General features: G+C 59.1%; 199 protein-coding genes, 1 tRNA gene and 9 pseudogenes (2 of these 209 cut by a window edge). 110 read left to right on the top strand and 99 right to left on the bottom strand.

Features of this window, described 5'->3' with window-relative positions:
- On the top strand, positions 1-1,463 hold the 3' portion of the coding sequence (locus B0D71_RS05630) for a phytoene desaturase family protein (RefSeq protein ID WP_103393858.1). 142 nt of this gene lie to the left of the window's left edge; only the last 1,463 of its 1,605 coding nucleotides appear in the window; the start codon falls outside the window, past its left edge; its stop codon occupies positions 1,461-1,463.
- 135 nt (positions 1,464-1,598) lie between these two features.
- Here the strand turns inward: B0D71_RS05630 and B0D71_RS05625 are convergent, their stop codons facing one another.
- The gene (locus tag B0D71_RS05625) at positions 1,599-2,264 is read right to left on the bottom strand and encodes a TetR/AcrR family transcriptional regulator (protein WP_095967374.1); all 666 of its coding nucleotides are present in this window, start codon (positions 2,262-2,264) and stop codon (positions 1,599-1,601) included.
- A 182-nt stretch (positions 2,265-2,446) separates the two neighbouring features.
- Between B0D71_RS05625 and B0D71_RS05620 the strand changes: the two genes are divergently transcribed.
- From B0D71_RS05620 to B0D71_RS05600, 5 genes are all read left to right on the top strand, one after another.
- Entirely contained in the window at positions 2,447-3,724 is a 1,278-nt protein-coding gene (locus tag B0D71_RS05620; RefSeq protein WP_205885967.1) for a cytochrome P450, read from the top strand.
- 51 nt (positions 3,725-3,775) lie between these two features.
- A complete protein-coding gene (locus tag B0D71_RS05615) occupies positions 3,776-4,807 on the top strand; it encodes a hypothetical protein (RefSeq protein WP_103393857.1) in 1,032 nt (343 codons plus the stop codon).
- Between the two features lie 166 nt (positions 4,808-4,973).
- Complete coding sequence (locus B0D71_RS05610; RefSeq protein ID WP_103393856.1) at positions 4,974-5,762, top strand: SDR family NAD(P)-dependent oxidoreductase; 789 nt, start codon at positions 4,974-4,976, stop codon at positions 5,760-5,762.
- Between the two features lie 44 nt (positions 5,763-5,806).
- Positions 5,807-7,108, top strand: coding sequence for an MFS transporter (locus tag B0D71_RS05605; protein WP_103393855.1), 1,302 nt, complete (start codon positions 5,807-5,809; stop codon positions 7,106-7,108).
- Positions 7,109-7,132: 24 nt separating this feature from the next.
- Positions 7,133-7,483, top strand: coding sequence for a nuclear transport factor 2 family protein (locus B0D71_RS05600; RefSeq protein ID WP_103393854.1), 351 nt, complete (start codon positions 7,133-7,135; stop codon positions 7,481-7,483).
- Between the two features lie 59 nt (positions 7,484-7,542).
- Here the strand turns inward: B0D71_RS05600 and B0D71_RS05595 are convergent, their stop codons facing one another.
- From B0D71_RS05595 to B0D71_RS05580, 4 genes are all read right to left on the bottom strand, one after another.
- The gene (locus tag B0D71_RS05595) at positions 7,543-8,376 is read right to left on the bottom strand and encodes an oxidoreductase (RefSeq protein WP_103393853.1); all 834 of its coding nucleotides are present in this window, start codon (positions 8,374-8,376) and stop codon (positions 7,543-7,545) included.
- Between the two features lie 73 nt (positions 8,377-8,449).
- Positions 8,450-9,685 (bottom strand): NAD(P)/FAD-dependent oxidoreductase, encoded by a 1,236-nt coding sequence (locus B0D71_RS05590; protein WP_103393852.1) that lies wholly within the window; start codon positions 9,683-9,685, stop codon positions 8,450-8,452.
- Positions 9,686-9,705: 20 nt separating this feature from the next.
- Positions 9,706-10,026, bottom strand: a complete 321-nt coding sequence (locus tag B0D71_RS05585) for a 2Fe-2S iron-sulfur cluster-binding protein (RefSeq protein ID WP_095967323.1) — start codon at positions 10,024-10,026, stop codon at positions 9,706-9,708.
- A 27-nt stretch (positions 10,027-10,053) separates the two neighbouring features.
- The gene (locus B0D71_RS05580) at positions 10,054-11,316 is read right to left on the bottom strand and encodes an MFS transporter (protein WP_103393851.1); all 1,263 of its coding nucleotides are present in this window, start codon (positions 11,314-11,316) and stop codon (positions 10,054-10,056) included.
- A gap of 337 nt (positions 11,317-11,653) precedes the next feature.
- On the opposite strand from B0D71_RS05580, the gene B0D71_RS05575 reads away from it, so the two are divergent.
- From B0D71_RS05575 to B0D71_RS05550, 6 genes are all read left to right on the top strand, one after another.
- Positions 11,654-11,890 (top strand): ferredoxin, encoded by a 237-nt coding sequence (locus B0D71_RS05575; RefSeq protein ID WP_007942510.1) that lies wholly within the window; start codon positions 11,654-11,656, stop codon positions 11,888-11,890.
- Between the two features lie 50 nt (positions 11,891-11,940).
- The gene (locus B0D71_RS05570; RefSeq protein ID WP_103393850.1) at positions 11,941-12,699 is read left to right on the top strand and encodes an SDR family NAD(P)-dependent oxidoreductase; all 759 of its coding nucleotides are present in this window, start codon (positions 11,941-11,943) and stop codon (positions 12,697-12,699) included.
- A 67-nt stretch (positions 12,700-12,766) separates the two neighbouring features.
- Positions 12,767-13,717: a VOC family protein gene (locus B0D71_RS05565; protein WP_103393849.1), complete on the top strand. Its 951-nt coding sequence runs from the start codon at positions 12,767-12,769 to the stop codon at positions 13,715-13,717.
- Position 13,718: 1 nt separating this feature from the next.
- The gene (locus B0D71_RS05560; RefSeq protein ID WP_103393848.1) at positions 13,719-14,603 is read left to right on the top strand and encodes a fumarylacetoacetate hydrolase family protein; all 885 of its coding nucleotides are present in this window, start codon (positions 13,719-13,721) and stop codon (positions 14,601-14,603) included.
- A 38-nt stretch (positions 14,604-14,641) separates the two neighbouring features.
- A complete protein-coding gene (locus B0D71_RS05555) occupies positions 14,642-16,228 on the top strand; it encodes an MFS transporter (protein WP_103393847.1) in 1,587 nt (528 codons plus the stop codon).
- 88 nt (positions 16,229-16,316) lie between these two features.
- Positions 16,317-17,102, top strand: a complete 786-nt coding sequence (locus B0D71_RS05550) for an IclR family transcriptional regulator (RefSeq protein WP_103393846.1) — start codon at positions 16,317-16,319, stop codon at positions 17,100-17,102.
- 9 nt (positions 17,103-17,111) lie between these two features.
- On the opposite strand, the gene B0D71_RS05545 is transcribed toward B0D71_RS05550, so the two are convergent.
- Both B0D71_RS05545 and B0D71_RS05540 read right to left on the bottom strand, forming a co-directional pair.
- Complete coding sequence (locus B0D71_RS05545; RefSeq protein ID WP_103393845.1) at positions 17,112-18,302, bottom strand: thiolase family protein; 1,191 nt, start codon at positions 18,300-18,302, stop codon at positions 17,112-17,114.
- Entirely contained in the window at positions 18,302-18,700 is a 399-nt protein-coding gene (locus tag B0D71_RS05540; protein WP_103394029.1) for a Zn-ribbon domain-containing OB-fold protein, read from the bottom strand. Before B0D71_RS05540 ends, B0D71_RS05545 begins: the two co-directional genes overlap by 1 nt.
- Positions 18,701-18,839: 139 nt before the next feature.
- On the opposite strand from B0D71_RS05540, the gene B0D71_RS05535 reads away from it, so the two are divergent.
- The 4 genes from B0D71_RS05535 (at position 18,840) to B0D71_RS05520 (ending at position 22,717) form a co-directional block, all read left to right on the top strand.
- A complete protein-coding gene (locus B0D71_RS05535; RefSeq protein WP_103393844.1) occupies positions 18,840-19,541 on the top strand; it encodes an SDR family NAD(P)-dependent oxidoreductase in 702 nt (233 codons plus the stop codon).
- Complete coding sequence (locus B0D71_RS05530; RefSeq protein WP_103393843.1) at positions 19,538-20,536, top strand: fumarylacetoacetate hydrolase family protein; 999 nt, start codon at positions 19,538-19,540, stop codon at positions 20,534-20,536. Before B0D71_RS05535 ends, B0D71_RS05530 begins: the two co-directional genes overlap by 4 nt.
- A gap of 122 nt (positions 20,537-20,658) precedes the next feature.
- The gene (locus B0D71_RS05525; RefSeq protein ID WP_103393842.1) at positions 20,659-22,059 is read left to right on the top strand and encodes an aromatic ring-hydroxylating dioxygenase subunit alpha; all 1,401 of its coding nucleotides are present in this window, start codon (positions 20,659-20,661) and stop codon (positions 22,057-22,059) included.
- Positions 22,060-22,141: 82 nt separating this feature from the next.
- Positions 22,142-22,717: an aromatic-ring-hydroxylating dioxygenase subunit beta gene (locus B0D71_RS05520; protein WP_103393841.1), complete on the top strand. Its 576-nt coding sequence runs from the start codon at positions 22,142-22,144 to the stop codon at positions 22,715-22,717.
- Positions 22,718-22,801: 84 nt separating this feature from the next.
- Here the strand turns inward: B0D71_RS05520 and B0D71_RS05515 are convergent, their stop codons facing one another.
- Entirely contained in the window at positions 22,802-23,542 is a 741-nt protein-coding gene (locus B0D71_RS05515) for a DUF2889 domain-containing protein (RefSeq protein ID WP_103393840.1), read from the bottom strand.
- 102 nt (positions 23,543-23,644) lie between these two features.
- Between B0D71_RS05515 and B0D71_RS05510 the strand changes: the two genes are divergently transcribed.
- Positions 23,645-24,445, top strand: a complete 801-nt coding sequence (locus tag B0D71_RS05510) for an SDR family NAD(P)-dependent oxidoreductase (RefSeq protein WP_095967311.1) — start codon at positions 23,645-23,647, stop codon at positions 24,443-24,445.
- A 205-nt stretch (positions 24,446-24,650) separates the two neighbouring features.
- Here the strand turns inward: B0D71_RS05510 and B0D71_RS05505 are convergent, their stop codons facing one another.
- The gene (locus tag B0D71_RS05505) at positions 24,651-26,282 is read right to left on the bottom strand and encodes an ATP-dependent acyl-CoA ligase (protein WP_103393839.1); all 1,632 of its coding nucleotides are present in this window, start codon (positions 26,280-26,282) and stop codon (positions 24,651-24,653) included.
- 183 nt (positions 26,283-26,465) lie between these two features.
- On the opposite strand from B0D71_RS05505, the gene B0D71_RS05500 reads away from it, so the two are divergent.
- The 17 genes from B0D71_RS05500 to B0D71_RS05420 all read left to right on the top strand — a co-directional run bounded on the left by B0D71_RS05500 (position 26,466) and on the right by B0D71_RS05420 (position 43,634).
- On the top strand, positions 26,466-27,197 hold the full coding sequence (locus B0D71_RS05500) for a TetR/AcrR family transcriptional regulator (RefSeq protein ID WP_103393838.1): 732 nt from the start codon (positions 26,466-26,468) through the stop codon (positions 27,195-27,197).
- Positions 27,198-27,547: 350 nt separating this feature from the next.
- Complete coding sequence (locus B0D71_RS05495; protein WP_095967308.1) at positions 27,548-28,612, top strand: amidohydrolase family protein; 1,065 nt, start codon at positions 27,548-27,550, stop codon at positions 28,610-28,612.
- Positions 28,612-29,463, top strand: coding sequence for a fumarylacetoacetate hydrolase family protein (locus B0D71_RS05490; protein WP_103393837.1), 852 nt, complete (start codon positions 28,612-28,614; stop codon positions 29,461-29,463). Before B0D71_RS05495 ends, B0D71_RS05490 begins: the two co-directional genes overlap by 1 nt.
- Before the next feature lie 13 nt (positions 29,464-29,476).
- Complete coding sequence (locus B0D71_RS05485; protein WP_103393836.1) at positions 29,477-30,379, top strand: 3-hydroxyacyl-CoA dehydrogenase; 903 nt, start codon at positions 29,477-29,479, stop codon at positions 30,377-30,379.
- On the top strand, positions 30,376-31,563 hold the full coding sequence (locus tag B0D71_RS05480; protein ID WP_103393835.1) for a thiolase family protein: 1,188 nt from the start codon (positions 30,376-30,378) through the stop codon (positions 31,561-31,563). Before B0D71_RS05485 ends, B0D71_RS05480 begins: the two co-directional genes overlap by 4 nt.
- Before the next feature lies 1 nt (position 31,564).
- Complete coding sequence (locus B0D71_RS05475; protein WP_205885966.1) at positions 31,565-32,068, top strand: carboxymuconolactone decarboxylase family protein; 504 nt, start codon at positions 31,565-31,567, stop codon at positions 32,066-32,068.
- A gap of 140 nt (positions 32,069-32,208) precedes the next feature.
- The gene (locus B0D71_RS05470; RefSeq protein WP_103393834.1) at positions 32,209-33,486 is read left to right on the top strand and encodes a cytochrome P450; all 1,278 of its coding nucleotides are present in this window, start codon (positions 32,209-32,211) and stop codon (positions 33,484-33,486) included.
- A 201-nt stretch (positions 33,487-33,687) separates the two neighbouring features.
- Positions 33,688-34,995 (top strand): amidohydrolase family protein, encoded by a 1,308-nt coding sequence (locus B0D71_RS05465; protein WP_103393833.1) that lies wholly within the window; start codon positions 33,688-33,690, stop codon positions 34,993-34,995.
- A 113-nt stretch (positions 34,996-35,108) separates the two neighbouring features.
- The gene (locus tag B0D71_RS05460) at positions 35,109-36,257 is read left to right on the top strand and encodes an acyl-CoA dehydrogenase family protein (protein WP_103393832.1); all 1,149 of its coding nucleotides are present in this window, start codon (positions 35,109-35,111) and stop codon (positions 36,255-36,257) included.
- Positions 36,257-37,330: an acyl-CoA dehydrogenase family protein gene (locus B0D71_RS05455; RefSeq protein ID WP_103393831.1), complete on the top strand. Its 1,074-nt coding sequence runs from the start codon at positions 36,257-36,259 to the stop codon at positions 37,328-37,330. The genes B0D71_RS05460 and B0D71_RS05455 overlap by 1 nt, the downstream gene beginning before the upstream one ends.
- On the top strand, positions 37,327-38,127 hold the full coding sequence (locus tag B0D71_RS05450) for a crotonase/enoyl-CoA hydratase family protein (RefSeq protein ID WP_103393830.1): 801 nt from the start codon (positions 37,327-37,329) through the stop codon (positions 38,125-38,127). Before B0D71_RS05455 ends, B0D71_RS05450 begins: the two co-directional genes overlap by 4 nt.
- Positions 38,128-38,169: 42 nt before the next feature.
- Positions 38,170-39,294 (top strand): acyl-CoA dehydrogenase family protein, encoded by a 1,125-nt coding sequence (locus B0D71_RS05445; RefSeq protein ID WP_103393829.1) that lies wholly within the window; start codon positions 38,170-38,172, stop codon positions 39,292-39,294.
- Between the two features lie 24 nt (positions 39,295-39,318).
- Positions 39,319-39,870 (top strand): glutathione peroxidase, encoded by a 552-nt coding sequence (locus B0D71_RS05440; RefSeq protein WP_103393828.1) that lies wholly within the window; start codon positions 39,319-39,321, stop codon positions 39,868-39,870.
- Positions 39,871-39,874: 4 nt separating this feature from the next.
- Entirely contained in the window at positions 39,875-40,735 is an 861-nt protein-coding gene (gene panC, locus B0D71_RS05435) for a pantoate--beta-alanine ligase (RefSeq protein WP_103393827.1), read from the top strand.
- Positions 40,736-40,822: 87 nt separating this feature from the next.
- The gene (locus B0D71_RS05430; protein WP_103393826.1) at positions 40,823-41,680 is read left to right on the top strand and encodes a cache domain-containing protein; all 858 of its coding nucleotides are present in this window, start codon (positions 40,823-40,825) and stop codon (positions 41,678-41,680) included.
- Positions 41,681-41,712: 32 nt separating this feature from the next.
- Complete coding sequence (locus B0D71_RS05425) at positions 41,713-42,453, top strand: alpha/beta fold hydrolase (RefSeq protein WP_103393825.1); 741 nt, start codon at positions 41,713-41,715, stop codon at positions 42,451-42,453.
- Positions 42,453-43,634 carry an MFS transporter gene (locus B0D71_RS05420; protein WP_103393824.1) on the top strand — a complete coding sequence of 394 codons (1,182 nt, stop codon included), beginning with the start codon at positions 42,453-42,455 and terminating at the stop codon, positions 43,632-43,634. The genes B0D71_RS05425 and B0D71_RS05420 overlap by 1 nt, the downstream gene beginning before the upstream one ends.
- 265 nt (positions 43,635-43,899) lie before the next feature.
- On the opposite strand, the gene B0D71_RS05410 is transcribed toward B0D71_RS05420, so the two are convergent.
- Positions 43,900-44,781, bottom strand: coding sequence for a phytanoyl-CoA dioxygenase family protein (locus tag B0D71_RS05410; RefSeq protein ID WP_103393823.1), 882 nt, complete (start codon positions 44,779-44,781; stop codon positions 43,900-43,902).
- Positions 44,782-45,033: 252 nt separating this feature from the next.
- On the opposite strand from B0D71_RS05410, the gene B0D71_RS05405 reads away from it, so the two are divergent.
- Entirely contained in the window at positions 45,034-45,927 is an 894-nt protein-coding gene (locus B0D71_RS05405; protein ID WP_103393822.1) for an alpha/beta hydrolase, read from the top strand.
- Between the two features lie 30 nt (positions 45,928-45,957).
- Positions 45,958-47,283 (top strand): aspartate aminotransferase family protein, encoded by a 1,326-nt coding sequence (locus B0D71_RS05400; RefSeq protein ID WP_103393821.1) that lies wholly within the window; start codon positions 45,958-45,960, stop codon positions 47,281-47,283.
- A gap of 185 nt (positions 47,284-47,468) precedes the next feature.
- Here the strand turns inward: B0D71_RS05400 and B0D71_RS05395 are convergent, their stop codons facing one another.
- Entirely contained in the window at positions 47,469-48,266 is a 798-nt protein-coding gene (locus B0D71_RS05395) for an SDR family NAD(P)-dependent oxidoreductase (protein ID WP_103393820.1), read from the bottom strand.
- Positions 48,267-48,513: 247 nt separating this feature from the next.
- On the opposite strand from B0D71_RS05395, the gene B0D71_RS05390 reads away from it, so the two are divergent.
- The gene (locus tag B0D71_RS05390) at positions 48,514-49,917 is read left to right on the top strand and encodes an APC family permease (protein ID WP_103393819.1); all 1,404 of its coding nucleotides are present in this window, start codon (positions 48,514-48,516) and stop codon (positions 49,915-49,917) included.
- Positions 49,918-49,963: 46 nt separating this feature from the next.
- Here B0D71_RS05390 and B0D71_RS05385 read toward each other — a convergent pair whose 3' ends face one another.
- The 3 genes from B0D71_RS05385 to B0D71_RS05375 are packed head-to-tail and all read right to left on the bottom strand — an operon-like array spanning position 49,964 to position 53,640.
- The gene (locus B0D71_RS05385; RefSeq protein WP_103393818.1) at positions 49,964-50,950 is read right to left on the bottom strand and encodes an alpha/beta hydrolase; all 987 of its coding nucleotides are present in this window, start codon (positions 50,948-50,950) and stop codon (positions 49,964-49,966) included.
- Positions 50,947-52,437, bottom strand: coding sequence for a flavin-containing monooxygenase (locus tag B0D71_RS05380; protein ID WP_205885965.1), 1,491 nt, complete (start codon positions 52,435-52,437; stop codon positions 50,947-50,949). The genes B0D71_RS05385 and B0D71_RS05380 overlap by 4 nt, the downstream gene beginning before the upstream one ends.
- 39 nt (positions 52,438-52,476) lie before the next feature.
- Positions 52,477-53,640: an iron-containing alcohol dehydrogenase gene (locus B0D71_RS05375; RefSeq protein WP_103393817.1), complete on the bottom strand. Its 1,164-nt coding sequence runs from the start codon at positions 53,638-53,640 to the stop codon at positions 52,477-52,479.
- A 253-nt stretch (positions 53,641-53,893) separates the two neighbouring features.
- On the opposite strand from B0D71_RS05375, the gene B0D71_RS05370 reads away from it, so the two are divergent.
- The 6 genes from B0D71_RS05370 to B0D71_RS05345 all read left to right on the top strand — a co-directional run bounded on the left by B0D71_RS05370 (position 53,894) and on the right by B0D71_RS05345 (position 64,306).
- On the top strand, positions 53,894-55,543 hold the full coding sequence (locus B0D71_RS05370; protein WP_103393816.1) for a fatty acid--CoA ligase: 1,650 nt from the start codon (positions 53,894-53,896) through the stop codon (positions 55,541-55,543).
- 51 nt (positions 55,544-55,594) lie between these two features.
- A complete protein-coding gene (locus B0D71_RS05365) occupies positions 55,595-58,243 on the top strand; it encodes a LuxR C-terminal-related transcriptional regulator (RefSeq protein WP_103393815.1) in 2,649 nt (882 codons plus the stop codon).
- Between the two features lie 138 nt (positions 58,244-58,381).
- The gene (locus tag B0D71_RS05360) at positions 58,382-60,175 is read left to right on the top strand and encodes an acyl-CoA dehydrogenase (protein ID WP_103393814.1); all 1,794 of its coding nucleotides are present in this window, start codon (positions 58,382-58,384) and stop codon (positions 60,173-60,175) included.
- A gap of 39 nt (positions 60,176-60,214) precedes the next feature.
- Positions 60,215-62,326: a 3-hydroxyacyl-CoA dehydrogenase NAD-binding domain-containing protein gene (locus tag B0D71_RS05355; RefSeq protein WP_103393813.1), complete on the top strand. Its 2,112-nt coding sequence runs from the start codon at positions 60,215-60,217 to the stop codon at positions 62,324-62,326.
- A gap of 25 nt (positions 62,327-62,351) precedes the next feature.
- A complete protein-coding gene (locus tag B0D71_RS05350) occupies positions 62,352-63,536 on the top strand; it encodes an acetyl-CoA C-acyltransferase (RefSeq protein WP_103393812.1) in 1,185 nt (394 codons plus the stop codon).
- On the top strand, positions 63,536-64,306 hold the full coding sequence (locus B0D71_RS05345) for an SDR family NAD(P)-dependent oxidoreductase (protein WP_420825121.1): 771 nt from the start codon (positions 63,536-63,538) through the stop codon (positions 64,304-64,306). Before B0D71_RS05350 ends, B0D71_RS05345 begins: the two co-directional genes overlap by 1 nt.
- 59 nt (positions 64,307-64,365) lie before the next feature.
- Here B0D71_RS05345 and B0D71_RS05340 read toward each other — a convergent pair whose 3' ends face one another.
- From B0D71_RS05340 to B0D71_RS05300, 10 genes and pseudogenes are all read right to left on the bottom strand, one after another.
- Positions 64,366-65,163, bottom strand: a complete 798-nt coding sequence (locus B0D71_RS05340; RefSeq protein WP_103393810.1) for an SDR family NAD(P)-dependent oxidoreductase — start codon at positions 65,161-65,163, stop codon at positions 64,366-64,368.
- A gap of 51 nt (positions 65,164-65,214) precedes the next feature.
- Positions 65,215-66,108, bottom strand: a complete 894-nt coding sequence (locus tag B0D71_RS05335) for an alpha/beta hydrolase (RefSeq protein WP_103393809.1) — start codon at positions 66,106-66,108, stop codon at positions 65,215-65,217.
- Positions 66,109-66,128: 20 nt separating this feature from the next.
- Positions 66,129-66,929: an SDR family NAD(P)-dependent oxidoreductase gene (locus B0D71_RS05330; protein ID WP_103393808.1), complete on the bottom strand. Its 801-nt coding sequence runs from the start codon at positions 66,927-66,929 to the stop codon at positions 66,129-66,131.
- Between the two features lie 225 nt (positions 66,930-67,154).
- Entirely contained in the window at positions 67,155-68,273 is a 1,119-nt protein-coding gene (locus B0D71_RS05325; protein WP_103393807.1) for an AraC family transcriptional regulator, read from the bottom strand.
- Positions 68,274-68,758: 485 nt separating this feature from the next.
- Positions 68,759-69,352 (bottom strand): annotated as a pseudogene (locus B0D71_RS32290) (methyl-accepting chemotaxis protein); the annotation flags it as partial.
- 264 nt (positions 69,353-69,616) lie between these two features.
- Positions 69,617-70,561: pseudogene (locus tag B0D71_RS32285) on the bottom strand (PDC sensor domain-containing protein); the annotation flags it as partial.
- Between the two features lie 348 nt (positions 70,562-70,909).
- Entirely contained in the window at positions 70,910-71,461 is a 552-nt protein-coding gene (locus B0D71_RS05315; protein ID WP_103393805.1) for an NAD(P)-binding domain-containing protein, read from the bottom strand.
- Positions 71,462-71,486: 25 nt separating this feature from the next.
- Positions 71,487-72,374 (bottom strand): NAD(P)-dependent oxidoreductase, encoded by an 888-nt coding sequence (locus B0D71_RS05310; RefSeq protein WP_103393804.1) that lies wholly within the window; start codon positions 72,372-72,374, stop codon positions 71,487-71,489.
- A gap of 91 nt (positions 72,375-72,465) precedes the next feature.
- A complete protein-coding gene (locus B0D71_RS05305; protein ID WP_103393803.1) occupies positions 72,466-73,335 on the bottom strand; it encodes a phytanoyl-CoA dioxygenase family protein in 870 nt (289 codons plus the stop codon).
- A gap of 69 nt (positions 73,336-73,404) precedes the next feature.
- Complete coding sequence (locus tag B0D71_RS05300) at positions 73,405-74,391, bottom strand: aminotransferase class IV (protein ID WP_103393802.1); 987 nt, start codon at positions 74,389-74,391, stop codon at positions 73,405-73,407.
- 276 nt (positions 74,392-74,667) lie between these two features.
- Here B0D71_RS05300 and B0D71_RS05295 point away from each other — a divergent pair, with 276 nt between their 5' ends.
- From B0D71_RS05295 to B0D71_RS05260, 8 genes are all read left to right on the top strand, one after another.
- Positions 74,668-75,576, top strand: coding sequence for an NAD(P)-dependent oxidoreductase (locus B0D71_RS05295; RefSeq protein ID WP_133160917.1), 909 nt, complete (start codon positions 74,668-74,670; stop codon positions 75,574-75,576).
- Between the two features lie 38 nt (positions 75,577-75,614).
- A complete protein-coding gene (locus tag B0D71_RS05290; RefSeq protein ID WP_103393800.1) occupies positions 75,615-76,016 on the top strand; it encodes a hypothetical protein in 402 nt (133 codons plus the stop codon).
- A 12-nt stretch (positions 76,017-76,028) separates the two neighbouring features.
- Positions 76,029-77,504 carry a cytosine permease gene (locus B0D71_RS05285; RefSeq protein WP_103393799.1) on the top strand — a complete coding sequence of 492 codons (1,476 nt, stop codon included), beginning with the start codon at positions 76,029-76,031 and terminating at the stop codon, positions 77,502-77,504.
- A gap of 184 nt (positions 77,505-77,688) precedes the next feature.
- Positions 77,689-79,164: a cytosine permease gene (locus B0D71_RS05280; RefSeq protein ID WP_103393798.1), complete on the top strand. Its 1,476-nt coding sequence runs from the start codon at positions 77,689-77,691 to the stop codon at positions 79,162-79,164.
- Between the two features lie 194 nt (positions 79,165-79,358).
- Entirely contained in the window at positions 79,359-80,033 is a 675-nt protein-coding gene (locus B0D71_RS05275; protein WP_103393797.1) for a TetR/AcrR family transcriptional regulator, read from the top strand.
- A gap of 106 nt (positions 80,034-80,139) precedes the next feature.
- The gene (locus B0D71_RS05270) at positions 80,140-81,168 is read left to right on the top strand and encodes an AraC family transcriptional regulator (RefSeq protein WP_165798689.1); all 1,029 of its coding nucleotides are present in this window, start codon (positions 80,140-80,142) and stop codon (positions 81,166-81,168) included.
- 148 nt (positions 81,169-81,316) lie between these two features.
- Complete coding sequence (locus B0D71_RS05265) at positions 81,317-82,621, top strand: alginate export family protein (RefSeq protein WP_103393795.1); 1,305 nt, start codon at positions 81,317-81,319, stop codon at positions 82,619-82,621.
- Positions 82,622-82,792: 171 nt separating this feature from the next.
- On the top strand, positions 82,793-83,683 hold the full coding sequence (locus tag B0D71_RS05260; RefSeq protein WP_103393794.1) for a phytanoyl-CoA dioxygenase family protein: 891 nt from the start codon (positions 82,793-82,795) through the stop codon (positions 83,681-83,683).
- 334 nt (positions 83,684-84,017) lie between these two features.
- Here B0D71_RS05260 and B0D71_RS05255 read toward each other — a convergent pair whose 3' ends face one another.
- From B0D71_RS05255 to B0D71_RS05245, 3 genes are all read right to left on the bottom strand, one after another.
- Entirely contained in the window at positions 84,018-85,067 is a 1,050-nt protein-coding gene (locus B0D71_RS05255) for an alpha/beta fold hydrolase (RefSeq protein ID WP_240635670.1), read from the bottom strand.
- Positions 85,068-85,122: 55 nt separating this feature from the next.
- Positions 85,123-86,769: a flavin-containing monooxygenase gene (locus B0D71_RS05250; RefSeq protein WP_103393793.1), complete on the bottom strand. Its 1,647-nt coding sequence runs from the start codon at positions 86,767-86,769 to the stop codon at positions 85,123-85,125.
- 150 nt (positions 86,770-86,919) lie between these two features.
- Positions 86,920-87,825 carry a helix-turn-helix domain-containing protein gene (locus B0D71_RS05245; RefSeq protein WP_103393792.1) on the bottom strand — a complete coding sequence of 302 codons (906 nt, stop codon included), beginning with the start codon at positions 87,823-87,825 and terminating at the stop codon, positions 86,920-86,922.
- Between the two features lie 384 nt (positions 87,826-88,209).
- Here B0D71_RS05245 and B0D71_RS05240 point away from each other — a divergent pair, with 384 nt between their 5' ends.
- On the top strand, positions 88,210-88,527 hold the full coding sequence (locus B0D71_RS05240) for an EthD family reductase (protein ID WP_103394025.1): 318 nt from the start codon (positions 88,210-88,212) through the stop codon (positions 88,525-88,527).
- 1,106 nt (positions 88,528-89,633) lie between these two features.
- Here the strand turns inward: B0D71_RS05240 and B0D71_RS05230 are convergent.
- Complete coding sequence (locus tag B0D71_RS05230; RefSeq protein WP_103393790.1) at positions 89,634-89,888, bottom strand: helix-turn-helix domain-containing protein; 255 nt, start codon at positions 89,886-89,888, stop codon at positions 89,634-89,636.
- Positions 89,889-89,999: 111 nt separating this feature from the next.
- Here B0D71_RS05230 and B0D71_RS05225 point away from each other — a divergent pair, with 111 nt between their 5' ends.
- Both B0D71_RS05225 and B0D71_RS05220 read left to right on the top strand, forming a co-directional pair.
- On the top strand, positions 90,000-90,581 hold the full coding sequence (locus B0D71_RS05225; protein WP_103393789.1) for a hypothetical protein: 582 nt from the start codon (positions 90,000-90,002) through the stop codon (positions 90,579-90,581).
- Positions 90,578-91,963, top strand: coding sequence for a DEAD/DEAH box helicase (locus B0D71_RS05220; protein WP_103393788.1), 1,386 nt, complete (start codon positions 90,578-90,580; stop codon positions 91,961-91,963). The genes B0D71_RS05225 and B0D71_RS05220 overlap by 4 nt, the downstream gene beginning before the upstream one ends.
- 218 nt (positions 91,964-92,181) lie before the next feature.
- Here B0D71_RS05220 and B0D71_RS05215 read toward each other — a convergent pair whose 3' ends face one another.
- The 9 genes and pseudogenes from B0D71_RS05215 to moaA all read right to left on the bottom strand — a co-directional run bounded on the left by B0D71_RS05215 (position 92,182) and on the right by moaA (position 103,228).
- Positions 92,182-92,574 (bottom strand): hypothetical protein, encoded by a 393-nt coding sequence (locus B0D71_RS05215; protein ID WP_103393787.1) that lies wholly within the window; start codon positions 92,572-92,574, stop codon positions 92,182-92,184.
- Positions 92,571-95,501 carry a hypothetical protein gene (locus B0D71_RS31195; RefSeq protein ID WP_133160916.1) on the bottom strand — a complete coding sequence of 977 codons (2,931 nt, stop codon included), beginning with the start codon at positions 95,499-95,501 and terminating at the stop codon, positions 92,571-92,573. The genes B0D71_RS05215 and B0D71_RS31195 overlap by 4 nt, the downstream gene beginning before the upstream one ends.
- A gap of 11 nt (positions 95,502-95,512) precedes the next feature.
- Positions 95,513-97,021: a site-specific integrase gene (locus B0D71_RS31120; RefSeq protein WP_108724260.1), complete on the bottom strand. Its 1,509-nt coding sequence runs from the start codon at positions 97,019-97,021 to the stop codon at positions 95,513-95,515.
- Positions 97,005-98,219: a site-specific integrase gene (locus tag B0D71_RS05210; protein ID WP_165798688.1), complete on the bottom strand. Its 1,215-nt coding sequence runs from the start codon at positions 98,217-98,219 to the stop codon at positions 97,005-97,007. Before B0D71_RS05210 ends, B0D71_RS31120 begins: the two co-directional genes overlap by 17 nt.
- A gap of 504 nt (positions 98,220-98,723) precedes the next feature.
- Positions 98,724-98,942 (bottom strand): annotated as a pseudogene (locus B0D71_RS05205) (NAD(P)/FAD-dependent oxidoreductase); the annotation flags it as partial.
- A 363-nt stretch (positions 98,943-99,305) separates the two neighbouring features.
- A complete protein-coding gene (chrA, locus tag B0D71_RS05195) occupies positions 99,306-100,652 on the bottom strand; it encodes a chromate efflux transporter (protein WP_103393785.1) in 1,347 nt (448 codons plus the stop codon).
- Between the two features lie 44 nt (positions 100,653-100,696).
- Positions 100,697-101,185: a molybdopterin synthase catalytic subunit MoaE gene (gene moaE, locus B0D71_RS05190; protein WP_103393784.1), complete on the bottom strand. Its 489-nt coding sequence runs from the start codon at positions 101,183-101,185 to the stop codon at positions 100,697-100,699.
- 139 nt (positions 101,186-101,324) lie between these two features.
- A complete protein-coding gene (locus B0D71_RS05185) occupies positions 101,325-102,224 on the bottom strand; it encodes a bestrophin family protein (RefSeq protein WP_103393783.1) in 900 nt (299 codons plus the stop codon).
- Positions 102,225-102,229: 5 nt separating this feature from the next.
- Positions 102,230-103,228, bottom strand: a complete 999-nt coding sequence (gene moaA / locus B0D71_RS05180; protein ID WP_103393782.1) for a GTP 3',8-cyclase MoaA — start codon at positions 103,226-103,228, stop codon at positions 102,230-102,232.
- An 807-nt stretch (positions 103,229-104,035) separates the two neighbouring features.
- Between moaA and B0D71_RS32280 the strand changes: the two are divergent.
- The 4 genes and pseudogenes from B0D71_RS32280 to B0D71_RS05160 form a co-directional block, all read left to right on the top strand.
- Positions 104,036-104,533 (top strand): annotated as a pseudogene (locus B0D71_RS32280) (CbbBc protein); the annotation flags it as partial.
- Between the two features lie 97 nt (positions 104,534-104,630).
- A pseudogene (locus B0D71_RS32275) lies at positions 104,631-105,242 on the top strand (cytochrome ubiquinol oxidase subunit I); the annotation flags it as partial.
- Positions 105,230-105,640, top strand: a pseudogene (locus B0D71_RS32270) (cytochrome d ubiquinol oxidase subunit II); the annotation flags it as partial. The pseudogenes B0D71_RS32275 and B0D71_RS32270, both read left to right, overlap by 13 nt.
- Positions 105,627-105,782, top strand: a complete 156-nt coding sequence (locus B0D71_RS05160; protein ID WP_103393779.1) for a DUF2474 domain-containing protein — start codon at positions 105,627-105,629, stop codon at positions 105,780-105,782. The pseudogene B0D71_RS32270 and the gene B0D71_RS05160, both read left to right, overlap by 14 nt.
- Positions 105,783-106,027: 245 nt before the next feature.
- On the opposite strand, the gene proS is transcribed toward B0D71_RS05160, so the two are convergent.
- Positions 106,028-107,518, bottom strand: coding sequence for a proline--tRNA ligase (gene proS / locus B0D71_RS05155; protein WP_103393778.1), 1,491 nt, complete (start codon positions 107,516-107,518; stop codon positions 106,028-106,030).
- A gap of 217 nt (positions 107,519-107,735) precedes the next feature.
- On the bottom strand, positions 107,736-108,587 hold the full coding sequence (locus B0D71_RS05150) for a CAP domain-containing protein (RefSeq protein WP_103393777.1): 852 nt from the start codon (positions 108,585-108,587) through the stop codon (positions 107,736-107,738).
- Positions 108,588-108,729: 142 nt separating this feature from the next.
- Between B0D71_RS05150 and B0D71_RS05145 the strand changes: the two genes are divergently transcribed.
- The 5 genes from B0D71_RS05145 to B0D71_RS05125 all read left to right on the top strand — a co-directional run bounded on the left by B0D71_RS05145 (position 108,730) and on the right by B0D71_RS05125 (position 113,143).
- Positions 108,730-109,350, top strand: coding sequence for a cell wall hydrolase (locus tag B0D71_RS05145; protein ID WP_103393776.1), 621 nt, complete (start codon positions 108,730-108,732; stop codon positions 109,348-109,350).
- Between the two features lie 197 nt (positions 109,351-109,547).
- Positions 109,548-110,525 (top strand): NAD-dependent epimerase/dehydratase family protein, encoded by a 978-nt coding sequence (locus B0D71_RS05140; RefSeq protein WP_103393775.1) that lies wholly within the window; start codon positions 109,548-109,550, stop codon positions 110,523-110,525.
- A gap of 49 nt (positions 110,526-110,574) precedes the next feature.
- Positions 110,575-111,315: a glycosyltransferase family 2 protein gene (locus B0D71_RS05135; RefSeq protein WP_103393774.1), complete on the top strand. Its 741-nt coding sequence runs from the start codon at positions 110,575-110,577 to the stop codon at positions 111,313-111,315.
- On the top strand, positions 111,312-111,590 hold the full coding sequence (locus B0D71_RS05130; RefSeq protein WP_085729405.1) for a lipid-A-disaccharide synthase N-terminal domain-containing protein: 279 nt from the start codon (positions 111,312-111,314) through the stop codon (positions 111,588-111,590). The genes B0D71_RS05135 and B0D71_RS05130 overlap by 4 nt, the downstream gene beginning before the upstream one ends.
- A 2-nt stretch (positions 111,591-111,592) precedes the next feature.
- Positions 111,593-113,143, top strand: coding sequence for an ArnT family glycosyltransferase (locus B0D71_RS05125; RefSeq protein WP_103393773.1), 1,551 nt, complete (start codon positions 111,593-111,595; stop codon positions 113,141-113,143).
- 248 nt (positions 113,144-113,391) lie between these two features.
- Here the strand turns inward: B0D71_RS05125 and ahr are convergent, their stop codons facing one another.
- Entirely contained in the window at positions 113,392-114,423 is a 1,032-nt protein-coding gene (gene ahr, locus B0D71_RS05120) for an NADPH-dependent aldehyde reductase Ahr (protein ID WP_103393772.1), read from the bottom strand.
- 91 nt (positions 114,424-114,514) lie between these two features.
- On the opposite strand from ahr, the pseudogene B0D71_RS31115 reads away from it, so the two are divergent.
- Positions 114,515-114,604: pseudogene (locus tag B0D71_RS31115) on the top strand (CstA-like transporter-associated (seleno)protein); the annotation flags it as partial.
- 13 nt (positions 114,605-114,617) lie between these two features.
- On the opposite strand, the gene B0D71_RS05115 reads toward B0D71_RS31115, so the two are convergent.
- The 8 genes from B0D71_RS05115 to parS form a co-directional block, all read right to left on the bottom strand.
- A complete protein-coding gene (locus B0D71_RS05115) occupies positions 114,618-115,385 on the bottom strand; it encodes a metallophosphoesterase (protein WP_103393771.1) in 768 nt (255 codons plus the stop codon).
- Between the two features lie 314 nt (positions 115,386-115,699).
- Positions 115,700-117,172, bottom strand: coding sequence for an aldehyde dehydrogenase family protein (locus B0D71_RS05110; protein ID WP_103393770.1), 1,473 nt, complete (start codon positions 117,170-117,172; stop codon positions 115,700-115,702).
- Entirely contained in the window at positions 117,165-117,992 is an 828-nt protein-coding gene (locus B0D71_RS05105; RefSeq protein ID WP_103393769.1) for an ABC transporter permease, read from the bottom strand. Before B0D71_RS05105 ends, B0D71_RS05110 begins: the two co-directional genes overlap by 8 nt.
- A gap of 1 nt (position 117,993) precedes the next feature.
- Positions 117,994-118,911 (bottom strand): ABC transporter permease, encoded by a 918-nt coding sequence (locus B0D71_RS05100; protein ID WP_103393768.1) that lies wholly within the window; start codon positions 118,909-118,911, stop codon positions 117,994-117,996.
- Between the two features lie 31 nt (positions 118,912-118,942).
- Positions 118,943-120,085, bottom strand: coding sequence for an ABC transporter substrate-binding protein (locus B0D71_RS05095; RefSeq protein WP_103393767.1), 1,143 nt, complete (start codon positions 120,083-120,085; stop codon positions 118,943-118,945).
- Between the two features lie 39 nt (positions 120,086-120,124).
- Complete coding sequence (locus tag B0D71_RS05090) at positions 120,125-121,240, bottom strand: ABC transporter ATP-binding protein (protein WP_103393766.1); 1,116 nt, start codon at positions 121,238-121,240, stop codon at positions 120,125-120,127.
- A 186-nt stretch (positions 121,241-121,426) separates the two neighbouring features.
- Positions 121,427-121,915, bottom strand: coding sequence for an RES family NAD+ phosphorylase (locus B0D71_RS05085; protein ID WP_103393765.1), 489 nt, complete (start codon positions 121,913-121,915; stop codon positions 121,427-121,429).
- A complete protein-coding gene (parS, locus tag B0D71_RS05080) occupies positions 121,912-122,388 on the bottom strand; it encodes a type II RES/Xre toxin-antitoxin system antitoxin (RefSeq protein ID WP_103393764.1) in 477 nt (158 codons plus the stop codon). Before parS ends, B0D71_RS05085 begins: the two co-directional genes overlap by 4 nt.
- A gap of 620 nt (positions 122,389-123,008) precedes the next feature.
- On the opposite strand from parS, the gene B0D71_RS05075 reads away from it, so the two are divergent.
- Positions 123,009-123,323, top strand: coding sequence for a DUF6124 family protein (locus tag B0D71_RS05075; RefSeq protein ID WP_103393763.1), 315 nt, complete (start codon positions 123,009-123,011; stop codon positions 123,321-123,323).
- Positions 123,324-123,597: 274 nt separating this feature from the next.
- On the opposite strand, the gene B0D71_RS05070 is transcribed toward B0D71_RS05075, so the two are convergent.
- Together B0D71_RS05070 and B0D71_RS05065 are read right to left on the bottom strand one after the other, a co-directional pair.
- Positions 123,598-124,422 (bottom strand): response regulator transcription factor, encoded by an 825-nt coding sequence (locus B0D71_RS05070; RefSeq protein ID WP_103393762.1) that lies wholly within the window; start codon positions 124,420-124,422, stop codon positions 123,598-123,600.
- Between the two features lie 171 nt (positions 124,423-124,593).
- Complete coding sequence (locus B0D71_RS05065; RefSeq protein WP_103393761.1) at positions 124,594-125,814, bottom strand: MFS transporter; 1,221 nt, start codon at positions 125,812-125,814, stop codon at positions 124,594-124,596.
- A 123-nt stretch (positions 125,815-125,937) separates the two neighbouring features.
- Here B0D71_RS05065 and B0D71_RS05060 point away from each other — a divergent pair, with 123 nt between their 5' ends.
- Positions 125,938-126,711 (top strand): AraC family transcriptional regulator, encoded by a 774-nt coding sequence (locus tag B0D71_RS05060; RefSeq protein WP_103393760.1) that lies wholly within the window; start codon positions 125,938-125,940, stop codon positions 126,709-126,711.
- A 53-nt stretch (positions 126,712-126,764) separates the two neighbouring features.
- Here B0D71_RS05060 and B0D71_RS05055 read toward each other — a convergent pair whose 3' ends face one another.
- The gene (locus tag B0D71_RS05055) at positions 126,765-128,102 is read right to left on the bottom strand and encodes a 2-hydroxycarboxylate transporter family protein (RefSeq protein WP_103393759.1); all 1,338 of its coding nucleotides are present in this window, start codon (positions 128,100-128,102) and stop codon (positions 126,765-126,767) included.
- Positions 128,103-128,230: 128 nt separating this feature from the next.
- Between B0D71_RS05055 and B0D71_RS05050 the strand changes: the two genes are divergently transcribed.
- A complete protein-coding gene (locus B0D71_RS05050) occupies positions 128,231-129,148 on the top strand; it encodes a LysR substrate-binding domain-containing protein (RefSeq protein WP_103393758.1) in 918 nt (305 codons plus the stop codon).
- Between the two features lie 118 nt (positions 129,149-129,266).
- On the opposite strand, the gene leuD is transcribed toward B0D71_RS05050, so the two are convergent.
- Both leuD and leuC read right to left on the bottom strand, forming a co-directional pair.
- A complete protein-coding gene (gene leuD, locus B0D71_RS05045) occupies positions 129,267-129,875 on the bottom strand; it encodes a 3-isopropylmalate dehydratase small subunit (RefSeq protein ID WP_103393757.1) in 609 nt (202 codons plus the stop codon).
- A gap of 3 nt (positions 129,876-129,878) precedes the next feature.
- The gene (gene leuC / locus B0D71_RS05040) at positions 129,879-131,300 is read right to left on the bottom strand and encodes a 3-isopropylmalate dehydratase large subunit (protein ID WP_103393756.1); all 1,422 of its coding nucleotides are present in this window, start codon (positions 131,298-131,300) and stop codon (positions 129,879-129,881) included.
- Positions 131,301-131,637: 337 nt separating this feature from the next.
- Between leuC and B0D71_RS05035 the strand changes: the two genes are divergently transcribed.
- The 5 genes from B0D71_RS05035 to B0D71_RS05015 all read left to right on the top strand — a co-directional run bounded on the left by B0D71_RS05035 (position 131,638) and on the right by B0D71_RS05015 (position 137,899).
- Positions 131,638-132,771 (top strand): C45 family autoproteolytic acyltransferase/hydrolase, encoded by a 1,134-nt coding sequence (locus B0D71_RS05035; protein ID WP_103393755.1) that lies wholly within the window; start codon positions 131,638-131,640, stop codon positions 132,769-132,771.
- 67 nt (positions 132,772-132,838) lie between these two features.
- Positions 132,839-133,780: an ABC transporter permease gene (locus B0D71_RS05030; protein WP_103393754.1), complete on the top strand. Its 942-nt coding sequence runs from the start codon at positions 132,839-132,841 to the stop codon at positions 133,778-133,780.
- A gap of 14 nt (positions 133,781-133,794) precedes the next feature.
- Positions 133,795-134,649 carry an ABC transporter permease gene (locus B0D71_RS05025; RefSeq protein WP_240635680.1) on the top strand — a complete coding sequence of 285 codons (855 nt, stop codon included), beginning with the start codon at positions 133,795-133,797 and terminating at the stop codon, positions 134,647-134,649.
- Positions 134,649-136,280, top strand: coding sequence for a dipeptide ABC transporter ATP-binding protein (locus tag B0D71_RS05020; protein ID WP_103393752.1), 1,632 nt, complete (start codon positions 134,649-134,651; stop codon positions 136,278-136,280). Before B0D71_RS05025 ends, B0D71_RS05020 begins: the two co-directional genes overlap by 1 nt.
- Positions 136,281-136,345: 65 nt before the next feature.
- The gene (locus tag B0D71_RS05015) at positions 136,346-137,899 is read left to right on the top strand and encodes an ABC transporter substrate-binding protein (RefSeq protein ID WP_103393751.1); all 1,554 of its coding nucleotides are present in this window, start codon (positions 136,346-136,348) and stop codon (positions 137,897-137,899) included.
- 3 nt (positions 137,900-137,902) lie between these two features.
- On the opposite strand, the gene B0D71_RS05010 is transcribed toward B0D71_RS05015, so the two are convergent.
- Positions 137,903-138,523: a GntR family transcriptional regulator gene (locus B0D71_RS05010; RefSeq protein ID WP_240635669.1), complete on the bottom strand. Its 621-nt coding sequence runs from the start codon at positions 138,521-138,523 to the stop codon at positions 137,903-137,905.
- Positions 138,524-138,630: 107 nt separating this feature from the next.
- Here B0D71_RS05010 and B0D71_RS05005 point away from each other — a divergent pair, with 107 nt between their 5' ends.
- The 4 genes from B0D71_RS05005 (at position 138,631) to B0D71_RS04990 (ending at position 143,163) form a co-directional block, all read left to right on the top strand.
- Positions 138,631-139,470 carry an alpha/beta hydrolase family protein gene (locus tag B0D71_RS05005; protein WP_103393750.1) on the top strand — a complete coding sequence of 280 codons (840 nt, stop codon included), beginning with the start codon at positions 138,631-138,633 and terminating at the stop codon, positions 139,468-139,470.
- Positions 139,471-139,628: 158 nt separating this feature from the next.
- A complete protein-coding gene (locus tag B0D71_RS05000; RefSeq protein ID WP_103393749.1) occupies positions 139,629-140,252 on the top strand; it encodes an NIPSNAP family protein in 624 nt (207 codons plus the stop codon).
- A 307-nt stretch (positions 140,253-140,559) separates the two neighbouring features.
- Positions 140,560-140,940 carry a RidA family protein gene (locus tag B0D71_RS04995; protein ID WP_103393748.1) on the top strand — a complete coding sequence of 127 codons (381 nt, stop codon included), beginning with the start codon at positions 140,560-140,562 and terminating at the stop codon, positions 140,938-140,940.
- A 234-nt stretch (positions 140,941-141,174) separates the two neighbouring features.
- Positions 141,175-143,163 (top strand): peptidase U32 family protein, encoded by a 1,989-nt coding sequence (locus B0D71_RS04990; protein ID WP_103393747.1) that lies wholly within the window; start codon positions 141,175-141,177, stop codon positions 143,161-143,163.
- A gap of 41 nt (positions 143,164-143,204) precedes the next feature.
- Here the strand turns inward: B0D71_RS04990 and B0D71_RS04985 are convergent, their stop codons facing one another.
- Both B0D71_RS04985 and B0D71_RS04980 read right to left on the bottom strand, forming a co-directional pair.
- Positions 143,205-143,786 (bottom strand): hypothetical protein, encoded by a 582-nt coding sequence (locus tag B0D71_RS04985; RefSeq protein ID WP_240635668.1) that lies wholly within the window; start codon positions 143,784-143,786, stop codon positions 143,205-143,207.
- 114 nt (positions 143,787-143,900) lie between these two features.
- Entirely contained in the window at positions 143,901-144,329 is a 429-nt protein-coding gene (locus B0D71_RS04980; RefSeq protein ID WP_103394023.1) for a hypothetical protein, read from the bottom strand.
- 323 nt (positions 144,330-144,652) lie between these two features.
- On the opposite strand from B0D71_RS04980, the gene B0D71_RS04975 reads away from it, so the two are divergent.
- Positions 144,653-144,727 (top strand) — tRNA-Gln (locus tag B0D71_RS04975).
- 220 nt (positions 144,728-144,947) lie between these two features.
- Here the strand turns inward: B0D71_RS04975 and B0D71_RS04970 are convergent.
- The gene (locus B0D71_RS04970; RefSeq protein ID WP_103393745.1) at positions 144,948-145,610 is read right to left on the bottom strand and encodes a glutathione S-transferase family protein; all 663 of its coding nucleotides are present in this window, start codon (positions 145,608-145,610) and stop codon (positions 144,948-144,950) included.
- Between the two features lie 155 nt (positions 145,611-145,765).
- Here B0D71_RS04970 and B0D71_RS04965 point away from each other — a divergent pair, with 155 nt between their 5' ends.
- On the top strand, positions 145,766-146,698 hold the full coding sequence (locus B0D71_RS04965) for a GlxA family transcriptional regulator (protein ID WP_103393744.1): 933 nt from the start codon (positions 145,766-145,768) through the stop codon (positions 146,696-146,698).
- Between the two features lie 102 nt (positions 146,699-146,800).
- Complete coding sequence (locus B0D71_RS04960; RefSeq protein ID WP_103393743.1) at positions 146,801-147,775, top strand: nitrilase-related carbon-nitrogen hydrolase; 975 nt, start codon at positions 146,801-146,803, stop codon at positions 147,773-147,775.
- A gap of 215 nt (positions 147,776-147,990) precedes the next feature.
- Here the strand turns inward: B0D71_RS04960 and B0D71_RS04955 are convergent, their stop codons facing one another.
- Entirely contained in the window at positions 147,991-148,497 is a 507-nt protein-coding gene (locus tag B0D71_RS04955; protein ID WP_103393742.1) for an HvfX family Cu-binding RiPP maturation protein, read from the bottom strand.
- A 348-nt stretch (positions 148,498-148,845) separates the two neighbouring features.
- Between B0D71_RS04955 and B0D71_RS04945 the strand changes: the two genes are divergently transcribed.
- Positions 148,846-150,348, top strand: coding sequence for an aldehyde dehydrogenase family protein (locus B0D71_RS04945; RefSeq protein WP_103393741.1), 1,503 nt, complete (start codon positions 148,846-148,848; stop codon positions 150,346-150,348).
- Positions 150,349-150,409: 61 nt separating this feature from the next.
- On the opposite strand, the gene B0D71_RS04940 is transcribed toward B0D71_RS04945, so the two are convergent.
- Both B0D71_RS04940 and cynS read right to left on the bottom strand, forming a co-directional pair.
- Positions 150,410-151,069 carry a carbonic anhydrase gene (locus B0D71_RS04940; RefSeq protein ID WP_008046959.1) on the bottom strand — a complete coding sequence of 220 codons (660 nt, stop codon included), beginning with the start codon at positions 151,067-151,069 and terminating at the stop codon, positions 150,410-150,412.
- Between the two features lie 61 nt (positions 151,070-151,130).
- Positions 151,131-151,598 carry a cyanase gene (gene cynS, locus B0D71_RS04935; protein WP_103393740.1) on the bottom strand — a complete coding sequence of 156 codons (468 nt, stop codon included), beginning with the start codon at positions 151,596-151,598 and terminating at the stop codon, positions 151,131-151,133.
- Between the two features lie 123 nt (positions 151,599-151,721).
- On the opposite strand from cynS, the gene cynR reads away from it, so the two are divergent.
- Positions 151,722-152,603, top strand: a complete 882-nt coding sequence (gene cynR / locus B0D71_RS04930; RefSeq protein ID WP_103393739.1) for a transcriptional regulator CynR — start codon at positions 151,722-151,724, stop codon at positions 152,601-152,603.
- A gap of 188 nt (positions 152,604-152,791) precedes the next feature.
- On the opposite strand, the gene B0D71_RS04925 is transcribed toward cynR, so the two are convergent.
- The 3 genes from B0D71_RS04925 to B0D71_RS04905 all read right to left on the bottom strand — a co-directional run bounded on the left by B0D71_RS04925 (position 152,792) and on the right by B0D71_RS04905 (position 156,294).
- The gene (locus B0D71_RS04925) at positions 152,792-153,121 is read right to left on the bottom strand and encodes a hypothetical protein (RefSeq protein ID WP_103393738.1); all 330 of its coding nucleotides are present in this window, start codon (positions 153,119-153,121) and stop codon (positions 152,792-152,794) included.
- Positions 153,122-153,644: 523 nt separating this feature from the next.
- Positions 153,645-154,148 (bottom strand): GNAT family N-acetyltransferase, encoded by a 504-nt coding sequence (locus B0D71_RS04915; RefSeq protein ID WP_103393737.1) that lies wholly within the window; start codon positions 154,146-154,148, stop codon positions 153,645-153,647.
- A 193-nt stretch (positions 154,149-154,341) separates the two neighbouring features.
- Positions 154,342-156,294 (bottom strand): DNA topoisomerase III, encoded by a 1,953-nt coding sequence (locus tag B0D71_RS04905; protein ID WP_240635667.1) that lies wholly within the window; start codon positions 156,292-156,294, stop codon positions 154,342-154,344.
- A gap of 281 nt (positions 156,295-156,575) precedes the next feature.
- Here B0D71_RS04905 and B0D71_RS04900 point away from each other — a divergent pair, with 281 nt between their 5' ends.
- Entirely contained in the window at positions 156,576-156,944 is a 369-nt protein-coding gene (locus tag B0D71_RS04900; protein WP_103393734.1) for a DUF427 domain-containing protein, read from the top strand.
- A gap of 49 nt (positions 156,945-156,993) precedes the next feature.
- Here B0D71_RS04900 and B0D71_RS04895 read toward each other — a convergent pair whose 3' ends face one another.
- Positions 156,994-158,616 (bottom strand): MFS transporter, encoded by a 1,623-nt coding sequence (locus tag B0D71_RS04895; protein ID WP_103393733.1) that lies wholly within the window; start codon positions 158,614-158,616, stop codon positions 156,994-156,996.
- A 215-nt stretch (positions 158,617-158,831) separates the two neighbouring features.
- Positions 158,832-160,478, bottom strand: coding sequence for a GMC family oxidoreductase (locus tag B0D71_RS04885; RefSeq protein WP_103393731.1), 1,647 nt, complete (start codon positions 160,476-160,478; stop codon positions 158,832-158,834).
- A gap of 132 nt (positions 160,479-160,610) precedes the next feature.
- Here B0D71_RS04885 and B0D71_RS04880 point away from each other — a divergent pair, with 132 nt between their 5' ends.
- Positions 160,611-161,507, top strand: a complete 897-nt coding sequence (locus tag B0D71_RS04880) for a LysR family transcriptional regulator (RefSeq protein WP_103393730.1) — start codon at positions 160,611-160,613, stop codon at positions 161,505-161,507.
- An 82-nt stretch (positions 161,508-161,589) separates the two neighbouring features.
- Here B0D71_RS04880 and B0D71_RS04875 read toward each other — a convergent pair whose 3' ends face one another.
- The 3 genes from B0D71_RS04875 to B0D71_RS04865 form a co-directional block, all read right to left on the bottom strand.
- Complete coding sequence (locus tag B0D71_RS04875) at positions 161,590-162,684, bottom strand: DNA alkylation repair protein (protein WP_103393729.1); 1,095 nt, start codon at positions 162,682-162,684, stop codon at positions 161,590-161,592.
- A gap of 130 nt (positions 162,685-162,814) precedes the next feature.
- Complete coding sequence (locus tag B0D71_RS04870; RefSeq protein ID WP_103393728.1) at positions 162,815-164,623, bottom strand: monovalent cation:proton antiporter-2 (CPA2) family protein; 1,809 nt, start codon at positions 164,621-164,623, stop codon at positions 162,815-162,817.
- Between the two features lie 215 nt (positions 164,624-164,838).
- Complete coding sequence (locus B0D71_RS04865; protein WP_103393727.1) at positions 164,839-165,912, bottom strand: sensor domain-containing diguanylate cyclase; 1,074 nt, start codon at positions 165,910-165,912, stop codon at positions 164,839-164,841.
- A gap of 173 nt (positions 165,913-166,085) precedes the next feature.
- Here B0D71_RS04865 and B0D71_RS04860 point away from each other — a divergent pair, with 173 nt between their 5' ends.
- Positions 166,086-166,424, top strand: coding sequence for an FKBP-type peptidyl-prolyl cis-trans isomerase (locus B0D71_RS04860; RefSeq protein ID WP_103393726.1), 339 nt, complete (start codon positions 166,086-166,088; stop codon positions 166,422-166,424).
- A 262-nt stretch (positions 166,425-166,686) separates the two neighbouring features.
- On the opposite strand, the gene B0D71_RS04855 is transcribed toward B0D71_RS04860, so the two are convergent.
- The 5 genes from B0D71_RS04855 to B0D71_RS04835 form a co-directional block, all read right to left on the bottom strand.
- Positions 166,687-167,706, bottom strand: coding sequence for a branched-chain amino acid aminotransferase (locus B0D71_RS04855; protein ID WP_103393725.1), 1,020 nt, complete (start codon positions 167,704-167,706; stop codon positions 166,687-166,689).
- A gap of 201 nt (positions 167,707-167,907) precedes the next feature.
- Positions 167,908-169,290 (bottom strand): dihydrolipoyl dehydrogenase, encoded by a 1,383-nt coding sequence (gene lpdA, locus B0D71_RS04850; protein ID WP_103393724.1) that lies wholly within the window; start codon positions 169,288-169,290, stop codon positions 167,908-167,910.
- Between the two features lie 3 nt (positions 169,291-169,293).
- Positions 169,294-170,565 carry a dihydrolipoamide acetyltransferase family protein gene (locus B0D71_RS04845; protein WP_103393723.1) on the bottom strand — a complete coding sequence of 424 codons (1,272 nt, stop codon included), beginning with the start codon at positions 170,563-170,565 and terminating at the stop codon, positions 169,294-169,296.
- Positions 170,566-171,630, bottom strand: coding sequence for an alpha-ketoacid dehydrogenase subunit beta (locus B0D71_RS04840; protein ID WP_103393722.1), 1,065 nt, complete (start codon positions 171,628-171,630; stop codon positions 170,566-170,568). It abuts the gene before it with no gap.
- A gap of 1 nt (position 171,631) precedes the next feature.
- Complete coding sequence (locus B0D71_RS04835; RefSeq protein WP_103393721.1) at positions 171,632-172,867, bottom strand: 3-methyl-2-oxobutanoate dehydrogenase (2-methylpropanoyl-transferring) subunit alpha; 1,236 nt, start codon at positions 172,865-172,867, stop codon at positions 171,632-171,634.
- A gap of 185 nt (positions 172,868-173,052) precedes the next feature.
- Between B0D71_RS04835 and bkdR the strand changes: the two genes are divergently transcribed.
- Positions 173,053-173,538 (top strand): Bkd operon transcriptional regulator BkdR, encoded by a 486-nt coding sequence (bkdR, locus tag B0D71_RS04830; protein ID WP_095944115.1) that lies wholly within the window; start codon positions 173,053-173,055, stop codon positions 173,536-173,538.
- Here bkdR and B0D71_RS31705 read toward each other — a convergent pair.
- Positions 173,534-173,620 (bottom strand): annotated as a pseudogene (locus tag B0D71_RS31705) (outer membrane lipoprotein carrier protein LolA); the annotation flags it as partial. The gene bkdR and the pseudogene B0D71_RS31705 overlap by 5 nt on opposite strands.
- A gap of 15 nt (positions 173,621-173,635) precedes the next feature.
- A complete protein-coding gene (locus tag B0D71_RS04825) occupies positions 173,636-174,499 on the bottom strand; it encodes an MBL fold metallo-hydrolase (protein WP_103393720.1) in 864 nt (287 codons plus the stop codon).
- Here B0D71_RS04825 and B0D71_RS32265 point away from each other — a divergent pair.
- Complete coding sequence (locus B0D71_RS32265; protein WP_420825120.1) at positions 174,498-175,061, top strand: ATP-binding protein; 564 nt, start codon at positions 174,498-174,500, stop codon at positions 175,059-175,061. The two genes, B0D71_RS04825 and B0D71_RS32265, sit on opposite strands and share 2 nt — an antisense overlap.
- The gene (locus B0D71_RS04810; RefSeq protein WP_103393719.1) at positions 175,058-175,690 is read left to right on the top strand and encodes a response regulator; all 633 of its coding nucleotides are present in this window, start codon (positions 175,058-175,060) and stop codon (positions 175,688-175,690) included. The genes B0D71_RS32265 and B0D71_RS04810 overlap by 4 nt, the downstream gene beginning before the upstream one ends.
- A 138-nt stretch (positions 175,691-175,828) precedes the next feature.
- On the opposite strand, the gene B0D71_RS04805 is transcribed toward B0D71_RS04810, so the two are convergent.
- Both B0D71_RS04805 and exaA read right to left on the bottom strand, forming a co-directional pair.
- On the bottom strand, positions 175,829-176,485 hold the full coding sequence (locus B0D71_RS04805; protein ID WP_103393718.1) for a pentapeptide repeat-containing protein: 657 nt from the start codon (positions 176,483-176,485) through the stop codon (positions 175,829-175,831).
- Positions 176,486-176,803: 318 nt separating this feature from the next.
- Positions 176,804-178,690 (bottom strand): quinoprotein ethanol dehydrogenase, encoded by a 1,887-nt coding sequence (gene exaA / locus B0D71_RS04795; RefSeq protein ID WP_103393716.1) that lies wholly within the window; start codon positions 178,688-178,690, stop codon positions 176,804-176,806.
- Positions 178,691-178,944: 254 nt separating this feature from the next.
- Here exaA and pedF point away from each other — a divergent pair, with 254 nt between their 5' ends.
- From pedF to B0D71_RS04730, 13 genes are all read left to right on the top strand, one after another.
- A complete protein-coding gene (gene pedF / locus B0D71_RS04790; protein ID WP_103393715.1) occupies positions 178,945-179,406 on the top strand; it encodes a cytochrome c-550 PedF in 462 nt (153 codons plus the stop codon).
- Between the two features lie 3 nt (positions 179,407-179,409).
- Positions 179,410-180,285, top strand: a complete 876-nt coding sequence (locus B0D71_RS04785; RefSeq protein WP_103393714.1) for a substrate-binding periplasmic protein — start codon at positions 179,410-179,412, stop codon at positions 180,283-180,285.
- A 9-nt stretch (positions 180,286-180,294) separates the two neighbouring features.
- Positions 180,295-181,056: a quinoprotein dehydrogenase-associated SoxYZ-like carrier gene (locus B0D71_RS04780; protein WP_103393713.1), complete on the top strand. Its 762-nt coding sequence runs from the start codon at positions 180,295-180,297 to the stop codon at positions 181,054-181,056.
- 16 nt (positions 181,057-181,072) lie between these two features.
- On the top strand, positions 181,073-182,008 hold the full coding sequence (locus B0D71_RS04775) for a quinoprotein relay system zinc metallohydrolase 1 (RefSeq protein ID WP_103393712.1): 936 nt from the start codon (positions 181,073-181,075) through the stop codon (positions 182,006-182,008).
- 285 nt (positions 182,009-182,293) lie between these two features.
- Positions 182,294-184,069 (top strand): PQQ-dependent methanol/ethanol family dehydrogenase, encoded by a 1,776-nt coding sequence (locus B0D71_RS04770; protein WP_103393711.1) that lies wholly within the window; start codon positions 182,294-182,296, stop codon positions 184,067-184,069.
- 261 nt (positions 184,070-184,330) lie between these two features.
- Entirely contained in the window at positions 184,331-185,851 is a 1,521-nt protein-coding gene (gene exaC / locus B0D71_RS04765; protein WP_046037291.1) for an acetaldehyde dehydrogenase ExaC, read from the top strand.
- 263 nt (positions 185,852-186,114) lie between these two features.
- Complete coding sequence (pqqA, locus tag B0D71_RS04760; protein WP_003253598.1) at positions 186,115-186,186, top strand: pyrroloquinoline quinone precursor peptide PqqA; 72 nt, start codon at positions 186,115-186,117, stop codon at positions 186,184-186,186.
- 55 nt (positions 186,187-186,241) lie between these two features.
- Entirely contained in the window at positions 186,242-187,156 is a 915-nt protein-coding gene (pqqB, locus tag B0D71_RS04755; RefSeq protein WP_103393710.1) for a pyrroloquinoline quinone biosynthesis protein PqqB, read from the top strand.
- Positions 187,157-187,266: 110 nt separating this feature from the next.
- The gene (pqqC, locus tag B0D71_RS04750; protein WP_103393709.1) at positions 187,267-188,019 is read left to right on the top strand and encodes a pyrroloquinoline-quinone synthase PqqC; all 753 of its coding nucleotides are present in this window, start codon (positions 187,267-187,269) and stop codon (positions 188,017-188,019) included.
- The gene (pqqD, locus tag B0D71_RS04745) at positions 188,016-188,288 is read left to right on the top strand and encodes a pyrroloquinoline quinone biosynthesis peptide chaperone PqqD (RefSeq protein WP_103393708.1); all 273 of its coding nucleotides are present in this window, start codon (positions 188,016-188,018) and stop codon (positions 188,286-188,288) included. Before pqqC ends, pqqD begins: the two co-directional genes overlap by 4 nt.
- Positions 188,266-189,408: a pyrroloquinoline quinone biosynthesis protein PqqE gene (gene pqqE, locus B0D71_RS04740; RefSeq protein ID WP_103393707.1), complete on the top strand. Its 1,143-nt coding sequence runs from the start codon at positions 188,266-188,268 to the stop codon at positions 189,406-189,408. Before pqqD ends, pqqE begins: the two co-directional genes overlap by 23 nt.
- A 98-nt stretch (positions 189,409-189,506) precedes the next feature.
- Positions 189,507-190,670: an alcohol dehydrogenase-like regulatory protein ErcA gene (gene ercA / locus B0D71_RS04735; protein WP_103393706.1), complete on the top strand. Its 1,164-nt coding sequence runs from the start codon at positions 189,507-189,509 to the stop codon at positions 190,668-190,670.
- Positions 190,654-192,390: a PAS domain-containing hybrid sensor histidine kinase/response regulator gene (locus B0D71_RS04730; RefSeq protein ID WP_103393705.1), complete on the top strand. Its 1,737-nt coding sequence runs from the start codon at positions 190,654-190,656 to the stop codon at positions 192,388-192,390. Before ercA ends, B0D71_RS04730 begins: the two co-directional genes overlap by 17 nt.
- On the opposite strand, the gene B0D71_RS04725 is transcribed toward B0D71_RS04730, so the two are convergent.
- From B0D71_RS04725 to copC, 9 genes are all read right to left on the bottom strand, one after another.
- Positions 192,366-193,256, bottom strand: a complete 891-nt coding sequence (locus tag B0D71_RS04725) for an aldose 1-epimerase (RefSeq protein WP_103393704.1) — start codon at positions 193,254-193,256, stop codon at positions 192,366-192,368. The two genes, B0D71_RS04730 and B0D71_RS04725, sit on opposite strands and share 25 nt — an antisense overlap.
- A gap of 113 nt (positions 193,257-193,369) precedes the next feature.
- Positions 193,370-194,650: a TRAP transporter large permease gene (locus tag B0D71_RS04720; RefSeq protein WP_103393703.1), complete on the bottom strand. Its 1,281-nt coding sequence runs from the start codon at positions 194,648-194,650 to the stop codon at positions 193,370-193,372.
- On the bottom strand, positions 194,651-195,178 hold the full coding sequence (locus B0D71_RS04715; protein ID WP_103393702.1) for a TRAP transporter small permease: 528 nt from the start codon (positions 195,176-195,178) through the stop codon (positions 194,651-194,653).
- Positions 195,179-195,256: 78 nt separating this feature from the next.
- Entirely contained in the window at positions 195,257-196,240 is a 984-nt protein-coding gene (locus B0D71_RS04710; protein ID WP_103393701.1) for a TRAP transporter substrate-binding protein, read from the bottom strand.
- 76 nt (positions 196,241-196,316) lie between these two features.
- Positions 196,317-197,204: an SMP-30/gluconolactonase/LRE family protein gene (locus B0D71_RS04705; protein WP_103393700.1), complete on the bottom strand. Its 888-nt coding sequence runs from the start codon at positions 197,202-197,204 to the stop codon at positions 196,317-196,319.
- 51 nt (positions 197,205-197,255) lie between these two features.
- Positions 197,256-198,080 (bottom strand): NAD-dependent epimerase/dehydratase family protein, encoded by an 825-nt coding sequence (locus B0D71_RS04700; RefSeq protein WP_103393699.1) that lies wholly within the window; start codon positions 198,078-198,080, stop codon positions 197,256-197,258.
- A gap of 250 nt (positions 198,081-198,330) precedes the next feature.
- Positions 198,331-199,626 (bottom strand): OprD family porin, encoded by a 1,296-nt coding sequence (locus B0D71_RS04695; RefSeq protein WP_103393698.1) that lies wholly within the window; start codon positions 199,624-199,626, stop codon positions 198,331-198,333.
- 208 nt (positions 199,627-199,834) lie between these two features.
- On the bottom strand, positions 199,835-200,692 hold the full coding sequence (gene copD / locus B0D71_RS04690; RefSeq protein ID WP_103393697.1) for a copper homeostasis membrane protein CopD: 858 nt from the start codon (positions 200,690-200,692) through the stop codon (positions 199,835-199,837).
- Positions 200,693-200,695: 3 nt separating this feature from the next.
- Entirely contained in the window at positions 200,696-201,061 is a 366-nt protein-coding gene (gene copC / locus B0D71_RS04685) for a copper homeostasis periplasmic binding protein CopC (RefSeq protein WP_103393696.1), read from the bottom strand.
- A 135-nt stretch (positions 201,062-201,196) separates the two neighbouring features.
- Here copC and B0D71_RS04680 point away from each other — a divergent pair, with 135 nt between their 5' ends.
- Positions 201,197-201,817: a TetR/AcrR family transcriptional regulator gene (locus B0D71_RS04680; protein WP_103393695.1), complete on the top strand. Its 621-nt coding sequence runs from the start codon at positions 201,197-201,199 to the stop codon at positions 201,815-201,817.
- Between the two features lie 156 nt (positions 201,818-201,973).
- On the opposite strand, the gene preA is transcribed toward B0D71_RS04680, so the two are convergent.
- The 3 genes from preA to hydA form a co-directional block, all read right to left on the bottom strand.
- Complete coding sequence (preA, locus tag B0D71_RS04675) at positions 201,974-203,248, bottom strand: NAD-dependent dihydropyrimidine dehydrogenase subunit PreA (protein ID WP_103393694.1); 1,275 nt, start codon at positions 203,246-203,248, stop codon at positions 201,974-201,976.
- Positions 203,249-204,616: an NAD(P)-dependent oxidoreductase gene (locus B0D71_RS04670; RefSeq protein ID WP_103393693.1), complete on the bottom strand. Its 1,368-nt coding sequence runs from the start codon at positions 204,614-204,616 to the stop codon at positions 203,249-203,251.
- A 155-nt stretch (positions 204,617-204,771) separates the two neighbouring features.
- The gene (gene hydA, locus B0D71_RS04665) at positions 204,772-206,211 is read right to left on the bottom strand and encodes a dihydropyrimidinase (protein WP_103393692.1); all 1,440 of its coding nucleotides are present in this window, start codon (positions 206,209-206,211) and stop codon (positions 204,772-204,774) included.
- 540 nt (positions 206,212-206,751) lie between these two features.
- On the opposite strand from hydA, the gene B0D71_RS04660 reads away from it, so the two are divergent.
- The 5 genes from B0D71_RS04660 (at position 206,752) to B0D71_RS04635 (ending at position 214,057) form a co-directional block, all read left to right on the top strand.
- A complete protein-coding gene (locus tag B0D71_RS04660; RefSeq protein WP_103393691.1) occupies positions 206,752-208,236 on the top strand; it encodes an NCS1 family nucleobase:cation symporter-1 in 1,485 nt (494 codons plus the stop codon).
- 148 nt (positions 208,237-208,384) lie between these two features.
- Positions 208,385-209,668, top strand: a complete 1,284-nt coding sequence (locus B0D71_RS04650; protein WP_103393689.1) for a Zn-dependent hydrolase — start codon at positions 208,385-208,387, stop codon at positions 209,666-209,668.
- Between the two features lie 208 nt (positions 209,669-209,876).
- The gene (locus B0D71_RS04645) at positions 209,877-211,373 is read left to right on the top strand and encodes a helix-turn-helix transcriptional regulator (protein ID WP_103393688.1); all 1,497 of its coding nucleotides are present in this window, start codon (positions 209,877-209,879) and stop codon (positions 211,371-211,373) included.
- A gap of 181 nt (positions 211,374-211,554) precedes the next feature.
- Positions 211,555-211,806, top strand: a complete 252-nt coding sequence (locus B0D71_RS04640; protein WP_103393687.1) for a DUF1652 domain-containing protein — start codon at positions 211,555-211,557, stop codon at positions 211,804-211,806.
- Positions 211,807-212,389: 583 nt separating this feature from the next.
- Positions 212,390-214,057, top strand: coding sequence for a hypothetical protein (locus B0D71_RS04635; protein WP_205885963.1), 1,668 nt, complete (start codon positions 212,390-212,392; stop codon positions 214,055-214,057).
- 158 nt (positions 214,058-214,215) lie between these two features.
- Here the strand turns inward: B0D71_RS04635 and B0D71_RS04630 are convergent.
- The 6 genes and pseudogenes from B0D71_RS04630 to B0D71_RS04605 form a co-directional block, all read right to left on the bottom strand.
- Positions 214,216-214,758: pseudogene (locus B0D71_RS04630) on the bottom strand (IS4 family transposase); the annotation flags it as partial.
- A 252-nt stretch (positions 214,759-215,010) separates the two neighbouring features.
- On the bottom strand, positions 215,011-215,778 hold the full coding sequence (locus tag B0D71_RS04625; protein WP_103393686.1) for an SDR family oxidoreductase: 768 nt from the start codon (positions 215,776-215,778) through the stop codon (positions 215,011-215,013).
- Between the two features lie 156 nt (positions 215,779-215,934).
- A complete protein-coding gene (locus B0D71_RS04620) occupies positions 215,935-217,002 on the bottom strand; it encodes a phosphotransferase family protein (RefSeq protein ID WP_103393685.1) in 1,068 nt (355 codons plus the stop codon).
- A gap of 144 nt (positions 217,003-217,146) precedes the next feature.
- Positions 217,147-218,112, bottom strand: a complete 966-nt coding sequence (locus B0D71_RS04615) for a 2-hydroxyacid dehydrogenase (RefSeq protein ID WP_103393684.1) — start codon at positions 218,110-218,112, stop codon at positions 217,147-217,149.
- Positions 218,113-218,344: 232 nt separating this feature from the next.
- A complete protein-coding gene (locus B0D71_RS04610; protein WP_103393683.1) occupies positions 218,345-218,965 on the bottom strand; it encodes a TetR/AcrR family transcriptional regulator in 621 nt (206 codons plus the stop codon).
- 29 nt (positions 218,966-218,994) lie between these two features.
- A complete protein-coding gene (locus tag B0D71_RS04605; protein WP_103393682.1) occupies positions 218,995-219,378 on the bottom strand; it encodes a tautomerase family protein in 384 nt (127 codons plus the stop codon).
- Between the two features lie 364 nt (positions 219,379-219,742).
- Between B0D71_RS04605 and B0D71_RS04600 the strand changes: the two genes are divergently transcribed.
- Together B0D71_RS04600 and B0D71_RS04595 are read left to right on the top strand one after the other, a co-directional pair.
- Complete coding sequence (locus B0D71_RS04600) at positions 219,743-221,023, top strand: serine/threonine transporter (RefSeq protein WP_103393681.1); 1,281 nt, start codon at positions 219,743-219,745, stop codon at positions 221,021-221,023.
- A gap of 94 nt (positions 221,024-221,117) precedes the next feature.
- A complete protein-coding gene (locus tag B0D71_RS04595) occupies positions 221,118-222,770 on the top strand; it encodes a SulP family inorganic anion transporter (RefSeq protein WP_103393680.1) in 1,653 nt (550 codons plus the stop codon).
- Between the two features lie 103 nt (positions 222,771-222,873).
- Here the strand turns inward: B0D71_RS04595 and acnB are convergent, their stop codons facing one another.
- Positions 222,874-225,474 (bottom strand): bifunctional aconitate hydratase 2/2-methylisocitrate dehydratase, encoded by a 2,601-nt coding sequence (acnB, locus tag B0D71_RS04590; protein WP_103393679.1) that lies wholly within the window; start codon positions 225,472-225,474, stop codon positions 222,874-222,876.
- Between the two features lie 456 nt (positions 225,475-225,930).
- Between acnB and B0D71_RS04585 the strand changes: the two genes are divergently transcribed.
- Positions 225,931-226,401, top strand: a complete 471-nt coding sequence (locus B0D71_RS04585; RefSeq protein ID WP_103393678.1) for a DUF1289 domain-containing protein — start codon at positions 225,931-225,933, stop codon at positions 226,399-226,401.
- 93 nt (positions 226,402-226,494) lie between these two features.
- Here B0D71_RS04585 and B0D71_RS04580 read toward each other — a convergent pair whose 3' ends face one another.
- Positions 226,495-227,358, bottom strand: coding sequence for a universal stress protein (locus tag B0D71_RS04580; RefSeq protein ID WP_103393677.1), 864 nt, complete (start codon positions 227,356-227,358; stop codon positions 226,495-226,497).
- 162 nt (positions 227,359-227,520) lie between these two features.
- Here B0D71_RS04580 and B0D71_RS04575 point away from each other — a divergent pair, with 162 nt between their 5' ends.
- Positions 227,521-228,129: a MiaE family protein gene (locus B0D71_RS04575; protein WP_007986374.1), complete on the top strand. Its 609-nt coding sequence runs from the start codon at positions 227,521-227,523 to the stop codon at positions 228,127-228,129.
- Between the two features lie 159 nt (positions 228,130-228,288).
- Here the strand turns inward: B0D71_RS04575 and B0D71_RS04570 are convergent, their stop codons facing one another.
- Positions 228,289-230,532 (bottom strand): TonB-dependent siderophore receptor, encoded by a 2,244-nt coding sequence (locus tag B0D71_RS04570; protein ID WP_103393676.1) that lies wholly within the window; start codon positions 230,530-230,532, stop codon positions 228,289-228,291.
- Between the two features lie 108 nt (positions 230,533-230,640).
- Positions 230,641-230,686 carry the final stretch of a GFA family protein gene (locus tag B0D71_RS04565; protein ID WP_103393675.1) on the bottom strand. Its footprint extends 443 nt past the window's final position, so 46 of the gene's 489 nt are visible here — the last part of the coding sequence; its start codon lies beyond the right edge, outside the window — the gene reads right to left on this strand; it ends in the stop codon at positions 230,641-230,643.

The raw sequence follows: 230,686 nt of genomic DNA, 5'->3' as shown, positions 1-230,686 counted from the left end.
GCATGGCTTCATCGGGTTATCTGATACCCGAAGCGCCGCAGCATCTGGTTCATCCCTGTGCACTGGACATGATGTCGATGCGTGTCCATTCCCATGTGCCAGCAGAGTTGGGGCTGGAGCGCCACGGCTTCAAGTCGGTGGAGCTGGCACCCGGCTACGTGTATCTGCACCCGGATGGGCAGTCGCTGATTTTCTGGCGTGATCGCGAGAAAACCGCCGCCGAGATCCGCCGCTTCAGCAGCAAGGACGCCGAGGCGTTTCTGGCGTTCATGAAAGTCATCGACATGTTCCTCGACATCGCGTTGCCGATGATGCGCGTTGACCCGGCCAAGTCGAACCTGGGCGTCAAGCTGAAGATGCTCGGTACCGCGATCAAACACAAAGCCTTGAAACCTGAATTGATGGCGCTGATGACCGGTTCCGCCCTGCAGGCGGCACGCGAACGCTTCGAGCATCCGGTGACCGTTTCCGCGATGTGCGCACTGACGGGGTTGGCGGGCGATATCAGCGCCGATGGCGGTGGTATCTATTACGCTTTGTTGGGGTTCCTCCACCGTTTTGGCGTAGGCCGTGTGATCGGTGGCATGCAGCAATTGAGCAATGCCATGCAGGCACGTCTGGAAGAACTCGGCGGCAAGGTGCTGGTCTCCGCCAGCGTCGGTGAAATCGTCGCCAAAGACGGCCAGATCAAAGGCGTCAAATTGGCCGATGGCCGCCAGTTTACCGCCCGTGCCGTGATCGCCGGGTGCCATCCCAAGCCCGCGCTGGACATGGTTACCCGCGGCGAGATTCCCCAGCATTTGCTGACGCGCATCGCCATGGCGCCGGCCAATGGCAGGGGCTCGGGCCCGCTCAAGATAGACGTTGCCTTGCGTGGGCAGATTTCCCTGCCACGTTTTGCCGCAGCACGCGGTGATGGTGTGGACCTGCGTAAAACCGTGGTGTTGATCGGCACCGAAGAGGCCGTGCTGGAAAACTTCGCCGCCTGCGCCCGTGGCGAAGTACCGAAGCTACCCTACATCACCGTGGCCGCACCGAGCGCCGCCGACCCCTCACAAGCACCCGCCGGCCAGGACGTGTTGTACATCTATCCGCCGGTAATGCCGGTGAACCCCAATGAGGGCTGGGATGCACTGCGCGAGCGGGTGGCGGATCAGGTGCAGGCGCAGTTGTACGACTATATCGACGGGATCGAGGGGAAAGTGATTGGACGCCGTATCGAGGCTGCCCCGGACTTTACTGCTCGCTTGAATACCGTCAATGGCTGCGTGGTGCACATCGACACCACCTCGATGCGCTCAAGCACCATGCGCCCTGCATATGGTTTGGGCGGCGACACCTTGCCGGTGGCGGGGTTGTACCTGGGCAGCGCCGGCATTCACCCGGGTGGAGGGGTCAACGGCATGGCCGGTCGTTTGGCGGCCAAGCGTGTGAGCAAATACCTGGGTAAAAAGGGTAACTGAGCGGTTCTGTAGGAGGTGGCTTGCCAGCGATGGCGGTAGATCGCTCAACATCGATGTCGTCGATCTGATTGCTATCGCCAGCAAGCCGGCTCCTACAGGTCTGTGGACCGAACCGAAGGAAAACGCCGGCAGCCGTCAAAGGCTGTCGGCGTTTTTTTCTGCACCCAGTGAAATGCTTGCCAGGACAAAGTCCGCCGAATACTGACGCCAGGTGGCCATGCCTTCCGCGGAGTCGGTATCGAGCCCTGCGAGCGCCGACATCGAGTAGCGGTTGGTGAACCAGCCCGTGGTGACCAGCGATGCGCTGGCCAGCAACAGGCGTGGGTTGATACCCGCACGAAAATCGCCGCTGGCCGCCCCGCGTAGCAAAATCGCATCGAGTTTGTTGATCAGCGCGGGCGCCATTTCCAGAAAGTGATTGCGGGGTGTCTGGTGCGCGTCGTGATAACGAATGCCTTCCAGCGCCAGGCTGCCGAGAAAAGGGTCAAAGCGGTATTGGTCGAAGAAATGGTTGAGCACGGTCCGCATCGCCAGCGGCGGGGCCAGTTCCTCGACTTTGAGGTTGACCAACTCCGACATGATATTGCTCGACGACTCGTCCAGCACCGCCACGAACAGGCCTTCCTTCGAGCCATAGTAGTGGTAGACCAGTTGCTTGGTGACCCCGGCCTCGCGGGCGATTTCTTCCACTCGCGCACCGGCCAGGCCTTTTTTGGCGAACTCCACCCGCGCAGCCGCGAGCAGGCGATTCATGGTATTGCGCTTGCCCTGTTCGCCACCTTCTCCAGCCTTTACCGCCACCACGTACTCCTCATGCCTGAATGATTCTGGCTATTCACACCTTGAAGCATTTTCCCGGAAGCCTTCGTTTGACCCCGAGTCAAACGAAGCGGAACACCCGTGCCGGCACAACCGCATACCATGGTTCGGCCGCCGGGCAATCTTGGTGTGCAAGCAGAAGAAAAACAAGACTGGAGATCCTGATGAGCAACGAAAGCGCAGCACTGGACCTGGCAACCGCGTATTCCGCCGTCTCGGCAATGTACCGCGGCACTGACCTGGATATTCACGCGGTCTGCCGCGAACAGCGCTTGAAATCGCCGATCTACGAGGGCGACTTCATCACCCAGTTCGGCGTCCCGACCAATGCCGGTACCCAGCAGGGCACGCGCCCGACCTACGCCTTGTTCAAATATCAGGACGTGATGACGGTTCTGCGTGACGGCGCGACCTACACCAGCGGTTTTATTGCCGAAGGTCTGGGTGCGTTTTTCGATGGCTTGATCATCCTGGCCATGGACGGCGACGAGCACCGCAAGGTACGAGCCTTGCTGCAACCGGCGTTCATGCCCGAGACCGTGAATAAATGGCGCCCGCAGATCGACCAGGTGATTCGCCAGGAGTACATCCAGCCGATGCTGTCGGCGAAGAAAGCCGACCTGATGAAGTTCGGTCTCGAATTGCCGATTCGCGTCATGTACGCCTTGATGGGCTTCCCATCGGATGAACCGTCCAAGTACAAGCAATACGCCGCCTGGGCGCTGGCGATTGTCGGTGGCAACCAGATCGACCCGGACAAGATGGTCGAGGCGCGGCGTCAGGCCGGTATCGCCGTCAAGGGGTTGTACGACGCTCTGGAAGAAGTCGTGGTGCAACGACGCGCCGACGGCAGCCAGGGTGACGACGTGATTGGCCGCTTGCTGCGCGCCGAATACGAAGGGCGCACGCTGGACGACCACGAAGTCATCACGTTCACCCGCTCGTTGCTACCGGCCGCCGGCGAAACCACCACGCGCATGTTCGGTTCGGTCATGACCTTGCTGCTCTCCACGCCTGGGTTGCTGGAGCGCGTGAAGGCCGATCGTTCGCTGATCGGCAAATTGATGGACGAAACCACACGCTTTGAACCGGTCGCCACCTTCAAGGTGCGCGAAACCGCCAAGGAAGTGGAATTTCATGGCGTGAAAATCCCCAAGGGCTCTTTCGTCCAATGCATGGTGGTTTCTGCCAACCGCGACGAAGACGCCTTCGAAAACCCCGATGTCTTCGACATTGATCGCAAGCCAAAACCGTCCTTCGGTTTCGGTTTCGGCCCGCACATGTGCATTGGCCAGTTTGTGGCCAAGGTAGAAATCAGCTGCGCGGTCAACGCCATTCTCGATCTGTTCCCCAACTTGCGCCTCGACCCGAGCGAGCCTGTGCCGCAGATCGCCGGTGCACAGCTGCGCGGGGTTTCCAGGTTGCCAGTGATCTGGGACTGAACCTCATTACAACATCGTTTCCAAGCCTTGATAAAAACAACAGAGGGCACTATGAGAACGTTCAAAACCATTCCAGAACGCGGTGATTTCGGCTTTCAACAACTGGTTGGGCCGCACAAGGTGACCGGCGCTTCGATGTCGGCCGAACGCGGTTTCTTCGGCTTGCACTTGAGCAAGAGTTCGCCGTTCGGATCGGTGCGCGATGAGCAGGGCAACATCTATTCATTCGTCCGCTCGCTGATGGCGCCCAATGGCACGCCCAACCCGACCAAGTTCTTCTACCTGAACAACCACGTCGACAACGTCAACCTGCGCATGGACCACGAAAAAATGGCCAAGCAAGCGCTGACACCGTTGCCCGTGCACAGCCTGGAGGGCGATATCGCGCGCTGGGCCAGCCATCCGGATGAGGCCGGAAACGCCTGGGAGATCACCGCCAGCAGCGAACGCCTGACCTGGAAAGAAGAAGGCCTGTTTCACCTCGAAGGCCGCCTGCTCGGCCCGGGGTTGCAGTGGTACTTGCCGGGGGTGGAGTGGGGCACTTTCTATGTTTCGCAATTGTGGGACATCGCCGGTGTGTGCGAAGGGCGTCCGGTAAAAGGCGCCATGGCCCTGGACCAGTTCTACATGGCTGAAGGCGGCGCCATCCACTTCAAGAAAGACCTGGTGGTGAACAACAACAAGCACGTGATCTGGTGGTCGTTTGTCACCGTTTACAAGGACGGCACTTGGGATACCGGCTCCTTCATGGTCGGCCACGATCACTTGGGCTACGCCATTTTCAACAATGAAAAAGGCGAGGTGCGGGTCACCACCGACATCGAAGGGCAAACCGAACACAAGGACGGTAGCTACTTCCTGAAGTCGGCCAGGATCGTGCTGGAAGGCAAGGAAGAGTGGGAATTTTTGCCGGACGAGAAGGGCGAGATGATCGACTTTGTTGGCGGTTTCCCCATTACCGCACAGCAAGAAGGGCGCTGGCGCCGTGTGGGCGATACCCGCGAGCCGTCGCACTGGCTGGGTTGGGGCGAGTCGGACCGGCGTAACGGTTCGGCGCGCAATGTGCCGGGCAAGGATCTCTAAACCTGCCGATTTTCCCTGTGGGAGCAGCCTCGCGATGGACGTGAACGATAACGCGCCAGGTCTGATAGCCAACAGTGCTCTCGGGTTTTTCGCGAGCAGGCTCGCTCCTACAGGGGATTCGCGTTGCATCAGAAGCCTCTACCAATAATAACAATGAGGAACCGCGATGAAATTCCGTGACAAAGTTGTGCTGGTCACCGGTGCCGGCCGAGGCATGGGGCGTGCCATTGCGCTGGCCTATGCCCGAGAGGGCGCCAAGGTCGTGGTATCGGCACGCACCGCTCGATATGGCGAAGAAACCATCGAGCAAATCAGGGCACTGGGCGCCCAAGCCTGCCTGGTCGGCGGCGACATCGCCGATCGCGACGCCATCAAGTCAATGGTGCAGGGTGGCGTCGAGCACTTTGGCGGTCTGGACATCGTGGTGCATTGCGCCGCTGATACCAGCCACGGGCTGATCGCCGAAATGGCCGACGACACCTTCGACCATATCGTTCGCAGCAATATTCAATCGTTGTTCTGGCTGGCCAAGGACAGCGCACCGTACCTGTCCAAAGCGGTCGACAAAGGCCGGCTGATCTTCATTTCCTCCGGCGAAGCCAACCGCAAATACACGCCACGACTGATTGCCTATGGCTCAAGCAAAGCCTTCATGAACTCGTTCGCTCGAGGTCTGGCGGTGGAATTTGGTGCGATGAATATTCTGGTCAACGTCGTCGAGCCAGGACTCATCGGCACCGACCATATGCTGGAAACCCTGGGTAACGATCTGCCGCACAAACTCGCCGCACATTTTCCGGTGGGGCGTCTGGGTGAATCTGCGGACATTGCCAATGCCGTGTTGTTTCTGAGCTCCAACGAGGCTTCATACATCACCGGTACTTCGCTGCTGGTGGACGGCGGTGCCACCATGATCGCGCTGCCCAAAGTCGAAGAAATCCTCAAGGGCCAATAATCAAGTCGCGCATCCGCGCTGGCGGCTGCGCCTGGAGTCAGGTCATGACAACCGAAACACGCAATGGCAATGACAGGTCCCACGGGGGCAATGATTTCTCCGAGTTCAAGCGTGGCTGGAAGGTGGTGCTTCTGGGGCTGTTCGGCATTTGCACCAGCATCACCGCCGCCTTGCTGTATGCCTTCGGCACCCTGGTCATTCCGCTGGAACAGGCGTTTGGCTGGAGCCGGGGCGACTTGCAGGCATCGATCACTTTTCTGTTCGCCGGCGTGGCGATTTCCACGCAACTGGTGGGGCCGCTTTATCGTCGTTACGGCTTGCGCCGAGTGGCGATTGTGTCGATCGTGCTGCAGATCATCGGTTACTTCGCCATTACCCGCATTCAGGGTTCCATTGGCTGGTTGTACCTGGCGTTTTTCAGTATGCCGATTGTCTGTGCAGGCACTATTGCGATTACCTGGACGCAACTGGTCAACCTCTGGTTCGAGCGCAATCGTGGCCTGGCGTTGGCGGTGATCCTGTGTGGCACCGGGCTGATGGCGATGATTCTGCCGCCCCTGTTGTCGCGACTGATTGCCGCCTACGGTTGGCAAGCCGGTTTCATTGCCTTGGGGGCGATGCCTTTGCTGTTCACGCTGCCGTTGTCATTGATGTGGCTGCGCATGCCTTCGCCGCTGGGCAATACCGACTCGACGGAGCAAAAAGCACTTCCTGAACTGAGCGGCCTGTCTTTCAGGCAAGCCTTGCGTTCAGGCGTGTACTGGGGCTTTAACGTCGCCTTGATTCTATCGGTGTCGTTGACCGTGGGCATGGTCACCAACATGGTGCCGATGCTGCAAAGCAAGGGCTTGAGCGCTCAAGAGGCCGCTCAGGTCTTCAGCACCTTTGGCATTTCCATCATCGGCGGTCGATTGCTGGTGGGGTACCTGCTGGACCGCTATTCACCCTCGGTGGTCGCGGCGGTGAGCCTTGCGTTGCCAGCGTTAGGCTGTGCCATTTTTCTGTTCGGCGGCGCGCAGAACACGCCGCTACTGGTGCTCGCCACCTTGTGCATCGGCGCCAGTGCCGGGGCTGAGTTCGACCTCGCAGCCTTTTTGATGGCGCGCTACTTCGGCCTGAAAGACTACGCGCGGATCTTCGGTTTGCACCTGTGCCTGATCACCGTCGTATCCGGCCTGGTGCCGATGCTGTTCGGTCATCTTTACGACGTGTACGGCAGCTACTCAGCGGTACTGGTGTGCTGTTTCTGCTGCGCGATTATCGGCCCGAGCATTCTGTTGTGGCTGAAAATGGAGCCGGCATTTCTGGCGCGTCAACAATCCCTGCAAACACAACAACACGCCTGACCCCTATCCGAGGATAAATGTGCAATGAGCATGGACAAACTCGCAATCGAACACTTCCTGCACGGCCAGATCGACTGCTGGAACCGCGGTGACAAAGAGGGTTTTTTTGCCCACTACCGCAGCGTATCGACCAATGGCTTGAGTATCGAATACCTCGGCAAACCACAGCACGACGCCTGGCAGGTTCTGGAAGGCATGTGGGCGCAGCAGCAACCGAAGATTCGCGTCGAGGTGCGGCAATGCATCGTCAATGGCAATGAAGCGGCGTGCCATCACCTGAATGCCTTTCGCGAGCAGGAAGGCGGCATCGAGACGATAGAGTTGTACCGGTTCGAGGAAGGGAAGTTGTTTGTTCGCTACTTCATCAACATGTAAGCGTCGAAGCTTCAGATATACAAAGCGCAACCTCCTGGTTGCGCTTTGTGCATGGGGTGCTATACGCCATCGGTGGAGAAGGAAAGATGTCGCCAGAGTTCGACTTCGGCGAGCATCTTGTTGAGCTTGTCACTGACCTGCTGATAGGCGTCGGAGCCGGCCAGGTAGCGCAACGGTGGATGCTCACTGTTGGCCAGTTTCACCAATGCTTGCCCCAGCTTCGCCGGATTGCCGGTTTGCTGGTGGTTGTAGGCGGCCGATGCACTTTTGATCTTGGCGGTGAACGCCACGTAATCCTCTAGCCCACGCGTGCCAAAAATCGCGGAGCTGGGATCGAGGAAGTCGGTACGGAACACGCCGGGCTCCACCAGCGTCACCTTGATGCCGAACTGGGCCACTTCCTGGGCCAGAGACTCGGAAAAGCCTTCCACGGCAAATTTCGACGCACAGTAGAGTGCCGCGCCGCCCATCCCCACCACACCGCCCATCGACGACACGTTGAACACCTGGCCGCTGCGTTGCCCGCGCATCACGGGCAGTACGGCGCGGCAGACGTTGAACACACCAAACACGTTGGTTGCAAATTGTTGGTCGGCTTCACTGGCGAGATTGTCTTCGAAGGGCGCCAATTGGCCGTAGCCGGCATTGTTGACCAACACATCGATGCGGCCAAAACGTGCCACCGCAGCCTCCACGGCATTCAATGCCTGAGCCTCATCGGTCACGTCGAGTGCCACGGCCAAAACACGGTCGCCATATTCGGCAAAGACATCTTGCAGCGGTTCGATGCGTCGTCCACTGACCACGACCTTGTCCCCGTCGTCCAGGGCGGCTTCGGCAATGGCGGCGCCCAGGCCGCGGGCCGCACCGGTGACAAACCAGACTTTGTTCATTGCGTTGCTCCAGTCGTTGCAAGAAAAAGCCGCACTCGATGCGGGTGCGGCCAGGGGCTTGGAGGGGGCAGTATCAGTCGCGGTTGGCCACTTCCCAGGCTTTGAGATCGAAGCCTTCTGCTGAGGCTTCGGCGGCGGTCAGCCTGGGTGCGCGGGAGAGAATCTTGCGCGCGGCCATGTGATCGCCCATGCGGTTGCAGGACTCCACGGCCACCAGTCGATCATTGCGGAAGCACAGCACAGAAAGCTGTTTGGCTTCGGCAGAGCCAAGGACCACGGTGCTGTCGTAGCCGTTGGAGAGTCCGGCAATCTGCAACTTGAGGTCGCCCTGATCGGTCCAGAACCAGGGCAGGGCGCCGTAGGGTGCCGGTTTACCCATCAAGCGGGCGGCCACGGCGCGGGCCTGGTCAACGGCGTTCTGCACCGACTCAAGGCGGGTATGTTTTTCATCGTTTTGCAGGCAAGGGAAATTCGCAACATCGCCCAGGGCCGAGATCCGAGGGTCAGAGGAGAGCAGGTTGGCATCCACTTTGATGCCGTTCTCGATGGCCAGGCCTGCTTCCGTTGCCAGTTGTGCATTGGGGATTACGCCAATGCCAAACACCACCAGGTCGGCGGGCAGGGCACGGCCGTCGGCGGTTTGCACGGCGCACACCTTGCCGTTGTCGCCATCGATGCGGCTCAATCCCTCGCGGAAGTCGAAGTGCACGCCCCATTGTTCATGTGCCTGGCGGAACAGTTCGGACATCTCGCGGGACACCGCACGCGCCATCGGTCGCTCGGCCAGTTCCAGCACATGCACGTTGGCCCCCAGCGCCGCGGCTACCGCGGCGAATTCCAGGCCGATGAAACCGGCGCCGATCACCACGACATTGCGCGCTGCCTTTGCCAGTGGCGCCAGTGCATCGGCATCGGCTTTGGTCTTGATGCCGAATACTTGCGGCAATTCGGCCCCCGGCACCGGCAAAGGGCGATTGTGTGCGCCGGTGGCCATGACCAGGTGGTCATAGTGGATGGCATCTCCCGAGGCCAGGACCACCCGACGGTTCTGGCGGTCAATCGCCGTTACCTGGTCATGCAACAACTCTATGCGCTGGGTGGCATAAAAGTCGGCAGGACGGAACAACAGGTTGGTGTCCTGGATCTTGCCAAGCAGGTACGCCTTCGACAGCGGCGGGCGCTGATAGGGCAGGCCGGGCTCATCACCGATCAGGGTGATTTGGCCTTGGTAACCTTCCTGGCGCAGTGAGCTGGCAACCTGGAAGCCGGCTTGGCCAGCACCGACAATAACGACTGAGGCGAGGGTCATGACAACTCCTTGGGGCGTATTCAGAATTGCGATGAAGGCAGGTGCAACACCATGCCGTCCATCTCTTCGCTGATGATCAATTGGCAGCTCAGTCGACTGTTGTCGCGACGCTCGAAGGCGTACTCGAGCATGTCGTTTTCCATGCTCTCTGCTGCTTGCACTTTGCCCAGCCAGGCTTCGTCGACATAGGTGTGGCAAGTGGCGCAGCTGCAGGCGCCGCCGCAGTCGGCGGGAATGCCCGGCACCGAAGCAAAGGTCGCGGCTTGCATGACCGATTGGCCGATGTCGCCTTTGACCTGATGGGCGGTACCGTTGTGTTCGATAAACGTCAGAGTGGGCATGTTCTGCTCCGGTTTTGTTGGAGTGGTTCAGGAATGGCTGGGCAGTGCCTGCGCATCGAAGCGCGGCACTCGGCCAAGGGTCAGTAGCAGCAGGGGACCGATCAGGCAGCAAATAGCGCTGTACACCAACATGGCGGTGTAGGAACCGGTGCTTGAAAGCAGATAGGCGAAGAGCAGCGGCGCGAGTGCCGAGGCCACGGTGTTCAAGCCCTGATGGACGCCAAACAGACGGCCGTATTCACGCAGGCCGAAGTAGCGGGCGATCAGGAACGCAGCGATATCGAACTCCGCGCCGGCACCGAAGCCGACCAGTATCGCCGCGAGCATGAGGGGCGCGAACTCGACAGTACCGCTGAGATAGACCAGGCAACCGACGGCCGGTAGCACCAGGCTGATCGCCGACACCGCCGGTGGCCACAGACGGTCCAGCAGGTAGCCGATGAGCATTCGCCCGAAGATCAGCGAGATGCCGAAGCAGCTGAAAATCGTGGTGGCATCGGCCGCTGAAAGCCCCTTGGCCTGCAGCATCGGAACCGTGCTGGTGACCATGCCGACAATCGACGAAATCACCAGGCTCAATGCCAGGTTGCAGGTCCAGAATTTCAGTGAGCCCATGCCTTCGCGAAAACTCACCCCCGGCAGCTCCGCCAGGGCCTTGTCGTCGTTGCTGTTGCCGGCTGCGGTGGGCAGTTTGAACCACAGCAGAATCAGCGGCAGCAGCACCAACAGGTTGAGCAGCGCGAGGATCACAAAGGCTGCGCGCCAATCCCATTGTTCGATGCCCCAGGCCATCAACCGAGGAATGGTGGCGGCGGTCACCCCGGTGCCTGACAGACCGATGGCCAGCGCCAGGCCGCGATTGCGGTCGAACCAGAGACTCAACAGCTGTGTCCAGGTGACGGCCAGTGCACCCATGCCGACGATGGGCAGTAAGGCAAAGGCTAAGTACATCGACCAGATCGAGTGGGTCAGTTGGGTGGTCGCCAGGTAGCCGAGCGACAACAGCAACAGTGATATGACGGTCACGCGCTTGATGCCGTAGCGCAGGTTGAACCAACCCACGAGCTGCAACGACACGACCGCACCACCAAACAAGAAGGTAATGCAGGCCTGCAGTTCGCTTTTGCTCCAGCCAAACGCATCGCCCAGCGGTACGACCAATGTGCCGAAGCCATAGAGCAGGGCCGCGTTGATGCTGATGGCAACGCCGGCGACCGCCAGGATGAGGATCTTCCAGCCCTGTCGGAACTCGTGAAGATCAATGGCCGCTTCATTTTTTGAAGGGTGCATGGGGTTGGCTTCCTTATAGGTTTTGTTGAGCCAAGCACTGCTGCAAGGAGGGGAGAACCACCGCTTGCAGATTCTTTAAACAGAATCCGATCTTTTATTCAGAATAAAAACAGGATTTTCGCTTTGTCCAGCAGAGCTATCTGACTCACAGACAAACGAATTTCCTGCGTCGAACACACCTTTGAATCAGTCTGTTCAACATCCCGTCGCCTCAAGCCCACCAAGGTGTTTTGCAGGCGCCGATGACTGCCAGCATATCCGCGCTAAAAATTAATTGCACATAAAATAAATAAGTGTTCATAATTTGCCGTGACTGGACCTGATAAGGAGAAAAAAAGTGAGTTCAGAAAAAGCGCAATTCAAGGCCGTGGCAGACCGTAGCCGCTGCTGTGGTTACGGCTTGTGTGCCGCGATCTGCCCCAGCCTGTACAAGCTTGATGCCGATGGCCTGGTGTACATGGACGATGCCCGTGTACCGCCCGAGTTGGAGGAGGAGGCCCGTGAAGGTGCCGCCGCCTGTCCGGCCGAGGCCATCTGGCTTGAGCCCATCACCCCGGAAGACGAAGCCGTTTGATGGCGTGAGCACCAGTCGTCACTGATAACCACAGAGTTGAGGATGTGCGGATGGGACGTTTACACAACAAAGTCGCGTTGATCACCGGTACCGGTGGTGGCCAGGGCCGGGCGGCAGCGCTGCGTTTTGCCCGTGAAGGGGCGATTGTGGTCGGTTGCGACTTTAACGCCGAAGGCCATGAAGAGACGGCAGCCTTGATGCGAGCCGAGGGCTTTACCCTGTATGGCTCGGCCCCCGTCGACCTGGGCGATCACGAACAGGCCAAGGCCTGGATCGATGCCGCCGTCGTTGAGCACGGGCGCATCGACATTCTGTACAACAATGCATCCGCCGCACGTTTCGGGCTGGTCAGCGAACTCTCGGTCGAAGACTGGCAGTTCACCATGCGTAACGAAATCGACCTGCTGTTCTACACCACCAAATATGCCTGGAATCATTTGGCCGAGCAGCGCGGGGTGATCATCAACGTGTCCTCCACGGCGGCATGGGGTGGTTCAAAAGTGGCCGGTATTTCAGCGCATTCTGCCGCCAAGGGCGCTGTGGTGTCGTTCACTCGGCAAGTGGCTGTGGAGGGTGCGCCATTTGGCATTCGGGCGGTCAGCTTGAGCCCGGGATTTGTCGCTACGCCGGGCACTCGGCCATTTCTCGAAGACCCGAAAATGCGTGCCATGTTGCTGGACGGGGTCTTGATGGACCGACCTGGCGAGCCTGAAGAAGTGGTGGCGATGGCCGTTTTCATAGCTTCTGACGAAGCGTCATTCATAACCGGTTCGGACATCGTCATCGACGGCGGATTGCTGGCGATTTAGTACACACGACGTCAGGGCAGGTGCCATTGGCACCTTTTCATCTCGAACAATAACAAGGTGAAATAACGTGGACATCATTGGTATCGGTTACATGGGGTTCGAGACCCCCAACCTCGAAGCGTGGCGTGAGTATGGCCCGCAGGTGATGGGCTTCGGCATTGGCAAGAATCCCGAAAGTGATCCGGAGTCGCTGTACTTCAGAATCGACGATCGCCGCCATCGTTTTGCATTCCATCCAGGCAAAGTGGACAGAATTGCCTACATTGGCTGGGAAGCGGTAGGGCGCATGGCCTTCGAGGACGGTATCAAGAAGCTGGCGGCGGCCAATGTTGAATACATCCGTGGCGACGCTCAGTTGTGTGAAAAGCGCGGCGTGCGCGAGTTGGTACGTTTCCGCGATCCGGTGGGCTATCAACACGAATTGTTTTACGGGCAAAAGTGGTTGCCGTGTTCGTTTCAGCCCGGTCGCCCGCACAGCGGTTTCCTTGCCGATGAACGTGGCGCCGGCCATGTGGTCCTGATCACCCCGGACTACACCCCGGAACTGGAAGACTTCCTGCTCAACGTCATGGGCTTCAGCTGGTATGGCGCCGGTGCTGGCAAAGGTCGCACTGGCTTCTTCCGCTCCAAACTCAATCATCACACCAGTCATGACATTGCCTATGGTCACGGCCCGGGTCGCATGGGGGTGCAGCATGTCGGGCTGTTTGTGCGCAATGTGCGCGACGTCGGTGAAACCTACGACATCGTGCGCCAGCGCGAACTGCCGATGATGATGACCCTCGGTCAGCATGCCCAGGACCCGCACCTGTCCTTCTACCATTTCAACCCGTCCGGATTTGCCTTCGAGACCATTGCTGAAATTGAGCCGTGGCAGGGCGACCCCTACGAGTTGAACCCGGAGAAACTCAGCCTGTGGGGTCACGAAATGGTCGGGCCGATTCTCGGTGCCAGTGTCAAAACGCCGGAAGAAGTGCTCGATCCCGAGTACCTGCCCATCTACCTGGCCAAGCACTGACATGCGCCTGGCGCGGGTCGAGGTGGCGGGGCAGGCGTTTTGGGCGTTACTCGACGCCTCTGCCGATCGCCTGCGCAGGATCAATGCGCCGTTCGCTCGCTGGGCCGGGCTGGGTGCGGGCCAGGTGGCGGACGTGCTTGATCTGGACGACGAGTGGTTGCCGCTGTCGGCGGCACGGCTGCTTGCGCCGCTGGAGCCTGGTGGCCGGGTGTTTGGCGTGGGGCTCAATTACCTCAGTCATCTCAAACGCCTGGGCAGCGATGCGCCGGCTCATCCACTGGCTTACATCAAGCCTGAGTCAGCACTGATCGGCGCAGAGGACGAGATCGAATTTCCACCGTTGACCCGCCAGCTCGATTACGAAGTGGAACTGGTCGCCGTGGTCGGTCGGCCATTGCTCGCAGAGCCCAACGCCAGCGATTGTTTGCTGGGATACACGGTGGGTAATGACATCAGTGCGCGCGACGCCGGTAAACAGATTGGACGCCTGGACCTGTTAACCCAGAAAGCCATGGACCGCACCACTCCGGTGGGGCCCTGGATCGTGACGGCGGACGAGTTGGGTGTAACGGGGCAACCGGCACTGGATATGCGTCTGAGCGTCAATGATGAACTACGTCAGCAAGACAATACCCGGCAGATGATTTTCGGTCTGGATGAGTTGCTCAATTATCTGGACGCACGCATCAGCCTGCGTCCCGGCGATCTGGTGTTTACCGGTTCCACCCACGGTGTGGGCCTGGAAAGCGGGCGCTTTTTGCAACCGGGGGATCGGGTCGAGGCGCAGATTCAAGGCATCGGTCGACTGCGCAATACCATCGCGCTGCCACGCCAGCTCAACCCGGCGCGTGCCGTAGGGCGGTTGGGCCAGCCGCTGGAAAACTAACCACTGATTTCAACCGGCTGAAACGCTGAGGAGTGATGATGAGCGAGGGCTCGGCGTGGGCGCCGTTTCGCAACAAGGCGTTCCGCGGCTTGTGGCTCGCAGGCGCCGTGATCAACATGGCGATCTGGATGCAGACGGTCGCTGCGGCGTGGATCATGACCACGTTGACCACATCCGCGGCCATGGTCTCTCTGGTGCAAACCGCCGTGACCTTGCCGGTATTCCTGTTTGCTTTCCCCGGCGGCGTGATTGCCGATCGGGTGGAGCGTCGCCGCTGGCTGATCATTACGCAGTGCATGATGCTGTTCGCCGCGTTGGTGCTTTGCGCACTGGCCTATAGCGCGCATCTGGAAACCTGGGGATTGTTGGCGTTTACCTTTGTGCTAGGCACCGGCAGTGCCTTGGGGATGTCGGCGTGGATGGTGATCATGGTCAGCGTGATTTCACGGGATCAGGTGCCAGCGGCGGTGTCATTGAACGGCATCGCCATCAATGCGACTCGGGCCTTGGGGCCGGCGCTTGCGGGCGCCCTGATCGCCTGGTGGAGCACCGCCTCGGTATTCCTGGTGATCGCGCTGTGCTTGTTCGCCGTGTTGCTCTTCCTCTTTAGCCTTAGGCCGAATCCGCCGGCGGTGGGCTTGCCACCGGAAACCCTGACTGGCGGCATGCGCAGTGGTCTGCGCTATATCCGGCATTCGGCGGTGCTGTTCAACGCGCTGAAGCAGGTATTGGTGTTTACCAGCAGCGCCAGTGCCTTGTGGGCATTGATGCCATTGGTGGCCAAGCAGCAATTGGGCATGGAGGCGGGCGGCTACGGCTTGCTCATGGCATTTCTGGGAGCGGGTGCCGTGCTGGCTGCACTGATCTTGCCGCGCTTGTATCGCTCGGTGAGCATGCGTCACTTGCTGATCTGCGGCACCGTTGCCTTTGCTGCCGCCACCCTGACCGCTGCGCTTTCGCGCAATCGCTATGGGGTCTGCGTGATGATGTTGCTTGCAGGGTTTGGCTGGATGGCGGTCAACGCGACCATTTCCACGGTTGTGCAGACGTACGCCGCCAACTGGGTGCGTGCACGGGTTGCGTCGGTCTACGTATTGATCCTGATGGGGGCGATGGCGGCTGGCGGCGCGTTATGGGGCGCGCTGGCGCAGGCGTTGGGCGTCAGGGAAAGCCTGTTGCTGGCGACGCTTTTATTGTTGGCCGGTATCCTGCTGACGCGTAACGGCCGGATAGAGCTGGGGCAGGAAGCGGATTTTGCCGAAGTACAAATGGCCGACAATCCGCAACTGGGCAGCCCGGTGTGTCATTCCGAAGGGCCGGTTTCGGTGGAGATCGTCTATCAAGTGACCACGCCCGACCGCGACGATTTCCTCAAGGCCGTGTATGCCGTAGGTAAGGCGCGGCGACGCAACGGAGCGCAGAACTGGCGCCTGTACCTTGACATGGCGGACCCGCAGCTTTACAGCGAGCGCTTCATTGTCGAGTCATGGCTGGAGTACCTGCGCCAGCAGGTGCGGGTGACCCAGGCAGACCAGACCCAGGAGCTTCTCCTTGAGCGTTTTCGTCGCGAAGACCTGCAAACCCGTCGGCTCATTTACCAGCCTCTGGAGAAACAAACTCACTAAATCGTTCGGATAATTCCCAGTTAAAACTTTTCCGTTGCCATCAATTCTCAGGTTAGAATGCCGGCACCTCAAAGTTACTGGATCGGGCATGGACTTCACTGACGTCAGCGACACCACCAAATCGGCCGGCGCAACCCTCGTCAAGCCCGTTTCCAACGCTATACGCATCCTGCGCTACCTCAGCCAGGTGGGGACACCGGAACGCTCGGTGGACATCGCCCGCCAGCTGAAAATCAACCCCAGCACCTGCTTCAACATCCTGCGTACCCTGGTGCAAGAGGACGTGGTCGACTTCAGTGCCCTGTCCAAGCGCTACTCGGTGGGCTTGGGCCTGGCGCGCCTGGTCGAACAACTGGTCACCCAGGGTCACCGCATACAGATGGCCAAACCCCTGTTGCAGAACCTGGCTGCGCGCCAGCGGGTGACCATCACCCTGTGGCGCAAGGTGAGCCCGGACCGTATCGTCATTGTCAGTTCCGCTGCCAGCCCGACCGATGTGCGCATCGATATGGCCGAAGGTCAGCGACTACCGGTTTTGATGGGTGCCAGTGGGCGCTTGTTCGCCACTCAGATCGACCTTGACGACCCAGAGGTACAGAACAGTTTCGAGACCATTCGATGGGCCCAGCCATTATCGCTGGAAGTTTACCGCGAAGAAGTGAGGCAAGCTGCCGAGCGGGGCTGGGCCTTGGACGACGGACATTTCTCCGGGGGAATTCTTGCGATTGCCGCGCCAGTCTACTCGCCGACCCACAGCATCGACTTCACGGTTTCCGCGGTGATGTTCCGCGGACAACGGGATGAAGAAGGCCTTGCCGACCTGGGCAAGGCACTGATCGAGTTCTGTAGCGAAGTAGCCGGCGTTCTCTATTGAGACGCTGCGTTACTCGCGCACCAGCAACAGGCTGCCCCCCAACGGGCCGCCACCGGCTGCCACCGTACTGACGCTGTGTTCACGGGTTTGCCGGCCTTCGGCACGCCCCCACAGTTGCAAACACGCCTCATGCACATAACCCAGCCCATGGGTTCGGCCACCTGAAAGCTGACCGCCGTTGGTATTGAGCGGCAGGCTGCCATCCAGTGCGATGCGGGTGCCGCCTTCAACGAAGGCGCCGCTTCCCCCGGTCGGGCATAGGCCCAGGGCTTCCAGCCAGATCATGGTCAGAATCGAAAAGCCGTCATACAACTGCGCGGAGCCGACGTCCTGCGGGGTGTAGTCGGTACGCGCCCACATCATCTGGCCGACGTCGAAAGCAGCCATTTTGGTCAGCGAGATCTGGTCCCATGACCACGGCTGATTCAACGCAGCGCCCATCGCCTCGATGCGGATGGGTTTGTTCGGCAGGTCCTGGGCAATATCACGGCGCGACAGCACAATGGCGGTGGAGCCATCGCAATGCACGTCGCAGTCGAACAGGCGCAGTGGCGAGGAAATCATTCGCGAGGCCATGTAGTCGTCCATGCTCATCGGCGTGCGAAACACCGCCTTGGGGTTGCGCATGGCGTTCTGGCGACACGTCAGGGCGATTTGTGCCAGTTGCTCCGGGCGGGTGCCGTATTCATGGAAGTGACGCTGGGCATACAGCGCCATCAGATTGGTAGCCGACAGCACATTGAAGGGCGTGAACCACTGCCAGGCGTAGCTGCTGTCGCGCCCCTGGGTCTTGTTGGTCAACGCGCTCGCCTGTTTGTTGACCATCCGGGCCGACGCTTCGGTGATGGTACGAAACACCAGCACGTGCTTGCACAAGCCCGCTGCAATCGCCATGGCACCGTTGATCACGCCGGTGAGCGGGCCGGGCCCTTCATAGCCGCCACCGAACCAGTTGACGTTGAGCCCCAGAGCGCTTTTCAGGGCGCTGGGGCCGACCGGCGAAAACGGGTCGCCATTGTTGTTATCGCCCGGCCAGCAAGCCACGCCGTCGATGTCGCTGCGCTGCAGGCCGGCGTCAGCAATGGCTTCGAGGCAGGCATCGAGGGTCAGGCGCATGGCGGATTTGTTTGACGGTCGTCCGATTTCCGATTGGCCGATGCCGGTGATGGCGACGTCTTTTTCATAACGATGATCGAACATCACTGATCCTTCTCGAACAGAGGCAACCAGACATCCTCGACATTGAGGAAGCTGACCCGTACCGGCATGTCGATGTGCACATCCTCGACCGGCATCCCCACCACATTGCTCACGAATTGCAAGCCGGGTTGCTCCACCAGCTCGATGATCGCGACCACATAGGGCACTTCCAGGGCGGGGTTCCAGGCCTGGTAGTTGATGGTGTAGCTGAGCACTTTGCCCTTGCCCGACACCGCCTGCGGCGCCACCTCGAAGCTGGCGCAGTGCGGGCACAGCGGGGCGGGCGGATGGAAATACCGGCTGCAGGCCGCGCAGCGATGAATGAGCAATTCGCCCTGTTCGCCGCCTTGCCAAAAGGCGCGGTTATCGGCGTTGAGTGCAGGAAGTTTTCTAGGCATCAGCGGTCCGCAGGTGAATGTTTGACTTGAGGTCATACGGTATCATTTGTACATATTTTAAAAAAGTGTCATATATTTACACCGGCAAAGGCACGGATCGACCGTTCGCGCCGCAAAACAACAACAAGAGGATTTCACGATGTCCCAGTCATTGCTGGACAAGAGGGTAGTCGTCACCGGTGGCTTTGGTGCCCTCGGCAGCACGCTTGGTAAATGCCTGCTGGCATGCGGCGCCCGGGTGGCCCTACTGGACCGCGCCGAGGTCCCGGCGGCCTTGCTCGATACTGAGAATCTGCTGTGTCTGGGCGGTGTCGACCTTACGTCCACCGAGTCGGCCAGTGCTGCGTTTGCCCAGGTCGCGGCGCAATTGGGCGGTATTGATGGTTTGGTCAATGTGGCGGGCGGCTTTGCCTGGGAGACCATCGAAGGTGGCACCCTGGAGACCTGGGATCGCCTTTACCAGATGAACGTACGCACCGCGGTAGTCAGTTCGCAGTCGGCGCTGCCGCAGTTGCTGGCCTCCGAGGCGGGACGCATCGTCAATATCGGCGCGCTGGCCTCCGTCAAGGCTGCAACGGGGATGGGCGCCTATGCAGCCTCCAAGGCCGGTGTTGCCCGCTTGACCGAGGCATTGGCCGAAGAGCTGAAGGATCGTGGCGTCACGGTCAACGCCGTGTTGCCAAGCATTATCGACACTCCGGCCAATCGCGCCGACATGCCCGATGCCGACTGCAGCCGGTGGGTGACGCCGCAGGCGCTGGCGGCCGTGGTTGCGTTTCTGCTGTCGGACGACGCCGCAGCCGTTACCGGCGCATTGCTGCCAGTGAGTGGCCGCGTATGAGACTGGTGACCTATACCGACGCCGACGGTTTTGATCGCGCGGGCGCGCTGTTGAATCAGGATCAGCAAGTGCTGGACCTGCAGAATGCCTATCGCTTGCTGGAAAGTCGCGACAGTGTGGCTTTGAGCAGCATTCTGGCCCTGGTGGAAGCAGGTGAACCGGCATTGGAGCTGGCGCGTTCGCTGGTGGCCAAGGCGCCATCGGCGGCGGTGCTGGAGCGTTCCAGTGTGAAGCTGCGAGCACCGATTCAGCCCCCGCCGCAAATGCGCGACTGTTCCTGCTTCGAACTTCACCTGCGCCAAAGCTTCGCGGCGGCCCGTCGTGCCCGTGCGTTGCGCACCGAAGACCCGGAAGCCACCTTGAAGGCGATGAACACTCGCGCCGACGACCGCGTGATCGAGACCTTCAACAAGCAGCCCATCTATTACAAGGGCAACCGTTTTGCCGTGATTGGCATCGACGATGAGTTCCAATGGCCGAGTTTCAGTCGGGCGATGGACTTCGAACTGGAGTTCGGTTGCTACATCGGCAAGCGTGGCAAGGACATCAGCCGCGAGGCCGCCCGTTCCCATATCGTCGGTTACACCATCTTCAACGACATGAGTGCCCGCGACGCCCAGGCCCTGGAAATGCCCGGCATGCTCGGCCCGGCCAAGAGCAAGGATTTCGATACCGCCAACATCATGGGCCCTTGCCTGGTCACCGCCGATGAGCTGGGGGACCCCTATGACCTGAACATGATTGCCCGGGTCAACGGAGAGGAATGGGGACGCGGCAACACCCGTGACATGCGTTGGAGCTTTGAGGACGTGATTGCCCATGTTTCCCGTTCGGAAACCCTGTACCCCGGCGAATTCCTGGGCTCTGGCACGGTGGGTAACGGCTGCGGGCTGGAACAACTGCGCTACTTGAAAACCGGCGATGTGGTTGAGCTGGAGATCGATGGCATCGGTGTGCTGCGCACGCAAGTGGGCACGGCGCCGGCCAAGGGCTGAGGGTCAGCCCCATGACGGAAGGATTTGCTTACATCTCGTGGCGAATTCTATGTACAGAAATAGGAAAAGTGTCTTATATTTCGTCGCGACTACCGTTGTGACGCTCTGATCAGGAGGCAATCATGCTAACAAGAACAAGCCCCGTATTGTCTGATGGAACCAAAGTTTCAGATCTCATCTACACCTCCAGCCGTGAAGTGCAGATGCGTGTATTGTCTGACCACGAAATCTACGACCTGGAGATGGAAAAGATCTTCGGCAAGATCTGGGTGCTCCTGGGGCACGAATCGGAAATCCCGAACTCCGGCGATTTCATGGTCCGTGACATGGGTTCCGACTCGGTCATTGTTGCGCGTGGCAAAGAAGGTGAGGTATTCGTCAACCTCAACGTCTGCCCGCACCGCGGCATGCGCATCAGCACCGCCGACTGTGGCAACACGCAAATCCACAAATGCATCTACCACGGCTGGGCCTTCCGTCCCAACGGCGACTTCATCGGCTCGCCGGTTGAGCGCGAGTGCATGCACGGCAAGATGTTGCCCAAATCGGAGCTGGGCCTGAAAAAGGCACGCGTCACCCTGTATGGCGGCCTGGTATTTGCCACATGGAACGTTGAAGGCCCTTCATTTGAAGAATTCTTGGGCGATGCCAAGTGGTATTACGACATGCTGTTCTGTCGTTCCGACAAGGGCATGGAAGTGCTCGGCCCACCGCAGCGCTTTATCGTCAATGCCAACTGGAAAACCGCTGGCGAGCAATCGGCGGCCGACGGTTTCCACACCCTGACCTTGCACCGCTGGCTGGGCGAAGTGGGCAACTACGCCAAGAAAGGCGAGGGCGAAACCGCCGACCTCAGCCCGGAAATGATCGGCGTCGAAATCAGCTCGCCCCACGGCCATGCACTGCGTTGCATTGACCTGGCCCGCAAGATCAAGCGCCTGACCGGCCTCGACCCGGCAGAGCTGTCGGTTCAACAGAAGCTCGAGGCATTGCCTCCGGCCGGCATGACCGCCGGCATGGTCGAGCAACTGGCGCGCAACCTGTCGGAAGATCAGTTGAAAGTGCTGACCAGCATGCCGCCGCAAGTCGGCGGGATGTTCCCCAACATTCTCTTCGGCTTTGTCTACATCCCGCAGCCGGACGGCAGCGTCGTCGGCTCGATGACCCTGCACGCCTACGTGCCGCGTGGTCCGGACAAGCTGGAGTTCGTCAACTGGGTGTTTGCCGAGAAAGACGCGTCCCCTGAACTGCGCGACAAGATGCTCAAGCAAACCATCCAGCTGTTCGGCACCTCGGGCATGGTCGAGCAGGATGACTCCGATACCTGGCCGCATATGACCCTGGCCGCCAAAGGCGCGATGGGCCGCAAGAGCACGCTGAAATACCAGGCCTGCTTTGAAACCGGCGCCCCCGAGGGCTGGCCTGGCCCTGGCATCGTCAACGAAGGTTTCACCAAGGACGATACCCAGTGGCACTGGTGGTTGTACTGGCACGAGCTGATGACTGCACCGAACGAGCAATAATCGCCCGTTGGCCCTGGTTCGATTGCGGTCCTCGCGGGCCGCAATCGCAGCATTAACAAGAATAAAAGTGAGGAAATGACTCATGACTCAGGTTCAACAACGCGGTGCGGAGGATATCCAGCCGGGTTCCCCGGTCGGCACCAAACGGGTGCCGGTGGGTTCGCCGATCTACAACGACGTGGTGACCTTTCTCTACGAGGAAGCCACGCTGCTCGACCAGATTCGCCTGCAAGAGTGGGCCGAACGCCTGGACACCGACCTGGTGTACACCGTACCGCTACGCCAGACTCGCGTGGCGTCCGAGCTCAGGACCACCATTGTGCGTAGTGTCCAGCACTACCACGATGACTACCGTTCGATCATGGGGCGCATTTTGCGCCTGTCCGGCAAAAGCGCCTGGGCGGAAGATCCTCCCTCGCGTACCCGACGCCTGGTGACCAACGTGTTTGTCGAAGAAACCGACAAGCGCGATGAGTTTGTGGTGACCAGTTATCTGTTGCTGACCCGCAGCCGTTTCAACGATCACCATGTCGATATCATCAGCGGTGAGCGACGTGATGTGCTGCGCCTCAGTGATGCGGGGTTCAAGCTGGCGCGACGCGAGGTCATCCTTGATCAGGCGGTATTGGGCACACCCAATCTGGCCGTCTTTCTCTAGTGTGCATCGGCGCTCGGGTTTAAACCCCGAGCGCCGTGCATTGCGGGCACTGGCCGCGCTGCTCTTGAACCAGGAGCAGCGCGACTAATCGCGCTGTCTCAGCCACGCTTGATCCTGGGCACACAGTTGCAGCGGTTTGTCGCTGAAGTCCAGGGTCGAACCCTTCATTCGCAGTGCCTGTTCGGCGCGTTCCGATTGTTGGCTGTAGCACAGGCCAGTGTTCATCGCGTGAACCTGTTCGTCGAGGTTGTAGGCGCGACCCATCGAGATCAGCGTGCAACGGCGAAGTAGCAGTGCAGCTTCGGCCATTTCTTCAGTCAGGGCACTCAAGGCCCAGCGCGCCATGCCTTCGCGAAGGTTGATGCCCGTATAGGGCGATGGCCCTTCCAGCAGGGTGCCGTTGACCGCCCAGCTGAGTAGTTCGTCGTGATCGCGGAGCAAGACAGCACGTGTGCGGTCGTCGATGCGCTGGGCCACTTCAATGTCGTAGCGACGCTGGCGGGTGTCTCGCGCGGCAGCGGCGATAGCGAGGCCTGCGAGGTCGAGCAAGTGCGTGCATTGATGACTGGCATCGGTTTGCCGGGTGACTGAATGGGCAACACGGTCCAGCTTCATGCCCAGCAACTGCTGTAATTGATCACAAGCCTGCGGACACAGGGAGTAGGGATGACGCAGCGCTTCACCGCCGATGGCACTCACTGCGCCTGCGCGATGGCGAACCCATACACGGAAGTGGTGAAAGTCGTCTTCCAGGGCGGCGCGGACTTCACCTGCATCACTGGCACGGGTGGTCATAATCTCCACGCGGCGGCGAAATACACTCATCCTCAATATCCTTGTTTCAGTGCTGTTCAGGCGGAAAGAATCGGGTATATTTGAACACTATATCCAATATTGTTCACTAAAAAACAAGAAAAAGGGGTGGCTATGGCACTGTTAAACGAACAGGTTGCGTTGATCACTGGCGCCGGAGGCGGCATTGGGCGCGGCATTGCGCTGAACTTTGCCAAAGAAGGTGCAGCCGTGGTGGTTGCCGAACTGGACGTGGTCAGCGGAGAAGCCGTTGTCGCTGAATTGAAAGCGCTGGGTGGCAAGGCTGTATTCATCAAGACCGACGTGTGCAACAAGGCGGACATCGAAGCGGCGGTGCAGTTGGCCGTGGATCAATTTGGTGGCCTGGACATCCTGGTCAACAACGCCTTCGCCCCGACGCCCAATGTACTCTTGGAAGAAAAAACCGATGCCATGCTGGAGCAAACCCTAGGCTCCACCGTATGGGCGGCCTGGTGGGCGATGAAAGCCGCACTGCCGCATATGAAGGCGCGTGGCGGCGGCAAGATCATCAACTTCTACTCCATCGATATCGAAATCGGCGCCTGGTTGCATGGCGACTACAACACGGCGAAATCGGCGATTGTCGGGCTGACCCGTAGCGCTGCCTCCGAGTGGGGACGGTTCAACATTCGTACCAATGCCATTGCGCCGACCGCAATGGGGGCGACCTTCCACAAGCTTGCTGCAGAAAACCCCGGTTTCGCAGAAATGTCCGCTTCGATGCGCCCGTTGGGTCGCTGCGGCGAACCTGAAGCGGATATCGGGCCGGTGGTGGTGTTCCTGGCGTCCGAGATGTCGCGTTTTATCACGGGCGAGACGATCCACGTTGACGGAGGCCTGCACCTGCCTGGTTACAACTCCCGTCCGAAAGGCGTTCCCGTACGCGAGTATTGATTCACCCCCGTTCAATGCAGGAACTGGCTCCCACACGGGGCTGAGGCAAACACAAGCGTAGTGTCCAGCCAGGATCAAAGTGTGGGAGCGAGCAAGCCCGCTCCCACAGAGTTCTGAGGCGAACACAAGCGCAGTGCCCAGTCAGGGTCATAGTGTGGAAACAAGAAAGCCCGCTTGTAGCGGGCTTGTTTCGTTGGCGGGCCGATTACTTTTTGGAGACCACGATTGAGGTGGTTTCCAGATCCCACGTGGTTTGGGTTTTACCTTCGTCGCGCAGCAGGTATTTCAACACCCGACCCTGCGGGTTTTTCGGCAAGCTGCTGCGAAACTCGATGTAGCGGGGCAGGGCATAGTAGGGGACCGAGTCGGTGGCCCAGTGGAACAATTCCTCTGGCGCAAGGCTCGCGCCCTCATGCAGCACCGCCGTGACTTTCACGTCGTCCTCGCCTTTGTCCGACGGCACGGCATGCACCGCCACTTCGGCCAGTGCCGGGTGAACAGCGAACGCAGCTTCCATTTCAAAGCTGGAGATGTTTTCACCACGGCGGCGCAGGTAGTCCTTCTTGCGATCCACGAAATAGAAGAACCCGTCGTCATCGAACTTGCCGATGTCGCCGGTGTGGAACCACATGTTGCGCATCAATTTCTGGGTGTCTTCCGGCCGGCGCCAATAGCCCTGGAACATGATGTCCGGGCGCAGCGGGCGTACCACGATTTCGCCGGCGCTGTTGGGCGCCACTTCTTGATCGAGGTCGTCGACAATGCGTACGTCAAAGTCCGCGATGCGTTTGCCCGATGAGCCCGGTGCCGCGTATTCACCGGCGGCCAGCGAGGTGATCACGCAGGCTTCGGTCAGGCCATAGCCGTTGCCGCCCACCAGCTTGGTGCCGAAACGCTCACGCCAGATTTTTTTGGTTTCTTCAGTGTAGGGGTTACCGCGCGCAGTATGGATCTGCCCGACACAACGCAGCATGGCTTCGTTATCCGGTGCCTGGGCAAGCAAGCCGCCCATGCCGCCCAGAATCGAAGCGATGGTCGCGCCCGAACGCTCAACTTCCTGCCAGAAGTTGGACACCGAGAAACGCGGAAGAATAGCGGCCCGGGCGCCCACCAGAATGCTGGCTATGATGGATACACAAAGCGCGTTCATGTGGAATAACGGCAATGGCGTGATGGTGACGTCATCGGCGCTGGCCGGGCCGGCACGCAGTTGCAGACGCGCGAGATTGCACATGAAGTTGTAGCTGATCATGCAGCCCTTGGATGGGCCGGTGGTGCCTGAGGTGTAGATCAGGCAGGCGAGATCCGACGGCTGCGGTTTATTGGGCAGGGGGGTGGCGTCATGACCTCGGAATTCATCCAGTGGCGCCACGCGAATCCGGCAATCGGCCAAGGCTTCGGGCGTGCCCCGATAAAGAATATGGTGCACATCCTGCAGTTGTTCTGCCAGTGAGGTCACGCGTGGCAGGTAAGCCGACTCGCAGATCACCACCGAAGTGCCGGTGTCGGCGATCTGGTGACGCAGGAACTCACCTTTAAGGGCGGTATTGATCGGCACACTCACGGCGCAGAGCTTGTTGATCGCCAGCCAGGTAGTGACGGCATCGATATTGTTATCGAGCATGGTCAGCACGGTTTCACCGGCCTTGACGCCGAGGGTGGCAAGGGCGTTGGCCATTTTGGTTGAGAGTGAGTCAACCTGAGCATATGTGTATAACTCGCCACTGAAATCCAGCAATATTTTGTCTGGATGCCTTGCTACCGCACGATCTAGCGCTTCGATGACAGTGTCTCGTTCTCCCACTGCCCAGGTCTCTGGATTGCCGCTGCTGCCCATGAATATTCTCCGTTTTAGGGACCAACAGCTGTTGGTGCGCCTGATTTTATTTTGAAGAGAGAATTGGATTCTAAATAGAAATTTTGCAAATGTCTTTAGGGATAAGTTGAACATATAACGTTATTTATGCACAGATCCTGTGCTAGTGTTGCTTATCTTTACTCTCAATGAGCCCATCAACCCATGCCAAAAGCCGCATCCCAGAAAGCAGAAGCGCCAATACCAGCCCCTAAAACGAAAAAAAACGTGGTGCCGGACGCAGGTGCAGAAGCGGGTAAGTCGCTGGAACGACGCACCGGCCCCAAAGCAGTCGCAGGCGCCAAGGTCAAACCCAACCGGCGTTCCGAAGAAACCATCGCCAATATCCTGAAGGCCACCGAAGAGGTGGTATTGATGTCGGGTGCAGACCGCATTTCGATCCTGGACGTGTGCCAGGTCGCCGGCGTTTCGCGCGGCACCTTTTACCGCTACTTCGCTTCGCAAGAAGACCTTCTGGACACCTTTTCGCGGCATAAACGCGAAAGTTTCCACAGCTCCCTGTCCCAGGAACTTGGCCACATCAGCGACCCGGAAGCGCGCCTCAATGCGCTGTTTGCCTATCTCGACAACTATCTCGAACAAAGTCGTGCGCGGCGCCTGCTGGTGGTCGCCCCTGACTACGCGCTGGGGTTTTTTCGGCGGATCTTCCACGATTCGATCGTGCGTTTTCAGGACGGCCTGGGGATCGTTTTCGACGATTGGGACGATCGCCTCGGCGTACGCCTTGATCGTGAGCTGATCTGCGAAATGATCATTCGTTATGTGTTGAGCGAAATCCTGGTGCCGGAGGCGGCAGGTCGTCGCCTGTTCCCTGTGCGGGTGAAAAAGCTCCTCGGTGCGCTGATCATGGGTTCTACGTCACGCACTCGACGCTGACCTTCAAGAATCCCCCTCTCGCTGCAAGAAGGCCCCCGATTTTCGGGGGCTTTTTCGTTTCTGGCGGCGTCTATGTTTTTCCCCTCGTTGTGCATCCCATCCCCCGCAGCAGCCTGTTTTTTCCACCGTACAGGGTGTTTTCGACTTCGCTCGAAGGCTCTGGCGCAGGCTTTTGCGCGACGATTGAAAATAAATTGAACAGAATTTTGATTTCTGCTCAATTTGAATTTAATCTCTGGTCTTAGCAGCGAGCCTTTCGGCTTACCCTTTGCGCGACAGCTTGTGTCTGTTCGCGGGAAGGAACCGCGCTAACAAACCAACAAAAAGTGCCAACTTCGAGGTACCTAGACATGCTTATCGATCTCCATGCTCACGCTCCCCATCCGGGCTACTACAACCAACACCCTCATTGGGGGCCGTTTTTCGAGCAACACGCTGACGGTGACATCAAGCTGCGTGTAGGTGATTGGATTCTGGGTCTGGGATCGCCAGAACGTAAGGCCGCCGTCCGCTCCGGCAACGGCCCCAAGCTGGAAGAATATTTTGCTCGCTGGGCTGATCCGAAAGTGCGCCTGGCCGGCATGAATGCCGCCGGTCAAAACCTGCAGGTGGTGTCTGTTCCTTCGCACTGCTACATGTACTGGACTGAAGCAGAATTCGCCGTGCCGTTCGCCCGTACGGTCAACAGGACCCTGGCTGAATACTGCTCCGCAGCGCCAGACCGCCTGATGTTCTGGGCCCATGCGCCACTCAATGTCCCGGAAGCGGCTGCTGCTGAAATTCGCTATGCCTGCACAGAGCTGGGTGCCAAAGGCCTGGTGGCGGGGGGCGCCAACTTCGGTGGCCTGGAATTCGATTCGCCGGAACTCGACGTGGTATGGCGCACCCTTTGCGACCTGGATTTGCCGATTTTCGTGCACGGCTACAACCAGTCCGTCACCTGGGGCAAGAACGCTAACGACGACCGTTACGAAACCACCGCGATCGTCGGCATGCAGTACGACGAGACGCGCTGCTTCTGGAATCTGATCTGCGGCGGTGTGCTGGATCGCTTCCCGGATCTGAAGGTGTACATCACTCATGGTGGTGGGTATGTGCCGTACCAGCTCGGTCGCCTGGCCAAGACCAACGAAAACCTCGACGTCAAATACAACAAGAAACCCCTGCTCGAATACATGAAGAACTTCTACTTCGACGTGGAGCTGCATGAAGTGCCGATGCGCCAGGCGTTGATCGACATCATCGGTGCTGACCATGTGCTGTACGGCAGCAACTTTGGTGGCAGCGATGCGGTACGCCACGACCTGACCCATGGCCTGCAGTTGTCCGATGCCGATATGCGCAAGATCCGCTATGAAAACGCCTGCCGTTTGCTGCACCTGGACCCGACCAAGTTGGGCAAGGTAGGTGCCTGATGAAACTGGCGCGATGTGAATACTTGGGCACGGGCATTTTTTGGGCTGTTGTCGATGTCGCCCAAGACCAGGTAACGCCAATTTCCGGTGAGTTCAACGACTGGGCGCCAGCCGTGGCGGCCGGTCGCGGAATCAGCTCGGTGCGTCTCTCGGGTTCTTCCCTGCCGTTATCAAAAGTACGCCTGCTGCCACCGATTGAACCCGTCAATCGAGTGGTCGTGGCGGGTGCCAACTACGCCAAGCACCTGGTGGAATTCGGCTTGAGTGCGCCGGCGCAGCCCGTCGCCTTTCTCAAGGCCTATGGGGCATTGATTGGTGCGAATGACCCGATTCGCTTTCCGCCGTTGACGGAGGAGCTGGATCACGAAGTGGAACTGGTCGTCGTCATCGGCACGCCCGAGATCGATCTGGAAAACCCGTTGGCTTGCGTACTCGGCTACACCGTCGGCAACGACGTCAGTGCGCGCGATCTGCAACGCAGTGGGCCTGCGGGTATCGGCATGGACTTGTTCGCGGCCAAAAGCCAGGACCAGACCACGGGCCTTGGACCCTGGATCGTCACCAAGGACGAGTTCCCGGCAGGTTCACCACGGCTGCGCCTGACCTTGAAAGTGAATGGCGAAGTGCGCCAGGACGGCTCCACCGGTGAAATGACCTGGGATGTCGGGCAACTGATCCGCTTCGTGCAACAGCGTTCGAGTTTTGCCGCCGGCGATGTGTTGTTTACGGGGTCTCCAGCGGGGGTGGGAATGGGTACCGGTCTGTTCCTCAAGGAGGGCGATGTCGTCGAAGCCAGCGTTGAGGGTATTGGCACGTTGCGCAATGTGGTCAGCAAAAAGAACCGAGCCTAAAAGAGAGCCGAACATGAGCGCTAATCAAGAAAAAGTAGTCGTCGTCGGTGCCGGCCTGATGGGTACCGGCATTGCACATGCGTTCGCCAGCTCCGGGTTTAGTACGTTGCTGGTGGACACCAACACTGCGGCACTGGCGCAGGCCAGGGCGAGTATCGAGAAGATCCTTGCCGATGGCGTGCGCCTGGGCAAGGTCAGCGAGCAGCAAGCACAGCAATCGCTGGCGAATCTGCTCACCTGTGGCGACTTGAGTGAAGCCGCCATCGGCGCCAACGTGCTGATCGAGACGGTTTCGGAGCAGTTGGCAATCAAGAAGGCGGTCATTGGCCTAGCGGCACCGTTACTGGCGGATGACGCCATCATCGCCACCAACACTTCGGCCCTCAGTGTCACCGAGATTGCGGCGTCGGTGGACTGTGCCGATCGCGTAGTCGGCATGCACTTCTTCAATCCGGTGCACAAGATGAAGCTGGTGGAGCTGGTGCGCGGCCTCGCGACCAGTGATGAAGTGGTCGCGCGTACCCGCACTCTCTGCGAGCAAATCGGCAAGACCTCGATCGTCGTCAATGAATCGCCGGGACTGACCACCAGCCGTATGTCGGCGTTGTTGGGTAACGAGGCGATGTGGATGCTGCAGGAAGGCACCGCGACCGCTGAAGACATCGACACCGCACTGCGCCTTGGCTTCAACCACCCGATGGGACCGCTGGAACTGGGTGACCTGACCGGTTGGGATACTCGGTTGTCGGTGCTGCGCTACCTGCACCAGACCCTTGGTGAAAAGTTTCGACCTTGCCCGCTGATTATCAAGATGGTTGCGGCCGGCCGGTTGGGGCGCAAATCCGGGCATGGCGTTTACCGCTATGAAGAAGGCAAGCAAGTGCCGGGCTCGGGGCTCAAGGCCAGTGCGCTATGAAAAACGATAAGAAAGACATCGTCATTGTTGATGCGGTGCGCACGCCGGTGGGCAAGTTTCGCGGCAGCCTTGCCGGCGTGCGTGCGGACCACCTCGGGTCACTGGTGATCAGTCGTCTGCTGGAGCGCGTCGACGTATCGCCGGCCTCTGTGGACGACGTGATCTTTGGCTGCGTAACGCAAATTGGCGAGCAGTCTGCCAACATTGCCCGGACGGCGTTGTTGGGGGCCGGTTGGCCGGTCACCGTTGCGGGGCTGACAATCGACCGTAAATGCGGCTCGGGTGAAGTGGCTGTACACATGGCCGCCGGAGCAATCGCCGCTGGCGCCGCCGACATCGTGGTGGCGGGCGGCGCGGAAAACATGAGCCGTGTGCCCATGGGCAGCAACCGTGAAATCCATGGGCAAGCATTCGGCTGGATGGCCGCGCAACGCTATGAATTGACCAGTCAAGGTGAGGCGGCCGAGCGAATCGCCGACAAATGGGGGCTCAGTCGCGAGGCTCTGGATGACTTCGCGTTTGCCAGTCACCAGCGCGCAGCGGCGGCTTGCGATGCAGGTTATTTTGAGAATGAAATCGTTCCAGTGGCGGTCGAGCGGCTGCGTGAACTGGAGTTGACGGAGCCTGCCAACACGCTGCTTCGCGACGAAACCATTCGCCGTGATACCTCGCGGGAAAAACTCTCGACACTGAAAACCAGCTTTCGCCCGGATACCGGGCGCATCACAGCTGGCAACTCGTCGCAGATCTCCGACGGGGCAGCGGCATTGCTATTGATGAGTGGCGAAACCGCGGAAAACCTGGGGCTGCGGGCGAGGGCGCGCGTCGTTGCCTTCACCACCGTGGGCTCCGATCCGACATTGATGCTGACCGGGCCCATTGAGGCGACCCGCAAGGTCTTGGCCAAGGCCGGGCTGAGTATCGATGACATCGACCTGTTCGAAGTCAATGAAGCCTTTGCGTCGGTGCCGCTGGCCTGGATGGCGGAGACCGGCGTGCCGCACAGCAAGTTGAACGTCAATGGTGGCGCCATCGCGCTTGGTCATCCATTGGGGGCGAGCGGGGCACGGCTGATGACGACCTTGCTTAATGAGCTCGAGCGCCGCGGCGGGCGTTATGGCTTGCAAGCCATTTGCTGCGCCGGCGGGATGGGCACGGCCACGATCATTGAGCGGCTCGATTGAGATGGCGCGCTTACCGCTGATACCTCTTGAAGCCATGCCGGCTGCGTTGCAAGACGCGGTCGAGCGTGGCCAGCGCAACCGCATGCTCAGTTCCACTACGCCGGTGCAGGTCTGGGCACACCGTCCGCCAGTGGCGCTGGCCTGGCTCGGCTTGATGGAAAGCCTGCACACCGACAGTTTGCTCGATGAGCGTTTGCGCGAATTGGTGCGGCTGAAGATCGCCAGCATCACCACCTGCCAGGCCTGCCAACTGGCGCGAAAATCCGACACCGTGACCGAGCAGGACATCGCCTGCATGGCGACCGACAGTGAGCATTTCACGCCGGCCGAACGGGCGGCGCTGCACTATGCCGAAGCATTTGCGAGCGATTACCTGGCCATCGACGACGAGTATTTCTCCCGCCTCGCGGCGTTTTTCTCCACTGAACAAGTGGTGGAGCTGGGACTGTACTGCGCGCTGATGCTGGCGGGTGGTCGCATGACGCTGGTGCAGCAAGCCTATTGAACCTGGCCTGTTGTCGGAGAAGTTGATCTAACTTCAAATAAGTGTCAAGTATTGTGCAGATCATGCCTATCATCAGGCAATCATTCGGGCCTTTCGTCAGGCTCACACCAAAAATAATGACAATAAAGGCGGAGACGATCATGTCCACAGCGGAACAGAGCGACCTGGCCAAGGTCTTTACCGACGTAGCCAGTAATTATCGCGGCACCAGTGACATCGACCTGCACGCGACCTACCGCGAAATGCGCGCCAATTCCCCCGTTCTTCAGGACAATTTCATGGCTCGCCTGGGCGTGCCTTCGATTGCCGGGCTGGATGCCAATCGACCGACGTTCACGCTGTTCAAGTACGACGATGTCATGGCTGTGATGCGTGATGCCAGCACCTTCACCAGCGGTTTTATCGCCGAGGGGTTGGGGGCGTTTTTCGATGGCTTGATCCTTACTGCCATGGACGGTGACGCCCACAAGAACATCCGCAGCCTGTTGCAACCGGTGTTTATGCCGGAGACAGTCAATCGCTGGAAAGAAACCCGGATCGACCGGGTGATTCGCGAGGAATACATCCAGCCGATGGTGCCGGCCAAGGGCGCCGACCTGATGGACTTTGCCCTGTATTTCCCTATCCGGGTGATCTATTCGCTGATCGGTTTCCCTGAAGACCGTCCCGAACAGATCGAGCAATACGCGGCGTGGGCACTGGCGATCCTGGCGGGGCCGCAGGTCGATCCGGAAAAGGCCGCCGCTGCCCGTGGCGCTGCCATGCAGGCCGCGCAGGCCTTGTACGATGTGGTCAAGGACGTGGTGACCGACCGCCGGGCCACAGACGCCTCAGGGGATGACTTGATCAGCCGGTTGATTCGCGTCGAGTACCAGGGGCGTTCCCTGGACGATCATGAAATCGCCACCTTTGTGCGTTCGCTGTTGCCGGCGGCCAGTGAAACCACCACTCGCACCTTTGGCACCTTGATGTCGTTGCTGCTGCAGAATCCCGATGTGCTGGAGCGGGTGCGCAACGATCGCAGCCTGGTGAACAAGGCGATTGATGAGGCGGTGCGCTTTGAGCCCGTGGCGACATTCAAGGTGCGCCAGGCGGCCAAGGATCTGGAGATTCGCGGGGTGCCGATCCCAAAAGGGGCGATGGTGCAATGCATCGTGACGTCCGCCAACCGCGATGAAGATGCGTTCGAAAACGCCGACAAATTCGACATCGACCGCAAGCCTAAGCCGTCGTTTGGCTTCGGCTTTGGCCCTCACATGTGTATCGGTCAGTTCGTCGCCAAAACCGAGATCAACTGCGCGCTGAATGCGATCCTCGACTTGATGCCCAATATTCGACTCGATCCGAGCAAACCGGGGCCCCAGATCGTCGGCGCTCAGCTGCGTGGCCCGCACTACCTGCATGTGCTGTGGGACTGAACAGCGTCGTAATTCCCCTCTGAAAGCCTCTTATTAGCCCGCGACAGGTCTGGTACCTGTCGCGGGCTAGCACGTTATCGTCCTGCTTTTGTTCCTCGCGCCTGAATTAATATGAACACAAACAAAAAATGTGTTTAATAAAATAAAGATGTGCTCTATGATTCAGGCACAACAACAAGCCCGAATGCGAAGGGGAAAACAATGAAAGTTGAAGATCTGATTCTCGTCAGTGTCGATGACCACGCGATCGAGCCGCCAAATGCCTTTGCTCGTCACATGCCTGCACGCTTCAAGGGGCGTGAGCCGCACGTGGTCAAGAAAGGTGACCGCGATGTCTGGGTGTTCGAAGAGCAAGCCACTGGCTACATGGGCCTCAACTCCGTGGTGGGTCGTCCGAAAGAGGAATACGGCATGGAGCCGTTGGGCTACGACCAGATGCGTCGTGGCACCTGGAACATCAAGGACCGCGTCGACGACATGAACGCCAACGGCGTGCTCGGTTCATTGTGCTTTCCGACCTTTCCTGGCTTTGCCGGGCAACGTTTCCAGGTGCATGCCGATCGCGAGGTATCGATGGCCGCGATCCAGGCCTACAACGACTGGCATTTGCACGATTGGTGCAATGCGGCGCCAGGTCGCTTCATTCCGCTGATGATCGTGCCGTGGTGGGACATGAAAGCCGCGGCGGCCGAAGTCGAGCGTCTAGCCAAACAGGGCGTGCACGCGTTGTCGCTGTCGGATAACCCGGCCATTCACGGTTACCCGTCGATCCACAGCGATTACTGGGACCCGTTGTGGAAAGCCTGCAGCGATAACAAGGTCGTGATCTGCTGCCATATCGGTACCGGTGTAAAAGCCAACCACGCCTCCGATATGTCGCCTATCGACGCCTGGATTACTTCCATGCCGATTTCCATCGCCAACTCTGCGGCCGACTGGATCTGGGCGCCGATGTGGAAGAAATTCCCGGACCTGCGCATGGCGCTTTCCGAGGGCGGCATCGGCTGGATTCCTTATCTGCTGGAGCGCGCTGACTTCACCCACCGTCACCACAACGCGTGGACCAACTCCAACTTCGGCGGGAAGATGCCCAGCGACATCTTCAACAAGCACTTCATCACCTGCTTCATCGAAGACAATTTCGGGCTGAAGAACCTCGACTACCTGAACGCCGAGATGGTGACCTGGGAAAGCGATTACCCACACTCCGACTGCACCTGGCCGAACTCGCCGGAAACAGCGTGGGAAGGGTTGAAGCACTTGCCCAAAGAGATGATCGACAAGGTCACGCACTTGAACGCGATGCGCGAGTTTTCCTTTGATCCGTTCTCCATCCACGGTCGGGAAAATTGCACCGTCGGCGCCCTGCGCGCTCAGGCGACACACGTCAGCATCGAACCGGCCCTGGGCCTGGGCGGCGCCGACCATGGTCGTCACGACAACAAACCGGTTACCTCCGGCGACATCAACGCGATGTTCGCCCAGGCCGACGCGCAAACCGCGTTGTAAGTTGCCGCTGTTCTCTGCAGTCGTCGGCCAACGGCGACTGCGGGGGGCGGTTGCCGTTCTGTGGTCGCTTCATTCGAAGCGATTGCGCCTGTGTTCAGCGTTAGAGAGCGCATATGGCCATCAGTCAATTTACCTACAGCAATATCCCTGCCGAGGCACAAGCGCTTCGCGCACAAGTGCGTGAGTTTATCCAGGCTAATCTGGCCGATTACCCGCCCAGCTTGAGCGCACAGTCCTGGATGGGGTTCGACGCCGAATTCAGCAGGAAACTCGGTGCCCAGGGTTGGGTTGGCATGGCATTGCCCAAAGCCTACGGCGGGTCGGAGGCGGGCCCCTTTGCGCGCTATGTGATTATTGAAGAATTGCTGGCTGCCGACGCACCGGTATCGGCCCACTGGATCGCTGACCGCCAAAGCGGGCCGCTGATCAATCGCTTCGGGACCGAAGCGCAAAAGCAGCATTACCTGCCAGCTATTTGCCGCGGTGAAAGTTATTTCTGCATCGGCATGAGCGAGCCCAACTCCGGCTCGGACCTGGCCTCGATCAAAAGTAATGCCGTGCGTGAGGGTGACAGCTGGCTGCTCAATGGCCAGAAAGTCTGGACTACTAACGCACACCATTCGAACTACATGATTGCCCTGGTGCGCACCGGTGAAAAACCGGCAGCCCGGCATGATGGGATGTCGCAGTTCATTGTCGACCTCAGCTTGCCCGGCATCACCATCCGTCCCATCCGCGACCTGGCCGGTGGCGAGCACTTCAACGAAGTTTTTTTCGACAATGTGCGGTTACCCGCCGACGCCTTGGTCGGTACCGAAGGCAAAGGCTGGGATCAGGTCACCGCCGAACTGGCGTTCGAGCGCAGCGGGCCTGAGCGGTTCCTCAGTTGCATGGCGTTGCTCAAGACCCTGATTGACGCGGTGGGCAAATCTCCCGATGCGTTGCAGGCGCGGGAAATCGGACGCCTTTCGGCCAAGTTGCTGACGCTGCGCAATATGTCGTTGTCCGTCACGGCGCAATTGGCGGCGGGTGAACATCCGGCCTGGGCGGCTTCCTGCGTCAAGGATCTGGGCAATGCCTTTGAGCAAGAGATTCCCGAAGTTGCCCAACTGCTGCTGGAGACCGAGCCACGCCAGGACGGAGGCAGCGAGCATGCTCGCGTGCTGGCCTACCTGACGCAAATGGCGCCCTCATTCTCACTGCGCGGGGGCACCCGCGAAATTCTGCGCGGCATCATTGCCCGCGGTATGGGGTTGCGATAATGCGCGAGATATTTGAAACGACGATTGAACGTCTGTTCGCCGATCTGGCGACACCGGCTTATGTGATGGGCTGTGAGGGCGGTGAATGGCCGGCCGATTTATGGGCTGCGCTGGATGAATCGGGCTTTACCCTGGCCGGTGTATCCGAGGCACTTGGAGGCGCCGAGGCTAGCTGGGCCGACATGTATGTCCTGGTCCGTGCTGCCGGACGTTATTCAGTGCCGGCGCCCGTGGGCGAAGCGCTGTTGGCCAACTGGTTGTTGAGCAAGGCAGGGCTGGAGGGGCGGGAAGGTGCATTGAGCGTGGCGGCCCGTGCCGATCTGCTGCTCGATGGTGAGCGTGTGTACGGCTCGGCGTACGCGGTGCCTTGGGGGCGCAATGTCGACGCATTGGTCGCCATCGCCCGTTCGGCTACCGGTGTCCCAAGTGTTGTATTGCTGGCGCGCAGCACGGCCAGTGAACTGACGTTGAGTCTCAATGTGGCTGGCGAACCGCGTGATGACCTGGGTTTCACCAGCGCCCAGGTATTGGCGCAAGCGCCGTTGCCCAACGGGTTCGACGCCAATGTCCTGGAGCTGGGCGGCGCGATGCTGCGCGCGGCGCAGTCCGCCGGGGCATTGCATGCGCTATTGGACATGACGGCCAACTATGCCGGTGAGCGCAAGCAGTTCGGTAAAGCGATCGGCTCGTTCCAGGCCATTCAGCAGCAACTGGCGGTCTTTGCCGAGCAGGCTGCCGCCGCCGGTATTGCTGCTGAAGCAGCCTTTGCGGAGTCCCGTGACGGCCTGGCAGCAATGACCATTGCCGCAGCAAAAATCAGCACTGCGGAAGCCGCCAGCGCGGGCGCCGGCATTGCCCATTCGGTGCATGGCGCCATCGGTTTTACCGAGGAATACCCACTGCATTTGCTCACCCGCCGGTTGTGGGCCTGGCGCAGCGAGTTCGGCTCGGCCAGCCTGTGGAGCCAACGCCTGGGCACGATGATCTGTCAGGGTGGCAGCGAGCAATACTGGCCGTTGCTGACCCATCATGGCCAGCAACCTTTAACCACTTTTGCGAGTAATTCGGCATGAGCCCGTTTCTTCAGATTGAGCGCGAGGGCGGCATCGTCACGGTGCGCATGAACCACCCGGACACGCGCAATGCCCTGACCACGCCCGAGCAGATCCAGGAATTTGTCGACCTCTGCGCTGAACTGCGTCGCGACCGTTCGGTGCGGGTCATGGTGCTGACCGGCAATGGCAGTGCGTTCTGTGCCGGTGGCAACGTCAAGGATATGCATGAGCGCGGCGGTATCTTTGCCGGCTCGCCTTATGAACTGCGCAATACCTATCGAGATGGCATCCAGCGAATTCCGCTGGCGATTTATGAGTTGGATATTCCGGTGATTGCCGCGGTAAACGGGCCGGCGATTGGCGCCGGTCTGGATCTGGCGTGCATGTGCGACATCCGTCTGGCGGCGCCCAAGGCGATTTTTGCAGAAAGTTTTGTCCGCCTGGGCATCGTTCCGGGTGACGGCGGCGCCTGGTTGTTGCCACGCATCATCGGCATCCCGAAGGCCAGCCTGATGGCGTTTACCGGTGATGCAATCGATGCGGCCAAAGCGCTGGAGTGGGGCCTGGTGGAGCAGGTGTGCACCCACGAAACGCTGCAGTCGGAGGCGCAAGCGCTGGCGCGCAGAATTGCCAGCAATCCGGGACACGCTTTACGCCTGACCAAGCGTTTGTTGCGTGAGGGGCAGCACATGCGTCTGGACTCATTGCTGGAGTTGTCTGCTGCGTACCAGGCACTGGCCCATCACACCGAAGACCATCAAGAGGCAGTGGCTGCATTTGTCGACAAGCGCGATCCCATCTACCAGGACCGCTGATTTCCCATTGCCAACAACAAGAATCGATCTGGAGTAAGCAAGATGCGCGGCGTATTTCGAGAAGACCACAACATGTTCCGTGATCAGGCCCGCCGTTTCGTCGACCGCGAAATCGTGCCCTACCTGCATGAGTGGGAAAAAAGCGGCATCGTACCCAAGGAGGTCTGGCTCAAGGCCGGTGAGAATGGCTTGTTGTGCTCGACCGTGCCGGAAGAATACGGCGGACCGGGCGGCGACTTCGGCCATTCGGCCGTTATGATCGAAGAGTTGGCTCGCGCCAATGCCACCGCAGTGGGGTTCACCACCCACTCGGAAATCGTCACACCTTACATCGTTGCCTATGGCAGCGAAGAGCAGAAGCAGCAATGGTTGCCGCGCATGGTCAGTGGTGAGTTGATCGGCGTGATTGCCATGAGCGAACCGGGCATCGGTAGTGATCTGCGGGCCATGCGTACGTCGGCGCGGCGCGACGGCGATGATTACATCGTCAACGGCCAGAAGACCTTTATCACCAACGGCGGCAATGCCGGTCTGGTGGTCACTGCGACCAAGATCGACCCGGCGGCCAAAGAGTTGACCTTGATCTGCGTCGAAGAGTCTCGTGCCGGTTTCGCCAAGGGGCGCCTGCTGGAAAAAATCGGCCTGAAAGGTCAGGACACCGCTGAACTATTTTTTGATGAGGTACGGGTGCCGGTTGGCAATCGGTTGGGCGAGGAGGGCATGGGGTTCAAATACCTGACCCATCAACTGGCCTGGGAACGCTTGATCATCGCGATTCGCGCCGCTCAATCGATCGACACGCTGCTGGAAGAAACCATCGGCTACACCCGCGAGCGCAAAGTCTTTGGCAAACCGGTGCTCGACTTCCAGAACACCCGCTTCAAACTGGCGGAAGCCAAGGCCCAGGCCACCATGTTGCGGGTGTTTGTCGACGATTGCCTGGCCAAGGTGATGCGCGGTGAGCTGACCCCGGAAATCGCCGCGATGGCCAAGCTGCTGGGTTCGGAAATGCAGGGCAAGTTGCTCGACGAGTTCCTGCAATTGCATGGCGGCTACGGTTTCATGAGCGAATACAAGATCAGCCGCGCCTGGGTCGATGCCCGAGTCGCCCGTATTTATGGCGGCACTTCGGAAATCATGAAAGAAATTATCGGCCGTACCCTTTGAATGACCAACGTGTGAGGCAGCCAGATGAGTAACGCCCTTTACGACATTCCCTTGACGCAGATCGATGGCAGCGCCGCCAGCCTTGGCGACTACCGGGGCAAAGTCCTTCTGGTGGTCAACGTCGCTTCCAAGTGCGGCCTGACCCCACAATACGAAGGGCTGGAAAAACTGTACCAAGGCAAAAAATCCCAAGGCCTCGAAGTGTTGGGTTTTCCGGCGAATAACTTCAGGGAGCAGGAGCCGGGTAGCGACGCAGAAATCGTCGAGTTCTGTTCGACGACCTACGACGTTCACTTTCCGTTGTTCTCGAAGATTTCGGTGGTGGGCGCCGACCGGCACGCGCTGTACAGCGAACTGACGACCTCGCAGCCTGAGGCAATCGGGGACGGTCCGTTTCGTGAGCGCTTGAAGGGCTATGGCATCGAGTCTGTCAACACGTCCGACGTGCTGTGGAACTTCGAGAAGTTTTTGATCGATCGTCAGGGCAAGGTCGTCGCGCGTTTCGCGCCGGACGTTGCGGCCGAGGATCCACGGCTGCTGGCTGCCCTGGATACGCAGTTGGCCAAAGAGGCGTAAAGCGGTGCAGACAGTCGATACGGTGAATGCACTACGCGCCTTGGTAAACCGTGCGCGCAGTGAAAACAAGAAGGTCGCCCTGGTGGCGACCATGGGCAATTTGCATGAGGGGCATATTGCCCTGGTCCATTGGGCGAAGCAGCGGGCTGACTATGTGGTCGCCAGTATCTTCGTCAATCCCCTGCAGTTTGGCGCCAATGAGGACCTTGCCAGTTACCCTCGAACGCCGGAAGCGGATCGGGAGAAACTGGTCGGCGCAGGCTGCGACGTGCTGTTTGCACCCACGGTGGAGCAGGTTTATCCGGACGGTATGCACAGTCAGACGCTCGTCAGTGTACCGAAGGTCTCTGAAGGCCTTTGTGGCGCGGCGCGGCCAGGTCACTTTGACGGCATGGCAACGGTCGTCATCAAGTTGCTGAACATTGTGCAGCCCCACGTGGCGGTGTTCGGGCAAAAGGATTATCAGCAACTGGCGGTCATTCGAACGATGGTTCGGGATCTCAACATGACGGTCGACATCGTCGCTGCACCGACGATCCGGGCCGCGGATGGCTTGGCATTGTCGTCGCGTAACGGCTACCTGACGGATCGCGAGCGGGCAGTAGCCCCGGTGCTTTATGCGTGCCTCCAGCAAATGGCGGCGTCAATCCGCAATGAGCGGCGTGTGGATGAGCGCGAGCTGATCGAGTGTCATCAACGTATCAGCGACGCCGGATTCCAACTGGAATACTTCGAAGTCAGGAATGCTCAGAACCTGCAGCCGGTGACGGGCATCGATACCCATTTTGTGATTCTGGTGGCGGCGCGCCTCGGGAAAACGCGGCTCATCGATAACCTGACCCTGGATCTTCGCCAGAGTGAATGAATCAACCATCAACGGCCAGTATTGGCGGCGACTCATGCAGTCCCTGCCAGTCGGGGCAGCGCAACGATCACCCGAGGAAAAATACCCATGAGCCTTCATCGAGCGTTCGCTGCCCTTTGCCTGTGTTTTTTCTCCGTGGCCGGCTTTGCCCAACAGGCACCTGCGGATGCCTATGGTGCCGACACGGAACATGCCAAGGCGTTGCTGGTAAAAGCTGTGGCCGAATACAAGGCTAAGGGCGATGCGGCGCTTGCCGAGTTCAGCCGGCAAGGCGCCTACGTCGATGGTGAGCTGTACATTTACGTGGTGGACACTGCCGGTGTGATGCTGGCCAGCGGCGGTCCTTCCGTTTCACTGGTCGGTAAATCGGTTATCGGCTTTCTGGACGACGACCTCAAGGCGATGTTCCAGCACGCCATTTCGCAACCGGACGACGGTGTCGTACGCAGCGCCGAATACCGCTGGTGGAACTGGCAGCACGCCAAGGTCGAGCGCAAGCGTGTGTTCTATCAACGCGTGAATGATCGGATCATTTCGGTGGGTTACTACATGCCACGGTCCAGCCCGGAACAGGCGCAACAGTTGCTGCGCGAGATTTCGGGGCACGTTGCCAGTGACGCAAATATCACCTTCGGGCAGATCAACCAGCACGACAAACAGTTCACCCAGGAGGATCTGTATGCCTTTGTGGTGGACTTGAAAACCCAACGGTTTGTCGCTCATGGTTTTTCACCGCGCTTGATCGGTACCGATTTCAAGTCGCTGCGTTCGGTCGACGGCAAGCCTATTGGCGAGGACATCCTCAAGCAAATGAGCACCCATGAGAAAGGCGAAATTGCTTACCAGTGGCGCAATCCCATCACCGGGCAGAACGAATTCAAGCTGACTTTCTTGCAACGGGTGAACGGCTACGTCGTCGCGGTAGGCTGCTATGCAATCAAGTAATCAAGACCGGGGCCACGGTAAGGAGTACGTGCATGACTGATTTGGTATTGCTGCATGGTGGCAATCACGGCTCGTGGTGCTGGGGGCCTTTTGTGGATGCATTGAGCCAGCAACCCGGAGGCTTCGAGCGTGTGATCACCCTGGATATGCCCGGGTGCGGCAAGAAGCGCGGTCGGGATGTTGTATCCCTGCGATTGGATGACGTGGTCGAGGAACTGAATCAGGATTTGCGTGTGCTTGGGGTGAGCCAGGCTGTCTTGCTCGGGCACTCCATCGCCGGGGCCGTCCTGCCGAGGATGGTGCTCGCCGCTCCGCAATTGTTTTCGCACCTGGTGTTCCTGGCTTGCGCGTTGCCTGATGAAGGCCAGTCCATCCTGCAGATGCTCGGTTCAACCCTGCACGGCGAGAGTCCTGACCACGTTGGCTGGCCGCTAGACCCTGTGCATTCAACCCCACAGGCGATGGCCGTGGCCATGTTCGGTCAGGACCTGAGTCCGCCAACCCTGGAATGGTTGTTAGGCGAAGTCAGCCAGGACACGACGCCACTCTGCGTCGCAACAGAGTCGATCAGCCGCGAGGGATACGCTGGAATGATTCCCGCGAGCTACATCATCACGCAGCGCGACAACATCCTGCCCGTCGACTGGCAGCGCCGTTTTGCGCAACGTGCCGGTGCAGGGGAGGTGATCGAGATCGACACGGCCCACGAGCCATTCGTATCGCATCCGCAGCTTCTGGCGGAAGTCGTACGGGGTTTCGAGCGGGCTCGGTGATGGGCGATATCAGCGTTTCAAGTCAGGGCAATGGCAAGGCTATCGGCAGCCATTGGTTGATTCTGTCCATCGTCGGCTTCAATTTTATCTCTTATGTGTGCAGCGGCTTGCCGTTGGCGGTGTTGCCCGGCTTCGTCCTCAAGGACCTTGGGCTGACTTCGGTATTGGCCGGTGTGGTCATCAGTTCGCAGTACCTGGCGACGCTTCTGGCCCGTCCCTTGGCGGGCACCGTGGCTGATCGCCTGGGCGCCAAATTCGCGGTTGTATGCGGGTTGAGTGGATTGATGCTGAGCGGCACACTGACGGTGGCCGCCATTGTCCTGCACACACAGTCCTGGTTGACCCTGACGCTATTACTGCTGGGCAGGCTGGTATTGGGGGCGTCCACGGCCATGATCTCCACGCCTTGTTGCACCTGGGCCATAGGCTTGTGTGGTTCATCCCGATCAGCACAGGTCATGTCGTGGAACGGAATAGCGGCTTACGGCGGTACGGCGGTTGGTGCGCCTTCGGGCGTGCTGCTGCGCAATTCGCTGGGTCTGTTCAGTGTGGGGCTGTGCACCGTTTTGCTTGGTCTGGTGTTTCTGCTTGTGGCGCTGGGTAAGCGCCCTGCACCCATTGTTGCAGGTGCCAGGCTGGCGTTTCATCGCGTGCTGTTCACGGTCATGCCCAATGGCTTAGTGCTGGTATGCAGTTCGGTGGGCTTCGGCGGCCTGACGGCATTCGTGGCGCTGTATTTCGATAGCCAGGGTTGGGATCACGCCGCTTATTGCTTAAGTGGTTTTGGCGTGGGCTTTATCTTTGCTCGATTGACCTCGCCTGGATTATTGCAGCGATTCAGGGGCTACAAGGTGGTGGCCGGCTGCCTGCTTGTGCAGACCCTGGGTATGCTGCTGATATGGCTTGCACCGTCGCCTGCGCTAGCCATTGCCGGCGGGGCGTTGACCGGGATAGGGGTATCATGGGTCTATCCGGGGCTAGGCGTTGAAACATTGGCGAGCACTCCGGCCGCGAACCGTAATTCGGCGCTCAGTGCCCTTTCATTATTTTTCGATACTGCAGTGGGGGTGGCCGGTCCGGTAATGGGCCTGGTTGCCTCAGGTTTCGGCTTTGCTTCGATATTTCTTTGTGCTGCAGTGATGTCAGCAGGCGGGTTTCTAGTGGTGCTCTGCCTATGTTGACGGAAGGGCCGTATGCGGCGACGAGCCTTTCTTCGCTGAAACCCAGCGCCGTACTCCACAATCCGGCCATACCCTCCAGGTAACGATTACCCTAGTTGTCGATGACATAAACACCGTCGCCGCGCTCGATAATCAGTGGCCCTTTCTCCTGGTGTGCACGCGCATCGGTGTAGGAGTGGAGGTGAAAATCGATATCGTTTTGGGCCCACGATTCTGTCGAGTGCGGCATGCACGGATCCTTTACAAACGGTAAGTGAGAAAGCAGTCAGTCGTCCAGTTCGAGCACCTTGGCCAACTCAACGTAGTCCAGGCTCCACAAGGTGCCACCGCCCAATTTCTGGTTATGCATGGAGCGGAAACCGGTCAGTTGCTGCCCGCGTTTGCTGAGGGTTCGGGCCATTTCCAGCGGAACGGCGAACGGGTAGGCCTCTTCAGGTACCAGCCAGCCGGGGCAGAAGGCCAGGGCCAGTGCGCGGCGTGGACGATCCGAGACGTTAGCGCCGCCACCGTGGACCATTTTTCCGGAGTAAAGAATAGCGTCGCCTTTTTCCATGACGGCTGGAATGGTCGGTGTGCTGTCGATACGCTCGCGATCATTGAAATCAGGCCAGGCATGGCTGCCCGGGATGATGCGCGTGGCACCCATTTCTTCGGTGTATTCCGACAGTGCCACCAAACAGTTGCACATCACCTCTGGTCCAGCTGGGCCGAGGTTGCGAAACACCGGGTAGTTTTCCAGATCGCGGTGCAGGAACTGCTGTTTCTCGCCAGGCTGGATTTCGATGATTTGCGCAGCGTTCATCCAATACGCATCGCTGGTCTCCAGCATCAGTGTGTCGACATACGACAGCATGATTTCGTGGTCCAGCATCTCTTCGCGAAAGGTCTTGCTGCGGCGAATCAGTTGGGTAATTCGCTTGGTTTTCTTGCCGGCGAATTCCTTCATCCATTCCGGGCCTTCGTAGCCTGCGGCCCAAGTGGAGACAATCGGGTCCATGTCGGCATTGAATCGCTCGACCTGCGCTTTGAACAGCCCCTTGATAATCACGCCGCCGTCTTCGTCGATGATGCGCTTGACTATCTCAGGTGCTGTGCCAGCGGGTACTTCTCTGATTTTTGCAGGGGCTTGGATTTCAGTCGCGAGCATGATGTTCTCCGGTCGGTAGAAACTGTGTGTGCTCCTGGAGTCCCGCGGAGCATGACCAGATCATAGGTAGCGCCGTCTGCGGCCAACAGGTGGCTGCCGGCCAAATTTGCGCACTTCAGCGGCCAGTCGTGCGCTTGGCTTTCAACCACAGAAGTTTGGCCACCATGCACCTGTGCATCCACGGCGTTGCGATTCACCATCTCCCCCCAGTGGCCGAATTTACGGCAGGTAATTGATTGGCAGGAGACCCTCATGCGTGCAGATATCAGCTTTAAGACAACCGATGGCCTGACGCTCAAGGGCTGGCTCTTTACTCCACAGAACGGGGCCGACTCGCATCCGGCGATTGTCATGGCGCACGGCTTTACGGCGGTGAAGGAACAATACCTGGACCGCTATGCCGAGACGTTTGCCCGACAAGGTTTTGCGGTGCTGGTTTACGACAACCGCAACTTCGGCGCCAGCGAAGGACTGCCTCGCCAGGAGGCCGATCCGTTGTTGCAGGTTCGCGACTACCGCGATGCGATTACGTATGTCAGCAGCCTCGAGAACATTGACGCTTCGCGGATCGGTATCTGGGGCTCAAGCTATAGCGGCGGCCATGTACTGCAAGTGGCAGCCTTCGACCGTCGGGTCAAGTGCGTGTCCGCCCAGGTGCCGGCCATCAGTGGCTCCGCCGATGTACGCATGGCCGTACGTCCGGACCTGATGCCTGGGCTGGTGGAAGCGTTCGAGGCGGACCGCGCGGCGCGTTATGCCGGTGATCATCCGCTACTGATGGAAGTGGTCAATGAAGACCCGAAGTCTGACTGCGCATTGCCAGGCCAGGATTCCTACGACTACTTCATCGACAGCCACCACAGCGTGGCACCGGCCTGGCGCAATGAGGTCACGCTCAAGAGTATCGAATTGCTCAACGAGTACGAACCGGCTTACGCGATTGACCGTATCAGCCCCACACCCTTGCAGATCATCGTCGCCCAGAAAGACACCGTCACTGTTCCCGACCTCGCGCTCAAGGCCTATGAGCGTGCGTTGCAGCCCAAGCATCTGGTGCTGCTCGACTGCGGTCATTTCGACCCTTACCTGAGCGAATTCGAAGCCTCAAGCTCAGCCGCCGTCGAATGGTTCAAACGTCACCTCTGATCAAGCCTACTGCCTTTGAAGGAAACACCTATGTCCGCTGCAAAATGGCCAGAAGCCCACAGCCAATCCAAAGCCCTGTATGACCGCGCCAGTCAGGTCATGCCGGGTGGTATCACTCGAATCCTTCCGTGGCAGGAGCCTTTCCCGGTCTACGCCGGAAGTGGTTCGGGGGCTTATGTCACCGATGTCGACGGCACGCGTCGGCTGGACCTGCTGAACAACTTTGCTTCGCTGATCCACGGTCATGCTCACCCGGCGATTGTCGCGGCGATCCAGGAGCAGGTGACCAAGGGCACCGCTTTCACGCTGCCGACTGAGCCGGAAGTCGCACTGGCCGAAACCATCTGCGCCCGCGCCGAAGGCTTCGAGTGGATTCGCTTCTCCAACTCCGGTTCCGAAGCGGTGATGTGCGCCATCAAGGCGGCTCGCGCAATTACCGGACGGTCTAAAATCGTCAAGGCTGAAGGGGTTTACCACGGCTCTTACGATTACGCCGAAGTCAGCCTCGACTCATCGCCGGAAAACTGGGGTGACGACCCCCAGTCCATCGGCTATTCGAAGGGCACCCCTGAAGGCGTCAAGAGCGACGTCGTGGTCATTCCTTTCAACGATGTAGATGCAGCAGAACGGATCATCCTGGCCAACCGCGATGCCATCGCGGCGATCATCATTGATCCGGCGCCTAGCTACTTCGGTTTTGTGCCAGTGTCTCAGGCTTTCGTTGAAATGATCCGCCGGGTTTCGACCGAAATCGGCGCTGTGTTCATTCTCGATGAAGTCATCACCTTCCGCGTGCACAGCGGCGGGGCGCAAACCCGCTTTAACATCAAGCCGGATCTGACCGTACTGGCGAAAATCATCGGTGGCGGATTCCCGGTCGGCGCGGTGGCGGGCTCGCGCAAGTTCATGCAGGTGTTCGACCACCGCGAGGGCAAACCGCTGTTGCCATGGAGCGGGACCTTCACCGCGAACCCAATCACCATGACGGCCGGAAAAATCGCCTTGGACCTGTATACCCAGGCCGAGTCTGATCGTATGGACGTGCTCGGCGATCGTTTGCGCGCAGGCCTGACCCAGGCGTTTTCCAATGCTGATTACCCGGGCCAGGTGACGGGCTTCTCGTCGATGTTCATGGTGTTTGGTCATCAGCGCGAGGTGCAGGATTACCGCTCCGGTTACTCCAGCAAGGAGGAAATGAAGTGGGTGACCGCGCTGCAACGCAATCTGGTGCTGGAGGGCTATCACATTGCCAAGACCGGCAAGGCTTTCCTCTCGACCGTCATGACCGAAGAGGATGTCGATGGCTTTATTGCGGCCACAGAACGCGCGGCAAAATTGGCGGTTGCACAACGCTGATGGCATAGACAGGTCGCGGGTTTGAAAAAGGGGGGCACCACTCAGTGGATGCCCCCCTTTGTTTCATCGTCGCAGACTCACCTGAAATGCCGTAGCTTACCCAGCGTATGGCGTGCTATCCGGCCGTTCAAAAAAAGGAGGCGCCCATTGGACGCCTACTTTGATCTCTACGGTGAGCGCTTCCATCACTGAGCGGTATAGGCACCGTCAACGGTCAGCAACGAACCGGTCATCCACTGAGCGTCTTCCGAGGCAAGGAATGTCACGGCCTTGGAAACATCCTCCACGTTGCCGATGCGCGGCCAGGGTGTCAGGTTTTCCAGCAGTGTCTTGATCTCAGGGTTGTCCAGTTCCTGGCGAACCATGGCCGTGGCGAGGAACCCCGGGCAAACGGCATTGACGTTGATCTTGTGTTGCGCAAAATCGACGGCCAACTGCCGGGTCAGATTGTTCACGGCGCCTTTGGATGCGCAGTAGGACGCCTCTTGAGCCAGACCGACCAAACCGCCGATGGACGAGATGTTGACGATCTTGCCGCGGGTGCCAGTGTCACTGACCTCCTGTTTCATCATCTGGGTAATCGCGAACTTGCAACCCAACCACGTTCCCTTGGTGTTGACGTTCATGGTCAGGTCGTAATCAGCCTCGGTTTCTTCGACGATGGTCTTGAGCTCTACCGCGACGCCAGCGTTGTTGATCATGATATCCAATCGGCCAAAACGTCTGACGGCTTCCTGAACCAGATTGTCCATGTCGGCGTATTTGGACACATCAGCTTTTACGAAAATCGCCTCACCACCGTTCTGGCAAATCAGGTCGTCGGTGTCGATGTGCAGGTCTTTTTCAAAGCCTTCCGGGCGGGCGCTTTTGGAGAGATCCGAGCACACCAGGTGGGCGCCCTCTGCGGCGAGCGCCAGGGCGATGGCGCGGCCGTTGCCTGAGCTCGAACCGGTCACAATGGCTATTTTATTGTTGAATCGCATTGAATCGCCTCCATCGGCAAAAACTGTCTTCGGGTGAGGGACTGCCCCTCGGTTTTGCAACTACAGGGTCGAGTCTACGAAGCGTTCGAGGGCGAAAACAGGTTCGAAAGGGACAGCCATTGGCAGTCGCTTCATTCACGAAAGTCCTCGAAAAAATGGCCACCGGAAACCTGTTGCCACGGCCTTGCCGAGCGATAGCCTGCGCCCGAATGTCCAGCCATCCACTCTCGACCCGAGGCGCCTCATCATGTCCCAACCCGATGTCCATTCACTCAAGCGCGACACCTTAGGCACCAAGGACCTGGTGCTGCTGGTGCTCGCTGCCGTAGCCCCCATGGGCATCGTGGTTTCACTCACGACCCTGTCCATTGCCTTGGGCACGGGGGCTGGCACGCCTGGCACCTATATCGTCGCTGCGCTGATTTTTTCGGTGTTTGCGGTCGGCTACCTGAAAATGAGCCAACGCATCACCGATGCTGGTGCCTTTTACGCTTACATCGCCGCGGGCTTTGGCGAGCGCGCCGGGCGCATGGCCGCTTGGCTGGCGGTACTGACTTACAACGCCATCACGATCGGCACCTTTGGCAGCCTGTCGTTCTTCAGCAGCTTGGTGCTCAAGGACCTGACCGGCATCGACATTGCCTGGCAGTGGTTTGGTCTGTTGTGGTTTGTCGCCACCCTGGTGCTGGGCTATCTGGATGTCAGTGCCAGCGCGAAGGTGTTGGCCGTAGCGTTGCTCTTGGAAGTGATCAGTCTGTTCGCGCTGGATTTTTCCGTGCTGTGGAGCAAGGGTTTCCAGGGGTTTTCGCTGAGTGTTTTCGACCCGCACCTGGTGTTGGGCAGCGGCGCGGGCTTGAGCCTGATTCTAGGACTGGGCTCTTTTATCGGCTTTGAAGCCACGGTTATCTACGGCGAAGAGGCTCGTGACGCTCGGCGCACGGTATCGCGCGCCACCTACATTGCGATTGCGCTGATTGCCGTGTTCTACCTGACCACCACCTGGGCCATGGTTTCGGCGGTGGGCGTCGATCAGGCCAAGTCAGTGGCGGCTGCGGACCCTGCGTCTTACCTTTTCATCATCAACACCCAATACCTGGGCACTCTGGCAACGCAGATCATGCAGGTACTGGTGATCACCAGCCTGTTTGCCGGCTTCCTGGCATTGCACATGAGCACGGCGCGTTACCATTTCTCGTTGGCACGCAGCGGCGTGCTCCCGCAGTGGTTGGGCAAGACCCAGCCCAAGCATCATTCGCCATTTAATGGCACTGTGGGGCAGTTGGGCCTGTTGGCGATCGTCACGGTCTGCTTCATTGCCGCAGGCCAGCATCCTTATCTGCAGATGGGCGTGGCCCTGTTCGGTATGGGGGTGTTAGGTATCGTGTTGCTGCAATGCCTGACCAGCTTTGCCGTGTTGCGTTATTTCCGTGGCCAGCGCCACACCGAGTCCATCTGGAGCACGGGCGTTGCGCCCTTTCTTGGCGGGGTCAGCATGCTCGTGGCATTCGGGTTGATGATCGACAATTACCCGGTGATGACAGGCAGTGATCAGTGGTGGGTCAACCATCTGCCGCTGGTGTTCTTGCTGGCACCGGTTTTGGCAATGGCCGGAATGGCCTCTGTAAGAACGCGTGAAGTGGTGCAGCACTGACAGGCCTGATGACCCCCAGAGTGCTTGCGCCTCTGGGGGCTTGCGTTTACGTATCGGTGCCCAGCAGGCGAACCATGAATTGCGCTGCCTGCGCTAACACCCTGCGGCCGGTTTCTATCTTGCCGGCGCTGGTCAGCACGCCGTGGGCGTGCCCCGGTAAATGCTGGTGCACCACCTCGCTGCCTGCACGTGCGGCAGCGGATGCGTACGCAATGCCCTCATCCGCCAACGGGTCATGTCCCACTGTGAGGATGAACAGGGGAGGCTGCTTGCGACCCTCTGCATGCAATAGCGGCGACAGTCGCGCATCGTGCCAATCCTGCCCGGGTGAAGTGTACTGCTCTCTGAACCAGTGCATGGATCTGGCCGTCAGCGGAAAGCCGCAGGTGATGCGACGATACGACGGCTGGCTGGCGGTCATATCGGTGACCGGATAGAACAGCGCTTGCCCCTTGAACGTCATCCCCAGTGCCTGACACGCCGGGTCATTGGCCAGCACGGTGGCCATGTTTCCCCCCGCGCTGTCCCCCGCAATCAACGCCCGCATGGGGTCGATCTTTAGCTGTGAGGCCTGGCTTGCGATGTACTGGATGGCCGCGAGGCAGTCCTCCAGTGGCACCGGAAATCGATGCTCCGGGGCCAGGCGGTACTGTACGGCAATCACAGTGGCTGACGTTTGATTGGTCAGCGATCGGCAAATACTGTCGTGGCTGTCCAGGTCACCGATCACCCAGCCGCCGCCATGAATAAAGACCACTACCGGCGTCACCAGGTGTGCTGGCGTGCCAGCGGCTCGGTACACGCGTAGGCTTGCTATCCCTGCGGCCACCGGATAATCCAGCGTGCGTACGTCGGCGACGGTCTCCGGCTCGAGCCCGTTGGCGGCGCAGGCTTTCAGATAGTTGGTTCGCGCGTCCATCAGGGAGACATCCTGAAAGGACACTTCACCACTGGCCCTGAAGGCCTGGATCAGGCCCACCGCGTCGGCGGCGACCTGATCCAATGCAATAGGCTGCGCTATCGATCTGTTCATGAATACACAGACTCCCTGGCAACCAACAGACGATAATCGTCCACCTTCCAGTCCGCGGCCAGTGCCCGGTACTCGTCAACGGTGCCCGACCAGTTGTTGATGACCTTGCCGGCGGCGTTTTTGTACCAGCTGGAGCAGTCTGAGGAGAACGCCGAGGACTGCATATTGGTCTGCAGCGAATCGTTGTAGGCGTTGAAGGTGTCGGGCTTGACGTCGACTGCGGCGCGCGGGTGTTCGCCGAGCCCTTTGACCGCCTGGATAATGTAGCGCTGCTGGATCTCGAGCATGGTAATGATCGAATTGTGGTTCAGGTTGGTGTTGGGCCCGTAAATCATGAACATGTTCGGGAAACCCGGCACCGTCATGCCCAGGTAGGCTTCGGCGCCTTGTGCCCAGCGATCGTGCAGGGTCTGGCCGCGGGTTCCGGTCACCTGTAGATCCCCCTGGAAAGCCTGGCTTTCAAAGCCGGTGCCGAAGATGACGCTGTCCAGTTCATGCAGCGTGCCGTTTTTGTCGATGATGCCTTCGGGGACGAACCGATCGACGGCAGCCGTTTCCAGTGTCACGTTGCTGCGCATCAGTGCCGGGTAATAGTCATCGGAGCGCAGGATTCGTTTGCAGGCGAACTCGTAGTCCGGGATCAGCTTGGCGCGAAGTGCTTCATCCGACACTTGCGCCGCCAAGTGGCCGGTGGCCATTTTGATGCCTTCCTGCTGTGCGTCGGTACCGTGACGGGTGCGTGCGAAGCCGTTTTCGCGAAAGGCGTGCAGGGTGCGTCGACTTTCCTCGTACAGCTCCGGTTGCGCGCTATAAGCATCCAGTTGCTCCCGGGTGAAGACCATCTGGTTGCGCGGCATGATCCAGTTGGCGCTGCGTTGGAATACTGTCAAATGGCTCGCCTGCTTCGCCACTTCCGGCACGTACTGCACGGCACTGGCGGCTGCGCCAATGCTGGCGACTTTCTTGCCGGTAAGGTCCAGGCCCTCTGGCCATTGGGCCGAGTGAAAGGCGTGGCCGGCAAAGGTATCCAGGCCCTTGAACGCGGGGATGGCCGGCTTGTTCAGTTGGCCCCAGGCCGGGACGAAAAAACGCCCCTGCAAACGCCGACCGTCGGCGAGCTCGAAAGCCCAGCGATTGGCCTGTTCGTCCCAGTGGGCCTGGCTCAGCTCGCTGTTGAGTTTGACGTGTTTCATCAAGTCATAACGAGCGGCCATGGAGTCCATGTAGCGCAGCAGTTCATCGCGGTCTGCATACATCTTGCTGACGCGAAGGTGCGGGTAAAAGCTGTAGCAGTACAAGTGTGATTCGGTATCGCAGGCGGCTCCGGGGTAGGCGTTGTCGCGCCATACCCCGCCAATGCGCGCGCCGCGCTCCAGGATGATGAAGTTGTCGATGCCTTGCATTTTCAACTGCGCGCCCATGCCCAGGCCGCCGAAGCCCGCACCGAGAATGACGATGTCGTAGGAAGTTTGTGCTGTGTTCAACATGGGTCGATACCTTGTGAATAGGGACAATAAAGGGGCTGGTTAGAAGGCTTTTCTGTAAAGGGCCAGGGCGTCCGCCTCGCGCACTTCGACGGGGTTGTTCATCAACAGGCGCTCCTGTTTCATGGCGTCATGGGCCATCAGTGCCAGGCTGTCTTCGCGGACGTTGACGTCGCGCAGTCGACGCGGCGCACCGGAGCGGTTCATCAGGTCTTCCATGAATTCGACGAAGCGGTTCGCACGGGCAGTGACCGTCGCGGTGCTTGCACCCAGCAACACGTCAGCCAGTTCCGCGTACAGCGGCGCTGCGGCACTCAGGTTGAAGCGCAATACCGGCCCCAGCATCAGCGCATTGGAAAGCCCGTGGGGGATGTGGTAGTGGCCGCCCAGCGGATACGCCAGTGCATGCACCGCGGCGACCGGGGCATTGGCAAACGCTTGGCCGGCGAGCGTCGCGCCGAGCAGCATGGCCTCGCGGGCCAGGCGATTCTTGCCGTCTTCGCAGGCTGCGATCAGGTTGCGCGCCAACAGCCTCAAGGCCTCGCGGGCGAGGGCATCCGACACCGGGTTCTTTCGATGCCGGCTGGTGTAGGCCTCGATGGCGTGCACCATTGCATCGATACCGGTGGCGGCGGTGATCAGCGGTGGCAGGCCGATGGTCAGTTCGGCGTCGAGGATCACCTTGTCGGCATACAGCTGGTTGGATACGACGCCCATCTTGGTCGTCTCGCCTGTCGTCAGAATGGTGATGTTGGTCACCTCCGAGCCGGTACCCGCCGTGGTCGGGATTTGCACCAATGGCAAGCGCGTGCCCTTGACCTTGCCGATGCCATACAGCTCGGCCAGCGCCTGGTTGGAGGGGATTAGCACGGCGGCCAGTTTGGCAATGTCCATCGATGAACCGCCGCCCAGGCCCAGCACCAGGTCGACGTTTGCGGCTTTGGCCTGGCCCACGCAGTCGTGCAGCACGGCTTCAGGTGGGTCGGCGACCACGTCGTCGAACACGCTGACAGCAAAGCCGGCCTCAACCAGTGAAGCCTTGGCGGCGTCCAACAGGCCGGCGGTGTGCAGAAACTTGTCGGTGACGATCAGCAGGTTGCGCCGCTCGGTCCAGTTTCCCAGGATTTCGCCCAGGCGGCGCGCGGCGCCCCACTCGGCGACGATCGAGGCAATGGTGTCAAAGGTGAAGGGTTTGAAGATGCTCATGAGTCCGGATTCCTGACAGGAGTTGGTTCGCAGTCGATGGCCCATTTAAGAGCACCGGCTTCTGGCGAGCTTCAACCTGAAGGTGGAATTTGCTTTTCGACAGGGTGGAGAAAGAGGGTTGGCCAAGGGTGAGGCGGGGAAATATGGCCACCTTGAACCTGTTGCAAATCCACCCGTAGGTTAAAGATCGAAGCACGGCAACGCGCTAGAAAATCGGCCAATAAATACAAGACTCAAAGCCACTGGAGGAACGATGAACCTGCCTCATCAACCAAAGTTTCTGCCCAACACCGAAAGCTTCAAGGCATCCCCCCTGCTGATTGCTGGGTTGCTGGAGGCCGGTGTGCGCGCGGCGGGCAACAACGAGATCGTCTATCGAAACATCACCCGCTACGACTACCCGACGCTCAATCGCAGGGTTCATCAACTCGCCCATGCGTTGAGCGCATTGGGGGTCAAGGCCGGGGACACGGTGGCCGTGCTGGACTGGGACAGTCATCGCTATCTGGAGTGCTTTTTTGCCATTCCGATGCTTGGCGCCGTGCTGCACACGGTCAACGTGCGACTGGCCCCCGAGCAGGTGCAGTTCACCATGGCCCATGCCGAAGACACCCTCGTTCTGACGCATCGCGATTTCATTCCGTTGCTGGAGTCGATTGGCGGGGAGCTCCCGAGTGTTCGCGGTTACGTGCTGTGCGAGGACGAGGAGAGTGGTCCTCAATCGTCACTCCCTGTGCTGGGAGAGTACGAAGCGTTGTTGGCCGGCCAACCGATGCACTACGACTTTCCCGAGTTCGACGAAAATGCAGTGGCGACCCTGTTCTACACGACCGGGACCACCGGCAATCCTAAAGGCGTGTATTTCACCCATCGCCAATTGGTGCTTCATACATTGGTGGGTGCCAGCGCACACGCCAGTGCGGGGGCGCCCCTGCTGAGTCGCGACAAGGTCTACATGCCCATCACCCCGATGTTTCATGTGCATGCCTGGGGCGTGCCCTATATCGCCACGATGATGGGGTGCAAGCAGGTCTATCCAGGGCGATACGAGCCCAATGTGTTGGCGTCGCTGGTGGTGAACGAGCGCGTCAGTTACTCGCATTGCGTGCCCACCCTGTTGGCCATGGTCCTCGGCGCGGCTGAAGCGACTCATGCCGATCTCTCGGGCTGGCATGTGCTGGTGGGCGGCTCAGCGTTATCCGCCGGCCTGGCCCGAAAAGCGTTGGCGATGAACGTGGATGTGCGTGGCGCCTATGGCATGTCGGAAACCTGCCCGATCATTTCGCTGACCAGTTTGCCGGCAGACTTTGCCGAGTCTGATGAAGAACAGCAGTTGCATTGGCGCTGCAGCGCGGGGGTGATTGCGCCATTGGTTCAGATGAAATTGGTCGACGAGCACCATCAGCCTTTGCCCCAGGACGGCCACCAGGTCGGTCAGTTGCTGGTACGCAGTCCGTGGCTCACACCGGCGTATTACAAAGACCCCGACAGCAGCGAAAAACTCTGGCAGGACGGCTGGCTGCACACCGGCGATGTCGCCAGCATCGATCAGCATGGGCTGGTGCATATCCATGATCGGCTCAAGGACCTGATCAAGACAGGCGGGGAGTGGATTTCGTCACTGGACATTGAAAGCCTGATCAGCCGGCATCCACACGTCAGTGAATGTGCGGTCGTCGGGATGCCGGACGCGCGCTGGGGCGAGCGGCCAGTGGCGCTGCTGGTGCAGACTCCGTCGACCGCGGCGCTGGACGCTGAATCGCTCAAGGCGCATTTGATGAGCTTTGTAAATCAGGGCACGCTATCGAAATGGGCCATTCCGAGCGAGGTTCGGGTCGTGACGGCAATCCCCCGCACCAGCGTCGGCAAGCTGGATAAAAAATTGATTCGGACACAGTTCTGATCGCCCGGAGTTAAGATTGCATTCAACACTCGTGGTCCCAAGGCAGTCGTCGTGAAAATACCGATCGATACCAGCAAGTTTCGCTCCGCAGCCTTGCCGCGCACGCTGATCCCAAGGCCTCGGGTGTTGGAGCAGATAGCCGCCGCATTGGCCGAGGATACCGCGCTGACGCTGCTGCGTGCGCCGTTGGGCTACGGAAAATCAGTGTTGATGAGCCAACTGCTGGAACAGTTGGGTATGCATCAGGGTTTTTACCGCATCGATCGCTCGGATAACGAACCGATCCATTTTCTCGGGCACCTTTACCTACTGTTGTTCAAGCGCGGGCTGCCAGAAGGTATGGATCGGGATCAGGCGTGGGCGGCCATCCGCAGCCATCTCGACAGCCTGACTTCGACTTACACGCTTTGCTTCGATGACCTGCACCTGTTGCGCTCCACCCGGGTGCTCGGTTATTTGGAGGCGCTCCTGCACCAATCGCCCCGCCAGTTGCGGATTGTCGCGGCGAGCGAAGGCCAGCCTGCACTAGGTTTGAGCCACCTGCGCCGGGACAATCGGCTGTGTATTCTCGGCCCGCGCGAGTTGGCGCTCGATGGCGAAGAAACACAGCAGGTTTTGTTGGCGCAGGGCGTGGCGCTTGAGCCCGCGTTCGTCTATCGATTGCAGGCCGGGAGCGAAGGCTGGATCAGTGGTGTGCTGTTCTGGTGTTCGGCCTACCGGGACTTACGCGTCATCGACAGCCAGTCCGAACGGCTGCAGCAGGCCATTCAGGCGTCCTACCAGCAAATCGCCCTGTTCATCGAAGAGGAGCTGTTTCGCCGATTGCCCCAAGGCCTGGTCGGGTTCATTGAGCGCACCTCGGTGGTGAGTGCCTTCGATCTGGAGCTGGCGGCGGTACTTTCGGGTGACCCCCACGCCGAGGTGCTGCTGCGCAAACTGCTGCAACTCGACCTTTTCATCGAAGAGCGTGCAGGCGAACGCCTTCGCTATCAGTACCATCCGGCCCTGCGGGTGACGGCGCAACAACGACTGCGCCGACGTGATAATTCCAGCCTGTTGCAACTGCATCAGCAAGCGGCCGATTGGCTGTTGGCCAATGCCTTTTACGCGCAGGCGGTCTATCAATACGGTCGGGCAAAAAACACCAAGGCTTTATTTCGTACCGTGGAGCAACACACGTTCGACCTGCTGCGTGAAGGTGAGATCAATGCGATCGTCGACTTCCTCAACCACGCATTGCGTGACAACGAATCCAATCACCTGAATCTGGCCATGACCGAAGCGTCGACCTTGATCGTGACCAACGACATCGAGCGTACGCGTGCGTGTATCAGCGCGTTGAAACGCCTGATCGGGCAATCCGATCACTATCGCCTGGATCGCGTCATGCAAACGATAGCGTTCCTGCGCAGTCACCTGGCCTGGTTGGGCGGCAACCTGCGCCATGGGGTGGATGTGGTGCGCGGTGCCCTTGAGCGGTATCCCGCGGCCAACGCAGCGACTGCAATCCTGCATGCCAACAGTGGCGGGTGCCTGGCAGCGCTGGGTCGCCTGGACGATGCTCAAGGCCAAAACGACGAGGCCCTGAAGCAGATATCGGCGCTGGGCTTCAAAGGCTATACCCATCGTTTGCATCTGCAGGCCGCGGAAATCGAGTTGGCGCAGGGCAAAACCGAACAGGCCCGGCAACGCTTTTTCGAAGGTGCGCTTGAGCATGGTATGGGTAAGGTATCGGGCAATTTTTATGACGCGTTTCTACACCTGGGGCAGGGGCTGGTCCTGATGCAACGCAATGCCTTGAGCGCCGCGTCACTGAGCCTGGCCAAAGCAGAAAAGATCGCGATGGATTTTCCCCAGAGTGCTGCTCTGGCGCTGGTTTTCCATCATCAGGCCTGCCTGTTTGACGCGCTTGGCGATTCCGCCCGTGCCGTAGCGCGATGGGATCAGGCACGGCGCCTGGCCAAGGAGTTCGGCCAATGGCGCGTCTATCGTCTTGCAGGTGCCTGGCGGGTTCGGCACGCCGTTCGCCACGGCGATCAGGACTTTCTCTTGAGCTGGCTAGGGGAGTGGCACTGGTGCAAGCAGCAATATGCCGAAGACGTACAGCCTGACGAGATACTCGCCTATGCCTGGGTGCAACGTCACCTCGGGCAAAAGGCTGTGGTGGTGCAACGGTTGCAGGAACTCAATGAGTTGGCCGAAGAGCAGCACCATCGCCGGCTCAAGCTCGACCTGTTACTGCTCGAAGCGAGCATGGCCATGGACCAGAGCGATCAGCCACAAGCCATGCGTCTACTCGACGAGGCGGTTGCGCTGGCCTGTGAGTTCCAGTTGGGCCAATTGCTGCATTATGAAGGGGCTGCCATGAGCGATCTGTTCCAGCAGTTGATCGCACCTGAAGCCCGCAAACAGTATGAGTTGCAACGAGAGCTGCCTGGCCCGCAACAACTGAAGAGTTTGATGCCGAACCTGTTGAGACCGGTTCACCAGAGGCAGCGCTTGGCCGAACCGGTTACTCGCCGCGAGCGCGAGGTGTTGCAACGCATGGCCAAGGGGCAGGGCAATGCACAAATCGCCGAGTCGTTGTTTGTCAGCCTGAGTACGGTCAAGACCCATATCAACAATCTGTTTCGCAAGCTGGAGGTCAATGACCGCGATGAAGCTTTGCGTAAAGCCCGTAGTGTCGGGTTGCTGAGCTGACATCCTGCGCACTCCACCCAACGCCTGTGGACAACTCCATCCCAAACTCCACCCTTGGTTTGACGAATTGCCAAGCCTGCGCTGATACAACATCAAAGTCGTTTTCGCTCATGACTATTCTCGGCGGGATTCACTTTTATGTTGCTCAACGAACGCGATTTTCAGTTTCTGCTGTACGAATTTCTCGATACCCAGGCCTTGCTCGAGCGCGAGCGTTACGCCGAACATGATCGTGCGGTGTTCGATGCCACGCTGACGACCGCACGCCAGGTGGCGGCAGAGTTCTTCGCGCCCCACAACCACAAGGGCGACCACAACGAGCCCACTTTTGATGGTGAACGGGTCAGCCTGATTCCTGAAACCAAGGCTGCCTGGGATGCTTTCGCCAATGCGGGGTTTCTGGCAGCACACCATGATTTTGCGGACGGCGGACTGCAGTTGCCCGAAGTACTCCTGCGAGCCTGCATGGCGTATTTCAATGCGGCCAATATCGCCACCACCGGTTACCCATTCCTGAGCATAGGCGCGGCCAATCTCATCAAGAGTTTCGCCTCCAGTGAGTTGCAACAGCGATTCCTGCCGGCCATGTTTGCCGGTCGCTTCAGCGGCACCATGGCCTTGACCGAACCAGGGCAAGGCTCGGCGCTCGGTGATCTGCGCACCCGAGCAGTGCCGGCCAGCGATGGCAGCTTCCGGGTGTTCGGACAAAAGATGTTCATCTCGGGTGGTGATCACGAGATGACCGAAAACATCGTGCACCTGGTGCTGGCCCGTATCGAGGGCGCACCTGCGGGGGTGAAGGGGATTTCGCTGTTTGTGGTGCCAAAGTTCAACGTGAACGCGGATGGCACGGTCGGGCCACGCAATGACGTTGCCCTGGCGGGCCTGTTGCACAAGATGGGTTATCGCAACACCACCTCGACCGTGCTGAGTTTCGGCGAGCGTGACGGCGCTGTCGGCTACCTTGTGGGCGAAGCCAACAAAGGCCTGGCGTACATGTTCCAGATGATGAACGAAGCCCGCATCGGCGTAGGCCTCGGTGCGGCCAGCCTGGCTTATCAGAGTTTTCTGCATGCGTTGGATTACGCCCGTGAACGACCTCAAGGTCGCCTGGCCAGTTGCAAGGATCCTTTGACGCGTCAGGTTCCGATTATCGAGCACGCCGATGTGCGGCGCATGTTGCTGATGCAAAAGGCCTATGCCGAGGGCTCCATGGCGCTGTGCCTGTACGCCAGCAGCCTGGTGGAGGATTCGCACACGGGTGGCACCGAACAGTCCCGTGGTGATGCGGCGCAATTGCTGGATTTGCTGACCCCGATGGTCAAGACCTGGCCTTCTCGATACGGCCTGATGGCCTCCGATCTGGGGATCCAGATACTCGGTGGCGCGGGCTACACCCGCGAATACCCGTTGGAGCAGTTGTACCGTGACAACCGCCTGAACCCTATTCATGAGGGCACAGAGAGCATCCAGGCCCTTGACTTGCTCGGTCGCAAACTCGGTTTGAAGGGCGGGCGAGGCTATGCCTTGTTCCTTGAAAAAGTCGGGTACAGCCTGCAGCAGGCCAGCAGCCTGGATGAATGCGCACCGCTGGGTCAGCGGCTGGCCCAGGGCCTGGCGGTACTGCAAGACGTGACTGCCTCGCTGCAGCTGCAAGTCGCCGCCCACGCAGACCTCGGCCTGTCCAATGCCACAGCGTACCTGGACCTGTTTGGCCGTGTTCTGGTGGGTTGGGTGTGGTTGCGCCAGGCGATCCTTGCCGAGTGTGCCTTGCAGCGTGGAGTCGTCGGTGACGAGGGGGATTTCTATCGCGGCAAGTTACACACGGCACGGTACTACATGGAGTGGGAATTGGCCCCGTTAACCGGTATTGCCCAATTGCTCTGCGCCGGTAACAGCGCCTGCCATGACATGCAGGGCCGCTGGTTCTGAGCTGCATTTCATCAGCCTTCAGCTTTCAGGAACACGATCATGACAACACTGATTGACTACCGGTTGGATGGCGAGGTAGCCCTCATCGGACTGGCTCGACCACCGGTTAACGCGTTGGGCCAGCCATTGCGTGAGGCGCTGGCCGAAGCATTCGAGCTGGCCATCGCTGATTCGCAGGTACACGCCGTGGTTATTTATGGTCAGGGGCGAGCGTTCAGTGCCGGCGCCGATATCAGCGAATTCGGTTCGCCAGCCGCGTTCGCAGCGCCTGATCTCGCCAGCTTATTGTCCAGACTGGCCGCATCGCCCAAACCACTTATCGCCGCCATTGCGGGCACCGCGCTGGGGGGCGGGCTGGAAACAGCGCTGGCGTGTGGCTACCGCATCAGCTCTGCGCAAGCCACCTTGGGCTTGCCGGAAACCCGCATCGGGCTGTTACCTGGTGCGGGGGGCACGCAGCGCCTGCCGCGTCTGATCGGGGCAGTAGCAGCGCTGGAAATCATCCTGAGTGGTGAACCGGTATCGGCGGCAGAAGCCTTGGCGTTAGGACTGATTGACCGGTTGGTGCCAGACGGGGAAGACCTGTTGGCGGCGGCAACAGAACTTGCCAGGAACCTGGTAGCCGAGTCGGCACCGGCGCAACGCGCCTGGCGGTACTCCGATCCAGCCCGGGGCTTGCCCACCGCCTTCTTCGACGACTACGTAGCGGCACGTGCCCGGCGCTGGAAGGGACAACTGGCGCCTGTTCTTGCCCTGGAAGCGGTAAAGGCGGCCTGTGCAGGTTCACTGGAGGAGGGTTTGGCCAGTGAACAGCTGTTGTTCAAGCAAGTCGAGTCGTCTGCCCAGTCGGCGGCCCTGCGACATCAGTTCTTCGCCCAGCGCGAAGCGTTGAAAGTCTGCGGCGTAGACAAGAACACTGCGCGTCGGCCGGTGAACCGTGTTGCCGTGATTGGTGCGGGCACCATGGGCGGCGGCATCGCCATGAACTTTGCCAACGCCGGCATTCCGGTCACCCTTCTGGAGCTCAAGGGTGAGGCGCTGGATCGAGGGCTGGCGCATATTCGCAAGCAGTACGACAGCAGCGTCAAACGCGGCAAATTGACCCCGCTGCAGCTCGAAGTGCGTATGTCCCTGATCACTGGGACCCTCGAATACGCAGACATTGCCCAGGTCGATCTGGTAATCGAGGCGGTCTTCGAAAGTCTGTCGATCAAACAAAACGTCTTCCGCACCCTGGATGAGGTGTGCAAGACGGGTGCAATTCTGGCGACCAACACCTCGACTCTGGATGTGGATCTGATTGCCGCCGTCACGCGACGCCCGCACGACGTCATCGGGCTGCACTTTTTCAGCCCGGCAAACGTCATGAAGTTGCTGGAAGTGGTACGTGGTCGTGAGACATCGCCGCAAGTGTTGGCAACCACGCTGGATCTGGCGCGACAAATCGGCAAAACCGCGGTTGTTTCAGGTGTCTGCTTTGGCTTTATTGGCAACCGCATGTTGGAGCCCTATGCGCGGGAAGCACACCGACTGGTCCTCGAAGGCGCTACACCCGCCCAGGTGGACGGCGTGCTGACCGAGTTGGGTTTGGCCATGGGGGTGCTGTCGATGTACGACCTGGCCGGGATCGATGTCGGCTATCTGGTGCGTGAGTCCCGTCGTGAAGCGATTGCCCATGACGCCAGCTATTTCAAACTGGCGGATGAGCTTTACGCCCAAGGCCGTCATGGACAAAAGACCGGTCGAGGGTTCTACCGCTATGAAGGGCGTGACCGCGTCGAGGACTATGAAGTGGTCGCTTGCGCAGAGGTACTGGCCAGCGAACTCGGGATAACCCGCCGAGTGATTTCGAATGAGGAAATTCACGACCGCTGCCTGTTCATGCTGATCAACGAAGGCGTGCAGTTGCTGGATGAAGGTATTGCCGAGCGCAGCGGTGATATCGACCTGGTGTGGATCAACGGTTACGGCTTCCCGGCCTGGCGTGGTGGTCCCATGCACTATGCCGAGCAGTTGGGCCTGGGCCGTGTGCTGGCAGGTATCGAGCGATACCGCGAACAGTTGGGTGAATACGGACGGATGTGGTTCCGACCGGTGCCCTTGCTGCAACGCCTGGTAGCCGCCGGCCAGACTCGCATCCAGCGCCTTTAAGGCACTTACTCAAGGAATTCTGCACATGTCAGACGCTGTCATTCTTTCAACCGCCAGAACACCGATCGCCAAGGCCTTCAGGGGGGCATTCAATACCCTCAAGTCCCCCAGCATGGCGTCGTTTGCGATTGCTGCTGCCGTCGAGCGGGCGGGTATCGAGCCGGGCGAGATCGAGGATCTGGTTATGGGCACCGCGATGCCCGGCGGTACAGCAGGCTGGAACCTGGGGCGTATGAGTGCGTTGGCCGCCGGGTTGCCGTTGAGCGTGGCCGGGCAAACCATTGATCGCCAATGCGCCTCGGGACTCATGGCCATCGCCACGGCTGCCAAACAGATCATTCACGATGGCATGCGGGTGACCATCGGCGCGGGGCAGGAAAATATCAGCGCCGTGCAAACCAGGAACATGGAGTGGGCGTTCGCTGAACGTGATCCTCGCGTAGAGCAGCATGCCGTGCATGCCTATATGCCCATGTTGCAGACCGCAGAGCGGGTTGCCCAGCGTTATGGCATCACCCGTGAAATGCAGGATGCCTACTCCCTGCAATCCCAGCAGCGCACCGCCGCTGCCCAGCAGGCGGGATTGTTCGCTGACGAGATCATTTCAGTCAGCACCACCAGGGCGGAGTTGGACAAGGTCACGGGTGTTCTCAGTCATCGACCTGTGACCCTGAACATGGACGAAGGTAACCGCCCGGGTACCCAGTTGCAGGACCTGAGTATCCTCAAGTCAGTGGTGGAGGGCGGCAGTATCACCGCTGGCAATGCCAGCCAGTTGTCCGACGGCGCCAGCGCCTGCGTGTTGATGGACGGGCGTTTGGCGCAACAACGCAACCTCGAGCCCATTGGCCTGTATCGAGGCATCGCCGTGGCCGGGCTGGCGCCCGAGGAGATGGGGATCGGGCCCGTACTGGCGGTGCCCAAGTTACTCAAGCAGCATGGATTGAAGGTAGACGATATCGGCCTCTGGGAACTGAACGAGGCGTTTGCCTGCCAGGTGATCTACTGTCGGGACAAGCTGGGGATCCCCAACGAACGACTCAATGTCAACGGTGGCGCCATCGCCATCGGCCATCCCTACGGGATGAGTGGCTCCCGGATGGTGGGCCATGCACTGCTGGAAGGACAACGTCGCGGCGTCAAATACGTCGTGATCACCATGTGTGTGGGCGGTGGCATGGGCGCCGCCGGCCTTTTCGAGGTGTTGTGATGAGTACTCTATTTTCGTTGAAGGACAAGGTTGTACTGGTGACCGGTGCTTCCAGCGGGCTGGGTGCGCACTTCGCGCAGGTGGTCAGCGGGGCCGGTGCAAAAGTGGTGATTGCCGCACGACGAGTCGAGCGCCTGCAGGTGCTGGCCGAACAACTGCGTGGTCAAGGTGGTGAGGTGTTTGCGGTTTCCCTCGATGTCACCTCGCGCGCAAGTGTTGAGGCCGCCTTCGACCTGGCTCAGCAAACCTTTGGTGTCGTCGATGTGGTCATCAACAACGCTGGCGTGGGCGGCGCGGTCAAGGCGCTGGAGGTGACCGAGCAGGATTGGAGCACCATGATTTCCACCAACCTCGATGGTGTCTGGCGCGTGGCCCAATGTGCCGCGCAACGCATGGCCAAGGAAGGGAAGGGCGGTAGCCTCATCAATATTGCCTCCATCCTCGGTGAACGCGTGGGCACAGGTTTGAGCCACTACTGCGCAGCCAAGGCCGGGGTGTTGCAGCTGACCAAGGCGCTGGCACTGGAATTCGCGCGTTATGACATCAGGGTCAATGCCATTGCGCCCGGGTATTTCCAGACCGAAATGAACGACAGTTACTTCAATTCGGAGAAAGGCCAGGCCTACATCAAGTCAGCGGTGCCAATGCGAAAACTGGGTCAACTGGAGCAACTGAATGGCCCGTTATTGCTGCTTGCCAGTGCGGCGGGTAGTTTCATGACGGGGGCTACATTGGCGGTGGACGGTGGGCATCTGGTCAGTTCGCTGTAACCGCGGCGGTTTGATTTGAATGCCTGGCGCAAACGCCAGGCATTTTTTTTGCCCGTGAGTTACTGAGCCGTGAATGCGCCGTCCACTGTCAGCAGCGACCCCGTCATCCACTGGGCGTCATCCGAGGCCAGGAATGCTACTGCCTTGGCCACGTCCTGGGCCGTGCCGATTCGCGGCCAAGGCGTCAGCGAATCGAGATGGGCCTTGAGCTCCGGGTTATCGAGTGCAGGCCGCACCATGGCGGTTTCAAGGAAGCCCGGGCAGATGGCATTGATGTTGATTTTGTGTGCGGCAAAGTCCACCGCCAGTTGCCGGGTCAGGTTGTTGACCGCGCCTTTGGAGGCGCAATAGGCCGGTTCCAGGGCGAGGCCCACCAGGCCGCCGATCGAGGATACGTTGATGATCCGGCCGCGGCAGCCGTCTGCACGAGGTGCCTGCTTGAGCATTTGCGTGATGGCGTACTTGCACCCCAACCAGACGCCCTTGGCGTTGACGTTCATGGTCAGGTCGTAGTCTTCCTCGGTTTCTTCGACGATGGTCTGCAGCGTGGTGAAAATGCCGGCGTTGTTGACCATGATGTCCAGCCGTCCGAAATGCTCCACGGCTTGCTGGACCAGGTTCTGCATATCCGCTGAGTTTGCCGCGTCGGCCTTGACGAAGATCGACTGCTGCCCCGCACGGCGAATCAGCTCGTCAGTGTCGACGTCGATGTCGGTTTCATAGCCTTCGGTGCGGGCCTGCCTGACGAGATCCGAACACACGACGCGAGCGCCTTGGGCCGCGAGAGCCAGTGCAATGGCGCGCCCGTTGCCAGAGCTGGTGCCGGTGATCACGGCGACCTGATCCTTGAAACGCATGGGTTAATCCTCTACTTGATTATTGGACTTGTCAGAAGATGCAAGAGCGGCTTAAAGGTGCTCGCTGAACCATTGGCAGGCCGCACCGCTGGCGGCGTCGAAGTCTTGGGTGTAGGCATCGAAATGCCCGCCTTTGAGCGTCAACAGGCGCTTGGGCTCAAGTGCCCGCTCGTAGGCAGCGAGGGCCTGATCGGCGGCGGTGAGGTGGTCGGTCAGGCCGACAATCATCAGCAACGGCGTCGGGCTGATGTGCGCAATATGGGCGCCGGGTTCGTAATCGAGAAACATCTCGATGGAGCGTAGGGTGACCTCGTTTTTCCACGACGGGGCTCTGTCCTGGTGAGTCTTCGTGAACCACGCCCAGGAATCGGCCGTGGGCAGGGCGCTAGGCGCAGCAGGGTCTTCAGCCACCACCGGGCTCATGGCCGGTGCGTGGCCGGCGTAGCGCTGACGGCGGTCCTCTTCGCACAGGGCCTGAAAGCCTGCGATCAAGTCGGCGCGAATCAGTCGGCGCGCGTTGTCATGGCCGCTGATCAGCGGCACTTGGGAAACAACGGCTTTCACGCGTCGGTCTTGCGCCGCTACGACCAGCGCGTGTGCGCCTGAGTAGCTCGAGCCCCACACGCCGATACGCTGGGCATCGGTTTGCGGCAGGCTCTGGGCGAAGGTGATGGCGTCGCGGTAGCCACGGATCTGCAGGATCGGGTCGATTTCCTGGCGAGGCAAGCCGTCGCTGGCGCCGAAGTTGCGATGGTCATAGACGATACTTGCCAGGCCTGCACGGGCGAAGACTTCGGCGAAGCTGTCCAGGTACATTTCCTTGACCGCGGAATAGCCGTGGGCCATGACCACGGTCGGGAAGGGGCCAGTGCCAGTGTCCGGAAGGTAATGCCAGCCGCGCAGAGTGATGCCGTCGTCAGTCTTGAATTCGATGTCGTGTCTCATAGCCGTGGTGCTCCAGAAAATCAGACCGAATAGCGGGAAAGGGTTTCACCACCGTCGATGCGCACCAGTGCGCCATGGATATAACTGGAGCGCTCGGAAGCCAGGAACACCGCCAGGTCGGCGACGTCGGCGATTTCACCCCAGCGCTTGAGCGGGATGCTCTCGCTGAAATCATCGACATAACCTGGCTGTTCCATCAAGGCGCGGGTGAGTGCGGTCTTGGCGTACGTCGGGCAGATGCCATTGACGCGGATGCCTTCATGGCCGTATTCGATGGCCAGGCAGCGGGTCATGTTGGCCTGTGCAGCCTTGGAAATGTTGTACACCGACTGCCATGGGTGACCCTGCAGGCCAGCCGTCGACACCAGGTTGATGATGTTGCCGCCGCCACCCTGTTGCAGGAAGGCCCTGACCGCGGCTTGAGCACCGAAGAAGGTGCCCTTGACGTTGACGTTCAGGCACAGATCCAGATCGGCTTCGGCGAACTCGTGGATCAGTTTGCCGTCGCGATAGACCCCGGCATTGTTGATCATGATGTCGATGCGTCCGAACCGGCGGGTAGCGGCTTCGACGAGCGCGGTGAGGTCTTCGCTACGAGTCACGTCGCAACGCTGATACAGCGCCTGGCCGCCCCGCTGGGTGATCAACTCGGCGGTTGTGAACTCAGGTTGTTCGTCGAAGCCACCGGGGTTGCTGGCCTCGTTGATGTCTCCTATCACCAGAAAGGCGCCTTCCTCGGCCAGCTTCAGCGCGATGCCTCGACCCAGGCCCGTGCTTGCACCGGTTATCACTACGACTTTCTCGGTCAGTTTCATATCCATCAAAGGACTCCTTCTTCTTTTTGAATCAATGGCGACAAAGGCGGTTGTTGTCGACATGGCTCTGCTTCTGCGCTTGAGCGCGCACAGCCAAGGCATGACGAATACGGTAAACGGGGTGATGTGCTGCTGGAGAACCGGCACCGAACCTCTTGTTCGTGGAAGAGGTCGGTACCGGGGTGCCTGCCTTCATCGTTAACCGATGAACGCGATGCGCTGCCGAAATCGTCAGCCCATACCCAGGGCGCTTGAATGGCCCAGGCCGAGGCTGCTCTTGCCTTGGCCAAACCGTGAGGCGTACTTGCCGCCGTTGTTGAGCACGCGGTACTCGCGGGGCGAGCGTCCTGTCCAGCGTTTGAAGGCGTGCCGGAAGTTCGCCGCATCGCTGTAGTTGAGTTGCTCCGATATCGCCTCGGTGGTCATGGGCGTGCTGAGCAAGTAGCGAATGGCTAGCTTCTTGCGTACTTCCACCAGCAGCGAGTTGTAGGAGGTGCCAAGCGCATCGAGGCGCCGACGCAGCGTACGAGGCGATAGATGCAGGTGGTCGGCAATTTCGGACAGCGAGGCAATGCATTGACCGGAGTTGAGCAGCAGGTTCTGGACCTGAAAGCTGATGTCGTATTTCTGCAGGATTTCGCGCAGTTGCGCCTGGCAGTTTGTCTTGCAACTGGCGTGAGTGATGCTGTTGGATTGCGGCAGCTTGTTGTCGAGCCAATGTGACGAGAAGCGTATGGCGGTGCGCTCACAATTGAAGCGAACCGGCACACCAAGGCTTTCGCGAGTCTCGGCTTGCTGTTGAAGCGTGGCATCAATACTCAACTCAATGCCCTCGCAACTGAAATCGCGGCCCAGGATGTCCTGGAGCAGCGTCACCAGCTTCGACACTTCCAGGTAGTACCAGAAGGCATTTTCAGGACTGATCAAGCCGTATTGATCGTTGAGCTCAAGCAAGGCACCGCCGCTCTCGCAGCTCAGTTGCAGGCCCATCTTGAGATTGATCAACAGCCCGAACTGACTGGCTGTTTCCAGGGCGTCGCGCAGTGTGGCACTGCTGAGCATGGCAAAGCCGACGATGCCGTAGGAGGTTAAATGCAGGCGTTTGCCAACCTGCAGGCTGAGCAACGGGTTACTCGCCTGTTGATTGAACTCGGCGTGAATCAGCGATTGCTGGTTCAACGAGATCTTGGTCAGTGGATTACCCAGGTCAAACAGGGTCATGGACCCTGCAGCCAGGCATTCGCTCACCAGTCGTTCGTCACCGCCCACCAGGCTGGCTGCCGCCAGAATCTCTGCCGTGGAAAAAACCTTGTCGTCCAATGTGATAGGTGTCGTTTCGATCAGTCCCATCGTACTGCCCTCACTGGTGTAGCCAAGCCAATATGACCGCGTGAAATCGCGCTGACGCAACGAATCATCCGCGTGGGTTTATTCGGGAATTAAAAGCAGTGGCGTGGGCAGGCCGGGGAGGTTCGAACAAAGGTGCTGGGTTGAATCGCGACACCAAACCTATGGAATCGGTCTGAGCGAATCCATGAAATTCAGGCGTTGTCGGGAGTAGCTTTGCTACTGTCCCGCTGTGGGTCTTGGACCTCATTTGTTATCTCCTGACCTTTCGGGGCTGTCGTGCAGCACCCTTTTTTTGTTGGTCTATCAGGTAGGGATCGATGTGAATCAGACCGAATAAAACGCGGTTGCATTTATTAGGTCATGTGACCGATTAAATACGGTCGAGCGACCTAGGTCAAGTGACAGATGAGTGTCGTCGCGATTAATTTCGATGAACGGAAGAGGAGGGGGACTGCCCAGTTTGTTTGAATTGGGCAGCAGGTGTCTCAGACGCGGAATTGGAGGGTCTTGCAGGAGAGGTCGTGGGCCAGGCCGTCTAGGCTTTCGCTGAGCTGAGAGGATTGCAGGCCTCCCTCGCTGAGCGTCTGGCTCAGGTCGCGTATCGCATTGACGTTGGCATTGATTTCTTCTGCCACCGCACTTTGTTCTTCGGTAGCCGTGGCAATCTGTACGTTCATCTCATTGATCAGGCCGACCGCGTTACTGATCTCCTTCAGTGACTCAACAGCCTTGCGTACTTCTTCGACGCTCAGGGTGGTGAGATCCTGACTGTTGTGCATGGCACTGACGACGGTTCGGGTGTTGTCCTGCAACAGTTCGATCACTTGCTGGCTTTCAATGACCGATTCCTGAGTTCGTCGGGCAAGCGAGCGGACCTCGTCGGCCACCACCGCGAACCCGCGCCCGGCCTCTCCCGCGCGTGCCGCTTCAATGGCCGCATTCAGCGCCAGCAGGTTCGTCTGTTCGGCGATACTGCGAATCACGTCCAGTACATCGCTGATTTTCGCGCTGCTTGAAGCCAGGCTTTCGACCCGAACCATGCTGTCGTTCATTTCCGACGCCAGGGTTTCTATGGTGTGGGTGGCGCGGTCTACTTCAGTTCGTGCCCGGCTTGCCGCCTGGTCGGTGTCTTGTGCAGCCTGGGCGGCCGAGGCGGTACTCCGAGCTACCTCGTGGGCCGTCGCTGCCATTTCGTTGGAGGCGGTAGCCACCTGGTCTACTTCGCCAGCCTGCTGCAACAATCGCGCTTGCGCGTGGCTGGCCAGATGGGAGGCTTGCCTTGCGGCCTGCCGGGTCTGCAGCGAAGTCTGTTGAATGTCCCGGATAATGGGGTGCAGCTTGTCCAGAAAGCGATTCAACCAACCCGTCAGCAGGCCCAGTTCATCCTGTCGCGGGTAATTGACGCGCTGGGTGAGATCTCCGTCTCCGACAGCAATCTCCCGCACCATTCGGGTGATTGACTGGAGTGGCGCCAATGCGCTGCGAATACTCCACGTGATCAAGGCCAACCCGATGACGGCCAGCACGCCGCCTAACAACACGACATTCAACGTTGTGGCCTGGCGCTGCTCGGTCAATACCTCGGCCAACGTTCTGGCAGGTAACATCAGGACATCCCAAGGTACATCAATCTTGATCGCCCAGGCTGCGTTGCCTGGCACGGGACTGAAAGGCACCAGCAATTGATAGTGGTCGCCTTGTCGGGTGGCGTCGGGCTGGGAGGGGAAGTTGGTCGCACTATAGGTATTGTTTGACCCTGCCCAGACTTCAGCGCCGTTTTTACCGCTGGCTGTGTCGTCATTACTCTTTGCTGCGACCACGCCGGTGTTGCTGATGATGCTCACCACAGCCTGTGCACCATAAAGTCCGGTAGCCAGTTCACGGCTTTGGGACTGGAGGTCGGAAATATTGATATCGACCACCGACATGCCAATGACGTTTCCGGCCTCGAGCATGGGAATGGCCATCGAAATGAGTGTCACGCCCTGACCGTTCAGTAGGTCGTGATAGGGAGACGTCAGGCATTGCGTACGTGTTTTCAGCACGCAGGTGTACCAATAGTTGTAGGGCGTGCCGCTGGCATCGGGTGTGGTGCGAGAAAACAATTCTTCCGGATATACGGCGTACTCCGGTTGGGACGGGTCTGCCTGGGACCAGTAGCTGGAAAAACGACCCTTGTCATTGCTGCCCAGTGCGGCCTTGCCGACGAATGAGGCGTCGTTACCCCCCAGCGCATCGGGCTCGAACGTTACAAACAGGCCGAGGAGTTCGGGGTGCGCTGTCAACATGTTGCGGCTTTGCTCAATCATCTCCTTGCGCCCCTCTGCCTCGTCCATACGGTCGTTGCCAATCCGGTTGCGCAAGGCCAGCATCTGTCTATTGAACTCACGCCCCAATAACAGCGCATCACTGAATTTCTTCTCGATGAGTTGACGCTGCACAGCGCCGCTCGTCGTCAATTGCAGGCACGCCGTGTCTTCCAGAAGCGCGCTGCTGCGTTGGCCGACCATTTGATCGGTATGTTTCATTTGATACAGGTTGGCGGTAATGACTGCGGCCAGGCAAAGCAACAGGCACAGGCCTGTCAAGAAAACGATCTTCAGTTTGATCGACAGGGTTGTGCGCATGCGTCACCGTCAAAAAAGGGAAGGGGAAGGGGGGCAGTTCTCCAGGGTCGCACCACAATCGCTGCCCAGATAAGTCAACGCAGCCCCCAGTGTTCGGCACAGCGGCTGAAGCCGCTGATAGGCCTTGAGAGGGCCTGAACAGAGCAGTCCGCAGTCTTGCTGGCCAATCGCGTCGGCCTGACTGGCCAGGCTGATTTCCAGGTAATCGATCTGTTCGCTGCGAGCCCATTCACCCATCGACCGTGCAGACGCCGCTGGACGCGTTTGCGTGGTGTTGAAGCTGATAAGCGCTTTGCCATGCAGACCGAAGGTGGTTTCAGGGCTGCAAAGGCGTGCGCTCATCAACAATTGATCGGGAAAGCAGGTAATCACCACATCGCTGCTGTCGATCGCCTGTTCAAGGTTGCGCAATAGCCTGAAACCTTCAAAAGGGGCCACCAGGTTGTTGCGCAGCGGGTCCAGTCCAGCCACTTCAAAGCCCTGTCGGGAGAGGGTGCGTGCAATGGTGCTGCCGAAGTGATCGAGGCCGATGATGGCGACGCGTTTGGGTGAGGTAGTCATGGCGGGTTCTCTGTAGACGATCGATTCACGGATGCATGGCTTTGAACAGCGATGCGATGTCCAGCTCACCCATGCCGGCGGTCTGGGCCAGCCTGCAGTAGCTCAGGTAGGCGTCAGTGCTGGCGTGGGGCGCGTTCGCACGCTGCAGCGCGTCGAGCACCACCTCTTGACCGGCGACATGCACATCGACCGACGCTTGTTCGCCGCCGAAATCGCTGGCCGCAATGCGATCGGCCGCGGTGTTGATGCCATCCACCAGCATGTCGCTCATGATCGGCGACAGTGCCTTGAAGTCCTGTACCGAAACACCAGCGCAGGAGGCGAGCACTGCGCCTTCGAGCCAGGCGGCAAAGGCACCGAAGTAAAAGGCGTAGAGAGCCAGGTAGGTGGGTGTGCACGCGGTGGGGTCGGCGCCGAGAAACTTCGGGTTCCCCGCCAACACCTTCAGGGTGGACTCATGGGCATGGTAGGCGTCGCTGTTGCCCGAGTAGAGGATGGTGGTGTGTTGTCCGCCGATGTCCTTGGGGTAGCACATGATGCCGGCGTCCACATACAGACCGTTGTGCTGGCTCACTCGCCTGGCAATACGCTGCACGTCATCCACGGTACCGGTGCTCATGTTGACGATGGTTTTACCGCTCATGTCCAACATGGGGTCAAGGTTGCTCAACACGTTCTGCGAGGCGGCCTTGTCGATCATGCAGATGATGATCAGGTTGCTCGCATTGATGGCTTCGCTGGCTTCCCGCGCCAGGCTGGCACCCTCTTGCAGCAGGGCAGTTGCGCGCTCCGGGCTTCGATTCCAGACGGTCACGCCATACCCGGCTTGCAGCAACGTGCGCGCCAGCACACCGCCCATGGCCCCCAGGCCCAGGACGCTGACGCAAGGTTTGTTTGATCCAGACGTTGACATGATCTGCCCTCAAGACAGTAGGGGATGGAGGAGGTCAAAGCCACGCGCGCAATTCCAGAAGATCGGCGCGTGGCGGCACGATTTGCAGAGATCAGCGAGGAGGGTTGAGCCCGATGTAATCGGCGATTTCCTCGTAGTTGACTTGCCACAGGCCCGGCAGGCCGTATAGGTCTGCGGTGAAGGAGCGAAAACCGAGGATTTGCTGTACGCGTGGCGACAGGGTGCGGACCAGTTCCATGTCGACCACGAATGGGTAAGCTTCCTCCGGTACCAGCCAACCGAGGTTAAAGGTAAAGGCCACGGCTCGGCGGTACTGGTCAGTCGTCACGTTGGCGCCACCGCCATGAGCGATCTTGCCTGTAAAAAACAGTGCGTCACCCGGCTCAAGCTCGGCGGCCACGGTCATTTCCGGTGTGCCCCGGTCGTCGTAATCCGGCCAGTTCTGGCTACCGGGGATGATCCGGGTCGCGCCGTTTTCTTCAGTGCAGGGGCTCAGGGCGATCAGGAAATTGCAGATGACATCCGGAGCTTTGATCCCCATCTCCTTGAACGCCATGTAGTTCTCGAAATCGCGGTGCAACGGTTGAGCCTTGTTGCCCGGTCCGATCTCGATAACTTGCGCCGTTCCCATCCAGTAGGTATCGCACCATGGGCTTAGAATCGCGTGAGCCAACTGGTGAACCTTGTCGTGGTCGATGATTTCTTCACGGAAGGTTTTGCTGTGAGTGACCAGGTTGGTCAAGCGCTTGGTGTTGGCACCATGGAAATCCTGTGCGCCTTCGTTGGTCTTGGACGAGCCTGCGGGAATCTTGTCCATCTGCGGCTGAACGTCGGCGTTGAATCGAGCGACCTGATCCGGTGTGAGCATGCCTTTGATGATGACACCGGCGTCTTCTTTGAGGATTTTCAGAACTTCTTCTTTCGGGGTATCGAGGGTGATTTTCTTGAATGCGCTGGCCATGGGGGAAACCTGTAAGGCGTAAAGGGGATGATCTCGGTGCGATAGGTAGCTACCGCACTTGAGGGCCGACTAAACGTTCGCCGGTGTGCTGTAGTCCACGGCAGTGCCAAGCCAGCCGTCCCAGCGTTTGGTCCAGTAAAGGTTGTGCAGTTGAGTGGTCAATTCGCCGGGGCCAGCCTTGCCGCCCAGTACGGTGTCATCGACGGTATTGATTGGCATGATCCCGCCGGCGGTGGAAGTCAGGAAGGCTTCGTCGGCATTGAGCAACTGTTCGACATGGACACGTTCGACATGGATGGGCATGCCGATTTCCTTTGCCAGCTCCAGCGTGGTTTTGCGCGTGATGCCTTCCAGGCAGCCGGAATCCGGCGTGTACAGCACACCGTCCTTGATCAGGAAGATGTTTGAACCGGGCGCTTCGGTCAGATAACCGCTGGCGTCACACAGTACCGACCATTCCTTGTTGGCGGTGTTGGCTTCGAACAGCGATAGCTTGAGGTCCATCCAGTGGAAATTCTTCGCGGTAGGGTCCACCGCTTCGGGCGGAATGCGAATGAATTGTTTGCTCACCAGCAGGTCGATGCCACGAGCCCTTTGTTCGTCGTTGGAAATGAATACGTAGGGCACGACAAACGCATAGAAGCGGTTTTCGTATGCATTGGGATTGATCCGATCACCGCCATCTGGCATGAAGCCGCGGGTTACCGCCCACCATACGTAAGCCTCCTTGGCACCGGCCTGTTTGACCAGGTTCGTGAGGATCTCGGTGGTCTGCTTTTTGGTGTAAGGGTTGGTCAGCTGAAATTTGGTGCACGCGCTTTCGAAGCGCTCCAGATGGTCTTCAAGGCGGAAAAAATAACCTTTGCTGACACTTACTACATCGTAGCAAGCATCCGCTTGGGTAAAGCCCAAGTCGGACATCGGGATTGCCGCGTTATCCAGATCCACGTAAGTGCCATTGATGAATGCCGAGCCGTGGCTGTACTTAGGCTCATAGGCGACGCGCACATGGGCGGGGTCGTTCAACATGATGTGTTGTGCCTGGATGATGCTCATCGGTCGCTCTCTATTCCAAGGTGAGATGGAGGCTGCGGATTACGCAGGGCCTTTCAGCGGTGTTGCCGGTGAGCTCATGGTAGGGCGGCGGTGGCGGCGCCAAACAGGTGAGCAGGGGCCAAATTACAACGTCTGTGCGGCCACCCTTCAGCGTGTCAGGGCCTGGCGCAAGGCCCGGCAAGCGACTGTCCTGTCGAGGATGCTTTGTTGGCCATAAAGCACCTTTTTTGCCAAGCGTCAGCTGCCTAGAGTCCTTGGGCACCGCGGCTGACGCGGTTGACATCTCATCAGCAAGAAGGAATTGGCATGAAGCATTCAAAAGCAACGTTTATCGGTCTTGGCCAAATGGGCGCGGCGCTGGTCCCGCCATTTATTGATGCCGGTTTGCAAGTTACTGTCTGGAATCGATCAGCTTCCAAGGCTGATCCATTGGTTGCATTGGGCGCAAAGGCCGCGGCGGACTTTGTTGCCGCGGTGAGTGCCTCCGACCTCATCATCGTCTGCCTGGCTGACTACACCACGAGTAATGCGCTGTTTCACCAGGATGAGATCACGCCTCTGCTCGAGGGCAAGACGATCGTGCAATTGACCACCGGCGATGGCAGGGAGGCAGAGCTCGGCGCCCTGTGGGCGGCAGAAGTCGGGGTGAATTACCTGGACGGTGCGATCATGGATTATCCGACCAAGGTCGGTGGTCCCGAATGCTTGCTGCTGGTGTCCGGTGATCGTGCGGTGTGGGACAGTTGCGAGACGCAAATGAAGCTGCTGGGTGGGCGCATGACCTATGTCGGCAGCAAGCCATCATCAGCCAATCTGCTGGATGGCAGCTTGCTGACGATGTACTACGGCAATACCTTCGCGTTGATGCAAAGTGCGGCGATGCTGGAGGCCGAGCAGGTCGATATCAAGGACTTCAAAACAGCATTGAATGCGTTCAAACCCGTAATAGAAAGCACCTGGAAGCGCACAATCGAGGCCATCGATCAGCAGGACTACTCCGGTAACGAAGCTTCTATTCATGTTCATTCGCTGGGTGTGCAATCGCTGCTGAAGCGGGCGAAAAAATCAGGCGTAGAGCACGGTTTGCTGCAATTGTTTTCCGAGTACGTCGACCAGACAGCTGCGCGCGGTCACGAAGCAGATGAGCTGCCAGCAGCCTTCGAAGTATTCCGCCGCAAAGGCTGATCGATACCGTTCGGCAGCAGGTTGGCGGGGAGGGAGCAATGACCCTCAAAATGTCCCCTGCGCACCTGTTTGCCAAGGTTGGCAAGCCCATAATCAAGGCGTCAACGGATGGCGCGGAATTGGCCGGTCATGGTCAAGGCACGCACGGATGCTGGCACACAATAAAAACGATCTTTCCAGACATTCTGCCCTCTACCGTTTTTCAGGAGCAGCTTATGCGTGATGTATCCAGCCTTCATATCTCAGACGAACATTCTTTTCTGGTCGACGACACGATCGGCGATCTTGACCTCGATCTGGTCAGGAGTTTGATCGCCTTGAATTCTCCCGAGAACCTCAATGACGAAACCAGTTTGCCGACCGGTTCGATCATCCTGACAGCGGCTGGCTGGTTTGTTGCCGGTATTGTCCTTTGGGCCCTCGTGGGCTTTTACATCTGATAGAGGTTTGCCATGAGCAATTCAGGTGAAGACGTAAGCGGGCTTATCTCTCGGGAAACGCTGGCAGGGCGCTTGCCGGTGCCAGGTTCCGCGCGGTTGTACAATGGTTTTGGCACATTGCTGGGCGCGGCTATTGCAATCGGGGCGGCTAGTTTCAACTACTTGTTTGGTGCTTCTATCGCCTACATCGGTAACACGAGCATCGGCATTGCTGGCTATGTCATCGGCCTGATGATGACCTTGGCGCCAATGTATCTGGCCTCCGGGATGCTGAGTTATCGGCATGGTGTCGACCCTGTGGATGCGGCAAAAAGTGCGCTGGGCACTCGGGGTTCCGCATTGCTGCTGTTGATGATCCTGGTGACTACGCTGGGCTGGTCGTTCGTGCTGGTCGCCATGACGGGGCAGGCAGCAGGGCGGCTGCAACAGGTGCTGTTCAATCCGGGCGGTGGTATCGACAACACGTTCGTGGCTCTTGTTTCGATTTTCATGCTGGTGTTGATCTGGGTGCTGCTCAGAAAAGGCCCCGCCATGATTGCGATGCTCACGCGCTTCACTTCGCCGGCGATTCTGATCATTGCGGCAGTCGTGTTGTATCTCGTCACCCGGGACGTCAGTTTTTCAACGTTGTTGCATACCAATGTCGACCCGAAACTGGCCTATACCACCGACCCGTTATTGCAGTTGGCCTACGGCGTTGAATTTGGTGCTTCCAATGCACTGACCATCGTGCCGTTTTTTGGCGGCATGGCGCGGTTGATCCACAAACGCAAACATCTGGTCACACCATGCCTGCTGGGCGCTGGATTGATTGGTGCGGGTTTTACCACTGCCGTGGGGGCCCTGGCAGCCGTGGCCACGGGCTCTACCGAGCCCGCGGAGTGGGTGGTCAAGACCGCTGGAAATGGCCTGGGTACGTTGATCGTGACAATACTGTTGCTGGCCAATCTCGGGACCTTGGTGAGCTTTTTCTACCTGGCCGGTGTGTCGGTCCAGCAGATCAGGTTTTTCGCCAGGATGCGCTGGGACATGATCATCGCCATTCTGTTACTGCCGGGCATCGTGGTGGCCTTTGAAACAGATTGGTTGATCGCCCATGTGATGAACTGGCTGGCCTACAACGGCGCGATGTTTGTCGGTATCGCCGCGATACTGCTCACCGACTATCTGCTGCTGCGCCAACAGAAAGTCCTGCCCGGCCACTTGTTTGTCAAAACCAGTGACAGCGCTTATTGGTTCTGGGGAGGGGTGAACTGGGTTGCGATGGGCGTCATTGTGTTGGGTGTGTGTTCCTACCTGTCATTGTTCAACCCGATGACACTGGCGGTAGGCGGCTCGTTTCGCTACATCGGTGCGGCCATGCCTTCTTTCGCACTGTGTATCGTGACGTACTATGCGGCCATGCGCCTGGTGATTGCATCGAGTGACAAAGGCGGTTATCGAAATGTTGCACAGTTGGCCCTGAAGAAGGTCAGTGTTGGGCTGTAAATCAGACTTGCCGAACCAGGCCCTGGCGTAATGCCGGGGCCTTTTCATTGGTGGGAGCAGACTTGATTTTGCCGTATGAGCGGTGCGTCGCTCACCGGTAATTTGTCCGCGTCGCACCTGTTGGACTATCGCCGCCGGCTCATAATTCGAGCTTGTCTTGTCGACGGTAGATCAGGGGAATTCCATGAGTGATTCGGGTGCGGATGTGAGTGGCGCAATATCGCGTGAAGCCTTGGCAGGGCGCTTGCCGGTGCAGGGTTCAAACCGGTTGTACAATGGCTTTGGCTCATTGCTGGCGGCATGCGTTGCCATCGGTGCGGCCAGTTTCAATTATCTATTTGGTGCTTCCATTGCCTACATCGGCAATACCTCTATCGGTATTGCCGGTTACCTGATCGGCCTGATAGTGGGTCTCGCGCCCGTGTATCTGGCTTCAGGAATGATCTGTTTTCGCCACGGTGTCGATCCGGTCGATGCGGCCAAAAGCTCGATGGGCACCCGTGGTTCTTCATTGCTGCTGGCACTGATCCTGATTACTACCCTGGGTTGGTCATTCGTGCTCATCGCCATGACCGGACAAGCCGCCGGTCGCCTGCAGCAGATCCTGTTCAATCCTGGCGGCGAAATCGACAACGGCTTTGTCGCCACTGTATCGGTGCTCATGCTTGCCCTGGTCTGGGCGCTGCTGAGAAAGGGCCCGGCGATGATTGCCTTGCTGACACGGTATACCTCACCGGCCATTCTGATCATCGCTTGCATTGTGCTTTACCTGATCACGCGTGATGTCAGTTTGACGACCCTGCTGCAGACCAATGTTGATGCGAAGTTAGCCTACGCCACCGACCCATTGCTGCAACTGGCCTACGGCGTCGAGTTCGGGGCATCCAATGCGTTGACCAGTGTCCCTTTTTTTGGCGGAATCGCTCGGCTTATTCATAAACGCAAGCATCTCATCACGCCTTCGTTGTTGGGCGCAGGGTTGATTGGTGCAGGTTTCACCTCTGCCGTAGGGGCGCTGGCGGCGGTGGTGACCGGTTCCACCGAGCCAGCAGAATGGGTGATCAAGACCGCTGGCAATGGCGTTGGCACGGTGATCGTATCCATACTCCTGCTGGCCAACCTGGGCACCTTGATCAGCTTCTTCTACTTTGCCGGGGTCTCGGTTCAACAAGTACGGTTCTTTGCCAGGATGCGCTGGGACATGATCATTCTGGTGCTGTTGTTGCCGGGATTGGTGGTTGCCTTCAATACGCAATGGTTGATTGCGCATGTGATGAATTGGCTGGCCTACAACAGCGCCATTTTCGCGGGCATTGCCGCCGTGCTGTTGACAGATTTTCTCTTGCTGCGTCGTCAGGTGTTGTTGCCGACACACCTGTTCGTAAAGAGCGAAGAAGGTGCTTACTGGTTCTGGGGTGGTGTCAATTGGGTTGCCATGGCCACCATCGCCCTGGGGGCGGCGGTATACCTGATGTTGTTTGATCCGCTGACGTTGGCGGTAGGCCCCACCTTCCGTTACGTTGGGGCAACGATGCCGACGCTCGCCGTTTGTGTCCTGGCCTATTACCTGGCCATGCGCCTGGTGATTGCTACCAGCTACAAGGGTGGCTACCGCAACGTCCGCCAGTTGACACTCAAGAAGGTCACTGTCGGCCTTTGATAGAAGTAGCAGAGGCGGCCCGAATGGCTTTGGACTGACGCTAACCGAAACGAAGGTTAAATGATTCATAAAACTCGGTCGCTTGACCTATATCAAGTGTCCTACCTACAATTCTTGTCAGTCTGCAGAGCGCCAAGGATAGGCCAATACCCGCGAGATCAGATCGCGGCTTTGGCAGCAGGCATTCTGTAAAAATGGAACATGCGCTTTTGGAGCATTACGCGATGTCGAGTGAAAGCACACGGGCCGAGTCGCTGTTTGACAGGACCGCCAGCCCCCGCGAAAAGAAACGCGTTCAGCGGATCGAGGACATCATTGAAGCAGCAGCCATGCTTTTCGTACGGGATGGCTACGCTCAGTTTTCCGCCCGGCGAGTTGCCAGTGAGTTGGGCATCAGCCTCAGTAACCTCCAGCATTACTGCGGTACTACCGAAAACCTTCTGCTTTCCATGATTCGGGCAAAAATCGAGGTCTTCGTCACTCGCTTCTACGACATTGCCAATGAGACGTCGCTCACGCCTGAGCAGCGCTTCCTGAAGGTAATCGATGAAGACATGGCCGCGACGCTGGACCCCTGGATTGCATCGTTCTCATTCCAGACGTGGGCGTTGGCCGAACACGACAAAGCCGTCAATGAGCATCTCAAGCATATCTACGGTGAGTTCTGCCGCATCCTGGCGAACTTGATCAGGGAGGTGAATCCGCAGTTGACCTCCAGCAAGGCTGATGTCTACGCGACGCTTATCGCTTCGCAAATCGAAGGGCTGTTGTTTTACAACAAACAGATCGCCGCCGATCAGCAACATTGGGACGAAACGCTTGAGACAATGCGCACGATGTGGGTAAACATGATTCGCGTCGGCCATTAAGTTGTGACGAGGCCGTTGTGCCCCGATTTTTGGTCGTTTGGCACCTGTTTCTGATTTCTGACCAAGGTTTATGCTCCCCGCTGAATCAGCATGGGGAGTGAATATCATGGGAGGATCTTTAGATGACATCGATAGACTGGCCACGCTGCACTTCATCGCACTGGTCGACTCGCTGATGATTGAAGCGGGTCACCCGACGGAAGGGTTGCTGCAGGGAACTGATCTTGATGCCGAGGAACTTCAGGCTGGCCTGCGACTGATCGCGCCGTCTCAGGAATACGCCATCCTGCGCAACGCACTTGCCATGACAGGCAATGCGCATCTGGGCCTGGAACTGGGCAATCGTTGCCGATTGGCTGCGTACGGCATCTTCGGCTTCACCCTGCTTTCAAGTTGTGACCTCAGATCAGCGCTGCGCCTGCTTTTCGATTATCCGTTGCCACTGGGCACAGGCTTTGAGCTGAGTCTGAAGGAAGAACACGGTGTGGCGACCTTGACCGTCAGCGACACGTTTGACGTTGAGGATCAATTACGTGGGTTGGCGATCGAGTTCTGCCTGACGGCATTGCAAAGTCTCATCGCCGACTTGCTTTATCAGCCCTTGCCGATGTTGAACATCAATATCGGCTTTCCTGAATTGGCGGATGCGCAGACCTATAAACGTTATTTTGAGTGCCCGGTGTCTTTTGATTCGTCGCGCCCTCACTGCCTGTCTTTTGATGCCCGTTGGCTCGATCAGCCGCTGCCTTGTGCACATTCGGTTTCCCATGCCCAGATGAAGAAGCACTGCTCCCAGCTCAAGTCCCAGCTGGAGAGTCCGCGGGATATTCTCGCGAATGTGAAATCGGCCATCTGTACTCAGTTTGATTCTGTTCCCACCCTTAACAGCATTGCATTGAACATGGCCTGTTCAAGCAAAACCCTTCAGCGTCACTTGCGAGCCGCGGGTACCAGCTTTCATGAGCTGCTCGGCGAGATACGCTATCAACGCGCGCAGGAGCTGCTGTTACAGCAAGTCCCTATCGCACGGATTGCCGAACAATTGGGCTTCAGCGAGGCTGCCGCCTTCCGAAGGGCATTTCAACGTTGGAGCGGGTGTACACCTTCGCAGTATCGCTCGCAGGTCAGGCACTGAAAAAGCGTTGCCGTTGCCACGTTGAAGTGTCGCTTACGATCCCCTTTTTTGACCCGTTTGCGCCTTTAGCCAAGCGCTCTTAAACCAGACAATCGATCGCACGTCGCCATGATTGGCATAACGCATTGATTGAAAGGAAAGGGCAGTGATGAAAATGTCGATTCGCAGTTTGGCGGCAGGTATCGGAACGCTGTATGCAGGTTCCAGTTTCGCATTCGACAGCTTTCAGATCGGGGATGTGTTGGTCGAACCCTCAATGACGGTGGGGGCTGCGTACCTCTACCACAAAAACCAGGCATTCGGCGGCCGTACCAGCAGCATCGGGCTTGAGGTGGACCGCACTTCCAGTCGGTTTGAAGGCTTTGTTTTGCCAGGGGTGAAGGTTACAGGGCCAGACACTGACTACGGAACAGTGTTCGGTGGTGCCTCAGCTGTCGGGGCGATGACGCGCGGTGGTAGCGATGCCGGTGGTTTTACCCATGACGACCCGGAATCCATCGGGTGGGAAACCGCGTACGTCGGCTGGAAAAGCGCGGACCTGTTCCCCTCGCTCGGTAAAGACGCCATTACCCTGAGCGGCGGACGTCAAAACTTCATGATCGACAACGGCTTTCTGATCGGTGACGGTCATGCTGACCAGGGTAAGGATGCGGCCGCCTGGATTGGTCCGCGTACCGCATTCACTAATACACTGATCGCCCAGTTGAACACGGGAAAAATTCATGCGGACCTGTTCGACCTGACCGCAACTCAGGACCTCGACTACGCCGATTACAAGGAACGCCTGCGCCTGCGTGGGGGTAATGTCGAATGGCGCGACACACTCGGCACCCTGGGCGCGACTTACTACCACACCCTGGACGCCGACAATACGGCGCGTGACGGGGTTGATGTCTATGACCTGCGTGCCAAGGGCACACCGTTTGCCGCTTTGCCGCAAATCAGCCTGGCAGGCGAGTATGTCTGGGAGAAGGGTGGCGAAGCCAACAAGTCCGCCCATGGCTGGTACGCACAAGCCAGTTATGCCTTCACGGACGTGGCGTGGACGCCGACCCTGACGTACCGCCGCACTCAGTACTCCAACGATTACGACCCGATGACCTATGGCTACGGAGGGGAATACGGGACCTGGTATCAGGGTGAGATTGTCGGTGAATACATGCTGTTCAACAGCAACGTCGACATCGACTTGCTGAAGCTGGCCGTGCAACCACGTCAGGATGTCGCTATAGGGTTGATGGGCTACCGGTTCCGCCTGGAAAAGGCCCCCGAGGGTGTTACCAGCCGCGACTTCGCCAACGAAGTCGATCTGTATGTGAACTGGACCATTACGCCAGCCCTGACGCTCAGTGCCTTGTACGGCGTGGCTTTACCTGGCGACGCAGCCAAGCAGATCTTCGGTGCCAACGACCGCTCCAGTCTTTTTGAAACCCTCGTCACCTGGAGCTTCTGACCACTGGAGGAGGCGTGCGGCCGCTTCTTGGAATGGCCGTAATTCCTCCCTTTTCTGTCAGTTGCGAACCTGTGAATCGCGCTCGCGCGTCCCTACAGTCGATTTCATTCCTGCTGATGGTTTTTTGAGAAAACCATCAGCGCAACCCTACGTTTCCAGAGGGCTCCAAACATGTCTACTGCTTCCCTTGTGACTCTGCCTGGCACTGCATCCGTGGAGCAGGTCGTTGAGATAATCGAGCGCGATGGCGGCGTGATTATTGCCGACTTCATGGCAAGTGATGTACTCGTCGAACTCAAAGCGCAGATTGATGCAGCACTCGATACCTCGAGTTTTGGTCATGAAAACTTTTTCGTCGGCACATCGACTCGCCGTGCCAGTCGATTGTTCGCCCGATGCTCGCGGATGGTCGATGTGGTGATGCACCCCTTGTATTTGGGGGCTGCACGCAAAATCCTGCAAAAGCCTGTGGATGTGTGGTTCGGCCAGGAGCGCACGACAGTCACCCCGCAAATTCAGATCGGCATGACTCAGGCCATCCAGATTCATCCAGGCCAGGGCAAGCAACCATTGCATCGCGATGACACCAGTTTTCTCTGGCGCCATCCGAACTATGGCCGCGAAGCCCGTTTGCAGATCATGCTGGCGATCACAGAGTTCACCGAAGCTACAGGTGCTACCAAGGTCATCCCGGGCAGCCACAAATGGGACGACGAGCGCTGCCCTCAGCCCGAAGAAACGGTCAACGCGGAGATGGCAGCAGGCTCGGCCCTGCTGTTCATTGGGTCGACCTACCATGGCGGCGGCACCAACTCCAGCGACACGCCCCGCACCGGCCTGACCATGGGGATCGACCTGGGATGTGTTCGCCAAGAGGAAAACCAATACCTGTCCATCCCCTTCGAGACGCTCAAGGGGCTACCGAGCGAAGTACAACGATTGCTCGGCTGGGATGCGGGCGAGAATTTCATGGGCTGGGTGGAGCGGGGCGGCAAGATGCTCAGTCCCCATACGTTCCTGGAGTCTGAGGATGTGCTCAAGTCACTTGGATTGGTGGGATAAACCTATCGAGTTGAATTAGTCAGAGTTGATAAGGGCAGCCCGCGGGTTGCCTTTTTTACGCCTGCCGTAAGCTCGAAGCCGGTGCCTGGGGCATTTACGAACAGGCCAAAAAAAGGCGCCCGAAGGCGCCTGAAATACACCTGAACCGAGGGCAAAAGCCAGGTGAGCTGAACAAACCGGTGGAGCGTTGGTAAGGCGCAAAGTCTGTCCCGCCTCGCGATTAAGCGAGTCCGGCAATTTTAGGGGTTTGTACAGCATTGAGTAGGTGATGCTCGGCCATTTGTGGCGACGCGGTGGCCAATTGAAGCTTGCGTGAGGTTGAACACTGGCAGGCTTACTTTCGCCCGAGCAGTTCTGCGAGCTGGTTATCCACCTCCCGTATCCAGTCGCCGTCGACTCCGAAAAGGCCAAGGTGGCCGCTGGGGCTGCTTGACGCATAAAACACTGCATCCTTGATCATTTCCGCTTCGGCAAGGCACATTGAGGGCGGAAAAAACATGTCCTGGCTGATCGGCATGATCAAGGCTTTGGCGGTTATGCGCCCCAAGGCAGCCCTCAAATTCCCGCCCTCAAGGGCACTGACGTCAACTGCACGCCATTTCTCCAGCATTGTGATCAGGTTATTCGGGTCCATAGGTGAGAAGTAGGGTTTCATGAACCCTTCAAAAAAAGCCTCGACGCTGTCGAAACCGAGCGGTTTGTAGTGCTGCTGCTCAAAGAAAGACGCGCTCAAGCCATACAGCGTCATCAGGCGTGCGTGTTGAGTCAAACCAGCGCTCACAGCCTGTGAGTCAACGTAGTCGCCATGGCTGAATGATGGGTCTGTGCGCAGACCGTGGATGATTGTGTCGGCTATGATTTTGTTGATGTCCGAGGTACGTGCAGTACCGGCGATGGCTGCCATGCGATCAACCATCGAAGGGTAACGCACGGCCCATTCATAGGTCTGTTGCGCGCCCATCGAGCCGCCCATCACCAGCGCCAGTTTCGTCAGTCCCAAGTGCTCAGTCACCAGCCGGTGCTGCGCAGTGACGTCGTCTGCAATGGAAATTGTCGGGAAACCAGCTTTTGCGTAAATCCCAAGTGTGTTGTGAGGTGAGCTGGAGAGGCCGTTGCCGATCTGATTGACGATGATCACGAAGTACTTGTCGGGGTCGATGGCCCTGCCAGTTCCGATGAAGACATCCTGGATGATTTTGCTGGTGCCGGAGTACCAGGTGGGAATCAGTATGGCGTTGTCTTTGTTCTCGTTGAGCTGGCCGTGTGTCGCCACTGCCAGCTCACAATTGTGCAGAGTCTTGCCGCAGGCCAGGTCCAGATCACCGATGTTGATGATTTCATAAGGGCCGTGGTTTTCAGCGTTGTAATAGGGATGCAGGCTCATTGGGCTACCCGTAATGACCAGTGGGTGAGCAGCCGGCGCTCAGGCCGGCAACTTTTTATTTGATCTGGAAATCCGCATAGGCTTGCGTCGCGACCGCCTCGCAACGCTCGCGGTAGACGTTGACACCACCGGCATAGGCCAGTAGGCGTTTCGGTTTACCGGCGACATTGCCCCCCGTATACCAGGAGCGTGTCTTGGAGAGCAGGGAGCTTGCTGCCAGTTCGTCGTGATGCTCGACCCATTGGTCTTGCTGGGCTTTTGTAGGCTCGATGGAATGACGCTGTTTTTCTTCCAGGAAGAGAATGCAGTCGGTGATCCATTCCACCTGATGCTGCAGGCAAGTTGGGGCATTGCACAACGCAGCGCCTGGAGACAGCGGGGCGGCGGTCATGAACAGGTTGGGAAACTTGTGAACCATGAGCCCCAGGGTGGTCTTGATGTCGTGCGACCACTCCTCGCGCAGGGACTGGTTGTTGCGGCCACGAATATCGATCTGGGTCAGGGCTCCCGTGGACGCGTCGAACCCGGTAGCAAGAATCAAGACGTCCAGTTCGTGGATTTTGCCATCGGCGGTTTGAACGCCTGTTGGAACAATCCGTTCGATGGGTGCGGATTTGATGTCGATGATTTCCACGTGAGGCAACAGAAAAGCTTCCAGATAGCGGGTGTCCAGAGGCACCCGGCGTGTGCCGAATCCATAATCGGTCGGCACCAGTTTCTTGATGAGCTCCGGATCCTTGATGCGGTCGCTCATTTTCCGCCGGACAAATTCGGAGACTTCTTTATTGACCGCGTCATCGGTGAAGATTTCGCCATAGGAGCCTGCCCACAGTGCGAGCGAGCCATCGTCCCACAGCATTTCCAGCACCTTGAGCCGGTCCTGGGCAGAGGCTTCGTTGTAACTGCCGTAGGTGAAGTCGAAATCGAAGCCGACGAAGCTGTTGCGAGCCAGCGCCTTGATCTCATGAAAACGCGCCTTGAGTTGCGCGCGGTCCGCGTCGCTGTAGGTCTGATTTTTCATTGGGATCGTGTAGGGGGCCGTGCGCTGAAAGACTTTCAGTGCCGCCACTTGCGGTGCGATGGTCTGGACCACCTGGATGCCGGTGGCGCCTGTACCGACTACGCCCACGCGCTTGCCTTTCAAGTCCACGGGGGTCTTTGGCCAGCGAGAGGTGTGGTAGACCTCGCCAGTGAAAGACTTTTCGCCCTCGAACAGATCCTTGAGGGGTGTCGATAAGGTTCCGGCGCAAGAGATGACGTACTTGGCGTCGATGATCGCTCCGCGATCAGTGCGTACCTGCCAACGACTTTTGCTTTCGTCAAACACGCAGGACAGCACCCGGGTACTGAGCTGAATGTCCTTGCGCAAGTCATAGCGCTCAGCGACGAAGTTCAGGTAGCGCTCGGTCTCGGGCTGCGCGGGAAAACGTTCGCTCCAGTTCCAGGCGTTGTTGAGTTCTTCCGAAAACCAGTACTGGTAGACATGGCTCGGAGAGTCTACTCGCGCGCCGGGGTAGCGGTTCCAGTACCAGGTGCCGCCCACGCTGGTGCCGGCATCGATGGCAATGACCTTGAGCCCGGCCTCGCGCAGTTTGTGTAGTTGGTACAGGCCGCCAATCCCGGCACCGATGATCACGGTGTCATAAACTTGTACGTCTTGAGCGGCATTAGTAGAAGCGCTATGCGCATTGCTGCTATCCATACATCCTCCAGCTATTGTTTTTATAATCGGCGAAATGTCGCTACCAACCGGCTCAGGGAAAGTGACTGATGACCGGTTGATCGAAGCCTACAAAGGGCCAGAGGTGAGGTATTGAAGCGAAGGGTGGGGATTTTTGAATATTCAGGTGATTCAATCTGCAGCCACAGGCTTTAAAGCGCTTCGTTGCAACTGCCCGGGTGTGACACCGAGCTTGGCCTTGAGCAGTCGTGACATGTGGGCCTGGTCCGAAAAACCGCATTGAAGGGCGATTTCTTTTAATGGCAAGGCTACGCTGCCCAGCAGAGTCTGCGCTCGCTTGACTCGTTCGTTCATAATGTACAAGTGAGGAGGGCAGCCTGTGGCCTCCTTGAACGCACGCGAAAATGCCCATACGCCCATGTTGACCTGATCGGCAAGGTTCGCGATGGAAAGAGAGCTCTCCAGATGTGCCTCTATGTAGGCGTGAAGTTTGCGCATTCGGGCACCGTCAAGCTTGAGCGAGGAACGGTCCGCCTGGAACTCAAGGCTTGAATAGTTCCTGAGCAAGTGCACGGCCATCTGAGTTGCGAGGGCCTCGGCATACATGGCTCCCCCTGCTGCAGGACTTTGCGCCTCGGAAGTTATTGCCAAGGCAATCGAGGTAAGGACAGGATCGCGGATCGCCAACAAATCGTGTAATCGGACTTCACTGACGTTACGCCCCGTCACCTCCCGCGAGACGTTTAACAGCAGTTCCCGGCTCAGGTAAATATGGGAGACGTCCAGGCTTTCCTGCCATCGCCAATGGGCAGGCTGAGCGATCGACAAGAGCGAGATATCGCCCGGGGAGAACGTGTTTCGCTGCCATCCTCCAGTACATCGACGCTGCAGGGCTGCGGGCGTTTTCGAGCGTAGCAGCATGATGGCGTAATGATCGATCGCTGGTGCCGCCACCTCCCAGGCCTCTAGTTGATAGGAACGCTGGATGACCCCGTGCCAACCCTGAGTGTCGCTGCTGCTCAGCATCGTGCCCTGAATCCACTCAGGCACTTGATATGGCGTGATCAACGTCGTCATGTCGAAACCCTCCTGCTCAACTTTCCGGGTTGCCGAGCTCTTGGAGTAAAGCTGGCACAACGATCAGAAATTTGAAGGGCTGAATATGGCATCGGCTCCCGCCGGTAAACAGGTGCGATTCGGTCAATCAAACAGTCGGGGTCTCATAGTCCGCTCTACGGTTATGCAGGCCGGAACCTAATGCCAGGTCTTGATCTTGATCAGCACTTTGGATGGGCGGATCCGGGTTGACTGTTGGTCGCCACCTTGTCCCTTGCGCACCTGTTAATCAGATGCCAGCTACTCGCACACTTCGTGGACGGAAATGGTCACCCTTGAAGCTTTGGGCTAACAGGATCAAGACCATTGAGTGAAAAGCTGTTCTAACTTATGGAGTTGGACTCGATGATAAAAGTCAGTGTGCTGTACCCGTACCAGGAAAATGCCCGTTTTGACCATGACTACTATCGCGATACACACCTGCCACTGGTGAGGTCGCTCATGGGGGAGGGGTTGAGAAAGTTCACGATAGACAAGGGCGTTTCAGGAGGACTGCCAGGCTCCAAGCCACTCTATATTGGTATGTGCCACCTTTTCTGCGAATCGTTTGAAACCTTCCAACAAAGCTTCGCGCCGCATGCAGAAAAGATATACCAAGACATCATAAATTATACTGATATCGCGCCGGTGATACAGTTCAGCGAGGTTGTGGAGGTCAATTGATCCTGGAAACTGGCCAGGTTATTTTTTGTCATCGCGACCCGTGGCCAGCCGTTGAAAAGTTGAATGTTGTGGCCTGCTACAGTTGTATCGTGGAATCAGGAACCGGCCGATATTAACGATTCACTCATGGAGTCTACGCGAGCCTGCTCGAACAGTTCATGATTTCGAGCGGGTGGGCGTCTACAAAGAAAACCCCGAAAAATTAGCTCGAGCATGATTGCGCAGAGTTCAGTGAGAAGAGGACGTACTGCGTGCTGGCTTAAATACTTAATGTTTCTTTCCTTCGAAAACTTAAATGTATTGGCGCTTCACTTTGAATCTTAATGAAAAGGTTTTTAATCGAAGTGAAAAGCCTTGGCGGTTACGCGTCCCAGGTAAGGTCCATTGCGATGCTTACGAAGGGCCGCTGCGCGTTTGAATCAATGTCAGTTCCGGTCATTGAGTGTCATTGCGCGGCTCTAAGCTATTCAAGACGGACGGGTGCGAGAATCTACTGAAGTGCCAACTTAATTGGCAGTTCCAAATTAGGGGGGGGCAGCGTTACCTCGGTGTGAGAGTTAATTGCGCAATAGTGACTAAGCTTTGGCAGTTTTCATTTTAAAATCTAAAGACTCCATTTTATTTTCTAATGATCACTGAAGTTACCGTAGACAGTAATTGCAATAGGCTGTGTAAGCCAAAAGCTTATAGTGCCATCTATGGAAACCCTCATGAGTATCGAATCCTTTGTGCGCAGCGCTGGGGGCGCCAGCTTCGCCAAGGCCGCTTGGTGTATGAGCGATACCAACTGTGGGCCAAGAGTGTCGCCAATCTGGAGGTGTGCCTCGAAGTGCGACTGTTCAGCGCCACACTGCGGATATTCCTCCAGCAATGGCCCGGCATCACGACAACATTTCACACACGATGTTCGCCTTTAGCGTTTCCGCGACACGGCTCTCTATGGCTCTGGCTGATTCCATTCTTAATGAAAAGAATTCCAATCCAAGTGAAAAGTCATGGCAGGTGCGCGTGCCGGGTAGAGCCCATGCTGGCCCTTGCCAAGGGATGCTGCGCATATGAATCAGTAATTTGTCAGTTCTGGTCATTGAGTGCCGACTAATTTTGGTTCAGTCGCTTGCCGCCAGATCAGAAGCCAACTCGTGGATAGAAAGCGCTTCAGGCAAGAGGTACTGAGGCTCGCATTCCAGAACGTTGGCTATGCGATATAGCTTTTCTACGGTGATATTCACTTCGCCGCGCTCAATACGCCCCATATAGCTACGATCGACACTGCAGGAGTGCGCCAAGGTATCTTGAGAAAATCCTTTGGCTTTCCGTTGTGTCCGTATTCTTTCGCCCAATGCCTTTGCAAGCTGATGCATATCCGCCTCGGTCTCCACTGAGGCGGCACTATCTTGCGTTTGCGGATGAATCGGCCACGGACTATAATCCGCATTTTGACTGTTCCGCGAATTTCCCTTCCAGGTGCCTGCATGAAACCCGATTCATTTATCTTCGACAGGCGGTTGTACGACCTATTTCAGCAGGAGCACCTACGCCAATTTACGACCAACGACTTACGTAACGCTTACGCCACTCAACTGGCGGGTATTCCGTTCAACAGCAGCGACCTGCGCAGATATGTCTATGAGCAAATCAGACGGATGCTGCGTACCGGATGGGTTATTCAAGATGAAAAACGACAAAAGCGGGGTCAGATCTATCACTGGCAGAGTATCCCAGCGAATCTACAGGTGGAGCTCATCGATAATGGGTACGAGAACAGTGTCAAATCGGTGAATAAACCGTTGCAACAGTCCGCACAAAGCATCGACTCAGAGCAACCTGGGCTGGATGTGGTCCAACACCTGAAATCCATACTCAAAGAGATTCGGCTCGACTTCCTTTCCTCCATGGGAGAGACGGAGCGCTATAAGCAACTGCTCGACGAAATGCCGCATCTGAAAGACCAAGTCGAAGGTGATTATCTCGAAGCTCGAGACCGAAGCTCTCGTCTTCTAGGACATCTCCGAGCGGTCGAAAAGACGCTCAAGACAGTCATGTCCGCACGATGAAAGCATCGCCGAGAAAATGGCAGAGCCAATGCATTGAAATAGCGCTGGAGCACTACACCACAACGCCGCATTTCTTCTGTCAAGCCACTCCAGGGGCCGGGAAGACACGAATGGCCGCAGAGCTGGCTCGACAACTATTGGAGCAAGGCAAGATTGATCTCGTGCTGTGTTTTGCTCCGTCATGTCAAGTCGTCGACGGCTTTCGCTCGACGTTCTCCGCTGTACTTGGGAAACGTCTGGATGGGCTTATCGGTGCCGTAGGAGCCGCGAGTACCTATCAAGCGATGGAACACCAGGATGAAGCCTTCTGGAGGCTCTTCGATGACTACCGCGTGTTTGCAGTATTCGACGAGATCCATCACTGCTCAGGATACGATCCGCTTTTGAGCAATGCTTGGGGGCAGCAAATTGTTTTGAAAATGCAAGACCGCGCTGCTTATACGTTGGCTCTATCGGGTACGCCATGGCGCTCAGATGACAGAGGCATTGCTCTGGCTCGCTACTCCAATCCGGAAGGCCGATTGATTTGCGACTATCGTTACGGGCTCAAGGAAGCCATTTCCGATGGCGTGTGCCGGTCACCTCGCATTGTTCTGCTAGATAACCAGATGGTGAGATACAAAGAGGATTTCGCGAATGATAGCACCGTCAAACTTTTTCCCAGCATTGCTAAACTGCTACGTGAATCTCCGGTCTCATACCAGGATCTGGTTTATCATGAAGACGCGCTCAACCAGTTGCTCGATTTGGGAAGCAGGAAACTCGATGAGTTGCGGATGCTCAAGCCGAATGCTGCGGGACTGATTGTTGCTACTAATATCGATCATGCCCACCAAGTAGCTTTGGCGCTAAAGAGCAAGGGTGAAAGCTTCCAAGTCGTGACTACGAGAACACCAGATGCGCAGCAGGTAATCAACAGTTTTAAAATTAGCGATTGCCGTTGGATTGTTGCTGTGGGAATGATCAGCGAGGGAACCGATATACCTCGGCTACAGGTTTGCTGCTATCTCAGTCGAATTCGAACTGAGCTGCATTATCGTCAGGTTTTAGGGAGGGTCCTTCGCCGTATAGGCGACATTGACGATCAAGCATGGTTGTTCGTCTTGGCGGAGCCGACGCTGAAGCAGTTCTCACAGCGCATCGCCGATGATCTGCCGGAACATTTGGCTGTCGTGTGCGAAGTAGGTGTACCTGCAACTGAGGCTAGCTCGATAGACGGCGAGTTTGATAGCTCGGTGAACGGTGAACTAAATAAGCCAATCAGCCAAGCTCTTACCACCTCAGTGCAGAAGATCTTACAGGCTGACGATCTGACCTCCGAATCGACTTATCGAATATATTTTTCGAAAAGCTATCGCCAGCAACTGCTAGCCGTTTTGTAATGGATTTATCCAATTTATGCAGTTGTCTTTGCCGATCGCCGGAATGCATTGCTTTCCAGTAGATATGTTTCCAACCAACGATTATGTCAAATTCTTTATGCGAAAAAATCACCAAGGTAGCCTCGTTCGGCGATTATTTCGAAAATAAATTGGATAGCAATATCTCGCCAATTGAATTACTTTTGCCGCAGCAATAGTATCCAATACAGGTGATATTTTCACAGCCCATCAAGCTCCGGCACTATATCGTTTTCATACAATAATCTCAGATACCTAGCGTGTAATTGAAGTAAGCTGAGGTTTTCGGCGCGTAGTGTTTCAATCTCAAGCTTCAATTTGGAATGTGCTAGTAATAAATTCTTCCTCGACATGGTACTTCCTTTCGGCTTTGTACCGGTTCTTATTTGGATTTTAGCAACCTCAAACTCTTTGTAAATTGCTCCTTCTTTTGTTTTGTATAGTGAAGTTCTCTCATACAAATAGCCAGTTATCACCTGAATGCTAGCGATAAAGCTATTCCAGTTTAGTTCGCCGTCTTTATTAATATCCCAGCTTTTGAGAATGTTAATAAATGTCGCGGCATCGTCGTCGGTAATTCTTCTGCGCTTCATTTAGAATCCTCATGCAACTGATTTTTCAATGTTCTCAGGAAATCGCGTTTATTGAGCTTAATGCCTGGGAAGCAGGATATAATATTCTTATACATTTCATTGGTTTGATCGGTGTTTAAGGTTCTATTTGTATTAGCACAGCAAGATGCAACTATATGGTCCAACTTCCAGGAAGGTACATTTGATCTACCGTAGTTTACAAAGCCCGTGTTCAGAGCGGTTTCTTTAATTTTGTTGAGACTTTCAAAAAGGTTTTTATCTGAAAAAAGGTATGATTTTCTAAACGTAAATCCAGTTTTCTCTGAAAATTTCTTCAGAATAATGTCCACGAAAGGAAGTCCATCCTTGATTCCCCAGTCTTCCGCAAAAATAGAGAAAGATTCATGAATATTTAAATGTCTACTATTTTGTGAAGTTTCTTTTCGCTCACAAATTACACATCCGTGAGTAGAAAGGAATATCATTCCCTTGTCATGTAGATCCAGCAGTTTGTCTGAAAGAAATTTTCGTATTTTGAGATTTTGCCCAAGTGCCATAGGGCTTGTTTTTGCATATGGATAGTTTTCTTGTATGTGCTGTGAAACTTTAGAAAGAGAGGGAGAGCCAAGAGACTCGAATTGCCAGTCGTCCAGAATTTTCGAAACTATATATTCAATATTCCAATGCCATCTTAAAGAAGAGTCTTTTTTGACTAAGCTGTTTTCTAGTAATCGCTTGCTCATGCTTTCATAGGAGCGGGTCATTTCCTTGTTACACTTAATAAACTGATGATTTATCTGTATGTCGTGTGTATCCTGGAAGATCTGACAAACATTATCCCAACTAGGAAGCCCTCTATCCACCGTCCAAGAGGTCATTAATGAATTGAACATATTTATCATCTCGTGATCAATGTCGCAATGTTTAACTCGGCCATTTTCATGCGCATATTGTCTCAATTTATTTGTATTGTTATCGCGCAGGGCAAGTGCCTTTGAAACTATATTGTCCGTTTGTGTAGATGGCGGTAAGGCGCATATCGCCTCGCTGGAGATTGATGGGTCAGAACAAATATCTATTTGTTTTTTGTATCTGGATATCTTTCTTTTATGAGAGTTAAGAAATTTTTCCGCACCAGGCTCTCCCTTATTTACTGCTACTTGAGCGGCGTCAATAACAGGTGTTAGTTTCTCGATCATTCTGTGTGCAACTGCAAGTGATTTCTCATCACCTTTTTTAAAACAGTGTTCTGAGCAATCAATGCACTGAAATATATTGGGGCAGGGACCGGCATTGTAATCGTGCCGGCATAGACCTAGCTCGGTGACGTGAAGAGATCCAATAACATTCTTAAAAAAATCCTCTGTCGAAACCCCCGTCGGCTTGTATTCATCTTCATATAACTCATCGAGAAACCCACCAAACTCAAATCCTGATCCGTTCGCATGCTCATCGACGAGGTCAATTTTATCTAGGGGAGTACGATGATCATATGAGCTGTTTTGGTCTACGGAGTTCCTACCAGACCAGATGGCAATCAAGCGTTGATCTATATGTTTGCTTTGCGCCAAGGTATTGAGTAAATGTCGCATTGCGTGAGTACCTAATGAAAGATCCCCTCGTTTACGGCCGCGGAAAAAAAGTTTGCCAAACCATTGCTGAAGTTTCGTAGTCGTAAAAAAGCATGGTACGTTCTGACACTGCCAGTAAGTTTTTTTATAGGGAGTGCGAGAAGAATATGGATGTACAAATAAGCAATCTTTGTACTCAACAAGAGAAACGCCATCTATAAAAGGAAATGTGGGTGATAGATTCTTTGTTGCCCATTTATAAAGATTAGAGGCGCTTATGAAGCATTCATCATCCAATCGTATTTTATTATTTTGGTAGTAAGCTCCGCTGTTTGACTGAAATAGCCTGCTTAGTCCTGGTGGCATCATTGCAGCAGGTGGAGATTTAGGCCTGTTAAAATACAACGGCTGTGAGTAATTATTGTCACTCCTTCTATATCCAATTATTGCTAAAGCCTCTTGAGCGCTATATTCCTTCTTGCCTTTCAAATGCTCGAGGTCTTCGGGTATGTAGATGCTTTCATTTTTTTTGTACCAAGCTGATGCATTTCTTGCCGATTCGCCAAAATCGCTAAGTTTTCGACATGCTTCTGTTACCACTTTCTCAAATTCGATACAAGGCGCTCTTTTAACCGTCGATTTTCCATTCTTTGCAGGCCTAGGAAAACACAGTCCAAAGCCGTTAAGTGTAGTAATGCAATCGACATCTAACGTCAATATTTCTGAGCCTCTGGACGGTGCATAGTTCAACAGTGCAAACGCCGATGAAACTATTATTTCGAACCCGTTCTGTGGAGATTTAAAAGACTCGGCAAGAATTTTACATGCCTCGAGATTTGGTAAAAAAGTTTTGGCCGAGCGTTGAGGCCTAGTGTGAGGGTTTTGAAGATATCTTATTTTTTCCGGTGAGAGATTATATTTTTTTAACGTCTTGCCTATACTCGCCAAGCCGGCTCCTAGTCGATAGGTGAGTCCTGGTGATAAATCGGCTCTGTTTGAGGCTCTGGCAAAGTCTGAATTAACTAATTCCCAAGGTTTTTTGAATTTTGGAAGCGTGTCGATGAGAAAATAAAACCCAGTAGCGACGTCACGACATTTTTTTTTGTTCTCGAGCGAGCGTATTAGGTGAAAGAGCTTGAGGGCGATGATCCAGTCTTCATCAGAGCAAACCTGTTTGAATACGGCAGTCTTTTTTTCGAAAGTGGGAGGGAGCGCATGTGCAAAGTCGCAAGGGTCGGCTTTTAACAGCATTTTGTGGGGTAGCTTATATTTTAATGACATGTCGATGGTGTTGTTTGTGATGAGTTGTTCTTTGAATTGGGGGATATATGTGTCTCTGAACCACGCAAAATTTAGTTGTGGATTTTCCTTGTTCATAACGGGCGCTCCTATTTAATGCTAAGCTTGGAAATCCACATGTCGCAGGCATCGATATATTCCATAACGGTTTTTTTCACTTTAATATCAGGTTGATTTTGGTGTTCGTGAATTAGATATTGCTTGTATTCTCCGAATGGCGCATCTCGGAAAGGTTCAAATTTAGAACAAAGTAGGCATGCAACTGGTGCGTGATCCGTACAATTTGCCATGCTGCCACAAACTCCTATTGGTTTAGCTTGAGCAATTCCGTAATGGCGCTGTATCGAGTCGGGCATTTCCATAATTGCCCGTTCATATCCACCCTCATAGGGGCCGCCAAGAAATAAATTAGCAATAGACGCGAGCGCTGGGCCTAATTCCTCTTTGATGCGGGCTTGAGATTCTGGTATAGAGTCAATGTATGAACTGGCTGACGAAGCATCGCTATGCAATCCTAGAAACATTAGCTCGTGTACACTTGCTCCATTAACAGCGGCGCGTGTGAGTAGTGTATGTTTGAATCTAATGAAGTTTAAGTTTATTTTGCCCCCAATAACTCTGTCGCTCCTAACTCCAAGGTTGTAAACTACATTTTTTAATCTTGTCATTATGACGGAAGCATCGCATGGGATATCTGGAAGTTCTTTGATTTTTTCTTCGGGGATTAGAAATCCAGCAACACCCACGGACTTGTGAATTAAGTAGGTTCTATTTCTGTTTCGGCAGATTGGTATCATGTGATTAATCAGTGTGTTTACTAAAGGCGGGAGCCTTATGTTTCGATAGATGGATTTACTTTTTAATCTTTGTTTGAGTATTTCGATTTTTAATATCCAATTTTTTTGGGTTTCACTATAAGTCAAGTCGTCTAATTTGATATTAAGAATTTGACTTTGTCTATATCCAAGCACTAAGGCAAGAAAGAAGACTGCTAGATGCTCGAGCTGCAGCAAACCTTTTTCATATCCACTGCAGATCGCAAATGTGACATCTCTCACTTCAAACTCGGTCAGCGCGCCATTGGTTGGATCGGCTGCTCTAACAGAACTTAATCTTCTGTAGTTCGCGCTACTGATCATGTCAATTGCTAAGTTGTATTCATCGCTCCATAACACTCCATCCTCTCCGTTGCATGCAACTAAAAAACTTTTTATGTTTCGGTTATTATTTAGCCATTCTATGAAGGTTGACCATAATTCGTTAGTTTGATTTATTTTTCGTATAATTTTCTTCTGTAGTAAGCTGATTTTTTCGAGCTTTCTACAAAGTTCGTTTAGTTTAGTGCAGTAAGATTCAATAGAGGATAGGGAGTAACTTTCTGCGATCCTAGAACAAAGTTCGTTGCGAAATGATTCTATAATTTCGAATTCCAGGTACTTTCGCATCGGCTCGAATTCGATATGACCGTTTCTACGAAGCGACTCGTGTCTAATGGTTAGTGTCGGTCCAACATTGAATGTGAGCTGAGTTTTCTGGTGGTAAACGGTTATTTCTTCGAAAGCTTGGATTTTGTTGTAATGTTTATGAGAGTTTTTCATGAGGATTACCCATCATTAGTTTTGTGTTTAATATGTTATCCTCTGCAAACAATCGGTCGTTCCCGATTTTTTGAAATGCATATCTTGCGTAGTGCTCTGGCATCTTCGAGCGCAAACTCCATCCCATCTGAGTTCGTAGAAGGCTGAGAGCGTTAGAAATAATTCTCTCTCTATCCCGCCCCGTGAAACCAGAGGCCTTATCATATTCTCGAAGTATAAAGTTACATGCCCACGAATGCCGAAGACTGTGCGGATTTATTTTTCTTTTAGTTTTGCTGCTTAATAGTTTGAATATTTTTCCAACAGCATCATTCGATAATGGAGCGCCGGATATTCCAATTATCAGAAAATTATGTTTTATGCATGATTTTATTTTGTTTCTTTCGATGATGTATCTTTCGATAAGGGTCCATAAGGCGTCAGAGATTTTCAGTTCTCTGTTCAGTGTTTTTACTGTTGCAGGCGAAGATCGAGGGTCCGTGCCCAAATCTGGGTTTAACTCTACTCTTGCGGTTACATATCCCTGCTTTTTTCGTTCAAAGCAATCAATGGTTATTCCAAGTAATTCGCTATTTCTGATCCCCAGTTCTCTTAGGAGATGAAATAAGACGAGGTCTCTATGTAATAAAAACTTAGATTTGCGGTTAAAGTTATGTTTTATGGATTGATCCATCATTGTGTAATCATTTTGTGTCCAAGGCTCTACGCAATTCCCATCACTAGAGTTATTGCTTCTAAGTTGCTTCTCAAGTCGATTTGAAAAATTAACAATGGCCTTTCCTTTCTCTGCTTTGTTGTTAAGCAGCAATTCTTCTGCCAAAAACAGTAAATAAGCTTTTGCGAGTCGACATCTTCTATCGTAAGCTGAGTTGCATATTTTCTTTTGATTAATGATGCCTAATCCTGCAATTCGGCATTCGATGGTGTTCTTGGTTTCCGTCAAGCAGTTGCGTAATTTTGATAATTCCCCATTGGTAAGGAATCTTCCTTCTCTGAATCTTTTCAAGTAGTCAATTTTTTTATATCTAAAAAACAACATCACTATGCAGATGTCATAGCTGTATGTAATTAATGATTTTGGTCTGACTTGTCTTTTTAAATTTATGAGCCAATAGTTTGCCCAAAACACTGGTTTGTGGTCGTCGAAAATTAGAGTTGCGGGTATTCCGTCAGCATTTTTAAACTCACGGACTTTCATGCTGCTTTCCTCGATATGTAAAAAGAGGGGTAGCATGATTTGGATAAATGTTTCTTTGGTATTAGCTGGGTAAAGGTGTCCCAAATAACTAACAGGCTGGCTGCAATTTTTTTGACCGGGATTAGCGAGCGATAGCTCACAGGGGAGGCGGCTGTATGAGGCATATCAACGATTTCCTTGATTATGAAACATCAAAGTCAACGCTGATCTCTCGTACACGGCCGAATTATTGATTGGCTGAAGTGTATCAAGCCGAACTAGCTGATGGACTAAGCAGACCTTCGCTGGGTCTGCTACTGCGGTTAATTAAGCACAAAGCCTAGTCTGGCGCAACAGTTAATTCGTGAGTCGGATAATTAAAACAGTAATCAACAGTTTGTATATTCCTAATAATTGCTATGTTGACTATGCGTTTTTTTATGTTTTGTTGACTCACTATTCCATCGGTGCTGTTGGATGTGAGAATTACATCAATAGTCAACAAAACTCTCTTTGGGCGGATAATACCTGGCCGCCGTTGCGCCCGGTGGCGCCCCAGCCGATCTTGTGGCTTTCGACGATGGCGACCTTCAGGCCTTTTTCCGCCAGCTCGACGGCGGTGGCCACGCCGGTGAAACCGCCGCCGATGATCACCACATCAACCCGGTGCCGGCCTTGCAGCGTCGGGTAATCGGTGTCCTGGTTGAGGGTGGCGGTGTAGTAGGAGTTGCAACGTTGAGTCATGTCGGTGTCCACACAGAATTGGGAGAAACCAATGCCGGTCAGTCGAAGTGCGCAACCTGTAGGAGCGAGCTTGCTCGCGATAGCGGAGTGTCATTCACCGTTGATGTCGAATGGCACACCGCATTCGCGAGCAGGCTCGCTCCCACAGGGATTGCATACGCTGAGCAAACGCAGGGATAGCGAAGAAGGGTGCTCGCCGATCAGGCGAACAGGGCGCTATCCGGCGGACGTGCGGAGTGACGCAGTTTCGAGCGGCGCAGGGCCATGGGCAGGTTGACGATACGCTTCATGCGCGTGTTTCCGGCTGCGGAAATCGTTGGAGGCCGAAGCCTCCGGGGATGCTGGATAGTAGGGGGTCGCCCTTCAACCTGCAAGGTGAATCCCGAGGCCGACCAGTGCGCAGCCGATCAACACCTCGATCACCCCGCGCTTGAAGTGCAGCAAGGCAATGCCTGCCACGATGGCGATCAGCAGCGAAGGCCAGTCCAGTCGTCCTTCGAAGCCTTGGGGCCAAAGCACATGGTAGGCAAAGAAACAGGCCAGATTGAGAATCACGCCCACCACGGCGGCCGTAATGGCCGTCAGCGGCGCGGTGAACTTGAGCTCGTTGTGTGTCGACTCCACCAGTGGCCCGCCGGCGAGGATGAACAGGAACGAAGGCAGGAAGGTGAACCAGGTCACCAGCGTGGCGGCGATGGCGCCTGCGACAAAGGCCTGATCCGGGCCGAAGACCTGATGCACGTAGCCACCGATGAAACCGACGAAGGCGACGACCATGATCAAGGGGCCTGGAGTGGTTTCACCGAGGGCCAGGCCGTCGATCATCTGCGTCGGCGTCAGCCATCCGTAGTGACCGACCGCGCCCTGATACACATACGGCAGTACGGCGTAGGCACCGCCAAAAGTCAGCAGCGCGGCTTTGGTGAAGAACCAGGCCATTTGGGTCAGCGTGCCTTCCCAGCCGAACAGTGCAGTGAGCATGGCCATGGGCAGCGTCCACAAAATCGCACCGATAACCGCCAGACGCGCCAGTTTCAAACCACTGAAACGGGCGTGTTCCGGGGTTGGGGTGTCGTCGTCGATCACCGCCGGGCCGAAGGACTGTTTTGCCGCGCTGTGGCCACCGGTCCGGAATTTTTCCGGTGCCAGTCGTCCGCCGAAGTAGCCGATGACCGCTGCGCCGAGCACGATCAGCGGAAACGGCATATTGACCACGAAGATGGCCACGAAAGACGCGGCGGCGATGCTCCATAACCAGCCGTTCTTCAGCGCCCGCGAGCCGATCCGGTGAGCCGCCTGCACCACGATGGCCGTGACCGCCGGCTTGATCCCGTAAAACAATCCCGCGACCACTGGCACGTCACCAAAGGCGATGTACACCCAGGACAGTGCGATCAGGATGAACAACGATGGCAACACAAACAGCACGCCTGCGATCACGCCACCCCAGGTCCGGTGCATCAGCCAGCCGATGTAGGTCGCCAATTGCTGAGCCTCGGGCCCGGGCAGCAACATGCAGTAGTTGAGCGCATGCAAGAAGCGCCGTTCGGAGATCCAGCGCCGGCGTTCGACCAGTTCCTGATGCATGATCGAAATCTGCCCCGCCGGCCCGCCAAAGCTGATGAAGCCGAGCTTGAGCCAGAACAGGAAGGCTTCGCGCAGGCTGATTGACCGGGGCTGTTGCGTGATCGGGGAGGGCGTGGGGCTCAAGCGGGAGTTCCTTGTGCAAAGTCACGTTGAGCCCATGACTGTAGCTACGCCGGAGCGCGTTGGGTAGTCGCCTGATGTTGCGCATCCGCCCAGCGCGCGACGGCTGAGCGGTCGCTGTCCCGGGCATCGACCCAGCGTGCGCCGGATGCCACGTCCTCGCGTTTCCAGAATGGCGCGTCGGTTTTCAGGTAGTCCATGATGAATGCACAGGCTTCGAAAGCGGCTTGACGATGCTGGCTGCTGACGCCGACAAACACAATCGGCTCGCTGATCGACAACGGGCCGATCCGATGCACGATCTCCACGGCCCGCAGTGGCCATCGGGCCATGGCATTGTCGACGATTGTTTGCAGAGAACGTTCGGTCATGCCTGGGTAGTGCTCCAGGAACAGCCCGGCGACTGTTTCACCCTGATTGATGTCGCGCACGTAGCCGACGAAGTTGACCACGGCACCCACCCCCGGATCGTTGGCTTGCAGGCTGTCGTTCAACTGGCCGACGTCGAACACTTCGCGCTGGATTCGAACCGTCATGGCTCAACCCCCGGCCATTAGCAATTGGCGCACGTCTTCAATGGTCTTGAGGCTGTCGGTCATCCAACAGAGATATTGCCTGACCCACCGTTATCGCGAGCAGGCTCGCGCCCACCGTTTTTTGCATGTTTCTTGAGTGTCAGTTCAGAACAAAATCCACCGGCTCCAGTTGTGGCGGCAACTCTGTCACGCCCAGGGCCGCCAGCACATCGCGCTCGATGTTGCGCACGATGGCGTCGGTGGGCAGGTCGTTTTCGTCGCGGCCGAAGGGGTCTTCCAGTTCGTCGGCAATCGCGTCCAGGCCAAAAAAGGTGTAGCTGACAATCGCGGTGAAAATCGGTGTCAGCCAGCCCAAGGGTTCGGCCATGGCAAACGGCAGGAGGATGCAGAACAGGTAGATGGTGCGGTGCAGCAGCAGGGTGTAGGGAAAGGGTAGCGGGGTGTTCTTGATTCGTTCACAGATCGCCTGGGCGCGGGTCAGGCTGGCCAGGTGGTTGGCCATGAGTGTGTAGCGCCAGTCGTTGATCACCCCGGACTCGTTGAGTGTCGAACACTGCTGACCGACCTGCATCAGTATTTGCCCGCTGATGTCCGTGGTGTTGCCCTTGGGCATCGGGTGCAGCCAGTCACCACTGGCGGCCAGTTCGTTTTCCTGGCGCAGGCGCGCGTTGAGAGCATGGGCAAAGCCGCACAGGTTGCTGAGGATCGTGTGTCGCTCATCTGTGTCCTTGATCACCAGGGTTTCACGAATCATCGAGCGGACCTCCACGATCACATCGCCCCACGCCTTGCGCGCTTCATACCAGCGGTCATAACAGGCGTTGTTGCGAAAGCTCATGAAGATCGACAGTGACAAACCCAGCAGCGTGAAGGGCGTGGCGCTGACCTTGGAAAAGTAGCTGGGGTGCAGGGTTTCGATGAGCACAATGGCCGAGGCGAGCAGCGTCACCATCAGGCTGCGCCAGGCAATGCGCTTGGCGATCGAACCCTTGAGGGACGTCAGGACGCCGATCAGGTTGGGTTTGGGTCTCACGATCATGGGTTTCAGCCGCCCGTCATGTTCATGAAGCGAATGACCTGAACATCGTCGTTCACTTCGAAATTGTGTCGATAAGGCTTGAGTTTCATCGCCTCGATAATGGCTTTTTCCAGGCGCTCGGGTTGTCCGGGGTGGCTGCGCAAGACAGCCTTGAGATCCACCGAGTGCTCATTGCCCAGGCACAGCAGCAGACGTCCTTCCACGGTCAGGCGCACCCGGTTGCAGGTGCCGCAAAAGTTGTGGCTGTGGGGTGAGATGAACCCCAGGCGAATCTGCGGTGCCTCAGCCAGGCGCCAGTAGCGCGACGGACCCTGGGTCGACTCGGCGGAATCAATCAAAGTGTAGCGTTCGGCGATGCGTTCGCGGACCTGGCTGCTTGCGAAAAACGATTCGGCGCGGCTGTGTTCATCGATGGTGCCCAGCGGCATTTCCTCGATGAAGGAGATGTCGAGGTTACGGTCGATGGCGAAGCTCACCAGATCGTTGATCTCGTGGTCGTTGCGGCCTTTCATCACAACGCAATTGAGTTTGGTGTTGCGAAATCCCGCCTGGTTGGCCGCGTCGATGCCCTTGATGACTTGCGCCAGATCACCGGTCCGGGTCAGTTCGCGAAAGCGTTGCGGGTCCAGGCAGTCGAGGCTGATGTTGAGGCGCTTGACCCCAGCGTCGAACAACGGCCCGGCCAGTTTGGCCAGCTGCGAACCGTTGGTGGTCATGCACAGTTCTCGCAGGCCGGGCAGGGCGGCGATCTTCTCGCACAGTTGCACCACCCCCGGGCGGATCAGCGGCTCGCCCCCGGTCAGGCGGATCTTGCGGGTGCCCAGCGCCACGAAGCTTTCGGCCAACTGATAAATCTCTTCCAGGGTCAGCACCCGTTGGCGCGGCAGAAACTGCATGTCCTCGGCCATGCAATACACGCAACGGAAATCGCAGCGGTCGGTGACCGACATCCGCAGATAGTCCACGCGCCTTGCGAACCCATCGATCAGGACTTGTTCTGACATGACACCCTCACTTGGCACGCATTGAATGAATGTTCCGTTAAACGGGTTTGGTCTTTGTAGGAGCGAGCCTGCTCGCGATGGTCGTTAACGATTACGCGTACTTACTGGCTGAACGCGGTGTTCTTGAGTCCATCGCGAGCAAGCTCGCTCCTACAGATATTGCGCCGATAACGGACTTGTTGAACGCAGGCTAAGAGTAACTTTGGCTGGCGTCCAATCACTATTAATAACCGGGTGATCGACCGGGTCTATGATGAACTTTATTTTGTTTTAATAAGGACTTTAAAATATTATAAATTATTGAAAAATAACGTAAAAAACACGTGATAGAGCGTTTCGATAATGTGGTCATAAATAGCGATTAGACAATATTTAAACGCCATTCATATGCTTTCTCCGCAAATCGAACAATGACCTGAATCAGGTCGAAGCCTGTGTGCATTGTCACGGAGAAGTACCATGTCTCAAGTCGACCGATACAAACCCTATAAAGGTGCCGCCGCCGGTTGGGGTGCGCTGATTGCTGTCACCAAGAACTGGCTGGGCAGTGAAAACGCGCTGAAGAACATTCGCGCCATGCTCAAGACCAACCAGAACGGTGGGTTCGACTGTCCCGGTTGCGCCTGGGGCGAGTCGCCGGAAAGCGGCATGGTCAAGTTCTGTGAAAACGGCGCCAAGGCCGTTAACTGGGAAGCCACGGGCCGTTTGGTCGACCCGGCCTTCTTCAACAAATACAGCGTCTCGGCGTTGGCCGAGCAGAGCGATTACTGGCTGGAGTACCAGGGCCGCCTGACTCGCCCGATGCCCAACGACGCGGCCAAACGCATCTGGAAAACCGCCAGCGGCAAAGCCCAGTTCACCCCGAGCGTGCTGCCCGAGCACCTGATCAGCGAAGGCGTGCGCAACCTGCCGGTCAAGCCGCCCCTGATACTGCAGACCATGCGCTCCCACGATCAGTACAACACCACGCTGTACGGCCTGGATGACCGTTATCGCGGGGTGTACGGCATGCGCGACGTAGTGTTCGCCAACGAGCAGGACATTCGTCGGCTGGGTTTCGAACCGGGGCAGAAGGTCGACCTGGTGGCGCTGTGGGACGACGAGCGCGAGCGCCGGGTCAGCGGTTTCACCCTGATCGCCTACGACATTCCGGCCGGTCAGGCGGCGGCGTACTACCCCGAGACCAATCCGCTGGTGCCACTGGAAAGTTACGGTGACCGCACCTTCACCCCGACTTCCAAGTTCGTCGCCATCCGGCTGGAGCAGGCTAAGGCCAGCAACCGGATTTCGACGTCCGCCGCCTAGCATCAGGCCGCTCATTACATCTCTGTAACGACTGTAGGAGCCGGCAAGCCGGCTCCTAAAGGTTTATATCCTTCAAAGCCTCGATGAGGATTTCGACATGTTTAACCTGGAGGCACTGGACCTGGCGCGCATTCAATTCGCGTTCACGGTTTCGTTCCACATCATCTTTCCCGCCATTACCATCGGGCTGGCCAGTTTCCTGGCGGTGCTCGAAGGGCTTTGGCTGAAGACCCACAACGACACTTACCGCGATCTCTACCATTTCTGGTCGAAGATCTTCGCTGTCAACTTCGGCATGGGCGTGGTCTCGGGGCTGGTCATGGCCTACGAGTTCGGCACCAACTGGAGCCGTTTCTCCGATTTCGCCGGCAGCATCACCGGGCCGTTACTGACCTATGAAGTGCTCACGGCGTTCTTCCTCGAAGCCGGTTTCCTCGGGGTCATGCTGTTCGGCTGGAACCGGGTAGGGCGCGGCTTGCACTTCTTCTCGACGGTCATGGTCGCCATCGGCACGCTGATTTCGACCTTCTGGATTCTCGCCTCTAACAGCTGGATGCAAACGCCCCAGGGCTTCGAGATCGTCGACGGTCGAGTAATGCCGCTGGACTGGCTGGCCATCGTGTTCAACCCGTCGTTCCCGTACCGCCTGGCGCACATGGCTATTGCCGCGTTCGTCGCCACGGCGTTCTTTGTCGGCTTGTCGGCGGCACCTGGTTGCTGGTCAAGACCGAAGGCATGCTCGAATCGCGGATGCGCCTGTTCACCCGGCCCCTGGCCTGGCTGCTGTTGGCGGTGATCGGTGGTCTGGCGGTGCTGGCCTTGCTGGCGATGTTCGGCCTGCTCAAGACCCTGCGCCAACGCCACACCCATTGGCCGTTCGCCTTCACCCTGATGCTGATGTTCCTGGGCTACATCGGCCTGGCGTTCAGCATCTGGCCGAACATCGTGCCGCCGTCGATCAGCCTGTGGGCAGCGGCGTCACCACCGACCAGCCAGTTGTTCATCCTGATCGGCGCGCTGTTCATCCTGCCGATCATCCTGATGTACACGGTCTGGAGCTACTACGGGTTCCGCGGCAAAGTGAGGATTGGCGATGGCTACCATTGATTCCCGTGAACCAGCACTGGCGCCTTGGTACAAGCGCCTTGGGTGGCTGGTGCTGATCTGGCTGGGCAGTGTGGTTGCGTTGGGCGTGGTGGCGGGGGCGTTGCGGTTGTTGATGCATGCGGCCGGGATGAGTAGCCACTGATGGAGTGTGCAAAGAAAACAACGGCGGAATCCGACTTGTAGGAGCCGGCTTGCTGGCGATGGGGCACTTGAGGTCGCTATCGCCGGCAAGCCGGGCTCTTACGTAAAGCGATCAACCCGGAGCCTTATAACAGGGCTCCGAATTTTTTTGGGGCAGGCAATGCAGTTTTTTACAACGCAGGCGGAAAGTTGGCTTCTCTGGAAACAATACAGCCCCGCAATAGCGGAGCTGTAGGTGATCAGGGATCAATATGACTTTGCATAAAGTGCCCAAGTGTTCGTCTTACGGCCGGTGAATAAACAGGTTGCAGAAATGCCAGGTTGTTTTAGCGGGATACAGCGAACGGTTGCTCCAAGTTCTCCGATGGCTTTTTCAACGTTTTCATCTTCTGTGAAGGGGGCGAGAACAAAGGCGTTAAGTTTTGCATTCTGTTTGAAACGCTCTTTGAATTCTCCCAGAGTTGTGACCATTGTGGTGTTGTCTGACAGTTTCTTCTGTGCCATTTCCAACATGTCTTTTTGAAGGGCATTCAGTGTTTTCGAGATGTTGTTAACGAAATTTTCAGCGTCAAATTTGAGAGTGGTTTTGGAGTTGTTTCGAATGGAATAGGACACCATATTTTGCTCCAGTTCCTTTATGCCAATCTCGATCCGGACAGGGACGCCACGCTTGATGTGATACCACTTTTTTTCGCCACTGTTCATGTCCCGCCAATCAACACTGGCCCGAAGGTTTTGCCCCTTCAGTTTCTTCCGACAAATCTGCTTTTGCAGTTTTTTGCAGTAGTCATGAATGGCATCTGCATTCTGTTCGTTGCGCACGATCGGGATAATGACGACCTGCGTCGGTGCCACGAGGGGCGGGAGTACTAGTCCATCATCGTCACCATGGGCCATGATCATCGCTCCGATCAGTCGCGTGGATACTCCCCAAGACGTGGTCCATGCCAGTTCTTTTATCCCTTCTTTGTTCACGAAGCGGATGTCTGAACTCTGTGCGAAGTTCTGGCCTAAAAAATGAGAAGTACCTGCTTGCAGGGCCTTGCCGTCTTGCATCATCGCTTCAATGGTATAGGTGCTGACGGCACCTGGAAATCGTTCCCAGGAGCACTTTTCGCCCTTGATTACTGGTATGGCCAAGTGCTCGGTAGTAAAGCGCTCATAGATATCCAACATCTTTAGCGTTTCGACCAAGGCCTCATCATGAGTTGCGTGAACGGTGTGACCTTCCTGCCATAGGAACTCCGATGAGCGCAGGAAAATCCGGGGACGCATTTCCCAGCGCAGTACGTTCGCCCATTGATTGATAAGCAGAGGCAGATCCCGATAGCTTTGTACCCATCGTGAAAAGGATGCGCCGATGACCGTTTCACTGGTGGGCCTGATGATCAACGGTTCTTCTAGTGTTCCTGCGGGAACAAGCGGTCCATCCGTCGACTTTTCGAGACGGTGATGCGTTACCACTGCGCACTCTTTGGCAAAGCCTTCAACATGCTCGGCTTCTTTTTGAAGAAAGGATAACGGAATCAAAAGTGGAAAATATGCGTTTGAATGTCCTGTGTCTTTGATTTTCTTATCAAGTTCTCGTTGAATCTGCTCCCATATGCCATACCCCCAAGGACGGATAACCATGCAGCCTCGAACTGGAGAGTTCTCAGCCATTTTCGACTGGATAATCACTTGTTGATACCAGTCAGAAAAGTTTTCATTTCTTGTGGGTGATATTGCGTTTTTCATAGGGCCCTTGCTTTGAAATCGAATTGTTATTCGAAATGGTGTCGTAAGGGGTAGGTATATTTATTAAGCTTTGAAATTTCAAGAATTCATGTGTGGTTTTTCATATTTCAGAAATTTCCTTCAGAAGAATCTTTCTTTTTGTAAAATTACTCCGCTTTACAACGCGCTCGTTGACCACAAACAGCCCCCAATGCAATCGCTTCGGGGGCTATGGCACTCACTGCGCCCCAAACATCGCCGTCCAGTAAATCCCCGCATCGCTCTTCGGATCGGTCGCGTACGCCGCGCCCAGTTCGCGGAACTGTGGGTTCATCAGGTTGGCACAGTGACCGGGGCTGGCCAGCCAGCCGTCGACGACCTTGCGTACGGAGTCCTGTCCGGCGGCGATGTTTTCGCCGATCTGCTGGAAGTCGTAGCCGGCCAGTTCCGCACGGTCGCCCGGGGTGCGGCCATCGCGGTCCTTGTGATCGAAGTAGTTGTTGTTGGCCATGGAGCGCGAGTTGCCTTCGGCAGCGCTGGCCAGGGTGACGTTCCAGGCCAGCGCTGGCGCGGCGGCGAAGGATTGCGCACCGCACTGGCGTGGCCGGGTGCGGGCTGCGTTGAGTTCGGAGAGCAGCTTCTGGCCTTCGGCTTGCGAGTCGCCCAGGCGTGCGCTCAACAACGGCCGAGCTACCACGATGCGCCATTCACGGTCCTGGCGGCTGACGCCGACATCGACGAATTGCGGGTCGAGGACGATCTGGCAAAAACTTTCCTGAATCGCTTTCATCGCCGACGCCGCATCACGAGGCCCGGACAGGCTGATGGCCTGCACATTCTTCATCGGGTAACCCGCAGTGGCCATGGCCTGCTGCAGATTGCCGATGCTCGGGGCGGACAGCACCAGGCGCGGGTCGGCCGACAGCGGTGGAAGCTCCGATGAGACCTGGCCGGCACAGCGCTGCAGTTGGCTGCGATAGACGTTGATCGATTCGATCAATTGCGCTTCGTCGGCCGCCACGGCGTTGGCGGCGAATACCAGGCCCAGTGACACACCGGCCAAATGCATTGCGGATGAAATGAAACCCATGAAAATCCCCCTTGAGCAGATGGCACCCATGATGCGCGAAGTTGCCCCGTCCAGGACAACGGAATTATCCAGAGTGTAGTGGGACCGGTGAAATCATTTCACTACTACACTGAATCGAATCGCTCACCGAGTGACCCCGATCATGCGCCCCGACTGGATCGCCTCCTGCCTCGCTTTAACATTGCTTGCCGGTTCGGTATTCGCTACGGATCAAAAACAAAAACAGGAATCGGCCGAGAACAAGGCCGAGGTGCTGGAACACAAAGCCGCCGAGAACAACAGCCCCGCACCGGCCCCCAAGGCTGAAGCCATTACCCCATCCGAAGTCCAGGCCGTCGACCCGGCGGGCGCCGCGCCGCTGGACGATGCAATCACCTGCCTGGCCCGGTCGATTTACTGGGAAGCCAAGGGCAAGGATGCCGCCGACATGGAGGCGGTGGCCAACGTGGTCATGAACCGCCTGGGCCACGAGGGTTTTCCGGACACGGTGTGCAAAGTGGTCAAACAAGGCTCGGAGACCAAGAGTTGCCAGTTCTCCTGGTGGTGTGACGGCAAATCCGATTCGGTCCAGGAAGAGGTGCCTTACGCGATGGCCAAGGAAATCGCGCGCAAGGCCTTGAACAAGGAACTGCCGGATCGTACTCAGGGTGCCTTGTATTTCCATGACCGTACGGTCAGGCCGGATTGGGCCAAGGAATACATCAAGACTGTGGATATCGGCTTGTTCCGGTTTTACAAACCCCATGACGGATCAGCCAGATAGCAGCGCTGGTCGGCCAGATAATGTTTTTTGCAGAGGGCGTGCGAGGCGTTATCTAAATTGAAATGTTTCTGTTTTATAAACTTCATCACGCAATCGTGCGTGGAATGAAGCCATAAGCAGGAACTAAACATGAAGCTGACGAGGGTCTGGATCAGTAGTCTCGCGCCGATCGCGACGCAGTCGCCGGCGTGCGTCCCATGACTGTTCTGGTCACCGGTGCGGCCGGTTTCATCGGTTTTCATACGGCCCAGCGCCTGTGCCGCGAGGGGCAGGACGTCGTCGGTATCGACAATCTCAATGATTACTACGACGTGGATCTCAAGCACGCCCGCCTCAAGGTGCTGGAGACGTTGCCGGGTTTTCGCTTCCGGAAAATGGACATCGTCGATAAACCGACCCTGATGAGCCTGTTTCAAGAGCACCGCTTTACCGAGGTGGTGCACCTGGCGGCCCAGGCCGGGGTGCGTTACTCGCTGGACAACCCGGATGTCTATGGGCAATCGAACCTGGTCGGCTTCCTCAATGTGCTGGAAGCCTGCCGGCACTATCGCCCCGAGCATCTGATCTACGCCTCGAGCAGTTCGGTGTACGGCACCAACAGCAAGCTGCCGTTCAGTGTCGAGGATCCTGTCGAGCATCCCGTGTCGCTGTACGCCGCCAGCAAACGCGCCAATGAACTGCTGGCCGAAAGTTACTGCCATTTGTATGGCCTGAAGGCCAGTGGCCTGCGCTTTTTTACCGTCTACGGCCCATGGGGTCGACCGGACATGGCGCTGTTCAAGTTTACCAACGCCATCCTCAAAGACCTGCCCATCGATATTTACAACCAGGGCCAGATGTCGCGGGACTTCACTTATGTCGACGACATTGTCGAAGGCATCACCCGACTGCGCCCTAAACCTCCCGTGCCGCAAAGCCCGGCTACCGGGGTAAACCGGCTCTTCAACATCGGGCGTGGCATGCCGGTGGCGTTGCTGGATTTCGTCGACTGCCTGGAATCCGCCCTGGACCTGCAAGCCCGGCGCAACTATCTGCCGATGCAGGCCGGTGATGTGGTCAAGACCTGGGCCGATGTCTCGGCACTGGCCGAGTGGGTGGGCTTCAGCCCGCAGGTGACGCTGGAAACCGGCGTCGGTGAGTTTGTGAAGTGGTATCGGCAGTTCTACCGGATTTGAAGCGTTCGCCTCTGATCTCGAAAAAATCAAAAAGGGCGAGAGAGACCCCATGAGCCAAGACATTTTTGTATCCGTACTGATTCCCGCCAAGAACGAAGCGAACAACCTCAGGCCATTGCTTGAGGAAATCCGCGTGGCGCTGGCCGCTGAGTCATACGAAATCATCGTGGTCGACGATGGCAGCACCGACGCGACCTTGCATGAACTGCGGCAGATTCGCCAAAACGGCTTGAACACCCTGCGCATCCTCCATCACGAACGTTCGCTGGGGCAGAGCACTTCGCTGTACCACGCCGCCCGAGAGGCCCGCGGTCAGTGGCTGGCCACCCTCGATGGCGATGGCCAGAACGACCCGGCGGACATCCCCGGCATGCTGGCGCTGGTGCGCGGCGAACCGGGCAAGGTCGATGTGCAGTTGGTCGCCGGGCACCGGGTCAATCGCCGTGACACCGCGAGCAAACGCTACGCCTCGCGTTTCGCCAACAACCTGCGCCGGCGCCTGCTCAAGGACGCCACCCCGGACACCGGTTGCGGCCTGAAGCTGATCGAGCGCGCGGCCTTCTTGCGCCTGCCGTACTTCGACCACATGCATCGCTATATTCCGGCGCTGATCCAGCGCCATAACGGGCGCATGATCGTGCACCCGGTCAACCACCGGCCGCGCACGGCCGGGGTGTCGAAATACGGCAACCTCGACCGCGCGCTGGTCGGCATTCTCGACCTGGTCGGCGTCTGGTGGCTGATCAAGCGTACGCGCCTGAACACCCACGCCCAGGAGCTCGAAGGATGATGTTGACCCGTGAAACCCTGTGGCTGCTGGTCGGCTTTGCGGGGCAGGTTGCCTTTACCGGGCGGTTTGTCCTGCAGTGGTTGTACAGCGAGTACAAGAAACGCAGCGTGATCCCGACCAACTTCTGGTACCTGAGCATCGTCGGCAGCACCTTGTTGCTGGCCTATGCCATTTACCGCCAGGACCCGGTGTTCATTGTCGGGCAGGCCTTTGGCTCCATCGTCTATTTTCGCAACCTGCAATTGATTGCCAAAAGCAGAAGCGTAAAGGAATAGCCATGCGTAGATCGTTGTCGCCCAGGGTCGAATGCCTGGGCCTGATGCTGCTTGCCCTATTGCTGATCGGCGCGGGACTGGGCCTGCGTCAGGCGCAGAATGTGGATGAGGAACGTTTCCTCGGTGTCGCGCTGGAGATGCTGCAAAACGGCGCGTGGCTGATTCCGCACCGGGCCGCCGAGATCTACGGCGACAAGCCACCGATTTTCATGTGGACGGTGGCGTTCTTCACCTGGTTGACCGGTAAGCCGAACATCGCCCTTTATATCCCGGGGCTGTTTTCGGCCGTGACGGTCACGGCGATGGTCTATGACCTGGGCCGTCGCCTGTGGACTCAACGTACCGGTCGCAACGCCGCGCTGTTGTACCTGGCGACGTACCAGACCTACAGCATCCTGCGCACCGGTCAGATCGACAGCTTTCTGATTCTGTTCACCTCCCTGGGCCTGTACGGTCTGGCGCGCCACCTGCTGCTGGGGCCTGCGTGGCGCTGGTTCTACGCGGGCTGCGCGGCCATGGGCATTGGCGTGATCACCAAAGGCGTGGGTTTCCTGCCGGCGCTGATGCTGATTCCGTACGCCTATGCGGTGCGCAAAGGCTGGCCCGGCGTGGTGGCCATGCCCGACGAGGCGCGCAAGTGGTTGCTGGGGTTTGCCGTCATGCTGGGTGCCATTGCGATCTGGCTGTTGCCCCTGGCCTTGTCCATCATTTTGAATGGCAGCGCAGACGAAATCGCCTATGCACGGGAGATCCTCCTGCGCCAGACCGCGGGGCGCTATGCCGCCGCGTGGCATCACCGCGAACCGTTCTGGTACTTCTTCACCAGCGTGATTCCGCAGTACTGGCTACCGTTGGTCCTGGTGCTGCCATGGCTGGTGCCCGCCTGGCGTCGGCAGATGCAAAAACGCGACGGCCGGGTCCTGGTGTTGCTCGGTTGGGTGGTGCTGGTGGTGCTGTTTTTCTGCATCAGTACTGGCAAGCGCAAGCTGTACATCTACCCGGCGCTGCCCGGGCTGGTGCTGGTCGCCGCGCCGTTGATCCCGTGGCTGCTCAAGCGCTGGTTCAAAAGGCACCCGCGTTTGCGTCGGGTGTTCCCGGCACTCGTGGCGACCTGGTTCGCGTTGTGGTTCGCCCGTGGTTTCATCGAACCACTCAAGGACGGCACCAACATTGATCAGGTGCTCATGAGCCAGGCTGCGACCATGACCCAGAGCGCCGATCTGGTGCTGGTCAACTGGGAGGAGGGGCACTGGTTGTTCGCCCGCCAGCCGATCGTGCATTTCGGCATGGACAATTCGACCATCGAAAAGGCCGCGCTGTATCTGCGTGAACATCCCACGGCCTACGCGTTGGTGCCGGATGACGTACTCAACCAATGCTTCAAACCCGAAGCGGCCCGTGAACTGGGGGAAAACTCCAGGGCGAACTGGTCGATCGTGGGCGCGGATGCCGACAACGGCAAATGCCTGCCGCACGAGTCCAGCAAGGCCTATCGCTTCACCTGGAACGACCCGCATATGCCAGTGGCACCTGCGCAGGCAGCCAATCGCTGAGCGGAACTGTAGGAGCCAGCCTGCTGGCGATGGACTCAAGTGCGCCGCGTTTATCCGGTTCACAAGCGTTATCGTTAACGACCATCGCTGCGATGCGGCGACCCGACAAGCCAGCTCCTACAAGAGACCGCGTCCGAGTCGAAATGATGTGAACGCCAAACTGTAGGAGCCGGCTTGCCGGCGATGGATTCAAGTGCGCCGCGTTTATCCGGTTTACGCGCGTTATCGTTAATGACCATCGTCGCCTGTCACTGACTGGCGTCGAGCACCACGCGGTAGCGCGCCTTGCCACTGCGCAAATGATCGACGGCTTCGTTGATCCGGCTCATGGGAAACATCTCGACCTGCGGCAGGATCTGATGGCGGGCGCAGAACTCCAGCATCATCGCGGTATTGGCCGGCGAGCCGACCGGTGAGGCAGACATGACTTTCTGTTGGGGAATCAGGTTGAACACGTGCACCGGTATGGCGTCGGGCACGATGCCGACAAAGTGCAGGCGACCCTTGCCGCGCAGGGTGGCGAGCATGGCGGTCCAGTCGAGGTTGGCGTTGGCGGTGACCAGGAGAAAATCCAGGGTGCCGGCAATAGCATTGAGCGCATCGGTGTCGGTCGAGGCGACCACCTTGTGCGCACCCAGGCGCTTGGCTTCGTCCTGCTTGCTCAGCGATGAGGTGAAGGCCGTGACGTCGCAGCCCCAGGCGTTGAGGAAGCGCAGCGCCAGGTGACCGAGACCGCCTATGCCCACCACGCCGACCCGGTCAGTGGGTTTGATGCCGAATTCCACCAGCGGGTTGAACACGGTCGAGCCGGCACAGAACAACGGCCCGGCCATCGCCGGGTCGAGCCCGGCCGGGATCGGCAGGGCCCAGGCCCAGTGCGAGCGAATGCGGTCGGCAAAGCCGCCGTTGCTGCCGATGATGGTCGGTTGCACGGTGCGGCACAGGTTATGCGAGCCTTCGATGCACGACGTGCAATGCATGCAACTGCCCTTGTACCAACCGATGCCCACCCGTTGGCCCATTTCCAGGCCGCGCACCTGGTCGCCCATCCGCACGATACGGCCGACCACCTCGTGGCCGGGAATAAACGGGTAGTGGCTGATACCCCAATCGTTGTCGATCAACGACTGGTCGGAGTGGCAGACGCCGCAATACTCCACGGCGACTTCCACCTCATCGCTGCCCAACGGACCAGGGTCGTAGCTGTAGCGTTCCAGTTTCGCGCCCGCTGCGGTGGCGGCCCAGCCGGTAAAAGTGGTGAGTTCGCTGCTGTCACTCATGGGATACCTCCAGATTAGAAGTCAGGGGTCATGGCCGCTCGGGTGCAGCGGCGGAGCGAGGAAAGTGTAGCGGGTTGCCGGCGTTGCATCGGGCGCGCCAGTGATGAGTGATGAGGTGTTTTTCCGCGAACGCCAGGAAGCGCGTTTTGGCCGGGGCAAGTGCAATACGCGGTGCTGTTGACCCGAGAGTGACCTCAGAAGTCCAGATCGATCACCAAGGCCGCATCGAAATCAGGATTTTCATTGATGCCATTCTTGGCATAGCCCCGGGGGTTGCAGACCACACGGGTGTTGCCCACCCGATAATCGAAGCTGCCATGGGTGTGGCCATGCAGCCACAGTGCCGGCTGCCAGGCTTTGATCCGTGCTTCGAGATCCGAGACAAAGCTTGAGTTGATCGGCGAACCGGCAAACGTCGGGCTGATGCTCGACCGGGTCGGGGCGAAATGCGAGACCACCACCGTGGGGGTACTGCTGTCGCGGGTGAAGCAGTCCTCCAGCCAGGCGACCGTCTGCAGAAACACCAGTTGGGAAATGGCGGGCGTGAACAGGTCGGGGAAATCGGGGGCGATCTTGATGTGGCTGAAGTCACGGATCAGTTGGGTCGCCAGATCAATGCCCAGCGCCCGATCCTCGGGGCTGTCGAGCAGACGATAGTCAGACCATAACGTGCAGCCGAGAAAACGTACGCCGTCGTGGACGTACTCCGAACGTTCCAGAACATGGATCCGGGTGCCTTGCGCCAGGCTGTTCAACTGTTCGTAGGTGGAGACCAGGTCACTGCCATAAAACTCGTGATTGCCCGCCACGTACAGCAGCGGAACCGGGCAGGCCCTGGCCCACTCGATGGCCTTGGCCGGGCGGGAGATGTCCCCGGCGAGCACAACGATATCGGCCTCCACGGCGGGAAAGGGGACCGAGTTGACGGACAGGTGCATGTCGGACAGCAAGGCGATGCGCATTGATCAACTCCGGCGTGTCTTGGAGGACGGGTTATCCAAATTACGCGGTGTGAACCCCTCGCCACAACCCTCCTGACCAGCAAAAACAATGTGTGCGAGCCTGCTCGCGAAAGCGATCTGGCAGTCACTGTTTGGGTTTCTGTCATGCCCTCATCGCGAGCAGGCTCGCTCCCACAGTGGATCTTCAGTGAACATAGAGTTTGTGTCAGATGCCGATGACCCCATCGTTGGCAAGCCAGCTCCCACGGACGACACTGCTTTTGTAGGAGCCGGCTTGCTGGCGATGCAGGCGCCACGGTCTGCCAGACAGACCTTTACTTCAAGTACCACCCCCAAGGCTGGTCACTGACGTACTCGGTCACCTGCTTGACCTCAAGGTAATTGTGCAGCCCCCATTGCCCTAGTTCGCGGCCGATGCCGCTGTGTTTCATGCCGCCCCAGGGCGCTTCGACGAAGGTTGGTTGTGAGCAGTTGACCCAGACGATCCCGGCGCGCAGCTGGTTGGCGACCCGGGCGGTGCGCTGCAAGTCCGCGCTCATCACGGCGGCAGCCAGGCCGAAACGGCTGGCATTGGCCATTTGCACCGCTTGTTCTTCGGTCTTGAAGCGCTTGATGCACAGTACCGGACCGAACACTTCTTCGCGCCACAGAATGCTGCTGTGGCCGGGCTCATCGAAGATCGCCGGTTCGACGAAGTAACCTTCGCACAAGTGCGCTGGGCGCCGTCCACCGGTGAGCAAACGGGCGCCGCTGGCCAGGCCCTGGTCGATGAATCCCAGCACCTTGTCGTACTGGCCCTGGCTCACCAACGGCCCGAGCAGCACACCGGGCTGCATGCCTGGACCAATGCTGATCTTGCGGGTTTCTTCCACCAGCCGTTCGATCAGGCGCGGGGCGATGCTTTCCTGTATCAGCAGGCGTGAGGTGGCGCTGCACACCTGGCCCTGGTTCCAGAAAATCCCGAAGAGAATCCACTCCACCGCCGCGTCGACATCGGCGTCGTCAAACACGATGAAGGCCGACTTGCCGCCCAGTTCCAGACTGATGTTCTTGATGTCCCGCGCTGCCGCCGACATTATTTTCGCCCCGGTGGGCACGCTGCCGGTGAAGGCCAGTTTGTCTACGCCGGGATGTTCGGTGAGTGGGCTGCCGGCGTCGGCGCCGAGGCCGGTGATCACGTTCAACACCCCGGCTGGCAGGCCGATTCGATCAGCGGCGGCCGCCAGTTCCAGGGCGGTCAGCGGCGTCAGCTCGGACGGTTTCAATACCACCGTGGCACCAGCGGCCAAGGCTGGCGCGACCTTCCACGCGGCCATCAGCAGTGGGTAGTTCCAGGGGATGATCTGCCCGGCGACGCCAATGGGTTCGTGGCGGATGCGGCAGCGAAACCGCGCGTCCGGCAAGACCAGCGACTGATCCTGTTGTTGGTCCAGATCGCGGGCCAGTCCGGCGTAGTAACGGAAGCAACCGATGGCATCACCAATGTCCCACTGCGCTTCAGGCAAGGGTTTGCCGTTGTCGCGCACTTCCAGTTCCGCCAGCGCCTGCTGGCCACTTTCCAGCTCATCGGCCAGCGCCTCCAGCCATTGCGCACGCTCGGCACCGCTGGTCTGACCCCAGCCATTGTCGAAGGCGCGACGGGCTGCACGCACGGCATGGTCGACATCCTCTTCAGTACCCGCCGCCACGCGGTGGAAGACCTGCTCGGTAGCCGGATCGATCACGTCCAGATAGCCGCCCAGGTCCGGGCTGACCCATTCGCCGTTGATGTAGAGCTGATCACGCATGGTGCGACTCCTGGATGCCGGTGCGGCGGTTTTGCAGATGGCGGGAAGTGAACAGCAGGGCCAGCGACACGCAGATGATCACCGTGGAAATCGCGTTGATCTCCGGCGTCACGCCGCGGCGGATGGAGGAAAAGATGTAGATCGGCAGCGTCGTTTCGGAACCGGCGACGAAGAACGCGATGATGAAATCGTCGAAGCTGAAGGTGAAGGCCAGCAGGAACCCGGCCATGATCGCCGGGCTGATCTGCGGCAAGGTCACCCGCCAGAAGGTGTCCATCGGTGGCGCGTAGAGGTCCGCCGAGGCTTCCAGCAGGGCCTTGTCCAGCGAATCGACGCGGCTGCGCACGATCACCATCACCAGCGCCATGGTGAACAACGAATGGGCGGCGATCACGGTGAAGAACCCCATGTTCAACTTCGGCACCGTCGGCAACCAACTCGCCAGCAGCGGATTGATCAGGTCGAACAGGCTGATGAAGGCGATCAGCGTCGAGATGCCGATGACGATGCCCGGCACGATGATCGCGCAATAGGTCAGCGCATCGAACAACATGCGCACCTTGGCGCCACAGCGCTGCAAACCGAACACCGCCAGGGTGCCGAACAGCGTGGCGATCACGGCCGAACTGAAGGCGATGAGTGCGCTGTTGCCCAAAGCTTCCATGATGAACGGGTTGCCAAACGCGGTGCCGAACCATTGCACCGAGCAGCACTGGAACGCCAGGCCACTGCGTCCGGCGTTGAAGCTGAACAGCACGATCAGGGCTATCGGCGCATAGAGAAACAGGTACAGCGAGGTTGAATAGCTGCGCAGCCACATGTCACAAACCTCCGTCGGCAGGGCGGCCGCCGTAGCGCGCCACCAGTTTCAAGTACACGCCGATGATCAGCAGCATCATCGCCACCAGCGTCATGGCCAGCGCACTGCCGAACGGCCAGTTGCGCGATTGCAGGAACAGGTCGACCAGCGCGTTGCCGACAAAGAACACCTTGCCGCCGCCGAGAATGGCCGGGATCAGGAACTCGCCCATCAACAGGATGAACACCAGCATCACCCCGGTGATGATCCCCGGCGCGGACAGTGGCAGGGTGATCCGGCGAAAGCTTTCGAAGGCACTGGCACCCAGATCCGCCGAGGCTTCGAGCAGGCGCTTGTCGAGCTTTTCCAGGCTGACGTAGATCGGGAACACCATCAGCGGCAGGTAGCCGTAGACGATGCCGATCAGTACTGCCCACGGCGTGTTGATCAGCCGCACGTCCTCAAGACCCAGGCTGGCCAGCAGCGCCGGAATGCCCTTGCCGCTGAGGATGAAAATCCACGCATAGGTGCGGATCAGGAAGCTGGTCCAGAACGGCACGATCACCAGGGTCAGCAACAGCGAACGGTTTCTGGTGACCTTGACCGCGAGGAAATACGCCAGCGGATAGGCCGCCACCAGGCACACCAGGGTGCCCAGCGGCGCCAGCATCAGCGTGTTGCTGAACGCCGCGCCGCGAGAGCCGAGGTTCAGGTAGTTGGCCAGGGTGAAGCCACCGGCGTAACCGCCCACGGCGCTGCGCTCGCCGAAACTGAAAACCATGATGATCACCAGCGGCATCAACAACAGCAGCAGGAACCACAGGGTCGAAGGCAAGAGCATCAGCAGGGTGATGCGCCGGCCGAGGCTGCGCCGCTGGCGAACCTCGACCGACAGGGCATGGCCCGGCTGCACCGTTTGCGGGTGGGCGGCGGCATTCATGGGTGACTCCTCATTGGCCATGGTCAGGCGATCAGGCGGACTTGAAACGCGCCATCAGTTCGGCGCGCGCCGGGCTGGTCAGCGTCGCGGCGGCACCGAACTCCAGCGGGCTCAGGGCCTCGGCGGCCGGGTACATGATCGGATCGTCGAGCATCGCCACCGGCAGCAGCGCGTCGACACGCTTGTCGCCGCTCGGGTAGCCGTGGCTCAGCACTTCGAGTTTGTTGTGCTGCGGGTCGAGCAGGTAGTTGATGAAGGCGTAGGCGGCGTCCTTGTGCTCCGAGCTTTTCGGAATCGCGAAGAAGTCGCTCCACAACTCGCCACCTTCCTTGCCCAGCTCGAACTGCATTTGCGCGTTGTCGCGGTGCAGTTGCGAAGCGTCGCCAGTCCACGACATTGCCAGCCAGGCATCGCCGCTGCGCATCGACGGCTGGATGTCGGAGTTGATCGCGAACAGGTGTGGCTTGACTTCGATCAGCAGTTTTTCCGCGTCGGCCAGTTCTTTCGGGTCCAGGGAGTTGAAGCTGTAGCCGAAGCTTTTCAGGGCGTTGCCGATGGCGGTCAACTGGTAGTCGTGGACCATCGTGCGGCCGCTGGCCGGGCCTTGGGCGGCGACCCAGAATTCCTTCCAGCTGGTTGGGCCGTTTTTCAGTTTGCCAGTGTCGTAGAGCATGCCGGTGGTGCCCCAGTTTTTCGGCACCGCGTAGACCTTGCCGTCCACCGTGCCCTGGGCCATGAACTTCTGCTGGAACGCCGAGGCATCGAAGTTGGGAATGCGCGACAGGTCCAGCGGCTCAATCAGCCCCAGGCCGACGTAGGTGCTGATGGTGTAGTTGGTCGGCACCAGCACGTCCCAGCCACTGCCGCCGGCCTGCAATTTGGCGAGCATTTCTTCGTTGGAACCGAACACGCTCATCGACACCCGGGCGCCGGTGGTCTTGGCGAAGGCGTCGAGATTTTCCTGGCTGTGGTAGTTCGGCCAGGTCGCCAGCGACAGGCGATCCCCCAGCTTGGCCTGCTCGGCAGCCTCGGCGGTGGAGGTCAGCAGGCCGGGCATGTTGGTGGCGACCACTGCTGCCGCAATGCCGAGGCCGGTGCGGCCAAGGAACTCGCGACGACTGATCGAGCCGTTCTGCCAGCTGCGCAGGGTTTTTATAAAAGTCTTCTGGTCCATAGCACGCTCCACATCCGGTTGATGAAACGAATCGATGATTTACAACGCCATGGCCAGGCCATTGGCGTGATCCCAGCCGACGCGAACCGCTGCGCCGTGTTCGAATGCATTGGCGCCGTGATCCTGCTGGCGCGGCACCCGCACGCAGACCACGCCGAAGGCCTGGGTGCGCACGCGGTATTCGGTGGAATTGCCCAGGTAGATACGATCTTCGACGCAGCCCGGCAGCTTCACTTCGCGACTCATTTCGGCATTTGCGCCGGCGATGCTGATCAGCTCCGGGCGCACCGCGATGCAACCGACGGCGTTGGCGCTCAGGCCCTTGCCGGTGGGGGTGAGCGGGCTGGTCAGTTCCAGCCCTTGTTCGGTGCGCAGCACCACCGAATTGCCGTTGAGCTGGCGCACGGTGCCGTCGAACAGGTTGGACTCACCGATAAAGTCAGCCACGTAGCGACTGGCCGGTGCCTCATAGAGTTGCTCCGGGGTGGCGGTCTGGATGATCGAACCGTTGTGCATCACGCTGATGCTGTCGCTCATCGACAGGGCTTCTTCCTGGTCGTGGGTGACCAGCACGAAAGTGATGCCGACCTCGCGCTGCAAACGCAGCAGTTCCGATTGCATCTCCTTGCGCAGCTTGCGGTCCAGCGCGGCCAGCGGTTCGTCGAGCAGCAACACCGTCGGCTTGTTGACCAGAGCGCGGGCGAGGGCGACGCGCTGTTGCTGGCCGCCGGATAGCTCGCTCGGCTTGCGCTGGCCGAAACCGCTCAGGCGCACCATCTCCAGCGCTTCATCGGCCATGCGCAGTTGTTGTTTTTTGTCCGGGCGAGGGGTGCGATAGCGCAGGCCGTAGGCAATGTTCTGCGCCACGGTCAGATGCGGGAACAACGCGTAATGCTGGAACACCATGTTCACCGGCCGCTCGAAGGCCGGTACGCCGGCCACGCTTTTACCGGCCAGACGAACCTCGCCACTGGTGGGCTGCTCGAAGCCGGCGATCATGCGCAGTGTGGTGGTCTTGCCACAGCCCGAACCGCCGAGAAAGGAATGAAACGAGCCACGCCGCACCGCAAAATCCAGACCACTGACGGCCTGCACCTCGCCATAGCGTTTGACCACATTGCAGAATTCGATATCGCTTGGCGGGGTGTTGTTCACGAGGCGGGCTCCCTTGCAGTGATGAATCAGTGCGTCGGGGGCCAAACTAGCAATGGGGGTTTTGCGGTGTATATATCCCTTGGGGGATAGGAGGGGAACGGTTCAAGCGTTCGGTAGGCAGTGAGGTGTAGAGATCACACGCGAATGCTGCGTTTTAGTACTGGTAGGCAAAGTCGACATTCACATTCATTTCAGCAAACGGGTATCCAGCCCAAAGCGCTCCTGTGAAACAAGCTTGAATTGATCCGCTGCCAAGTCACAGCTCACCAGCAGGTTCCAGGAGTGGCGCGTAACTGCAGACGGAATAAGCACGAATGGATGTTGCGCCAGTAGCTCATCAGCAAAATGCTGTTGATTGGGCGAGAGTTCAGATGGAATGAGCCAGTTGGGGTTCGGCACGTCTTCGGGCTGAACAACCTTGATGACATTCGAATCCAGAACTTCGAAACACGTCAGCACATAAGGCACTCTGTCGAGCGTATCGAAGCCCGCGTGGGTGGCGACCTCTAAAATCGCCGTAGCCGGGTCGGCCGAAGCGTAAATAACCCGGCGGCCAGGAGGATTCCATCGGCCGCCGGATTGTTGCGCACCAATGCCGCTATCCCATGAGTCCTTGAAAACCGCACGATCCAGACGCCAGGCGTGCCACTTCCCATCCCAAGGCAAAGGGTTCATTGATAAACCCCGTGCTCAATTCGGGTCAGGTAGTCCTCCACCACCTGGAAACCCAGCGAGTTGTCGATCAGTTCCAGCGGAATATGACCCTCCAGATACTTGCAGGGTTTCTTCAGCCAGTCCTCAGCCAACTGCTGGTCGCCAAACACATTGATGGCGTGTTCGAGTACCTGTGCGTACTGAAAAGCGACAGTGCTTTGCTGCTGGTTCAGCCGAACCGGCTGGGTCTCCTTTGCCAGGCGCTGCACCGTTCTCAGGGATTTCCCGGTAATGCGCTGAACAAGGTCGTGCTCCATGTACAGGCCGGATATGGAAATCATGTCCCTGACGTCACTCAGGTCAAAGCCTTCTTGCGTGTATCGGATGATTAACATGCGTGTATCGCCACTACGGCCATGTAGCAGCACTTCAGTAGGCTTGCGGGTGACACGCTTTGTCTCTGTCCCTACGACTTCATTTTTGACGGCGGGCATACCGTTTACCTCTATGCGACATTTGACGCGATCATAGCGCCAAATGTCGCCAGTCGGGTAATTGCCTTTCTCGCCCCTTGTCTCGCGCATGTAATCGTTTCACCCTAAATGCCTGAAAGAACGCCCGCATCAGGCGAGAAATTGCTATCCCTGATCAGCGCGGCCAAGTTAAACCTCACGCTTCCGGCCGCCAACCTTAAAAATACGTCAGATATTTCCTCTTCGGTCCTAGGAATTTCAACGTGGGCAAGTCACGCAAATTCAAGGCTGAGACACGTATGTTTAATCGCTGTCAGCGTTACTTCCCGCAAGCTACACCAGCTTGCGTCGTTGCCTACAGGTACGCCAGAATCCGCCGGCTTGTGCGCCTTGGGGTTGGGTTTTATCGTTTGCCGGTCGCTGGAAAACTTCAGTGATCGGGTTTGGTAGCCCGGTGTAACAAGGTGCAATGCGTCACTATCAGCAGCGTTTTTCTGCTCTGCTTTATGGTGGCCATGCACAGGGCGCCTTCGGGCGCGCCGGTCTCCTTGTACCCGGTCTACCAACCTGCGTATGGCCACCACCCAACGTTTGGTAGCGTGAGAGTGATGGCTCCTTTTGACGGTACAAGGAGTTTCACTATGTTCAAAGTCACACCCAATCCGCCGGACTCCGATCCGGCATCCCCGTACGAAAACCTCGATCTCAACCCCGGCCCCCACATCATGGCGACGCCCCGCAAGCCGGGCACGATGTTCATCGTCAATCCCGAACTCAATACCGAAACCTTGCTGGTGCACGCCTGCGAATCGCTGGCCTCGGCCAATGTCATGGCGACCGATCTGGTGGATCATCTGGAAGGGTCGAGCCGCAATGCGCTGCTGGGCATCGCGCAGCTGATCATGCTGGGGGAATTGGCGGTGAATCGGGCGCTGGATCAACTTGATCCGCCCTGACCACATTCTTCAGAACACCGATAGACCTTTGGGAGCGGGCTTGCCCGCGATGGCGGTATGTCAGACACATCAATGTTGAATGTCTGGCCGTCATCGCGAGCAGGCTCGCTCCTACAGGGATTTGAGGTGAATACAAATTTTGTTTACACCGCCGACCACTGTAGGAGCTGGCTTGCCAGCGAAAGCGGTGTGTCAGGCAACTGGTTTTTCGGCTGAGTAACCGCAATCGCTGGCAAGCCAGCTCCTACAGGTGGGGCGGATAACCGAATGGGTATCAGGCCTGCAGCCTGAGGCCGGGCGCCTGCAACGGATCCTCCGTCAACTCCCGAATAAACAACCCCAGCAACTCCGACTGACTACCAATCCCCAACTTCGCATAAATGTTCTTGCGGTGAATCTTCACCGTCCCGGGGCTGATGTTCAGTTGTTCGGCCACCGAAGCACTGGAGTGGCCGCGCAACAACAGTTGCACGATTTCCTGCTCACGCCCGGTGAGGATGTGCGCGCCGAAGTGGTCGAAGGCTTCGCGGATCTTGAAGTCCAGGTCTTGCGCCGGTCTCGGTTGCTGGGCCTGACGCAAGCGCCAGGCTTCATTGATGACTTGCTCGACCACCGCTTGCGCGCATTCGACCAACTGCATTTCGTCCCGGCTGAATGCGCAACTGGCGCTGGAGCGCATCAGCGACAACACCGCCGTGGCGCCGTTGCCGAGGTCGACGAAGAACGCCACTTCCTCGGCCAGGCCGGTTTGCTGGTAATAGGTCAGGAAGTATTCGCCAAGGTAGAAATGGTCGGGGGCGAACTGGCGCAGTCGCCACAATCCTGGTGCCTGTCCACGGGTACATGCGAGGTAGAACGGATCAAGCAGGTACGGCCCGCACTGATAGTCGTCGACGTACACCGCACGCTTGTCCGCCGAGAAGGTATCGAACATCGCCAGTGGCCGGTGATTGCCTTCGTAGACAAACAACACGAAATGATCGACCGGGCAGATTTGCCGAAGCCAGTGGCTCAACCCCGACAGCCGCGCATGCCCGGCAGGCAGGTCGAGCAGGTGGGCGACTCCGGTGGTCCAGAGTTTCAGTTCCTTGGGGCGCATGGCGGCTACAAGTAGAAGAGGATGGCCTGTGGATGCACAAAGTACGCCATGGCGGTTATGCCCGTGTGGAGCGAGGCCGGTGGCGGTGCGTCGTGGAAAAGACGCACCGCAACAGGGCGGGGTGTTACCGAGTGCTACAGGGCGGGTAGCAAAAATGATCGGCTGAATCCTTCAGCGAGCACGCCGGGTCGAAGGCAACAGTATGGTCAGAATTCCCAGCAGCGGCAGGAACGAACACAGCGTGTAGACGTACTCAATGCCATGAATATCCGCCAGATGGCCCAGCAGCGCCGCGCCAATGCCGCCGAACCCAAACATCAGGCCGAAGAACACCCCGGCGATCATGCCGACGTTGCCGGGCACCAGCTCCTGGGCGAAGACCACGATGGCCGAGAACGCCGAGGCGAGGATGAAGCCGATGATCATGCTCAGCACGCCCGTCCAGAACAGGTCGACGTAGGGCAGGGCGAGGGTGAAGGGGGCGGCGCCGAGTATGGAAAACCAGATCACTTGCTTGCGGCCGATCCGGTCGCCGATCGGGCCACCAAAGAACGTACCCGCCGCGACGGCTCCGAGGAACAGGAACAGGTACAGCTGCGAGCTGGCCACCGACAGGTCGAATTTCTCGATCAGGTAGAAGGTGAAGTAACTGGTGAAGCTGGCCATGTAGAAGTATTTGGAAAATACCAGCAACGCCAGCACCACCAGAGCGAAGGTCACTCGCTGTTTCGACAGGCCGTGGGTGGCCTTGCTGCCTTGCTTGAGCTTGAACAGGTTCAGGTGATTGCGGTACCAGCGGCTCAGGCCGTACTGCACGAGGATGGCGAATACCGCGAACAGGCCGAACCAGGCGACGTTGCCCTGACCATAGGGAATGATGATCGCGGCGGCCAGCAACGGGCCGAAGGCGCTACCGGCGTTGCCACCGACCTGGAAGGTCGACTGCGCCAGGCCGTAGCGACCGCCCGAGGCCAGGCGCGCCACCCGCGAGGTCTCCGGGTGAAAGGTCGACGAACCGACGCCCACCAGCGCCGAGGCCACGAGAATGGCCGGGAAGCTGCCAACCATCGACAGCATCAGGATGCCGATCAGGGTGCAGACCATGCCGGCCGGCAGCAGCCATGGCTTGGGATGACGGTCGGTGTAGAAACCAATCCAGGGTTGCAGCAGCGAGGCGGTGAGCTGGAAGGTCAGGGTGATCAGGCCGACCTGGGTGAAGCTCAGCCCATAGGTGGTCTTGAGCATTGGGTAGATCGACGGCAGCACGGCCTGGATCAAGTCGTTGATCAGGTGCGCCAGGGCGCAAGCGCCGATGACCCGCATGACCAGCGGGCTGGCCTGGCTTGCAACCGAGGCGGTGGGTGAGGGTGAGCTGAGGGTGGTGGTCGACATGGGCGTTCTTCCGGATAAACGCGAACTGCGAAGCAGTCAATTTCAGGGTTCGGCGTTATCCTATGGGCCTTGAAATCGCCCGTCTCGCGTAGATCGGGCATCGACCATCGCAAAAAGGGCGTCATGATCAAACCACTGGATAAATTTCTCGCGGACATCGACCAAGGCGACTGGGACGTTCGCAGCAGCGCGACCGATTACCCGGAAAACTGGTTTATCCAGCCGCACTCCCACGAGAAACATCAATTGATCTACGCCATCGAAGGCGTGATGGTGGTGCACGCCGCCAGCAGCCAGTGGACGGTGCCACCGAGCCGTGGCATCTGGATGCCCAGTGGCGAGGTGCACTCGATTCGCTGTGTGGGGCCGATCAAGATGCGCAGCGTGTTTGTGCACCCTGACGCGAGCCCGGACCTGCCGGCCGAAACCCGCGCGGTGAGTGTTTCCGCATTGCTGAGTGAGCTGATCAAGGTCTCGGTGGATTTCGATTTCAATTGCCATCCGGACTCACGGGAGGCCCGGGTCCTGCGGCTGATTCTGGATGAACTGACGATACTGCCCACATTGCCCTTGAACCTGCCGCAGCCGACCGATCAACGGATCAACCGGATCTGTACAGTGTTGCAGCGTGACCCCGGGGATGGCTCGACGTTGTCGGACTGGAGCGCACGGTTGAGCCTCGACGCCAAAACCATCCAGCGCCGTTTCCGCAAGGAAACCGGCATGACCTTCGGCCAATGGCGCCAGCAAGCGCGACTGCTGCTGGCGCTGGAACGAATCGCCGTCGGCGGGAAGATCATCGACATCGCCGGGGAGCTGGGATACGACAGCCCGAGCGCGTTCACCACCATGTTCAAGAAACAGTTCGGCAAGACGCCGAGTGATTTTTTCAAGTGATGAAAAGGGTGCTCTCTTGCAGAAGAGAACACCCTCCGGTCACCGACTCGGTTTCAAACAAACAGGCGCAACAGGATCGTCGCCAGAATCACCGTCGAAGCCCCGCCAATGCGCGTGGAGATCTGTGCGAACGGCATCAGCGACATGCGATTCGAAGCCGACAGGATCGCCACATCCCCGGTGCCGCCCAGGCCGCTGTGGCAGCAGGTCACGATGGCCGATTCGATGGGGTACATCTTCATCAGGTTGCCGATGAAAAAACCGGCCACGGTCATCGACACCACCACCGAGACGCAGACCAACACATAGCCGACCGAGAACACTTTCACCACGCTGTCCAGCGGTACGTAGAGCATGCCCAGGCCAATCATCACCGGCCAGATGAAGGCGGCGGACACCAGCTTGTAGAAAGTGTTTGCGCCTTTCTCCAGTCTTTCCGGCAGCACACGAACGTACTTGAACAGCACCGCCGCGAGAATCATCATCACCGGGCCGGGAATGCCCACGACTTTTTCCAGCAGGCCACCGAGGATGAAGAACGCGCAGATCACCAGCACCCCGGCACCCATGACGCGGAAGTCGACAAGGGACCCGGTGTCTTCCTTGACCTTGAATTTATCGTTCTCGTCCTTGGCGCGGATCAGCGAACCTTCGCCATTGATGTTCGGGCGTTTCAGCGCGAGGCGAGCGAGAAAGCCGGCACAGATGATCGCCACGATGTTGCCGACCACCGCGGCCGGCGCCAGTTGCGCGACATAGATGTCCGGGGTGCCGCCGAGGATCGCCGAGTACGCCAGCGACAGGGGCAGAATCCCTTCGCCGATCCCGCCGCCAATGATCGGCACGATGATGAAAAAGAACGTGTGGTGGAAGCTGTAGCCGACCAGTTTGCCAACGATCAACCCGCTGGCGACGGCCGCCAGGGTGCCGACGAGCAGGGGAATGAACATCCGCAGCATGCCCTGAACCAGGATGAAGCGGCTCATGCCCAGAATGCTGCCGACCACCAGGCTGGCGATCACGAAGTACAAAAAGTTGGCTTCCTTCATGAGCATTTTGGTCGCGTCGATCGTCGCCGGCCCGAAGAAACCGTAGAACACCAGGATCGATGGCAGCATCAGGCACAGGATGGCGCCGCCACCGATTTCCTTGAGGATCGGCAGGCGCGAGCCCAGTTGGCCGAAGAACACGCCCATCGTCATGATCACGGCGAGGCCGCCGATCATGTTCTTGGGCAAGAAACCCAAGTGCGCGGAGAGAAAGACAATCAGGGCGATGCCAAGGAATATCGGCAGCGGGATGACACCGATTTCGTAGGCGCACAGGCTGCGCGTGCGTTGCACGAAACCGCCGTCGGGGGCGTTCAGGGTTTGCTCATAGGGCTTGTTCATGTCGCGCTTTCCTCATGTTGTTTTTATCGAGGATTCATAAACCACGGATGACCGGGGATGGATTGCCACTCGGTAGATCGATGGTATCCTTCGCAAATAACGCAATAAACAGCGAAAGTATGAGGCGTATGAACACGAATCGTGATCAATTTCCTTTGCCGGAAGACCTCAAGGTTTTCCTCACCGTCGTGCGCAAAAACGGCTTCGCCAGCGCCGCCGAGGAGCTGGGGTATTCACCGGCTTACATCAGCAAGCGTATTTCCGTGCTGGAAACCACGCTTTCGACGCGCCTGTTGCACCGCACGACAAGACGCATCGCGCTGACTGACGACGGCGAGCGGGTACGCGTATGGGCGGAGAAGTTGCTCGGTGACTTCGACGACTTTGTCGGCGAAATATCCCAGGCGCGGCAACAGCCGATGGGCTCGCTGCACATCTGCAGCAGCTTCGGTTTTGGCCGCAATCATGTGGCACCGGCGATCTGCGAGCTGTCGCAAACCTACCCCAAGCTGGAGCTTCGCCTGGACGTGTTCGACCGTGTGGTCGACATCGTCGGCGAGGGCTTCGACCTGGAAATTCGCGTGGGAGATGACCTGCCAGGCCAGCACCTGGGGCGCAAACTGGTGAGCAATCGGCGGGTGCTGTGTGCCACGCCCGAGTACCTGGAGCGGCGGGGTGTGCCGCAATCGCTGGCGGATTTGAAAGACCACGATTGCCTGGTGCTCAAGGAGCGCAACAACGCGTTTGGCGTGTGGAGCCTGACGAAGGACGGGCAGGAAGAATCGGTGCGTGTCAGCGGACCGCTATCGTCCAACAACGGGGAGATCGTGTTGCAGTGGGCCTTGAGTGGCGGCGGGATTCTGTTGCGCTCGATGTGGGACGTGAAGCCGATGCTGGAGCAGGGGCGGCTGGTGCAAGTGCTGCATGATTACACCCAGAGCGCCAACGTGTGGGCCGTGTACCCGACGCGGCTGAGCCAATCGGCCAAGCTGCGGGTTTGCGTCGAGTTTCTGGAAGAATACTTCCGTCATCTGTCGGTTGAGTGAGACGGCCATAATCACTTCTGTGGCGAGGGAGCTTGCTCCCGCTGGACTGCGTAGCAGGCCTTCTTTTGGGGCCGCTCCGCAGCCCAGCGGGAGCAAGCTCCCTCGCCACGGGTTTCCGTCAGCCCAACCAAGGGTTTTCCGCCAGGTGCAGGGCCTCGAACTGGCGAATCTGCTCGGCCCGTTGCAACGTCGTGCCAATGGCATCCAGCCCCAGCAGCAGCGATTGCTTGCGCAACTGATCGATCTCGAACGCAATCACATTGCCGTCCGCCAGTTCGATGGTTTGCTCCGGCAGATTGACGCTGATTCGAGCCGTTGCCGGGTCACTCGTCAACGCGGCAATCTGCTTGAGTTGATCGTCGGATAGCTGAATCGCCAACACCCCATTGCGCTGGCAGTTATCGTAGAAGATACCGGCGAAACTGGTGCCGATCAGTGCGCGGATGCCGACTTGCTTGAGCCCCCAGACCGCGTGCTCGCGGCTCGAACCACAGCCGAAATTGGGCCCCACCACCAGAAACGCAGCCTCGTTCCAGGCCGGTTGGTTGAGGATGAATCCGGGGTTGGGCTCACCAGACTCCAGGAACCTCAGGTCAAAGAACACACCCTTGTCCAGGCCCTTGCGATCAATCCCTTTGAGGAACTGCTTGGGCATGATCACGTCGGTGTCGATGTTGGCGGCCAGAAGCGGGGCGGCACTGCCGCTGACGATAGTGAAAGGTTGCATGGTTCAAGCCTCCAGCGCGAAGGTGCGCACGTCGGTCAAATGCCCGGTAATCGCTGCGGCGGCGACCATGGCCGGGCTCATCAAGTGGGTGCGCGCGCCGGCGCCCTGGCGGCCTTCGAAGTTGCGGTTGGTGCTTGAAGCGCAGCGATCGCCGGGGGCGAGCACATCGTCATTCATCGCCAGGCACATCGAGCAACCGGACTGGCGCCATTCGAAACCGGCATCGAGGAAGATCTGCGCCAGGCCTTCGTCTTCAGCCTGGTTTCGCACCAGCGTCGAGCCGGGCACGATCATCGCCCGCACGTGCGCCGCCACCCGTTTGCCGCGCACGACGCGGGCGACATCGCGCAGGTCTTCGATGCGCGCATTGGTGCAGGAGCCGATGAAGGCATGGCTGATCACTACGTCGCTCAGCGGCATGCCCGGTTCCAGGCCCATGTAGTTCAGGGCGCGTTGCATGCCCTGGCGCAGGATCAGGTCCGGCTGCGCGGCCGGGTCCGGCACATGTCCGCCCACCGGTGCGGCCTGATCGGGGCTGGTGCCCCAGGTGACCATGGGTTCCAGGGTCCCGACATCCAGGCTGACTTCTCGATCGAACAGCGCATCGGCGTCGCTGTGCAGGCCTCGCCATTTCACGACGGCCTGTTCCCACAGTTGGCCTTGAGGGGCCCGGGGCTTGAGTTGCAGATAGGCAAAGACCTTGTCATCGGGCGCCATGAACGCGCCTCGGGCGCCGGCTTCGACGGCCATGTTGCAGATGGTCATGCGCGCTTCGACGCTGAGGTCGTCGATTGCCGGGCCGGCGAACTCGATGGCGTAACCGGTGGCGCCGGAAGCGCCGATTTTTTCGATCAGGGCCATGATGATGTCCTTGGACGTCACGCCGGGCCCGAGCACGCCGTTGACCGTTACACGCATCGTCTTCAGGCACTTGTAGACCAAGGTCTGCGAGGCCAGCAGGTGTTCGATTTCCGAGGTGCCGATGCCGAAACCGAAGGCACCCAGGGCGCCGTAGGTAGTGGTGTGGCTGTCGCCGGCGGCAACGACCATGCCGGGCAGGATAAAGCCTTGCTCGGGGGCTACGACGTGCTCGATGCCCTGGCGCTTGTCCAGCACGTCGAACAGCTCAATGCCGAAGTCGCGGCAGTTTTCCTCGAAGTAAGACACCTGACGAGCGCCCCCGGCATCCGGCATGGCGGCAGTGCGTGCCGGTGCCGTGGGATTGACGTGGTCGACGACGGCCAGCGTCGCCCCCGGACGCCACGCTTTGCGACCCGCTTCGCGCATGCCGCTGAAGGCTTGCGGGCTGGTGTACTCGTTGGCGACCTGGCGGTCGATGTACAACAGCACATGGCCCTGATCGTCGAGGGTGCACACGGTGTGACTGTCGATGTGTTTTTGGTAGAGCGTTCTGGGGCTGTGCATGGAGTGGGCTCTTCTTGTCATGCGAGATCACGGAAACCTGCCCACAGCATATTCGTCGCAAATCCTGCATCAAGCGCCATTGGGTGAAGGCATTGAACACAATTTGTGAGTAATTGATTAGAGGGTGTTGAACTCGAGCGAGGCGGGTAACCCCACACCGAGTCGTGCCACTTTTTTACACACTTGTGAATTTACTACCCGATTTTCTGAGCAAAAACAGTGCATTTCGCAGCCGGGATTTTATTGGAAATCAAATTGGCGCCAATATTGATTGGGTTTTTATGAAATTGGCCTGTTCCTTGCTCCGTGTCCTGCTCAAACAATCAGAGGGCATGGCATGAGCGGTCAATTTCCTTGTATCGAACTGAGCGGCGGGCCGTTTGCCCGGGGTATGCAATACGGCAAAGCCTGCCCGCAGATCATTGCCCGCAGCATTGAGATCTACGGTCAGCAGTTGTTGGACATGGGTTACGACTGGTCCGGTATCAAGCGCCTGGTCAATCAGTTCATCCCCAACATAGAGGCATTCGAGCCGCAGTATCTGGAGGAGATGCGGGGCATCGCCGAAGGCTCGGGTCATGATTTTGAAGCCATTGTGCTGATCAACGCGCGTACCGAGATCATTCATCTGGGGCGGCGTTCGATGCAGGACAAACCGGAACTGGACGGCTGCACCGGCGCAATCATTCTGCCGGAGGCCACGGCGAACAACGAAGTGCTGCACGGCCAGAACTGGGACTGGCGCATGGAATGCGCGGAGACGGGCGTGGTCCTGCACATTCGTCGTGACGATGGCCCGGACCTTTTGACGTTTACCGAAGCGGGCGGTCTGGCGCGTGCGGGCATGAACTCCATCGGCACCGCAATTACCGGCAACAACCTGGAGTCGGATCGCGATTACCAGGCGCTGGGTGTGCCGTTGCCGTTGATTCGACGCAAGGCGCTGGAGGCCAACCACTTTGCTTTGTCGATGAAAGCGGTGGCGGTGACGCCGAAGTCGGGCTCGAACAACATGATGCTCAGCCACGCGGCCGGGTTTGGCATCAATTATGAGTGCGCGCCGGATGAAGTCTTCCCGTTGTACGAAGTCGACGACCTCATAGTGCACGCCAATCATTGGCGCAGCCCGGTGGCGCAGGTCAAGCTGAAGAACACCGGCATCGGTGGCGCACCGGAAAGTTTCTATCGCGATGTCCGCGTCGAACAATGCCTCAGGCCGTTTCATGGCAACCTGACGCTGGAACATCTCAAAAACGCGTTTTTCGACGATTTCGGCAAGCCGTTTGCCGTCTGTCGGCCACCGCGCCCAAGTTCGAGCGGTGAGGACAACCTGTCTGCAACGGTGGCAATGATCCTGATGCGACCGGCCAGCGGCTTCATGGAAATTGCCTCGTTGCCGGCGATCAACCGCACGTTTGGGCAGTACCGCCTTGAGATGGAGTCCGACTACGCACGCTACGCCACCTGGTAAGCACCGAACTGTTGCCCGTTTGTGATCTGCCCGATCCCGGGCTGCGTATCAACATCGAGGAACCCACATGTTTCGTTTGATCGTTCAGCGTCTGGCCATGGCGGTCCCGACGCTATTGCTGATCTCAATTGCGGTCTTCGCAATGATCCGGCTGATACCCGGTGACCCGGCGCTCCTGATGCTGGGTGATATGGCCGATCCGGCCAGCCTGATCAAATTGCGTCAATCCCTGGGGCTGGACCAGCCGTTGATCGCGCAGTACCTGATCTGGCTCAAGGCATTGTTCCAGGGGGATCTGGGCGTTTCGATCACCAGCCATGAAGCGGTTCTGCCGCTGGTGCTCGAACGATTCAGTGTCAGTGTGACCATCGTGCTGACAGCGGTGGCGCTGGCGGCCCTGATTGCCGTGCCTTTGGGCATGCTCGCGGCGTGGAAACAGGACACGCTGGTTGATCTGGGACTGGTCACCACCGCGACGCTGTTGCTGTCGATCCCCGGCTTCTGGATGGGCCTGTTGCTGCTGTATGTGTTCGGCCTGGAGCTGGGGTGGTTGCCAGTGGTGGGGTACGTGCCTTTTTCCGCGGATTTTGGCAAGGCACTGGCCTACATCATCTTGCCGGTGACCACGCTGGTGTTGCATGAAAGCGGCGTGATTATCCGCATGCAGCGCGCCAGCTCGATTGAAGTGCTGCGCCTGGACTACATCGCCCACGCACGGGCCAAGGGTTTGTCGGAACGTGCCGTGCTGTGGCGCCATACCTTGCGCAATGCATTTGCACCGACCTGGACACTGATCGGCCTGATCCTCGGCAACCTGCTGGGCGGGATCGCGGTCATCGAAACGGTGTTCACCATCCCGGGTATCGGTCGCCTGATGGTCGATTCGATCTACGCCCGTGACTACCCCGTCCTGCAGGGCTGCCTGTTGCTCATCACGTTTGTCTACGTGCTGGTCAACCTGCTTGTCGACTTGATGTATCCGCTATTCGATCCCCGGGTGAAAGCATGAAGACCTTAAGCGAAATGGCTGCGCCTCCCGTGACTGAGCCTTTGGCCCGCGCTCAAAAGCGTCCACTCTCGTTCAACGCGCTGATCGGCGGCGGCCTGGTGTTGCTGCTGGTGATACTCGCGGTGGCGGGCATTGTTTGGACGCCCTACGACCCGCTGCGCCTGGACCTGGCCAACCGCTTCCTGGCGCCATCCTGGTCGCACATCCTGGGCACCGACGAGTTCGGGCGCGATGTGTTCAGCCGGATCATCATCGGCGCGCGCACCAGTTTGTGGATCAGTCTGTTGACCGTGTTGCTGGCCATCAGCATCGGCACGCTGTTTGGTCTGCTCGCCGGTTACCTGCGGGGCTGGACCGATCGCCTGTTGATGATGGTCAACGACGCGCTGCTGGCGTTCCCGGGCATGCTGCTGGCGCTGGGCTTGCTGGCGATTGTCGGGGCCAGTCAGTACGGCATCGTGCTCGCGCTGGGCCTGGCCTACATCCCGACAGTCGTGCGGGTGGTGCGCAGTACCGTGTTGTCGCTGCGCGAGCGGGAGTTCATCGAAGCCTCCCGGGTCATTGGCAACGGTGAGCTCTACACCATGTGGCGGCACATTGCACCGAACTGCGTCGCCCCCCTGATCGTGCTGGCAACGAGCATGTTTGGCTGGGCGATCCTGTCGGAGAGTGCCTTGAGCTTTCTCGGCCTGGGCGTTCCGCCTCCGGCCGCCACCTGGGGAAACATGCTGGCCTCCAGCCGTCCGCATCTGGTCACTGCACCGTGGCTGGGTTTCTTCCCCGGTCTGATGATTTCAATCGCCCTGATCGGCATCAATCTTTTCGGTGACGCCTTGCGTGATCGCCTTGACCCCCGGATGAGTCGCTAATGGATACCGTCAAGCCTTTGCTTCGCGTCAGTAATCTTTGCATCCAGGTGGCCAGCGATGGACCGTTGGCGGTCGACCACCTGAGTTTCGACATGGCACCGGGCGAGATCGTCGCGCTGGTGGGGGAGTCCGGCAGCGGCAAGACCATGGCTGCGCGTGCGGTCATCGGCTTGTTGCCGCCGCCCATGCGCGTTGCCTCCGGTCGTATCGAGTTTGCCGGCAACGATCTTTGCACCTTGTCTTCCGATCAAATGCGGGATGTGCGTGGTGCGAAGATCGGGATGGTGTTCCAGGAGCCGATGGTCTCGCTTAACCCGACCCTGACCATTGGCCAGCAAATGGCCGAGGGGTTGCGCCTGCACACCGACCAGGATGAAAAAACCATCCTCGCCCGGTCGCTGGAGATGCTGCGGCGCATCGGTATCGATGATCCTGAGCGTTGCCTGAAAGCGTTTCCCCACGAGTTCTCCGGCGGTATGCGGCAACGCATCATGCTGGCGTCGGTCATGTTGTTGCGCCCGGCGTTGTTGATTGCCGACGAGCCAACCACGGCCCTCGACACGCTTGCCCAGGCGGACGTGATCGAGCTGATGCTCGATCTGACGCGGGAGGAAGGCACGGCGATCCTGTTCATCAGCCATGACTTGTCTCTGGTGGTGCGCCATGCCCACAAAGTCGTGGTGATGCGCAGCGGCAAGGCCATCGAAAGCGGTCCGACCGAGCAGATTCTGCTGGGTCCAAAGGCCGAGTACACGCGGCAGCTGCTTGAGGCGCTGCCGACCCGAGGCAACCTTGACAGCGCGCCTGTGGCCGCGCCTCTGGTCGATATCCGCAATGTCACCATCGAACATCCGGGTCGCCAGGGTTTCCTGCTGCGCGGTAAGCCCAAGCGCGCGGTGGACGGGGTCAGCCTGCAAATCTCTGCCGGTGAAACGTTGGCGCTGGTCGGCGGCAGCGGCTCGGGTAAAACCACCCTCGGCCGGTCGGTGGTCGGTCTGGTGAATCCTGTTGCCGGCGAAATTTTCTTCGATGGCGTCGACATCCTCAAAAGCGCCAACCGTGAGCACCGCCTGCAATGCCAGATGATCTTTCAGGACCCGGTTTCATCCCTTGATCCACGCGCGAGGATCTCCGAAATTCTTGCCGAACCGTTGCGTCATGTGCCGGGACTCAGTCACGAGGAGCGCGCCGAACGGGTACGCACCATCCTGCATGATGTGGGGCTCGCGCCGATCTTTGCCGAGCGCTTCCCGCACCAGCTCTCCGGTGGTCAGCGTCAGCGGGTGGCGATTGGTCGGGCGCTGATTCGGCATCCCAAACTGGTCATCGCCGACGAGCCGATTTCCGCCCTCGACATGACCATCCAGAAGCAAATTCTCGAACTGTTCGAGCGGCTGCAAAAGCAATACGGCTTTGCCTGCCTGTTCATTTCCCACGACCTGGCGGCGGTGGAGCGCATTGCCCATCGCGTGGCCGTCATGCAACAAGGCCGGCTGGTGGAGGTCGGCACCACCGCGCAAGTGTTCGATGACCCGCAACACGCCTTTACCCACCGACTGCTGGCGGCGGCCAATCCGTTGGTGCGGCAGGCCGATGGCAGTTATCAGCTGCGCAGCAACGTAGCCGTATGAAGGATTTCAAGGCCGTCACGTCGGTGGCGGCAAGAACCCGTTACAGCTCACTCAAGGACTCGTATATGAATCGTTTTCTGGTAAACGCTCTGACCCTGAGCATGATGACCGTGCTCGGCTGCGGTGCCGCCCAGGCGCAAACTCTGCGTCTGGCGATGAACTCCGATATTCGCAGCCTCGACCCCGGCGTCAACCGTGACGACCGCTCCGACGCGGTCGTGCTGCACATGGTTGAAGGGTTGGTAGCGTATGGAGAGAAGGGCGAAGTCAAACCACTGCTGGCGCAGAAGGTCGATGTGTCCGCCGATGGCCTGACCTACACCTTCACCTTGCGCGAGGGCGTGAAGTTCCATAACGGCGAGCCCCTGACGGCCGCCGACGTGCTGTGGAGCTGGAACCGCGACATGGACCCCAAGACCCAGTGGCGTTGCTTGCCGGAATTCGACGGCAGCGGCCTGACCAAAGTGACCAAAGTCAGTGCACCGGATCCGCATACGGTAGTGATGGAACTGGAAAAGCCCAGCGGCATGTTCCTGGCCACGCTGGCGCGTACCGATTGCGGCGGCACTGCCGTGCTGAACAAGGCCTCGGTCAATGCCCAGGGTGAGTTCGTCTCGCCGGTCGGCACCGGTCCCTATCAGTTGGGCGAGTGGAAGCGCGGGCAGTACGTCACGCTGACCAAATTCGCTGGCTACCAACCGTTGTCCGGGCCGCGCGACGGCTACACCGGCGGCAAGAACGCACTGGCCGATGAAGTGCGGTTCGTGATCATTCCCGATCAGGCGACGGTCAAGGCTGCGCTGTTTTCCGGGGACCTGGACATGGCCGAGGTGACGGAAACCGATCTGCCGGAAATCAAGGCGCACGACAAACTCAAGGTGTCGACCGCCCCCAGCGCGACCATGAATGTACTGATGTTCCAGACCCGCGATCCATTGCTCAAGGACAAGCGCATGCGCCAGGCCATCGCGGCCGCCATCGATGTCAAGCAGCTGGTTGCGACCACCAGCAATGGTTTCGGGGTGCCCAACAACTCCATCATCAGCGTCGCCTCCAACTACTACGGCCCCAGCGAACAGAAGGGTTTCACCTACGACCCGCAGAAGGCTGCAACGCTGTTGCAGGAAGCGGGTTACCGCGGCCAACCGCTGACGATCATCGCCAACCGGCGTTCGATGGTGCCCAGCTATGACCTCGCAATCATTACCCAGGCCATGCTCCAGGCCGTGGGGATAAACGCCCAGGTCGAAGTGATGGAGTGGGGCACCCAGCTCGAGCGTTACCAGAGCGGGCGTTATCAGTCGATGTCCTTTACGTATTCGGCGCGCTTCGACCCGGCCCTGAGTTTCGAGCAGGCGACCGGCAACAAGGACAAGGAGTCGCGCAAGGTCTGGGAAGACCCGGTGGCGATCGAGATGTTGGGGCAGGCCTTGAAGGAAGGGGACGTCGCCAAGCGTCAGTCGATCTTCGACCAGTTGCATGAACGCTTCATTGACCAGGTGCCGATGATCGTCATGTACAACGGCCTCGACATCGTCGCACTGAACGAGAAAGTCGAGGGCTATGACGCCTGGATCGGGCAGAAGCCGCGCCTTTGGGGCGTCAGCGTCAAGCCCTGATCTTCACGGTTGCAGTGGGGTTTGACGAATGTGTGCCGCGATCAGCCGCTTGAGATGGTCGCGGTCATCGTTACGCAGGGCTTCAAGGATCTGGAAGTGTTCGCGGCTCGACTGCTCGGCACGCAGGTGCGTGCGCCAGGTGCCACCTGGAGACGACGGTGGCCGGCTGCGAATCTCTTCAATGAACTCGATCATGACCCGGTTGGTGCACATGTCGTAGATGCCGCGGTGAAACTCCAGGTTGGCGATGTAGCACTCCTGCATCGTGCCTTCGTTCACCAGGCGGGCAAAGCGTTGGGCGATGACGTCCAGTGCCTGCAGACGCTCTTCGGTGACGACCATCTGGTCGACGGCGGCGCACTCGAGGGCGATGCGCACTTCGCGGGTATCGGAGACCTGGGTCAGGTCAGGGGTGTGTACGTAGTAACCCCGATTGGGGATGTGTTCGACCATGTTCTTCTGGACCAGTTGGTCCAGCGCCCGGCGGATGTCCAGCCGTGTTGCGCCGTAACGCAGTTCAAGGTCGATCTGTTTGAGCCAGCTGCCGGTCGGAAGCACGCCGGCATTGATGTCGTTTGAAATCAGCAGCACCAGTTGGCTGCGATCGGTGGTTTTTTTGTTCAAGGATGACTTCCACAAATCTTGGTCGTGGGCGTGTGAGTCGTCAGCCGTGCACGACCCTTACCCGCTGTAGTTATCAATAATGGCACAGTTATCAACGAGGTTTCACAATGTTGAGCAACCAACAAGACACTCCAGAAGCGCGGCATCGCCAGATGTACTATCGCGGCAGCACCACCATCTTTTCCTGCCGCAAGGATCCGCGTTTTTCCTATTGCCTGTATGTTCCGCAAACCTTTGACCAGGCACCTGAAGGCCATCGCCTGCTGGTCGCCGTGCATGGTACCGGACGTACGATGGTCGAGTATCGGGACGCGTTTGCCGAGTTCGGCCGCTTCAACCGCTACATCATTCTCGCGCCGCTGTTTCCAGTCGGTCCATTGGGTGACGGTAACCCGCACGGTTTCAAGTACCTGAAGGAAGGCGACATTCGTTATGACGAAGTCCTGCTGGCCATGGTCGAAGAAGTGAGCGCCGCGTTGAACACGTCGTTCGAGCGGTTTTCATTGTTTGGCTATTCCGGCGGTGGCCATTTCGCCAACCGGTTCTACTACCTGCACCCCGAGCGCCTGCGTTCAGTTTCCATTGGTGCGCCGGGCTCGGTGACCTTGATCGACGAGAGCCGCGACTGGTGGGTGGGCACTGGCGGGATCGAGGCTATTTTCGGTAAAAGCCTGAACCTTGAAGCTCTGCGGGAAGTGGATGTGCAATTGCTGGTGGGCGCCGCTGACCTGGAAACCTGGGAGATCCATTACGCTCCCGGTTCAGTGCAATACAAGGAAGGCATCAACGATGCGGGGCGCACCCGGGTCGAGCGCAATGCAACACTGGCACGCAACCTGGAGGCCCATGACATTCGGGTCCAGCAGGATATCGTTCCCAACACCGCGCATGCCGGTGTGTCGGTGGTGCCTTACGTGCAGGATTTCCTGTTGCAACTGGGCGCGTAACCAAATTAGCGCCGTTGGATCGTGTTCGACGGCTCTTTGGTAAAGAAACTACCTAGCTTCCTGCGGCAATTACCGTCAGCGATGGTGATTGCCTCAATATTCAGCGTCCGGGGACTGCCATAGGCTGTGGGCTTTGAAAGCCGTTCGCCGGAGTCGCTATGCGTTTTTTTGAACTGATCACTTTTACCGTGCGCGTGCGCACGGTGGCCGATGCGCTGGTACGCATCGAGACAGCGTTGGCGAAGCCGCAAGTCGGCGGCACGTTGATGGGCTGCTGGGCCTCGGAGATCGGCCAGTTGAACCAGATTGCCGTGCTGCGCGGCTATGGGGACGAAAGCCTGCGGCAAGCCGAGCGCGAGCGTTTCCTGCTGGGGGGCGAGGTCTTCGGTATCGGCGAATTCATCAGCGATCTGCGCATCGAAAACTACACGCTGTTTCCCTTCCTCGAACCCTTGAGCGCCGGCCAGCATGGTTCGTTCTATGAGTTGCGCGTCTACGACTTGGTCGGCAGCGGCTTGCAGCCGACCGTCGACGGCTGGAGCAAAGCCATCGTGGCACGGACCGCCGAGCAGTATTCGCCGGTATACGCGGCGTTCTACGCCACCGACGGTGCGCTGCCGCGCTATCTGCATATCTGGCCGTGGGCCAGCCTTGAACAGCGCTTGCAGGTGCGCACCCAGGCGGTCGCCGACGGCGTCTGGCCGCCGGAAAACTCCGGCCCGCAACTGCGCGACATGCGCTCGACGATCTACCTGCCCGCGAAGTTCTCGCCCTTGCAGTGATGGTGGGCACACCAGTGTCTGCGGTCGTTGTCCTCAGAATCGATCCAGCCGGTACGCCACCGTCGCCGGCAGGTCGTGGGGCTGGGCGCCGGTCAACGGAGCGGCCATTTGCGCAATGCTTCCAGTAACCGGTGCCAGGCACCCAGGCTGTTTTCATTGAGCGCGCGGATGCCGGCCACGGTGCAGTACCGCCAGGCCACCGGGCACGCGCAACCGTCCGCTCTGGATTAGCGACGCGCCGGGCACGGCCCTGTAAACTGGCGGCGCAAAAGGCACCTGCCTCACCCCATCAAGCAAGAGAGCTCCCATGGCAAACCACGACTTGACCTTTACTCCCGACCTCGATGCCGATTCGATTTCCTCCGACGTCGTCGGTTTCGGCGGTGTGCTGGTCTCCACCCAGATCCCCACCCGCGCCGACGGCAGCCTGGAACTGGGCGACATCACCCTGCAAAGCGAATGCACCCTGCAAGCGCTGAAGGTCGCGCTGGAGCGTGCCGGCAGTTCCATGGATCGCGTGATGCACTTGACTATCTACCTCACCGACATGGCCGATCGCGCCGCGTTCAACGAGGTCTACAAGCGTTTCTTCGCCAAACCATGGCCGGTGCGCGCTGCTGTCGGGGTTGCCTCGTTGGCAGTTGAAGGCATGCGCGTGGAAGTGACCGCGATGGCGGCCAAGGCCTGAATTAACACCACAAGACCCTGTAGGAGCGAGCCTGCTCGCGATGAACATAAGGGCGACGCGTGCATACAGAATGCCCGCGTCATCGTTAACGTCCATCGCGAGCAGGCTCGCTCCTACAGGGATTCAGGCAGGTCAGGTCCACTCAATGCGCCATCGGGCAGCACACGGGTGCCGGTCAGGTGTTTCGCCGCTACAATGCACGCCTCGACCGTGATAAGCCTGACTAAAAAAACTATGTCTTTGCCCAAACATCACCTGGAACTGCTCAGCCCTGCCCGCGATGTTGACATCGCCCGCGAGGCCATCCTGCATGGCGCCGATGCCATCTACATTGGTGGTCCGAGCTTCGGGGCTCGCCACAACGCCTGCAACGAAGTGAGCGATATCGCCCAATTGGTGGAATTTGCCCGTCGCTACCACGCGCGCGTGTTCACCACCATCAATACGATCCTGCACGACAACGAACTGGAACCGGCCCGCAAGCTGATCCACCAGTTGTACGACGCCGGCGTCGATGCGCTGATCGTCCAGGACCTGGGTGTGATGGAGCTGGACATTCCGCCGATCGAACTGCACGCCAGTACCCAGACTGACATCCGCACCCTGGAGCGGGCGAAGTTCCTCGATCAGGCCGGTTTCTCGCAACTGGTTCTGGCCCGTGAGCTGAACCTCCAGGAGATCCGCGCCATCGCCGACGAAACCGACGCGGCCATCGAGTTCTTTATCCACGGCGCGTTGTGCGTGGCGTTTTCCGGCCAGTGCAACATTTCCCACGCGCAGACCGGGCGCAGCGCCAACCGTGGCGACTGCTCGCAGGCTTGCCGTCTGCCGTACACCCTCAAGGACGAAAAGGGTGGCGTGATCGCTTACGAAAAGCACCTGCTGTCGATGAAGGACAACAACCAGAGCGCCAACATCCGCGCCCTGGTCGAGGCCGGCGTGCGTTCGTTCAAGATCGAGGGTCGCTACAAGGACATGGGCTATGTGAAGAACATCACGGCCTACTACCGCCAGCGCCTCGACGCCGTGCTCGAAGACCGTCCGGACCTGGCCCGTGCTTCCAGCGGCCGCACCGCGCACTTCTTCCTGCCCGACCCGGAAAAAACCTTCCACCGTGGCAGCACCGATTACTTTGTCACTGACCGCAAGATCGATATCGGTGCCTTCGACTCGCCGACCTTCACCGGTCTGCCGGTGGGTGTGGTGGAGAAAGTGGCCAAGCGTGACATGCAGGTCGTGACGCACGAACCGCTGTCCAACGGCGACGGTCTCAATGTGCTGGTCAAGCGTGAAGTGGTGGGTTTCCGCGCCAACATCGCCGAACCCAAAGGCGAGTTCGAGGAGGACGGCGAGAAGCGCTATCGCTATCGCGTCGAGCCCAATGAGATGCCGGAGGGGATGTACAAGCTGCGTCCCAACCATCCGCTGAACCGCAATCTGGATCACAACTGGCAACAGGCGCTGCAAAAGACCTCCGCCGAGCGTCGCATTGCCCTTAGCTGGGTCGCCCGCCTGCGTGAAGAACAGCTGGAACTGACCGCTACCAGCGAGGAAGGCATCAGCGCCAGCGTCACTCTGGACGGCCCGTTCGGTGCCGCCAACAAGCCGGAACAGGCGCTGGAGCAATTGCAGGATCTGCTCGGCCAGTTGGGTACCACGCAGTACCACGCCATCGACATCAAGCTGGACGCGTCGCAGGCGTACTTCATTCCGAACTCGCAGCTCAAGGCCTTGCGCCGTGAAGTGATTGAAGCCTTGACCCAAGCGCGGGTCGCCGCGCACCCGCGTGGCAGCCGTAAAGCCGAAACCACACCGCCGCCGGTATACCCGGACTCGCACCTGTCGTTCCTGGCCAACGTCTACAACCAGAAGGCCCGCGACTTCTATCACCGCCATGGCGTCAAGCTGATCGATGCGGCCTACGAGGCCCACGAGGAGCCGGGCGAAGTGCCGGTGATGATCACCAAGCACTGCCTGCGTTTCTCCTTCAATCTGTGCCCGAAACAGGCCAAGGGCGTCACTGGCGTGCGCACCAAGGTCGCGCCGATGCAACTGATTCATGGCGATGAAGTGCTGACGTTGAAGTTCGACTGCAAGCCTTGCGAGATGCACATCATCGGCAAGATGAAGGGCCACATCCTCAACCTGCCGCAACCGGGCAGCGTGGTCGGTCACATCAGCCCCGAAGACCTGCTCAAGACCATCCCGCGCGCGCCGCACTGAGTGACCGGTGAGCGCGCTGCAACGGCGCGCTCACCTGTTGTTCAATACCCTGTGTAGTTGAAGTAAACGACGGCCACGGCAACGGCGAGGCCAAACGCTGCCAGGGCTTTTGTTTGTGCGGTTGCCTGAAATTCGCTCGGCGCTTGCTCATCGGGTTGCGAGTACGCGGTGGCGTTCTGGCGGCGCTGCAGCATGGCCCCATAGCTGTAGCGCAAGCCGATCAGCAGGGACATGGCTATCAGACCGAGGATCAGCCAACGTGCCGTTGCCGGTTTTTCAGCGGCGGCCAGGCTGTTCTCGTGTTCACAGGCCGCGCTATTGAACTCGATGACAGAAATGGGCTGGTTGTTTGTCAGGGGCTGCTTTGCATCACTGCGCATCACCGCCATTTGCTCCAGGTCCAATGCCTGATACTTCCAGAGTGTCGTCGATCCTTCCCGGCAATAAGTGAACGCAACGGGGTTCGAGGCGCCGATGATGCACGCGTCATTGATGCCGATTTTTTTCAGGGTTTCCGTCGCGGACCGTGTGAAGTCCAGTTCGAGGACTGGAATGACGCCGTTGGCAGACACCGCGACCGACACCAGCAGGCTCGCCATGGCGCAGAGGATTGATGTTTTCAAAGTTGGGGCGTCCTCGTTTTTAGTAGTTTTATTGTTATAAACGCGGAGTCTGGTTGCTACTTGCTTGTGCTGAAGTCTAGACGCTGGCGACAAACCTGGTGCTGGCGGTCGACACTATCCACAGGTGTCGGCGACGGCTTTTTCAGCCCGTTTGAATTCCTGTTTGACGTCGGTGCGGATGCGTTGCTTTTTGAGTTCCTGGCCGAGGAAGGGTTGATCACCCCGGGACTGGACTTCTGCGTCTTCGGCCGATATCTGCGCTTCGATGGCAGCGGCGTGCTTGTCGATGACGGCATTGACCTCTGCTTCATTCTTGGCTGTATCAAGTGCCAGGACCAGTTGCCCGGCCTCGGCTTTTTCGGCTTCGGCATAGGCTTCGACCGTCAACCCGGAAGCCATGGCCCGCACCTGGGTTTCCAGGCCGTTGAGATGCTCCCGGGCGGCCCTGCAGACCGCTTCCTGTCGCTGGCTCTCGATGTGTTCCCAGGTGTTGAGCCCATAAATCGCGGCCCCGACCACCAGGAGAGTGGAAAAGGTGCCCATCAATTTGCCTTTCACATTTGGCGTCCTCAAATGGCAAAGGAAGGGTTGTTGCGCAATCGAGTCCGACTCCATTCCCTAAAAGAAAAGCGTAGCAGACGAGGTCGGGCTGAACGTACGCTGATCACTCTCCCGGGATTCGACTCAGCACTAAGCGTCTGTTTTAAAAAAACAAATTCTTTTAAAGGGGCTTCCCAGACGAGGAAAAAGTTGGTAAATTTCCGCCCACTCTTGCACAGGCCCTCAGGGAGCCTGTCATGCAAGCAGGCAACAGCACTTGTTGCCACTCAAGAAAGCGAGTGCCAGGCACTCATCGCAACAGATACAGGGGCGTCGCCAAGCGGTAAGGCAGCAGGTTTTGATCCTGCCATGCGTTGGTTCGAATCCAGCCGCCCCTGCCATTTTTTCTTCCAGCGCAATCAGATAACACTCGACCGACGGTTGTTATTCGCCGATTCGCCGGTTTTTTGCGTTCGTTGTTCATACCCCGGATGTTCCCTTGCCAACCAGCGTTCGGCCAAGGCTCGCGGGTGTTCTTTTTGCTGATCCCCATGATCCATTCTCGATGGAGCAAGGGGATTTTTCGTTTTTGCCTCCTATTCCTCTACTGCACGGGTGCCTCTACCGAAAGCGCTCCGGGATGGACTCGGCAAACGGATACCAGGAAAAAAAGGGGCTTGCCTCGTCGATGACCCGCGCGACCGAGGGTCTTTGGGTCAACCTGTCGAAATAAGCACTCAAGTGGTGATGCTCGTCGGCAAAGGGTACGAGGGTGCTGGCGTAGAAGAGCGCCGGGGCGGCGGCGCAATCGGCCATGCTGAACGCCGGGCTGGCCACCCAGGTTCTTGCCGTCAGCTGACGTTCAAGCATGCCGTACGCGGTTGTCAGCGCTGCGCGTTCGCGGGTCAGGTCGCCGTTTGCGGCATTCATTCGGTCTGCGACGATCTTCTGCATCGGCACCTGCACATGGAGGTCGAAAAAGCGATCCCACAGCCGTACTTCCAGGGCGGCTTCCCAATCGAGCGGAATCAGTTGTGCCTGACCGGGATGAAGCCGGTCCAGATATTCGATGATCACACTCGACTCCGGTACATCTTTTTGCCGGGTGTGATCGCGGAGCACCGGGAATTTGCCGATCGGCCACAGCGCTTGAAGCTCGGCCCGGTCTGCGTCGTTGCCCAAATCCATGATCCGTTTTTCAAACGCGATGTCCAGTTCATAGAGCGCGATCAGCGCTTTGTGGCAGAACGATGAGAGCGGATGGAAATAAAGAGTCAGTGACATCTTTCAATTCCTCGGTGAGATGCAGACCATTTTATTATCCGTCGCTATCGGCCAATGCGCGAGGCGCTCCGCCCTGTGTCCGGTGCGAGCTGTCCGGGTTAAAGTGCAGGTTCTGGCCTGAATCTCGGGCATGCCACGTTTAGGGTCATATCACCATGCACCAGATCGGACTCATTGTTTACCCCGGTTTTCAGGTTCTGGGCCTGGCCATGTGTGCCGCCTTTGAGTTGGCCAACAGTGCCGGTGACGAGCCGCTGTATCGCATGGCATTGCTGTCAGAAACGGGTGGGCTGGTGCAGACGTCCGCCGGTTTCGCCGTGCAGACCGAAGCGTTCGACCAGCGCGGGTTCGATACGCTGCTGGTCATGGGCGACAACCTGATTCGCCCAACCACGCCGGGCATGCTGGAGTTCTTGCGCCGCGCCAGTCTCGGCACCCGGCGTCTGGGATCGATTTGCACCGGGGCGAATGCATTGGCGGAGGCCGGTTTGCTCGATGGGCGAAGGGCGACCACCCACTGGGCGCATGTACCGGCCTTTCGCAAGGCGTACCCGAACGTGAAGGTCGAGGAAGACCGGATCTTCATCAACGATGGTCACCTGTGGACCGCGGCGGGCATGAGCGCTTGCGTGGACCTGGCTTTGGCGCTGGTAGAGATGGACCTGGGGGGCGACGTTGCCCGCAAGGTCGCACGGCAATTGGTGGTGTACCACCGGCGTTCCGGCGGGCAGTCGCAGTTTTCGGTGATGCTGGAACTGGCCCCCAAGACCGATCGGATACAGGCCGCGCTGAACTACGCCAAGCAGAATCTCAAGGCCGCGCTGACGGTCGAGGAGCTGGCCAGCGCGGCCAATCTCAGCCCTCGGCAATTCAGCCGGGTGTTTCATGCCGAAACCGGCCAGTCTCCGGCCAAGGCCATCGAAAGCCTGCGGGTCGAGTCGGCCCGGTTGATGATGGAAAGCGGCAGGCACTCCATCGATGTGGTGGCAGCGGACACGGGTTTTGGTGATCGGGAACGCATGCGCCGTGCATTCATTCGTGCGTTCGGGCAGCCGCCGCAGGTGATTCAGCGTGCCAGTCGGGGCTGACTTTATGATGTCCTGAAAGGTGGTGTATACGACATTCAGGACTTAATATTATTATTGTAATATTGATCTCGTTGAAGCGTTTCCCTCACTGAGATCACCGCCATGACCCTCGTCAAAGCCGCCGCCGTACAAATCAGCCCTGTCCTTTACAGCCGAGAAGGCACCGTCGACAAGGTGGTGCAGAAGATTCTCGAACTCGGCGAACAGGGCGTGCAATTCGCTGTGTTTCCGGAAACTGTCGTGCCGTACTACCCGTATTTTTCCTACGTGCAGTCGCCGTTCGAAATGGCTGGCGAACACCTCAAGCTGTTGGACCAGGCTGTCACCGTGCCTTCGGCTGCCACCGATGCCATCGGCGCTGCGGCCAGGCAAACCGGCATGGTCGTGTCCATCGGCGTCAACGAGCGCGATGGCGGTTCGCTGTACAACACGCAATTGCTGTTCGATGCCGACGGCGCGCTGATCCAGCGTCGCCGCAAGATTTCCCCGACCTACCACGAACGCATGATCTGGGGCATGGGCGACGGCTCCGGCCTGCGGGCCGTCGACAGCGCGGTAGGGCGTATCGGCCAATTGGCCTGCTGGGAGCATTTCAATCCGCTGGCCCGTTATGCCTTGATGGCCGATGGCGAACAGATCCATGCGGCCATGTACCCGGGGTCGTTTGCCGGTCCTTTGTTCGCCTCGCAAATGGAAGTCAGCATTCGCCAGCATGCCCTGGAGGCAGCGTGCTTTGTGGTCAACGCCACCGCGTGGCTGTACCCGGAGCAGCAGGCGCAGATCATGGCCGACACCGGTTGCGCCATCGGCCCGATTTCTGGCGGTTGCTATACCGCGATCGTCAGTCCGGATGGCACAGTGCTGGGTTCGTTGCAGGAAGGAGAGGGCGAGGTGATCGCTGACCTCGACATGGAGCTGATCGACAAGCGCAAACGCATGATGGATTCCCGCGGCCACTACAGCCGTCCGGAACTGCTGAGCCTGCTGATTGACCGCACACCGCAATCCCATGTGCATGAACGCAGTGCGCATCCGAAGGTGGTCGAAGAAACCGGGCTGGAGGAAGTGATTCGCTAGCTCCGGGCAAAAAAACAGGGGACTTCATGGAAGTCCCTTTATTTTCAGCGTGGGCCCGGTCCCTTGTAGGAGCCAGCTTGCTGGCGATGGTCGTTAACGATAACGCGTGTGAACCGGGTAAACGCGGCGCACTTGAGGCTATCGCCAGCAAGCTGGCTCCTACAGGTATTGCGTTGCGTGAAGAACCTTTTTTTGCCCGCGTTGCAGCTTTCGTTTCAGCGACGCCAGATGAAACGAGCCAACAGCGCATCGATGCTGAGCTTGCCGCCACCGGACAGCAACAGCGGTGTGAAGGCCACAAGGTAGATCAATGGCAGCTTGAAGTTGCCGTAACCCTTGTTGCTGATGGCATAGCCCTGGGCAAGTTCACTCAGGGTATGCCAGTCGGCGGGCCAATGGATGGCGGCGGTGGCAACGAGCGTCACCACCATCAGGCTCAACGCGGAGAAGCGCGTGCCCAGGCCCAGCAGTAAGGTCATGGAAAAGATCAGTTCGGCCCACATCGACAGTTCCCAGTTCAACGTGGCTGGAATGTGGTCGAAGGGAAACGGGAAGCGTTGCTGGATATCGGCGAACCAGTTCTGTCCGTTGAATTTCTCCAGGCCGGACTCGAGGAATTCCCAGGCGAGGAACACCCGCAGCGCCAGGGGCGCAACCCAGTCGCCGGCACGGTCGAGGTTCAGGTGCAGGCCTTTGACGGCCGAAGAAATGGAGGTGCTCATGGCGTTGATCTCTTTCAGGTCAGGGAGGCGGGGCAATGGCATGCCCCGTGAGTTGAGCGCTTTGACCGGTTTGGCCAATCGACAGGTGAATTTGATCAGCGGGGTGTATCTGCGGTGTGTCGTTGTGGCGGGGTTTTGAGTGTGGGGTGTGTCAGGGGCGGGGCTGTATACATTGAGGTACGTAACCTGGCACCACTGACTTATTCCTGTGGGAGCGAGCCTGCTCGCGAAGAGGCCATTCCATCCAGCATCAATAGCGCCTGACACTCCGCCATCGCGAGCAAGCTCGCTCCTACAGGGAAATTGCTATACATTTTCCGGCCACCCACAGCATGGTGATACCGCTTCATGTCTCTTGCGCTCGAACGTCTAGTCGCTGGCACGCCAATCCCTTTCGCCGGTAACCGTGTCACTGTCGTCAGCCCCGAACTGGCGCAACGCTTCCAGCCCGGTGACCACCTGCTGGTGGAGCAGGTTAGCGGCGAGTTGCTGTTGATCCCTGTGGCGGACCAGCAGGCGGCCAACGTCGCGATCGAGCGTGCCCAGGCGGCGTTTACTGCGCTGTCGGCGGTTTCCGATCAAGCCATCAGCGCCTTTTTCGACCGGTTTGCCCAACGCCTGGAAACCCCGGAATGCTGGGCGCTGATCGAGGCCGCCAACCTGGCCGACATCGAGCGGGCCAAGGCGCGTGGTCGCTCGACCACCCGCTTGCTGGCCGATGAGCGCATGCGTCGCGACATGATCGCCGGCCTGCGCGCCTGGCGTGATGCAGCCGCCAGCCGAGGCAAAGTGATCAGTTGTGTCGAGCACGATGGCTGGAAAGTCGAGCAAGTGGTCTCGCCGTTGGGCATCGTCGCGTTCGTCTTCGAAGGCCGGCCGAATGTGTTTGCCGATGCGGCCGGTGTGTTGCGCACCGGCAACACCGCGGTGCTGCGCATCGGCAGTGATGCGTTGGGCACGGCCCAGGCGATCGTTACCCACGCGCTGAACCCGGCACTGGTCGACGCTGGCTTGCCGGCCGGTGCGGTGTCGCTGGTGGAAAGCGTCAATCACGCCGCCGGTTGGGCGATGTTCGCTGACCGGCGCCTGTCATTGGCGGTGGCCCGTGGTTCTGGTCGCGCTGTCAGTCAGTTGGGCAGCATCGCGCAACAGGCCGGTACGGCAGTCAGCCTGCATGGCACCGGTGGCGCCTGGCTGATTGCCAACGCCGATGCCGATGCCCGGCGCTTTGCCGCCGTGGTGCGCAACTCCCTGGACCGCAAGGTCTGCAACACCCTGAACGTCTGCCTGATCCACCGCGATCGCGCCGCTGAGCTGGTGCCGCTGTTCCTCGACGCATTGAAGCAGGCCGGCACCGCTCGGGGGCAGGGCTGCAAGCTGCACATCGTCGAAGGCAGCGGGTCGCACCTGCCGCAAGACTGGCTGACTGCATCGGTCGAGGTGTACCGCGCCGAAGGCTATCAGACCGAGGCACAGGCCGAACCATTGCCGGAAGACCAATTGGGCCGCGAGTGGGAGTGGGAAGAAACCCCGGAAGTCAGCCTGAAAATCGTCGACGACCTGGACGGCGCCATTGCCTTGTTCAATCGCTACAGCCCGCAATTTACCGTGTCGTTGATCAGTGAAGGTGCCGAGGCTCAGGAGCGTTTCTACAACGCCGTCAACGCGCCCTTTGTCGGCAATGGCATTACCCGCTGGGTCGACGGCCAGTACGCGCTGAACAAGCCGGAACTGGGGCTTTCGAACTGGGAGAGCGGGCGCCTGTTTGCGCGCAGTGCGATTCTCTCGGGTGATGGCGTGTTCACGATCCGTAGCCGCATGACCCAGATCGATCTGGGCGTCAAACGCTGAGAGAGCCGGAGCCGTGACCGCTGCAAGGGCGGTCACTTTTTCGATCAGGCCGCGGTGCTGATCAAGCGGCTTTGATCGCTTTGGCCGATACGGCACATGTGCCCGGATGCTCGACCAGCGACACGAAGCTTCGGCTGTCGGCATCCAGCGCGTCGATCGAACCGGTCTCGATGTCGTACACCCAGCCGTGTAGGTTCAACAGGCCTTTTTCCTGGGCCAGCCGCACGCTTGGGTGTGTCTGGATATTGGCCAGTTGGGCGATGACATTCTCCCGAACCATCGAACTGACCTTGGCCGCTTCACTGGCGTGTGGCCGCCCCTCGTTGATCACTTTCGCCGACTCGGCGTGTTGCAGCCAGCCGCTGACGGCGGGCAGGTGATCCATGCAGGTGCACTTGGCCACGGCCGTCATGGCGCCACAGTCCGAATGGCCGCAGATCACGATGTCGGTGACACCGAGCACGGCGACGGCGTATTCGACCGTGGCCGAAACGCCACCCGGATGTGGGCTGTAGGACGGCACGATGTTGCCGGCGTTACGGATCACGAACAGTTCACCGGGTTCTTGTTGGGTCAGCAGTTCCGGCACTACACGGCTGTCGGAGCAGGTAATGAACAGCGTGCCCGGATGTTGGGTGGTGGCCAGGTGCTTGAACAGGTCGGTACGTTGCGGAAAGGCTTCTTTCTGGAACTTCAAAAAACCGTCGATGAGCGCTTTCATGATCACTTCCTCTTGGATGAGCGAGGTTCGGCCCGCACGGGGTGTGCGGGCCGGTATCAACTTAGAAAGGACGCAGGGGCAGGAACTTGCCGTCGAGGGTGATGACGGCGCGGGAGCCGCCTTCCGGATCTTCGACTTTCTTCATGTCGAGCTTGAAGTTGATCGCGCTGATGATGCCGTCGCCGAACTGCTCATGAACCAGGGCTTTGAGGGTGGTGCCATAGATCTGGATCATTTCGTAGAAGCGGTAGATGGTCGGGTCGGTCGGCACACCCGAGAGGCTGCCGCGCAGCGGGATGATCTGCAGTTGGGCCACGGCGTCGGCGTCCAGCTCCAGTTTGTCGCCGACGACTTGGGCGGCAGTTTCCGGCAGCGGGTGTTGGCCGAGCAGGGCGGCGGTGACGTAGGCCAGGCTCAAACCGGTGCCGTCGGCGAGGTCCTGCCACGACAGGTTTTTGCGCGCCTTGGCATCCAGGACAGAAGTGGTCAGGGCCAGGCTTGGGTCGTTGTAGGCATGGGACTGTTGCATGGTGATTCTCCTATCAGCAGTGGTGTTGCTTGGGTGTGGGGCCATCTTCTGCCGATCCATCCATAGCGTCCAAGATCGATATACAATGCGATCCATAAGCACTGCCTATAGATGGAGAATCCCATGTTGCTTCGACATTTGCGTTACCTGCTGGCGGTGGCCGAACACGGTGGATTCACCCGCGCCGCCGAAGTGCTGCACGTGTCCCAGCCGACCTTGTCGCAGCAGATCCGCCAACTGGAGGAAACCCTGGGTGTGAGCCTGTTCGACCGCACCTCGCGCACGGTCAAACCCACCGATGCCGGCGAGGCCTACATTGAATGCGCGCGGCGGGTACTGGTGGAGCTGGAAGCGGGCAAGCGTGCGTTGCATGACGTGAAGGATTTGTCCCGCGGCAGCTTGCGCCTGGCCATGACGCCGACCTTCATGGCCTATCTGGTAGGGCCGCTGGTGCGCGACTACGTGGCGCGCTACCCGAACATCCACCTGGAGATTTTCGAACTGTCGATGGACGAGATCGAGGCCGGGCTGGCGGATGATTCGCTGGATATCGCGATTGCGTTTGATCAGGTACGAAGCACCGACATCGAATCGATCCCGGCCTTTACCGAGACCCTGGGGTTGATGGTCGGGCGGGATCATCCGCTGTACGAGCGTCAGGAGGCGTTGTCCGCCGAAGAGGTGGCCGAGCTTGAGTTTGCCCTGCTGACCCCGGACTACATCACCCGCACCTGTATCGATGAGTATTTCGCGCAGGCGCACATCACGCCCAAGGTGGCGATTGAAGTGAATTCGGTCAATACGCTGTTGGAAGTCATCCGGCACTCCGCCATCGCCACCATCCTGCCGGAACCCATCGCCACTCAGGATCGGGCATTGCGCAGACTTTCCATGCAGGGCGCAGCGCCTGAACGTGGGGCCGCGTTGCTGCGGCGCAAGAACAACTATCACAGTGCGGCGTCACTGGCGTTTGTGGCGCTGGTGTCAGGAACCGATTTTTCCTGAACACCACAAACCCCTGTAGGAGCCGGCTTGCCGGCGATGGTCGTTAACGATAACGCGTATGAACTGGATAAACGCGGCGCACTTGAGTCCATCGCCGGCAAGCCGGCTCCTACAGTTTCCCGGGAATGCGTGAAGAACCAAAAAAAACCTGCTCCTTATTGGGAGCAGGCTTTGTTTATCAATAATAATTAGTAGAGCCGGTCAATCACCCGAACTTCGTTCTGATCCTGCATCGAGGCCCAGGCCTGTTTCAGGGTTTGCAGAACGTTACCGATGAAGTCCTTGTCGGCTGCGGCTTTCTTGCCAACATAGCCCTGGCCGCGACGGTACATCTTCAGTCGGGCCAGCAGGTTCTGGTTGTTCTGGTCGAACTCTGCTTCATGGGCATGCGGCGACAGGCAGTCGATATGAACCTGGCCACACTTGCTGATCCAGAGAATATGGTTGTCGTGGCTGTCTTTTTTTGCAGCGAACATACGAGCCAGTTCATCGATAGTTGGTTGATTGTTCAGATTCATCATAAAGCCCCTTGACCAATTGGTGATCTTTCAAAGTTGATTCGCTAATACAGGTAGCCCATCGGTTAGTTGATCCCTGGCACCGAAACCAGGACGTCAGCGTTCGGCCGCCTTATCGGGCGGGGTCCTGCGTCTGTTGCATGTAGTCGTGTTGAATAACTGCTACGCAATAGCGTCACAACGAAGAGAAGCGGCGAAAACCTTAAGGCCACTGCCGACGTTTTCAGGGTCGGCCACAAGCTTCATGAGGATTGCTCGCCAAGACTTCTCGCCCTTGTACTGGACGTTCAGGCCAGGTCAGCTTCTTCAATCTGCCTTGTGGGCAGCGTGTATCCGGGAAAAACAGCTCGGCGGTCAGACGAGCTTGCTCAAACGTGTTGCCTGTACTCCCGATCGGGGAGACGTCTGCATCATGCAAGGGCAAATCGGAGGCGTCAACGGTTTTGTAGTGAATATTTTCAGTCACTACATATTGTCGGACAAAGCTGTTGGGAATTAGGGCGTGGAGTCGAGGACGTGTCGGTCAGGACGAGAAAGACGGACACTCAAAGCGGTAAAACGTGCAGGGATGACGGTCAACCATCTGCTGGTGCAAGGTGAGCCCGCCAATGTCGAGCCCCGGCATCACGGCGGCCCAGAACAGTCGTGCCGGCTGGTTCGCGTCGATATGGAAAATCTGCCATTGACCGGGGAACCGGCTCAAGAGGGTGGATACGACAAATCGCGCGACACCCTGGCCACGAAAGCGTCGGCTGACAAACAGATAGCCGATGTTGTAGTCGGCACCGGGTAGGTGTGTCCGGTTATCCACCGTCACGAAGCCGGCCAGTTCTGCGTCGACCTTGATCAGGAAGGGGCGGGTGGCCGGGTGTCGCCAGTAGTCGGGCATGGGCAGGATGTTGAACAAACCGTATTCGCCCAGTTTCAGCGGCAACCATTCGCTGAAATCGTAGGTGTAGAACTGCATCAGGTTCTCGATGGTATCCAGCTCATCGCGTTGCGCGGCGTGCAGTTCAATCGAAGACATAAGGGTTGGCTCCAGATACGCCGGGACGGGGACACCATTCATTATGGTTGGCGACAAGTAATCTGTGGCGAGGGGGCTTGCCCCCGTTGGGCTGCGAAGCGGCCCCTGATTCCTTCAGGCATACCGAGCTGTCAGGATTTACGGCTGCTTCGCGACCGAACGGGGGCAAGCCCCCTCGCCACAAGGTTCGGTGTCAGGTTTGAGCGTTGCTTGCCGGTTTTGCCTTGCGCCGGGTGCCGCTCGCTGGTTTGCGCGCAGTACCTTTGCGCTTTTTCTTCCAGGGGGCTGCGGCGCTGCCGGTGGGCGGCGGACCGCTGATGGACAGGCTCAGCCCGGCACAGCGACTGACCTGCTTGCTCATCCACGCCGCCTGTTTGGTGACGAACTCTTCCAGGCTCATTTCCCCGCTTTGCACCATGTCCAGGGCCTGCTCCCAGATCGCCGTGGTGCCCGGATCGGCGATGGCCCGTGGCACGGCATCGATCAGGCTGAATGCAGCCGGTGTAGCGGCCAGGGCCTTGCCGTTCTTGACCAGATAACCACGGTCGAGCAGGCCCTGGATGATCGATGCGCGGGTCGCTTCGGTGCCGATGCCCGTGGTGTCCTTGAGCTTTTGCTTGAGCAGCGGGTCTTCCACCAGTTTGGCGACGTTCTTCATGGCCTTGATCAGATCGCCTTCGGTGAACGGTTTCGGCGGTTGCGTCCAAAGGTCCTTGAGTTGCACGCCCGCCACTGCGCATTCGATGCCCTCGACCAGGTTGGGCAGTGTCTGCGGTGCGGGAGCTTCGCGCCCCTTGGCCGGAGCAAGTGCCTCGGGCAGGGCGCGTTTCCAGCCCGGTTCGATGATCTGCTTGCCGACAGCGCGCAGGGCTTGGCCGGCGCAATCGAAATCGGCCTGGGTGCGATCGTATTCGTGATTGGGCAGGAACTGCGCCAGATATCGGGCGCGGATCAGGGTATAAACCGCGCGCTGTTTGCCCGCCAGCTTGTCGAGATTCTTCGCCGCGGCGGTGGGGATGATGCCGTGGTGAGCACTGACCTTGGCATCGTTCCAGGCCCGTGAGCGGCGTTGCGGCTCCAGGTGGTCGTGCAAGACGTTCAACGCCGGATCGGCCTGGCGCAACGCCGCCAGAATGGCCGGCGCCTCGCTATGCTGGCTGAGGGGCAAATAGCCGCAATCGCTGCGCGGATAAGTGATGACCTTGTAGGTTTCGTACAGCGCCTGGGCAATGTCGAGGGTTTCCTGGGCGCCGAGGCCGAGTTTCTTCGAGCAGACCTCCTGCAGGGTGCCCAGATCGAACGGCAGCGGGGCCACTTCGCGCATCCGTTCGGTACGTAGCTTGATCACCCGTGCACTGGTCGCGCCGCGCATGGCCTCAGCTGCTTGTTGTGCCAGCGCCTGATTCAGGCAGCGGTCCTGATCGTCACAAACCTCGGATGCCGCGCGCCACTGCGCGGTGAACGCGGTGCCGTTGTGCAGCAGTTGCACATCGATAGCCCAATAGGGAACGGGTACAAAGTCGGCAATGCTGCGATCGCGATCCACCACCAGGCGCAAGGTCGGCGTTTGCACCCGGCCCACCGGTAACACGCCTTGATAGCCAGACTGGCGCCCCAGCAAGGTGAACAGCCGACTCATGTTCATGCCGATCAGCCAGTCCGCCCGGGAGCGACCCAGGGCCGAGTGATAGAGGCTGAAGGTTTCGTTGCCCGGTTTGAGTGCCGCGAGGGCCTTGCGGATTGACGCATCGTCCAGCGCCGACAACCACAACCGGCGGATCGGCCCGCGGTATCGGCAATGCTCCACCAGTTCCCGGGCGATCATCTCGCCCTCGCGGTCGGCGTCCGTGGCGATGATCAGTTCGGACGCTTCACCGAGCAGGCGCTTGACCGCCTTGTACTGGCTGGCAGTGCGCGGCTTGACGGTCATTTTCCATTTTTCCGGAATGATCGGCAGGTCGGCCAGCACCCAGCGCTTGTAGCGTGCGTCGTACGCATCCGGTGGCGCGGTTTCCAGCAGGTGGCCGATGCACCAGGTCACCGTGACGTCTGTTCCCAGCCAGCAGCCATCGCCCCGGCGCCTGGCGCCGAGTACTGTCGCAATGTCTTTGGCCTGGGAAGGTTTTTCACAAAGGTACAGCCGCATAACCACCATCGTCGATCAATGTGCCAGAGCTGCACAGAATGGCGGTTGATGGGCGATGGGGCAATCTTTATCTGTATGGATGTACAGTTTTGTGTGTCGTGCCGAGGGCATACTCCGGCTTGGCTCCGTTCGGCTGCGAAGCAATCACGAGGGCGAAACTTGGGTTATACCTGATGAATCGTGGTCTCAGGTTTTGGGGCTGCTGCGCAGCCCATCGCGGGCAAGCCACCCCACATCATCATCGATTTGCAGGTCCATCACCGTCATGAGGAACGTTTTCCATGAAAAGCTCCGGTCCTAGTCCTGTCATCACTATCGCCGAGCAGCCTGGCTGCCTGCTGGTGAAATTTCACGGTATTCAAGTGGCCGCCTCGGCGCGGGCCCTGATATTGCTGGAGGCCAATTACCCACCGGTGTACTACGTGCCGCGAGAGGATATCGACGAAAAATATTATGCACGCACCGACCACACTAGTTATTGCCCCTACAAGGGCGATGCCAGTTATTTCAGTTTGCAGGTGCCGGGGCATGAAAGCGCCAACGCAGTGTGGAGTTATGAGGACCCCAAGGTGTCGGTGGAGCAAATCCGCGGGTATTTGGCGTTCTATCCGGATCAGGTGAAGTTCGAACTGCTTGATGCCGAGGTTTGATGTTGATCGCCGCGACGAGGGACCCACTCCCTCGTCGCGAGCAATGGCTTCAGTTCTTGTCGAGGTCTACGTTGCGCGTCTCACGCAGACATATCATCCCCACCACCAGGCTCACCCCAGTGATCACCACCGGATACCACAGCCCGTAGAAGATGTCCCCGGTGTACACCACCAAGGCAAATGACACCGTCGGCAGGAAGCCGCCGAACCAGCCATTGCCGATGTGGTAGGGCAGGGACATCGAGGTGTAGCGGATGCGGGTCGGGAACAGTTCGACCATCAACGCCGCCAGCGGGCCGTAGCACATCGCGGAGATGATGATCAGTGCGACGATCAGCGCGACGATCATCGGTTTGTTGATCTGCTGCATGTCCGCCTGTTGCGGGTAACCGGCGAGGGTCACCGCGCCGCGCAAGGCGGCTTCGTCGAAACCATCGATCTTCACGTCACCGACACTCACCTGTACGCCGCTGCCGGCCGGGGCCGCTGCGCTCTGGTACGGCAGGCCCTGCTTGACCAGGAAGGTCTTGACCTTGTCGCATGGGCTGTCAAATTTCGCCTTGCCCACCGGGTCGAACTGGAAGGTGCAGGTGGCCGGGTCGGCCATCACGGTGATCGGTGCCTGGCGGCTGGCCTGGTCGATGGCCGGGTTGGCGTAGTGGGCCAGGGTCTTGAAGATCGGGAAGTACAGCGCGGTGGCCAGCAGCAGGCCAAGCATCAACACAGGTTTGCGCCCAACCTTGTCCGACAACCATCCGAAGAAAATGAAGAACGGGGCGCCAATGGTCACGCTGACAATCAGCAAACCGTTGGCCACCGCCGGGTCCATTTTCAGGAACTGGGTGAGGAAAAACAGCACGTAGAATTGCGCGGCGTAGAAGGTCACCGCTTGCCCGGCATTGATGCTGAACAGGGCGATCAGCACCACCTTGAGGTTTTCCCATTTGCCGAAAGAGTCGCGAATCGGCTGTTTGCACAGCTTGCCTTCTTCTTTCATTTTCACGAAAGCCGGCGACTCGTGCAGGCTCAGGCGAATCCAGGTCGAGATGCCCAGCAGCACGATGGAAAACAGGAACGGAATGCGCCAGCCCCAGACTTCGAACTGGTCGCCGGTGAAGTAGCGGCAACCCAGCACCACCAGCAGCGACAGCAGCAGGCCCAGGGTCGCAGTGGATTGAATCCAGCTGGTGTGGAAGCCGCGCTTGCCCATGGGCGCGTGCTCGGCGACGTAGGTTGCGGCGCCGCCGTATTCACCGCCCAGGGCCAGGCCCTGGAGCATGCGCAGCACCACCAGGATGATCGGCGCGGCGATGCCGATGCTGGCGTAGGTCGGCAGCAGCCCGACGCAGAACGTCGCCAGGCCCATGAGGACGATGGTGGCGAGGAAGGTGTACTTGCGCCCGATCATGTCCCCCAACCGCCCGAACACCAGCGCGCCGAAAGGCCGGACGATGAAGCCGGCGGCGAAGGCCATCAGCGCGAAGATGAACGCCGTGGTGTCGTTGACCCCGGCGAAAAACTGCTTGCTGATCACCGCCGCGAGGGCGCCATAGAGGAAAAAGTCATACCACTCGAAGACTGTCCCGAGGGACGAGGCGAAGATGACTTTCTGGGTTTCCTGGCTGGTGCCCGCGCTGCGCACGGCTTCCAGGGTTTGAACGTTTTCTGACATACCGGTATCCCTCACAGTGATTGTTTTTGTTGTTCCACTGTCGGCGCCGGCCTTGTGGGCTGGTGCCGCTTCTGTCGATGTATCGGGTGTACGCGTTACCAGTAGGAGCGAGCTCGCTGGCGATGAACCCGAGAGCGCGCGTGGGTGTCAGGTTTGCAGCGTTATCGTTGACGACCATCGCGAGCGAGCTCGCTCCTACAGTGTCCGTGTGTAGCTCATGGGAGTGTGACCAGCTCCTTTGGTTCGGTGTGACTCCAGGTGACGGGGTTGAGAATCATCTGCGCCGCCTTCTCGGCAATCATCAGCGTCGGCGAGCAGGTGTTGCCCGAGGTGATGCGCGGCATGATCGAGGCATCGGCAATGCGCAGGCCGGGGATGCCGTGGACCTTGAGTTGCGCATCGACCACGGCGTCGGCGTCGTTGCCCATGCGGCAGGTGCCCACCGGATGGAAAATCGTCGTGCCGATCCGTGCGGCGGCTTCGTGCAGTTGTTCCTCGCTTTGCAGGCTGTCGCCGGGCAGGTATTCCACCGGATTGAAGGCGCGCAGGGCCGGGGCGGCCACGATGCGCCGGGTCAGGCGAATGGCGTCGGCGGCGACTCGCAGGTCTTCGGGGTGGCTGAGGTAGTTGGGCTGGATCAGCGGTGCTTCTTGCGGGTCAGCCGAGCGGATATCCACCCGGCCACGGCTGTGCGGACGCAAATCACAGACCGATGCGGTGAACGCCGGGAACGCATGCAGCGGTTCGCCAAAGCGCTCCAGTGACAGCGGCTGTACGTGATATTCGAGATTGGCGCAGGTCTGTTCCGGCCCCGAGCGGGCAAAGGCGCCCAACTGGCTCGGCGCCATGGACAGCGGGCCGCTGCGGTCATACAGATAACGCAGGCCCATGCCCATCTTGCCCCACAGGCTGCCAGCAATCTGGTTCAGGGTGCGGGCATTTTCCAGCTTGTAGATCAGCCGCAATTGCAGGTGATCCTGCAGGTTGCCACCCACACCGGGCAGCTCATGGGCGACGCCGATGCCCAATCGCTCCAGCAACGGACGCGGGCCGATGCCGGAACGTTGCAGGATGCCCGGCGAACCCACTGAGCCTGCGCAGAGGATGATTTCCTTGCGCGCCTTGAAGGATTTCGCCTGGCCTTGCCAGCGGGCGCTGACCGCTGAGGCGCGACCATTGTCCAGCAACACGCGGTCGACTTCGACACCGGTCAGCACGGTGAGATTGGCACGCTGGCGAATCGGTTTGAGAAACGCCTTGGCCGCGTTCCAGCGGATGCCGGCCTTCTGATTGACCTGGAAGTAGCCGCAACCTTCGTTGTCGCCCTGGTTGAAGTCATCGATGCTGGCGATGCCGCTTTGTTCGGCGGCACTGCGAAAGGCGTCGAGAATCGGCCATGACAGGCGCTGGCGTTCGACCCGCCATTCGCCCGCGGCGCCGTGAAATTCGGCGGCACCGGCAAAGTGGTTTTCACTCTGTTTAAACAGCGGCAACACATCCTGCCAGCTCCAGCCAGGGTTGCCGTCGGCGGCCCAGCGGTCGTAGTCAGCGGCCTGGCCGCGCATGTAGATCATGCCGTTGATGGAGGAGCAGCCGCCCAGCACCTTGCCGCGCGGATAGCTCAGGGCGCGACCTTGCAGGCCGGGTTGTGCTTGTGTCTTGAAGCACCAGTCGGTGCGCGGGTTGCCGATGCAGAACAGGTAACCCACGGGGATGTGAATCCACGCATAGTTGTCGCGGCCACCGGCTTCGAGCAGCAACACGCGATGTTGCGGGTTGGCCGACAGTCGATTGGCCAGCAGACACCCGGCCGGTCCGGCCCCGACCACGATGTAATCGTATTCATCTAGGGAAGCCTGCATCCCTGACCTCATTTTGTTGTTCTTGTTGTCTGTCATCCTAGTTGTTAGCTTTCGTCAAAAGAATGTTAGTTTTTGCGCAGCCGCTGTGCGTTTTTAAACAGCATCCCGTACAGCAACGAACAAGGACGATTCATGTTCGACTGGAATGACCTGCGGTTTTTTCTCGAGTTGCAGCGCAGCGGGCGTTTGCTCACGGCTGCCCGCCGCCTGAACACCACCCATGCCACCGTGGCGCGGCACATCGAGGCCATCGAAAAGAGCCTTGGAACGGCGTTGTTCGTTCAGCATGCCCAGGGATACGAGATGACTCCGGCCGGCGAGGCGCTGCTTAAACACGCCGAGGCGATGGAGAACGTGGCGCTGCTGGCCCAGGAGGAAATCACCCAGTCCACCGCGCCGCTGGGCAAGATCCGCGTCGGGGTGACCGAAGGCCTGGGCATCATGTTCCTCGCCAGCCGCATGAACGGCTTGTTCGAACGTTATCCGGGGCTGGAAGTGGAACTGGTGGCGGTGCCGCGTTTTGTCAGCATCCTCAACCGCGAGGCGGAAATCAGCATCCACCTGGAGCGCCCGGCCGCCGACATGCTGGTCACCCGCAAACTCACCGACTATCGCCTGGCGCTGTACGCCAGCCAGGACTACCTTGACCGTTCGCCGCCGTTGCGCAGTCGCGAGGACCTGGGGCGCCACGCCTGGATCGGTTACGTCGATGACCTGCTGTTCAGCCAGGAACTGATGTTCCTCAACAGCTTCTGCCGCAACCCGCAGGTGGTGTTTCACAGCACCAGCGTGATCGCCCAGCAACAGGCGGCGCGCTCAGGCCTGGGGATTGCCGTGCTGCCGTGCTACATGGCCAGCGCCGACCCGGCCCTGGTGCCGCTGCTGCCGGACGAAAGCATCCAGCGCAGCTACTGGATCAGCACCCGCCGCGAGCTGCACAAGTCGGTGCGGCTGCGGGTGTTGTGGGATTACGTGGTGGAGTTGTGTGAGCGGGAGCAAGAGCTGCTGCTGGGCCGCAATCGCCTGTAGGAGCCGGCTTGCCGGCGATGCGGTGGTGAATGTGTGGCCGCCATCGCTGGCAAGCCAGCTCCTACAGGGGATAGCGGCGTGATCAGACTATATCGAACTGTGTACTGGCCAGCCGTTCGCCATTGACCATGATATGCACCGCATGGCGCCCCGCGTAATGCTTGCGGGTGGTGAGCTCCTTGATCTGCTGCCCACGGCTGACGACTTCGAAAGCGTTGCCGGGCAGTGTCAGTGCCTTGAGCTTGAACACCTTCGCCGAGGTGCTGCCATTGGCCTTGACGTAATCGATGGCGTAGTCGATCACCAGGCGCTGGCTGCTTTCAACGGTGGATTTGACGGTAAATGACAGGGTGATTTTTTCTCCCAGGCCAATCACCGGCGGTTCGACTTTCACATCAACGACCTCGACTTCAGGCTTGCCGCCTGCGCCGATAATCGCCAGTGCCCGCTGGTTGCCCTGTTTGATCAGGCTGCGCAGGGCGTGTCTGGCAATCCATGCGCTGTGCCTGTTGTCCAGCGACCAGCCTTCGATCAGGTCCAGCACCCAGTCGGGGTGATCCTTGGTGATGTCGTTGAGGTGGTTGGCCACGGATTTGCGCACGTACAGGCTGGTGTCGGCCTTGAGGTTGTCGAGGATTTTCGCGGCGAGTGTCGGATCGGCCTGAACGGTCTCCAGCCGGAATGACCAGGGCAGGCGTGGTCGGCAGCCTTCACTGGCCAGGCGCCGAACGTGCTCGTTGTCATCCAGCGACCAGTCGTGCATCAGTTTGAGCGAACGCTCGAGGTCGCTGCGCAGAAAATGGCGGATCGCGAACTCCGAGGAGCCGAAGGTGGTGAAGTACTTCAGCGCGTCCATCGACGAGTCGAACGCATGGGTGCCGTAGCTGGCGACGTAGTGCGGCAGGCACATGCTGACGAAACCGCTGTTCAGGCGCGGGGCGAGGGCGCACAGCACTTCCAGCGACGCCTCGTAGTCCAGCGGCAGCACCGCGTGCAGGCACTCGCTGACCCGGGCCATGCGCTGCATGACGCTGAGGTCCGCCAGGCCGGTTTGGGCCAGCGCCAGGAAGCGTTTGGCCTCGAATGACGGATAGACCACGGTCATTTCAGTGGCGATGTGCTGGAGGCGCTCGGCGTTGAAGATTTCCTTGAGGGCGGGGGCAGGTTGGTCAGCCATTGTGCTTCCTTTGAAATGATTGTTTATCCAATGCACCGCGTCATCGTTCATCGCGGGCAAGCCCGCTCCCACAGGATTGCGGTGAATTTGTAGGAGCCGGCTTGCCGGCGATGGGGCCCTCAAATTCACCTCAATTTTTGCTCGCTTGCTCCTGCAGTTGATCCGACTCAAACAACCTGGCCAATTCGACCCGCGCTTCCTGCGCCGTCTGCATTACTTTCACCGCGTCGTCATACACCGCGTGCTGGGCCTCGAGCACCTCTTCGTCGTGTTGCTTGAAGCGCTTGATCCGAGCATCCGCCTGGGCCTGGGTCAATCCCAGCCCGATCAGGGTTTGCCGGCTCATTTCCAGGCTCGAATAAAAGGTCTCGCGCACGGCGTGGGCGCCAACGTCCATCAGTCGATGCACATGTTGGCGGTTGCGGGCACGGGCGATGATCTTCATGTGCGGATAGAGCTTGCGCACCAGCTCGGCGGTCTTGATGTTGGTGTCCGGGTCGTCGGTGGCGATCACGAAATACTCGGCTTCCCCGACCTTGGCCGCGTTGAGGATTTCCGGGCGCATCGGGTCGCCGTAGAACACCGGCACGCCACCAAAACTGCGGGACAGTTCGATGGTTTCCACCGAGGTGTCGAGGGCCACGAACTTGATGTTCTGCGCGCGCAGAATCCGCGCAACGATCTGGCCCATGCGGCCCATGCCGGCGATCACCACCCGTGGCGCGTCGGTATCGATTTCGCGGAACTTCTCCGGCACTTCAACCGGTTGCACTTTCGGGCTGTCCAAGCGTGCGCAAACCAGCAGCAACGCCGGCGTCACGGCCATGGACAGGGTGATGGTCAGCACCAGCAGGTCATGCAGTTCTGCCGCGAACAGCCCGTGATCGCGACCGATCTTGAACACCACGAAGGCAAATTCACCGCCGGCCGCCAGCACGATACCCAGGCGGATCGCGCTGACCGTCTTCAAGCCGCCGGCCAGGCGACCGACAATAAACAGCATCGGCAGTTTGATTGCGATCAGCAGCAGAGTCAGGCCCAGCACCGCGAACGGCGTGCTCAGCAGCAGGCTCAGGTTCGCGCCCATGCCGACGCTGATGAAAAACAGCCCCAGCAACAGACCTTTGAACGGTTCGATCTGGGCTTCCAGTTCGTGGCGATACTCGGAGTCCGCCAGCAGCAGGCCGGCGAGGAAGGCGCCCAGGGCCATGGAAATACCGGCCAGCTCCATCAACCATGCGGTGCCGATCACTACCAGCAACGCCGTGGCGGTGGAGACCTCCGGCAACGCGGCTTTGGTCACCACGCGAAACACCGGTCGCAGCAGATAACGTCCGCCGATCACCACCACCGCGATGCTGAACAACACCTGCAAGACGTGGTTCAGGTCTTCACTGGCGGTGGTGCTGTGATCGCCACCGGCCAGCAACGGCACCATGGCGATCAACGGGATCGCGGCGATGTCCTGAAACAACAGGATCGCGAACGCCAGCCGCCCGTGGGGGCTGGTCAGTTCCTTGCGTTCAGCCAGGCTTTGCAGGCCGAATGCCGTGGACGACAGCGCCAGGCCCAGGCCCAGAACGACCGCGGTGTTCAGCGGCTGGCCAAAGCCCCACAACGCCACCACGCCAATCACCGTGCCAGTGAGCAACACTTGCGCCAGACCCACGCCGAACACGGATTTGCGCATCACCCACAGGCGGCGCGGCGACAGTTCCAGGCCGATGATGAACAGCAGCAACACCACGCCGAGTTCGGAAATGTTCGCGACGCTTTGCGGGTTGTCGATCAGGCCCAGCACCGATGGGCCGATGATCACTCCGGCGAACAGGTAGCCCAGCACCGCCCCCAGTTGCAGGCGCTTGGCCAGTGGAACGATGAGCACGGCCGCCAGCAGAAATACGACAGCGGCTTGTAGCAGGTTGCCTTCATGGGGCATGGATGAAACTCCAGAACTTGGCGCGGCGGGGGCGCCAAGGATAAAGGCTGGGCTCACCGAAGATCTACCGTGGGTTGTCAGTTAGATCTTTACAGTTGGGCCGCCGCCTTCGCGGGCTCGCTCCCACAATGTTTCTGGTCGTATGCAAACTTCGTGTACGGAAAAAATCACTGTGGGCGCGAGCCTGTTCGCGATGGGCACTCTCTGACGAAGTGCTACTGGCCATGCGCCCGCACCCCGCTCTCGGTGCCCAAGCGATACTGATTGTTCCCGCTGCGCTTGGCCTCATACATCGCCAGGTCGGCAATGTGCAGCAGGCGGTCGATGCTCGGTGCGTGATCGGGGAACACCGCGACGCCCAGGCTGGTGCCGATATGGCGCTGGTCGTTGCCGATGGTGACGGGCGGGGAGAGCTCGACGAAGATTTTCTGGCAGATGGTGCGCGCTTCGTCCTGCAGGCTTTTGCCTTGGGGCAAGTCCTGGAGGATGACCACGAATTCGTCGCCACCGATCCGGGCGACGGTGTCGGTGCCGCGCAGAATGCGCTTGAGCCGTGTGGCGGTAGTGACCAGCACGCGGTCGCCGGCCGCATGACCATAGCGGTCATTGATGGCCTTGAAGCCATTGAGATCGACAAACACCAGCGCCACCCGCGTGGCACTGGCGCGCGCCAGCTCCAGCGCTTCGGACAGACGCTCTTCGAGCACCAGGCGATTTGGCAGGCCGGTCAGCGGGTCGAAATGGGCCAGGTGCTTGAGGTAGCTGGCCGAGGCCTTTTCTTCGGTGATGTCGCGTACCACGCCCATCATCTTGATCGTTTCGTCATGGTCGTTCTTGACCACGTTGCCGGTTTCGCGCAGCCAGCGGATCGTGCCGTCGGGCCAGACCACGCGGTATTCCTCATCATGGTTTTCGCCGGTTTCCAGGCAACGCAATTCGCCGGCGCGAACCTTGAGCCGGTCGTCCGGATGCACGCAGGAGCAGAACAGGGCATAAGAGGGGGTAACTTCGCCGATCTTGAAGCCGAACATGCCGAAAATGGCATCTGACCAGTACAACCGGTCGGTGTCGACATCCCAATCCCACGTGCCGATGCGAGCGAAATACTGGCTGCGCTTGAAGCGCTCGGCATCGCCATCCTGGTGGATGTTCCGGCCTTCGGACAGGTTGTTCAGGATCTCGCGGTAGTGCGCCAGTTGCTTTTGCAGCGAGCGTTCGCGCCAGATCAACACGACGATCAGGGTGAGCGCTATTGAACCTAGGATGACGCTGGTCCAGAGCATGATCATTCAGGGATGGCCATCAGGGCGTTGAACCGTACGGGTAATAGTTGATGATTTTAGTTCAGCAAACAGCTTTAAACGCCGCGCGTGGAGACGTCAATGGTTGCCAATCGCGGGAAAATCTGGGAAAACGGCGCCCATCAGGCCCTTGAGGGCGAGTGAGCATACGAGTGAATTCAATGAATGACGAGCTTCAGGTAATCGATCTACAGCCGGGTGACGGAAAAGCCGCTGTAAAAGGCGCACTGATCACCACCCAGTACCGTGGCTGGCTGGAAGACGGGACTGAATTCGATTCTTCCTACAGCCGTGGCAAACCTTTCCAGTGCGTGATCGGCACCGGGCGGGTCATCAAGGGCTGGGACCAGGGCATCGTTGGCATGCAGGTCGGTGGCAAGCGCAAGTTGCTGGTGCCGGCGCACCTGGCTTACGGCGAACGCACCATGGGCAAGATCACGCCGAATTCGAACCTGATCTTCGAAATTGAATTGCTGGAAGTGCTGACGCGGGAGGATTGACCGGCAAGCCTGAGCGTTTTCCTATAGGCATACCGGCCGGGTGTGCCGCTGGTCATGACGAACAGCACATTGCTCGCGGCGGCGTTGTCCTGGCCGGATGCTGAACGGGTTGGGCAGTTGGGCTGATCGTCGATCAAACCGCAGGTCAATCCCGGAGCAGCGGTATTGGTCCATTGGTTGTTGACGGTCGGCAATCCCAGGTCAGACAAAAAAGCCCCCCATCGATCACTCAATGGGGGGCTTTTGTGCGTCTGGCGTCAGGTCAAACCTTGACGATCCAGCCCGCTGGCGCTTCGATATCGCCGGTTTGCACACCAGTCAGCTCTTTGTAGAGCTTTTGGGTGACCGGGCCGACTTCGGTCTCGCTGTGGAACACGTGCAGGTGGTCGTTGTAGCTGATGCCGCCGATCGGCGAGATCACCGCAGCGGTACCGCAAGCACCGGCTTCCTTGAAGTCCGCCAGCTTGTCGATGAACACGTCGCCTTCGATCACTTCCATGCCCAGACGCGATTTCGCCAGTTCGATCAGCGACAGGCGGGTGATGCCTGGCAGAACCGACGGCGACTTCGGGGTCACGAACTTGTTGTCGTGGGTGATCCCGAAGAAGTTGGCCGAACCGACTTCCTCGATTTTCGAGTGAGTCATCGGGTCCAGGTAGATGGCGTCGGCGTAGTGCGCCTTCTTGGCCTGGGAGCCCGGCATCAGGCTGGCGGCGTAGTTGCCACCGACCTTGGCGGCACCGGTGCCTTGTGGCGCGGCGCGGTCATAGCTGGAAATGATGAAGTTGTGCGGGGTCAGGCCGCCCTTGAAGTAGGCGCCAACCGGAATGCAGAAAATCGAGAAGATGAACTCCGGCGCGGTACGCACGCCGATGTTGTCACCCACGCCGATCACGAACGGGCGCAGGTACAGCGCGCCGCCGGTGCCGTACGGCGGAATGAAACGCTCGTTGGCACGGACCACGTCCTTGCAGGCTTCGATGAACTGCTCGGTGTCGACCAGCGGCATCAGCAGGCGCGCGCAGCTGCGCTGCATGCGCAGGGCGTTCTGGTCCGGGCGGAACAGGTTGATCGAACCGTCCTTGCAACGATAGGCCTTCATGCCTTCGAAGCATTGCTGGCCATAGTGAAGGGCAGTGGAGCCTTCGCTGATGTGCAGCACGTTATCTTCGGTCAGGGTGCCTTTGTCCCACTCGCCATTGCGAAAGTACGACAGATAGCGCTTGTCGGTCTTGATGTAGTCAAAACCCAGCTTGTCCCAATTGATGCTTTCGTTACCCATGACACCCTCTATCACTTAACAACCGCCGAAACGGTTCAAGGCTTCTGACGTTTTTTGGATGGGGACAACAATACTTCATTCCGGGCCAGTTTCGCAGCCCGGATTTCGATCCTTGTAGGAGCCGGCTTGCCGGCGATCAAGACGGCACGGTGTATCAGATTCACCGCCATCGCCGGCAAGCCGGCTCCTACAGGTCGCGTTCTACAGGTGCAGTGCGTGACCTAGCGCCCGCAACGCCGCTTCCTGCACCGCCTCACCCAGCGTCGGATGTGCATGGATGGTGCCGCCGATGTCTTCCAGCCGCGCGCCCATTTCCAGGCTTTGCGCGAACGCGGTCGACAACTCCGACACGCCAACGCCCACCGCCTGCCAGCCGACAATCACATGATTGTCGCGACGGGCGACCACGCGCACGAAGCCGCTTTTCGACTCCAGCGTCATGGCCCGGCCATTGGCGGCGAACGGGAAGCTCGACACGATGCAGTCCAGACCTGCGGCGTTGGCCTCGTCCGGGGTCTTGCCGACCACCACCAGTTCCGGGTCGGTGAAGCACACAGCGGCGATGGCGGTCGGGTTGAACTCGCGGCTCTTGCCGCTGATCAGCTCGGCGACCATCTCGCCCTGGGCCATGGCCCGGTGCGCGAGCATCGGTTCGCCACTGAGGTCGCCGATGGCATAGACGTTGCGCATGCTGGTCTGGCAGCGGTGGTCGATCTTGATCGACGAACCGTTCATGTCCAGGTTCAGCGCTTCGAGGTTCCAGCCCTGGGTGTTCGGCTTGCGACCAACGGCCACCAGTACTTGATCGGTTTCCAGGTTCAGGGTCGCGCCATTCGGTGCCAGTACTTGCAAGGTATTTTCTTTTGAATCAAAGCCTTGAACGCTATGTTTCAAGTAAAGCTTCACGCCGAGCTTTCTCAGTTCGTCGTGCACAGGCTGGGTCAGTTCGGCGTCGTAGGCCGGCAGGATGCGCTCCTGCGCTTCCACCACGCTGACCTCGGCGCCGAGCTTGCGATAGGCAATGCCCAGCTCCAGGCCGATGTAACCACCACCGACCACGATCAGTCGTTTCGGCACGGAGGTCGGCGCCAGGGCTTCGGTGGACGAAATGATCGGCCCGCCAATCGGCAACATCGGCAGGTTCACGCTTTTCGAACCGGTGGCCAGCACCAGGTGCTCGCACTGGATGCGCGTGTCGCCGACATCCACGGTTTTGCCATCAACCACTTTGGCCCAGCCTTGAATGACCTGGACCTTGTTCTTTTTCAGCAGCGCCGCGACGCCGGTGGTCAGGCGATCGACGATGCCGTCTTTCCATTCGACGCTCTTGGTGATGTCCAGCGTCGGCGCTGAAACGCTGATGCCCAGGGGCGAAAGCTGATGGTGGTGCCGGGTCTGATGAAACTGCTCGGCGACATGAATCAGTGCCTTGGACGGAATGCAGCCGATGTTCAGGCAGGTGCCGCCCAGCGATTGACCTTCCACCAGAATGGTCGGGATGCCCAGCTGACCGGCACGGATCGCCGTCACATAACCGCCCGGGCCGCCGCCGATGATCAGCAGCGTAGTGTTCAAAGTTTGCATGGCTTACTCCACAAACAAGGTAGCGGGTTGTTCGAGCAAGCCACGAATGGCCTGGATGAATAGCGCCGCGTCCATGCCATCGACCACGCGGTGATCGAAGGAGCTGGAGAGGTTCATCATCTTGCGGATCACGATCTGGCCTTTGATCACCATCGGCCGTTCGACGATCTTGTTGACGCCGACAATCGCCACTTCCGGCAGGTTCAGCACCGGCGTGCTGACGATGCCGCCCAAGGCGCCGAGGCTGGTCAGTGTGATGCTTGAACCGGACAGTTCATCGCGGCTGGCCTTGCCATTGCGTGCGGCAGTGGCCAAACGGGAGATTTCGGCCGCGTTGTCCCACAGGCTGCGGGCTTCGGCGTGACGTACCACCGGCACCATCAAACCGATGTCGGCCTGGGTGGCGATGCCGACATGCACCGCGCCGAGGCGGGTGATGACCTGGGCTTCGTCGTCGTAGCGGGCGTTGATCTGCGGGAAGTCGCGCAGGGCGACGACCAGGGCGCGGACCAGGAACGGCAGCAAAGTCAGCTTGCCGCGGGTCGCGCCGTGTTTTTCGTTGAGGTGCGCGCGCAGTTCTTCCACGGCGGTGACGTCGATTTCTTCGACGTAGCTGAAGTGGGCGGCACGCTGGGTGGCGTCCTGCATGCGCTGGGCAATCTTGCGGCGCATGCCGATCACCGGGATCTGCTGTTCATCAGTGCGCTGGGTGTAACCGCTGCTGACCGTCGATGCATTCGACTGACCCTGGGCCAGGTAGGTGTCGAGGTCTTCATGCAGCACGCGGCCGGCCGGACCGCTGCCACGGACCAGACGCAACTGGATGCCGAGGTCCAGCGCATGCTTGCGCACGGCCGGGGAGGCCAGTGGGCGTTCATCGGCTGCACGAGCGACCATCGGGCCCTGGCATACCGCAGCTTTCGGTGCCGGGGCGGCAACCGGTTTGCTTTCCATCACGGCTTCGACTTTCGGCGCTGCGACGGGTACTTCTTTCACAGGAGCCGGTTGCGCCGATTCCTTAACGTTGCCCGCACCTTCGACTTCAATGCTGATCAGCACACTGCCGACCGCCATGACTTCACCTGGCTGGCCACCAAGGGCGATGACCTTGCCATGCACCGGCGACGGAATATCCACCATCGCTTTATCCGTCATCACATCGGCCAGCACCTGATCTTCGACGACCATGTCGCCGACCTTGACGTGCCATACCGACAATTCAACTTCTGCAATGCCTTCACCAATGTCCGGCATTTTAATAACGTGCGTGCCCATTCAGACCTCCATGACCCGTTTCAACGCCGCGCCCACTCGGGACGGCCCTGGGAAATACGCCCACTCTTGCGCGTGCGGGTAAGGGGTATCCCAACCGGTGACGCGTTCGATCGGCGCTTCCAGGTGGTGGAAGCAATGCTCTTGCACCAGCGCCACCAGTTCGGCGCCGAAACCGCAGGTGCGGGTGGCTTCGTGAACCACGACGCAGCGGCCGGTTTTCTTCACGGATTTGACGATGGTTTCCAGGTCCAGCGGCCACAGACTGCGCAGGTCGATGACTTCGGCATCGACGCCGCTTTCTTCAGCGGCGACTTGCGAGACGTATACCGTGGTGCCGTAGGTCAGCACGGTCACGTCCTTGCCCGGACGAGTAATGGCGGCGACATCCAGCGGCACGGTGTAGTAACCGTCCGGAACCTGCGCGGCGGGGTGTTTCGACCACGGGGTTACCGGGCGGTCGTGGTGGCCGTCGAACGGGCCGTTGTACAGGCGCTTGGGCTCAAGGAAGATCACCGGGTCATCGTTTTCGATGGAAGCGATCAGCAGGCCCTTGGCGTCGTACGGGTTGGACGGCATCACCGTGCGCAAACCGCAGACCTGAGTGAACATTGCCTCGATGCTCTGGCTGTGGGTCTGGCCACCGTAGATGCCGCCGCCACAAGGCATGCGCAGGGTCATCGGGGCGGTGAACTCGCCGGCCGAGCGATAACGCAGGCGGGCAGCTTCGGAAATGATCTGGTCGGAGGCCGGGTACACGTAGTCGGCGAACTGGATCTCGGCCACCGGCCGCAGACCGTAGGCGCCCATGCCCACGGCGACGCCGACGATGCCGCTCTCGGAAATCGGCGCATCGAACACCCGGGAGGTGCCGTACTTGTTCTGCAGGCCTTCGGTGCAGCGGAACACGCCGCCGAAGTAGCCCACGTCCTGGCCGAAGACCACGACGTTGTCGTCACGTTCAAGCATCACGTCCATGGCCGAGCGCAGGGCCTGGATCATGGTCATGGTGGTCGTGGTCATGGCGGTTTCCGTGCTTAGCTCGATAGTGTTGTTGTGATCGTTCATGTCAGATCCCCAACTCTTGGCGCTGGCGCTTCAAGTGCTCCGGCATCTCTTTGTAGACATCTTCGAACATGGTCGCGGCGCTCGGAATCTGGCCGCCGGCGAGAGTGCCGTACTGCTCGGCTTCTTTCTGTGCGGCGATCACTTCGGCTTCCAGTTCGGCGCTGACGGCGGCGTGTTCCTCTTCGGACCACTGGCCGACCTTGATCAGGTGCTGCTTGAGGCGCGCGATCGGATCACCCAGCGGGAAATGGCTCCAGTCATCGGCAGGGCGGTATTTCGACGGATCATCGGAGGTCGAGTGCGGACCGGCACGGTAGGTGACCCATTCGATCATGGTCGGGCCCAGACCGCGGCGCGCACGTTCGGCGGCCCAGGCGGAAGCGGCATAAACAGCATAGAAGTCGTTGCCGTCGACCCGCAGGGAGGCAATGCCGCAACCGACGCCACGACCGGCGAAGGTGGTGGCTTCACCACCGGCAATCGCCTGGAAGGTGGAGATCGCCCACTGGTTGTTGACCACGTTGAGGATCACCGGCGCGCGGTACACGTGGGCGAACGTCAGGGCGGTGTGGAAGTCCGATTCAGCGGTGGCGCCGTCGCCGATCCACGCCGAAGCGATTTTGGTGTCGCCCTTGATCGCCGAGGCCATGCCCCAGCCCACGCCCTGGATGAACTGGGTGGCGAGGTTGCCGGAGATGGTGAAGAAACCGGACTCCTTGACCGAGTACATGATGGGCAACTGACGTCCCTTGAGCGGATCACGCTCGTTGGACAGCAGCTGGCAGATCAGGTCGACCAACGGCACGTCGCGGGCCATCAGGATGCTTTGCTGGCGATAGGTCGGGAAACACATGTCGTCGATGTTCAAGGCCAGGGCCTGGGCACTGCCGATGGCTTCTTCGCCAAGGCTCTGCATGTAGAACGACATTTTTTTCTGACGCTGGGCGACCACCATGCGGTTGTCATAGATACGGGTCTTGAGCATGGCGCGCATGCCCTTGCGCAGGATCTCAACCGGCACGTTTTCGGCCCACGGCCCAAGGGCATTGCCCTGGTCGTCGAGCACGCGAATCAGGCCACGGGCCAGGTCAGCCGTGTCAGCCGGTTCAACGTCGATTGGGGGTTTGCGCACCGTGCCGGCATCGGTCAGATGCAGGTAGGAGAAGTCGGTTTTACAGCCGGGACGGCCCGAGGGTTCGGGGACGTGCAGGCGCAGCGGTTCATACGCTTGGGTCATGGCTTCTACGCTCGATCTTGTGAATTTCTTGTAGTGAGCTGACAGATTTCGTTCGGTAGAAGAAATCTTGTCCTACAACAATCATAGGCCCGCCCAAGAAGAATATTTCTCTCTGTTTCGTTGCGCTAAAGATCATTTGCAGATAAAAAACCTGCATAAACAAAAAAAACAGGTGGTTTTGTCTCATGCGCAAACTGGACCGTACCGATATCGGCATTCTCAACAGCCTTCAGGAGAATGCGCGCATCACCAACGCCGACCTGGCGCGTTCGGTGAACCTGTCGCCGACCCCGTGTTTCAACCGGGTCAAGGCCATGGAAGAACTGGGGGTGATTCGCGAGCAAGTGACGCTGCTGGATGCCGACCTGCTGGGGCTGCACGTGAACGTGTTCATTCACGTCAGCCTGGAAAAGCAGGTAGAGGAGGCGTTGCAACATTTCGAAGAGGCGATTTCCGATCGCCCCGAGGTGATGGAGTGCTACCTGATGGCCGGCGACCCGGACTACCTGATCCGGGTGCTGGTGCCGACCATTCAGTCGCTGGAGCGTTTCATGATGGACTTTCTGACCAAGGTGCCGGGGGTGGCGAACATTCGGTCGAGTTTTGCGCTCAAGCAGGTGCGCTACAAGACGGCTTTGCCGTTGCCGGCGAATGGGTTGACGTTGCCGTAGGAGCGAGCTTGCTCGCGAAAAACCTGAGGGCACCGCGGGGCGTCAGGTTTGCCGCGTTATCGTTGGCGTTTTTCGCGAGCAAGCTCGCTCCTACAGGTCAGAACTTGTTCAGAGGGATTTTAAGGTAGGTCACGCCGTTGTCTTCGGCCGGCGGCAGATTCCCCGCCCGCACATTCACCTGGATCGCCGGTAGCAACAGCGTCGGCATACCCAGCCCTGCATCACGCCGCGTACGCATCTCGACGAACGCGGCTTCATCGATTCCGTCATGCACATGAATGTTGCTTTTACGTTGTTCGCCGACGGTGGTCTGGCATTGTGCCGACCGGTCGGCCGGTGGGTAGTCGTGACAAACGTAGAGCTTCACGCTGGCGGGGAAGGCCAGCAATGAGTGGATGGAGGCAAACAATTGGTGGGCGTTACCGCCGGGGAAATCGCAGCGAGCGGTGCCGACGTCGGGCATGAACAGGGTGTCGCCGACCAGGATCTGCTCACCGTCGATCAGGTAGGCCATGTCCGCCGGGGTATGGCCGGGTACGTGCAGGGCGGTCGCCTTGAGATTGCCGATCATGAACGATTCGTTGGGGGCGAAGAGCTGATCGAACTGCGAACCGTCGACGCGAAAGGCGGGCTCCAGATTGAACAGCGCCTTGAACACGTCCTGCACCTTGCTGATCGACTCGCCAATGGCGATTTTGCCGCCCAGCTCCCCGCGCAGATACGGCGCGGCGGACAGGTGATCGGCGTGGGCGTGGGTTTCCAGCAGCCATTGCACTTGCAGTTTGTGCGTTCGGACGAAGGCGACGATTTTGTCGGCCTGGGTGGTCGCGGTACGCCCGGCCGCACCGTCGTAATCGAGCACGGGGTCGACAATCGCACACTGCCCGCCATCGACCTCGTAGACCACGTAGCTGTAGGTCGAGGAGGCGGGGTCGAGGAAAGCTTCAATCAGCGCGGGCATGGACACGAACCTGTGCAGGGAGGGAAAAGTCAGTCATGGGTTGCAACATTATATGTTTAAACATAATGTTTACAGCTTAAGTGACGTTGAAGGCATCCTGCAAATGCAATCCAGTCTGACCGAATGTGAAGTCGCTCAACTGCGCGCTTCGGCCTCCAAGGCATGTGCGTTGCTCAAGGCCCTGGCCAATGAGGATCGCCTGTTGATCCTGTGCCAACTCACCCAGGGCGAGCGCAACGTAGGCGAGCTGGAGAAAATGACCGGCGTGCGCCAACCGACGCTGTCCCAGCAGTTGGGCATCCGCTTTCTGCAGGAGGCCCTGACCAACATCGCCCGGCATGCCGACGCCAGTCAGGTGCGGGTTCGCCTGCAACACCACGGCGCGCACTTGCGTCTGCTGGTGCGCGATAACGGTCGCGGAGCCGAGTCACCCCAGCGTCCCGGCGTTGGCCTGCATTCGATGCGCGAACGTGCCCGCAGCCTGGGCGGTGACTTGCGCATCTTCAGCCACCCCGGCGCCGGTTGGGCGCTGGCCTTGAGCATGCCTTTGGAGGCTTCATGAATATCCTGCTGGTCGATGATCACGCGGTAGTCCGTCAGGGCTACTCCAGCCTGTTGCGGGCACTGTTGCCGGCAATGGAGGTGCGGGAGGCGGCGACCGGGGAGGAGGCGTTGATCCGGGTCCAGGAAAGCGTGCCGCACCTGGTGATCATGGATTTCGGCCTGCCGGGCATCAGTGGCCTGGAAACCACCCGACGCTTGCGGCAGCGCTTGCCGCAACTGCGGATACTGTTTTTCAGCATGCATGATGAGCTGCCGCTGGTACGTCAGGCGCTGGACGCCGGGGCAACAGGCTACCTGACCAAATGCTCGGCGCCGCAGGTGTTGATCGAAGCGGTGCGGCGCGTGCTCGCCGGCCATGCCTACATCGAGCAACCGCTGGCCACTCAACTGGCGTGTCACCAGGATGCCAGCGATCCACGCTTGCACAGCATGACCCAGCGCGAACTGGAGATTTTCGTGATGCTCGCCAAAGGCACCCCGGCGCGACAGATTGCCGAGCAGTTGAGTATCAGCAGCAAGACCGTTTCCAATCACCTGACGTTGCTCAAGAGCAAACTGCAGGTCAGTTCCCATGCTGAATTGGTGCACTTGGGGATTGATATGGGGGTGGTGCGCAAGGCGGGTTGATTCGATATCACGGCTAACACAGGGCCCCTTGTAGGAGCGAGCTTGCTCGCGATAGCGGTTCATCAGTCACATCAATGCTGGATGTGCCGCCGCTTTCGCGAGCAGGCTCGCTCCTACAGGGGAGGTGATGAATTCAGTTCAGTTGTCCCACGTCGTCGGGCACCCCGTGCATCCCTCCATGTTTGCATCCTGAAAATTCGCATAGTGCTGGCGCGAACCGCTGAGGATGGCGCCCTCCAGGTTGCTTTCGCCCAACTTGGCCTCTTGCAGGTTGGCATTGCTGAGGTTGGCGTCCTTCAGGTCGGCCTTGCTCAGCCAGGCCATTTCCAGGTCGGCGGCACGCAGGTTGGTGTGGTGCATCCTGGCTCCGGAGACGCGGGCGAATTGCAGGTAGGCAGCGCTGAGATCGGCGTTCTCGAACTGCGCACCCTGGGCGAACATCCCCCAGCCCTGGATCGCCACTAGCGTGGCGCCACTGAAATCGGCCAGGCGCAAGTTGCTTTGTTGCAGGCTGGCGCGGGTCAGGTCGGCACCTTGCAGGCGGGCCTTTTCCAGGTTGGCCAGGTCGAGGCGGGCATGGCGCAGGTCAGCTTCGCGCAGGTCGGCGCCGCTGAGGTTCATGTTGCGCAGGTCCTGGTTGCTCAGGTTGGCGCCCTTGAGGTTGGCATTGGGGCACTGGCTGTGTTCGGCGATGGTGCAGCCATTGATGATCAACGGCTCGGCATCACCGTCGTCGTCGGCGGCGGCGTAGGCGCTGGCAACGCTCAATAGAAGCAGCAGAGGTAGATACTTCATGGCAAGGTCCTTTGGGCTCCCTTGTGACGGCGAGCCTGCTCGCGATGGTCGTCAACGATAACGCGGGGTGTCTGGTGCCCAGCGGCGGTCTCGGGTCCATCGCGAGCAGGCTCGCTCCTACAGGGGGGGAGGCTTTATTTTTTTGGGCTTTCACTGGTTTGGATGCCACGCGGTCCCTTGTGAGAGCTGGCTTGTCGGGTCGCCGCATCGCAGCGATGGTCGTTAACGATAACGCGCGTGAACCGGATAAACGCGGCGCACTTGCGTCCATCGCCGGCAGGCCGGCTCCTACAGTTTCCCGGGAATGCGTGAACAACCTTATTTTTGGGCTGTCTTGTTATCCCAGCTCGGAATCTTGAACACCCAGAACGACCCACCCTGAGCCACCGGCTTGGTCAGCTCGGCCATGTCGCCACCCCACAACGGCACCGCGCCGCCATAGCCGACGGTCACGCCGATGTACTGCTCGCCGTCCTGTTCCCAGGTGATCGGCGGCGAGACGATGCCGCTCCCGGTCTGGAACTTCCACAATTGCTTACCGGTTTTCGCGTCGAAGGCCTTGAAGAATCCGTCGCCGGTGCCGGTGAACACCAGGTTGCCCTTGGTCGCCAGCACGCCGGCCCACAGTGGCAGGTGTTCCTTGTGCTCCCAGACCACTTTGCCGGTGGTCGGGTTCATCGCCCGTAAGGTGCCGACGTGATCGTCATACATGCGCTTGATACGGAACCCCATGCCCAGGTACGCCGAGCCTTTCTTGTAGTTGACCTCTTCGGTCCAGTATTCCTCTTTCCACTGATTGCCCGGAATGTAGAACAGCCCGGTGTCCTGGCTGTAGGCCATGGGGTTCCAGTTCTTGCCGCCGAGGAACGGCGGCGAAACCTCCACCGGTTTGCCTTTGGTTTCTCCCGGCAATGGTTTGGCCGGACGCTGGCCCTCGTTCTCCACCGGGCGGCCAGTCTTGAGGTCGATGTGGCTGGCCCAGGTGATGTTGTCGACGAATGGGAAGGCGTTCTGCAATTTGCCGTTGTTGCGGTCGACCACATAGAAGAAACCGTTGCGGTCGGCGTGGCCGGTGGCCTTGACCGTTTTGCCGTCCTTGTCCTTGTAGTCGAACAGCACCAGCTCGTTGTTGCCGGAGAAGTCCCAGGCATCGTTCGGCGTGTGCTGGTAGAACCATTTCACCTCGCCGGTGCTCGGGTCGACGCCGACCTGGCCTGAGGTGTAGAGGCTGTCGTAGTCGTGCGGGTTGCCGTCCTTGGAGGTGCGCGCCCAGGTGTTCCACGGACCGGGATTGCCGGCGCCGACGATGATGGTGTTGGTTTCGGCATCGAAACTGGCGCTCTGCCAGGGCGCTCCGCCGCCATGGCTCCAGGCCTCGACCTTGCCGGTTTCGGTGGTCGGATCGTTGGGCCAAGACGGCGCCTTGACGTCACCGGTCGGCGTACTGTCCTTGCCGTTCAGGCGGCCCATATGGCCTTCGACGAAAGGTCGCATCCAGACTTCTTCACCCGTGTCCGGATCGCGGGCGTAAAGCTGGCCGACCACGCCGAATTCGTCCCCGGAGCTGCCATGGATCAGCAGCACCTTGCCGCTGGTCTTGTCCTTGATCAGCACGGGTGCGCCGGTCATGGTGTAGCCGGCGGCGTGGTCGCCGAACTTCTTGTTCCACACCACTTTGCCGGTGTTCTTGTCCAGGGCGATCAGTCGTGCATCGAGGGTGCCGAAGTAGATCTTGTCACCAAAGATCGCCGCGCCACGGTTGACCACGTCGCAGCACGGGCGAATGTTGTCCGGCAGGCGATGGTTGTAGGTCCAGAGGCGTTTGCCGGTCTTGGCGTCCAGGGCGAATACCCGCGAGTAGGAGCCGGTGACGTACACCACGCCGTCGCTGACGATGGCCTGGGATTCCTGGCCGCGCTGTTTCTCGTCGCCAAAGGAGTAGGACCAGGCCGGGGTCAGCTTGAACACGTTCTTGTCGTTGACCTGGGCCAGCGGGCTCCAGCGCTGGGCGTTGGTGCCCATGCCGTATTGCAGCACGTCCTGGGTGGTCAGGTGATCGTTGGCAATGTCTTCCCAGCTCACGTTACGCGTGGCCGCTGCCGTTTCGGCATGGCTGGCAGCGCCCACGGACAGGCTGCCGACCAGCAAAAAAGCCTGCACGGCGAGCGTCAAGGGGGAAAGGGCGGGTAGCGATCTTATTGTCATGGTTACAGTTCCCAGTGGAGGTTTTGGCCTGCACAGGGTGGGGCGCCCCGATGGGTGGCGGATACGGAAAAAGTCCCGCCGTTGCCGGGAAAACTTCCCGTGGGCCACCTGATTTGGAAGTCCGTCCAATGCCTTACTACCAAGGGATTAGACGGCGACCACCAAAGCAGCATGGGGTCTGTGCGCAGGGCTTTCTAAGATGGCTGCCATAGCCTCTGCCAAGAGGTTTTGCGTGCAATCCAGAGGGCATAACAATGACAACAATACGCAACGCCTTGCTCGTGACCGGGCTATTGGCCAGTTTGATCAGCGCAGGTTCCGTCTGGGCCCATGGCAACGTGGTCCCACAAGCCGTGGCCACCCAGGGCCTGACCCCGATCAAGGACGCCGGTGTGCAGCTCGATGCCGACGGCTGGGCCGCGGTGAACCCCTATCGCACCGCCCCTGAACACGACAAGGCGGTGGAAATCGGTGCGTCGGCCTACAACCAGAACTGCGCGGCCTGTCATGGCCTGGAAGCCAAGTCCGGCGGTATCGCCCCAGACTTGCGCATGCTTGAAGTCGGCGAGTCCGGCGATGAGTGGTTCGTCGAGCGTGTGCGCCATGGCGCCGTGCGCGACGGTCGGGTGTACATGCCGAAGATGGCCGACTACCTGAGCCAGGAAGCCCTGTGGGCGGTGCGCACTTATTTGGACACCGTGCGCGTCGAGGAGTGACCCATGCGCCTGTTCGCGGTGTTGATCAGCGCGCTGTGGCTGTGCTGCCAGGCGGCGCAGGCGCAGGTTCGCAACTACGACGAAATGATCGCCGCCGGGGAGCTGAAGGTGGCGGTCTACAAGGACTTCGCCCCCTACAGTTTTGAAAGTGCCGGAAAGCCTCGCGGCGTCGATGTCGAACTCGCCGAAGCCTTGGCCAAGGCGCTCGGCGTACGCCTGACGCTGATCTGGGCGCCGGCCGGGGAAAAGCTCGATGACGACCTGCGCGATTACATCTGGCGTGCCAGTGCCTTGCACAACCAGCAACTGGCCGACCTGATGATGCGCGTGCCCTACGACCGTGACTACGCGCAGAAGCGCAACGAATTCGGCGAACTGGAAAATGGCCATGTGGTGATGTTCGGTCCGTACCAGACCGAACAATGGCAGGTGGCCTATGACCGTCGGCGTCTGGACAAGGTCGCCAGCGTCGCGGTGTTCGAGCACCACCCGATTGGCGTCGAAGTCGACAGCGTGCCGTCGTTCTACCTGACTTCGGTGTTCAACGGCATGCTCGCCGGCAAGACCCATCACTATCCCGGCGTGCCCCAGGCATTTGCCGCGATGAAGGCCGGTGAAGTCGACGCGGTGATGGCCATGCGTGGCGAAATCGACTGGCAGGTCCATGAAGCGGCTGACCCGCAAGTGGCGCTGGCCGAGAACGCCTATCCGAACATGGGCAAACAGCTGTGGGAAATCGGCATGGCGGTGCACGAAAGCAACCGGCAGTTGGCCTATGCCGTGGAAGAGGCACTCGAAAGCCTGATCCGCGAGGGCGCGGTGAAGACCATCTACGGCCATTACGGCCTGCGCTATGACGTGCCCGAGATGTATCAATAGGAGCAGGCGATGAAATGGCGAGGGAGTTGTCTGTTGGTCTGCTGGCTAAGCCTGGCGGCACAGGCTGACGCTATCGATCCCGGTAAAGACCCGGTGCCTTCGGTGATGTGGGCTTTCTATCATCAGCAATTGCTGGGCAATGCGCCGTTCGTTTTCGACGAGCGGGTCAAGCTGCTCGCGCCGCCTTTTGCCGAAGATGCCCGGCAGGTGCCGCTGGAAATCGATGCCCGGGCGTTCAAGGGTGAGGTGGTGAAAATCCTCGCCTGGGCAGAGCTGAACCCGTTGCCCAAAATCGTCGACTTCCAGCCGCTGAATTTGGTTTTGCCCTGGCTGTCGTTGCGTATTCGCATCGAACAGGCCACACCCTTGCGCGCGGCGGTGTTGACCCGCGACGGCGTGTGGCATGTCGGTTCGACCCTGATTGACGCCGCAGGTGGCGGTTGCACCGCGCCGAGCGTGGTGCGCACTCAACCGGGCTGGGAAGAACACATCGGCGAAGTATTGGGCGGCCGTTATCCACGGGGTGAATTCAGCCGCTTGCGGTTGCAGGTGGCCCATCCGATGGACAACGGCATGGTGAGCGGGATTCCGGAGTTTTTCATCAGTCATGCCGAACTGCGCGATCGCAACGAACACGTGCTGGCCCGGCTGGAGCTGTTTCCCGCCGTCAGCGAAAACCCCAACCTGGCCTTCGACATCGAAGGGGCAGGGCAAACGCGCCTGCTGCTACGGGATAACAGCGGCAATGAGTTCAATGCGTCGATCCCCTGACCCCAAGGAGCGTGGCATGCGCTGGATCCTGTTGCTGGTGTTAAGCGTCAGCCTGCCGGCCCTGGCCGATCTTGAGTACTCGCTCAAGCCCCGGCAGATCGCCCAGGACACCTGGCTGCTGGAAGGCAGTACCGATAATTTCGCCAAGGCCAATGGCGGCAACATCGTCAACACCGCGTTCATCGTCACCGAACGCGGAGTGGTGGTGATCGACACCGGGCCGTCCAGGCGCTACGGCGAAGCGATGCGCAAGGCGATTGCCGCCATCACCGACAAGCCGGTGATCGAGGTCTTGCTGACCCATCACCATCCCGACCATGTGCTGGGTGATCAGGCCTTCAGTGACGTGCCGATCAGCGCCTTGGCCGGCACCACCGAGCTGTTGCATCAGCAAGGCGATGCCATGGCCGAGAATATGTACCGGATGGTCGGCGACTGGATGCGTGGCACCGAAGTGGTGTTGCCGACTCAGACGCTGACACCCGGCGTGAAAAGTTTTGGGAATCATGATCTGCGTCTGCTGAGCCTGGGTGGGCATACGGGCGCGGATCTGGCTATTCTCGACCAGCAAACCGGCGTGCTGTTTGCCGGGGACCTGGTGTTTTATCAACGGGCGCTGACCACGCCCAACAGTCCCGGGCTGTCAGTGTGGCTGGCGGACATCGCAACCCTGCAAGGCTTGCCCTGGACGCAGGTGGTGCCGGGCCATGGGCCGGTGTCGAGCGATCCACAACCCTTCGAGCAAATGCGTGATTACCTGACCTGGCTCGATCAGCTGATGCGCGACGGTGCCGCCAATGGCAGCGACATGGCCGAGATGATCCGCAGCCCCATCCCCGAACGCTTCGCCAGCATTAATTTGAGCCGCTACGAACTGATCCGCAGCGTCAGTCACCTGTACCCGCGTTACGAGCGCGAGCGGATGACGCGGGTGGATTCCATTCGCAACTAAGCAACCCACATCCCCTGTAGGAGCGAGCCTGCTCGCGATGGACGTTAACGATAACGCAAGCTGCCTGGATGAACGCGGTGGTCTGACGTTTTTCGCGAGCAGGCTCGCTCCTACAGGGGGGTTGTGTCGGGCACAAAATCCGCTGCGAATCTCCTCCCACCCTGTACCAAGGAACTAGCAATCTCCACATTGCGGCCAATTGTTGTCAGCGCGGCGGCGCCCAAGAATCTGCACCAGACCGGGAAAATTTCCCGGACATAACAACAATCCGCAGAGGAAGCCGTCATGACCCACCCCGCACGTCGCCAGCCCTTCGTCTTGAGCCTGCTACTCAGTGCCATGCTGTTGTCCGGTCAGGCAATGGCCGGCGTTTCCGACCAGGACATTCTCCAGGACCCCAAGAACCCGGAACAGGTCGTGACCAACGGCCTCGGCGTTCAGGGGCAGCGCTACAGCCCGCTGGATATTCTCAACGTCGACAACGTCAAGGAGCTGCGACCGGCCTGGGCGTTCTCCTTCGGCGGCGAAAAGCAGCGCGGCCAGCAGGCGCAGCCGATGGTCAAGGACGGCGTGATGTACATGACCGGCTCTTATTCTCGCGTGTTCGCCGTGGATGCACGCACCGGCAAGAAACTCTGGCAATACGATGCACGCCTGCCCGATGACATCCGCCCTTGCTGCGACGTGATCAACCGTGGCGTCGCGCTGTATGGCGATCTGGTGATTTTCGGCACCCTTGACGCCAAGCTCGTGGCGCTGAACAAGGACACCGGCAAGGTGGTCTGGAGCAAGAAAGTCGCCGACCACAAGGAAGGCTACTCGATCAGCGCCGCGCCGCTGGTGATCAACGGCAAGCTGATTACCGGCGTGGCCGGTGGTGAGTTCGGCGTGGTGGGCAAGATCGAGGCCTACGACCCGAAAAACGGTGATCTGCTGTGGACCCGGCCAACGGTCGAGGGCCATATGGGCTACGTCTACAAGGATGGCAAAGCGGTGGAGAACGGCATCTCCGGCGGCGAGGCCGGCAAGACCTGGCCGGGCGACCTCTGGAAAACCGGCGGCGCGGCCCCCTGGCTGGGCGGCTATTACGACCCGGAAACCAACCTTCTGCTGTTCGGTACCGGCAACCCGGCGCCGTGGAACTCGCACCTGCGCCCTGGCGACAACCTTTATTCGTCGTCGCGCCTGGCGCTCAATCCGGACGACGGCACCATCAAGTGGCACTTCCAGAGCACGCCCCACGACGGTTGGGACTACGACGGCGTGAACGAGCTGGTGTCGTTCAACTACAGCGAAGGGGGCAAGGAGATCAAGGCGGCGGCCACGGCCGACCGTAACGGTTTCTTCTACGTACTGGACCGCACCAACGGCAAGTTCATCCGTGGCTTCCCGTTCGTGGACAAGATCACCTGGGCCACCGGCCTGGATAAGAACGGCCGGCCGATCTACAACGAAGCCAGCCGTCCCGGTGCCCCGGGCTCCGAAGCCAAGGGCAGTTCGGTCTTTGTAGCGCCGGCGTTCCTCGGCGCGAAAAACTGGATGCCGATGGCCTATAACAGAGACACCGGGCTGTTCTATGTGCCGTCCAACGAATGGGGCATGGACATCTGGAACGAAGGCATCGCCTACAAGAAAGGCGCGGCGTTCCTCGGCGCCGGATTCACCATCAAGCCGTTGAACGAAGACTACATCGGCGTGCTGCGGGCCATCGATCCGAAAACCGGCAAGGAAGTCTGGCGCCACAAGAACTATGCGCCGCTGTGGGGCGGGGTGCTGACCACCAAGGGCAACCTGGTGTTCACCGGCACACCGGAAGGTTTCCTGCAGGCGTTCAACGCCAAGACGGGCGAAAAGGTCTGGGAATTCCAGACCGGCTCCGGCGTGCTCGGCTCACCTGTGACCTGGGAAATGGACGGCGAACAGTACGTCTCGGTGCTCTCCGGCTGGGGTGGCGCGGTACCGCTGTGGGGCGGTGAAGTGGCCAAGCGGGTGAAGGACTTCAACCAGGGCGGCATGCTCTGGACCTTCAAGCTGCCCAAGGACCTTGTCGCCAAACACTAACCCCCGAACCCACCGAATACCCCCTTGTAGGAGCGAGCTCGCTCGCGATGGTCGTTAACGATAACGCTGGAAGCCTGACACCCCACGGCGTTCTCGGGTTCATCGCGAGCAAGCTCGCTCCTACAGGGATCGGTGCAGAACCTACGACCAAATAACGAGATCCCCTCCTGCCAACGATGCATTCGTCTGGCACGCGGGGCTCTCTAGTATCGGCTTATCGCCTGTCAGTACGACAGGCATCGACCCAGACAGAGGCCCACCATGATCTACGCACAACCCGGAACCCCAGGCGCCGTCATTACCTTCAAACCGCGCTACGGCAACTTCATCGGTGGCGAGTTTGTCGCTCCGATCAATGGCGAGTACTTCACCAACACCTCGCCGGTCAACGGTGAAGTGATCGCCGAGTTCCCGCGCTCCAGCGCCGCCGACATCGACAAGGCCCTCGACGCCGCCCATGCCGCTGCCGACGCCTGGGGCAAGACCTCGGCCCAGGACCGCTCCCTGGTGCTGCTGAAAATCGCCGATCGCATCGAGCAGAACCTTGAGGTCCTGGCCGTCACCGAAACCTGGGACAACGGCAAGGCCGTACGCGAAACCCTGAACGCCGACGTGCCGCTGGCGGCCGACCACTTCCGTTACTTCGCAGGCTGCATCCGCGCCCAGGAAGGCGGGGCTGCCGAGATCAACGAGCTGACCACGGCTTATCACTTCCATGAGCCCCTGGGCGTGGTCGGGCAGATCATTCCATGGAATTTCCCGTTGTTGATGGCCGCCTGGAAACTCGCCCCGGCCCTGGCGGCAGGCAACTGCATCGTGCTCAAGCCTGCCGAGCAAACGCCGCTGTCGATCATGGTCTTCGCCGAGCTCATCGCCGACCTGCTGCCGGCGGGCGTGCTGAACATCGTACAGGGCTTCGGTCGCGAAGCCGGCGAGGCCCTGGCCACCAGCAAGCGCATCGCCAAGATCGCCTTTACCGGCTCGACCCCGGTGGGCGCGCACATCATGCATTGCGCCGCCGAGAACATCATCCCGAGCACTGTCGAGCTGGGCGGCAAATCGCCGAACATCTTCTTCGAAGACATCATGAACGCGGAACCTGCGTTCATCGAAAAAGCCGCCGAAGGTCTGGTGCTGGCGTTCTTCAATCAGGGCGAGGTCTGCACCTGCCCGTCCCGGGCGCTGGTTCAGGAGTCCATCTACGAGCCGTTCATGGCCGAGGTGATGAAGAAGATCGTCAAGATCAAGCGCGGCAACCCGCTGGATACCGAGACCATGGTCGGCGCCCAGGCTTCCGAGCAGCAATACGACAAGATCCTTTCGTACCTGACCATTGCCCAGGAGGAGGGCGCCGAGTTGCTCACCGGCGGCGCGGCCGAACGTCTGGAAGGCGACCTGTCCAGCGGCTATTACATCCAGCCGACCCTGCTCAAGGGACACAATAAGATGCGCGTGTTCCAGGAGGAAATCTTCGGCCCGGTGGTGGGTATCACCACCTTCAAGGACGAAGCCGAAGCCCTCGCGATTGCCAACGACAGCGAGTTCGGCCTCGGCGCCGGCCTGTGGACCCGCGACATCAACCGCGCCTACCGCATGGGCCGGGCGATCAAGGCAGGGCGTGTGTGGACCAACTGCTACCACCTGTATCCGGCGCACGCAGCGTTCGGGGGCTACAAGAAGTCCGGCGTCGGTCGGGAAAACCACAAGATGATGCTCGATCACTACCAGCAGACCAAAAACCTGCTGGTGAGCTACGACATCAATCCGCTGGGGTTCTTCTGACTTCGCACTGATGACAACCACCCTGTAGGAGCGAGCTTGCTCGCGATGGTCGTCAACGATAACGCGGGAAGCCTGGTGCCCCGTGGCGTTCTCGGGATCATCGCGAGCAGGCTCGCTCCTACAGTATTTGTGTGTGCATGACGATCGCACACCCCCTACCAAATCACCCCGCCAACTCCTTCGAAAGTAGCATTCGGGCACCCGATGCCCCGTGCATTAATGGCACTACCGGAATCACCCGGGCACAAGAAGAGGAATGACCCATGTGGACTAAACCCGCGTTTACCGATCTGCGCATTGGCTTCGAAGTGACGATGTATTTCGCCAACCGTTGATTGACCACCCGGCCAACCGCTGTGTTGGCCGGGCCTGCCTCCTGGAGCATCCGCCATGCACATCCGCGTTCTCGGTTCCGCCGCTGGCGGTGGTTTCCCGCAGTGGAACTGCAACTGCCGCCAGTGCGCCGGTGTGCGCAATGGCAGCCTGCGGGCACAGCGCCGTACGCAGTCGTCGATTGCCCTGAGTGACGACGGTGTGGAGTGGGTGCTGTGCAATGCGTCACCGGACATTCGCGCGCAACTCGAGAGTTTTGCGCCATTGCAGCCGGCGCGGCGCCTGCGTGACAGCGCCATCGCCGGCATCGTGCTGCTGGACAGCCAGATCGACCATTGCACCGGTCTGCTCAGCCTGCGCGAAGGCTGTCCGCATGCGGTGTGGTGCACCGAGCGTGTGCATCAGGACCTGAGCAGCGGTTTCCCACTGTTCAACATGCTTGAACACTGGAACGGTGGATTGCAGTGGCAACCGGTCGGTCTCGACCGTCAGCCGTTCAGCATCCCGTCCTGCGGGCATTTGCAATTTCGCGCGATTCCCCTGGTGAGTAACGCGCCGCCGTATTCGCCCAATCGCGGCAACCCGCAACCGGGCGACACCATTGGCTTGTTCATTGAAGACCTGCGCAACGGCGCCTCGCTTTTCTATGCCCCGGGCCTTGGCCGAATCGACGATGAAGTGCTGGGCTGGATGCAGCGTGCCGATTGCCTGCTGCTGGACGGCACCCTGTGGCGCGACGACGAGATGCGTGTCTGCGAAGTCGGCCAGAGCCTGGGCAGCGAAATGGGGCACCTCGCACAAAGCGGCCCCGGCGGAATGCTTGACGTGCTGGAGGGCTTCAACCGCCAGCGCAAGGTGCTGATCCACATCAACAACACCAATCCGATCCTTGATGAAGACTCGGCCGAGCGGGCGTTGCTGGAGCGGCGGGGGATCGAAGTGGCTTATGACGGCATGAGTATTGAGCTGTAGCCGATGGCCCTGCTTCGACAATGGACCCGCGGCAAACACCAAACCCTGTGGGAGCGAGCTTGCTCGCGATGAGGCCAGTGCAGGCACCGCAGAAGTTCCCGGAGAACAAAATGACTGACACCCCCATGTCCCCCACAGAATTCGAAGCCGCCCTGCGCGCCAAGGGCGCCTACTACCACATCCATCACCCCTTCCACCAAGCCATGTACGCCGGCCGCGCCAGCCGTGAGCAGATCCAGGGCTGGGTCGCCAATCGCTTCTACTATCAGATCAACATCCCCCTGAAAGACGCCGCGATTCTCGCCAACTGCCCGGACCGCGACGTGCGCCGGGAATGGCTGCAACGGATTCTCGACCATGACGGCGTCCCTGGCAGCGAGGGCGGTATCGAAGCCTGGCTGCGCCTTGGTGAGGCCGTGGGGCTGGATCGCGAGCAGATTCTGTCCCAGGAATTGGTGCTGCCCGGCGTGCGTTTTGCCGTGGACGCCTACGTCAATTTCGCCCGTCGCGCCTGCTGGCAGGAAGCGGCCAGCAGTTCGTTGACCGAACTCTTTGCCCCACAGATCCATCAGTCGCGACTCGATGCCTGGCCGACCCATTACCCGTGGATCGACGTCGCCGGCTACGACTATTTCCGCACGCGCCTGAGCCAGGCGCGGCGCGATGTCGAGCATGGCTTGCGCATCACGTTGGAGCACTACGTGACGGCCCAGGGGCAACAACGCATGCTGGAGATCCTGCAGTTCAAGCTCGACGTGCTGTGGAGCATGCTCGATGCGATGAGCATGGCCTACGAGCTTGCGCGCCCGCCGTATCACACGGTCACCGGCGACAATGCCTGGCACCGGGGGATCGCCCTGTGAGCCTGATCGATCGCCAGCAATCACCGGCCTTGCGTCGCGGTTTTCGTCTGCAATGGGAGCCCCGTCAGGACTGCCACGTGCTGCTGTACCCCGAAGGCATGATCAAGCTCAACGCCAGTGCCGGACAGATTCTCGACCTGGTGGATGGCCAGCGCAGCGTGGCGGCGATCATTGATCGATTGAGCGCGAATTTCCCCGGCGTGCCGGGGATCGACGAAGACGTGCTGGCGTTTCTGGAGGTGGCTCATGCGCAATTCTGGATCGAGTGAGACGCTGCCCGGACCGCCGTTATGGCTGCTCGCCGAGCTGACCTACCGCTGTCCGCTGCAATGCCCCTATTGCTCCAATCCACTGGATTTTGCCCGCCATGCAGAGGAACTGAGCACGCAAGAATGGATTCGCGTCTTCCGCGAAGCGCGGGACATGGGCGCCGCGCAATTGGGCTTTTCCGGTGGCGAGCCTTTGGTACGCCAGGACCTCGCCGAACTGATCAAGGCCGCCCGGGACATGGGCTACTACACCAACCTGATTACCTCCGGCATCGGCCTGACCGAGCAGAAGGTGCGCGACTTCAAGTTGGCCGGGCTGGACCATATCCAGATCAGCTTCCAGGCCGCCGATGAAACGGTGAACAACATGCTCGCCGGTTCGCGCAAGGCCTTTGCCCAAAAACTCGCCATGGCCCGTGCGGTGAAAGCCCAGGGCTATCCGATGGTGCTGAATTTCGTCACCCACCGGCACAACATCGACCGGATCGCGCAAATCATCGAACTGTGCCTGGAACTGGAGGCGGACTTCGTCGAATTGGCCACCTGCCAGTTCTATGGCTGGGCGGAACTCAACCGCGTCGGCCTGTTGCCCACCCGCGAGCAATTGCAGCGTGCCGAGCGCATCACCAATGAATACCGCGAACGCCTTGAAGCCCAGGGCCACCCGTGCAAGCTGATCTTCGTCACCCCGGACTACTACGAAGAGCGTCCCAAGACCTGCATGAACGGTTGGGCTAACCTGTTTCTCGACATCACCCCCGACGGCACGGCCTTGCCTTGCCACAGCGCCCGGCAGTTGCCGGTACAGTTCCCCAACGTGCGCGAGCACAGCGTCGAGCACATCTGGAACGACTCGTTCGGCTTCAATCGTTTTCGCGGCGATGACTGGATGAAGGAGCCGTGCCGCTCCTGCGATGAAAAGCACAAGGACCTGGGCGGCTGCCGCTGCCAGGCCTTCATGCTGACGGGCGATGCCGCCAATGCCGACCCGGTGTGCAACAAGTCGCCTCACCACGGCGTGATCCTCAAGGCCCGCGAAGAGGCCGAGGCGCCGGGGTTGGGGATGGAGCACCTGACGTTGCGCAATGAAAAGGCGTCGCGGCTGATCTACCGCGGATGAATTCCCAATCCGGGCAGATGACCTTGGTCTGATTGCATTCACAGCTGGATGGTTTAGTGTGGTTTCTACCTTCCAAAACAATAAAAACAGGCTTTCCAATGAGCCAGAGTCTCAACCTGCTGCGTAAGTTCGTTTCCCCTGAAATCATCTTCGGTGCCGGTAGCCGGCACAATGTCGGCAACTATGCCAAGACCTTTGGCGCGCGCAAGGTCCTGGTGGTCAGCGATCCCGGCGTGATTGCCGCCGGTTGGGTTGCCGATGTCGAAGCCAGCCTGCAAGCCCTGGGCATCGAATACTGCCTTTACAGTGATGTCTCGCCCAACCCGCGGGTCGAAGAAGTGATGCGCGGCGCCGAGATGTACCGGGAAAACCACTGCGACGTGATTGTCGCCGTCGGTGGCGGCAGCCCGATGGATTGCGGCAAGGGCATCGGCATCGTCGTTGCCCACGGACGCAGCATTCTCGATTTCGAGGGCGTGGACACCATCCGTGTGCCCAGCCCGCCGCTGATCCTGATTCCGACCACTGCTGGCACTTCGGCCGACGTCTCGCAGTTCGTGATCATTTCCAACCAGCAGGAACGCATGAAGTTCTCCATCGTCAGCAAGGCCGTGGTGCCGGACGTTTCGCTGATCGACCCGGAAACTACCCTGAGCATGGACCCGTTCCTGTCGGCCTGTACCGGCATCGACGCCTTGGTGCATGCCATCGAAGCCTTCGTCTCCACCGGCCACGGGCCGCTGACCGATCCCCATGCGCTGGAGGCGATGCGCCTGATCAATGGCAACCTGGTGCAAATGATCGCCAACCCGACCGACATCGCCCTGCGCGAGAAGATCATGCTCGGCAGCATGCAGGCCGGGCTGGCGTTTTCCAACGCCATTCTGGGCGCCGTGCATGCCATGTCCCACAGCCTCGGCGGCTTTCTCGATCTGCCCCACGGCCTGTGCAACGCGGTGCTCGTCGAACACGTGGTGGCCTTCAATTACAACTCGGCGCCGGAGCGCTTCAAAGTGATCGCCGAGACCTTCGGCATCGACTGCCGAGGCTTGAATCACCGGCAGATTTGCGGGCGCCTGGTCGAACACCTGATCGCCCTCAAGCACGCCATTGGCTTTCACGAAACCCTCGGTTTGCATGGCGTCAGGACCTCGGACATTCCGTTCCTGTCGCAGCATGCGATGGACGATCCGTGCATCCTGACCAACCCGCGCGAATCCAGCCAGCGTGATGTCGAGGTCGTCTATGGCGAAGCCCTCTGACGAGCAACAACGAGCCCTGGCCGGCTTGCTGGGGCTGGGCAGCCATTCGGCGCGCAAGAGTCATTACCCGGAGTTGGCCGCGCGTCTGGATGATCTGGAAGCCGAGCGTAACCGCTACAAGTGGCTGTTCGAAAACGCGGTGCACGGGATTTTCCAGGCCAGCCTGCACGACGGCATGCGCGCCGCCAACCCGGCGCTGGCACGTATGCTCGGCTACCAGGACCCGCAGGAAGTTCTGTTCTCCCTGACCGACCTGACCAGCACCTTGTTCGTCGACGGTGCGCAAGAACTGGAATCCATCGGCGAAATCCTCAGGCAGCAGCGCAGCCTGCACGGCTATGAAACCCGCTTGCGCCGCAAGGACGGCAGTCACCTCGATGTAATGATGAACCTGCTGCTCAAGCCCGGCCAGGAAGGGCTCGTGGAAGGGTTCGTCTCCGATATCACTGAGCGCAAACTGGCCCAGCGACGCCTGCAGCAACTCAATGACGAGCTGGAACAGCGCGTCGTCGCGCGCACCGATGAGTTGCTCGAGGCCAACCGTAACCTTCAGCAGCAGATCACCCAGCGTAAACAGATCGCCCGGGCCTTGCGCGACGCCCGCGATGCCGCCGAGGCTGCCAATCACAGCAAGGACAAATACCTCGCCGCCGCCAGTCACGACCTGCTGCAACCGCTGAACGCCGCGCGGTTGCTGATTTCGACTTTGCGTGAGCGCAAATTGCCGGAAGCCGAACAGGTGCTGGTGGAGCGCACTCACCAGGCCCTGGAAGGGGCTGAAGACCTGCTGACGGATCTGCTCGACATTTCCCGGCTCGATCAGGCCGCGGTCAAGCCGGACATCGCGTTGTACCGCCTCGACGAACTGCTCGGGCCGCTGGTGTCGGAGTTCCAGTCCGTCGCCCAGGCAGCCGGCTTGAACCTGCGGGTGCGCATGGCCGATTACGCCATCAGCACCGACTTGCGCCTGATGACACGGATCCTGCGCAACTTTCTCAGCAATGCCTGCCGCTACACCGATGAAGGCAGCATCCTGCTGGCGGCAAGGCGTCGGGGCGAGATGTTGCGCCTGGAGGTCTGGGACACCGGGCGCGGTATCGCCGCCGACCGACTCGATTCGATCTTCCTCGAGTTCAACCAGTTGGATGTCGGTCGCGCCGCCGACCGCAAGGGCGTAGGCCTGGGGCTGGCGATTGTCGAGCGCATCGCCAAAATCCTTGGCTACAAGGTCGGCGTGTACTCGTTGCCGGGGCGTGGTTCGATGTTCAGCATCGAGGTGCCGATATCCGACGAGGTTCCGTTGCCCGTGAGCCAGGCGGTGCCACAACCGGGCACCGGCAATCCGCTACCGGGCCGCCGTTTACTGGTGATCGACAACGAAGTGAGCATTCTCGAAAGCATGAGCGCGTTGCTCGGGCAGTGGGGCTGCGATGTTGTGACCGCCACCGATGAAGCGGCTGCGCTGGCGGCGCTGCGCGGGCAGGCGCCGGAACTGATTCTCGCGGACTATCATCTCGATCACGGGGTGGTCGGCTGTGATGTGGTGCGACATTTGCGCGAGCATTTCCACCATGACATTCCCGCGGTGATCATTACCGCCGACCGCACCGACCATTGTCGGCGTGCGTTACAGCGGCTCAATGCCCCCTTGCTGAACAAACCGGTGAAGCCCGGCAAATTGCGAGCGGTGTTGAGTCAACTGCTGGGGGTATCTGCCTGAAGCGGCCGATATTGCAGGGTGAAGCCCAGTTCGGTGGCTTGACCTTGCTCCAGCAAACGCAACCCTGGCCGACCGGGCAAGTGGTGCGCGTTCACCGGGTGGCTCACCGGTTCGATACAGAAAAATCCGAGGCCCACCGGGCAATAGAGCAGGTAGTAGTCGCTGCCGGTGGCCTGGCAGTCGAGTTCGTATCCAAGGTCGGGCTGTTGGATCAGGCAGTGACCGTTCCATTCGCAGAAGCCGTTGTCCACCAGCGATTCGGGTAATGACTTGAGTTGCTGAAAATCCCATTCGACCGGTAATGCGCTGAGTTCAGTCGGCAGTTTTGTCTCGTCGCACAACCACACATGCCGGGCGGGTGCCTGTAGTCGGGTGTTCGGTGTGCGCGGCAGGTACGGATGCAATCCCAGGCCATGCCACGCAGCGTGTTCTGCCAGGTGCGTGACGTGCAGTTCGATGCTCAGCGTGCCCGCGCTCAAATGGAAACGTTGCCGGGCGCGATAAGCAAAGGGTATTGAGCTGTCGAGTTGCAGGATCACTTCATTATTCGACTGGGAAACCACCTCCCACGGCTGCTGCCAGGCGCTGCCGTGGATCGGCAGGGGATCGGTGAGGCTGTTGGGTGTCAGTGCCATCCAGCCCTCGGGGCAATCGAAACCGCCATCGGCGATGCGGTTGGACCAGGGGATCAAGGGAAAGCAGCCGAGCTTGCCGGGCAGGCCGGTGTTCAGCGCGTGCTCATCGGCGTGGCGCAACAAGGGCTGGCCGGTACTGCGCACGGTCCAGTTGACGATACTGGCGCCGAGTTCCGGGGCGAGGGTGAGGCGGGTGAATTCGTCTTCGAGTTCGAGCAGTGTTGGCTTCATATTGACCAGCGATGTAAGCGAATGCAGGGGATGCTTTCTGTAGGCGTCCGGCTTGCCGGCGATGACACACTTGAGACCGCCATCGCCGGCAAGCCGGCTCCTACAGAAAAGCGTTACAACACCAGATGCGGCAACCACAGCGACAGTGCCGGAATGTAGGTCACGGCCATCAACACCAGGAACAGCACGCCGTAGAACGGCAGCAGCGCCTTCACGGTTGATTCGATAGTGACTTTACCCACCGCCGACCCCACGAACAGTACCGCGCCCACCGGCGGTGTGATCAAGCCAATACCCAGGTTCACCAGCATGATCATGCCGAACTGTACCGGGTCCACGCCAATGCCGAGGATCACCGGCATCAGGATCGGCGTGAGGATCAGGATCAGCGGCGCCATGTCCATCACCGTACCGAGCAACAGTAGCATCACGTTGATGCACATCAGGATCACATAGCGGTTGTCCGACAGAGTCAGGAACAGCGTGGTGATCTTCGCCGGGATCTGCATCAGGGTCATGATGTAGCCGAAGCTGGCGGCGAAGCCGATCAGGATCATCACGATCGAGATTGTGCGCACGGTACGGTGCATCAGTTTTGGCAGTTCGCTCCATTTGTAGTCGCGGTAGATGAACATGGTCACGAAGAACGACCACAACACCGCAATCGCCGCCGACTCGGTGGCGGTGAAAATACCCGACAGAATGCCGCCGAGAATGATCACCATCGCCATCAGGCCCCACAGCGCTTCGCCGCAGATCTTCAGTGCTTCGCGCATCGGGATGACTTCACCCTTGGGGTAGTCGCGCTTCTTGGCGAAGATCAGGCACAGCACCATCAGGCACGCGCTCATCAGCAGGCCCGGCACCACGCCGGCCATGAACAGCGAGGCAATCGACACCGTGCCGCCGGCGGCCAGCGAGTAGAGCACCGAGTTGTGGCTGGGCGGTGTCAGCAAGGCCTGCACCGAACCGCTGACGGTCACTGCCGTGGCGAATTCCCGGGGATAGCCGCGGCGTTCCATTTCCGGAATCAGCACCGAGCCGACCGAGGCGGTGTCCGCCACCGAGGAACCGGAGATCGCGCCAAAGAAGGTCGAGGCCATGATGTTGACCAGCGACAAGCCGCCACGCACGAAGCCCACCAACACCCCGGCAAACGCCACCAGGCGTCGGGACATGCCGCCCTCGGCCATGATCGCACCCGCAAGGACGAAGAACGGGATGGCCAGCAGGGAGAACTTGTTCACGCCCCCGGCGACTTGAATCATCAGCGCCTGGAACGGAATGTCGATCCACCATGCGCCGATCAGGGCCGCGAAGCCCAGGGCGTAGGCGACCGGCATGCCGATCAGGATCAACGCGATAAAACTGCCCAACAGAATAAATGCGTCCATTCAGGCAGCCCCTTCGTTTTCTTCAACGAGGTCGAAACGCACGACCCGGCGGTTGCTCTGGTCACCGAGCAGGAGTTTTTCGAGGACAAACACCAGTGTCAGCACGCCGCCCACCGGAATCGGCATGTAGGTGATCCCTACGCGCAACGTCGGCAGGGCGCTCATGAACTGGTTCCAGGTCGACAGACACAGCTTGCTGCCCCAGATGGCCATGAACAGGCAGATCGTTGCCATCAGCACTTGCGCAAACACGCTCATGGCTTTGCGCAAGTGTGGCGGCATGCGGTCTGTGAGCATGGCGACTGCCATGTGTGAACCGGAACGATAACTGGCCGCGGCGCCAATGAAGGTGAACACCATCATCAGCAGAATCGCCGTGGGCTCCGGCCAACTGGAACCGGTGCCGAGGACGTAGCGGGCGAACACGCCCCAGGGAATGATTAACGCAATGGCCAGAACGGAGAGCCCGGCGACCCAGATACAGGTCATGTAGAGCTTGTCGTTAATGCCTAGCAGCAGATTCTTCATCGTGTTCCACCGTAACCGGGCGCGCACTGACGTACACCAACGTCAGCGGCGCCGGGCCTTTCTTGAATGCAGGGAGGGTTACTGAACGGCTTCGATGCGCTTGATCAGGTCGGCGTAGGGCGCGCCGTATTTCTCGCGGATCGAGGCGGTTGCCTCATAGAAAGGTTTCTTGTCGACGGTGATGAACTCGACGCCGGCGGCCTTGAGTTTTTCTTCACTGCTGGCCGATTTCGCATCCCACAGGGTGCGCTCCTGGGCCTGGGCGGCCTTGGCGGTCTTCTTCACTAGCGCCTGTTGCTCGGGAGTGAGTTTTTCCCAGGTGATTTTCGACATCACGATCGGCTCGGGCAGGATCAGGTGACCGGTCAGGCTGTAGAACTTGGCGTTTTGGTAATGGTTGTGTTCGAGCAGGGTCGGCGGGTTGTTTTCTGCACCGTCGATCACACCGGTTTGCAGGGCACTGAAGATTTCCCCGGTGTCCATCGCAATGCCGTTGCCACCCATGGCGTTGATGGTTTCGATGAACATCGGGTTGCCTTGCACGCGGATCTTCATGCCCTTGAGGTCTTCAAGGCTGCGTACCGGTTTTTTGGTGTAAATGTTGCGCGTGCCACCGTCCATCCAGGCCAGGGCGACCAGGTTGAATTCGGAGTTGGTGATCTTGTCGAGGATTTCGTCGCCGACTTCACCGTCGATGACCTTGCGCATATGCGCCTGGTCGCGGAACACGAAAGGCATGTTGAACACGTTCACGTCCGGCACCACCGGGCCGACGATGCCGAGGCTGACCCGGGCCATCTGGATGGCGCCGACCTGGGCCTGTTCGACCACTTCTTTTTCCGAGCCGAGCACGCCGCCGGCGAACATCTTGAAGGTCAGTGCGCCATTGCTGTCGGCCACCAGGGTTTTACCCAGTTGTTCTTCCGCCACCACGGTCGGGTAACCGGCGGGGTGGATGTCGGCGAATTTGATTTCCAGCGCCTGGGCGGCACTGCTGAGGGAGAAGGCGAGGGATGCAGTGATGGGAAGTGCGGCGGCGAGCAAGGTGCGTTTGAAGTCCATGGGGGTGTCTCCAGTTTTATTGTTTTTTTTGTTCAAGGCACAGCGATGCAGCAGGAGCGCTTTGGTGTTGAGGTTGCTAGTCGTTGAAACGGGGTTCGGGCAATCCCTTGACGCCGGGGTCGAGGGCGAACACGCCACCGGCCAGTGATTGCGAGTCATGGTCGTCACCGGGGCGGATCGAGGTCACGAAAAGCGTGTCCAGTCGAGGGCCACCGAAGGCGCACATGGTGGGTTTTTTCACCGGTACGGCGAGGGAGCGATCGAGTCGGCCCGCAGGGGTAAAACGGTGAATGAGCCCGGCGTCGTTGGCGCAAATCCAGTAGCAACCCTCGGCGTCGACCGCAGCGCCATCGGGGCGACCTTCGTGCTGGTTCATGTCGACGAACACACGGCGATTCGATGGCGTACCGGTTTCGATGTCGTAGTCGAAGGCCCAGATCTGCTGGACCAGCGGATGGGAGTCGGACAAGTACATCGTGCGTCCGTCCGGGCTGAAGCCCAGGCCGTTGGGCACGATGAAACCGCTCAATTGCGCGTCGAGCGGCCCGCGTTGCCCGGCGCTGTAGCGATACAAGGTACCGTCGGCGGCGTTGGCGCCCATGTTCAGCACCATGCTGCCGGCCCAGAAACGTCCCTGACGATCGCAACGGCCGTCGTTCAGGCGCATGTCGGTGCGGGCATGGTCGACGTGGGCCAGCGCTTCACTGTGGAGGTTGCCGTCATTGCGCGGATGCAGGCGGAAGAACCCGCTTTCCATGCCGGCGACCCAGCCACCGTCACCATGACGTGCGATGCAAGCGAGCATCTCCGGGGTTTTCCAGGCATCCACTTGCCCGGTTTCGGCACTCCAGCGTTGCAGACCGCCAGCGGGAATGTCGACCCAGTACAGGGCGTTTTCCTCAGGCACCCAGACCGGGCTTTCACCGACCGCGTTGCGGGCGTCGACAATCAATTCGGCTTGCATGGCAACTCATTCCCTTGGTTTTTGTTGTGGGATCAAGTGAGCGGTGAGTGTTCAGTCGCCGAACGGACCGGCTGCACAGAAGGCACCGCCCTGATACAGCCGGGCCGGATCATCGGCGGCGGGCATCGGTTGGGCTTCGATTTTTTCGCGGAACACTTCAGAACTGTCCTGCGGTACAAAACCCAGGGCCGAGGCGTAGCGGTTGTCCCACCAGATGCCCTTGTTGTCGGACATGCCGTAGACCACGGTGTGGCCGACATTCGGGGTGTACAAGGCGCGTTCGAGCAGTTGGGTCAGGTCGCCGAAGCTCAGCCAGGTACTCATCATCCGGCGGTTGTGCGGCTCCGGAAACGACGAGCCGATGCGTACGCTGACGGTCTCGATGCCATAGCGGTCGAAGTAGAACGTGGCCATGTCTTCGCCGTAGGACTTGGACAAGCCGTAGTAGCTGTCCGGGCGGCGAGGGGAGTGGGCGTCGATGACTTCGTCCTGCTTGTAGAAGCCGATCACATGGTTGGAACTGGCGAAGATCACTCGCTTCACACCGTGGCGACGCGCGGCTTCGTAGATGTGAAACACACCGCAGATGTTGGCGCCGAGGATTTCTTCGAACGAGCGCTCGGTCGACACGCCACCGAAATGCAGGATCGCGTCCACGCCTTCGACCAGTTGATGCACCGCTTGCTTGTCGGCGAGGTCGCACGGCATCACTTCTTCCCGGTCATCGATGGCCGGGGCGATGTCGGCGATGTCCGACAGGCGAATCACATTGGCGTAAGGGCGCAGGCTTTCGCGCAGGACTTTCCCGAGGCCACCGGCGGCGCCGGTCAGCAGCAGGCGGTTGAAAGGGATGCGGGCGGTTGCTGTGGTCGTCATGGGAATCCTGGGCACGCGGTTGTTGTTATTGATTTGTTGTAGGTTGTCGTACGACTTTGGCGAAGTATTGTTAAGGTTTCCGGCTCTTGTCAACGCGACATTGGTGGAAATTGACGGAGGGTCGCCTTGTAGGAGCGAGCTTGCTCGCGATGGTCGTCAACGATAACGCTGGAAACCTGATACCCCGTGGCGTTCTCGGGTTCATCGCGAGCAAGCTCGCTCCTACAGGGGGACTGTTTGATCTCGGGAGTTACAACAACGAAATCGGATAACTGATGAAAATCCGGTTCTCATCGAATTCGTTGGTGCTGAAGTCCTTGCGGATGCTCGCGTTACGCCATTTCACGTTGAGGTTTTTCAGAGCACCGCTCTGCACCGTGTAGGCCAGTTCCGATTCGCGGCCCCATTCCTTGCCGTCGGTGATCGCGCCGGTGTGCACGTTGTCGCCGCTGATGTAGCGGTTCATCAGGGTCAGGCCGGGAATGCCGAGGGCGACGAAGTTGTAGTCGTGGCGCACTTGCCAGGATTTCTCCCGGGCGTTGTCGTAGCTGGAGTTGTAGCTGTCGTTGGCCAGGGTGCCGCCGCTGGTGCCGTTGACCCGCATCCAGACGTCGTCACCGGTGAGTTTTTGCAGGCCGACGTAGAAGGTGTTGCCGCCATATTTGGCCGAGAGCAGGGCGAACGCGGTCTTGTTGTCGAGGTCGCCGGCCTTGGCGCTGCCGTCTTCCTTGCCGATGAAGTAACCCAGGTTGGCACCCAGGGTCCAGTCGCCGACAGGCTGGCTGTGGGTCAGGTTGAAGTATTGCTGCTGGTAAATGTCACTGAGTTCCGAGTACCAGACGCCGACCTGCGTGCGCTTTTCATTGAACGCGTATTCACCGCCGCCGAAGTTGAAACGGTCCGAGGTGAACGCCGTTTTGCCGTTCATGAACATGTCTTCCATGCTCGCGTCGTTGCGCGGGCTGTTTTTCTGGAATTGACCGCCGTACAGCGTCAGGCCACTGATTTCGGTGGAGGTCACCTGGGCGCCCTGGAAGGTTTGCGGCAACGAGCGGCCATCGTCGGAGCGCAGGATCGGCAGCACCGGCATCCATTCGCCGACCTTCAACTCGGTTTTTGAAATCTTGCCTTTGAGTGCCACGCCCAGCCGGCCGAAATTGTCGGCGGGGCGGCCGTCGTCGTGGATCGGCAACAGCTGCGTGCCACCGGTGCCTTTGCCGCCGTCGAGCTTCTGCGAGTACAGGCCCAAGACGTCTACACCGAAGCCCACGGTGCCCTGGGTGAACCCGGACTTGGCATCGAGGATGAAGTTTTGCGTCCACTCTTCAGCCTTGCCCTGGGGGTAGGCCGGGTTGGTGTAGTTGCGGTTGAAGTAGGCGTTACGCAGATTCAGCGTGGCCTTGGCGTCGTCGGTGAAACCTTCGGCCTGGCTGGTCATGGGCAGGACGAGGGCCAGGCCGCTGCAGCCGATCAGGCTGAGGGTATGACGACGGGAAAAATTTGGACGCGAAGAACGGGCGGACGAATTGCGGACGAGCTTGTTCACTGTGACGCTCCCTTGTTTCTTGTTTTTATTGTTGTCATACGTCGTCGTACAACATTGGGGCGATATTTGCGGGATTTTTCGGGGTTGTCAATCGGAAGTTATACGATGACCTGTGGAGAGATGGATTACATTTTGTGGGGGGAAAGCTTTTGTGGCGAGGGGCTTGCCCCCTCGCCACAAAAGCCCACACCCACAGGGGACGGGGTTATTAGCTGGAAATCATCGGGGGCAGGGTGCCCAGTAGCGAAACCGCCGCCACGGCGCCAAGCCCCAGCATCCACTCCAGCATCACACTGGCGCGCAGTGTTTGCGGACGCAGTTCGCAGTCATCGATGCGCAGCCGATTGAACAGCGCCAGACCCAGCATCGCCGCCACCAGCACGGCCTTGATCATCAGGATCAAGGCAAATCCGCTGAACAGCGGCGTTGGCCAGAATGCCCCGGTGAGCACCCGCACATTGATCAGGCCGGTGATCAGCAGCCCGGCGACCAAGCCGTAGCCGACGCCGCTGAAGCGCTGCAACATGACGCGTATCGAATGCCCCGCAGGCGCTCGCAGAATCATCACCAACAACATCAGGCCGCCGAGCCAGGCACCGACGCAGATCAAGTGAATGAGTTGATTGAGGATCAGCAAGTGGCCTGCGGTGCCATCGAGCATGGCGCCGTGACCGACCGGGGCCAGGGTGGCCAGCAGCAGGCCGCTGAGGATCAGGCGCAGGGCCAGGTTGGCACGCAGTGGGGTCAGCAGCAATGCCAGCAATACCAGGTTAATCAGCAGATGCCAGCGCCAGACCTGGCCGAAAAAGGTATTGCCCAGCACCAGGCCCAGGGTCGACGGATCGAAGGCCGCGTCCCAGGCACCGGCCATGCTCGCGGTCATCAGCAACAACCAGCAGACCCCGCTGAGCAGCGCCACGACAGCCAGCCATCGGGTGGTCCGCGCCAGACGCTGATCCAGCGCGGTTTCGCCACTTGAAAGCAACGGCCGGAACACCCAGGCTCCGAACAGCATCAACACCACGATGAAATGCAGGAAGCGGCACAGCACCAACGCGCTCGCCATGAATTACTGGCCAACCTTGAAGGCGTAGGCACCTTCGCTTTTGTGGGTGTCGACGGACACGGCGTGCCATTCGACTTTGTAGGCGCCGGCAGTCAACGGCGCGGCGGGGGTGACGATCAGGATCTTCTTGTCGCTGCCTTCGGTAGTCAACGCGTTCACCGCCACCGGTGCGCCATCGCGGGTCAGGGTGACTTTGGTGAAGCTCGCCTCGACACCCTCGGAGAACTCCAGGCGCAATTGCGCAGGCGCGGTCACGGTGCTGTCGGCGGCCGGTGTCTGGCTTTTCAGGTGGGCGTGGGCAAGCACCGATGAAGCGGCGAGCAGCGAGCCAAGCAGGGCAGTGATGGTCAGGGTTTTCTTGAGCAGCATCGTGAGTACCTATGGCAGTTTCCAAGTGCGCTGAGTTTAGCTTTACGACAGCGGCTGTACGAAGTTTCGTTTTCCCTTGTCGCCGCAGTCCAGAGCGGATGCTAGTCTTGCTCAACGTTGTTGTCGGGGACCCGCATGGGCAATCACAAGATCGAGATTCGTCGCAGTAACGTCGAAAAAATTCTGCTGGGGGCGGAAAAGGTCTTCGCTGAAAAGGGCTTCGGCAGCACGGCCATGGCCGACATCGCCGCTGAAGTGCAACTGCCGCGTTCCAACCTGCATTACTACTTCAGCACCAAGACCGAGTTGTACAGCGCCGTGCTGTTCGACTTGCTGGAAGTCTGGAAGCAGGACGCGCTGTGTTTCGAGATGTTCGACGACCCACGCGTGGTGCTTAGCAGCTACATCCGCGCCAAGATGAACCATTCCCGCAGCCGGCCCTATGGTTCGAAAGTCTGGGCCAACGAAATCATCCACGGCGCGCCGACCCTCGGCGCAGCGCTGGACGCGAGCCTGTATGACTGGGCCAAGATGAAGGAAGCGAAAATCCGCCAGTGGGTGGACGACAAACGCATCCTGGCGGTGGAGCCGTCGAGCCTGCTCTACATGATCTGGGCCTCGACCCAGCACTACGCCGACTTTGATCACCAGGTGAACATTCTCAACGATCACCAGCCGCTGTCGGACATGCAGTTCGAAAAGGCGGTGCAGACGGTGACCAGTGTGATTTTGCGGGGGATTGGGTTGGAGCCTTGAGCTGTGTGTTGCAGTGGCCGGCCTCATCGTCGGAACGCCGCCCGGAGCAAGCTCGCTCCCACAGGGATCATTGGTGTACTCAGGATTGATGTACGACACAAAACCACTGTGGGAGCGAGCTTGCTCGCGATAGCGTCGGTTCAGACGCTACAGGACTCAAGGACTGACGTGATACGGATTCCTCGGATCATGATTCCAGTCCAGGAACGGCTTACCGGTCTCCACCGTCACCATCTCGATACAGTCCTGCACCGGGCAGGTGATCTGGCACAAGTTGCAGCCCACACACTCCTCATCGATCACTTGGTACTTGTGGGTGCCGTCCGCTTGCTTGAGGCTGGCGACGGCCTGGTGCGAGGTGTCCTCACAGGCAATATGACAACGACCACAACCGATGCAGGCTTCCTGGTCGATTTTCGCGATCACCTGATAGTTGATGTCCAGGTACTTCCAGTCCGTGGTGTTGGCCACTGCGCGGCCGGAAAATTCCGAAATGCTGGCGTAGCCCTGACTGTCCATCCAGCGTGACAAGCCGTCCTTCATGTCTTCGACAATCCGGAAGCCGTGCAGCATCGCTGCCGTGCACACCTGCACCGAGCCGCAGCCCAATGCAATGAATTCCGCTGCATCGCGCCAGTTGCCGATGCCACCGATGCCGCTGATGGGCAGGCCGCGGGTCTGCGGATCGCGGGCGATTTCGGCAACCATGTTCAAGGCAATCGGCTTGACCGCCGAGCCGCAATAACCGCCATGGGTGCTTTGGCTGCCGACCATGGGGTTGGCGACCATGCGTTCGAGGTTGACGCTGGTGATCGAGTTGATGGTGTTGATCAACGACACCGCATCGGCGCCACCACGGTGGGCGGCGCGGGCGGCAACGCGGATGTCGGTGATGTTCGGCGTGAGCTTGACGATCACGGGCAGCGAGCAATACGTCTTGCACCAGCGGGTGACTTGTTCGACGTACTCCGGCACCTGGCCGACTGCCGCGCCCATGCCCCGTTCCGGCATGCCGTGGGGGCAACCGAAGTTCAGTTCGATGCCATCGGCGCCCGTGGCCTCCACCAGCGGCAGGATGTGTTTCCAGGACTCTTCGACGCAGGGCACCATCAAGGACACGATCAGCGCGCGGTCCGGCCAGTCCTTTTTGACCTGGGTGATTTCCCGCAGGTTGATCTCCAGCGAGCGGTCGGTGATCAGTTCGATGTTGTTGAACCCCAGTACCTCCCTGTTAGCCCCGAAGTGCGCCGAGTAGCGCGACGACACGTTCACCGCCGCCGGGTCCTCACCCAGGGTTTTCCAGACCACGCCACCCCAGCCAGCCTCGAAGGCGCGAACCACGTTGTAGGCTTTGTCGGTGGGTGGCGCGGAGGCCAGCCAGAATGGGTTGGGTGCTTTGATGCCGGCGAAGACAATCGACAGATCGGCCATTTACGCAGCCTCCACGTTGAGCATCAGTTGAGCGTTGATCGCCTCGGCGGCGCGCTTGCCATGTTGCACCGCTTGCACAGTGAGGTCTTGATCGAGGTTGGTGCAGTCGCCGCCGGCATACACGCCGGGGATGCTGGTGCGCAGTTGTTCATCGACTTCGATGCGCTCGCCCTGACGCTTGAGCTCACGGGCCAGCGGATCGGCGAGGGCGCTGCCGTCGAAGGCCTGGCCAATGGCTTTGAAGATCGCGTCGGCGGCCAGTTCGAAGGTTTCGCCGGTGGTTTGCAGGCGACCTTCCACCAGCTGGGTGCGGGCGAAACGCATACCGCGCACGCGGCCGTGGTCATCGAGCAGCACTTCTTCGGGTTGCGCCCAAGTCATCAGCCGCACCTGATTGGCCTTGGCGATCTCCTGCTCGTGATGGGTGGCGCCCATGTCTTCGGCACCGCGTCGGTACACCAGATTCACGTCATGGGCACCGAGGCGGGCCATTTGCACGGCCATGTCGATGGCGGTGTTGCCTGCGCCGAGGACAATGCAGTGGTCGGCCAGAGGCAGTTGGCTCAGGTCATCGGCCTGGCGCAGTTCGCGGATGTAGTCGGTGGCGGCGAGCAGGCCGGGCGCGTCTTCGTTGGCCAGACCCAGTTGTTTGCTGGCGTTGAGCCCGAGGCCGAGGAACACCGCGTCGAACTGTTGATGCAGTTCACTGAGGGTCAGGTTGTCACCGAGTTTCTGTCCGTGGCGGATTTCGATTCCGCCGATCTCCAGCAAGAACTCAAGCTCCCGTTGCGCGTAGTCATCCACCAGTTTGTATTTGGCGATCCCGTACTCATTGAGGCCCCCGGCCTTTTCCCTTGCCTCGAAGATCACCACGTCATGCCCGTGCATGGCGCTGCGGTGGGCGCAGGACAAACCGGCTGGACCGGCGCCCACCACGGCGATGCGTTTACCGGTGGTGGCAGCACGTTGGAAGGGGTGCGTGCTGAAATGGGCGTTATCCACGGCGTAGCGTTGCAACAGGCCGATCATGACCGGCGCGCATTCGTGGGCGTTGTTGCGCACGCAGGCTTGCTGGCAAAGGATTTCCGTCGGGCAAACCCGGGCGCAACTGCCGCCGAGGATGTTGGCCGAGAGGATCTTCTGCGCGGCGCCTTGCACGTTGTCCTGCTGGATATTGCGGATGAACGAGGGAATGTCGATCTCGCTCGGGCAGGCATTCACGCAGGGCGCGTCGTAGCAATACAGGCAGCGTGAGGCTTCGAGATGGGCCTGGCGCTCGTTGAGCGGCGGCGCCAGATCGGTGAAGTGGCCGGCGAGGGCGGCCGCGTTTTCGTAGGGATGCGGGAGGTGGGTCAGGGTCTTGATCACGGTTTAGGCCTCACGGTTATTTGAGGTGCTGCCTCTGATGGGCATTGTTTTTTTGTTGGCTGTGATGACGCCATCGCTGGCAAGCCAGCTCCTACAAGGGGAAAGCATTCCAAACTGTAGGAGCTGGCTTGCCAGCGATAGGCCGAAGGCCGCTATCAGCGTTTCACGGCAACAGGCTTGTGCAGCTCAGCCCGCTTGCTCAGCAAATCAAACACCGCCGGGTACGCCGGCCGTTCGATGTAGCGCCCGGCGCCGCGCTCGGCCCGCAGGTCGCCATCGGCCCAGACCACGCGGCCCTGGCTGATGGTGTGGCTGGGCACGCCGCGTACGGTCTTGCCTTCGAAGATGTTGAAGTCCACCTGCTGGTGGTGGGTCTTGGCGGAAATGGTCCGCGTGCCTTGCGGGTCCCACAGCACCAGGTCGGCATCGGCACCGATGCGGATCGCGCCTTTGCGTGGGTAGAGGTTGAAGATTTTCGCTGTGTTGGTGGAGGTCAGCGCGACGAATTGCTGCATCGAAAAGCGTCCGCTGTTCACGCCTTCATCCCACAGCACCGCCATACGGTCTTCGATGCCGGCGGTGCCGTTGGGGATCTTGCTGAAGTCGTCGCGGCCAGCGGCTTTTTGTTCGGCGCAGAAGCAGCAGTGGTCGGTGGCGGTGGTGTGCAGGTTGCCCGATTGCAGGCCATGCCAGAGCGCCTCTTGATGGCCGCGAGGACGGAACGGCGGGCTCATCACGTAACCGGCGGCGGTTTGCCAGTCCGGGTGGCGGTAGACGCTGTCGTCCAGCAGCAGGTGCCCGGCCAGCACTTCGCCGTACACCGGCTGGCCCTTGGCCCGGGCGTAGGTGATTTCGTCGAGGGCTTCCTTGGTCGAGACATGCACCAGATACAACGGCGTACCCAGGGTTTCGGCGATGCGGATCGCACGGCTCGCGGCCTCGCCTTCAACCTGTGACGGTCGCGACAGCGGATGCGCTTCAGGCCCGGTGATGCCCTGGGCCATCAGCTTGCGTTGCAGGTGATACACCAGTTCGCCGTTTTCCGCGTGGACGGTCGGTACCGCGCCCAATTCCAGGCAGCGTTCGAAACTCGCCACCAGGGTGTCATCGGCGGCCATGATCGCGTTCTTGTAGGCCATGAAATGCTTGAAGCTGTTGACGCCGTGCTGGCTGACCAGTTCGGCCATTTCCTCGCGGACCTGTTCGCTCCACCAAGTGATGGCGACGTGAAAACCGTAGTCTGACGCCGACTTCTCGGCCCAGCCGCGCCACTGATGGAAGGCTTCGAGCAAGGATTGCTGCGGATTGGGAATCACGAAGTCGATGATCGAGGTGGTGCCGCCGGCGAGTCCCGCCGCCGTGCCGCTGTAGAAGTCTTCGCTGGCCACTGTGCCCATGAACGGCAGTTGCATGTGGGTGTGCGGGTCGATGCCGCCGGGCATCAGGTATTGGCCGCTGCCGTCGAGCACTTCGGCGTCTGCAGGAACATCGAGGTTTTCGCCGATGGCCTTGATCACGCCGTCAGCGCAATACACATCGGCGCGATAACTTTCATCATGGGTAACAACGGTGGCGCCACGGATCAACAGAGACATTCCGAGTTCCTCGCAGGCAATGACCGGCTTATGCCGGTTCTAGATGTTTTATATAAAAACAGCCGGTACAGAATAAATCCTGTCATTGCTGTCAGGATTAAACGCTAGCTGCACTTGTCCGAATCGGCAAGAATATTTTTTATAAGCTTATTCAGTTATTAACATATTGATAATTAAGGAATAAATACGGATATCACCAAAATGGTGAGGCCACTCACCATTTTGACGCACTTGACAGGATCGAAATATGGTCAAGATTTCCTATGTGAAATCAGCTGTTTGAGTAGGGTCTATGGTTGATGTGCAACCATTGAAAAAAGATCAACGCACCAGATTGAGTCCTGACTGTTCGGACAACTTGCCTGGCATTCGGCCTGAGTGGCCTGACAAATAGTCGAGTCAGCGAATAAACCTGATGAACATCAGTTGGTTGCAATGTGTTTATGGAACTGCCCGATGCGTAGTCGGGGTACTCGGCACGTTTATTGAAGTCGCCGATCCCTGATGAGCAACAATAATCAAAAGAACAGTGGAGCGGCCATGCAACAGATCAGATCGCAAGTGACCGAGCGCGACGGCTTGGTTGAGCTGGAAGCCGGCAACGATGTCCTCGACAGTCCCCGTTACAACCACGACATTGCACCGACCAAGGTGCGCGAACGCACCTGGAACAAATGGCACATCACCGCGCTGTGGGTGGGCATGGCGATTTGTGTGCCGACCTACACCCTCGGCGGGGTGTTGACTGCGTACTTCGGCCTGACCGTCGGCGAAGCACTGCTGGCGATTCTGTTCGCCAACATCATCGTGCTGATTCCCCTGACACTTAACGCCTTTCCCGGCACCAAGTACGGCATTCCCTTTCCTGTGTTGCTGCGCTCGTCCTTCGGCGTGCTCGGTTCCAATATTCCGTGCCTGATTCGCGCCCTGGTGGCGTGTGGCTGGTTCGGTATTCAGACCATGTTCGGCGGGTTGGCGATTCACCTGTTTCTCGGCTCGGTGTTCGAGGGGTGGAAGTCCCTGGGCGGCACTGGCGAGGTCATCGGCTTCATGGTGTTCTGGGCGCTGAACCTGTGGGTGGTGATCCGTGGCGCCGAGTCGATCAAATGGCTGGAAACCCTGTCGGCGCCACTATTGGTGCTGGTGGGGGTAGGCCTGCTGGTCTGGGCGATGCCCAACGTGTCGATGACCGAATTACTCGCGATTCCGGCCAAGCGTCCCGAAGGCGCCGGCGTGGCCAGCTACTTCGCGGCCGGGCTGACGGCGATGGTCGGCTTCTGGGCGACACTGTCGCTGAACATCCCCGACTTCAGCCGTTATGCGAAAAGCCAGAAAGACCAGATTGTCGGGCAGATCATTGGTTTGCCGCTGACCATGTTCCTGTTCGCGTCCCTCGGCGTGGTGATGACTGCCGCGTCGGTGAAACTGGTGGGGGTAACGGTGTCCGATCCGGTGACCCTGATCGGTCATATCCAGAGCCCGGTTTGGGTCGCACTGGCGATGGCGCTGATCATCATCGCCACGCTGTCGACCAATACCGCAGCCAACATCGTGTCGCCAACCAATGACTTCCAGAACATTGCGCCCAAAGCGATCAACCGCACCAAGGCGGTGATCCTGACCGGGCTGGTGGGGCTGGGCCTGATGGCCCATGAACTGCTGAAAAAACTCGGTCTGATCGTCTCGGACGTCAGTCTTGAAACCGTCTATTCCAACTGGCTGCTCGGCTATTCCAGCCTGCTGGGGCCGATCGCCGGGATCATGGTGGTGGACTATTTCCTGATCAAGAAACAGCAACTGGACCTTGCCGGCCTGTACCGCGATGACGTGTACCCGGCGTGGAACTGGTGCGGTTTCATTGCTTTCGGCGTGCCGGTGGCGTTGACGCTGCTGTCCCTGGGCAGTGATGCGTTCAGCTGGTTCTACAGCTATGGCTGGTTTACCGGCTCGGCGCTGGGTGGGGTGATTTATTACGGGTTGAGTGTGATGCGGCCTAACCCATCTGTCGCGAAATCTGCGGTGTGAACATTGGCCCCTTCGCTGGCAAGCCAGCTCCTACAGGGTTCTCGGGTGTTCACAAAACCTGTGGGAGCGGGCTTGCCCGCGATGGCGGCCTCAAGCTCACCAACCAATTGCCTGAAGAAACACACAAGAACAGCCTGAGGAGATCATCATGAACGCGGCCGTAGACGTTCTGCAGTCCAGCCTTCAGCACATCAACCGCGACCGCCTGTGGCAATCGCTCATGGAGCTGGCCAGGCTCGGCGCCACGGTCAAGGGGGGCGTGTGTCGCCTGGCCCTGACCGACCTCGATCGCCAGGCCCGGGACATCTTCGTCAAATGGTGCGAAGAGGCCGGCTGCACTGTCAGCATCGACGCCGTCGGCAATATCTTCGCCCGCCGTCCCGGGCGCAATCACGAGCTGCCACCGGTGATGACCGGCAGCCATATCGACACCCAGCCCACCGGCGGTAAGTTCGACGGCTGCTTCGGCGTGTTGGCCGGCGTCGAAGTGCTACGCACCCTCAATGACCTCAACATCGAAACCGAAGCGCCGCTGGAAGTGGTGGTCTGGACCAACGAAGAAGGCTCGCGCTTCGCCCCGTGCATGATGGGTTCCGGCGTGTTCGCGGAGAAATTCACCCTTGAGGAAACCCTGGCCAAGGTCGATGCCGATGGCGTGACTGTGGGTGAAGCACTGAATGCCATTGGCTATGCCGGCCCGCGTCAGGTCACCGGCCATGCCGTGGGCGCTTATTTCGAAGCCCACATCGAGCAAGGCCCGATCCTTGAAGACGAACGCAAGACCATCGGCGTGGTGATGGGTGCCCTCGGGCAGAAATGGTTCGACCTGAAACTGCGCGGCGTGGAAGCTCACGCCGGCCCGACGCCGATGCACCTGCGCAAGGACGCCCTGGTCGGCGCCGCGGTGATCGTCGGCGCGCTCAACCGCGCTGCCCTCAGCCATCAACCCCATGCCTGCGGCACCGTCGGGTGCCTGCAAGCCTATCCCGGCTCGCGCAACGTCATCCCCGGCGAAGTGCGCATGACCCTGGACTTCCGCCATCTGGAACCGGCACGCCTGGACTCGATGATCGCCGAGGTGCGTGAAGTCATCGAAACCACCTGCGAAGAACACGGCCTGACCTTCGAGCTCACCCCGACGGCCGACTTCCCGCCGCTGTACTTCGACAAGGGCTGCGTCGAGGCGGTGCGTGGCGCAGCCCAGGGCCTGGGCCTGTCGCACATGGACATCGTCAGCGGCGCAGGGCATGACGCGATCTTCCTCGCCGAACTCGGCCCGGCCGGGATGATCTTCGTGCCGTGCGAAGGCGGCATCAGCCACAACGAAATCGAAAACGCCGCGCCGGATGACCTGGCGGCCGGGTGTGCAGTGCTGTTGCGGGCGATGCTGGCGGCTTCGGCGGCGGTTGCCAAGGGCGAGTTGGCGGCTTGAACCCTGTGACGTGCGCCGAATTGTCGGTGCACGTCACAACGGGCAATTCTCAATCGTCATCCTGTTGAATGCCTCAATCAGTGGCGCAACACGACGTCGTCCAACTCCCAACCGGTCAATCTGCTGCAATCTATCCCACGGGTTTTCGCACGATCTGATACTCCGGCGGTCGTACTCTTCACAGGGTCAACATACTTGTGGAGGCGCAATGAGCCAGGACGTGCTGGCCACGGAAACCAATCGTCGCCAGTTGCAGCAGATCATCGCCGGCCTGTCCGATGGGGTGATTCTGCTCGACCCAGACCGGAGCATCCTGTGGGCCAACGAGGCGGCGCTGACGATGCATGGCGTCGAACAGGTCAGTGATCTGGGTGCCAACGCCGAGGCGTATACCAAACGCTTCGCACTGCGCTATCGCAACAATCATGTGGTGCCGGTCGACAGCTACCCGATCAGCCGGGTGGGCCGGGGCGAGACATTCAGCGATGTGCTGGTGGAATTGACCTCGGCGGCGGACGCAGAACGCAGTTGGGTCCATCGTGTGCGCAGCCTGGTATTGGCCGACAACCACGGCGAGCCGGAATCGCTGGTGCTGATCATGGACGATGTCACCGACTGGGCCAGCGCCGAGCAGCGCTTCGAGAAAACCTTTGCCGCCAATCCGGCACCGGCGCTGATCTGCCGCCTCAGTGATCTGCGCTACATCAAGGTCAATCCCGGCTTCCTCGAAATGACCGGCTACACGCGTGACCAGGTGATCGGCACCTCCGCCTATGAGCTGGACGTGTTGGAGCAGGCCGAAAACCGGGACCTGGTCAAACAGTGCCTGCGCGAGAGGGTGACCATTCCACAGATGCAAGCCGAGTTGCGCTTGCCCGACGGCGGCAGCAAACAGGTAATCGTCGCCGGCCAGCCACTGGAGCTCAACGACGAAGCCTGTATGTTGTTTTCCTTTGTCGACATGGCGCTGCGGCACAAAGCTGAAGTTGCCCTGCGCCAGAGCGAGGAGCGCTTTGCCAAGGCCTTTCGCCTGTCCCCGGTGCCGATACTGATATGCGGCGCGGCTGATCATCTGGTGCTGGATGTCAACGAAGCGTTCCTCGATACCCTGGGTTTTCCCAGTGGAGAGGTGCTTGGGATCAGCATTGCGCAGATCGATTTCATCGACGACAAAAACGCGCGCATCCGCCTGTTCGCTGCGCTGGAGAAAACCGGTAGCCTGGATCGCATCGACGTGCGTGTGCGTAGAAAAGACGGGGGGCTGATCGATTGCGCGGTGTCGGCGGGCACCGTGACCATTCAGGACCGCCGGTGTTTTCTGCTGGTATTGATGGACATCACCGAACGCAGGCGCACCGAGCTGGAACTGGTGTCGGCCATCGAGGAAGTGATGAAGGACGCCACGTGGTTCAGCCGCACGCTGATCGAAAAACTGGCTAACGTGAAGAGCGTCAATTCTGCGCAGTTGCCCGGCGGCTCCTTCACCGACCTGACCGCCCGTGAGCGCGATGTACTGGGCCTGATTTGCGAGGGTCTGGCTGACAAGGAAGTCGCCGCGCGCCTGAAACTCGCGCCGAATACGGTGCGTAACCATGTGGCTGCGGTGTATTCCAAGCTCGATATACATAGTCGCAGCGAGGCAATTGTTTGGGCGCGGGAGCGGGGGTTATTTTCTAGTGAGTGGCGGCCCAAGGGGCAGCGTTAAGGTGCAAATGCACTAATGCGCAGGGTGCAAATTCATGTGTTGACCTGGAGTATCGGCTCTTAGGCTGGGGAAGAGCAGCAGGTGTCCTTGAGTCATCTGCGTGCGCCCTTCGTTATCCGCAAAAGGAACGGCCCGCCATGAGCCAGTTACACGATGTATCAACCCGCCAGGCCCCATCGCCATGATTACGCTGGCACAGCTGCGGATGCTGATCGAACGCAGTTTTTCACCCTTGGCCTGCGAATGCAGTATCACGGGCAATCATTCGCTGACCGTAAAGCTCTACCACCCGGTTTCGGGGCAGGTGGACCTGGTGGTCAGTGGTCTGAACTTGAGTAGGTTGCAAACTACAGAATCAGTCGCTGCATTGATCGAGGAATTGCGCTACGAACTGGACAGCAATTCCCTGCAACACCCTGATCCGGTGATGTAAGAACTGCCAGCTTTTACTGGCATTGGCCACCGGCTGGGCTATAAATGATTCGCAGATATTTATTTTTGTGACAGGTGTGTGGATTTTACGCGCAGGTTTTGTTGTCACAAAAATGTGTCTTTCATTTATCGCGGGTCAACCTATGAACACTCTTGGGAAACGCGTTATCTCACCTTTGTCGCTGGCATTGTGCGTGGCGATCCTCGGCGGCTGCTCCAGTCCGCCCCCACCTCCAACAGTCACTCCACCACCTCCTGAACGTACCTGCCAGGCCATGGATAAAACCGACGTCCTGGGCGATGTACGGGGCGAAGACGGGCAGGTGACACGAGTCACCACCACGACTCGGTGCATTACCCAGTAAGCCAGTGTGACGGCCGCGTTGTTGAACGGCGCGGCCATGCTGAATGCTTTTTATTTCTGTCATTTCTGATAGTTGCTGCTATCAGGAACTCCTAAATAATTAAGAAATACACGTTTTTCACCAGCCTGCCTGTCATTTATGGTTGTTCTCGGTACATCGATTTTTCCTGATAGTTCATGGACTGTTTTTTATGTCCAACGCTGAAAAGGAAACGTCGTCATGACCATCGAATTAAACACTGCAACCGCAGCACCAAGTCCTTGGGAACAAGCCACGTTGTTGATCAACGGCCAAAAAGTGGAATGGGGGACGGAACTCGTTTTGTTCCGCGGGCAGGAGAGCGAAGTGACAGTGGAGGCTCCGCCGGAAATTGCCAGGGAACTCAATCTGGGGCTGGTTGAAACTGGCGGTTTGGAACCCGTGGCATCGCCTGGGTTTGGCGCTTGGGTGGCTCCCGTTAATGGCAAGTTCATTTGGAAGATTACGCCGGGCAATGGCAAGAGCGGTCGAATCACCCTGGTGTTTTTTAGCCGGGAAGTGGTGGAATCGTGGGAGCACCGAAGCCTGGTCATTTCGAGCAATCTGGCGGATGAGGCAGACGTGAGGGTTGGCGGCTTCTCCGTGCCTGTCGGGGGCAATTGGTTTATTCGGGATAAGGCTCAAACGGTCTCATTGGTCCCCAAATCAGGCAGCCCACTGGCCGGTCTTCCGGTCACACTGACCTGTGCAATCAAAAGTGGCCTCGGTATCTCCGACGTGGTGAGTGCACCGGCCTTTGGCAGTGAGCAAACCACGTATAGCTGGGTAGTAACCGGGAAAACCAGAAGCGGCACCTTCCAGCTTGCGTTGGCGGGCAAGGGCATGACCACTCCGATTACCTTGGCTGTCAGCAAGTTGCTCTCGAGCAACCTGGCGGATGAGGCAGACGTAAAGATTGGCGGCGTCGCCGTGTCTGCCGGGGGTAATTGGTTTTTCCGGGACAAGGCGCAAACGGTGACGTTGACTCCCAAATCAGGTAGCCCGCTGGCGGGCCTTCCGGTCACGTTGACCTGTTTTGTCAAAGGCGGCCTCTTTCTAGACGACGTGGTGAGTTTTCCGGCCTTTGGAAGGGGGGGTACAACTTATAGCTGGACGGTAACCGGGAAAACCAGAAGTGGCAGATTTGAACTTAAGTTGGCGGGCGACGGTATGACCACACCGATTACCTTGGCAGACAGCAGGTTGTTGTCGAACAACCTGGCGGATGAGGCCGATGTGAAGATTGGCGGCGTCGCCGTGCCCGCCGGGGGTAATTGGTTTATTCGGGATAAGGCTCAAACGGTCTCATTGATCCCCAAATCAAGCAGCCCGATGGCCGGCCTGCCGGTCAAGCTGACCTGCGCCATTAAAAGTGGCCTTGATGTCGCCAACGTGGTGAGTACACCAGCCTTCGGCACTGAGCCAACTGCCTATAGCTGGGCAGTGACCGGGCACACCAAAAGCGGCACCTTCCAACTGGCGTTGGCGGGCAAGGGCATGACCACGCCAATTAACGTGACGATCAGCAAGTTGATATCGAGTAACTTGTCGGATGAGGCGGAACTCTATGTCGACGGGAGTTTGCCTCCCGCTGGTGATGTTGAGTTAGAAAGAGGCGTTCATCGGACAATCTCCTTAAGGGCAAAACCCAATAGCCCGATAGGCAGCTATCCATTGATGTTGAACTTCAATCGTGGCGAAATTCTACCCAGTGATGTCAGCTGTACTCCACGACTTGGGCAGGTGACAACCAGTCATTCCTGGCTTGTGGGTGCTAGTAACAGGACCGGGCGATTTGAATTGGTGGCGATGGACAAGGTTGGGGGAGAGATCCCTACTCAAATAAAGCTGAGTTGCCGAGCTATATGAAAAGTTTGAGCATCAGATAGAGAGCAGTCGACAAGGCTAAATGAAAAAAAGAAAGGCAGCCAATCGGCTAATGCCAGTCAGTTAAGCTGACTGGCATTTTTATTTTTGATCGGACACTTCGGCGATTTAAGTCTGATAGCGCGAGGATAAACGTGCTCCTCCCATCGCTGACTGTACAGATCAACGATTTCGTCGGACGGGAAGCGCAGCGGGTCGGCCATTGAGGTCAGGATCTGACACACCTTTCCCTTGACGGTTTTGCTCAGCAGTCGCGCGGTCAGGCGCTCCGGCAGCCCCGGCCATTGTTTGCGGGCCTGTGGCGAAGTACTTAACGAGACCACTGCATCCTGACGGCCCAAACGCTGAATCACTTCGTACTGCGCACCTTTGCGCAGTGGCATCAGCCAATGGCGCTCGGTGCCTGCTTGCTGCCATTGGTGCAGCAAACCCAAGGAGTAGAAGCCTCGATCAAACAGCGTCAGCGAGTGATCCGGTGTGGTTTCGATCAGTTGCTCCGCCAGTTTCATTTCGTTGATGCGATAGCCGTCAAACGCGCCGCCGATCAGCAAGTGACTGGTCAATTCCATTTGGCAAACCATGCGCACCTGAGGAAAACCAGTATCGCCATGCTGGTTGCTGGCGGAGTCGTAACGCGCACGGTTTTCCGGTGTATCGGGCGTACGCCAGACAACGCCGTCGACAGGGTTGCTACGCCTGCCTGCTCAAGTGCCAGCTCGACCAAAGAAGGGTCGAGTAAGGAATCCAATCCCTCGATGGTGTCGGGAGTGGAGGCGATGTTGTGGGTCAGTTCCAGTGCCGGAGCGAGACGCATAAAAAAATCCGATGCCAGTGTAGGCATCGGATTTTGATTTTTTGCGGCCAAAGGTCAAGCGAGAGGGCTTAACTGATCGGCATTAGCCAATCGGCTGCCTTTCTTTCATTCGCAAAGCGTATCAGGACAAGAAACCACCATCGACATTCAACGAAACCCCAGTGGTATAGCTGGAAGCATCGCTGGCGAGGTAAAGCACCGCGCCGGCCATTTCACTAGGATCCGCCACACGCTTGAGCGGAATCTGCTGCAGAGCAGTGTTCAGAATGGCTTCGTTTTTCACCAGCGCCGAGGCGAATTTGGTGTCGGTGAGGCCTGGCAGCAGGGCATTGCAACGAATTCCAAACTGCGCGCACTCCTTGGCAAACACCTTGGTCATATTGATCACCGCCGCCTTGGTGACCGAGTAGATGCCTTGGAAGATACCCGGCGAAACGCCGTTGATCGAGGCGACGTTGATGATGCTGCCGCCGCCGTTTTCGCGCATCAGCTTGCCGGCTTCGACCGACATGAAGAAGTAACCACGGATGTTCACGTCGACGGTTTTCTGGAAGGCGCTGAGGTCGGTGTCCAGCACGTTGCAGAACTGCGGGTTGGTCGCGGCGTTGTTGACCAGGATGTCGAGGCGGCCGAACTGTTCCTTGATGCCGGCGAAGACCTGGCTGATCTGCTCCATTTCGCCGATGTGGCAGGCGATGGCAGTGGCTTTGCCGCCGGCGGCGATGATCGCGTCGGCGACGTGTTGGCAGCCGTCGAGTTTGCGGCTGGAGACGATCACATGGGCACCTTGCTGGGCCAGCAGTTTGGCGATGGCTTCACCGATGCCACGGCTGGCGCCGGAGACGAAAGCGATCTTGCCGTCGAGGTCGAACAACTGAGTCTTGGACATGGGATTCCTTTATAAAAAGTCTTGTTATCGAGTCAAATGCCGGGGTGTCGCTGATGCTGTTTGGTAGGAGGGCGGCTTGCTGCGTTGGGTCAGTGAACGTGCGTTATCGTTAAAGACCTTCGCGAGCAGGCTCGCTCCTACAGGGATCGCGTACGGTCACAGGCTGGATTTCTGGATGACCTGCAAGCTCATTTGCTCCAGCAACTTGTTCATGTGAATGAACTGCGCGAAGCGTTTGTCCTGGGTTTGGCCGTGGTAGAAGCGGTAGTAGATCTGCTGCACGATGCCGGCCAGGCGGAACAGGCCGTAGGTGTAGTAGAAGTCGAAATTGTCGATGCGGATGCCCGATCGTTCGGCGTAGTAGTCGACGAACTCGCGGCGGGTCAACATGCCCGGCGCGTGGCTCGGCTGGCGGCGCATCATCTGCACCGGCGCCGGATCATCGGCTTCGATCCAGTAGGCGAGGGTGTTGCCCAGGTCCATCAACGGGTCGCCGAGGGTGGTCAGCTCCCAGTCGAGCACGCCGATGATCTGCATCGGATTGTTCGGGTCGAGGATGACGTTGTCGAAGCGGTAGTCGTTGTGCACGATGCTGGAGGTCGGATGATCGGCCGGCATCTTGTCGTTGAGCCAGGCTTTCACCGTTTCCCATTGCGGCGCATCGGGGGTCAGGGCTTTTTCGTAGCGATCGCTCCAGCCTTTGATTTGCCGCGCCACGTAGCCTTCGGGTTTGCCCAGGTCACCCAGGCCGTAGGCGTTGTAGTCGACGCGATGCAGTTCCACGAACTTGTCGATGAAGCTCTTGCACAGGGCTTCGGTTTTCGTCGAATCCAGGCCCAGCTCCGGTGGCAGGTCCGAGCGCAGGATGATGCCGTTGACCCGTTCCATGACGTAGAACTCGGCACCGATCACCGACTCGTCGGTGCAGTGCACGTAGGCTTTCGGGCAATACGGAAAACCATCGCGCAGTTGATTGAGGATGCGGAATTCACGGCCCATGTCATGGGCGGATTTGGCCTTGTGGCCGAACGGCGGGCGACGCAGGACGAATTCCTGTTCAGGGTATTCCAGCAAGTAGGTGAGGTTGGAAGCGCCGCCCGGAAACTGGCTGATCCGAGGCAAGCCGCTGAGCCCCGGAATATGGGCCTTGAGGTACGGATCGATCAGGCTGGCATCGAGCTCTTCGCCGGTGCGGATACGGGTGGACTGGTCATTAAGCGCCATGCTTATCCCTTCTGCTTATTCTGGAGGCCTGAAACTATTGGCTAATCTAATGCGCACAGGGCGCACCCACAACCGCGAACGGCTCTTATAGGTGAGCGTGTTGCCGGTCAATCATTGTTTTTGATACAGGTGTTTGAATCGCTGTCACTGGGCGACCTGGCTCATGGTGGGCGGCAAGTCGATTGGCGTCAGCACCGGTTGCTTGGAGAAAAACGCCACGAGGTTCTTGCCCACCAGTTCGACGGTGCCCTGGGTGGCTTCCGGGGACAGTCCGGCGACATGGGGGGTGAGGATCACGTTGCTCAGGGTCTTGAGCGCATTCGGCACTTGCGGTTCGTGATCGAACACATCCAGTGCCGCACCGGCGATCCGGCGTTGCTCCAGGGCGGTGATCAGGTCAGCGGTGGCGATCACGCTGGCCCGGGCGATGTTGACGATAAACCCCTGGGGACCCAACGCGTCGAGCACCTGGCGATTGATCAGGTGCTTGGTGCCCAGGCCGCCGGGCGTGGCGACGATCAGGAAGTCCGAGGCGCGCGCCAGTTCGGTCGGGGTCGAGCAGAACGTGTAGGGCACGTCGCTGCGATGCTGGCGGTTGTGGTAGCTGATGCTCATGTCGAAACCGCCGCCGGCACGTTTGGCAATGGCCATGCCGACCGCGCCGAGGCCGAGGATGCCCAGGCGTTTGCCAGCGAGGGAAGGGCGCATGATCTTCGGCCACTCGCCGCGTCGTACGGCGGCATCACAGCGGGGTACGTCACGCACCAGCGACAGCAGCAGCGCCATGGCATGGTCGGCGACAGACGAGGCGTTGACCCCGGCGCCATTGGTGACGGTGATGCCCCGGTTGGCGGCGGCCTGCAGATCGACGTGTTCATAGCCGGCGCCGATCACGCAGATGATCTTGAGGTTGGGCAGCGCGGCGATTTCATCGGCATACAGCCCCAATGGGCCACGGGTAAGGACCGCGTCGATCTGTCCGGCGTGGCGGGTGATGGCTTCGGCGCGCTCGGCGGGCGTCGGGGCCAGAATCAGGTGGAAGCCCTGATGCTCGAGGATAGGCAGGTAATCATTGATGGTTTCAACCAGTACCAGAACGGTTACAGGCATGCTTGGCTCCCTGTGGGCATCGAAAAATCGGCTCGGACGTCATTTGAGATTGCTGATTTAAGGATAGCTTGGCAACCGCCAGCTTCGGTCAGTGTAGGAGCCTCAGCATGGGCATGGTCCCTTGTAGGAGCTGGCTTGTCGGGTCGCCGCATCGCAGCGATGGTCGTTAAAGATGACGCGTATGAACTGGATAAACGCGGCGTACTTGAGTCCATCGCCAGCAAGCTGGCTCCTACAGTTTCCCGGGATTGCGTGAAGAACCTTTTATATCGCCGGGCATGAGAGTGGCGCGCGCGGCTTCGAGAATCTCGTCCGACAACGGATCGCCGCGGGTAGCCCGGGACAGCATCAAGGCGCCGAACATCAACGAATACTGCACCAGCACCTGCTGCCGTTTACTGGCCGCATCCTCTGTGTCCAGCAGCGTACCCAGGGAGTCGAGCAGGTTGTTCAGGCCGTGCAGGTACGTTTGACGCAAACCACTGTCGGCGGCTTCGTGGCACATGTCCCCGGCGAAGGCCACCACCGGGCAGCTGTCGCCCGGGTTGTCCCGGCTCTCGCGGGACAGGTACGGTTCGACCACGGCGCGATGGGCGGCGTCCTTGCTGTCATGCTCGGCCACCCGCGCTTGCCAGCGTTGCGCGGCCTGTTCAAAGGCCCGGCCACTGGCTTCCTGCGCCAGGGCCTCCCTGGATTCGAAATGCCCGTAGAAACCGCCGTGGGTCAGGCCCGCGGCGGCCATCACATCGACAACACTGATCCCGTGCAGGCCGCGTTCACGAAACAGCCGCGTGGCGGCGTCGACGATGGTCTCGCGGTTGAGGTCGGCTTGTTTGCGGGAAACTCGGGGCATGGGTCACTCTCGGGTCTGCAGGTTGAACATCAGAGGGCGTATTGGGCAATACCGTTGCCGAACGACCAGTTTTCTTTTTTTACTTCCACCAGATTGATGAAAACGTCCTCCAGGCGCACGGCCAGCTCTGCGTTAAGGCTTTCGGCGATGGTTTTGTAGAGGAGCTTTTTCTGCTCGATGGTGCGCCCTTCGCTCATGGTGATCTGGATCACCACCAGTTGGTCCGTGCGGTTGATGCCCAGATAACCGGGATCAAAGATGAAGTGCTGCTCATCGTGTTCGGTCAGGATCTGGAAGTTATCGTTCTCCGGCACACCGATGGTGCTGTGCATGGCGGCGTAGATCAGTTGGCCGATGCGCTTGGCGTGGGTGGGGTCCTGATGTTTTTTGATGTCGACGCGAACCAATGGCATGGGAAGACTCCAGGAGGGATGCAGGTGGGTTAAAAATACATGATGGTAGACCTTTATCAAGTGCGAGCTGCTCTTTGGCGATCAAGTGCCAGTGCCGAAATCTCCGCATTCCCTTGTAGGAGCCGGCTTGCCGGCGAAGGCGGTCTTGAGCCATGCGCCGATTTTTCGGACGCCTTCGCTGGCAAGCCAGCTCCTACAGGTGATTTTATCGTCAACCTGGTACCACCGTTCCTCACCTAAGTCTTTGCTTCTGTTCACTAATCCTCCAGAATCGCGCCCCTGTTTCGGTCAGGGCGCTGCCTGTCGGGTATTCCGACGCGTTCTGACCGGGTGGCAAGTGACCGGAATGTGGAGATCCCACCGGATGAATGATCAGGCCAATAGCGTCAACAAACGCTATGTAGATGTGACACCAGCGACGCTTTCGAGCTGGAATCGCCAAGACACCACCTGGATGCTGGGCCTGTTTGGCACGGCGATTGGTGCCGGAACCCTGTTTTTGCCAATCAACGCAGGCCTGGGCGGTTTCTGGCCGCTGCTGATCCTGGCGTTGCTGGCGTTTCCGATGACGTTCTACGCACACCGCGGGCTGACCCGTTTTGTACTGTCCGGTCGCGAAGGTGCCGACATCACTGAAGTGGTGGAAGAGCATTTCGGCATCAAGGCCGGCGCGCTGATCACCTTGCTGTACTTCTTCGCCATTTTCCCGATCCTGCTGATCTACAGCGTGGCGCTGACCAACACCGTGGGCAGTTTCCTCGAGCATCAACTGCACATTACGCCGCCACCGCGCGCCGTGCTGTCGCTGGTGCTGATCCTCGGCCTGCTGGCGGTGGTGCGTTGCGGCGAACAATTGATCGTCAAGGCCATGAGCCTGATGGTCTATCCGTTCATCGTCGCGCTGCTGTTCCTGGCGGTGTACCTGGTTCCCCACTGGAACGGCGGCATCCTTACCACCGCCAGCAGCGTGCCGGCCCCCTCGGCGTTGTTGCACACCCTGTGGCTGGCGATTCCGGTGATGGTGTTCTCGTTCAACCATTCGCCGATCATCTCGGCGTTCGCCGTGGACCAGAAGCGTCGCTACGGTGAGCACGCCGAGGAGCGCAGCTCGCAGATCCTGTCCCGCGCCCACCTGCTGATGGTGGTGATGGTGCTGTTCTTCGTCTTCAGTTGCGTGCTGACCCTGTCGCCAGCGCAATTGGCTGAAGCCAAGGCGCAGAACCTGTCGATCCTGTCCTACCTGGCCAACCACTTCAGCAATCCGACCATCGCCTTTGCGGCGCCGTTGATTGCCTTCGTGGCCATTTCCAAGTCGTTCCTGGGGCACTACATCGGCGCCAGCGAAGGCCTCAAGGGCTTGATCGTCAAGAGCGGCAAGCGTCCTTCGGCCAAGACCCTGGACCGCATGACCGCCGCGTTCATGCTGGTGGTGTGCTGGATCGTCGCCACGCTGAACCCGAGCATTCTCGGCATGATCGAAACCCTCGGTGGCCCGGTGATCGCGGCGATCCTGTTCTTGATGCCGATGTACGCCATCCGCAAGGTACCGGCGATGGCGCGCTATCGCGGTCAGGCGTCCAACGTCTTCGTGACGGCGGTGGGGCTGGTGGCGATTACCGCGTTGATCTACTCCTTGACCGCGTGATCGACCGGCCTGCTCGCGCAGTGCCGGATTGACAGCTACAGTGGCCGCTGCACGTGATACGTGCAGCGGCTTTTTTTCGCCTGGAGACACCGGATTGTCGAGCGCCCCAAACGCTGATCCCACCGAGCAACCCAATCGCTGGCAGGACCTGTTGGCCGGTTTGTCGATTGCCGGCCTGCTGCTGCCCGAAGCGGTCGCCTACTCCAGCATCGCCGCACTGGCGCCCCAGGCCGGGTTGATCGCCTTGTTCGCCGGCTTGTTGTGTTATGGCCTGTTCGGCACCAGCCGCTTTGCGATTGTCTCGGCCACTTCATCCTCCGCCGCCGTGCTGGCCGCCGCGACCGCCACCCTGGCCAATGGCGATCCCGGGCTTCGCTCGACCCTGGCCATCGGCCTGGTCTTGGTGACCGGGGCGTTTTTCTTGCTGGCGGGTCTGTTCAAGCTCGGCAGCGTGACGTCGTTCATCGCCAAACCGGTGCTGCGCGGTTTTGCCTTTGGCCTGGCGCTGACCATCATCCTCAAACAGGTTGCCAGTGTGGTCGGCGTGCATTTGACCGATGTCAACCTGGTGCGCTTCCTGCCGCAATTGCTGGAACAACTGCCGCAATGGAACTGGGTGGCGGCAGGCGTAGGCACCGTGGCGTTGGCCTTGTTATGGCTGTTTGCGCGGTTTCGGCGCCTGCCAGGTGGTTTGTTGGTGGTGGTGATCGGTATTGCGGCGGGGCAGTGGCTGGATCTGCCGGCCTATGGCGTGAAGCTGATCGGCGTGATCGACCTGAGCCTGGAGGTGCCGAAGTTGCCGGTATTGCCGTTTACCGACTGGCTGCGTCTGGGTGAGTTGGCGTTCGCCATGGTGATGATTCTGTACGCGGAGTCTTATGGCTCGATCAGTGCCTATGCGCTCAAGCACGGTGATCGCGTTACCTCGAACCGCGATCTGCTGGCCCTCGGCGCCTCCAACCTGCTGTCCGGCCTGTTCCACGGCATGCCGGCGGGAGCGGGCTATTCGGCCACGTCGGCGAATGAGGCGGCGGGTGCCACTTCACGCCTGGCCGGTATCGTGGCGGCGCTGGTGGTGCTGGTCATTGTCCTTACAGTGCTGCCTTACATCGCCCTGACCCCGGAACCGATCCTCGCCGCCATCGTCATCCATGCCTTGGGGCGCGGCTTGAGCCTGCTGCCGCTGGGGCGGTATTTCATCTGGCGCCGAGACCGCTTGCTGGTGATCTGTGCCGTCGGCGCGGTGCTGCTGCTGGGGGTGCTGGACGGCTTGCTGGTGGCGGTGGCGATCAGTGTGTTGCTGATGCTCAAGCAAATGTCGGCGGCGGATATCCAGATTCTGGGGCGCATTGATGGTGGTCACGATTTTGTTGACCTGCAGCGCCATCCGACGGCGCAAGCCGTGCCTGGCGTGCTGATTGTACGGCCGGATGAAGCGTTGTTCTTTGCCAACGTCGAACGGATTCTCGGCGCTGCCTTGCGCTTGATTCGGCACTCACAAACGCCGATTCATACGGTGATTCTCAGCCTGGAGGAATCTCCTGACCTGGATGGCACCAGCATCGAAGCCTTGCAGGCGTTTTTCGTACGGGTGCATCAGGAAGACAAGCGCCTGATTCTGGCGCGTCTCAAGGACAGTGCACAAACGGCGTTGGCAGCGTTGCCAGAAGTGGAGGCTAACGGCGTGGTGCTGAGCGGATTGAGCGTGGATGGGGCGGTGCAGCAGGCCCTGAAGGCGGGTGCATAACCTGTGGGAGCGAGCAAGCTCGCTCCCACAGGGGCTGAGGCAGAAGGCATAAAAAAACGCCGCTCATCTCACGATGGGCGGCGTTTTTCATTGCGTTGCAACGTTAGGCTTGAACGACCGGGATATTGGCGTTCGCAGCAGCTTCACGGAACTCGGCGATCTGGTCGAAGGACAGGTAGCGGTAGACATCGGCCGCCATGCTGTCGATCTTGCCAGCATATTCCATGTACTCCTCGACGGTCGGCAGGCGACCCAGGATGGAAGCCACGGACGCCAGCTCAGCCGAAGCCAGGTAGACGTTCGCGCCGTCACCCAGACGGTTCGGGAAGTTACGGGTCGAAGTCGACACAACAGTCGAGTTCGGCTCTACGCGTGCCTGGTTACCCATGCACAGCGAGCAGCCCGGCATTTCCATGCGCGCGCCGGCCTTGCCGTAGATGCCGTAGTAGCCTTCTTCGGTCAGCTGGTGAGCGTCCATCTTGGTCGGCGGCGACAGCCACAGACGGGTTGGCAGCTGACCCTTGACCTGTTCCAGCAGTTTGCCGGCAGCGCGGAAGTGACCGATGTTGGTCATGCACGAACCGATGAACACTTCGTCGATCTTCTCGCCAGCAACGCTGGAGAGCAGGCGAGCGTCGTCCGGGTCGTTCGGCGCGCAGAGCACAGGCTCCTTGATGTCGGCCAGGTCGATCTCGATGACTTCGGCGTATTCAGCGTCTTTGTCCGCTTCCAGCAGCTCAGGGTTGGCCAGCCAGGCTTCCATCGCTTGAGCGCGACGTTCCAGAGTACGTGCATCGCCGTAGCCTTCGCCGATCATCCAGCGCAGCAGGGTGATGTTGGACTGCAGGTATTCAGCGATCGACTCTTTGGACAACTGGATGGTGCAACCGGCAGCCGAACGTTCAGCCGAGGCGTCAGACAGTTCGAACGCTTGCTCTACGGTCAGCTTAGGCAGACCTTCGATCTCCAGGATGCGACCGGAGAAGGCGTTCTTCTTGCCTTTCTTCTCTACGGTCAACAGGCCAGCCTGGATCGCGTAGTAAGGAATGGCGTGAACCAGGTCACGCAGGGTGACGCCTGGCTGCAGTTCGCCTTTGAAGCGAACCAGGATCGACTCAGGCATGTCCAGCGGCATGACGCCGGTGGCAGCGGCGAACGCGACCAGGCCGGAACCGGCCGGGAACGAGATGCCGATCGGGAAGCGGGTGTGGGAGTCACCACCGGTACCGACGGTGTCTGGCAGCAGCATGCGGTTCAGCCACGAGTGGATGATGCCGTCGCCCGGACGCAGGGAAACGCCGCCGCGGGTCATGATGAAGTCAGGCAGGGTGTGGTGGGTGGTCACGTCGATCGGCTTTGGATAAGCCGCGGTGTGGCAGAAGGACTGCATGACCAGATCGGTCGAGAAGCCCAGGCACGCCAGGTCTTTCAGTTCGTCACGGGTCATAGGACCCGTGGTGTCCTGGGAACCCACGGTGGTCATCTTCGGTTCGCAGTAGGTGCCCGGGCGAACGCCGGTCACGCCGCAAGCCTTGCCGACCATTTTCTGCGCCAGGGTGAAACCCTTGGTGCTTTCAGCGGGTGCTTCAGGCTTCTTGAACAGAGTCGAAGGTGGCAGACCCAGCTCGGCGCGAGCCTTCTCGGTCAGGCCACGGCCGATGATCAGCGGGATACGGCCGCCAGCACGGACTTCGTCCAACAGGACCGGGGTCTTCATTTCGAAGGTGGTCAGGACTTCGTCGGTGCCGTGCTTGCAGACTTTGCCAGCATGCGGGTACAGGTCGATCACGTCGCCCATGTGCATGTTGGAAACGTCGAATTCGATTGGCAGTGCGCCGGCGTCTTCCATGGTGTTGTAGAAGATCGGAGCGATTTTGCTGCCGAAGCAGAAACCGCCAGCACGCTTGTTCGGCACGTAAGGAACGTCGTCGCCGAAGAACCACAGTACGGAGTTGGTTGCCGATTTACGCGAAGAACCGGTACCGACCACGTCGCCGACGTAGGCGATCGGGAAGCCGGCGTTGCGCATTTCTTCGATCTGCTTCATCGGCCCGGTGACACCTTGTGCGTCAGGCACGATGCCGTCGCGAGCCATTTTCAGCATGGCCAGGGCGTGCAGCGGGATGTCCGGACGGGACCAGGCATCAGGCGCAGGGGACAGGTCGTCGGTGTTGGTTTCGCCGGTGACCTTGAATACGCGCAGGCTGATCTTGTCGGCCAGGGTCGGGCGCTTCACGAACCACTCGCCGTCAGCCCAGGATTGCATCACGCCCTTGGCGTGAACATTACCGTTCTTGGCTTTTTCAGCGACGTCGTGGAAAGCATCGAACATCAGCAGGGTGTGCTTGAGTTCTTCGGCAGCTACTGGCGCCAGTTCGGCGTCGTCCAGCAGGTTTACCAGAGTCACGATGTTGTAGCCGCCCTGCATGGTGCCGAGCAGTTCAACAGCGCGCTTCTTGTCGATCAGGGGGGATTTGGCTTCGCCTTTGGCGATGGCGGACAGGAAGCCGGCCTTTACATAGGCTGCTTCGTCCACGCCAGGCGGAACGCGATTGGTGATCAGGTCAACGAGGAATGCTTCTTCGCCAGCCGGGGGATTTTTCAGCAGCTCGACCAGGCCTGCAGTTTGTTCGGCGTTTAGCGGCTGGGGAACGATACCCAGTGCTGCGCGCTCTTCGATATGTTTGCGGTAGGCTTCAAGCACAGTTATTACCCTCATCAGTGGTCCCAAATGGGTGTCCGGGACGCTCATCCCGAAATTGCCGTACTCATGCGCTGCATGGCGTTGTGAGCCACTTAGCCAGAATTACCGGCAATTCCTTACAGAAGCTGCTTTCAAAGTTTTACGCCTGCAGAACGGGAGCTGATGAGGGTTGGCGTTGGGCTTTTCCCCGCTGGAAAAACCCCTCGCCAACACCGCTCTGAAGGAACGACTGTGCTCGTGACGCTTTGAAAACAGCTTCTAACGGACATTGGCGCCTAAAAAGGCAGGCTGATTCTACGGCAAAAAAATATTAAAGGTAAGTCAGGTTTTATTGGACTTTGGTGGAGGCGGCCAGCAGGGTGCCATTGACCTTAACCCTTTGACTTTGAGGGGTGATGAATATCGGACAAAGGGCTAACATGCCGGCCTGTTTTGCTTTTTCGCGTTTGCCTACCTATGCCCAATCAGACCATCAAGACGCCGTGCGTCGGCCTTTGCTCCACTGTTTACGGTGACCTGGTGTGCCGTGGCTGCAAGCGTTTCCACCACGAAGTGATCCACTGGAACGGTTACAACGAGGAAGAAAAGCGCGCGGTATGGCTGCGTCTTGAGCAGTTGCTGTCCCAGGTGATGGCCGCCAAGGTGGAAATTTTCGATCCGGCATTGCTGCGAATGCAGCTGGAGCAGCGCAAGATCCGCTTCGTGCCCCATCAGTCGGAATATTGCTGGGCCTACCAGTTGATCGCCCGGGGCGCGCGGGTGATCAATAACCTGGAAGCCTACGGGATGGTGTTGCTGCCGGAGTTTCGCGACTGGAACCTGCCGGAATTGCGCGATGCCATTGATCGGGAATTTTTCCTGCTCTCCGAGGCGCATTACCAGCGCTACATTGCGCCGGGGTTCCTCAAGGATGTTTTTGGCGGCTAAGAGCATCGCCGGCAAGCCGGCTCCTACAATAGCTCGTGTCATTGCGTAGGAGCCGGCTTGCCGGCGATGGCGATCTTCCGGGCGCCGCCGGCCTCAATGCTTGCCGGCAATCTCGTCAAGATGATCCTCGATCTCCTGCGGCTTGAGCACCAATACGTCACTTTCAACCGCATCGAGCACCACTTCGGCCGTATTGCCGATCAAGGTCCCGGACAATCCGCTACGCGCCACGGTGCCGATGACCGTCACGGCCGCCTGCAGCTTGTGCACCATGAACGGAATCAGCACATCCGCCGGGCCTTCCTCGATGTGCAGGTGATCATCGTCGATGTCGAACTCAGCCTGGAACGACTTGCATTGCTCGCGGTAGCGCGCCTGGATGGTTTCGCTGAGTTGAAAGGTCGGGTCGGCCGACGACAGCATCGGCGACGGGTGGGCGCTGATCACGTGCAAGTGCGCCTTGGCCAGGGTGGCGATGTCAAAGCCATGATCAATGATGGTGTCGTGCAGGTGGCTGTGTTCGGGGTCGGTGTTGCCGACGTCTACGGCGGCCAGGATCACTTTGTCTTTCCATGAGCCGGCGGTTTTCACCAGCAGTACCGGGGAAGGGCATTGGCGTAGCAATTTCCAGTCCTCGGGTGTCAGCAGGGCCTTTTTCAGCGCGCTGTCGGGAAAGTGCTGCTTGATCACCAGTCCGCAGCCTTCGGCTTGCTGCACATCGATGATGGTTTGATGCAGGCTCTGATTCCAGGCCTGCTCAGTGGTGACGTTGTAACCGTCTTGCAGTAAAGCGGCCTTGAGCACACCCAACATGCCACTGTGATCATGTTTCGGATCGCACACCAGCAAATGCAACTGTGCCTGGGTCACACCGGCGATCAGCTTCGCCCGTTTGAGCGCCAGGCTTTCGGAGTGTTCGGGGTCGATGACCACCAGAATGCTGCGTACGGCTTGCATGATCGGGATCTCCTGAAAATAAAAAGGCACGGCGTTGCACAACTATAGTTGCTGCCTGCGAATCGGGGACTTGATGCATATCAACGGTTGGCGACTGGTGGTCTGCGGGCAGGCCGGTATAATCGGCGCCCTTCGTTTTGAACCTATTTTTCCGTGAGCCCCATGATCCTTCCCGAAATTCACGAGTTCCTTGGCTGCCGCACCCCCGACGGCTGGATCCAGGCCGCGCTGGCCGATCAGGAAACCCTGCTGATCGACCACAAGAACTGCGAATTCAAGGCCGCCAGCACCGCGTTGAGCCTGATCGCCAAGTATCACTCTCACGTCGATCTGATCAACATGATGTCGCGCCTGGCCCGGGAAGAACTGGTGCACCACGAACAGGTCATGCGCCTGATGAAACGCCGCAAGATCGAATTGCGCCAGCTGTCTGCGGGGCGTTATGCCTCGGGGTTGCGCAAGGTGGTGCGCAGTCACGAGCCGGTGAAACTGGTGGATACGTTGGTGGTGGGGGCGTTCATCGAGGCCCGCAGTTGCGAGCGTTTCGAAGCGCTGGTGCCACATCTGGACGAAGAGCTGGGCAAGTTCTATTTCGGCTTGCTCAAGAGCGAGGCCCGGCATTTCCAGGGGTACCTGAAGCTGGCCTATCAGTACGGCGACGCCAAAGACATCGCTCAGGTGATCGACAAGGTCCGCGCCGCCGAGCAGGAACTGATCGAATCCCCGGATGTGGAATTTCGCTTCCACAGCGGTGTACCCGCCGCTGCATAACCTTTGTGCGAGCGAGCCTGCTCGCGAAGAACTCAAGCGCGACGCGTGCATTCAGACAGAACGCGTTATCGTTGACGACCATCGCGAGCGGGCGCGCTCCTACAGGGTTATCTGCAAAGAAACCGGCCAGTTGGCCGGTTTTTTGTCAGGCGTTCAGCGTTAGAAATCCCAGGTAGTGGTCAGCATCACGTTGCGTGGTTCGCCGTAATAGGTGGTTTCGAAGTTGCCCAGGCCCGTGAGGTAGCGTTTGTCGAAGACGTTGTTGGCGTTGACGGTGAAGCTCAGGTTCTCGTTGAACTGGTAGCGGCTCATCAGATCGACGAGGGTGTAGCCGCCTTGCTTGATGCGGGTGTAGTCGCCCACGGTCGGGCTGTAGATCTTGCCGTAGAACGCGCTCTGCCAGCTGATGCCGCCACCGATGGTCACTTTATCCAGTGCGCCGGGCAGGCGGTAGGTGGTGAACGTACGGACGACGTGTTCCGGTTTGCTGGTGGACAGCGGGAAGCCATAGACGCGCTGTTCGTCGGCATCACGTGTGCGGGCGTAGGTGTAGCCGGCCGACAGGTTCCAGCCATCGGCCAACTCTCCGGCCAGTTCCAGTTCCACCCCTTTGGTGGTCGCGCCGTCGATGGCTTTGTAGATACCTTCGTTGGTGACCGCGTCGGTGCCGATCGATTCGGCGAGGTTGTCTTGCTCGATGCGGAAGAACGCCAGGCTGGCGTTCAGTCGCCCGTCGAAGTAAGCGGCTTTCAGGCCGGCTTCGTAGCTGTCGCCTTCGACCGGTGCCAGGGTCGAACCGTTGATGTCCTTGTAGGTTTGCGGCTGGTAGATGCTGGTGTAACTGGCGTAGGCCGAGTAGGTGTCGTCCAGGTCATAAACCACACCGGCATACGGCGTGACCACGCCATGTTCCTTGTAGCTGGCATGGGTGTCATCGAGGCCGGCACCCGGATAGTACGAATAGTCTTCGTTGTACTTGTAGGTGCTCAAGCGGCTGCCAAGGATGATCGACAGGTCGTCGGTCGCATGCAGGCGCGTGGCCAGGTAGATGCCATTCTGGCTTTGGGTGCGTTCGTACTTGCCGTTTTTCGGGAAGTTCTGTTCTGGCAGATCACCGTTCCAGTCGTAGATGCTCCCCGGGACCATTGCGAAGGCACTGGTGTCGAAGGTCGCGCCGGTCTGGCGCGAGTGTGAAGCCATGAAACCGGCCACCAGTTCGTGCTCGCGGCCACCCAGTGAGAAGGGACCGGTGACGTTCACGTCAGCGGTGTTTTGTACGCGATGACCTTCCCAACGCCCCCAGTACAGGAACATGCCTTCACCGGTGGCGCGGTCCGGATTGCCGCCGCTGGCCGAGGCCAGGCGAGTGTCGTGATCGGTGGTTTTCTGGTCGACCGTGGCCTTGAACTTCCAGTCGTTGGCCAGGGCCTGCTCCAGGGAGGCGAAGTAGGTGATGTCGTCGAAGTCTCGTCGGCTCCAGTCGGCACCCGGGTTGAAGTGACGCGGGAAGTCGGTACGGCCGCCGTCCGAGAAGTACACCGGGTTGCCGGTCCAGGACGAGCCTCGCGGGGTGGCGCTTGATTTGTCGGCGCCGAACGTCAGCAGGGTGTCGGGTGTCAGGTCGGCTTCGAGGATGCCGTAGAACAAGTCTTTTTTCTGGCTGTAATGATCCTGGTAGGAGTTCTTGTCGGAATAGGCGCCGACGAAGCGGCCACGCACGCTGCCGGAATCATTCAGCGAACCGGAAATATCGCCGACGCTGCGATACGCGTCCCACGAACCGACGGTGCCGCTGATCGACGCCTTGAAGTCCTTGGTCGGCTTCTTGCGGATCAGGTTAACGGTAGCGGACGGGTCGCCCGAACCGGTCATCAGGCCGGTCGCCCCCTTGACGATCTCGATGCGGTCCAGGCTAGACGCATCGTCGCCGTTGGCAGGGTTTTCACCGTAAACACCGTCATACGGGATGTTGATGCCGTCGTACTGGAAGTTGGTGATGGCAAAACCGCGGGCGGAAAACTCGGTGCGGTCACTGTCGTACTTCTGCGTGGAAATGCCGGGGGTGTTGCGTAGCGCGTCGCCGACGCTCTGCGCACCGCGGTCGTCCATTTGCTGACGGGTGATGACGGTCACCGATTGCGGCGTTTCGCGGATCGACAGGGGCAGGCCAGTGGCCGAAGAGGTGGAACCCGTGGTGTACGAGTGGGTGCCTTCGGTGGTGGCGCCCAGTGCCTGGCCTGAAATGGTCGTTGCGCCCAGTTGCAGTACGCCGTCGTCCTTGACCGGTTTCTTTTCGGCATCGGTTTCAGCGGCGTGGGCGGCGAGGCTCAGCAGGGCGGCAGGCAGGGCCAGCGCCAGAGGGCACAAGGCAAAACGGAAACGGGCGACAAGCTGGTGCGACATGGGGATCCCTTTGCATCGAATCGATCGGTAGTTGAAGTGCTTCTGAGGGGTTAACCGAACGAAAAACGCAAAGGGGAACCGTTGTGCGAAAAATAATGAAAATTATTCTCAGCGCCTTAATCCGAGCCGCTCATGCCACTGGGCGATGGACTCT

The organism is Pseudomonas laurylsulfativorans, assembly GCF_002906155.1.
In the GTDB taxonomy this organism is placed as follows: Bacteria; Pseudomonadota; Gammaproteobacteria; order Pseudomonadales; family Pseudomonadaceae; genus Aquipseudomonas; species Aquipseudomonas laurylsulfativorans.
This window is presented reverse-complemented; position numbering and strand designations above follow the sequence as displayed.

Coding starts and splice junctions, on each gene's coding strand:
- B0D71_RS05620 (WP_205885967.1), top strand. CDS start 2,447: ATGAGCAACGAAAGCGCAGCACTGGACCTGGCAACCGCGTATTCCGCC.
- B0D71_RS05615 (WP_103393857.1), top strand. CDS start 3,776: ATGAGAACGTTCAAAACCATTCCAGAACGCGGTGATTTCGGCTTTCAA.
- B0D71_RS05610 (WP_103393856.1), top strand. CDS start 4,974: ATGAAATTCCGTGACAAAGTTGTGCTGGTCACCGGTGCCGGCCGAGGC.
- B0D71_RS05605 (WP_103393855.1), top strand. CDS start 5,807: ATGACAACCGAAACACGCAATGGCAATGACAGGTCCCACGGGGGCAAT.
- B0D71_RS05600 (WP_103393854.1), top strand. CDS start 7,133: ATGAGCATGGACAAACTCGCAATCGAACACTTCCTGCACGGCCAGATC.
- B0D71_RS05595 (WP_103393853.1), bottom strand. CDS start 8,376: ATGAACAAAGTCTGGTTTGTCACCGGTGCGGCCCGCGGCCTGGGCGCC.
- B0D71_RS05590 (WP_103393852.1), bottom strand. CDS start 9,685: ATGACCCTCGCCTCAGTCGTTATTGTCGGTGCTGGCCAAGCCGGCTTC.
- B0D71_RS05585 (WP_095967323.1), bottom strand. CDS start 10,026: ATGCCCACTCTGACGTTTATCGAACACAACGGTACCGCCCATCAGGTC.
- B0D71_RS05580 (WP_103393851.1), bottom strand. CDS start 11,316: ATGCACCCTTCAAAAAATGAAGCGGCCATTGATCTTCACGAGTTCCGA.
- B0D71_RS05570 (WP_103393850.1), top strand. CDS start 11,941: ATGGGACGTTTACACAACAAAGTCGCGTTGATCACCGGTACCGGTGGT.
- B0D71_RS05560 (WP_103393848.1), top strand. CDS start 13,719: ATGCGCCTGGCGCGGGTCGAGGTGGCGGGGCAGGCGTTTTGGGCGTTA.
- B0D71_RS05555 (WP_103393847.1), top strand. CDS start 14,642: ATGAGCGAGGGCTCGGCGTGGGCGCCGTTTCGCAACAAGGCGTTCCGC.
- B0D71_RS05550 (WP_103393846.1), top strand. CDS start 16,317: ATGGACTTCACTGACGTCAGCGACACCACCAAATCGGCCGGCGCAACC.
- B0D71_RS05545 (WP_103393845.1), bottom strand. CDS start 18,302: ATGTTCGATCATCGTTATGAAAAAGACGTCGCCATCACCGGCATCGGC.
- B0D71_RS05540 (WP_103394029.1), bottom strand. CDS start 18,700: ATGCCTAGAAAACTTCCTGCACTCAACGCCGATAACCGCGCCTTTTGG.
- B0D71_RS05535 (WP_103393844.1), top strand. CDS start 18,840: ATGTCCCAGTCATTGCTGGACAAGAGGGTAGTCGTCACCGGTGGCTTT.
- B0D71_RS05530 (WP_103393843.1), top strand. CDS start 19,538: ATGAGACTGGTGACCTATACCGACGCCGACGGTTTTGATCGCGCGGGC.
- B0D71_RS05525 (WP_103393842.1), top strand. CDS start 20,659: ATGCTAACAAGAACAAGCCCCGTATTGTCTGATGGAACCAAAGTTTCA.
- B0D71_RS05520 (WP_103393841.1), top strand. CDS start 22,142: ATGACTCAGGTTCAACAACGCGGTGCGGAGGATATCCAGCCGGGTTCC.
- B0D71_RS05515 (WP_103393840.1), bottom strand. CDS start 23,542: ATGAGTGTATTTCGCCGCCGCGTGGAGATTATGACCACCCGTGCCAGT.
- B0D71_RS05510 (WP_095967311.1), top strand. CDS start 23,645: ATGGCACTGTTAAACGAACAGGTTGCGTTGATCACTGGCGCCGGAGGC.
- B0D71_RS05505 (WP_103393839.1), bottom strand. CDS start 26,282: ATGGGCAGCAGCGGCAATCCAGAGACCTGGGCAGTGGGAGAACGAGAC.
- B0D71_RS05500 (WP_103393838.1), top strand. CDS start 26,466: ATGCCAAAAGCCGCATCCCAGAAAGCAGAAGCGCCAATACCAGCCCCT.
- B0D71_RS05495 (WP_095967308.1), top strand. CDS start 27,548: ATGCTTATCGATCTCCATGCTCACGCTCCCCATCCGGGCTACTACAAC.
- B0D71_RS05490 (WP_103393837.1), top strand. CDS start 28,612: ATGAAACTGGCGCGATGTGAATACTTGGGCACGGGCATTTTTTGGGCT.
- B0D71_RS05485 (WP_103393836.1), top strand. CDS start 29,477: ATGAGCGCTAATCAAGAAAAAGTAGTCGTCGTCGGTGCCGGCCTGATG.
- B0D71_RS05480 (WP_103393835.1), top strand. CDS start 30,376: ATGAAAAACGATAAGAAAGACATCGTCATTGTTGATGCGGTGCGCACG.
- B0D71_RS05475 (WP_205885966.1), top strand. CDS start 31,565: ATGGCGCGCTTACCGCTGATACCTCTTGAAGCCATGCCGGCTGCGTTG.
- B0D71_RS05470 (WP_103393834.1), top strand. CDS start 32,209: ATGTCCACAGCGGAACAGAGCGACCTGGCCAAGGTCTTTACCGACGTA.
- B0D71_RS05465 (WP_103393833.1), top strand. CDS start 33,688: ATGAAAGTTGAAGATCTGATTCTCGTCAGTGTCGATGACCACGCGATC.
- B0D71_RS05460 (WP_103393832.1), top strand. CDS start 35,109: ATGGCCATCAGTCAATTTACCTACAGCAATATCCCTGCCGAGGCACAA.
- B0D71_RS05455 (WP_103393831.1), top strand. CDS start 36,257: ATGCGCGAGATATTTGAAACGACGATTGAACGTCTGTTCGCCGATCTG.
- B0D71_RS05450 (WP_103393830.1), top strand. CDS start 37,327: ATGAGCCCGTTTCTTCAGATTGAGCGCGAGGGCGGCATCGTCACGGTG.
- B0D71_RS05445 (WP_103393829.1), top strand. CDS start 38,170: ATGCGCGGCGTATTTCGAGAAGACCACAACATGTTCCGTGATCAGGCC.
- B0D71_RS05440 (WP_103393828.1), top strand. CDS start 39,319: ATGAGTAACGCCCTTTACGACATTCCCTTGACGCAGATCGATGGCAGC.
- B0D71_RS05430 (WP_103393826.1), top strand. CDS start 40,823: ATGAGCCTTCATCGAGCGTTCGCTGCCCTTTGCCTGTGTTTTTTCTCC.
- B0D71_RS05425 (WP_103393825.1), top strand. CDS start 41,713: ATGACTGATTTGGTATTGCTGCATGGTGGCAATCACGGCTCGTGGTGC.
- B0D71_RS05420 (WP_103393824.1), top strand. CDS start 42,453: ATGGGCGATATCAGCGTTTCAAGTCAGGGCAATGGCAAGGCTATCGGC.
- B0D71_RS05410 (WP_103393823.1), bottom strand. CDS start 44,781: ATGCTCGCGACTGAAATCCAAGCCCCTGCAAAAATCAGAGAAGTACCC.
- B0D71_RS05405 (WP_103393822.1), top strand. CDS start 45,034: ATGCGTGCAGATATCAGCTTTAAGACAACCGATGGCCTGACGCTCAAG.
- B0D71_RS05400 (WP_103393821.1), top strand. CDS start 45,958: ATGTCCGCTGCAAAATGGCCAGAAGCCCACAGCCAATCCAAAGCCCTG.
- B0D71_RS05395 (WP_103393820.1), bottom strand. CDS start 48,266: ATGCGATTCAACAATAAAATAGCCATTGTGACCGGTTCGAGCTCAGGC.
- B0D71_RS05390 (WP_103393819.1), top strand. CDS start 48,514: ATGTCCCAACCCGATGTCCATTCACTCAAGCGCGACACCTTAGGCACC.
- B0D71_RS05385 (WP_103393818.1), bottom strand. CDS start 50,950: ATGAACAGATCGATAGCGCAGCCTATTGCATTGGATCAGGTCGCCGCC.
- B0D71_RS05380 (WP_205885965.1), bottom strand. CDS start 52,437: ATGTTGAACACAGCACAAACTTCCTACGACATCGTCATTCTCGGTGCG.
- B0D71_RS05375 (WP_103393817.1), bottom strand. CDS start 53,640: ATGAGCATCTTCAAACCCTTCACCTTTGACACCATTGCCTCGATCGTC.
- B0D71_RS05370 (WP_103393816.1), top strand. CDS start 53,894: ATGAACCTGCCTCATCAACCAAAGTTTCTGCCCAACACCGAAAGCTTC.
- B0D71_RS05360 (WP_103393814.1), top strand. CDS start 58,382: ATGTTGCTCAACGAACGCGATTTTCAGTTTCTGCTGTACGAATTTCTC.
- B0D71_RS05355 (WP_103393813.1), top strand. CDS start 60,215: ATGACAACACTGATTGACTACCGGTTGGATGGCGAGGTAGCCCTCATC.
- B0D71_RS05350 (WP_103393812.1), top strand. CDS start 62,352: ATGTCAGACGCTGTCATTCTTTCAACCGCCAGAACACCGATCGCCAAG.
- B0D71_RS05345 (WP_420825121.1), top strand. CDS start 63,536: ATGAGTACTCTATTTTCGTTGAAGGACAAGGTTGTACTGGTGACCGGT.
- B0D71_RS05340 (WP_103393810.1), bottom strand. CDS start 65,163: ATGCGTTTCAAGGATCAGGTCGCCGTGATCACCGGCACCAGCTCTGGC.
- B0D71_RS05335 (WP_103393809.1), bottom strand. CDS start 66,108: ATGAGACACGACATCGAATTCAAGACTGACGACGGCATCACTCTGCGC.
- B0D71_RS05330 (WP_103393808.1), bottom strand. CDS start 66,929: ATGGATATGAAACTGACCGAGAAAGTCGTAGTGATAACCGGTGCAAGC.
- B0D71_RS05325 (WP_103393807.1), bottom strand. CDS start 68,273: ATGGGACTGATCGAAACGACACCTATCACATTGGACGACAAGGTTTTT.
- B0D71_RS05315 (WP_103393805.1), bottom strand. CDS start 71,461: ATGACTACCTCACCCAAACGCGTCGCCATCATCGGCCTCGATCACTTC.
- B0D71_RS05310 (WP_103393804.1), bottom strand. CDS start 72,374: ATGTCAACGTCTGGATCAAACAAACCTTGCGTCAGCGTCCTGGGCCTG.
- B0D71_RS05305 (WP_103393803.1), bottom strand. CDS start 73,335: ATGGCCAGCGCATTCAAGAAAATCACCCTCGATACCCCGAAAGAAGAA.
- B0D71_RS05300 (WP_103393802.1), bottom strand. CDS start 74,391: ATGAGCATCATCCAGGCACAACACATCATGTTGAACGACCCCGCCCAT.
- B0D71_RS05290 (WP_103393800.1), top strand. CDS start 75,615: ATGACCCTCAAAATGTCCCCTGCGCACCTGTTTGCCAAGGTTGGCAAG.
- B0D71_RS05285 (WP_103393799.1), top strand. CDS start 76,029: ATGAGCAATTCAGGTGAAGACGTAAGCGGGCTTATCTCTCGGGAAACG.
- B0D71_RS05280 (WP_103393798.1), top strand. CDS start 77,689: ATGAGTGATTCGGGTGCGGATGTGAGTGGCGCAATATCGCGTGAAGCC.
- B0D71_RS05275 (WP_103393797.1), top strand. CDS start 79,359: ATGGAACATGCGCTTTTGGAGCATTACGCGATGTCGAGTGAAAGCACA.
- B0D71_RS05270 (WP_165798689.1), top strand. CDS start 80,140: ATGGGAGGATCTTTAGATGACATCGATAGACTGGCCACGCTGCACTTC.
- B0D71_RS05265 (WP_103393795.1), top strand. CDS start 81,317: ATGAAAATGTCGATTCGCAGTTTGGCGGCAGGTATCGGAACGCTGTAT.
- B0D71_RS05260 (WP_103393794.1), top strand. CDS start 82,793: ATGTCTACTGCTTCCCTTGTGACTCTGCCTGGCACTGCATCCGTGGAG.
- B0D71_RS05255 (WP_240635670.1), bottom strand. CDS start 85,067: ATGAGCCTGCATCCCTATTACAACGCTGAAAACCACGGCCCTTATGAA.
- B0D71_RS05250 (WP_103393793.1), bottom strand. CDS start 86,769: ATGGATAGCAGCAATGCGCATAGCGCTTCTACTAATGCCGCTCAAGAC.
- B0D71_RS05245 (WP_103393792.1), bottom strand. CDS start 87,825: ATGACGACGTTGATCACGCCATATCAAGTGCCTGAGTGGATTCAGGGC.
- B0D71_RS05240 (WP_103394025.1), top strand. CDS start 88,210: ATGATAAAAGTCAGTGTGCTGTACCCGTACCAGGAAAATGCCCGTTTT.
- B0D71_RS05230 (WP_103393790.1), bottom strand. CDS start 89,888: ATGCATCAGCTTGCAAAGGCATTGGGCGAAAGAATACGGACACAACGG.
- B0D71_RS05225 (WP_103393789.1), top strand. CDS start 90,000: ATGAAACCCGATTCATTTATCTTCGACAGGCGGTTGTACGACCTATTT.
- B0D71_RS05220 (WP_103393788.1), top strand. CDS start 90,578: ATGAAAGCATCGCCGAGAAAATGGCAGAGCCAATGCATTGAAATAGCG.
- B0D71_RS05215 (WP_103393787.1), bottom strand. CDS start 92,574: ATGAAGCGCAGAAGAATTACCGACGACGATGCCGCGACATTTATTAAC.
- B0D71_RS31195 (WP_133160916.1), bottom strand. CDS start 95,501: ATGAACAAGGAAAATCCACAACTAAATTTTGCGTGGTTCAGAGACACA.
- B0D71_RS31120 (WP_108724260.1), bottom strand. CDS start 97,021: ATGAAAAACTCTCATAAACATTACAACAAAATCCAAGCTTTCGAAGAA.
- B0D71_RS05210 (WP_165798688.1), bottom strand. CDS start 98,219: ATGAAAGTCCGTGAGTTTAAAAATGCTGACGGAATACCCGCAACTCTA.
- moaE (WP_103393784.1), bottom strand. CDS start 101,185: ATGACGGTTCGAATCCAGCGCGAAGTGTTCGACGTCGGCCAGTTGAAC.
- B0D71_RS05185 (WP_103393783.1), bottom strand. CDS start 102,224: ATGATCGTGAGACCCAAACCCAACCTGATCGGCGTCCTGACGTCCCTC.
- moaA (WP_103393782.1), bottom strand. CDS start 103,228: ATGTCAGAACAAGTCCTGATCGATGGGTTCGCAAGGCGCGTGGACTAT.
- B0D71_RS05160 (WP_103393779.1), top strand. CDS start 105,627: ATGGCTACCATTGATTCCCGTGAACCAGCACTGGCGCCTTGGTACAAG.
- proS (WP_103393778.1), bottom strand. CDS start 107,518: ATGAAAAACGCAATATCACCCACAAGAAATGAAAACTTTTCTGACTGG.
- B0D71_RS05150 (WP_103393777.1), bottom strand. CDS start 108,587: ATGGGTTTCATTTCATCCGCAATGCATTTGGCCGGTGTGTCACTGGGC.
- B0D71_RS05145 (WP_103393776.1), top strand. CDS start 108,730: ATGCGCCCCGACTGGATCGCCTCCTGCCTCGCTTTAACATTGCTTGCC.
- B0D71_RS05140 (WP_103393775.1), top strand. CDS start 109,548: ATGACTGTTCTGGTCACCGGTGCGGCCGGTTTCATCGGTTTTCATACG.
- B0D71_RS05135 (WP_103393774.1), top strand. CDS start 110,575: ATGAGCCAAGACATTTTTGTATCCGTACTGATTCCCGCCAAGAACGAA.
- B0D71_RS05130 (WP_085729405.1), top strand. CDS start 111,312: ATGATGTTGACCCGTGAAACCCTGTGGCTGCTGGTCGGCTTTGCGGGG.
- B0D71_RS05125 (WP_103393773.1), top strand. CDS start 111,593: ATGCGTAGATCGTTGTCGCCCAGGGTCGAATGCCTGGGCCTGATGCTG.
- ahr (WP_103393772.1), bottom strand. CDS start 114,423: ATGAGTGACAGCAGCGAACTCACCACTTTTACCGGCTGGGCCGCCACC.
- B0D71_RS05115 (WP_103393771.1), bottom strand. CDS start 115,385: ATGCGCATCGCCTTGCTGTCCGACATGCACCTGTCCGTCAACTCGGTC.
- B0D71_RS05110 (WP_103393770.1), bottom strand. CDS start 117,172: ATGCGTGATCAGCTCTACATCAACGGCGAATGGGTCAGCCCGGACCTG.
- B0D71_RS05105 (WP_103393769.1), bottom strand. CDS start 117,992: ATGTGGCTGCGCAGCTATTCAACCTCGCTGTACCTGTTTCTCTATGCG.
- B0D71_RS05100 (WP_103393768.1), bottom strand. CDS start 118,911: ATGAATGCCGCCGCCCACCCGCAAACGGTGCAGCCGGGCCATGCCCTG.
- B0D71_RS05095 (WP_103393767.1), bottom strand. CDS start 120,085: ATGGACCAGAAGACTTTTATAAAAACCCTGCGCAGCTGGCAGAACGGC.
- B0D71_RS05085 (WP_103393765.1), bottom strand. CDS start 121,915: ATGAACCCTTTGCCTTGGGATGGGAAGTGGCACGCCTGGCGTCTGGAT.
- parS (WP_103393764.1), bottom strand. CDS start 122,388: ATGCCCGCCGTCAAAAATGAAGTCGTAGGGACAGAGACAAAGCGTGTC.
- B0D71_RS05075 (WP_103393763.1), top strand. CDS start 123,009: ATGTTCAAAGTCACACCCAATCCGCCGGACTCCGATCCGGCATCCCCG.
- B0D71_RS05070 (WP_103393762.1), bottom strand. CDS start 124,422: ATGCGCCCCAAGGAACTGAAACTCTGGACCACCGGAGTCGCCCACCTG.
- B0D71_RS05065 (WP_103393761.1), bottom strand. CDS start 125,814: ATGTCGACCACCACCCTCAGCTCACCCTCACCCACCGCCTCGGTTGCA.
- B0D71_RS05060 (WP_103393760.1), top strand. CDS start 125,938: ATGATCAAACCACTGGATAAATTTCTCGCGGACATCGACCAAGGCGAC.
- B0D71_RS05055 (WP_103393759.1), bottom strand. CDS start 128,102: ATGAACAAGCCCTATGAGCAAACCCTGAACGCCCCCGACGGCGGTTTC.
- B0D71_RS05050 (WP_103393758.1), top strand. CDS start 128,231: ATGAACACGAATCGTGATCAATTTCCTTTGCCGGAAGACCTCAAGGTT.
- leuD (WP_103393757.1), bottom strand. CDS start 129,875: ATGCAACCTTTCACTATCGTCAGCGGCAGTGCCGCCCCGCTTCTGGCC.
- leuC (WP_103393756.1), bottom strand. CDS start 131,300: ATGCACAGCCCCAGAACGCTCTACCAAAAACACATCGACAGTCACACC.
- B0D71_RS05035 (WP_103393755.1), top strand. CDS start 131,638: ATGAGCGGTCAATTTCCTTGTATCGAACTGAGCGGCGGGCCGTTTGCC.
- B0D71_RS05030 (WP_103393754.1), top strand. CDS start 132,839: ATGTTTCGTTTGATCGTTCAGCGTCTGGCCATGGCGGTCCCGACGCTA.
- B0D71_RS05025 (WP_240635680.1), top strand. CDS start 133,795: ATGGCTGCGCCTCCCGTGACTGAGCCTTTGGCCCGCGCTCAAAAGCGT.
- B0D71_RS05020 (WP_103393752.1), top strand. CDS start 134,649: ATGGATACCGTCAAGCCTTTGCTTCGCGTCAGTAATCTTTGCATCCAG.
- B0D71_RS05015 (WP_103393751.1), top strand. CDS start 136,346: ATGAATCGTTTTCTGGTAAACGCTCTGACCCTGAGCATGATGACCGTG.
- B0D71_RS05005 (WP_103393750.1), top strand. CDS start 138,631: ATGTTGAGCAACCAACAAGACACTCCAGAAGCGCGGCATCGCCAGATG.
- B0D71_RS05000 (WP_103393749.1), top strand. CDS start 139,629: ATGCGTTTTTTTGAACTGATCACTTTTACCGTGCGCGTGCGCACGGTG.
- B0D71_RS04995 (WP_103393748.1), top strand. CDS start 140,560: ATGGCAAACCACGACTTGACCTTTACTCCCGACCTCGATGCCGATTCG.
- B0D71_RS04990 (WP_103393747.1), top strand. CDS start 141,175: ATGTCTTTGCCCAAACATCACCTGGAACTGCTCAGCCCTGCCCGCGAT.
- B0D71_RS04980 (WP_103394023.1), bottom strand. CDS start 144,329: ATGGGCACCTTTTCCACTCTCCTGGTGGTCGGGGCCGCGATTTATGGG.
- B0D71_RS04970 (WP_103393745.1), bottom strand. CDS start 145,610: ATGTCACTGACTCTTTATTTCCATCCGCTCTCATCGTTCTGCCACAAA.
- B0D71_RS04965 (WP_103393744.1), top strand. CDS start 145,766: ATGCACCAGATCGGACTCATTGTTTACCCCGGTTTTCAGGTTCTGGGC.
- B0D71_RS04960 (WP_103393743.1), top strand. CDS start 146,801: ATGACCCTCGTCAAAGCCGCCGCCGTACAAATCAGCCCTGTCCTTTAC.
- B0D71_RS04955 (WP_103393742.1), bottom strand. CDS start 148,497: ATGAGCACCTCCATTTCTTCGGCCGTCAAAGGCCTGCACCTGAACCTC.
- B0D71_RS04945 (WP_103393741.1), top strand. CDS start 148,846: ATGTCTCTTGCGCTCGAACGTCTAGTCGCTGGCACGCCAATCCCTTTC.
- B0D71_RS04940 (WP_008046959.1), bottom strand. CDS start 151,069: ATGAAAGCGCTCATCGACGGTTTTTTGAAGTTCCAGAAAGAAGCCTTT.
- cynS (WP_103393740.1), bottom strand. CDS start 151,598: ATGCAACAGTCCCATGCCTACAACGACCCAAGCCTGGCCCTGACCACT.
- cynR (WP_103393739.1), top strand. CDS start 151,722: ATGTTGCTTCGACATTTGCGTTACCTGCTGGCGGTGGCCGAACACGGT.
- B0D71_RS04925 (WP_103393738.1), bottom strand. CDS start 153,121: ATGAATCTGAACAATCAACCAACTATCGATGAACTGGCTCGTATGTTC.
- B0D71_RS04915 (WP_103393737.1), bottom strand. CDS start 154,148: ATGTCTTCGATTGAACTGCACGCCGCGCAACGCGATGAGCTGGATACC.
- B0D71_RS04905 (WP_240635667.1), bottom strand. CDS start 156,294: ATGCGGCTGTACCTTTGTGAAAAACCTTCCCAGGCCAAAGACATTGCG.
- B0D71_RS04900 (WP_103393734.1), top strand. CDS start 156,576: ATGAAAAGCTCCGGTCCTAGTCCTGTCATCACTATCGCCGAGCAGCCT.
- B0D71_RS04895 (WP_103393733.1), bottom strand. CDS start 158,616: ATGTCAGAAAACGTTCAAACCCTGGAAGCCGTGCGCAGCGCGGGCACC.
- B0D71_RS04885 (WP_103393731.1), bottom strand. CDS start 160,478: ATGCAGGCTTCCCTAGATGAATACGATTACATCGTGGTCGGGGCCGGA.
- B0D71_RS04880 (WP_103393730.1), top strand. CDS start 160,611: ATGTTCGACTGGAATGACCTGCGGTTTTTTCTCGAGTTGCAGCGCAGC.
- B0D71_RS04875 (WP_103393729.1), bottom strand. CDS start 162,684: ATGGCTGACCAACCTGCCCCCGCCCTCAAGGAAATCTTCAACGCCGAG.
- B0D71_RS04870 (WP_103393728.1), bottom strand. CDS start 164,623: ATGCCCCATGAAGGCAACCTGCTACAAGCCGCTGTCGTATTTCTGCTG.
- B0D71_RS04865 (WP_103393727.1), bottom strand. CDS start 165,912: ATGATCATGCTCTGGACCAGCGTCATCCTAGGTTCAATAGCGCTCACC.
- B0D71_RS04860 (WP_103393726.1), top strand. CDS start 166,086: ATGAATGACGAGCTTCAGGTAATCGATCTACAGCCGGGTGACGGAAAA.
- B0D71_RS04855 (WP_103393725.1), bottom strand. CDS start 167,706: ATGGGTAACGAAAGCATCAATTGGGACAAGCTGGGTTTTGACTACATC.
- lpdA (WP_103393724.1), bottom strand. CDS start 169,290: ATGCAAACTTTGAACACTACGCTGCTGATCATCGGCGGCGGCCCGGGC.
- B0D71_RS04845 (WP_103393723.1), bottom strand. CDS start 170,565: ATGGGCACGCACGTTATTAAAATGCCGGACATTGGTGAAGGCATTGCA.
- B0D71_RS04840 (WP_103393722.1), bottom strand. CDS start 171,630: ATGAACGATCACAACAACACTATCGAGCTAAGCACGGAAACCGCCATG.
- B0D71_RS04835 (WP_103393721.1), bottom strand. CDS start 172,867: ATGACCCAAGCGTATGAACCGCTGCGCCTGCACGTCCCCGAACCCTCG.
- bkdR (WP_095944115.1), top strand. CDS start 173,053: ATGCGCAAACTGGACCGTACCGATATCGGCATTCTCAACAGCCTTCAG.
- B0D71_RS32265 (WP_420825120.1), top strand. CDS start 174,498: ATGGACACGAACCTGTGCAGGGAGGGAAAAGTCAGTCATGGGTTGCAA.
- B0D71_RS04825 (WP_103393720.1), bottom strand. CDS start 174,499: ATGCCCGCGCTGATTGAAGCTTTCCTCGACCCCGCCTCCTCGACCTAC.
- B0D71_RS04810 (WP_103393719.1), top strand. CDS start 175,058: ATGAATATCCTGCTGGTCGATGATCACGCGGTAGTCCGTCAGGGCTAC.
- B0D71_RS04805 (WP_103393718.1), bottom strand. CDS start 176,485: ATGAAGTATCTACCTCTGCTGCTTCTATTGAGCGTTGCCAGCGCCTAC.
- exaA (WP_103393716.1), bottom strand. CDS start 178,690: ATGACAATAAGATCGCTACCCGCCCTTTCCCCCTTGACGCTCGCCGTG.
- pedF (WP_103393715.1), top strand. CDS start 178,945: ATGACAACAATACGCAACGCCTTGCTCGTGACCGGGCTATTGGCCAGT.
- B0D71_RS04785 (WP_103393714.1), top strand. CDS start 179,410: ATGCGCCTGTTCGCGGTGTTGATCAGCGCGCTGTGGCTGTGCTGCCAG.
- B0D71_RS04780 (WP_103393713.1), top strand. CDS start 180,295: ATGAAATGGCGAGGGAGTTGTCTGTTGGTCTGCTGGCTAAGCCTGGCG.
- B0D71_RS04775 (WP_103393712.1), top strand. CDS start 181,073: ATGCGCTGGATCCTGTTGCTGGTGTTAAGCGTCAGCCTGCCGGCCCTG.
- B0D71_RS04770 (WP_103393711.1), top strand. CDS start 182,294: ATGACCCACCCCGCACGTCGCCAGCCCTTCGTCTTGAGCCTGCTACTC.
- exaC (WP_046037291.1), top strand. CDS start 184,331: ATGATCTACGCACAACCCGGAACCCCAGGCGCCGTCATTACCTTCAAA.
- pqqB (WP_103393710.1), top strand. CDS start 186,242: ATGCACATCCGCGTTCTCGGTTCCGCCGCTGGCGGTGGTTTCCCGCAG.
- pqqC (WP_103393709.1), top strand. CDS start 187,267: ATGACTGACACCCCCATGTCCCCCACAGAATTCGAAGCCGCCCTGCGC.
- pqqE (WP_103393707.1), top strand. CDS start 188,266: ATGCGCAATTCTGGATCGAGTGAGACGCTGCCCGGACCGCCGTTATGG.
- ercA (WP_103393706.1), top strand. CDS start 189,507: ATGAGCCAGAGTCTCAACCTGCTGCGTAAGTTCGTTTCCCCTGAAATC.
- B0D71_RS04730 (WP_103393705.1), top strand. CDS start 190,654: ATGGCGAAGCCCTCTGACGAGCAACAACGAGCCCTGGCCGGCTTGCTG.
- B0D71_RS04725 (WP_103393704.1), bottom strand. CDS start 193,256: ATGAAGCCAACACTGCTCGAACTCGAAGACGAATTCACCCGCCTCACC.
- B0D71_RS04720 (WP_103393703.1), bottom strand. CDS start 194,650: ATGGACGCATTTATTCTGTTGGGCAGTTTTATCGCGTTGATCCTGATC.
- B0D71_RS04715 (WP_103393702.1), bottom strand. CDS start 195,178: ATGAAGAATCTGCTGCTAGGCATTAACGACAAGCTCTACATGACCTGT.
- B0D71_RS04710 (WP_103393701.1), bottom strand. CDS start 196,240: ATGGACTTCAAACGCACCTTGCTCGCCGCCGCACTTCCCATCACTGCA.
- B0D71_RS04705 (WP_103393700.1), bottom strand. CDS start 197,204: ATGCAAGCCGAATTGATTGTCGACGCCCGCAACGCGGTCGGTGAAAGC.
- B0D71_RS04700 (WP_103393699.1), bottom strand. CDS start 198,080: ATGACGACCACAGCAACCGCCCGCATCCCTTTCAACCGCCTGCTGCTG.
- copD (WP_103393697.1), bottom strand. CDS start 200,692: ATGGCGAGCGCGTTGGTGCTGTGCCGCTTCCTGCATTTCATCGTGGTG.
- copC (WP_103393696.1), bottom strand. CDS start 201,061: ATGCTGCTCAAGAAAACCCTGACCATCACTGCCCTGCTTGGCTCGCTG.
- B0D71_RS04680 (WP_103393695.1), top strand. CDS start 201,197: ATGGGCAATCACAAGATCGAGATTCGTCGCAGTAACGTCGAAAAAATT.
- preA (WP_103393694.1), bottom strand. CDS start 203,248: ATGGCCGATCTGTCGATTGTCTTCGCCGGCATCAAAGCACCCAACCCA.
- hydA (WP_103393692.1), bottom strand. CDS start 206,211: ATGTCTCTGTTGATCCGTGGCGCCACCGTTGTTACCCATGATGAAAGT.
- B0D71_RS04660 (WP_103393691.1), top strand. CDS start 206,752: ATGCAACAGATCAGATCGCAAGTGACCGAGCGCGACGGCTTGGTTGAG.
- B0D71_RS04650 (WP_103393689.1), top strand. CDS start 208,385: ATGAACGCGGCCGTAGACGTTCTGCAGTCCAGCCTTCAGCACATCAAC.
- B0D71_RS04645 (WP_103393688.1), top strand. CDS start 209,877: ATGAGCCAGGACGTGCTGGCCACGGAAACCAATCGTCGCCAGTTGCAG.
- B0D71_RS04640 (WP_103393687.1), top strand. CDS start 211,555: ATGATTACGCTGGCACAGCTGCGGATGCTGATCGAACGCAGTTTTTCA.
- B0D71_RS04635 (WP_205885963.1), top strand. CDS start 212,390: ATGACCATCGAATTAAACACTGCAACCGCAGCACCAAGTCCTTGGGAA.
- B0D71_RS04625 (WP_103393686.1), bottom strand. CDS start 215,778: ATGTCCAAGACTCAGTTGTTCGACCTCGACGGCAAGATCGCTTTCGTC.
- B0D71_RS04620 (WP_103393685.1), bottom strand. CDS start 217,002: ATGGCGCTTAATGACCAGTCCACCCGTATCCGCACCGGCGAAGAGCTC.
- B0D71_RS04615 (WP_103393684.1), bottom strand. CDS start 218,112: ATGCCTGTAACCGTTCTGGTACTGGTTGAAACCATCAATGATTACCTG.
- B0D71_RS04610 (WP_103393683.1), bottom strand. CDS start 218,965: ATGCCCCGAGTTTCCCGCAAACAAGCCGACCTCAACCGCGAGACCATC.
- B0D71_RS04605 (WP_103393682.1), bottom strand. CDS start 219,378: ATGCCATTGGTTCGCGTCGACATCAAAAAACATCAGGACCCCACCCAC.
- B0D71_RS04600 (WP_103393681.1), top strand. CDS start 219,743: ATGAATGATCAGGCCAATAGCGTCAACAAACGCTATGTAGATGTGACA.
- B0D71_RS04585 (WP_103393678.1), top strand. CDS start 225,931: ATGCCCAATCAGACCATCAAGACGCCGTGCGTCGGCCTTTGCTCCACT.
- B0D71_RS04580 (WP_103393677.1), bottom strand. CDS start 227,358: ATGCAAGCCGTACGCAGCATTCTGGTGGTCATCGACCCCGAACACTCC.
- B0D71_RS04575 (WP_007986374.1), top strand. CDS start 227,521: ATGATCCTTCCCGAAATTCACGAGTTCCTTGGCTGCCGCACCCCCGAC.
- B0D71_RS04570 (WP_103393676.1), bottom strand. CDS start 230,532: ATGTCGCACCAGCTTGTCGCCCGTTTCCGTTTTGCCTTGTGCCCTCTG.